Below are 225,975 nucleotides of genomic sequence, written 5' to 3'. Positions count from 1 at the left end.
CGCGCCGATGGTTCGGGCACCAGCTTCATTTTCACCAACTACCTCTCCAAGGTGAACGCCGAGTGGAAGGCCAAGGTGGGTGAGGGCACCGCGGTCAACTGGCCCACCGGCGCCGGCGGCAAGGGCAACGAGGGCGTGTCGGCCTACGTGCAGCGCCTGCCGGGCGCGATCGGCTACGTCGAGTACGCCTACGCCAAGCAGAACAAGATGACCCATGTGCTCATGAAGAACAAGGACGGTCAGTACGTCGCCCCCGACGACCTGAACTTCAAGGCCGCGGCGGCCGGTGCCGACTGGTCCAAGACCTTCTACCAGATCCTCACCGAGCAGCCGGGCAAGGACAGCTGGCCGCTGACCGGCGCCACCTTCATCCTGATGCACAAGGCCCAGGCCAAGCCGGATCAGGGTGCTGCGGCGCTGAAGTTCTTCGACTGGGCCTACGGCAGCGGCGACAAGCTGGCCGTCGACCTGGAATACGTGCCGCTGCCCGACGCCGTGAAGGCGCTGGTGCGCAAGCAGTGGGCGACGGTGGCCGACACCGCCGGCAAGCCCGTCCTGGGCAAGTGATCGCCACTCTCCGGCGCGGCCGCACGGCGGCGCCGGAGCGAGGAGAATGCAGGTGAGTGCCACCCTTCCCGCCGATGCAGACAAGCTCGGCCAGCGCCCGATGACCCGCAGCACCCCCACTGGCGCCCCGCAGCCCCGCCGCGCACGCGCGCCGTGGGCTGATCGCCTGTTTGCCATCGCCGCCCATTCAGCCGCCTGGCTGACCCTGGGCCTGCTGGTGGCCATCCTGGGCTCGCTGGTGATCGGCGCGATGTCGGCGATCCGCGAGTACGGTCTGGGCTTCCTGTGGAGCAGCGACTGGGATCCGGCGGCCGAGCGTTTCGGCGGCCTGGTGATGATCTACGGCACGCTGATGACCTCGCTGATCGCGCTGGTCATCGCGGTGCCGGTCAGCTTCGGCATTGCGCTGTTCCTGACCGAGCTGTCGCCGCAGTGGCTCAAGCGCCCGCTGGGCACGGCGATCGAGCTGCTGGCGGCGGTGCCGTCCATCGTCTATGGCATGTGGGGCCTGATGGTCTTCGGGCCGCTGCTGGCCACCTATGTGCAGCAGCCGCTGCAGGCTGCCTTCAAGGGCGTGCCGGTGCTCGGCGCGCTGGTCTCGGGCCCGCCGGTGGGCATCGGCCTGCTGTCGGCCGGGATCATCCTGGCGATCATGGTGATTCCCTACATCGCCTCGGTCATGCGCGATGTGTTCGAGGTGACGCCGCCGATGCTCAAGGAGTCCGCCTATGGCCTGGGCTCGACCACCTGGGAGGTGGTCTGGAACATCGTGCTGCCCTACACCAAGGCCGGCGTGGTCGGCGGCATCATGCTGGGCCTGGGGCGCGCGCTGGGCGAGACCATGGCCGTGACCTTCGTGATCGGCAACATGAACCAGCTCAACTCGGTCTCGCTGTTCGAGGCCGCCAACAGCATCACCTCGGCCCTGGCCAACGAGTTCGCCGAGGCTGGCGAAGGCCTGCACCAGGCCTCGCTGATCTACCTGGGCCTGATCCTGTTCTTCATCACCTTCGTCGTGCTGGCGCTGTCCAAGCTGCTGCTGGCCCAGCTGCGCAAGGGTGAAGGGAGCCGCGCATGAGCCGCCTGACCTCACTCGACCCGGCGCGCCAGGCGCGCCACCGCCGCCGCGGCCGCACCAACACGGTGGCGCTGGCGCTGTCGCTGGCCGCCATGGCCTTCGGCGTGTTCTGGCTGATGTGGATCCTCTACGAGACGGTCCGCCTGGGCTGGGGCGGCCTGTCGCTGCAGGTCTTCACCGAGATGACGCCGCCGCCTCAGGAAGCCGTGGGCGGTCTGGCCAACGCCATCTACGGCTCGCTGCTGATGGTCACGCTGGCCACGTTGATCGGCACCCCGATCGGCGTGATGGCGGGCATCTACCTGGCCGAGTACGGCCAGCGCAGCTGGCTGGGCCGCACCACCCAGTTCATCAACGACATCCTGCTGTCGGCGCCGTCCATCGTCATCGGCCTGTTCATCTACGCCACCGTGGTGGCGCGGATGAAGACCTTCTCGGGCTGGGCCGGCGTGCTGGCGCTGGCGCTGATCGTCATCCCGGTGGTGATCCGTCAGACCGAGAACATGCTGAACCTGGTGCCGCATGCGATGCGCGAGGCCGCCTATGCGCTGGGCACCCCCAAGTGGAAGGTGATCAGCTCGATCACGCTGAAGAGCGTGCGGGCCGGTGTGCTGACCGGCGTGCTGCTGGCCATCGCCCGCATCTCGGGCGAGACCGCGCCGCTGCTGTTCACCGCGCTGTCCAACCAGTTCTGGACGCCCAGCCTGTCCGAGCCCACGGCCAGCCTGCCGGTGACGATCTTCAAGTTCGCGATGAGCCCCTACGAGAACTGGCAACAGCTGGCCTGGGCCGGCGTGTTCCTGATCACGCTGGGCGTGCTGGCGCTGAACATCCTGGCGCGGGTCTTCCTGCGCAACAAGTACTGAACCTGGAGCCCATGTCCATGGACGCCAAAGTCAATCTGCCCGTGACCGAGAAGGCCAAGATCACGGTACGTGACCTGAACTTCTACTACGGCGCCTTCCACGCGCTCAAGCACATCAACCTCGACCTGCCCGAGAAGAAGGTGACCGCCTTCATCGGTCCGTCGGGCTGCGGCAAGTCGACGCTGCTGCGCACCTTCAACCGCATGTTCGAGCTCTACCCCGAGCAGCGTGCCACCGGCCAGATCCTGGTCGATGGCGAGGACGTGCTGGACAAGCGCCTGGACGTCTCGCTGATCCGCGCCAAGGTGGGCATGGTCTTCCAGAAGCCCACGCCCTTCCCGATGTCGATCTACGACAACATCGCCTTCGGCGTGCGCCTGTTCGAGAACCTCTCGCGCGTCGAGATGGACGAGCGGGTGGAGTGGGCGCTGAAGAAGGCCGCACTATGGACCGAGGTCAAGGACAAGCTGGGCCAGAGCGGCTCCGGCCTGTCGGGTGGTCAGCAGCAGCGCCTGTGCATCGCCCGCGGCATCGCGATCAAGCCCGAGGTGCTGCTGCTCGACGAGCCCTGCTCGGCACTCGACCCGATCAGCACCGGCAAGGTCGAGGAGCTGATCCACGAGCTGCGTGACGACTACACCGTGGTCATCGTCACCCACAACATGCAGCAGGCCGCGCGCGTCTCCGACTACACCGCCTACATGTACCTGGGCGACCTGGTCGAGTTCGGACCCACCCGCGACCTGTTCATGAAGCCGACCAAGCGCGAGACCGAGGACTACATCACCGGCCGTTTCGGCTGAGCGTGCAGGAGACATTTCCATGAGCGACAAGCACCTGTCGACCCAGTTCGACGCCGAACTCAGCGGCGTCTCCACCCGTGTGCTGGAAATGGGCGGCCTGGTCGAGGCCCAGGTGGCCCAGGCCATCTACGCGCTGGTCCACTACAGCGCCGAGACCGCGACCCAGGTCCTGAAGATGGAGGAGCGGGTGAACCAGCTGGAGGTCGAGATCGACGCCGACCTCTCGGCCATCATCGCCCGCCGCCAGCCCACCGCCCGTGACCTGCGCCTGCTGATCGCGATCAGCAAGACCATCGGCAACCTGGAGCGCGTGGGTGACGAGGCCGCGCGCATTGCCCGCACCGTGCAGCGCCTGATCAACACCGGCGTCTTCAGCCGCATGAAGCTGCCGGTCAGCGATGTCTCCTTCGAGTCGGAGCTGGCCGTGGCCTCGCTGCGCAAGGCCCTCGACGCCTTCGCCCGTCTGGACACGGTGCAGGCGCTGGAGGTCATCAAGCAGGACAACCAGATCGACCAGGAGTTCGACGGCCTGATGCGCAAGCTGATCACCTACATGATGGAAGATCCGCGCACCATCTCGGCCAGCATCGACCTGGTGTTCGTCGCCAAGGCGATCGAGCGCGTGGGCGACCACGCCAAGAACCTGGCCGAGCAGATCATCTACATCGTCAAGGGCACGGACGTGCGGCACAACCCGGTCGAGACCGTGGCCTCGGTCGCCCTGCAGCGCAACTGAGGATGGCCATGACCACGATCCTGGTCGTCGAGGACGAGATCGCGATTGCCGAGCTGATCGCGCTGAACCTGCGCCATGCCGGCTTCGAGGTCACGCTGGCCGAGACCGCCGAGCAGGCCCAGGCCGCGGTCGATGCCGTGCTGCCCGACCTGGTGCTGCTCGACTGGATGCTGCCGGGCCAGTCCGGCGTGGCGCTGGCGCGCCGCTGGCGCGCCGACGAGCGCACGCGCGGCCTGCCGATCATCATGCTGACCGCGCGCGCCGAGGAAACCGACAAGGTGGCCGGCCTGGATGCCGGCGCCGACGACTACCTGACCAAGCCCTTCTCCACGCAGGAGCTGCTGGCGCGCATCCGCGCGCTGCTCCGCCGCCGCCTGCCCGAGGCGCTGGACACCGCGGTGGAACTGGGCGGGCTGACGCTGGACCCGGCCACCCACCGCGTCAGCCGTGCCGGCGTCGAGCTCAAGCTGGGTCCCACCGAGTTCCGCCTGCTGCACTTCTTCATGACCCACCCCGAGCGTGTGCACAGCCGCGCCCAGCTGCTGGACCGGGTCTGGGGCGACCACGTCTTCATCGAGGAACGCACGGTCGATGTGCACGTCAAGCGCCTGCGCGAGGCGCTGCAGCCGGCGCAATGCGCGCAGATGATCGAGACGGTGCGCGGCGCCGGCTACCGCATGACGCGGCAGGTCGCCCTGCCGTCGGCCTGAGGGGGTTGCGGCGCGCATGTTCTGGTTGCTGCCACGCACCGCGCTGGCGCTGCTGTTCGCGGCGCTGGGCGCCGGACTGGGAGGCTGGCTGGGCGAGGCCTGGGGACATGGCCGGCTGGGTGCGATGCTGGGCGCCGGGGCGGCGGCCGCGCTGGTGGCGCTGGTCGACGGCCTGCGCGGCGACCGCCTGCTGACCTGGCTCAGCAGTGAGATGCACGACGGCGCACCGCCCCTGGTGGGCTTCTGGGGCGAGGCCGGTGTGCGCGTCGAGCGGGCGCTGCGCCTGCGCGAGCGGGCGCTGTCGGCCGAGCGCGAGCAGCTCGCCCAGATGCTGGAGGCCATCGACGCGTCGCCCAACGGCGTGCTGCTGCTGGATGCGGCCGACCAGATCGAGTGGATGAACCAGATGGCTGCCGCCCACCTGGGGCTGGACCCGCTGCGCGACCAGCGCCAGCATGTCACCCACCTGGTTCGCGCGCCGGCTTTCGTGGCGCATCTGCAGGCGCGCCAGTTCGAGCAGCCGGTGCAGATTCCCGGTGCGCAGGGAAAGGGCCTGCTGGCGGTGCTGGTGCGGCCCTATGGCCAGGGCAAGCGCCTGCTGCTGACGCAGGACATCACCGAGCGCGAGCGGGTGGATGCCACCAAGCGCGATTTCGTCGCCAATGTCTCGCATGAGATCCGCACGCCGTTGACGGTGCTGGCCGGCTTCGTCGAGACCATGGCCACGCTGCCGCTGACCGAGGTCGAGCGCCAGCGCGTGCTGAGCCTGATGGGCCAGCAGGCCAAGCGCATGCAGGCGCTGGTGGGCGACCTGCTGACGCTGGCGCGCCTGGAGGGCAGCGCCCGGCCGCCCGCTGACCAGTGGTGCCCGGTGGCCCGTCTGACCCAGGTGGTGGAGCAGGAAGTGCGGGCCCTGTCGGCGGGGCGCCACGAGCTGATCGTCGACACCGGCGCCCTGGAGGCACTGGCCGGGCAGGAATCCGAGTTGTCCAGCGCGCTGGGCAACCTGGCCTTCAATGCGGTGCGCTACACCCCCGAGGGGGGCCGCATCCAGATCATCGCGCGTCGCGGTGACGACGGCTCGGGCGAGCTCAGCGTGGTTGACACCGGGCCCGGCATCGCCCCCGAGCACCTGCCGCGGCTGGCCGAGCGCTTCTACCGCGTGGACGGTAGCCGCTCGCGCGACACCGGCGGCACCGGCCTGGGGCTGGCCATCGTCAAGCATGTGGCGCAGCGCCACGGCGGCGAGCTGCTGATCGAGAGCGCGGTGGGCCAGGGCTCGCGCTTCACCTTGCGCCTGCCGCCCTCGCGGGTGCGCGCCGCGGCCGTGACCCCGGCCTGAGGATCAGCGCTCGCGGCGCAGGACCCAGGTCTGTTCCTGGCGGTCGGTAGGGCGCCGCAGTGTGGCCACCAGGCGCCAGCCGTCGATCGCCGGGGCGACGCCGGGCCGACGCCCCTGCAGCACCATGGCATCGCACGGGCCATCGGTGCGCGCATCCACCCGGTAGCGGCCAAACACCTCCAGCGCCGCCACCTGGGTGCGCGGCAGGCCGGGCGCCAGCAGGCATTGGCCGGCCGGCACGATCTCGGTGATCTGCTGAACCAGCGGCCGCAGGCTGCGTGCGTAGTCCAGCGCCGGCAGCCACAGCGTCATCGACAGCAGCCAGGCCAGCGCCACGCCACTGGCCGGCAGCACCAGGCTCTTCCACAGCGGATCGCGGTGGCGGGCGGTGCGCCAGCGCACCAGCCACAGCCAGGCCAGCGTGCCCAGCACCGCCGCCAGCAGCGCCAGCCATGAGAACTGCGGCACGAAGCCCGGCGCCAGGCGCTGGATGTTGGCCAGCGGTTTGGCCGGCACGCCCCAGTGCATCGAGGCATAGACCACCCAACCCACGATGGCCGCGCCGGTGAAGAAGAACACCGAGAACCAATCGATCGCCGCGCTGGCGCCGCGGTCCAGCGTCGGCAGCGCGAAGGCCGCCAGCACCGCCACGCCAGGCAGCGCCAGCAACAGCACGCGGTCGTTGCCGTCCATGGCTGCCATCGCCAGCAGCGCCACCAGCGCGCAGCCCAGCGGCACCGCGATGTGGCGTGACTGCAGGTGCCCTCGCCAGCGCCACAGCGTCCACAGCGCCAGCGGCCAGGCCGGCCACAGGAACCAGCCGGGCAGACGCACCAGGGCCCACAGGTCGGCCAGGCTGTCCGGGCGCACGATGCGCCAGTGCCAGGTGTGCAGCAGCAAGGCCAGCGCGGCCGAGGCCGCGGCGCCCATCGCCAGCCAGGGCAGCAGGGCGCGCACGCCCTCGAAGCGGCTGCGCGCGCTGGTGACCAGCGCCACCAGGCCCATCAGCGTGGCGATGGCCGGAGCGCCGCTGGAGGCCAGCGCCACCAGCGCCAGTGGCGCCAGCAGCCGGCCCAGCAGTGGCCGCGTGGTGGCCACGGCCAGCGCGAACAGCAGCAGCGCCACCTCGCTGAGCTGGGCCAGCTCGGGCGTGGTCTCGTGGCCCAGCTGCAGCAGGCCCAGGCAGGCAATCAGCGCCAGCAGCGCGCCATCGGCCAGCGCCCGGGCGTAGTCGCGCGGCTCGGCCTCGCCACCGAAGGCGAAGGCCACCGGCTGCGCGGCCTCGGTGCGGGCCAGGTAATAGGTGGCGTACCAGACCAGGGCCAGCGTGGCCGCCAGCAGCAGTGCAAAGGGCAGCCGTGCCGCCAGCGCAGGCCCCAGCCAGCCGCCCAGGGCCTGGATGGCCAGCGCGCCCAGCCAGTGCGGCAGCAGCGCGGCGTCGGCCATGCCGCCCACCGGGGTCGGCGCCAGCCAGGACAGCCGGCCTTCGGCCATGCCCAGCATGATGCTGAAAGCGGACAGATCGGCGTTGCGCCAGGGGTCGCGGCCGAACACGCCGGGCAGCACATAGGCCGCGCACAGCAGCAGCAGCGGCACGCGCGGCAGGCGCTGTGCGGCGCGCTGCGTGACGAGGGCAGGGGTGGGCGTGCTCACGGAGGCGATGATGCACCAGGCATGAAAAAAGGCAGCCGAGGCTGCCTTCTTCGCTGCACGCGTGCGGGCAAGAAGGGGATTACTTCTTGATGCCGACGCGGGCGAACTTGTTGCGGAACTTCTCGACGCGGCCACCCAGCGTGTCCACGCTCTTTTGCTGGCCGGTGTAGAAGGGATGCGACTCGCTGGTGGTTTCCAGCTTGAACAGCGGCACTTCGCGGCCGTCGTCGAGCTTGATGGTTTCCTTGGTCGGGGCGCAGGAACGCGTCACGAACTTGAAACCGTTGGACAGATCCACGAAGCAGACGTCGCGGTAATTCGGGTGAATGCCTTCTTTCATGGCGCTTCTCTCATCGCTGGTGAGCCGGGAGCCACGCCTGGCCCCATGCCAGTCGTACCTTCGTACATTCGCACTTTCCGACAGCGGAAAAACGCGGAGTATACCCGATATGCTCTGGGCTGACATCCAACCACCCACCGCCCACCGGAGGATCCTGATGCCAACGACCCTTTCCACGCGCCTGTGCGCGGTGGCGGCCGCCCTGTTGCTGTCCATGGCGGGCACGGCCGCGCGCGCCGAAGCCGATGGCGCGATCATCACCGATCGGCCCGACATCTCCGAGTCGAGCGAGGTGGTCGGCGCCGGCCGCTTCCAGCTCGAGACCAGCGTCGAATGGGCCCGCGACGGCCGAGGTGCCGCGGCGGTGCGTGAACGCAGCTTTCCGACGCTGCTGCGCATCGGTCTGAGCCCGACCTGGGAGCTGCGCATCGAGACCGAACTAAGGGTGCGCGAGCGCACGGCGCTGGGCGGCCGCTCGGGCACGCCCGACACCGCGGTCGGCCTGAAGTGGCATGTCCAGGATGGTGATGACGATGACTTTGTGCCCAGCGTCGCGGCGCTGCTGCACTTCGACCTGCCCAGCGGCTCCTCGGGTTTCAAGGGCAGCGGCGTGCGGCCCTCGCTGCGCGTGGTGGGCGAGTGGGAACTGCCCGGCGGCTGGTCGGTCGGCGCGATGCCCGGCATTGGCAGCCTCAGCGACGCCAACGGCCAGCGCTACACCGCGGGTTCGCTGGCGGTGACCGTGGGCAAGGAATTCAGTGCCGAGTGGCGCGGCTATGTGGAATGGTCGCTCGACCAGTGGGCCTCACGCCGCCACGGCGGCACGATCCACAGTGCCGACGCCGGCGTGGCCTGGCTGGTGAACCCCGACCTGCAGTTCGATGCCTCGGTCGCACGGGGCATCAGCGGCGCCGCCACCGATTGGCGCTGGGGCCTGGGTGTGTCGGTGCGCTACTGACCCACCACCCTGAAACGACACGACCGCGCCAGGGCGCGGTCGTGCGGGTGATGCGAGGCGCGGGCTTCAGCCGCCGCGGCGCATCATGTCGAAGAAGTCGAGGTTGTTCTTCGACGCCTTCATCTTGTCGAGGACGAACTCCATCGCCTCGATCTCGTCCATGTTGTAGAGCAGTTTGCGCAGGATCCAGGTCTTCTGCATGATCTCGGGCTTGAGCAGCAGCTCCTCGCGGCGGGTGCCCGACTTGTTGATCAGGATCGAGGGGTAGACGCGCTTCTCGGCCATGCGGCGGTCCAGGTGGATCTCGCAGTTGCCGGTGCCCTTGAACTCCTCGTAGATGACCTCGTCCATCTTCGAGCCGGTGTCGATCAGCGCGGTGCCGATGATGGTCAGCGAGCCGCCTTCCTCCACGTTGCGCGCCGCGCCGAAGAAGCGCTTGGGGCGCTGCAGCGCGTTGGCGTCGACACCGCCGGTCAGCACCTTGCCGGAGCTGGGCAGCACGTTGTTGTAGGCGCGGGCCAGACGGGTGATGCTGTCGAGCAGGATCACCACGTCCTTCTTCATCTCGACCAGGCGCTTGGCGCGCTCGATCACCATTTCGGCCACCTGCACGTGGCGGGCGGCGGGCTCGTCGAAGGTGGAGCTGATCACCTCGCCGCGCACGGTGCGCACCATTTCGGTCACTTCTTCCGGGCGCTCGTCGACGAGCAGCACGATCAGGTGGATCTCGGGATGGTTCGCCACCAGCGCGTGGGCGATGTTCTTCATCATGATCGTCTTGCCGGTCTTCGGCTGCGCGACCAGCAGCGCACGCTGGCCTTTGCCGATCGGGGCGATCAGATCGATGATGCGTCCGGTGATGTTCTCCTCGCCCTTGAAGGCGTCGCGCTCGAGCTTGAACGGCTCTTTCGGGAAGAGCGGCGTCAGGTTCTCGAACATGATCTTGTGCTTGCTCTGCTCGGGCGTCAGGCCGTTCACACGGTCGACCTTCACCAGGGCAAAGTAGCGCTCGCCGTCCTTGGGCACCCGCACCTCACCCTCGACCATGTCGCCGGTGTGCAGGTTGAAGCGGCGGATCTGGCTGGGGCTCAGGTAGATGTCGTCGGTCGACGCCATGTAGCTGGTGTCGATCGAGCGCAGGAAGCCGAAGCCGTCGGGCAGCACTTCGAGGACGCCGTCGCCGAAGACCTGTTCGCCGGCCTTGGCGCGCTTTTTCATGATCGCGAACATCAGCTCCTGCTTGCGCAGGCGGGAGACGTTGTCGATCTCGAGCGCCTCGCCCATCTCGATCAGGGCCGAGACGTGGAGGGCTTTCAGTTCGGAAAGATGCATGGATACACCCTGGGGTGGTCGCCAGCGAAGCACCGCATGAGCCGGGGCTGGCCGATCGCCATCGAGGTGGGGATCACGGGGATCCCGGCCGCGTGGCGCGTGATGAAACCGGGTAGGGGAGGGGGGGCCGGGACACGTGTTCCGCAAGCGGTCAGGCTGGGCCTGGGCTTGGGGTGGCGGCCGTCCGGCGCCTGACGGGGCTCCGGGGTGGCTGCTCGGGCGCTTGGCGCGATGCAGCCGTTCCCGGCGCGTCAGGGCAGGAGTATAGGCGAGATCAGAGGTTGCCGTCGAGGAACTGGGCCAGCTGCGCCTTGCTCAGCGCACCGACCTTGGTGGCCGCCAGCTGACCACCCTTGAACAGCATCAGCGTCGGGATGCCGCGGATGCCGAACTTGGCGGGGATGTCGCGGTTCTCGTCGACGTTCATCTTGGCGATCTGCAGGCGCTCGCCGTATTCCTTGGCGGTTTCGTCCAGGATCGGGGCGATCATCTTGCAGGGGCCGCACCATTCGGCCCAGTAGTCGACCAGGACCGGCTTGTCGGATTGCAGGACATCGGCCTCGAACGAGGCGTCGGAGATGTGCTTGATCAGTTCGCTGCTCATGGGGTGTCCTTCGGGGAGCCGCCATCTGGGGCGACCGGGCACAATGATTCTGACACAAAGGTCTTGTCCCCGATGCCCGTGCCGATGACCGCTGCGCCCCCCGAGACGACCCCCCTGGACGAGCACACCTGGGCGCGTCTGGCCGACCAGGTGGGCGACTGGGCGCAGGCCAGAGGGGTGGTTCTGCGCGATGCGATCTGGCTGCTGCCCTTCACCGCGCTGCTGCCGCAGGCCCGGCGGGCCTTCGCGCGGCGCGGCGGCTGGGCGCCGCGGATCGAGACCGTGGCCACGCTGGCCCCGCAACTGGGCCCGCGCGCCCCGGCGGCGGCTGAGGCCATGGCCGGCGATACCGTCACCCGCCGGCTGCAGGTGGCGGCGCAGTTGCGCGGCGTCGACCAGGGCGGCTGGGCCCGGCGCGACCCGGCGGGCTTCGCCTGGGCGGTGGCCGCGGTGGTCGACACCGCCGACGAATGGCAGCAGGCGCTCGCCGCCCAGCCGCCATCAGGCCGCGCCGCATGGGTCGCGACGGCGCAAGCCCGGCTGGCTGGCGGCACCGGCCCGGGCGACCAGGAGCGCTCGCTGGCCGGCTATGCGCTGGCCTGGGCCGCGCGGTCGATCGCGGTGCAGCCGCCCGCCAGCGACGCCTTGTACGAGGCCCGCCCCAGTGCCTGGATCGGCCTGCGCGCCGGCGGCACGGTGCCGCTGGTGCAGGCGGTGCTGGACGAGGCCGCCGCGCGCGGTGTGCCGGTGCTGTGGCTAGACCAGGATCCGCCGCCCGAGCGGCTCTTCGAGGCCGCCGCCACGCTGCCGCCGCCGCAGGAACATCTGGCCGATGACGCCGAGGGCGAGGCCCGCGCCGCCGCTGTCGAGGTGCTGGACGCGCTGCGCCGCCATGAGCAGGGCGCCGTCGCGCTGATCGCCCAGGACCGCGAGGCCGTGCGCCGCGTGCGGGCCCTGCTCGAGCGGGCGGCGGTCGAGGTGGTCGACGACACCGGCTGGCGGGTGGCCACCACGCGCGCCGGGGCGCGGGCGATGGCGCTGCTGCGCGCCGCCCGGGCCCTCTCACGGCCCTCGGCCGGTGCCGAGGACCTGTGGCTGGCCTGGCTGAAGGACGACCCGGCCTTCGCGTCACAGGCCGAGGAGTTGCGCGTGCTCGAGGCCCTGTGGCGCGGCCGCCGGCTGAGCCCGGCGCGGCGCGACCAGGCCCAGGCCTTCTGGGAACGCGCCCAGTCCCGCCTGGCGCCGCTGCGCGAGCCGGCGCGGCGCCCGCTGGCCGAGTGGCTGTCGGCCCTGGCCGCGCTGTGGCTGGACGATCCCGCCTCGGCCGCCGCCTGGCGCGACGACCCGGCCGGCCGGGCGGTGCTGGCGGCATGGCGCCTGGAAGCGCCCTGGAACCAGGGCGCGGGCTGGCCGGCGCTGGCGGCCGCCACCCGCTTCACGCTGGACGAGTTGATCAGCTGGGCCGACGAGGCGCTCAGCGAGGCCAGTGTCGTGCCCGACCATCCGCCGCAGGCGCGGGTGGTCATCACACCGCTGGCGCGGGCCATGCTGCGTCCCTTCGTGGCCGCGGTGCTGCCGGGTGCCGACGAGCAGCGCCTGGGCGGCCACGAGCCGGGCGTCGACCTGATCGGGCCGGCGCTGCGCCGCGCGCTGGGCCTGCCGGGCGTGGCCGAGGCGGCCGAGCGCGAGGCCCTGGCCTTCATCCAGGCGCTGCGCCTGCCGAACCTGTGCCTGGTGCGCCGCCGGGCCGAAGGCAGCGAACCGCTCGGCCCCAGTCCGTTGCTGCAGCGCCTGGTGCTGGCGCGCGGCGGCCAGGCGCTGCCGGTCTCCACGCTGGCGCCGCCGTGCCGCGCCTGGGCGGTGCAGCCCGTGGCCGAGCCGGCGGTGATGGCCAGCGGCGCGCGCTGGCCCGACTCGCTCAGCGCCAGCGCGGTGGACGCCTGGCGCGACTGTCCCTACCGCTTCTTCGCCCAGCGCCTGCTGGGACTGGCCAGCGACGACGAACTGGACCGCCTGGCCGAAAAGCGCGACTACGGCGACTGGCTGCACGCGGTGCTGCTGCGCTTCCACGAACAACGCGCGGCCGACGCCCGCCTGGACGATGACCGCGCGCTGCTGCGGCGCTGCGCCCAGGAGGTGGCGCCCGATGGCCGCCTGGCCGAAGGCGAGATGCTGCCCTACCTGGCCAGCTTCGACCGCCTGTGCGAGCCCTACCTGGCCTGGCTGCAGGCGCGCGACCAGGCCGGCTGGCGCTGGACCGCTGGCGAGATCGACCGCCAGCGTCCCGCACCCGCGCTGGGCGCGATGGGCCTGCATGGCCGCCTGGACCGCCTCGACAGCGGCCCCGGCGGTGCGGTGCAGGTGATCGACTACAAGACGGGCCGCGCCGACGAGCTCAAGCGCCGCGCCAAGGGCCTCGAAGACACCCAGCTGGCCTTCTACGCCGCCCTGGCCGCCGCCGATGGCGCCACGGTGGGCGCGGCCTACCTGGCGCTCGATGAGCGCGACGGGCCCCGCTGGATCGAACACGCCAACGTGCTGGCCGACGCCGAGCGGCTGCTGGGCGAACTGGCCGCCGAGTTCGACCGTGCCCGTGCCGGCGAGCCGCTGCGTGCGCTCGGCCGCGGCCAGGCCTGCGAGCGCTGCGACATGCGCGGCCTGTGCCGCCGTGACCACTGGGCGGCGCCGCCCGATGCCGCGGCCGAGGCGGTCACCGACCCCGGAGGCGACGAATGAGCGGCGCCGCCTACGCCGCCGACGGCCAGCCGGTCGACCGCGCCGCCTTCTACGCGATCGCCTGCGACCCATCGCGCAGCGTCGTCGTCGAGGCCTGCGCCGGCGCCGGCAAGACCTGGATGCTGGTCTCGCGCATCCTGCGCGCACTGCTGGACGGCGCCCAGCCGCAGCAGATCCTGGCGATCACCTTCACCCGCAAGGCCGCCGGTGAGATGCGCGAGCGCCTGGACGAATGGCTGGCAGCCTTCGCGGACGTGCGTGCCAGCCACGACCAGCGCGTGCAGGCGCTGCGCGAGCGCGGCCTGGACGCTGCCCAGGCCGAGGCGCTGGCGCCCGCACTGGGCACGCTGCAGCAGCGTGTGCTGGCACAGGGCCGGGCGGTGCAGGTGCGTACCTTCCACAGCTGGTTCTCGCAGCTGCTGCGCATGGCGCCGCTGGACGCGCTGCAGTCGCTGGGCCTGCAGCCTGGCATGGCGCTGATCGAGAACACCGATGAACTGCGGCCCGAGCTGACCCGCCGCTTCCTGCGCCGCGTGGCGCAGACGCCGGAGCTGGACCGTGCCTACCGCGGCCTGGTGGGCCGCCACGGCCGCAGCGTGGTGCAGCGCTGGCTGGACGGCGTGCTGGAGCGGCGCATCGAGATCGAACGCGCCGACGCCCACGGCACGCTGGCGGGCTCGGTCCCGCCGGTGGCCGAGGTCTTCCCGGACTGCCGCAACCTGGCCCACCCCACCGAGCTGCTGCGCGCAACCGGCTGGGTGGACACCGCCACGGCCCTGCGTGACCGGCTGCGCGAGGACACCCGCAAGACCGTGGTGCCGGTGGTCGAAGGCCTGAGCCGGGCCCTGGCGCACCTGCACGACGACGCGGTCGAGCTGGCGTATGACGCGGCGTGCGAGGCGCTGCTGGGCAAGTCCACCGGCCAGGCCAAGGGCAACGTGGCCGGCAAGCCGCCCGAGATCCCGCAGCTGGCCGAGCAGCTGTTGGCCATCGCGCTGCGCCTGCGCCAGCACGAGGCGCACCAGGACCATGCCGCGCTGGTGCCGCTGGCGCGCGCGCTGCTGCAGGAGTTCGCGGCGCTGAAGCGCTCGCGCGGCCTGGTCGACATGCCCGACCTTGAGAACCTGGCGCTGCACCTGCTGCGCGACGCCGAGCAGGCCGGCTGGATCCAGGAGCGCCTGGACGCCCAGCTGCGCCACCTGCTGATCGACGAGTTCCAGGACACCAGCCCGCTGCAGTGGCATGCGCTGCAACCCTGGCTGGCGGCCTATGCCGGCGCGGGCGGCGGGGCCAGCGGCCAGCAGCCGCTGTCGGTGTTCATCGTTGGCGACCCGAAGCAGAGCATCTACCGCTTCCGCCGCGCCGAGCCGCGCGTCTTCGCCGCTGCGGCCCGATTTGTCGCTGACGCCCTGGGTGGTCGGCGCCTGTCCTGCGACCACACGCGGCGCAACGCCACGGCGGTGATCGACACGCTGAACCAGGTCTTCGGCGCGGCGACCGACTACGCGGGTTTTCGGCCCCACACCACCGAGGTCGCGCAGGCGGGCGAGGGTGTCTGGCGCCTGCCACTGGTCGAGCGTCCTCCGCGCGCGGCCAAGCAGGTCGAGCCGGCCGATACCCCCTGGCGCGACAGCCTGACCCAGCCCCGCCACGAGGAGCGCGAACACCTGGGCGCCCAGGAGGCCCGCTGGGTGGCCCGGGCGATCGCCGAGCTGGTGGCCCAGGGTCGCCGGCCGCGCGACATCCAGGTGCTGGCGCGCAAGCGCAGCGTGCTGGCGCGCCTGTCGGATGCGCTGCGTGTGCTGCATGTGCCGCATGTCCAGCCGGCCGAGCTGTCGCTGCTGGACGAACCCGAGGCGCGCGACCTGGTGGCGCTGCTGGATGTGCTGGCCTCGCCTGGCCACGACCTGTCGCTGGCCCAGGCGTTGCGCAGCCCCGTCTTCGACGCCAGCGACCCGGACCTGATCGCTCTGGCCGCCGAGGCCCGCGGCGACGCCTGGTGGCCGGCGCTGCAGCGCCTGGCGGCCCGCGGTGAGGCACCGCCCGCGCTGGCGCGTGCGGCGCCGCTGCTGGCGCGCTGGGCCGACCTGGCCAGCCAGTTGCCGCCGCATGACCTGCTCGACCGCATCGTCGACGAGGGCGAGGTGATGGGCCGCATGCTGCGCGCGGTGCCGCCCGAGCGCCGCGGCCCGGCGCGGGCGGTGATCGAGGGCCTGGTCGCCGCGGCCCTGTCGCTGGATGGTGGCCGCTACGCCACGCCCTATGGCTTCGTGCGTGCGCTGCGGCGGCAGTCGCCCACGGTGCCGGCACTGGCCCAGGCCGATGCGGTGCAGTTGCTGACCGTGCACGGCGCCAAGGGTCTGGAGGCCGAGGTGGTGTTCCTGCTCGACACCGACCCCCAGGCCCGCCGCCCCGATCCCGGCGCGCTGCTGGTCGACTGGCCGGTGGACCAGGACCACCCGGCGCGGGTGGCCTTCGTCGCCTCCGAGGCCAGGCGCGCGCCGTCGCTGGATGCGCTGCAGGCCGACGAGGACACCCAGCAGGCCCGCGAGGAGCTCAACAGCCTGTACGTGGCGCTCACCCGCGCCCGCACACGCCTGGTGCTGAGTGCCGTGGTGCCGCACCACGCCGGTCCTGCACCGTCGTGGTGGGCCCGGCTGCACGACCTGGCAGCGCCCTGGACGCCCAGCCCGGCGGTGGCGCCGCCGGCCGGCGAGCAGGCCGTGGTGCAGACTGACGACTGGGCGGCGCTGCGCCCGCCGGCCGCGGCCGGCAGCGGCATCGCGGCGGACTGGGTGGCCCCGGTGCGCCAGGACGACCGCCTGACCCGCCTGGGCCAGGCCTTCCACCGCCTGATGCAATGGGCTTGCGGGCCGCGCGGACCGGCCCTCGGGTCGCTGGACGAGTGGCTGGAGACTGCTGCGCGTGCTGCCGGCGCCGAGTTCGACCTCGCGCCGTTGGACATCGCCGTGCCGCAGGCCGCCGCGCGCGCCGTGCTGGCAGGGGCGCACTTCCGCCCCTGGTGGCGCGACCCGGCGATCCTCTGGGCCGGTGACGAGGTGCCGGTGGACGACGGCGCGGCCGCGCTGCGCATCGACCGCCTGGTGCAGCGCCGCGACCCCGACGGCGAGCCCAGTTGGTGGGTGATCGACTACAAGCTGGACCATGCGCCGCACACCCAGCCGGCCTACCGAGAACAGCTGGCGGCCTACGTGGCCGCGGTCCGGCGGCTTCAGCCGGGCGAGCGGGTCCGCGCGCTGCTGGTGGGCGGGGACGGCCGGGTGCATCCGCTCGACGCCAGCGAATAGCCGGGTTTGGCGCCGCTACTTCCGGACTACGGGTCGGCGGTGCGCGCGGTTCAATCGGAGCCAAGCTGCCCGCCGTGCCCGCTGCCATGAGTGCTCCCGCCCGTTCCGACGACGCCCCGAAAGCCGCCACCGCCCCGGTGCGGCGCTTCGGGCGCTACCAGCTGCTGCGCCTGCTGGGCAAGAGCGAGCGCACCATGGCCTGGCATGCCGCCGATGAGCGCCAGGGCACCGAATGGATGCTGGTGATGCCGCGCCAGCAGCCGCAAGGCGAGGCCGCCGCGGCCTGGATGCAGAGCGTGCGCCGCGCGGCGCGGCTGAACCATCCGAACCTGGCCACGCCCGTCGAGATCGCCGAGCACGAGCGCTGGCCCTACGTGGCCTATGAGCGCCATGGCCAGGTCACCTGGGCCGAGCGCTTCTCGCGCCAGGGCATTCCGGCCGAGGAGATGGCCCCCTGGGCCTCGCAGGCCGCCCTGGGCCTGGCCTATGCCCACGAGGCGGGCGTGGCCCACCATGATGTGCAGCCGTGGCTGCTCAGCGTGGACGACGGCGGCCGCGTGCAGGTGCTGGGCCTGGAGGTGCCGCAACGCAGCGGTGGCGCCGCGGTGGTGGGGGCGATGGAAGAGCTCCGCCAGGTGCGCGACGCCGCCGTGGGCGATGTGCTCGCGCTGGGCATCGTGATGCACCATGGACTGGCCGGCCAGCCAGCGCTGGACCAGACCGATGTGGCCCGCGTGGTGGCGATGATGCCGCCGCTGGGCAATGACTTCGTGCGCCTGCCGTGGAACGTGCCGCGGCCGATACCGGATGCGCTGCGGGCCATCGTCAACCGCGCCACCGACCGCCAGCCGCGCCAGCGCTACCGCAATGCGCGCACGCTGCAGCGGGCGCTGGACGGCTGGATCAAGGCCAATGCCGAACTGGAGGGCGGGCCGCTGGCCCTGCTGCTCGACCGCATCCGCGCCGCCGGCGTGCTGCCGGCCATGCCCGGGGGCGCCGACCGCGTGGCGCACCTGGCGCTGATGGAGCGCGGCCGCACCAGCGAGCTGGCCGAGGTGGTGCTGGGCGACATGGCGCTGGCCTTCGAGTTGCTGCGCCTGGTCAATGGCGCCACCGTGCAGGGCCACGCCGTGTCCAGCGACGGCCCGGTGCTGATGCTGCGTCGGGCGATCGCGATGCTGGGCCTGGAGGGCGTGCGCCGCGCGGCGCTGTCGCTGCGGCCCTGGCCCGGTCCGATGGACGAGGCGGCGGCCACCGAGATGGCGGCGCTGATGCGGCGCGTGCAGCGCGCCGGCGGCGTGGCCACGCGGCTGGCGCCGGCCGGCTATGACGGCGAGGTGATCTCGCTGATCGCCCAGATGCAGAACCTGGGCCGGCTGGTGGTGCAGTACCACTTCCCGGACGAGGCCGCCCAGATCCGCCGCCTGATGCAGCCCGGCGAATCGGCGGACGGCAAGGCCGGCGCCGAGCCCGGCATGAGCGCCGAGGCGGCCTCCTATGCGGTGCTGGGCATCGACCTCGAGGCGCTGGGCCTGGCCGTGGCCCAGCACTGGGGCCTGGACGACTCGGTGCAGCAGATGATCCGCCGTATTCCGCCAGGCGCGCCGGTGCACCACCCCGACACCGACGCCGACATCCTGCGCGTCACCGCCAGCTGCGCCAATGACCTGCTGGACGCCAGTGCGCTGGCGCCCAAGTTGGTGGGTCCGGCGCTGGCGGTGGTGGTGCGCCGCTATGCCCGGGCGCTGGGCCTGACCCAGGCCGAGATGCTGGGCGCCCTGCAGGCCCTGCCCAGCACGGTGGACACAGGCCCGGCGATGCCCGGGGTCGCCGACGCCTCGGCCGCCACCCGTGCCTTTGCGCAGGCTGGCGCCGCCGCTGGCGCTCCGCGGGCCGCGGCGGCGTGAAACCCTCGATCGGCGAGCGCATCGGTCGCTTTGAACTGCGCGGCGAACTCGGCCGCGGCGCCCAGGCCACCGTCTGGCGGGCGCTGGACACCACGCTGCAGCGCGAGGTGGCGCTGAAGATCTTCCATCCGCTGGCCGAGTCCGAACTGGCCGCTGAATGGCGTGACGAGGCCCGCCTGGCGGCCGGCCTGCACCACGCCGGCATCGTCGCCGTGCACGACCTGCTGACGATCGACGACCAGGCGGTGCTGGTCAGCGAGTGCGTGCCCGGTGGCACGCTGGCCGCGCGCCTGCGCGAGGGCCCGCTGGCGCCGCGTTCGGCGGTGGAGCTGATGCTGGGCGTGCTGGATGCGCTGGCCCATGCCCACGCCCAGGGCGTGGTCCACCGCGACCTGAAGGCCTCCAACGTGCTGCTGGACGCCGACGGTTTGCCCAAGGTGGCCGACTTCGGCATCGCGGCACGCATCACCGACAGCCATGACGGCCGCATCGTCGGCTCGCCGGGCACGATCTCGCCCGAGGCGGCGGCCGGCGCCGCCCCCGCCGCATCCATGGACGTGTTCGCCGCCGGCATGCTGCTGGGCGAGATGCTGATCGGCGTGCCACTGCGCCGCAGCGAGGGGCCGACCCAGGCGATCGCCCAGGCGCGCCATGTGGACGTGGTCTGGCCGCCAGTGGACAACGAGGTCGACGACCACCTGCGTGGCATCGTGCTGCGCGCCACCGCCCGCGACCCTGCGCGCCGATGGCCCGATGCCGCGGCGATGCGCGACGCGCTGAACGCCTGGCTGCATCCGGCCGCGGTGCAGGGCCCGGGTGCGCATCCGACGCTGGACTTTCTGCTTCGGCGCATGCGCCTGGCAGGCGACTTCCCGGCGCTGTCCGACGCGGTGCTGCGCATCCAGGCGATCACCGCCTCCGATTCCGAGAGCGTGCACACGCTGGCCGCCGAGATCCTGCGCGACGTGGCGCTGACCCAGCGCCTGCTTCGCGTCGTCAACAGCGCGCGCTTCCACCATGCGCGCCAGGGCGAGGTCAGCACCGTCTCGCGCGCGGTGGCGCTGGTGGGCTTCGGCGGCATCCGGGCGATGGCGCTGTCGCTGCTGCTGCTCGAGCACATGGGCAACCAGGCCCAGGCCGGCCGCATGAAGGGCCTGTTCCTGGAGACCCTGCTGACCGCGGCGCTGGTCGATCAGCTGACGCCCCCCAGCCGCGAGCGCGAGGAGGCCTTCCTGGCCGGCATGTTCAGCCAGCTGGGCCGCCTGCTGCTGGCCTACTACCTGCCGCAGGAGGCGCAGCTGCTGCAGGGGCGCGACGGTCCGGTGGATGAGCGCGCCCAGGTCGACGTGCTGGGGGTGTCCTGCGCCAGCCTGGGGCAGGGCGTGGCCGCCTCCTGGGGCCTGCCCCAGGCGCTGTGCCAGGCGATGTCGGTGCCGCACGGCGAGCCGCCGCGCCACCGCGTGACGGCGCCCACCGAGGCCATGCGCTGGCGCGTGCGCGCGGCCCATGAGCTGGTGCAGCGCCTGCTGGACGAACGCGGCGAAGGCGCCGACCCCCAGCCCGCCTGGGCCGAGCACTTCGGCCTGCCGCTGGGCCAGTCGCAGGAGGCGATGCTGCAGGCGGTGTCTGCCGCGCGGGCGATGCTGGCCGAGCTGGCCAGCTCGCTGGGGCTCGACAGCGGGCCACGGGTGCGTGCCAGCCGGCTGCTGGCGCCGCCCACCGCGCCGGCCGATGAGTTCACCGCCACCGTGGCCGAAGCCCCGGTCAGCGCCGCGGTGCAGCAACTGCTGGCCGCCGGCATCGCTGACGTCACCGCCACACTGGCCAGCGAATCCGGCAGCGTGGGCCAGGTGCTGCGGATGATTGCCGAGACGCTGTGGCGCGCCCTGTCACTGGACCAGGTGGTGCTGGCCCTGCGCGACCCAAAGGGGGAGCAGCTGTGCGGCCGGGTGTGGATGGGCGAGGGCGCGCCAGAACTGGCCGCGGCCCTGAAGATCGACTTGCGCGAGGGCCCGACCCCGGACCTGTTCCAGCTGGCCTGTCGCAAGGGCCTGGACACCCTGATCGACGACGCCCGGGCCGACTCGCTGCGCCCGCGCCTGCCCCAGGTGCTGCGCGAGGCGCCGCCGCGCAGCTTCGTGCTGCTGCCGATGATGCTCAAGGGGCGCTGCTTCGGGCTGCTGTACGGCGCCTGCCAGCGTCGCACGCTGCAGCTGTCGGAGGCTGAACTAAGCCTGGTGCGCAGCCTGCGCAACCAGGCGGTGCTGGCGGTGCGCACGGCAGCGTAAGCTGTCGCCCCGATGACCGCGACCGATCCCCTGGCGTTGGCGCCACCGCCGCGCCTGCGCGACCTGCCTGATTTCCGACGCCTGCTGGCGGCCCGCGCCGCCGCGACCACCGCCAACCAGATGCTGATGGTGGCGCTGGGCTGGCAGATGTACGACTTCACCCGCAGCGCCTGGCAACTGGGCCTGGTGGGTCTGGTGCAGTTCGTGCCAGCGCTGCTGCTGACGCTGCCGGCCGGTCACCTGGTGGACCACCACGACCGCCGACACACGCTGCTGGCCAGCCTGGGCCTGCAGGCCGTGGTGGCAGCGTGCCTGGCGGCCGGCAGTGCCGGCGGCTGGCTGGGGCCGGCCGGCATCTTCGCGGTCTCGGCGCTGCTGGGCGCCGCCCGGGCCTTGCAGATGCCGTCGCAGCAGGCCTTGCTGCCCTCGCTGGTGCCCAGCGAGGCATTGCCGCGCGCGGTGGCGGCCGGTGGCGCCGTGCTGCAGGCCTCGATTGTGGGTGGGCCAGCGTTGGGCGGCCTGGTCTACGCCGCGGGCCAAAGCGCCGGCGCGGCCTGGGTGTATGGCCTGGCGCTGCTGCTGCTGGTGCTGGCCGGAGGCGCGGTGCTGCGGCTCACGCCGCAGGGCCGGCCGGCGCGCGTGGGTGCCGAGGCCGGGGCACTCACCGCCGGCCTGCGCTTCATCGTGGCGCACCCGGTGCTGCTGGGGGCAATGGGGCTGGACCTGTTGGCCGTGCTGCTGGGCGGTGCCACCGCGCTGCTGCCGGTCTTTGCGCGCGACATCCTGGGCACCGGGCCTGAGGGCCTGGGTCTGTTGCGCGCCGCGCCGGCCCTGGGGGCACTGGCCTGCGGCCTGTGGCTGGCCCGGCACCCGTTGCAGCGCCGCGCCGGCCAGCGCCTGTTGCAGTCGGTGGCGGTCTATGGCCTGGCCACGCTGGCCTTTGCGGTGGCCGGCAGCCTGCCGCTGGCGATGCTGGCGCTGGCCGTGGCCGGTGCCGCCGACATGGTCAGCGTGGTGATCCGCCAGAGCCTGGTGCAGATGGAGACGCCCGACGCGATGCGCGGCCGCGTGGCAGCGGTGAACTCGGTGTTCATCGGCGCCAGCAACCAGCTGGGCGAGTTCGAGTCGGGCGCCACGGCGGCCTGGCTGGGACCGGTGGGTTCGGTGCTGCTGGGCGGCACCGGCACGCTGCTGGCGGTGGCGGTGTGGCCGCGGCTGTTTCCGGCGCTGTGGCGGCGCGAGCGGCTGTAGCAGCGAGCACTGGCTGGGTGCTCAGGCCGGGTGTTCAGGCCGCGTGTTCAGGCCGGATGCAGCGCGCCGAACTGGCGCTTGCGGTCGGCGGTGTAGTCCCACCAGGGGCGAGGTGCTGCGCCGTTCATGAAATCGACGATGGCGAGGAAGGTGTCCAGCACGCAGGGGTCCTGCCGCTTGCCGCTGTGACGCTCCAGCGCGCGGTACAGGGCATAGGCGTCGCGGCCGGCCAGCTGCGACGGGTGCTGGATGCCCAGCGAGCGCAGGTCGGCGGCCATCGCCGGGCCGACATTGGGCAGGCGTTCCAGCGCGTCGCACTCGGCGGCACTGGCGGCTTTGGGGGATTTGATCGTGCCCATCGGTACAGCCCGCCGGGAGATCAGATCAGCATGTGCTGGCGCACCAGGCCCACGGCGATGCCCTCGATCGAGAAGTCCTCGCGCTCGGGGCCGACAACGATGGGTTCGAAGTCGGGGTTCTCGGGCAGCAGCTCCACGCCCTGGCGGCCCCGGTGGAAGCGCTTGACGGTGACTTCGTTGTCGAGCCGCGCGACGACGATCTGGCCATTGCGCACCTCGCGCGTCTGCTTGACCGCCAGCAGGTCGCCGTCGACGATGCCGGCATCGCGCATGCTCATGCCCTTGACCTTCAGCAGGTAGTCGGGCTTCTGCGGGAACAGCGAGGCTTCGAGCACATAGGTCTGGTCCACGTGTTCCTGGGCCAGGATCGGGTGACCGGCGGCGACGCGGCCGACCAGCGGCAGTGTCAGCTGCGCCAGGCTGGGCAGCGGCAGCATGAACTGCTTGCCGCGGGCCTCGTTCAGCGCGCGCAGCGTGGCAGACTGCAGGCGGATGCCGCGCGAGGTGCCCCCGACCAGCTCGATCACGCCCTTGCGGGCCAGGGCCTGCAGGTGCTCTTCAGCGGCGTTGGGCGACTTGAAGCCCAGTTCGGCAGCGATCTCGGCCCGCGTGGGCGGGGCGCCAGTGCGCTCGATGGTGCTTTGCACCAGGTCGAGCACCTGTTGCTGCCGGGCGGTGAGCTTGGGGCTTTCAAGCATGAGGGGTGGCCGGCTCCGGTGGAGCACGGCTGGGGTTGCATCCAGTGGCTGTATTTTTATCCAGACTGTCGAAAAATGCAAAGTGAATCGGCACGCATCGTGATTCTGGGCACCGGCGGCACCATCGCCGGCGCGGGCGACAACGTCGGCTACGCGGCGGGCAGCCTCAACGTGACCCAGCTGCTGCTGGCGGTGCCGGCACTGGCCAGCCGCACGCTGGAGGCCGAACAGGTGGCCCAGCTCGACAGCAAGGACATGGACCACGCCACCTGGCAGCAGCTGGCGCGCCGCGCCGCCCACCACCTGGCGCGGCCCGAGGTGGCCGGCGTGGTGGTGACCCATGGCACCGACACGCTGGAGGAGACCGCCTGGTTCCTGCAGCGTGTGCTGGCGCCGATCAAGCCCTTGGTGATGACCGCGTCGATGCGCCCGGCCACGTCGCTGCAGGCCGATGGCCCGCAGAACCTGCTGGACGCGGTGACGCTGGCCGCCGAGCCGGGCGCGCAGGGGGTGCTGGTGGCGGTGGGGGGCGAGGTCTGGGCGGCCGCCGACGTGCGCAAGACGCAGCCGTTTCGCATCGACGCGTTCGAGGGCGGCGACGCGCCACCGGTGGCCAGCCTGCGCGAGGGCCGGGTCCTGCGCTGGCGCGACTGGCCCCGGGGCGTGGCGCTGGGCCTGGCGACGATCGAGCCCCCGGTGGCCGCCTGGCCGCGGGTGGGCATCGTGAGCAGCCATGCCGGCGTCGAGCCGGTGCTGGTGCATGCGCTGCTGGATGCGGGCTACCGCGGCCTGGTGGTCGAGGGCACCGGCAACGGCACCGTGAACGCCGCGCTGGACGCGGCGCTGCAGGCGGCGGCGCAGCGGGGCCTGCTGGTCTGGCGGGCCACGCGCTGCCAGCGCGGTGGCATCGTCGGCCAGCCCGAGGGCGCCTGGCCCTCGGCGGGCGCGCTCACACCCGCCAAGGCGCGGGTCGAGCTGCTGCTGCGCCTGCTGGTGGCGCGCTGATCAGGGCTGCTTGAAGCGCTGCGGCTCGTAGACCGAGCCGCCCAGATCGGCGTCGTCGAAGGCGAAGACGAAGAACTGGTTCGGGTTGTCCTTGCCGCCCACGCTGGCCAGGAAATCGTTGTCGTTGGCCAGGTACAGCGTGTGCTTGGTGACGCCGTCGATCACCACGTCCTCACCGAAGGCCGCGCCCTCGAGCTTGGCCGGGATGTCGGCGTCGGCGATGCCGGCGGCATTGAGCGCCGCGCGCAGGTCCAGGAACAGCGTCTTGGTGGGGGCCACGGCCAGCAGGGCCGCCGCGCCGCTCAGACCGCTCACCTCGGTGGCGCCGCTCAGGTCCACCTTCCACAGCTGCTTGACCACCGCCAGCGTGCCATCGCCCAGGCCCTTGCCGTCGCGCTCCAGCACCAGGAATTCGTGGCTGTTGATCGCCAGGATCTCGCTGCTGTTGTAGGCCTTGTTCATCGCCGGGATGAAGTTGTCGTAGGCGAACTGCTCGACCACACCGGTGGCGATCTCGATGCGCACGATGCGGTTGGCGCGACCGCCGTCGCCGCCGTCCTGCAGCAGCGGGCTTTGCATGAAGCCGATCAGGTGCTTCCCGTCGGGCGTGATCGCCAGACCTTCCATGCCCTTGTTGGCCACGCGACCCGTGGTGTTGCCGCTGATCTCGGCCGCGCCGGTGGCCGCCAGCGTGTTCACCGCAAAGGTGGCCGAGGGCAGCGCGAACGCGCGCTGGCGCTTGCCGCTGGCGCGGTCAAAGGCGTAGACGTAGGCGCCGTACTCGTCGCTGATGTAGACCGTCTTGCCGTTGCGTGAGACGCGCAGGCCTTCCGGATCGAGGCGGGCATGCAGCGGGTCGAGCGAATCGCCGGGGCCGAAGTTGTCGCTGCGACCGCTGAAGAAGTGGCGCCTGGCGGTGTTGATCGCCGGCACGGCCGGGCCGTAGTGCAGCGCGTCACGCGACCACAGCAGCGTGGTGCCAGTCAGCGTGGGCGTCAGCGTGAAGGGCAGCGGGCCCGCCGGGTTGGGGCTCAGCGCCATCGACAGCGTGTGGAAGCGCGGAACCCAGCTGGTGGTGTTGTCGACCGTCGTGTTCCAGGCCGAGGCGTTGGGGCCGCGGTCGGGCAGGGCGATGAAGGTGCTGCCACCGGCCCAGGCCAGGGCCGAGCCGAGCCCGCCCAGCAGGTTGGCGGGGGCTCCGTTCTCCAGAGTGCCGCTGAGGCCGGACAGGTCGGCGGCGTCACCGGGCAGGCTGCCGCGGGCGATCAGGGTGGGGGCGGCCTGGGCGCTGGCGAGCAGCGCGGCCAGGGCCAGGGTGGACAGGCAGGTACGGCAGATGGACGGCATGGCGGGAAGCGTTGGTCACGGATCCCGCCATGCTCGTGAGGCCGCATGACGGTGTCATGGCGGCGCCATGACACCTGGGTGACGGCGCTTCAGACGACGGTCAGCACCACGTCGATGTTGCCGCGGGTGGCATTGCTGTAGGGGCAGACCTGGTGGGCGGCCGCCACCAGCGCTTCGGCGGCGGCGCGCTCCATGCCCGGCAGGCTGATGGCCATCGCGACCTGGATGCCGAAGCCGCCCGGGATCGGGCCGATGCCGACATCGGCGCTGATGCTCACATCGGGCGGCAGCTTGAACTTCTGCGAGGCAGCGACCGCGCCCATCGCGCCGATGAAGCAGGCCGAGTAGCCGGCCGCGAACATCTGCTCGGGGTTGGTGCCGTTGCCGCCGGCGCCACCCAGCTCACGCGGGGTGGACAGCTCGACGTTGAGCTTGCCGTCGTCCGACTTGGCAGAGCCGGTGCGGCCGCCGGTGGCGGTGGCGTGCGCGGTATAGAGGACTTTTTCCAGGGCCATGGTCATCTCCTGATGGGGGGGTGAAAGGGATCAGGCGGCGGCCTGGTCCAGGTGGTGACGCAGCGCCTGCAGGCGACGCGTCAGATCGGTGATTTCATCGAGCTGGCAACCGCTGGCGCAGGCAATCGCCTGCGGCACGGCCAGGGCCTGTTCGCGCAGTGCGCGGCCGGCGGGGGTCAGACGCAGGCGCACGCGGCGCTCATCGGCGCTGTCGCGCAGGCGCTGCACGCGGCCGGCGGCCTCCAGGCGCTTGAGCAGCGGGGTCAGCGTGCCCGAGTCCAGTCCCAGGCGCTGGCCGAGTTCGCTGACCGTGGCGTTGTCCTGCTCCCACAGGGCCAGCATCACCAGGTACTGCGGGTAGGTCAGGCCCAGGGGGTCCAGCAGCGGTTTGTACAGCCGGGTCATGGTCAGCGAGGCCGCGTAGATCGCGTGGCACAGCTGACGGTCCAGCGACAGCCAGTCGGCGGCCGGGACAGCGGAAGCGGAGGGGCGCGATGTCATGGGCTGAATGATTTCACACAATTCAATTGCACACAATTGAAATGGTCTTTGGGCCCGGGCGCACGCCCTGCACACTGCAGCCGCGGAGCGCCACAGCCCGGGCGGTAAAATCGAGGGTTGCCAGATTTCCCCCACCCGAACACGCCATGTCCAACATCCTCCAGCAACTGCCCGTCGGCGAGCGCGTCGGCATCGCCTTCTCCGGCGGCCTTGACACCTCGGCGGCCGTGCACTGGATGCGCGCCAAGGGCGCGGTGCCCTGCGCCTACACCGCCAACCTGGGCCAGCCTGACGAGTCCGATTACGAGGAGATCCCGCGCAAGGCCAAGGCCTACGGCGCCGACATCGCCCGCCTGATCGACTGCCGCCATCAACTGGTGGCCGAGGGCATTGCGGCGATCCAGTGCAGCGCCTTCCACATCTCCACCGGCGGCGCCACCTACTTCAACACCACGCCGCTGGGCCGCGCGGTCACCGGCACCGCGCTGGTGGTGGCGATGCGCGACGATGGCGTCAACATCTGGGGCGACGGCAGCACCTACAAGGGCAACGACATCGAGCGCTTCTACCGCTACGGCCTGCTGGCCAACCCGTCGTTGAAGATCTACAAGCCCTGGCTGGACCAGACCTTCATCGACGAGCTGGGCGGCCGCAAGGAGATGAGCGAGTACCTCATCGCCAACGGCTTCGACTACAAGATGAGCGTCGAGAAGGCCTACTCGACCGACTCCAACCTGCTGGGCGCCACGCATGAGGCCAAGGACCTGGAGTACCTGAACGCCGGCATCAGCATCGTCAAGCCCATCATGGGTGTCGCCTTCTGGCGCGACGACGTCGAGGTCAAGCGCGAGACGGTGTCGGTGCGCTTCGAGCAGGGCGTGCCGGTGGCCCTGAACGGCCAGACCTTCCCCGACCTGCTGAGCCTGTTCTACAAGGCCAATGAGATCGGCGGCCGCCACGGCCTGGGCATGTGCGACCAGATCGAGAACCGCATCATCGAGGCCAAGAGCCGCGGCATCTACGAGGCCCCGGGCATGGCGCTGCTGCACATCGCCTACGAGCGCCTGGTCACCGGCATCCACAACGAGGACACGATCGAGCAGTACCGGATGAACGGCCGCAAGCTCGGCCGCCTGCTCTACCAGGGCCGCTGGTTCGACCCGCAGTGCATGATGCTGCGCGAGACCGCGCAGCGCTGGGTGGCCTCGGCGATCACCGGCGAGGTGACGCTGGAGCTGCGCCGCGGCAACGACTACACCATCCTCAACACCGAGAGCCCCAACCTGACCTACGCGCCCGAGCGGCTGTCGATGGAGAAGGTGGAGGGCGCGTTCACGCCGGCCGACCGCATCGGCCAGCTGACGATGCGCAACCTGGACATCCAGGACACCCGCCACAAGCTGGGCATCTACTCGGGGGCTGGCCTGCTGGGCTCCAGCCAGGACGGCCTGATACCCCTGCTGACCGGCGACAAGCCGGCCGTCTGAGTCCGCTCAATCCCTGCGCACGGGCCCGCTTTGGCGGGCCCGTGTCGTTCAGGCCTGCACCGCCGCCCGGTAGGCGTGCCAGGTGCCGTGGCCGACCACCGGCCCCACCAGCAGCAGCCCCGCGAAGCCGGGCAGCAGCGCCAGGGTCACCAGGCCGGTGATCAGCGCGCCCCACCAGATCATCACGCCGGTCTGCGTGAGCACCAGGCGGAAGCTGGTCAGGCCGGCGGTGATCGCGTCCACGGGTCGGTCCAGGATCATCGGGATGCTGATCACGCTGACGCAGTAGATCAGGCCGGCAAACACCGCGCCGACCACGACGTAGGTGATGATGAAGCCCAGGTTCTCGGGGTCCAGCAGCGCCAGCAGCGAGCCCTTGAAATCGGGGATGCCATCGAAGCTGACCGCGAAGATCACCAGGCTGGCGCGGCCCCACAGCATCTCCAGCACCAGCAGCACGAAACCGAAGATCGCCAGCGTCGAGGTGCGGGTGCGCCAGGCGGTGAGGGCACCGGCCAGCGTGGGCCTGCGGCCGGCGTCCAGCTCACGGCTGACGTGGTACAGGCCCAGGCACATGAAGGGCCCCATCAGCAGGAAGCCGGCCGACAGCGCCAGCGTGTAGGCGGGTTGGTGCTGGAAGACCTTCAGCAGCATCCAGCCCATGGCCATGAAGCAGGCGCCGAAGAACAGGCCGATGGCCGGTGCCCGCCGGAAGTCCCGCCAGCCCAGGGCCAGCCAGGTCAGCGGGTCGCCGAAGCCCAGCGGCGCCAGCTGGATCGGGCTGGCCGGCGTGTCGGTCGCCGCGGTGTCGTCGATGGGCATACCATCCTCCTCGTGCCGGCGAGGGTACGCGGGCGGCCGATGAGCCGTCCACGCGGACAGACCCTAGCGCACGGCGCTCAGGGATTGGCGAAGCTGCGGCTGGGCAGCGGCTGGCGCGGCCTGGGCGCGGCATGGGGCAGTTCCACCCAGCGGTGCACGGCCCAGCCGGCGGCCAGGCTCAGGGCCCAGGTCAGCACCAGGCCCAGCGCGGCGGGCCCGGCCTGTTCCGGCCAGGCGATGTCGACCGCCGTGCCCACCAGCAGCAGCAGCGGGTAGTGCAGCAGGAAACTGCCATAGGACACGCGGGCCAGCCAGCGCATCAGCGGATGCAGCGCGTGGCGCGCCAGGCGCTCGCCCGCGGGCTGCCAGGCCAGCAGCAGCGCGGTCAGGCCCGCCACGGCCAGGCGCTCACGCCAGTCCAGCACCAGGGCGGCCGCCACCAGGGCCGCCAGCGCCAGCAGCAGGCCGGTGCGGCGCGGCTGGGCGTGGATCCAGCAGGCGGCCACGCCCAGACCGTAGGCGGCGAAGAAGTAGGGCGCCCAGGCGTCCAGGCGGCTGTCCAGGTTCAGCCACAGCATCGAGGCCAGCATCAGGCCCACGCAGCCCAGCACGCTGGCCACCCGCATCACGCGGTTCAGCGTCGAGCCCGCGCGCCCGATGCGGCGCAGCGCCACCAGCGCGGCGAACAGCGCGAACAGCTGCAGGTCGATCGCCACGTACCAGAAACCCGCGCTCAACGCCGGCACGCCCAGCAGGTCCTGCAGGAACAGCAGGTTGGCCAGCAGTTCCGGCGCGCTGGGCGCGGCGGGGGTGTCCGGATCGCTGCCGAACTGGCGAGCGACCGCGGCCGCGGCCAGCGCCGCCAGCAGCGCCACGCCATAGGGCCTGGCCAGCCGCCAGTAGCGCTGCCACACCAGAGCGGCCCAGTCGCCAGGGGCCGGACCGCTGCGGGCAAAGGGGCTGGGCGCCAGCCCGCGTGCGGCCAGGTAGCCTGCCACCACCAGGAACACCTGCACCGCCAGCCGGCCGTAGGTTTGCAGGCCACTGAACAGCCCGGGCCACAGCGAGGTGGCGCTGAGCGCCAGCGGGCCGTACCAGGCCAGATGGTGGGCGATGATCAGCTGGGAGGCGATGGCGCGCAGCCAGTCGGGCAGCGGCAGCGCAGGGCGTCGGGTGGCAGTCATGACAATGAGCGGGCCGCCGGCCTGGCAGGCTGGCGGCGGGGCGCGCGAGGCGCCGGTTTACTTGGTCCAGCCGTCTTTGAGGCCGGTGATGCGGTTGAACACCGGCGCATCGGCGCGGTGGTCCAGCCGGTCGGCGACGAAGTAGCCGTGGCGCTCGAACTGGAACTTGTCGTCGGGCTGCGCGGCGGCCAGTGCCGGCTCCAGGTAGGAGCGCACCACCTGCTTGCTCTTCGGGTTGAGCACGGTCAGGAAATCGCGGCCGCCGGCGTCGGGCTGCGGCTCGGTGAACAGGCGGTCGAACAGGCGCATCTCGCAGGCCACGGCCTCATGGGCGCCCACCCAGGTGATCGTGCCCTTGACCTTGACGCTGTCGGCGCCGGGCGTGCCGCTCTTGGTGTCGGGGATCACGGTGGCGGTGACTGCGGTGAGGGTGCCGTCGGCATCCTTCTCGCAGCCGGTGCACTCGATGATCACGCCGTACTTCAGGCGCACCTTGTTGCCCGGGAACAGGCGGAAGTAGCCCTTGGGCGGCACCTCGGCGAAGTCCTCGCGCTCGATCCACAGCTCGGGCCCCAGGCTGAAGGCGCGCTGGCCCCACTCGGGGTGGTGCGGATGGAAGGGGGCGCCGCAGGGCTCGCGGTGGTCCTGGCTGCCGAAGACCTCGGCGTAGTTGGTCAGCTTGAGCTGGACCGGGTCGATCACCGCCATCGCCCGCTTCGCCTGGTCTTCCAGGTCGGCACGCAGCGCGATGTCCAGCACCGAGTAGTCCAGCCAGATGTTGGTCTTGCTGGCGCCCGAGTCATCGGCCATCTTGCGGATGCTGGCGGGCGTGTAGCCGCGCCGGCGCATGCCGGCCAGCGTGGGCATGCGCGGGTCGTCCCAGCCGCTGACATGCTGCTCGTCGACCAGTTGCTTGAGCTTGCGCTTGCTGGTGATCACGTAGCTCAGGTTCAGGCGGCCGAACTCGTACTGTTTGGGCAGCGGGTGGGCCAGCAGGCCACCTTCGGCCAGGCGCTCCAGCAGCCAGTCATAGAAGGGGCGCTGGTCCTCGAACTCCAGCGTGCAGATCGAGTGCGTGATGCGCTCCAGCGCGTCCTCGATCGGGTGGGCGTAGGTGTACATCGGGTAGATGCACCACTTGTCGCCGGTGTTGTGGTGGGTGGCGCGGCGGATGCGGTAGATGGCCGGGTCGCGCAGGTTGATGTTGGGCGAGGCCATGTCGATCTTCGCGCGCAGCACCATCGCGCCGTCGGCGTGCAGGCCGTCGCGCATCTCCCGAAAGCGCGCCAGGTTCTGCTCGGGCGTGCGGCTGCGGAAGGGGCTGTCGGTGCCGGGCGTGGTGAAGTCGCCGCGGTTGGCGCGCATCTGCTCGGGCGTCTGCTCGTCGACATAGGCCAGACCACGCTCGATCAGGTGCTCGGCCGCGCGGTACATGAAGTCGAAGTAGTCGCTGGCGTAGAACTGGTGGCTCACGCCATGGGCGTTCCAGTCCCAGCCCAGCCACTGCACCATCTCGGCGATCGCGTCGACGTACTCCTGCTCCTCCTTCTCGGGGTTGGTGTCGTCGTAGCGCAGGTGGCAGACGCCGCCGTAGTCGCGCGCCAGGCCGAAGTTCAGGCAGATGCTCTTGGCATGACCCACGTGCAGGTAGCCGTTGGGCTCGGGCGGGAAGCGCAGGCGCACGCGCGCCGGGTCGGGCTGGCCGGCGGCGTGGTGGGCGGCATCGCCGGGGCCGCCACCGAAGGGGCGGCCGTCGTAGGTGCCGGCCTCGAGGTCACGCTCGATGATGCCGCGCAGGAAATTGCTGGGCTTGACCGGCTCGGTGCCGGCCGCGGGGGCTTTGTCGCTCATGCCAGGGGCGGGGGGGAGTGGTGGGGCGCCGACGGCGCCACCGATGTCCTCGATTGTAGCCAGCACCCCCTCGGGTAAGCCCGGGGCTCACATGCCTTTGAAGCGGGCGGCGTAGAGCCGGCTGACGGCCAGCCGCTCGGGGCGGCGGCGCAGCACCAGCTGCACCTTGCCCGATTCGTCGCGCAGCGCGTGGTCGATCTCGCGCGCCTGCACCACCAGCCCGCGGTGCACCTGCCAGAAGCGGGCCGGGTCCAGCTGCGGCAGCAATTCGCGCAGCGAGCTGCGGATCAGGTGCTCGCGCTCGGCGGTGAGCACGCGCACATACTTGTCGGCGGCTTCGAAGTAGATGACATCCTCGATTGGCACCAGATGCACGGTGGACCCCGAGGAGGCCTGGATCACCGTCAGCGGCTGGTCGGCCGTGGGCAGGGCACCGGCCAGCGCGGGGGCGGTGCCCAGCAGCAGGCGCAGGCGGTCGAGCAACTGGTCGTCGGCGCCGCGCGCCTCGGCCGGGGCATGCTCGCGCTGGGCCAGGCGCTCGCGCAGGCGCTCGCAGGTCTGGGCCAGGCGCTCGCGCGGCGCCGGCTTGAGCAGATAGTCGGCCGCGGCCAGCTCGAAGGCCTGCAGCGCGTACTGGTCGTAGGCGGTGACGAAGACCAGCAGCGGCAGCGGGATCTCGGCCGGCCAGTCTTCGATGATCGCCTGGGCCGCTTCCAGACCGCTGCGGCCCGGCATGCGGATGTCCATGAAGATCAGCTCGGGGCGCCAGGACAGCGCATCGTCGATCGCCTGCTCGCCATCCACCGCATGGGCGATGACCTTCAGCTCGGGCCAGACCGCGGCCAGGTCGGCCTGCAGGGCCTGGGCCAGCAGCGGCTCGTCCTCGGCGATCAGGGCGGTGGCGGGTTGGCGCAGCGGGGTGCTCATGGGGTCGGATGTTCAGGACGGGTGAGAGGCAGGCGCACCGAGGCTTCGGTGCCACCGCCTGCGGCGTCGGCGATCGACAGCGCGGCGGCCTCGCCGTACAGCGTGGCCAGGCGCTCGCGCACCTGGGTCAGGCCGAAGCCGGTGCCGGCGGTGTCGCGCGCGGCACCCAGTCCCAGGCCGTTGTCGCGCACGCTCAGCAGCAGCGATGCGCCGTCGCGGCGCGCGGTCAAGGCCAGGCGGGCCGGGCCGCGCAGCGGCTCCAGGCCGTGGCGGATCGCGTTTTCCACCAGCGGCTGCATCAGCAGCGGCGGCACCAGCGCATCCGCCAGGTCGGCGGGCAGGTCGATCTCCACGCTCAGGCGCTCGCCCATGCGGATGCGCATCAGCGCCAGGTAGTCCGACAGGTGGCGGAACTCGTCAGCCAGCGGGTGTGCGCTGCGCCGGCTGGCGCTGAGCGTGGAACGCAGCCAGGCGATCATGTGGTCCAGCATGGTCTGGGCGCGGGCCGGATCGATGCCGATCAGCGCACGCAGGTTGGCCAGCGTGTTGAACAGCATGTGCGGCTCCAGCTGGCTTTGCAGCATCTTCAGCTCGGTCTCGGCGGCCTGCCGGCTGACCTGGGCCAGCGCGGCCTCGGTGGCGGCGATGTGGGCACGCGAGCGGAAGTAGAAGGTGCCCACCGCGGCCGGCACCAGCGAGATCGCGAACAGGCCCAGCCAGGTGCGCCACTCGTGCTGATGGCTGCCATCGCTGTGGATGCCGGTGAGCAGGCCGGCGATCCACGAGCCCAGTGGGTAGGCCAGGCCCACCGCCAGCACGATCACCACCGTCATCAGGCCCCAGCCGGGCCAGCCGTGGCGCTGCGCCTCGGTCGCCGGGGTGCCACTGCGGCGCACCTGCCACCAGGCCAGGCCCCAGCGGCCCAGGTGCACCAGCAGCGAGGTCAGGTTGCCGATGCACAGCGAGTAGACCACCGCCACCCACCATGGCATGCCCAGCAGCGCCAGGACCGCCGCGACCACCAGGCAGATGCCCTGGGTGGCCCGCAGCGAGTGGCCCAGGCTGAGCTGGAAATCGGTGTAGCGCAGTGTCATGGGCAGCGGGGTCACGGTCAGAGGTCCCAGCCGCTCAGGCCAGACCCAGTGCATGGTGCCACACCAGGTCGCCCAGGTAGCGGCCCGGCAGCAGCGTGAACACGCCGGCGCCGACGCAGGCGCCCAGGTAGACGCGCCACATGGTGTGGCGGTGGGCGGCGATGCGGCCGCGCACCGCCAGCCAGACCCCGCTGCCCACGCCGGCGAAGGTCAGCAGCGCCAGCAGGTGGATCGGCGTGTAGCCGCCCAGGTTCAGGCGCTGGAAGTCGCGGATGAACAGGCTGGAGGCGGCAGCGGCCAGCATGCAGACCACCCAGGCATAGCCCAGGCCGCGGTGCATCGGCGTGCCCTTGCGGCTGCGCAGGGCCAGCGGCCCGAGCACCAGGGCGACGGCGGCGAACAGCAGATGGACCTGGACCGCGGGGCTCAGGCTGAGAGGGGTGGCGAGGTGCATGGCGGACTCCGGTGGGTGGGGTGTCGATGGCGGCATCGTCGCGCCCCGGCCTCAGTCGGTCCGCGCCGATGCGACCAATGGCGTGCCGGCGCCGCGAAACCCCGCTTGGACGGCGCCAGTGGCGGGCTGCGCGGGCCCGCCGCGGGTGCTCAGAGCGCCACGCGGGCCGCCAGCACCAGCTGCTGGCGCTGCGGCAGTTGCGCCAGCAGCGCTGACGACGGCCCGCCGATCACGCGCCAGGCCGCTTCCAGGCGCCAGCGGTCGCCCTGCCACTGCGCGGCGGCGGTCAGCGTGCGGCCGTGGTCGGCGGGGTGGTACAGGCTGTCCAGGCTCAGCGTCCACGGCGTGGGTTGCCAGGCCGCACGCACGAACAGCTGCTGCCGGCGCGGACCGGCGCCGGACAGCGGGCTGGCCTGCCAGCCGAGGTTGCCGGCCGCCGCCTGTTGCAGGCCCTCGGGCAGACCGGGCGTGGTCGCGAAGGCTGCCAACGCCTGGTTGCGCCGCTGCCAGGCGTCCCAGGCCGCATCGGCGGGAGCCGTGCCGTCGTGCCAGGTTTCGACCAGCAGGCTCTGCTGCGCGCTGCCGGTCCAACTGAGCCCCAGCAGCCACTGGCTGCTGCCGGCCTGTGGCCCGACCTGCCAGGGGTTGGCGGGCAGCGGGCGGTCTGCCGCGGCGGCGTCGATGCGCCAGCCGTCGCTGCGCTGCAGCAGGCGCCACGAGGCATGCAGCTCCAGCGCGTCGTCGGCCACCCAGGCCAGCGCCGCACCCAGGCTGGCGCCGGTGTGGCGTCCCCAGCGGCCGAAGGCGTAGGCGTCGAGCGCGCCCAGGCGCTGGTAGCCGCGCAGCGCCAGCGCGGATTCGTCGGCCCCGGTCGCATCGCGCTGGCCGCCGCCGGCATGCTGCGGGTTGGCCCAGACCAGGCTCAGCGCGGTGTCGGCGCCCCAGAAGCGTTCGAGCTGCAGGGCCGGCCGGCCCTCGGTGGCGCTGGACAGCAGCGTGCGGCGGGCCTCCTGGCCGACCAGGTCGTTGGGCCGGAAGCCGTAGCCCACGTCCCAGGCCACACGCTGTCGGCCCAGGGTCCACTGCCAGTCGCCCAGGGCGCCGTTCAGCGCCAGTTCGTTGAAGCGGGCCTCGGCGTGGCTGCGGCCGCCAGGCTGGGCCACCGAGGCCAGCCAGACCTCGGCCACCCAGCCGGCGCCCTCGGCGCGCGCTTCCAGCTCGGCCAGCGCCTGCGCGGTGGACACGCCGGCGGTGCCGGGGGCCAGGCGGTTGGCGTCGGCCAGGGGGCCGCGGGCATTGACCGGGGTGTCCCAGCCTGACAGGCGCAGCTCGCCGCGCCAGGCGGGGCCATCGGCCGCGTGGACGCCACCGGCCGCCAGGGCCAGCAGCAGGGTGCAGCGGGGCAGGTTCACGCGCTCACTCCAGGCTGGGGTTGCGGGCCAGGAACATCGGATTCAGCCAGTTCTCGGGCACCGCCCTGGGCTGGCGCGACAGGTACTGCACGCGGGTCTGCGCGCGGCTGCCCAGCTCGTCCTGCAGCAGCATCTCGCTGACCAGGGCACCGGCCTTGTCCATCACGAAGCGGGCCCGCTTGGCCAGCTTGTCCGACTGCACGTAGAGCTCGGCCTGGATCGGCTCATGGCGGGTCTTGCCCAGCCACAGCTCGATGCGCTGGTAGCTGACGCTCTTGCGCCGCGCCTGCAGCGACAGGTGCAGGCAGGCGCGGGGCGTGCCCTCCACGTCGCAGCGCTCCTCGCCCAGCAGCCGGCCCTCGTAGTCCTCGGCCCAGGACAGGGTGGCGATGTCGCCGGTGGAGGCATCGCCCAGCAGCTTCTGCGAGGGCGTGATGCGCATCGCGCGCTGGCTGCCGGGCATCAGCAGCCAGAAGTCGTCGCCCAGCATCAGCACCTTCTGCCCGGCTTCGGCGGGCGAGCGCATCAGCACCAGCGAGCGGTGCTGGTCCTGCACGAAGACGGTGTAGCGGCGTTCCTTGTCGGCCGAGCCATCGGCGCGGGTGGTGGTGACCAGGGATTCGACCTGCAGGCGGTCGGCGCCGGTGCGGAAGCGGTCGGCGGCCTGCAGCAGCGCCGGCACCTCGGGTTCGGCAGCGCGCGGGGCACTGTGCCAGGCCAGGCCGGCCAGCAGGCCGATCTTCACCAGGGTGCCGGCGGCCAGCCAGGCCAGGGTCTTGGGGTTCATCGTCATCTCCGGTTCAGACATGGGCGAGCGCGTCGACCACGCTCAGGTGCACGGTGCGGCGGGCGACCAGGGCGGCGGCGATGACGGCCAGGGCCAGCACCGCACCGATCGTCAGCGCATAGAGCAGCGGGTCGGGCGAGACCAGCAGCGGGTAGCCCACCGAGCGGCCCGGCGGCGGCGGCATCTGCACCGGCACCAGCACCAGCAGCAGGCTGACCCCACCGGCGATCAGCGCGCCCAGCGCCGTGCCCGCACCGCCCAGCACCAGGCCTTCCAGCGCGAAGCTGCCGATCAGCTGGCCGGGCAGCGTGCCCATCGCGCGCAGCGTGCCGATCTCGCGGGTGCGCTCGACGATGGCCATGGCCATCGCATTGGTCACCACGAAGACGACGATCACGCCGATGATCAGCCCCAGCGCGCCGAAGATGCGGTTGTAGAGGTCCTTGACGCTGCGGTAGAACGGCGCCTGGTCGACCCAGGTGCGCACCGCCAGGCCCGGCAGCGCGGCCTGCCAGCGTGCCTGGGCGGGCGCGGTGGCGTCCATGCGGTCCAGGAACACCCCGGCGCTGGAGATGCGCTGGCTGACCAGCAGGCGCTGTGCGGTGGACACGTCGGTGTAAACCAGACGCTTGTCGATGTCGGGCACGCCGGTCGAGAAGACACCCTTGACCGTCACGTCCATGGCGTTCAGCGCGCCCTCGGTGGTGCTGGCCAGCAGCGTCAATGAGCTGCCGGGCGTGGCCTTCAGGCTGCGGGCCAGGGCCTCGCCCAGCATCACGCTGGCGCGGTCGGCATCGCTGAGCACCTGGCCGGCAGTGACCGTCAGGAAGGGGCCCTTGATCGCGAACTCGGCGTCGGGCGCGATGCCCACCGCCAGCATCACGGTCGATTTCTCGCCGTTGCTGACCAGGCCGCTGAACTCGACCCGTGGCAGCACCTGGCGCACCGCGGGGTCGGCCAGCAGCTGCTTCTGCAGGCGCGGCCAGTCGTCCAGGCCGTGTTGCAGCGGGATGTCCTCGTCGCGCTCGAACTGCGCCGGCTGGCCGATGACCAGGTGGCCGCTGCTGCGGGCCGAGGACTCGGCCAGGGCCTGGTAGGTGGACAGCGCGAAGCCGCCGGCCATCAGGATCGCCGCCGTGCCCATCGCCGCAATGGTGACCGTCACCGCCGAGCGGCGGCGGTTGCGCAGCGTGTTGCGCCAGGCGTAGCTGAGCCACTTCATTGGAAATCCTCCGGGGCGTGGGCGACGATGCGGCCGTCCTGCAGCGCGATCACGCGGTCGCAGCGGTGGACGACGCGGGCATCGTGGGTGGCGATCAGGCAGGCGGCGCCTTCGGCGCGGCAGCGCTCGCGCATCAGCGCCAGCACCTGGTCGGCGGTGTGGGAATCCAGGCTCGCGGTCGGTTCGTCGGCGATCACCAGGCGGGGGCGCTTGACCAGCGCGCGGGCGATGGCCACCCGCTGGCGCTGGCCGCCCGACAGCGCGTCGGGCCGGTGCGCGGCGTGCTCGGCCAGGCCCACGCTGTCCAGCGCCTCGGCGACGCGCTGGCGGCGCTCGCCGTCGGGCAAGCCGGCCAGGAACAGCGGGTAGTCGACGTTGTCGGCCACCGTCATCACCGGCACCAGGTTGAAGCCCTGGAAGATGAAGCCCAGGTGTTCGCGGCGCACCAGCGTGGCGGCGCGCTCGTCGAGCCGGCTGACATCCTGGCCGCCCAGGCGGATCTCGCCCTGGTCGGCGCGGTCGATCAGGCCGGCCAGGTTCAGGATGGTGCTCTTGCCGCTGCCGGACGGCCCGGTCAGCGCCAGCATCTCGCCGGGCAGCACCGCCAGATCCACCCCCTGAAGCGCCGGCACCACGTGGGCGCCCAGGCGGTAGGTCTTGTGCAGACCGCGCGCACTCAGCACAGGCGGGTTCATCACTGGGCTCCGGCGCGCTGCTGCACCGACTGGCGGAAACCGGCCGGCGCGCTGGCGAACAGCGGGTCGGTCTGCACCTGGGCCAGCAGGGCCCGACCGCGCTCCTGGCGGTTGAACATCGAGGGCAGGGCCAGGAAGGTGCTGGCGGCGACGAAGCGCGTCTCCAGCACCGCGGCCACGCCCGAGGGGCCTGGCGCGCTGCCGGCGCCGGTGGCCAGGCTCAGCGCCTTGTCCAGGCGCGCCAGGCCGTCCTCGGCGTGGCGCATCTTGCGCCAGGGCATCCAGGTGGTGGTGGCGCGCATCGCCTCGCTGGCACCGGCGTAGGCCAGCAGCACCGGGTCGGCCGGCGCCGCGGCCGACAGCCGGGCGAACTGGGCGGCCGCGGCGTCCACCGCGGCGGTGTCGCCCTGCTGGGCGCGGGCAAAGGTCTGCTGGGCGCTGGCGAAGCTGTCAGCGGCCTGGGCGCTGGCGCCCAGGCTGGCGGCGAGCAGGGCCGCGGCGGCCAGCCATTGGCGGCGGGTGAGGGGATGGTGGGGCATGGCGTCCTCCGGGGTGGTCGATGGGAGGCAGTGTTCCCATCGCCCCGGAGGGCGGCCACGCGGCTGCGACGAACGGTGACCCGCCGGCGCGAAGTGCGGCCGGGCGAGCGCCAGTGGCGGCGCCCGGGGGGCCGATCAGCGGCGGCGGGAGCCGCCCAGCAGGCCGCCCAGCACGCCGCGGACGATCTCGCGGCCCACCGCAGACCCCACGGTGCGCACCGCGGACTTGGCGGCCATCTGGGCCAGGCCGTCGTGGCGGCCGCCGCGCGGGCCGGTGGCGCCGAACAGCAGGTCGGACAGCCCGCCCAGCAGGCCGCCGCCAGCTTCCTGCGCGGCGCCCTGGGCGGCGTCGGCCATGCCGCCCTTGGCGGCGCGGGTGGCCTCGGCGGCCATCGACTCGGCGTTGCCGGCGGTGGCGGCGGCGCGGCCCTTGAGCTTCTCATAGGCCGATTCGCGGTCGACCTGCTTCTCGTAGACGCCGGCCACCAGCGAGGTCTGGCGCAGCCGGGCGCGCTGCTCGGCGCTGATCGGGCCGATCTGGCTGCCCGGCGGCAGCACATAGACGCGCTCGGTCACGCTGGGGCGGCCCTTGGCATCGAGGAAGCTGACCAGCGCCTCGCCCACACCCAGCTCGGTGATCGCGGTGGCGATGTCCAGGCCGGGGTTGGCGCGCATGGTCTCGGCGGCGCTCTTGACGGCCTTCTGGTCGCGTGGCGTGAAGGCGCGCAGCGCGTGCTGCACCCGGTTGCCCAACTGGCCCAGCACGGTGTCGGGAATGTCCAGCGGGTTCTGGGTGACGAAATACACGCCCACCCCCTTGGAGCGCACCAGGCGCACCACCAGCTCGATGCGCTCGACCAGCGCCGCCGGCGCGTCCTTGAACAGCAGGTGGGCCTCGTCGAAGAAGAACACCAGCTTGGGTTTCTCGAGGTCGCCCACCTCGGGCAGGTTCTCGAACAGCTCGGACAGCATCCACAGCAGGAAGGTGGCGTACAGCCGCGGCGCGTTCATCAGCTTGTCGGCCGACAGGATGTTGACCACGCCCTGGCCATCGACGGTCTGCATGAAGTCGGCGATGTCCAGCATCGGCTCGCCAAAGAACTGGTCGCCGCCCTGTTCCTCGACCTGCAGCAGGCCGCGCTGGATGGCGCCAATGCTGGCCGGGCTGACGTTGCCGTACTCGGTCTGGAACTGGCTGGCGTTGTCGCCCACGTACTGCAGCATCGCCCGCAGGTCCTTCAGGTCCAGCAGGGCCATGCCGTTGTCGTCGGCGATCTTGAAGACCAGGTTCAGCACGCCCGACTGCGTCTCGTTGAGCGCCAGCATCCGGCCCAGCAGCAGCGGGCCCAGGTCGGAGACGGTGGCGCGCACCGGGTGGCCCAGCTCGCCGAAGACGTCCCACAGCGTGGCCGGGCAGGCCAGCGGCGTGGGCGCATCCAGTCCGCGTTCCTTCAGAACCGCCGCCAGCTTGTCGGACACGCTGCCGGCCTGGGTGATGCCGGTCAGGTCGCCCTTGACGTCGGCCATGAAGACCGGCACGCCGATCTTCGAGAAGTTCTCGGCCAGGTTCTGCAGCGTGATCGTCTTGCCGGTGCCGGTGGCGCCGGTGATCAGGCCGTGGCGGTTGGCCAGGGCGGGCAGCAGGAAGCATTCGGTGGCGCCGTGCCGGGCGACCAGGATGGGTTCGGCCATGGTGAATAGCGTGGGTAGGAGCGACCGCCCCAGTCTAGCGGCTCGACCGCGCTGCGCGAAGTCCGCTCCCCGTACAGGGTTCAGGGTGCGGTCAGCTGCGCATCCACGTGGCGTCCGTCCAACTCGCCCTGCACCCGCGCCAGCGCCCCGGGCTGCTGCTCGGGCCAGCTCACGCGCAGGTGTCCGCGCACAGCGCCTGGACCCTGGACCTGCACCTGGGCGGTGGCCAGACCGGCGGCCTGCGGCCAGTCAAGCACGCCGTCGACCGCGACGTCCTCGGTCCAGCGCACCCCGCGCAGCCGCAGGCGGTAGCCCTGGCCCTGGTGATCGATCGCGATCGTGCCGCCGCGCAGCCCGACGCTGTGCGGCCCGGCGCTTTCCACCCGGGCTGCGGCATCTGCCAGCGTGTGGGCCACCGCCGCGGCCAGCTGCAGGTCCTGCAGGCGGCCCGCGTGGCCGGGCAGCGGCTGGGCGGGCGCGACGTCGGCCAGCCGGCGGGCGAAGGCCGGTGGCGTGCGGATCGGTGCCACGCGCTCGGCGCAGCCGGTGTCGCCCGGCGAGCCGGTCAGAAGGAAGCGGTGCAGCAGCTGCCGGCCACAGTCGTCGCGCTGCGGGGGCGAGGCCACCAGGTGGAAGCTGTTGGCCACCACCACCTGGCGGCCGGCCGGGAACAGGCTGGCGGCGATCGCCCCCTCGGGTGGGGTGGTGATGGCGTCCAGCTCGCCGCTGAGCACCAGCACCGGGATGGCCGGCATGTCCGGCTGCGGCGGCACGGGCGGCCCGGGGGGATGGGCGGGATCGGGCGCCGGCCAGTCGACGCAGGCGTCGATCAGGCTGTAGTCAAGCGGCATGCCGCGGAACTCGTCGATCGTGAAGGGGGCGTACAGGTCGGGGTGCAGGCTTTGCTGTTCGGCCACCGCCGCGTCGCGCTGGCGGCGGCGCTGCGCGGGTGGCAGCCGCATGTCGTAGACCTGGGCGTAGTCCTGGCAGGTGACCGCGGCGTACAGGCCGACGCTGTAGTAGCGCGGGTCGCGCCGGGCATCACGCGGGTCCTTGTAGGCCAGGGTCTCGGCCATCAGGCGCAGCAGCGGCAGCCGGTCGCCCTGCAGGAAGGCGCGGCCGGCGGCGTCCAGCTCCCGCGCCACCGCGTAGGCCGGCGCGCCGACGAACATCACCGTGGCCAGCAGCGAGGCATCGGCCCTGAAGCGCCACCAGCGGCCCGAGGCATCCTGGGCCCGGGCGTCGAAGGGTTCGGCGCGCAGTGCGTCAATCACCGGCTGCAGCCGCTCCAGGGCGGTGCCGGGCAGGCTGGCGCAGGGGGCCGAGCGCTGGCAGACCTTGTCGAAGGCCTGGCGCACGGTGGGCGCGAAGAACGGGTACCAGGGGGTTTCGCCTCCGGTCATCGGCACCGGGTAGGCGCTGTCGAGCACCAGTGAGCGCAGCCAGCCGGGGTGGCGGTAGGCGAAGACCTGGGCCGACCAGGTGCCGTAGGAGTCGCCGTACAGGTCCACCGGCGGGGCCTCCAGCGCCGCCAGCACCGCCGCCAGGTCGTCGGCGGCCTGCACGGTGGAATACAGCGGCGCGCTCGCGCCGAGCTGTCGGCCGCAGCGTGCGACATCGCGCGCCGTCATCTCGGGCGCCTGTTGCAGCGGTGGGCAATGGATCGCGGCGCTGTCGCCCGTGCCGCGGGCATCCACGGTCAGCAGGTCGCGCTCGCGCAGCAAGGGGCCGAACATGCGCCGGTAGGTGTAGCGGGTGCCGCTGGAGGGGTAGCCCGGGCCGCCCTCGATGGCCACCAGCCAGCCCGCCGCCGGTCGGTCGGCGCGTTCACGGCGCAGGTAGTGGAAGCGGATGTCGATCTCGCCGGGGACGCGGCCCTCGGGGTCCAGCGGGCGACGCAGCGCACCGCAGTAGTCGTCGGCGTTGGGGCAGCGGTGCAGCGTCAGCTGGCCGAGCCGCAACGCATCCGCGCGCTCGTCCGGCGCGGCGACGGCACCGCCCATGGCCGCCGCGGCGATCGACAGACCAAGCAGCCAGCGCAGGTGCTTCGGGACCCCCATCGCGCGTCTCTCCGGCCGGCGCGGGCCGGCGACATAAAATCGCGGATTCGATATCCACAACAACCGACACAGCATACAGGCCTTCGGGCCGGGAGCATTCAGGCATGGCTGGGCATTCCAAGTGGGCCAACATCCAACACCGCAAGGGTCGCCAGGACGAGAAGCGGGGCAAGGCCTGGACCCGGGTCATCCGTGAAATCATGGTGGCCGCCCGCACCGGCGGCGGCGATCCGTCGGCCAACCCGCGGCTGCGCCTGGCGATCGACAAGGCCAAGGCGGTGAACCTGCCGGCCGACACGGTCAAGCGCAACATCGACAAGGCCACCGGCAACCTCGAGGGCGTCAACTACGAGGAGATCCGCTACGAGGGCTACGGCATCGGCGGCGCGGCCATCATCGTCGACTGCATGACCGACAACCGGGTGCGCACCGTGGCCGAGGTGCGCCACGCCTTCAGCAAGCACGGCGGCAACCTGGGCACCGAAGGCTCGGTGTCCTTCCAGTTCAAGCACTGCGGCCAGCTGGTCTTCGCCCCCGGCACGTCCGAGGACAAGGTGATGGAGGTGGCGCTGGACGCCGGTGCCGAGGACGTGATCACCGACGACGACGGCGCGATCGAGGTGCTGACCGCGCCGGCCGACTTCGAGTCGGTGAAGAACGCGCTGGAGGCCGCCGGCCTGAAGCCCGAGATCGCCGAAGTGACGATGCGTGCCGAGAACACCATCGCGCTGAGCGGCGACGACGCCGAGCGGATGCAGAAGCTGCTCGACGTGATCGAGGACCTGGACGACGTGCAGGACGTCTTCCACAACGCTGAGATGTGAGACCCCCACGCGCCCTGCCGGTCGCTGCCCCCCGTGGGGGTTCATGCGGCGGACCGGCGGCGCCGGATCCGCGCCTGCGGCTGAACGGGTCGCATCGCGGCCAGGAGTAAGGAATGAACGTATTGGTCATTGGCGGCGGCGGGCGAGAGCACGCGCTGGCCTGGAAGCTGGCGCAGAGCGAGAAGGTGCAGCGCGTCTTCGTGGCGCCTGGCAATGGCGGCACCGCGCTGGACAAGCGCCTCACCAACATCGCCCTCGCCGATCCAGTGGCGCTGGCCGATTTCGCAGAGGCCCAGAAGGTGGGGCTGACCGTGGTCGGCCCCGAGGCGCCCTTGTCGCAGGGTGTGGTGGACGTCTTTCGTGCCCGTGGCCTGCGCATCTTCGGCCCCACCAAGGCGGCGGCGCAGCTGGAGAGCTCCAAGGCCTTTGCCAAGGCCTTCATGCAGCGCCACGGCATTCCCACCGCCGCCTACGGCAGCTTCACCGACCCGGCCGAGGCCCATGCCTACATCGACCGCATCGGCGCGCCCATCGTGGTCAAGGCCGACGGCCTGGCCGCCGGCAAGGGCGTGGTGGTGGCCATGACGCTGGACGAGGCCCACGAGGCCGTGCGCTTCATGCTGGAGGACAACACGCTGGGCGTGGTCCACAACGCCGGTGGCGCGCGCGTGGTGATCGAGGAGTTCCTGCAGGGCGAGGAGGCCAGCTTCATCGTCCTGTGCGACGGCAAGAACGTGCTGCCGCTGGCCACCAGCCAGGACCACAAGCGCATCGGCGACGGTGACACCGGTCCCAACACCGGCGGCATGGGCGCCTACTCGCCTGCGCCGGTGGTCACGCCCAATGTGCACGCCCGGGCGATGCAGGAAATCATCCTGCCCACGATCAACGGCATGGCCAGGGATGGCATCCCGTTCACCGGCTTCCTCTATGCCGGCCTGATGATCGACGCCGAGGGCCGGCCCAAGACGCTGGAGTTCAACACCCGCATGGGCGACCCCGAGACCCAGCCGATCATGATGCGGCTGAAGTCCGACCTGGTCGACGTGCTGCTGGCCGCCACCGACGGCCGTCTGGACCAGGTCGAGCTGGACTGGGACCGCCGGGTGGCCCTGGGCGTGGTGATGGCCGCACACAACTACCCCGGCACGCCGCGCAAGGGCGACGTGATCACCGGTCTGCCGGCCGACGCCGCCGGCACCGATGACGCGGTGGTCTTCCACGCCGGCACCGAGTGGGTCGATGGCCAGGTACGCACCACCGGCGGCCGCGTGCTGTGCGTGACCGCGCTGGGCGACTCGACCAAGGCCGCGCAGCAGCGCGCCTACGAGGCGCTGGCGCCGATCAGCTTCGATGGCGCCCAGTGGCGCACCGACATTGGACACCGCGCGATCAAACGTTGACCCCCACGCTCCTTGCCAGTCGCTGCCCCAGGGTTTCGGAAGAAACCCTTCATGTTTCCTGGGGCTCATACCGCGGACCGGCGGAGCCGGATCCGCGCATGCAGCTTGATGGGAGCCCTGGTGAAGGATGCGCATGAGCAGTCTGGTTTGGCTCACTGAGCGGTCGGTACAGTTGCGGGGCTCGCGCCTGGCGCTGTGGGTGCTCAAGGCGATGGGTTGGACGCTGGTCTGGGAGGGCCTGCCGGCGCGCCAGGGTGTGCTGATTGCCTACCCGCACACCTCCAACTGGGATTTCGTCATTGGCGTGCTGGCGAAGTGGGCGATCGGTATCCCGGCGAAGTTCTGGGGCAAGGACAGCCTGTTTCGCATCCCCCTGCTGGGACGCTGGTTCCGCTGGATTGGCGGCATTCCGGTCGATCGCAGTGGAGCACGGGGCATTGCCTCAGCGATGACCGAACGTTTCCAGGCCGCCCGCGAGGCCGACGAGTTCCTCTGGCTGGCACTGGCTCCGGAGGGCACGCGCAGCCTGGTGGATCACTGGAAGAGCGGCTTCTACCCGGTGGCTTTCGAGGCGGGCGTGCCGATCGGCCTGATCCTCTTCGACTACCGGCGCAAGCGTGTCGGCTTTGACCGTTTCGTGATGCTCAGCGGCGACCGCCATGCCGACATGGCGGTGCTCGCCGAGTATTACCGTGAACATGCCCACGGCGCCCGGCCCGAGCTGGCCAGCCCGGTGCGGCTCAAGTGAGATTCAACGGAGACACGACCATGGACACCCAGGCCTTGCGCAGCTACTTCCTGGACCTGCAGCGGCGCATCGTCGCCGGTGCCGAGGCCTTTGACGGCCAGTCCTTCCTGACCGATGCCTGGACCCGCGAGCCCGGCGGCCGGCTGACCGGCGACGGCGTCACCCGCCTGATCGAGAACGGCGGCGTGCTCGAGCGCGGCGGCTGCAACTTCAGCCACGTCAAGGGCAGGACCCTGCCGCCCTCGGCCACCGCGCACCGCCCCGAGCTGGCCGGCGCGCCCTTCGAGGCCATGGGCGTGTCGCTGGTCTTCCACCCCCGCAACCCGCACGTGCCCACGGTGCACATGAACGTGCGCTGCTTTGCCGCGATGCCCGAAGGGCGCGAGCCGGTGGTGTGGTTCGGCGGCGGCATGGACCTGACACCCTACTACGGCGTGGAAGAGGACGCGGTGCATTTCCACCGCGTCTGTCGCCAGGCGCTGTCGCCCTGGGCCGGCATGCACGAGCGCTTCAAGGCCTGGTGTGACGAGTACTTCTTCCTGAAGCACCGCAACGAGCCGCGCGGCGTGGGCGGCATCTTCTACGACGACTTCAACGAGCTGGGCTTCGAGCAGAGCTTCGCGATGACGCGGGCGGTGGGCGATGCCTTCCTGGCCGCCTATGTGCCCATTGTCGAGAAGCGCCGCGATACCCCCTATGGCGAGCGCGAACGCGACTTCCAGGCCTACCGCCGCGGCCGCTATGTCGAGTTCAACCTGGTCTTCGACCGCGGGACGCTGTTCGGCCTGCAGTCGGGCGGCCGCACCGAGGCGATCCTGATGTCGATGCCGCCGGTGGTGAACTGGCGCTACAGCTGGGCGCCCGAGGCGGGCACGCCGGAGGCAAAGCTCTACACCGATTTCCTCCGCGCCCGTGACTGGGCTGGCGAGGCCGGATGAGCGATGGCGCGGGCCCAGCGTCGGGCCGCTCCCGAGCCGGCCCGCACGTCCACGGGGAGTCGCCGGTAGGTCCGGCCCGCCGGAGGGTGGGCATTTTCGGCGGCAGCTTCAACCCGCCGCACCTGGCGCATCTGGCCCTGGCACGCATGGCGCGCGATACGCTGGCGCTGGACGAGCTGCGCTGGTTGCCGGCCGGCATGCCGTGGCAGAAGCCGGCCGGCGAGCTGGCTCCGGCCGAGCACCGGCTGGCCATGGTGCGGCTGCTGGTCGCCGAAGGGCCCGGCTTCATCGTCGACGCGCGCGAGCTGCACCGCGCCGGGCCCAGCTACACCGTGGACACCCTGACCGAGCTGCGCGCCGAGCAGCCGGGCGCCGAACTGATGCTGGTCATTGGCCAGGACCAGTACGCCCGCATCGATACCTGGCGCGATGCGGCACAATGGCGGGCCTGGGTGCAGTTCGCCGTCGCCGCCCGCGATGGTCAGCCGCCGCAGCCGCCGGCCGATTGGCATGCCGGCAACCACCGGCTGGTGGTGCTGCCGCTGCCCGAGCACCCGATCAGCGCCACCCACATCCGCCAACGGGTTCGCGCCGGCGAGGACATCACCCCGCTGGTCGGCCCCGACGTGGCGCGCTATATTGACCAACACCGCCTCTACCGGGCCTGAACCGCCCGGCCCCCGCATGGACATCCGCAAACTGCAACGCGCCATCGTCGATGGCCTCGAGGACGTGAAGGCCCAGGACATCCTGGTCTTCAACACCGAGCACCTCTCGCCCCTGTTCGAGCGGGTGATCATCGCCTCGGGCACCAGCAACCGCCAGACGAAGGCGCTGTCCAGCAGTGTGCGTGAATCGGTCAAGGCCGCCGGCTTCGACGTGCCGCGCTGCGAGGGCGAGGACAACGGCGAGTGGATCATCGTCGACTGCGGGGCGGCGGTCTGCCACATCATGCAGCCGGCGATCCGCGACTACTACCGCCTGGAAGAGATCTGGGGCGGCAAGCCGGTGAAGATGAAGCTGGGCGACGCCAAGACCGGTCTGGTCAAGGCCTCCGAAGGCAGCGATGCCCCGGTCAAGAAGAAGGCGCCGGTCAAGAAGGCCAGCGCCACTGCGCGCTCGGCCGCTGGCCAGGCCGCGCTGGAGAAGCCCGCCAAGCCCGCTAAAGCGGCAAAGGCGGCCAAGCCGGCACCGGCCCGCAAGGTGACCAGCGGCGGCCTGGCCTCGGCCAAGGCCGCCCCGAAGAAGGCGGCGCCGAAGAAGGCCGCCACCCGCAGCACCAGCGGCACCGTGGCCAAGGCGCCGGCCCGCAAGAGCGCGACGGCCAAGACCCCGATGAAGCTGGTCGTGGTCAAGCCGGCTGCCAAGAAAACGGCGGCCAGGAAGGCCGCCCCGAAGAAGACCGGCCGCTGATCCCCGGCGATGAAGCTGGTGATCGCCGCGGTCGGCCAGCGCCAGCCGGCCTGGGCCGACGCGGCCTATGAGGATTTCGCCAAGCGCTTCCCGCCCGACCTGCGGCTGGAGCTGAAGGCGGTGAAGGCCGAGCCGCGCGGCGGCAAGTCGGCCGAGCAACTGATGGCGGCCGAGGCGAAGCGCCTGGACGAGGCCATCCCCAAGGGCGCCCGGCGCGTGTTGCTGGACGAGCGCGGGGCGCGGCTGACCACGGTGGATCTGGCCAGGCGCCTGGAGTTCTGGCTGGGCGACGGCCGCGACGTGGCCTTCTTCATCGGCGGGCCCGACGGGCTGGACCCCGCGCTGAAGGCCACGGCCGACGAGAGCCTGCGCCTGTCGGACCTGACCCTGCCCCACGCCTTCGTGCGCATCATCCTGGCCGAGGCGCTTTACCGCGCCTGGTCGCTGCGCAACGGCCACCCTTACCACCGCGAGTGATGCACGAGCTCGTCTACCTGGCCTCGCAGAGCCCGCGCCGACGCCAGTTGCTGGACCAGCTGGGCGTGCGCCACGAGCTGCTGCTGCCCGGCCCCGACGAGGACGCCGAAGCACTGGAGGCCACGCGCGCCGGCGAGGCGCCGCGCGACTACGTCGAGCGCGCGACCCGCGCCAAGCTGAAGGCCGCGCGCGCCCGCCTGATCGCCCGTGGCCTGGCACCGGCGCCCATCCTGTGCTCGGACACCACGGTGGCACTGGGCCAGCGCATCCTGGGCAAACCCGCCGACGCCGCCGAGGCGGCGGCCACGCTGCGCGCGCTGTCCGGCCGTCTGCACCATGTGCTGACCGCGGTGGCTGTGTGGGACGGTCGCCGCACGCGGTTCGCGCTCAGTGATTCCAGCGTGCGCTTTGCTGAACTGCCCGAGGCGGTGATCGAGGCCTACGTGGCCAGCGGCGAGCCCTTCGGCAAGGCGGGCGCCTACGCGATCCAGAGCTCGCTGGGCGGGTGGATCCCCACGATCCGCGGCAGCTACTCCGGTATCATGGGTTTGCCCCTGTACGAGACCACCCAGTTGCTGCGACAGGCCCGCGTGCGCTTCTGAGGATCGGGGTGCGCAGGCTGCGGCGGCCAAGAAGAGACAACGCCCGGCCATGCATGACATCCTGATCAACTGGGCTCCGCAGGAGACCCGCGTCGCCCTCATCGAGAACGGCGCCGTGCAGGAGCTGCACATCGAGCGCACGCTGGAGCGCGGCCTGGTGGGCAACATCTACCTGGGCAAGGTGGCGCGCGTGCTGCCCGGCATGCAGAGCGCCTTCATCGACATCGGCCTGGAGCGCGCGGCCTTTCTGCACGTGGCCGACCTGCACACCAGCGGCAGCAACGCCCACGGCCGCGACGCCGCGCCGCCGGTGCCGATCGAGAAGCAGGTCTTCGAGGGCCAGACGCTGATGGTGCAGGTCATCAAGGACCCGATCGGCACCAAGGGCGCGCGCCTGTCCACCCAGGTCAGCATCGCCGGGCGCATGCTGGTCTTCCTGCCGCAGGACAACCACATCGGCATCTCGCAGAAGATCGGCTCGGCCGAGACCCGCGAGCAGCTGCGCACCCGCATGCAGGCCCTGGTGGGCAAGCCGGAAGAGGGCGGTGGTGGCGGCTTCATCCTGCGCACCAATGCCGAGGAGGCCAGCGACGAGGAACTGGCCGACGACATCGCCTACCTGCGCAAGGCCTGGTCCGATATTCGTCAGCGCGCGCTGGCCCAGCCCGCCGGCAGCCTGCTGCACCAGGACCTGAGCCTGGCCGAGCGCGTGCTGCGCGACATGGCCAGCGAGCAGACCCAGACCATCCGCATCGACTCGAAGATGCAGTTCGACCTGCTGCGCGAGTTCGGCCAGGCCTACACCCCCACCGCGGTGGCCAAGCTCGAACACTACCGTGGCGAGCGGCCGATCTTCGACCTCTACGGCATCGAGGAAGAGATCGCCCGCGCGCTGGCGCGCCGGGTGGAGCTGAAGTCGGGCGGCTACCTGATCATCGACCAGACCGAGGCGCTGACCACGGTGGACGTCAACACCGGCGGCTACGTGGGTGCGCGCAACTTCGACGACACGATCTTCAAGACCAACCTCGAGGCAGCGCTGGCCATTGCCCGCCAGCTGCGCCTGCGCAACCTGGGCGGCATCATCATCGTCGACTTCATCGACATGGCCCACGAGGCGCACCAGCAGCAGGTGCTGGCCGAGTTCCGCAAGCAGCTGGCCAAGGATCGCACCAAGACCACGGTCAGCGGCTTCACCCAGCTGGGCCTGGTCGAGATGACGCGCAAGCGCACCCGCGAAAGCCTGGCCCACATGCTGTGCCAGCCCTGTCCCACCTGCGAGGGCAAGGGCCAGGTCAAGACCGCGCGCACCGTCTGCTACGACGTGCTGCGCGAGATCCTGCGCGAGGCGCGCCAGTTCGACCCGAAGGAAATCCGCGTGGTGGCCAGCGCCGGCGTGGTGGAGATGCTGCTCGACGAGGAAAGCGCCCACCTGGCCGACCTGTCGGCCTTCATCGGCAAGCCGATCTCGCTGTCGGCCGAGCCGACGATGACGCCGGAGCAGTACGACATCGTGCTGATCTGAGGCCGGGCCCTCAGCGGCAGACGAAGCGCGCGCAGCGCCCGGTGTCCCAGTCGGCACCGCATTGCCATTCACAGCCCTTGGCAGGCGGCGGCAGGGTGCCCAGGCGGCGCAAGGAATCGGCCAGACGGCCCAGTTCGCGGGCTCGGCTGCGGGCCTCCGCGGTCCGGGGCTGGCCCGGGTTGCCGTCACGCCACCACAGGCGGGGCAGGCCGCCGGCGTAGTCGATCACGTCGTCTTGAACCACGCTCATGGGCGTGGCCTGGTCGGCGGGGATCTCCATGATGTGGCGGCCGTAGTCGATGCGGCGCTCGCGCGCCGAGACCAGGTGGCCGGCACGCCAGTAGAACTCGGCCAGCACACGGCCGCGCTCGCCCAGCGCGGTCAGCTCGATCTTGCGCAGCTGGCCGCGCTCACGCCAGAGGGTGACGCTGGTCCCCTCGGCGGCGTAGCCTCGCAGCATCCGCTCGCTGCTGTGCCAGCGGACCCGGTCGGCGTCCATGCTGCGGGCCAGACCGGAGGGCGATGGATCGCCGGGCGCAGGGCTGGCCGCCAGGGCCGCCGGGCCTGCCAGGGCCAGCAGGCCGGCCAACAGCCACGCCATGGCGCGGGCGGTGTTCGGGTGTCCCATGATGGCTTCTCCTTCGAGGTGTGCACTGCTGGGCAGGCGCCGCCAGCATGCGGCCCGGTCATTCGGGGGCGTCAGCCAGTATCCGCCGGCGGGTGCGGACTGACTTGGGGCCCGTCAAGTCTCGCTGCAGTGGTGGTGCGCCCCCCTACTGCACCGTGCCGGGTGATTGCAGCCAGCGCCAGGCCAGGTCCACCAGCGGCGTGCGCGCGGTCAGGCGGCTGCGCATCAGCCACAGGCCGGGGCGGGGTGCGTCGGGCACCTGGGGCAGGTGGACGAGGCGGCCGGCGCGCAGCGCATGACCGGCCAGCAGCGCCGAGACACAGGCCACGCCGTGCTCCAGCGCGGCGGCCTCCAGCAAGAGGTTTTCGTCGTGCACGGTGGCGGCACGCTGCTGGCCTTTGACCGCCTTGGCCGCGGCGCTGGCCAGGCGGCCCGCCCATTCGGGTTCGCTCTCCAGCAGCAGCACCGGCGCCTTGGCCAGCAGACGGGGCCAGGGCAGGGCGGCCAGGCGCTCGGCGGTGCGCGGGCCGGCCACCGCGATCGAGCGGTCGGTCAGCCAGGGGATGCATTCCACGTCGGTGCGGCGCAGCGGGCGGCGCGAGATCACCAGATCGACGTCGATGCGGTCAATGTCGGTGAGTTCGCGGTCGGACAGCAGCCACACCTCCAGGCCGGGGTGCAGGGCCCGCAACTCGCCCAGCCGGGGCAGCAGCCAGCCCTGGGCAATGTCATTGGGGCAGCCGATCAGCAGCGAGGCCTTGCTGCGGTAGGGCTCGATGCGCTCCAGACCGGCCTGCAGCCGCGCCAGGGTGTCGGCCGCGGTCTGCAGCAGCAGCTCGCCCGCGCCGGTCAGCTTGACCCCGTGCCCCTGGCGCAGGAACAGGCGCTGGCCGACGTGCGCCTCCAGCTTCAGGATGCGCTGGCTCACGGCGGATTGGGTCAGCGCCAGGTCCTCGGCCGCACGGGAGACGCTGCCATGCCGGGCCGCCGCGACAAAGGCCACCAGACCGGCAAAGGGCAGGTCGGCGCGCGGCAAGGTATCAGGAATTTTCATAGCGGATCGAACCCGGCTAATGGACGTCACGGGAGTGTGTGGTCAGGATGACGGCATTGCAACAGCCCTGTGAATACCGCTGATGAACTCCGCCACGCCCATCAACGACCACGCCATCCACCGCCCGGCCGAACGCGGCGTCGATTTCGAGGCCGCCTACGCCGGCGTGCCCTCGTTCATGCGCCGACGCTTCACCCGCCAGCTGGACGGCGTGGACGTGGTGGTCTCGGGCGTGCCGCTGGACATTGCCACCACCTACCGCACCGGCGCCCGTCTGGGTCCGCGGGCGATCCGCGCTGCCACCGTGCAGCTCAATGAGCGCCTGCACCCCTGGGGCTTCAGCCCCTGCGAGCGCCTGAACGTGGTGGACTGGGGCGACTGCGTGCTGGACATGCACCGCCCGCACACCGTGCACGACGCGATCGCCAACCATGCGCGCACGATCCTGGCCAGTGGCGCCAAGATGCTGACGCTGGGCGGCGACCACTACATCACCTACCCGCTGCTGCGCGCGCATGCCGAGCGCCTGGGCCGGCCGCTGGCGCTGGTGCATTTCGACGCCCATTGCGACACCTGGGCCGACGACGAACCCGATTCGCTGAACCACGGCACGATGTTCTACAAGGCCGTCAAGGAGGGCCTGGTCGATCCGGCGCGCTCGGTGCAGGTGGGCATCCGGACCTGGAACGACGATTTCATGGGCATCGAGATCCTCGGCGCCGACGCGGTGCATGAGCGCGGCCCGGCGGCGATCGCGCAGCGCATCGTCGAGATCGTCGGCGACGCCCCCGCCTACCTGACCTTTGACATCGACTGCCTGGACCCGGCCTTCGCGCCGGGCACCGGCACGCCGGTCAGCGGTGGCCTGAGCATGGCGCAGGCGCAGCGCATCCTGCGCGGCCTGCAGCCGCTGGATCTGGCCGGCCTGGACGTGGTGGAGGTGGCGCCGGCGTATGACCACGCCGAGATCACCGCGCTGGCCGCCGCCCATGTGGCGGCCGAGCAGCTGTGCCTGCTGGCCGCGAAACGCCCGGCCTGATCGCCTGGAGGCCCCGATCATGACTATCCGACGCTGGCTGAGGGTCTGGTCCCTCGCTGCCCTGGCCACCCTGGCGGCCAGCGGCAGCGTCCGGGCTGACGAAGAGAAGGTCCTGAACGTCTACAACTGGGCCGAGTACATCGGCGAGACGACGATCAAGGACTTCGAGCGCGAGACCGGCATCAAGGTCCGCTACGACAACTTCGACGCCAACGAGGTGCTGCTGGCCAAGATGGTGGCCGGGCGCAGCGGCTACGACATCGTCGTGCCCTCGGCCGACTTCGGCCGCATCATGATCGACGGCGGCCTGGTGCGGCCGCTGGACCGCGCGCTGCTGACGAACTGGGGCCAGCTCAACCCCAAGGTGATGGCCATGATGGCCCGGCTGGACCCGGGCAACCACCACATGGTGCCGTGGCTGGGCAGCACGGTGTCGGTGGGCTACAACGTGGACAGGGTGAAGGCGGCGCTGGGGGGCGAGCCCATCCCCGCCAACCCCTTCGAGCTGGTCTTCAACCCGAAGTACACCGCGAAGCTGAAGTCCTGCGGCATCTCGATGCTCGACAGCGCCAGCGACGTCTTCCCCTCGGCGCTGATCTACCTGGGCCGGCCGGCCTACGGCAACAACCCCGCCGATTACCAGGACGCGGCGGCGCTGCTGCAGAAGGTGCGCGCCGACGTGGCGCTCTTCAGCTTCAACGGCTACATCGCTGACCTGGCCTCGGGCGCGCTGTGCGTGGCGCTGGGCTACGGCGGTGATTTCAACAACGCGCAGAAGCAGGCCACGGCGGCCGGGCGGGCGATCCGCATCGAGGCGCCGCTGCCGCCCGGCGGCGTGCAGTTCGGCTTCGAGTCGATGGTCATCCCGGCCGATGCGCCGCACCCCGAGAACGCCCACAGGTGGATCAACTTCATCCTGCGCCCCGAGGTGCAGGCGGCGATCACCAACAAGGTGATGTTCACCACGCCCAACCTGGGGGCGCGCGCACTGCTCAAGCCCGAGGTGCTGGCCAACCCGATCGCCAACCCGCCGGATGACTACCTGGCCACCAGGGTGCAGTTCTACGAGGTGCGCCGGCAGGAGACCCGGCGGCTGATGACGCGCCTGTTCCAGCGCGTCAAGACGGGGCTGTGATCAGGCCACGTCGCGGCCGGTGCTGGCGCTCCACAGCCGGTACCAGTCCTGACGGGACAGGTCCAGCCGGGTGGCGGCCAGCGCCTCGTCGGCCGCCTCCAGCCGGCGCGAGCCGATCACCGGCCAAGGGCGCGCCGGGTGGCGCAGCAGCCAGGCCAGCGCCAGCGTGGTGGGCGTGCAGCCCAGGCGGGCACTGATCTCGCCCAGCACCCAGCGCACGCGGTGGGCTGCGGGGCTGTCCTCGCTGTACAGGCGGCCACCCGCCAGCGGCGACCAGATCATCGGCCGGCAACGCAGGCGCTGGGCCTGGTCGAAGCTGCCGTCATCCAGCGGGTCCAGGTGCAGCAGCGAGCACTCGACCTGGTTGGTCACCAGCGCGATGCGGCTGTGCAGCAGCTCGAACTGCTGCGGCGTGAAGTTCGAGACGCCGAAGTGCAGCACCTTGCCATCGCGGCGCAGCTGCTCGAAGGTGGCGGACAGCTCGTCGGCGTCGAGCAGGTGGTCGGGGCGGTGGATCAGCAACAGATCCAGCCGATCGGTGCGCAGCGCGCGCAGCGACTGCTCGACCGAGGCCCTGACATGCGCCGCACCGGTGTCATAGTGCTTGATCGCGTTGCCCGGCCGCGCGGGCGAGACCAGCTGGATGCCGCACTTGCTGACCAGCTGCAACTGGTCGCGCAGGGCCGGGCGCAGCGCGAGTGCTTCACCGAACAGGTCTTCGACGCTGTAGCCGCCGTAGATGTCGGCGTGGTCGAAGCTGGTGATGCCACGCTCGGCCAGGCCCTCGATCCAGGCCAGTCGTTGGGCGGGCGTCCAGTCCCAGCTGGCCAGGCGCCAGGCGCCGGCGACGATCGGTGAAAGGTGCAGGGTGTCCATCGACAGGTCCTTCAGGTGCGGAACTGCATCGCGTGCAGCTTGGCGTACAGGCCGCCATGGGCCAGCAGCTCGGTGTGTGTGCCCTGCTCGACGATGCGGCCGGCTTCCATGGCCACGATGCGGTCGGCACGCTCGATGGTCGACAGGCGGTGGGCGATGACCAGGGTCGTGCGGCCCTGCATCAGGCGGTCCAGGGCCTGCTGGATCAGGTGCTCGCTCTCGGCATCGAGCGCTGACGTGGCTTCATCGAGGATCAGGATCGGCGCGTTCTTGTACAGCGCGCGGGCAATCGCCAGACGCTGGCGCTGGCCGCCGCTGAGCGCGCTGCCGTTGTGGCCGATCACCGTCTCCAGGCCCTGCGGCAGGCCCAGCGCGAAGTCCAGCAGGTTGGCACTGGCCAGTGCAGCGCGCAGGCGCGTGTCGTCCGGTGTTTCGCCCAGCGCCACATTGGCGGCCACGCTGTCGTTGAACAGCACCACGTCCTGGCTGACGAAGGCGTAGTGGCGGCGCAGCGCCTGCACGTTCCAGTCGGGCAGCGGCACGCCGTCGAGCAGGATGCGGCCTGCCGTGGGCTCGATGAAGCGCGGCAGCAGGTGGGCCACGCTGGACTTGCCGGCACCCGAGGGGCCCACCAGGGCCACCGTCTGGCCGGGCACCAGGTGCAGGTCCAGGCTGTCCACGGCGGGTGCCTGGTCGTCGCGGTAGCGCAGCGTCACCTGCTGCAGCTGCAGCTCGCCCCGGCACTGCGCCGGCGCATGCGTGCCGCCGCGCTCGACCGGGAAGGCCTCGACCAGATCCAGGCCGCGCTCCAGCGCCGCCAGACCGCGGGTCATCGAGGACATCACATCGGTCAGGTGCTTGATCGGCGTGATCAGCATCAGCATCGCGGTGATGAAGGACACGAAGCTGCCCACCGAGGCTTGCGAGGACTGGCTCTGCCACAGCGCCACGGTGATCACCATCGACATCGCGATCGAGGCCAGCACCTGGGTGATCGGCGTGATCGAGGCGCCGGCGGCCACGGTCTTGAGCAGCAGGCTCCGCAGGCGCTGGCTGGCCTGCTCGAAGCGGCCGCCTTGCTGCTCGGCGGCACCGTGCAGGCGCACCACGCGCCAGGCCAGCACGTTCTCCTCGACCACATAGGCCAGCTCGTCGGTGGCGCCCTGGCCCTCGCGGGCCAGGCGGCGCAGGCGCTTGCTGGACACGCGCATCACCCAGCCCACGGCGGGAATCATCACCGTCACCAGCAGCGTCAGCTTCCAGTTCAGCCACAGCAGGTAACCGAACAGGCCCGCCAGGGTCAGGGAATCCTTGACCAGGGTGTTGACCGCGATCACCAGCAACTGCGCGCCGCTCTGCACCTCGTAGACCAGCGTATTGGTCAGGCTGCTGGCGCTGTGGCGGCCGAACAGGTCCGGCGCGGCGCGCAGCAGGTGGCCGAAGGCCGCGCGACGCAAGGCCAGCACCCCCTGGTTGGCCGACCAGGCCAGCGCATAGTTGGCGATGAAGGTGGAGATGCCGCGCACCAGGAACAGCCCGACGATGACCAGCGGCACCAGCCACAGCGGGATCTGGCCGCCGTGGAAGCCCTGGTCGATCAGCGGCCCCATCAGCCACGCTGTCAGCGGCTCGGTGGCGGCGGTGAAGACCGAGGCCACCACGGCCACGGCCCAGGCGCCGCGCGCGCTGCGGAAGTACGGTGCCAGCCGGCGGGCGCGGGTGGGCAGGCTGTCGGTGGGTCGGTCACTCATCGGTACCGGATTATCGACCGTGCCTGCCTACAATCCCGGCCGATGCACTGGCCTGCCGGGCCAGGGAACCTTTTTCTGCCGCAATGACTCGACCCTTGGCGATGTGGACACGACGTGAATGGATCGGCGCGGCCGGCGGCTGGATGGGCGCCGCCGCTGGCCTGGGGGGCGGGCTGCTGGCCGGCTCGGCCGCGGCCCAGTTCCGGGTCGAGATTTCCGGCGTAGGCGCCACGCAGCTGCCGATCGTGCTGGGCCGCTTCCGCGGCGAGGAGAACGCGCCGCAGGCGGTGTCGGCCATCGTGCGGGCCGACCTGGAGCGCAGCGGTCGCTTTCGCATCGTCGACACCCCTGCGGGCCTGGACGAGCTGAGCACCCCGGCCTACCCCGACCTGCGCAGCCGCGGCGCCGATGCGCTGGTGGCTGGCTCGGTCACGCGGCTGAGCGACGGCCGCTTCGACGCGCGCTACAAGCTGTGGGACGTGGTCAAGGGCCAGGACCAGGGCGGCCAGAGCGTGGCCGTGCCGGCGGCCGACCTGCGGCTGGCGGCACACCGCATCGCCGACGCGATCTACGAAAAGCTCACCGGCGAGAAGGGCGTGTTCTCCACCCGCATCGCCTATGTCACCCGGGGCGGCGGCCGCTACCAGCTGCGCATCACCGACGCCGATGGCGAGGGCGGCCAGGTCGCGCTGGCCAGCGCCGAGCCGATCATCTCGCCGGCCTGGTCACCCGACGGCCGCGAGCTCGCCTATGTCAGCTTCGAGACCCGCAAGGCGGTGGTCTGGGTGCAGGACCTGCAAAGCGGCGCGCGGCGCCAGCTGGCCAACTTCAGGGGCACCAACAGCGCGCCCGCCTGGTCGCCCGATGGGCGCGAGCTGGCCGTCACGCTGTCGCGCGATGGTGGCTCGCAGGTCTTCCTGATCGGGCGCGACGGCGGTGCGCCGCGCCGCATCACGCAAAGCTCGGCGATCGACACCGAGGCCGTCTTCTCGCCCGACGGCAGGCAGATCTACTTTGTCAGCGACCGCGGCGGCAGCCCGCAGATCTACCGCCAGCCGCTGGGCGGTGGCGGCGCCGAGCGCGTCACCTTCCAGGGCGGCTACAACATCAGCCCGGCGCTCAGCCCGGACGGCCGCACGCTGGCCTACGTCACGCGCCTGGGCGGCAACCAGTTCCGGGTGATGACGCTGGAGCTGTCCTCCGGCCAGGTCACCGCAGTCTCCGACACCAGCGACGACGAGCGCCCCACCTTCGCGCCGAACGGCCGCTTCATCATCTACGCCACCCGCAGCCAGGGCCGCGAAGTGTTGATGACCACCACCCTGGATGGCAAGATCAGGACGCGCCTGCTGAGCAGCGGTCTGGACATCCGCGAGCCGGTCTGGGGGCCCTACGGCCGCTGACCGCCTTTCTCCACCCCCCGTCACGAGGACACCCGATGATCCCCTCTGCAACGCCTCGCCGCTCCCGCCCTCTGCTGTGGTCCGCCGCGCTGGCGGCGTCCCTGCTGGCCGGCTGTGCCTCCAGCGTCAAGCTCGACAACGACGTGCCGGTCGAATCGCGCAACCCCAATGCCGCCGCCCAGGGCGGGTCAGGCGCCGGGGCGGGCGGCACGGCCCAGAGCAATGTCGCCACCGTGGACCTGACTGCGCAGGACAAGGCGGGCACCGTCGGCCGGGTCGTCTACTTCGATTTCGACAGCTTTGTCATCAAGGACGAGTACCGCAGCGTCGTCGAGGGCCAGGCCAAGCTGCTGCAAGCCAACCGCCAGCGCCTGGTACAGATTGAAGGGCACACCGACGAGCGCGGTGGCCGCGAATACAACCTGGCCCTGGGCCAGAAGCGCGCCGAGGCGGTGCAGCGTGCGCTGGTCCTGCTGGGCGTGAGCGACAAGCAGCTCGAGGCGGTCAGCTACGGCGAGGAGCGCCCGGCCGACCCGGGCCACGATGAAGCCGCCTGGGCCAAGAACCGCCGCGCCGAAGTGAAGGACCGCTGAGCATGAGGGTGTCCTTCCTGCCGCGCGCGCTGGCGCTGGCGGCCTGCCTGGCCTGCAGCCTGCCGTCGCAGGCCGGCCTGTTCGACGACGACGAGGCGCGCAAGGCCATCCTGGACCTGCGCACCCGCCTGGACGAGACGCGCAGCCAGAACGTGGCGGCCCAGCGCCAGCTGAACGACCAGATCCAGACGCTGCAGCGCAGCCTGCTCGACCTGAACAACCAGAACGAGCAGCTCAAGGCCGAGCTGGCGCGCCTGCGCGGCCAGCTCGAGACCACGCAGCGCGACCTGGCCGACGTGCAGCGCCGGCAGAAGGACATGACGCAGGTGGTCGACGAGCGCATGAAGCGCCTGGAGCCGCAGCAGGTGACGGTCGACGGCAAGGAGATCACCGTCGAGCCCGACGAGAAGCGCGCCTACGAGGAGGCCATCGCGGTGCTGCGCTCGGGCGACTTCGAGAAGGCTGCCGGGGCGCTGCAGGCCTTTCTGCGCCGCTGGCCGCAGTCGGGCTACACCGACAGCGCACGCTACTGGCTGGGCAACGCCCAGTACGGCCTGCGCGCCTACAAGGACGCGCTGGCCACCTTCCGCCAGTTCCTGACCGCAGCCCCCGAGCACCTGCGGGCCCCCGAGGCGCTGCTGGCGCTGGCCAACTGCCAGGTCGAGCTGAAGGACACCAAGGGCGCGCGCCGCAGCCTGGACGACCTGGTCAAGCAGTACCCGAAGTCGGAAGCGGCGGTCGCCGCCCGGGAACGTCTGGCGGTGCTGCGCTGACCGGCCGGCGCGCCGGCTTTGCCGGCCCGGGATGACCCGGCCAGCGGCCGGGTGTTGGCGGGGCTGCACACTAGAATCCCGCCCCACCATGGCCATGCCTGACCCCGCCGCCCTCACCACCCTCGTGCTCTGGCTGGGCTTTGGCCTGGCGGTGCTGCTGGGCGCCACGCTGCAGCGCAGCCATTTCTGCTCGATGGGGGCGGTGGCCGACATCCTCAGCTTTGGCGACAGTACCCGGGCACGCGCCTTTGGCCTGGCGCTGGCGGTGGCGATCGGCGGCTTCGGGCTGCTCTCGGCCAGCGGTCAGATCGACCGCGCCGGCAGCTTCTACACCGCACCGACGCTGCAGTGGGGCTCGCACCTGGTGGGTGGGCTGATGTTTGGCGCCGGCATGGTGCTGGGCTCGGGCTGCGGGGCGCGCACGCTGGTGCGCATCGGTGGTGGCAACCTGAAGTCGCTGGTGGTCTTCCTGGTGATGGGCATCGCGGCGCAGGCCACGCTGCGCGGCATCACTGCGGTGGTGCGCGACAGTACCGTGGACCGGCTGGCGGTGGAACTGCCGGCACGCCAGGACCTGCCCTCACTGCTGCACCTGGGCCCGGGCGGACAGACGGCGCTGGCCCTGGGGCTGGCGGTGCTGCTGGCGGCCGGTGTGCTGTGGCGTGCGCGCTGGAAGGAAGTGCTGCCCGGCGCGCTGGTCGGTCTGCTGCTGGTGGCGCAGTGGTGGGTCAGCGGCCACCTGGGCTTCCTGCCCGAACATCCCGACACGCTGGAGCCGGTCTACCTGGCCACGGCCAGCCATGCGATGGAGGGCTACAACTTCGTCAGCCCGGCGGCCTTCACGCTGGACTGGCTGACCTACTTCAGTGACCGCAACCGGGTGCTGAGCGTGGGCATCGTCATCTCGCTGGGCCTGGTGCTGGGCGCAGGACTGTCGGCCTGGCAGTCGGGGCAGTTCCGTTGGGAGAGCTTCCGCAACCCGGCCGACCTGGGGCGCCACCTGCTGGGTGCGGTGCTGATGGGCGTGGGCGGCGTGACCGCGCTGGGCTGCAGCTTCGGCCAGGGCCTGTCGGGCCTGTCGACGCTGGCGCTGGGTTCGCTGATCAGCACGCTGGCCATCATCGCCGGCGCCTGGGCCGTGCTGCGCTGGGAGGCCGCGCGCCTGGAGCGTCTGCTGTGAGCATGCCGCTGGTGGCGGACGAGGCCGACCTGGAGCGCCGCTTCGGCGGCTTGCGCCGGCTGCATGGCGACGCCGCCTACCAGCGCCTGCGCGGCCTGTGCCTGGCGGTGGTGGGCCTGGGTGGCGTGGGTTCCTGGGCGGTGGAGGCGCTGGGCCGCAGCGGCGTGGCGGGCCTGGTGCTGATCGACCTGGACCATGTGGCCGAGTCCAACATCAACCGGCAGGTGCAGGCCACCGGTCGCACGCTGGGCCAGGCCAAGGGCGAGGCCCTGGCCGAGCGCCTGGCCGACATCCACCCCGGCTGTGCCGTGCAGGTGGTCGATGCCTTCGTCGAGCCCGGCAACTGGCCGGCCTTGCTGCCCGCGCCGGTGGACGGCCTGATCGACGCCTGCGACCAGGTGCGGGCCAAGCTGGCGCTGGCCGCCTGGGCACGCGCGGCCCGCGTGCCGCTGGTGTGCTGCGGCGCGGCCGGCGGCAAGCTGCGGCCCGAGCGCCTGGAGATCGACGACCTGGCCGCGGTCACCCATGATCCGCTGCTGTCCTCGCTGCGCCAGCGTCTGCGTCGCGAACACGGCGCGCCGCGCCAGGGCCGCATCGGCCTGCGCTGCGTGTTCTCGCGCGAGCCGGTGGCGCCGCCGGCCGATGCCTGCGACAGCGATGGCAGCCTGAACTGCCATGGCTACGGATCCAGCGTCACCGTCACCGCCAGCATGGGCCTGGCGGCGGCCGCTGAACTGATGCGTTTGTGCCTGTCCGATGCAGGTCAGGCTGAATCCGTGCAGAAGCGTGCTATAGTCTAGGGCTCTGCCGGAGAGGGTTGTTAGCTCAGTCGGTAGAGCAGCGGACTTTTAATCCGTTGGTCGCAGGTTCGAATCCTGCACAACCCACCACTGCCCAGCGCTGGCCTTCGTGCCGGTGCCAGGCGATACGAGCGGGCTCTTAGCTCAGTTGGTAGAGCAGCGGACTCTTAATCCGTTGGTCGTAGGTTCGAATCCTACAGGGCCCACCACGGGCTCTTAGCTCAGTTGGTAGAGCAGCGGACTCTTAATCCGTTGGTCGTAGGTTCGAATCCTACAGGGCCCACCAAGAATTCAGAGGCTGCCTGCGGGCCGCCGCCGTCAGCGATGACGGGCTCTTAGCTCAGTTGGTAGAGCAGCGGACTCTTAATCCGTTGGTCGTAGGTTCGAATCCTACAGGGCCCACCACCTTCACCCCCTGGCCGCGCACACCGCGGCCCCTCCGGCCGGCGCTGGATGCGAACATCGCGGGGTGAGCCACCTCCTTCCCCGCGCTTGTGCCCGCCTGAACCGGCGTCGGTGTCTGTTGACCATCGCCTCGGCCCTGGCCGGCTGTGCCACGCCCCGCCCACGCGCCACCTGGCAACCGGACGATGCCGTGATGGCCGCGCTGCCCGACTGGATGCAGCGCGCCCAGGTGCCTGCCGTGTCGATGGCGGTGCTGGAGGGGGGCGAACTCGCCTGGCAGCACCAGCAGGGGCTGGCGAATGCGCAGACCGGGCAGGCGCTGGCGCCGCAGGCCTTGTTCGAGGCGGCCTCGCTGACCAAACCAGTGTTCGCCTGGCTGGCCTTGCAGCAGGCGAGCGAGGGGCGGCTGCGGCTGGACGAGCCGCTGGTCGACACCCTGCGGCCAGCCTGGCTGGATGACCACCCCTGGAGTGCCCGCATCACTGCGCGCCACGTGCTGTGCCACACCAGCGGTCTGCCCAACTGGCGCCGCGAGCCGATGAAGGAGACCCTGCGGCCCGCCTTTGAGCCGGGGACGCGCCTGAGCTACTCCGGCGAGGCCTTCTTCTGGTTGCAGCTCGTGGTCGAGCAGCGCAGCGGCCTGTCGCTGCCGCGCCTGGCGCAGCGTGCCCTGTTCGAGCCCGCGGGCCTGCGCGACAGTGATCTGGCCTGGAGCGAGGAGGTCGCCCGCCGCGCGGTGTGGGGCCATGCCGCACCCCAGGCCGCGCCTTTGGTGCCGCTGCCCCGACAGATGATGCGCGAGGCCTGGCTGCAGGCGCTGCCACTGGCCAGGGCCTGGGGGCGGCCCTTGGCCGACTGGCGCTGGGACGACGCACAGCGGGCCTTCGCGGCCCTGGGCGGCAGCGTGCCCTCGGCCGCGGTGGCCTGGCCGGGCGACCTGATGAGCAATGCCGCCGCCAGCCTGCGCTGCACCGCGGCCGACTACGCGCGCTTCCTGCGGGTGCTGATGCCCATGGCCTGCGGGCCCCACCTGGCACCGGCCTGGCAGCGACTGCACACCGAGCCGCAGTTCGAGACCCGCCCGCCATGGACCGCCAAGACCCTGGGCTGGAACCGGGAGCAAACGGCCATCGGACCGCTGCTCTACCACGCCGGCAACAACGCCAACCAGTTCCGCGCCTTCGCGCTGGCTGATGTGGCGCGCGGCCATGCGCTGGTGGTGCTGACCAATGGCGGTGGCGGTGACGCGCTGTGTCAGGCCGTGGTGCGCACGGCCACTGGGCTGGCGCTGCGGGCGTTCGAGCCTTGAACGCCGCGGCGCCGGATCGGCTCAAGCCTCCTTGAACATGAACTCGGTGACTTCCTTGGCCACGCCGGTGGGCGGGTTGTTGCGCTTGAGCCAGGTGATGGCGTAGACCTCGGCAAACCATTCGGCCGGCGAGCGCCACTGGTACTTGTTGACCTTGGTGGCAGCGACACTGGCGTGCCGGTAGCTCCACCAGTCGTTGCTGTAGGACTCGATGTAGCAGCGGCCGTCGGCCAGCGCCGGCGGCGGGTTGAACCAGGGCTCGGCGGCCTCGCAGGACGGCCGGACCGTGGGAGACAGAAAGCCCGACAGCAGGGCGTTCCACTCAGTGGCGTCGACCCCCTGCGGCACCGCCAGCGAGGTGCTGCCCTTGAGCACCTGCTTGATGGCGCTCTCGACCACCGCATCGCTCAGCGTGGCGCCCGCCGGCCCAGAGCCCTTGAACTCCTTGAGCATGGCCGCCACCACCGAAGCCAGGCTCTCCTTGACCCAGCCGCCGCAGCCGTCCAGGCCCTGGAAGCGGTCCATGATCTTCTTCTCGTCGTCCAGCGCATGGCCCATCTCGTGCAGCATGGTGACGTCGAAGGAGTTGGCCGGCAGAGCCTTGCCGTCCACGGTGTAGGTCTCTTCGCCGGTGGCGTCGCCGAAGTCGCCCATCAGGATCTCGCCGCCGCCGTAGGCACCGCTGCCCTTCCAGCCCTTGTCGCGGGTGTACTCCAGCTTCTTGAGCTTGTCGTGGCCGGTCTGACCCTTGGGCACGGTGCCCATCATGTCGAAGACCCGGTCGAGGTGGGTGTTGCTCATCAGCAGCGGCACCGAGAGCTTCAGGCCGTAGAAGTCCTCCAGGGCCTGCTGGTAGATCTTGTTCTTCTGGGCGTCGGTGGGGGCCTTCTTGCTGTCGCCCATCACCGCCTTGCGCGCGGTCTCCAGGGCGTTGGCATGGGCCTGGATTTCATCGATGCGGCGGTTGATGCGCTCGATCGCCGCCTGCCGTTCTCCCTCGTCGGTGATCGATGCGGCATTCTCCAGTGCCTTGCGCTGGTAGGCCAGGTCGTCCTTGATGCGCGTGGTGTCCAGGCCGGTATCGCCGTCGGTCAGCGTCTTGGTGGTGGAGAACAGGCGCATCAGCTTGTTCTCGGCCGAGGACAGGGCCTCGGTGAAGGCGTTCTTGCGCGCCTTGCCGGATTCGGGAGGGGTGTCGTCCTCGTCGGCGCCCACGCCCAGCACCTCCTGCAGCCAGGCCAGCTTCAGTTCCTGGCTCATGAGGCACCTCCACGCCGGGCCTTCTGCCAGCCCTGCAGCGTGGTCGACTCGGCGTCGCAGGCATCGGCCACGCGCTGGCACAGCAAGCGCAGTTCGGCGTCGCGGCCATGCGTCAGGCCAATGCGGGCCAGTCGGCCCAGTGCGGCCAGTTGCACCGCCAGCAGCGCGGCCACGTCCGCGTCGGGGTCCTGGGTGAAGGCGATGCTCAGCTGCAGGCGCAACTGGTCGACGTGGGTGTTCAGGTCCAGCGTGGCTTGCGGCGGCTCGGGGCGCTTGCCCGGGCCCTTGGACAGCAGTCCCATGGGGGCGTTCTCCGAAGTGGCGGCCAGGCCGGCACGCGCACCGGCCAGCCAGGTCATGCCGACAGCCGTCAGCCCGGCCAGGCGGCGGCGGGTGATGGGCGTGCGCATCAGGCCTGCGCGCTGGCGAACATCAGCCGGCGCCAGTCGATGAGCAGGGCGCCGTCGAACTGCGCGCGCAGCTCGGCCCAGTCGCCGGGGTGGTCGATGATCTCGTCGTAGCGGCTGCGCGGCACCTCGACGGCTTCGAGCACGCGCTCGGTGGCCAGCTCGTGCCAGGCCATCACCAGCGCCTGGGCGTTGCCCTGAACCAGACGCAGCTCGGTCTGGTCGGCCAGCGGCGGGCTGTCCATGTCACGCAGCACGCCCAGCTTGCACATCTCCAGGGCCACGTCGTCCAGGCCCAGCTCGAAGGCGATGAGCTTCTCGCGCAGCGCCGGCCAGCCCAGCACCAGGCGGCTGGTCATGCCCTCGCCCATGCGCCGGGCGTGCGGCGTGGCGCGGCTGCCGAAGGCACGGTCCCAGGTCTGGCGGGCGCTGTCCTCCAGCGCTTCGAAGCCGTTGATGCGCTCGGCCGAGTCGATCATGAACCACTGCTTGCGGGCCATGTCGAGGTAGGTCAGGTGAGGGGGGATGCGCAGCACGGTGCCGCACTGGGCGCAGTCCTGCTGCTGGAAGCTGCCGTCGAGGATGGCGGCGCGCAGGTCAGGGCGGCGGTCGGCGTTGACGCTGGCGGTGCGCTGCACCTCGTTGGTGTGTCCGCATTGGCCGCAGATGGCCTGGACCGGGTGGAAGATCGACATCGGGGGGCTCCTGGTTCAGTCCTGCCACATGTAGGCGGCCACGCTGGCGTCCACCGCCGCGGGCGGCTTGGTGCGCTTGAGCCAGCTGATCGCGTAGACCTCGGCGAACCACTCCGCCGGCGAGCGCCACTGGTAGTCGTTGACCCGCGTCTTGCCGCGCGCGGCGTGCTCGAAGCTCCACCATTCATCGGTGTAGGACTCGAGGTAGCAGCGCCCGCCCAGCGACACCGGCGCCGGGTTGAACCAGGGATCGGCGTCCTCGGTGGATGGATAGACCACGCGGACGATGAAGTCCAGCAGGTCGTTCCAGTCATCGGGGTCGACGCCGGACGGGGCAGCCGGCGTGGCGCTGTCCAGCGCGGTGTCGATGGCCGCCAGCACCGCGGCCTCGTCCAGCGTGCCGCCCATGGTCTCGGTGGCCTTGTAGTGGTCGAGCATGGCCGCGGCCACGCTGGCCTTGGTCTCGGACTTCCAGCCGCCGCAACCGCTCAGTGCGCCATGGGCCGACATGATGCCCTCGGCATCGTCGAGCGCGTGGCCCATCTCGTGGAGCATGGTGACGTCGAAGGAGTTGGCCGGCAGCACCTTGCCATCGACCTCGTAGTTCTCAGCACCCTTGGCGCGGCCGAAGTCGCCCATCAGGACCTCGGCGCCACCGTAGGCGCCGCTGCCCTTCCAGTCGGCGGTCTTGTCATAGGTGAGCTTCTTGAGCTTGCCGTGTTCGACCTGCGACTTGGGCACCGTGCCCATCATGTCGAACACACGGTCGAAGTGCGTGTTGCTCATGCCCGCCGGCACCGTGATGGCCAGGCCGTAGTGGTCCTCCAGCGCCTTCTGGTAGATGGCCGATTTCTGCGCGGCACTGGGCTTGCCCTTGGCGCCGGCCATCACGGCCTCGGTGGCGGTCTTCAGGGCCTCGGCATGCTCCTGCAGTTCCTCCAGGCGCAGACGGATGCGCTCCATGGCGGCGGTGCGCTCGGCGCCCTCGGGCAGGGCCATCGCGGCCTTCAGGGCCTTCTGCTGGAACTGCTGGTCCTTCTGCAGACGCGACGTGTCCAGGCCCAGCTTCTTCAGCTCGGCGACTTCGCCGCTCAGGAAGTGCTCGGCAGCCTTGTCCCCCTGCTTGGTGACCTCCTCGGTGAAGTCGCTCGCGCTGATCTTGCGGGCCGGCTGGCGGGTGGTGCCCGGGGTGCTGCCGGATGCCTGGGCCTGACCGACCCCCAGGACCTGCTGCAACCAGGCGAGTTTGGTGTCCTGCGTGGCCATGCTCAGGCCTTGGGCAGGCGCTGCTTGAGCGCGCGCAGCTGCTGCTCGTCGGTGCTGCTGGACTGCTGCACCCGCTGCACCAGTGCCTTCAGCTCAGCGTCGGTCGCATGGGTCTGGCCGATGCGGGCCAGCTCGGCCAGCGCCTCCAGTTGCACCGCCATGACGGCTGCGACGTCGCGGTCGGCCTGGCCGGTGAAGGCCACGCTGAGCTTGAGGCGCAGGTGGTCAGCCTGCGTCTTCAAATCCAGCGTCGACTGCGGCGGACGGGGGATCTTGTTGGGGGTCTTCGGCGTAGAGGTCATGGTGGTCGGTTCCGGCCGTGGATCGGTGTGTCAGGGGGTCAGGCGGTGGCGAACATCAGCCGGCGCCAGTCGATGAGCAGGGCGCCGTCGAACTGCGCGCGCAGCTCGGCCCAGTCGTCGGGGTGGTCGATGATCTCGTCGTAGCGGCTGCGCGGCACCTCGACGGCTTCGAGCACGCGCTCGGTGGCCAGCTCGTGCCAGGCCATCACCAGCGCCTGGGCGTTGCCCTGAACCAGACGCAGCTCGGTCTGGTCGGCCAGCGGCGGGCTGTCCATGTCACGCAGCACGCCCAGCTTGCACATCTCCAGGGCCACGTCGTCCAGGCCCAGCTCGAAGGCGATGAGCTTCTCGCGCAGCGCCGGCCAGCCCAGCACCAGGCGGCTGGTCATGCCCTCGCCCATGCGCCGGGCGTGCGGCGTGGCGCGGCTGCCGAAGGCACGGTCCCAGGTCTGGCGGGCGCTGTCCTCCAGCGCTTCGAAGCCGTTGATGCGCTCGGCCGAGTCGATCATGAACCACTGCTTGCGGGCCATGTCGAGGTAGGTCAGGTGAGGGGGGATGCGCAGCACGGTGCCGCACTGGGCGCAGTCCTGCTGCTGGAAGCTGCCGTCGAGGATGGCGGCGCGCAGGTCAGGGCGGCGGTCGGCGTTGACGCTGGCGGTGCGCTGCACCTCGTTGGTGTGTCCGCATTGGCCGCAGATGGCCTGGACCGGGTGGAAGATCGACATCGGGGGGCTCCTGGTTCAGTCCTGCCACATGTAGGCGGCCACGCTGGCGTCCACCGCCGCGGGCGGCTTGGTGCGCTTGAGCCAGCTGATCGCGTAGACCTCGGCGAACCACTCGCCGGGCGCACGCCACTGGTAGCTGTTGACGAGTGTGCCGGCACGCGAAGCCAGCTGGTAGCTCCACCAGTCGTTCGAGTAGGACTCGACATAGACGGTGCCATCGACGTCCACCGGTGCCTTCCACCACGGCTTGGCGGCCGCGATGATGGTCAGGCAATGGGCGCGCACGTAGCCGATGACCTTCTGCCAGTCCTCGTCGGTGGCGTCGTCGGGCTTGGGCGCCTGGGTGCCGGTCAGGCCCTGGTCGATGGCTGTGCGCAAGGCGTCGTCGGCGATCGGCTTGGACAGCGTCACCGTCTTCTTCAGGTGGGCCAGCAGCGCGGTGCCGACGGAGGCCGCACTCTGCCGGGTCCAGCCGCCGCAGCCGGCCTTGTTGCCGTGGTTCTGCATGATCTGCTGCTCGGCATCCAGCGCATGGCCCAGCTCGTGCAGCGTGGTCACGTCGAAGGAATTGGCCGCGTGGGTGGTGCCGTCGACCACGTAGTCCTCGGTGCCGGAGGCGTCGCCGAAGTCACCCATCGTGACGCGGCCCAGGCCGCGGTTGTAGGAGCCGCTGCCGGACGAGCTGTTGTAGTTCAGGATCTTCAGCTTGTCGTGCTTGGCCTGCGACTTGGGCACGGTGCCCATCATGTCGTAGACGCGGTCGAAGTGGGTGTTGGTCATGCCCTCGGGCACGGTGATGGTCAGACCGTACCGGTCTTCCAGCGCCTTCTTGTAGATGGCCGACTTCTGGGCCGGCGTGGGGGCGTCCTTGGACTTGCCCATCACCTCCCTGGCGGCAGCCTCCAGGGCGTTGGCGTGGGCCTTGATCTCGCTGAGCCGCTGGCGGACGCGCTCCAGCGCCGCGGCGCGCTTGTCGGGGTCGGTGATGGCCTTGGCATCGGCCAGCGCCTTCTCCTGCGCCGCCTGGTCCTGGGCCAGCCGATCGGTGTTCAGGCCCAGCTTCTTCAGGCCCTCCACCTCGGCGCTCAGGAAGTGCGCCACCACCTTGTCGCCCAGGTTGGCGATGGCGTCGGTGAAGCCTGAGAGGCTGAACTTGCCACTCTCCTCGGGCCCCTGCCCGGCGGCCACGCCCAGCACCTGGGACAGCCAGTCGAGCTTGGCTTGTGCGTTGTCCATCGCATGGTCCTTTCAGGCCGGCACGCTGGCCGGCGGGCACATCAACGCGCCAGGCGCGCCTGGATGTCCTTGAGCGATCCCTCGAGGCTGCCGGTCTGGTCGGCGATGCGCTGGGCCAGCGCGCGCAGCTCCGGATCGCGGGCATGCTGCAGCGCGATCGTGGCCAGCCGGCCCAGCGCGCGCTGCTGCACCGCCAGCAGCGCGGCCACATCGCGGTCGGCCTGGCCGCTCAGGGTCACGCCCAGGTCGAAGCGCAGGTCGATCACATGCTGCTCGAGCGCCAGCGTGGCGTCGCTGGGACGCGGGCTCTTGCCGGGCTCCCGGGTGTCGTCGGTCATGGGGGAACTCTCCTTCGATGAGACCGCGGCCGCAGCCACCAGCCAGGGGGCCAGCAGCAGCGCACGGCGCCGGCGCAGCATGGAGGCCACGTCAGGCCACCTGCTTGGACAGCACCTGCAGCGTGGCGCCCAGCGCGGCGCGCGGATCGATCGGCACGAAGGGGTTGTCCTTCAGCCGCGAGAGGACGGGGTCGGTGTCGAGCTGCGACAGCATGCGCTGGATGCTTTGCGCGGCCTGGCGGTGCAGGCGGATACGCTCGGCCTCGTCGGCGGCGGCGCCGGCCTGGCTGAGCACGGCCTCGAGCTGGTCATCGAAGCGCTGCGCCACCTCGTCCAGGCGGCCGATGCGCGCGTTGATCTCGTTGATCAGCGGGCTGGCGGCGAACTCGCTGAGGATGGCCTCGCGCAGCTTCTTCAGGTCGTCGCTGACGCGGGTGCGGGTGACGGTCCAGACCTGGGCGCAGCGGGCGTAATCGGCCTTCTTGGGCACGTCGGTCGCGGGGGTGGGGGCGGGCGCCTCGCCGCCGCCCTGACCCAGCAGCTTGGCCAGCACCTCCAGCGCCTGCAGTCCGGCGCCGAACTGGCCGCCGTCGGCCTTGCCCTTGGCGAAGTTGAGCAGCTCGCGCAGCTTGGCCGCCGCCGGATGGCCACCGTCGAGCGCCTGCTGCAGCGGGGTGGCCAGCGCCTTCAGGCGCTGCTCGTAGGGGGTCTTCTGCGGGTCTTCGCTGCGGGGCGATTCCTGGGGGGAGGCGTTGTCCGATGAGCTGCCTTCCGGCGGCGGCAGGTCCTTCTCGTCGGCGACGTCTTCCTCGAGGACCTTGCCCTCGGCGTCCCACAGCACCACCTTGGCGATGCGGAAGCCGCAGGCCTTGATCGGTGCGCGCACCTTCTTGACGACGCCACCCATGGCCTTGTCGATCTGCAGCACCAGCGTGGTGCCGTCCAGCCAGGCCACGCCAAAGGTGCCGACCTTGCTTTCCAGCGCCTCGCTCAGCTTGGCAAACAGCTTGCGGCCCGCGACCTTGGGACTGAGCGTGAAGCCCGACTCGGTCTTGGCGGCGACAAAGGCGAACTGCGCCCGCCGCTGCGGGTCGCGCTTGAGCATCTGGAACTGCGACAGCAGGCGCTTGGGATCGAGCAGCACCGCTGCCGCGGCGTTCTCCTCGTCGTCCTCGGACTCGCCCTTGGCGGCGTCCTTGGCGTTCTTCGCGGCCTTGGCGGCCTCGGCCACCACCTTCTCGTAGTCCTTGCGCTGGCTGCTGATCGACTTGTCCAGGTTGCCCAGCCAGGTGGTCAGCACCTTGTCGCCCTTGGCCGACTTGCCCAGCAGGTCGGCCTGCTTCTGCACCTCATCGAGCGCCTTGAGTCCGTCTTCGGGGCCGGACTTGTCGGCCTTCTCGAAGGCGGCCAGGGCCTTGGCCAGCGGTTCGGCCTTCCAGGCCGTGCCCTTGCTGGTGTTCTTCCATTCCTTCTCGCTGAGGTACTTGTCAGCCATGCGATGGTCCTCCTGGTCTGTTCGCCGGGCCCTGGGCCCGGCGCGCTAGTATCGGCCGATGATCACGCTCTATGGCATCCCCAACTGTGACACGGTGAAAGCGGCGCGCGCCTGGTTGGCTGCTCAGCAGATTCCCCATGTCTTCCATGACTACAAGAAGCTGGGCGTGCCGCCCGATCACCTGGCCCGCTGGGCCGCGGCGCTGGGCTGGGAGCGGCTGCTGAACCGCCAGGGCACGACCTGGCGGCGCCTGGACCCCCGCCGGCAGGCGGCCGTGGTGGACAGCGCCGCGGCGATGGCCCTGATGGTGGAGGAACCCAGCCTGGTGCGGCGGCCGGTGGTGGAATGGCCCGATGGCGGCATCAGTGTCGGCTTCACCGCCGACGACTGGCAGGCGCGCGCCGGGCGGCAGCCGCCAGGCTGATCAGTCCGGCAGCGCCAGGCTCAGGCTGTCGGTGCGGGCCCAGGCCTGGGCCTCCTGCGCCAGCAGGTAGCGGGTGCGGGGATTGGCCAGCGCCTTGCCGGCCTGAAGCTGCACCTGGCGACCGCGCCGCTGCAGCCGCACTGCGCTGCTCGGCTGATCGACGCGCGCATGGCAGACGATGACGGCCAGCCGCAGGCACAGCAGCTGCTCGACGAAGCCCTCGCGCGGCAGTGCCCCCTCCAGCTTGCGCAGTCCGCCGCGCTGCCCCAGCACCAGTTCGCCCAGGCGCCGCTGCTGGCTCTGCGAGAAGCCGGCGGCGTCGACGTGGTCCAGCAGGTAGGCGCTGTGGCGGTGGTGGTCATGGTGCGAGACCATCATGCCGATTTCGTGCAACTGGGCCGCCCACCACAGCTCGCGGCGTTCTTCCGCCGCCGCCTGCGGCGAGAGCTGGTCGTGCAGGGCCATCGCCACACGGGCGACGCGCTCGGCCTGGGTGGTGTCGATGCCGAAGCGCCGCTGCAGCGCCTGCACACTGTCGTCGCGCATGTCACGGCGCCCGCTGCGGGGCCGGTGCGCGCGCAGGCGCTCGTGCAGGTCGATGATGACGCCCTGGCGCAGCGCGCCCTTGGCGGGCAGCAGGGCCTGGATGTCGAAGTGGGCAGCCAGGGTGTAGAGGATGGCCAGGCCGCCCGGCAGCACCGCGCGCCGCTCGGGCTTCAGGCCGGGCAGGTCCAGGCGGTCGACGTGGCCGGCCTCGATGCAGCGGCCGATCAGCCAGCGCAGGCCCGCCGGCGTGATCACGCCATCGTCGATGCCGCTGGCCTTGAGCACGTCGGAGACCGCCCCGGCCGTGCCGGAGGAGCCCAGCGCCTGCGCCCAGCGGCTGGGGGCGAACACCGCCAGCGCCTCTTCGATCTCGGCGCCCGCCGCCACCTGCGCGGCGCGAAAGCCCTCGGCATCGAGCCGGCCCTGCGGGAAGTGGTTCATCGACAGGCTGACACTGCCGATCTGGAAGGATTCCGCGTCGCCCGGCTGCCGGCCCTGGCCCAGGATCAGCTCGGTCGAGCGCCCGCCGATGTCGATGACCAGGCGCCGCTCGTCGGAGGGCTGCAGAAAGGACACGCCCACATAGATCAGCCGGGCCTCCTCGCGGCCCGAGATCACCTCGATCGGCTGCCCCAGCGCCGCGCTGGCCCGCTGCAGGAAGGCATTGCGGTTGCGCGCCTCGCGCAGCGTCTGGGTGGCCACGGCGCGCACCCGTCCCGGCTCGAAGCCCTCCAGGTGCTGGGCGAAGCGGCGCAGGCAGTCCAGGCCGCGCTGCATCGCCTCCTCGGTCAGGCACAGCTCGGCATCCAGGCCGGCGCCCAGGCGCACGGTCTCCTTCAGGTACAGCTGTCGCTGGTAGCGGGCTCCCCGGACCTGGCCAACCTCAAGGCGGAAGCTGTTGGAGCCCATGTCGATCGCCGCCAGCGGGGCATCTGCAGCGGCGGAGGTCAAGGCGGTGTGCGGCATGGAGGGGCATTGTGCCCGCGCTGGCGGGTCCATCTCCCCGGGCGCCTTGGGGATCGCTGCCCACTCCTAGAATCCATCGATCCCCATCAACGCGGAGACGGACCATGACGGTGAATCAGTGGCACGAGGACGGTGAGGCCCTGGTGGGCCAGACGGCGGGCCTGCAACGCCGGGGGGTGCTGCGCGCCGCCCTGGGCAGCGGTTTCGCGGCGGCAGCGCTGCCGGTGGTGGCGCAGACCGTGGTCAAGACCCCGGCTGAGGGGCTGGAGGCCGGTGAGGTGACCATCCCGGTCGGTGACTTCAAGATGCCGGCCTACCGGGCGATGCCCCAGGGCAAGCGCGGTGCGCCGGTGATTCTGGTGATCAGCGAGATCTTCGGTGTGCACGAGCACATCGCCGATGTCTGCCGGCGCTTCGCCCGGCTGGGCTGGTGCGCCATCGCCCCCGAGCTGTTCGTCCGGCAGGGCGATGCCAGCGCCTATGGCGAGATCGCCAAGCTGGTGGCCGAGGTGATTTCCAAGGTGCCCGACGAGCAGGTCATGACCGACCTGGACGCCACCGTGGCCTGGGCCGAGGCCCAGGGCCAGGACGCCGGCAAGCTGGCCATCACCGGCTTCTGCTGGGGCGGGCGCATCACCTGGCTGTACGCGGCCCGCCAGCCGCGGCTGAAGGCGGCGGTGGCCTGGTATGGCCGGCTGGAGGGCGCCTCCACGCCGCTGACCCCGAAGCACCCGGTGGAGCTGACCGGTGCGCTGAAAGCGCCGGTGCTGGGCCTGTACGGTGGCCAGGACACCGGCATCCCGCTTGACAGCGTTGCTAAGATGAAGACCGCGCTGGCCCAGGGCTCGGCGGCCGCCAAGGCCTCCGAGTTCGTCATCTACGCCGACGCCCCGCATGCCTTCCACGCCGACTACCGCCCCAGCTACCGGGCCGAGGCGGCGCAGCAAGGCTGGGCGCGTTGCGTGGCCTGGCTGCGCGACCACGGCGCCGCCTGAAGACGCCTCCCGCCCTGAACTCCGGTCCGGGGCGTCTGCCCTGACTCCCCGATGACCCTGTTCTACATCGTCCTGGCCACGCTGATCGGCGGCGTGCTGTCGGTGGTGATTGCCGCCTCGCTGACCACTTCGGTGCTGACCTATGTGGTCAAGCACCTGGTGAGCCTGTCGGCTGGCGTGCTGCTGGGCACGGCGCTGCTGCACACCCTGCCCGAGGCCTTCGAGAGCGCGGTCGACGCCCACACGCTGTTCGCCACGCTGCTGGGGGGGCTGCTGTTCTTCTTTCTGCTGGAGAAGGCCGAGCTCTACCGCCACGACCACCACCACGAGGGCGACGGCCACCACCATCACCACCAGCACGACGCCGAGCAGGCCGGGCGCGGCGGCTACAGCGTGCTGGTGGGCGACAGCATCCACAACTTCTGCGACGGCATCATCATCGCCGCCGCCTTCATCGCCGACCCCTGGCTGGGTGTCACCACCTCGGTGGCCATCATCCTGCACGAGATCCCGCAGGAGGTGGGCGACACCATCGTGCTGATCAATGCCGGCTTCGGCCGCCGCAAGGCGTTGCTGTTCAACGCGCTGTCAGGCCTGGCCGCGGTGGTGGGCGGCGTGCTGGGCTACTACGTGCTGGCCTGGTGGCAGTCGCTGTACCCGTACCTGCTGGTGGTCGCGGCCAGCAGCTTCATCTACGTGGCGGTGGCCGACCTGATCCCGCAGATGCAGCGCCGCATGCCGCTGCGCGACCTGCTCAGCCAAGTGGCCTGGATCGGCGCCGGACTGCTGCTGATCGTGGTGGCGATCAGCTTCATGCACGAACACGGCTGATCCTCAGGCCTGAGAAGGCCGCGGGGCCGTGATAGGCCCCGCGTGGTCGTACGTCACCGGGCGATGGCCCGTGCGGTCCTCACTTGATGACCAGCACCGGCACCTGGCAGTGGGTCAGCACCTTCTGCGTCTCGCTGCCCAGCAGCAGTGCGCTGACGCCCCGGCGGCCGTGCGAGGCCATGACGATCAGGTCGCAGGACTGGGTCTTGGCGTGGTCGACGATGGCTTCCCAGGGATGGACCGCCTCGACCGTCGCCGCCTCGCAGGCCACGCCAGCGGCGGCAGCGGCATCGGCCACCGTCTTGACGCGGGCCGCGGCAATGCGCTCCTGGGCGTCATAGAACTCCTGCGGCGGCACCGGCTGCATCTCGGAGATGGCGCTGTAGGGGAAGGGCTCCTTGACGCTGATGACGGTGAGCTTGGCGCCCAGGGTCTTGGCCAGCGTCAGCGCGGTCTGGACCGCGTTGGCGGTGATGTCGGAACCGTCGGTGGGAACCAGGATGTTGCGGTACATGTGGGACTCCTTGCACTCGTCTGCCGGGGATGCCGGCCCATGGGCACAGTGTCGTCTTCTGGACGTTTCAGTTCTTGATGGCGGTCAAGCCGACTGCGCCACCGGACGCGTCGGGTCGGCCGACCATTCGCTCCACGAGCCGGGGTAGAGCGCGCTGCCGCCCAGGCCGGCGGCCTCCATGGCCAGCAGGTTGTGGCAGGCAGTGACGCCCGAGCCGCACTGGTGCACCACGCGTGCCGCGTCGGCACCCAGGCTGGCGAACCGCTGGCGCAGCGCGTCTGCGGGCAGGAAGCGGCCGTCGGGGCCCAGGTTGTCCTTGAAGAAACGGTGGCGCGCACCGGGGATGTGGCCGGCCTGGGCGTCCAGCGGCTCGACCTCGCCGCGGTAGCGCTCGCCGGCCCGGGCATCCACCACCACCCGGGCGCCAGGCGCGGACAGCAGGGTGGCGGCGTCCACCGTGGGCATGCTCGCGCCACCCAGCGGGTAGGGCGGGGCGGCCTCGGGGGCGGCCGGGGCGATGGTCTCCAGCGCCCCCCCGGCGGCCTGCCACGCAGCGATGCCGCCGTCGAGCACCGCCACCTCGGCGTGGCCGATCCAGCGCAGCATCCACCAGGCCCGCGCGGCATAGCAGCCGCCCTGGGCGTCGTAGGCGACGACCAGGCGGCCCGGGCGCAGCCCCCAGCGGCCGGCCCGTTCGGCAAAGACCTCGCGCGAGGGCAGCGGGTGGCGGCCGCCATCGATCGAGCCGCGCGGCGACTTCGGCCCCGAGAGGTCCCGGTCCAGGTGGACGTAGAGCGCACCGGGCAGGTGGCCCGCGGCATGGGCCCGCTCGCCGGCCGCCGGGTCCATCAGGTCGAAGCTGCAGTCCAGCAGCAGCGGGGGCGGTGCCTCGCCCAGTCGTTGACGCAGCGCGGTGGCGGTGATCAGCGGATGCATGGTGGGGTCTCCCGGGCTGGATCAGCCCTCGGTGGTGGTGTCGGGGGTGTTGGCGGCCACCTGCTGGCGCAGCCGCGTGGCGACGACGCCGGCGCCAATGATCAGCGCCATGCCGGCCACGGCTTCCGTCGTGACCGGGTCGTCGAACAGCAGCACGCCGAAGATGAACGAGAAGACGATGCCCAGGTACTGCAGGCTGGCGTTGCTGAGCGTGCGGCCGATCGCGTAGGCGCGGGTCATGGCCATCTGGGCGGTGGTGGCCAGCAGGCCGATGGCCAGCAGCAGCGCGGCCCCCTGCAGATCATGCGGCCGTGGCGGCGCCGGCAGCCACTGCGCCAGCACGGCGCCCGCCACGCAGCCGCCCATCGAGAAATAGAAGACGATGCGGTACTCCGGCTCGCCGGCCCGGCCCAGGGCCGTGACCTGCAGATAGGCCAGCGCCGAGATCATGCCCGACAGCAGGCCCGCCAGCGCGCCGGGCGCCTGGCCCGGCCCGAGCGAGGGCTGCAGCACCAGCGCCACGCCGCCGAAGCCCACCATCACCGTGGCCACCAGCCGCGGGTCGACCCGGGCCGCGCCCATCAGGATCGCGCCGCCCACCAGGAACAGCGCCATCCACACCGAGGACATGTAGTTCAGCGTCACCGCGGTGGCCAGCGGCAGGCGCGACATCGACCAGAACCACAGCATCAGCGCCGTCACGCCCACCGCGGCGCGCGTGACATGCATCATCGGCACCGCGGTGCGCAGGCTGCCGCCGCGCAGCCGCACCACGCCCAGCACGAAGAGCATGCCGATCAGGCCACGCCAGAACACGATCTCGCCGGTGTTGTACTGCAGCGAGGCGAGCTTCACGCACACCCCCATGCCGGCGAACAGCAGGGATGCAAGAACCATCAGGACAGGGGCCGACATGCGGGCATTGTCACCGCCGCGGCTACACTGCGCGGCCTCATGAAGAACATCGTCATCCTGCTCTCCGGGCGCGGCAGCAACATGCGCTCGGTGGTGCAGGCCTGCCGTGCCGAATCCTGGCCGGCACGCATCGCCGCCGTCATCGCCAACCGCCCCGACGCCGAAGGCCTGGCCTGGGCTGCGGCCCAGGGCCTGACCACCGCCGTGGTCGACCACCGCGCCCATGCCGACCGCGAGGCCTTCGACGCCGCGCTGGCCGCCGAGATCGACCGCCACCAGCCCGACCTGCTGCTGCTGGCCGGTTTCATGCGCATCCTGACCGATGGCTTCGTGCGCCACTACGAGGGCCGGATGCTGAACATCCATCCCTCGCTGCTGCCGGCCTTCCCGGGCCTGCACACCCACCGCCAGGCCCTGGCCGCGGGCGTCCAGGCGGCGGGCGCGACCGTGCACTTCGTGACCCCGCAGCTGGACCACGGCCCGATCGTCGCCCAGGCGGTGGTGCCGGTGCTGCCAGGCGACGATGAGACCGCCCTGGCGGACCGGGTGCTCGCTGCCGAGCACCGCCTGTACCCGATGGCGGCGCGCTGGTTCGTCGAGGGCCGGCTGGCGCTGGCGCAGGGCCGGGTGCGGCAGCTGGATGGCGCCCCCCAACTGCTGTGGGATGGCGGGCTGGGATAATCCGGCCGATGCACCCGAATGCCCTGTTGGACCTCGCCACCGAACTGCTGCGCCAGGTCCTGAAACTCGACGCCCCCGCCGACCAGACGGTGTCGGCGTTCTTCCGCAAGCACCGCACGCTGGGCCCCCGCGAGCGGCACAGCCTGGCCGAGACCACCTACCAGGTGCTGCGCCAGCGCCTGCTGCTGGCCAACCTGGCGCAAAGCGGCAGCGGCGCGCTGGAGCGCCGCCTGGCCATCCTGGCCTGGCAGGGCAGCGAGTCCTTCCTGCGGGGTGCCCTGGGCCCGAACGAGCAGAAATGGCTGGCCGAGGTGCAGGCGGTGGACCGCGCCAGCCTGCCCGAGAAACTGCGCCACAACCTGCCCGACTGGCTGGCCCAGGCGCTGCATGCCGAACTGGGCCAGGACTTCTGGCCGCTGGTCGAGGCGATGGAGCAGTCCGCGCCGCTGGACCTGCGGGTCAATCTGCTGAAGGCCAGCCGCGCCGAGGTGCTGGCCGAGCTGGCCGAGGCCGGCATCCCGGCCACCGCCACGCCGCACTCGCCCTGGGGCGTGCGGCTGGAGGGCAAGCCGGCGCTGCAGAAGCTGCCGCTGTTCACCGCTGGACGGGTCGAGGTGCAGGACGAGGGCAGCCAGCTGCTGGCCGCGCTGACCGGCGCCAAGCGCGGCGAGATGGTGGTGGACTTCTGCGCTGGTGCCGGCGGCAAGACGCTGGCGCTGGGCGCGATGATGCGCAACACCGGCCGCCTGTACGCCTTTGACGTGTCCGGCCACCGGCTGGATGGCCTGAAGCCGCGCCTGGCGCGCTCGGGGTTGTCCAATGTCTACCCGGCACAGATCGCCCATGAGCGCGACGAGCGCGTCAAGCGCCTGGCCGGCAAGATCGACCGTGTGCTGGTGGACGCCCCCTGCTCGGGACTGGGCACGCTGCGCCGCAACCCCGACCTGAAATGGCGCCAGTCGCCGCAGGCGCTGGAGGAACTGGGCGCCAAGCAAAGTGCCATCCTGGCCAGTGCCGCCCGCCTGCTCAAGCCTGGCGGCCGGCTGGTCTACGCCACCTGCAGCCTGCTGCGGCGCGAGAACGAGGCGGTGGCCGAGGCCTTCGGCGCCGCCCACCCGGACTTCGAGCCCCTGCCAGCCGGTCCGCTGCTGGAAACCGCCCAGGTCGAGGGCGCCGCCGAACTGGTCAGCGAGGCCGGCCACCTGCGGCTGTGGCCGCAGCGGCACCGCACCGACGGCTTCTTCGCCACCGCCTGGCAGCGCAAGACCTGATCTGGCGCACACGCCCTGGGGAGTTTCCCCTGACCTGATCGGTATCAAGCGCCTAGAATTGAAGCACGCGTCCATCCGCCGGTGGATTCGATTGCAGTTGGGAACCCTCGCACGATGAACGACCTGCTCGTCTGGGCGGCTGATTTCGCCGCCAACGGACTGCTCCACGCCTCTGGCTGGCAGCTCCTGGCCTACACCCTGGTGGTGACGCACATCACCATCGCCGCGGTGACCATCTTCCTGCACCGGGCGCAGGCGCACCGGGCGCTGGACCTGGGTCCGATTCCCTCGCACTTCTTCCGCTTCTGGCTGTGGCTGACCACCGGCATGGTCACCAAGGAATGGGTCGCCATCCACCGCAAGCACCACGCCAAGTGCGAGACGCCCGACGACCCGCACAGCCCGATCACCCGCGGCATCGACACCGTGCTGCTGCGTGGCGCCGAGCTCTACCGCACCGAGGCCAAGGTGGCCGAGACGCTGAGCAAGTACGGCCACAACACGCCGGATGACTGGATCGAGCGCCACCTCTACACCCGCCACAGCGCGCTGGGCGTGAGTCTGCTGCTGATCGCCAATGTGCTGATGTTCGGTGGCTGGGGCCTGACGATCTGGGCGGTGCAGATGCTGTGGATCCCGATCTGGGCCGCTGGCGTCATCAACGGCATCGGCCACTACTGGGGCTACCGCAATTTCGAGGCGCCGGATGCCTCCACCAACATCTCGCCCTGGGGCCTGCTGATCGGTGGCGAGGAACTGCACAACAACCACCACACCTACGCCACCTCGGCCAAGTTCTCGGTCAAGCCCTACGAATTCGACCTGGGCTGGGCCTACATCCGGGTGCTGCAGGCGCTGGGCTGGGCCAAGGTGCGCAAGGTGGCACCGCAGCTGGTGCTGGGTTCGGTCAAGGCCGAGGCCGACCGCCGCACACTGGAGGTCATCATCGCCAACCGCTACGAGCTGATGGCCGAGTACGCCAAGGAGCTGCGCCGCACCTGCGCCACCGAGCTGGCGCGGCTGAAGGCCGAGGGCGCCGCCAAGAGCGCCGCCTGGACCAACCTGCGCCTGGCCGAACGCTGGCTGCACCGCGATGCCGACCGCATTCCCGGCAATGTGCGCGAGCAACTGGATGCCGCGATCGCCGGCAGCCCGTCGCTGCAGAAGCTGGTGACGATGCGCGAAGAACTGCGCCAGCTCTGGACCCGCACCAATGTCTCCGGCGAACAGCTGGTGGCCGAGCTGCAGGACTGGTGCCGCCGCGCCGAAGCCAGCGGCGTGGCCGCGCTGCGCGACTTCTCGGTGCAGCTGCGCTCGGCGCGCGCCTGACGCCGCGGCGCCTGGCGCGCTTGAACAAGGGCCCGCCTCCTCGTGCGGGCCTTTTTTCTGGGCGTGTGGATCCCGTCACCCGCGGGGTCGGTGCGCCGCACCCGCCCAACCGGATCTCTTCAGTATTGGTCGAACAAAGGTGCAGTATTGCTCTGTGACCCTGTGACCGGGCAGAGGAACCTTGAAGCCGAGCGAGGCTGCTCAGGTGGTTCATGAGAGGCATTGTTGCCTTCTCATTGTCCAAGAATCAAGGGTGGTGGGTGCCTGTGGAGCTTGTGGGCTAGGCTGGAGTCCTGTGGGCAACCCGCAGGGTTGTCCATAGGAAGCAGCCGGTCTCCGTAGCGAAGCGAAGGAGAAGTCCACAAATCCATAGGCAGGCTGTTCGGCTGCCTTCCCGGCCTCTTCCCCTTGGTTGTAGGGGTGCCTGGTGTGGCCTCGTTCCCCCAGAACGAGTCCCGCCTCAATCGCTTCGAGGCTTCAACAGTTCGAATGGCTCCACGCCGAGGGCCAGCGCAAGCCGCTCGACGTTGTCCAGCGAGATGTTCCGCGACAACCGCTCGACGTGCGCGACGAAGGTTCGATGCAAGCCGCACTCGAACGCCAGCGCCTCCTGAGACCAGCCCCGTTCGTGCCTCAAGGCGACGATGTTCGCCGCCAGCGCCTCTCGTGCGCTGACGTGCTTCTTGGACTGGTTTGCGGCTCCTGGAGACATCGAGTTTCAGTCTCCCGGCGCGCTGCTTTTGAGTCAGCCGCGTTTAAGTCACAATCTTGGAACCGATGGCGCGCGCCGACCGTGCAGCGCCCTCAGAGCGCCCAGCTCGTCGATCCAGGAGGAAGCACGCATGTCGAGGAACAAGCTGCTGTTCGTCGCGGCTCTGGCCGCATCCGTCTACACGTGGCCCGGCACCGCAGCCGCCGATCTGGCCACCGGTCTTTCTGCGTGCCAGAGTGGTGACTACGCCACAGCCCTGAAAGAGCTGAAACCGCTGGTCGACACGGGCGATATCGGTGCGACCAATACGCTCGCCGTCATGTACGCCCACGGACGCGGTGTGGCGAAGGACCCGGCGAGGGCTGTCAGCCTCTACCGGATCGCTGCCGAAGCCGGCAACGTGGACGCGCAGTTCAACCTGGCGACCATGTATTCGAGCGGCACAGGAGTCACCAAGAGCCTGGAGACCGCCGCGACCTGGTTCCGCAAGGCGGCGGATGGTGGCGACGCAACCTCGCAGCGCATGCTCGGCATCATGTACTTCGACGGCCTCGGCGTCGCCAAGGACCGCGCGATCGCCGCCACGTGGTTCCGCAAGGGCGCTGATGGCGGCGATGTGACGGCTCAGCGTCGCATGGGCGAGATGTACGCCTACGGACAGGGCATCCCGAAGGATGAGGCTGCGGGCAGCGAACAACTCGGCAAGGCCGCAGCCGGCGGCGACGCCATCGCCCAGTTCGAGTACGGATGGATGCTGGCCAACGGCATCGGTATCCCGAAGGACCAGGCGGCGTCGACCGGCTGGTGGCGGAAGTCGGCCGACCAGGGGAACGCTGGCGCCCAGTTCGGCATGGGAACCCTCTACGAGTACGGCACGGGGGTCGGGAAGGACGCGAAGGAGGCCGCGCAGTGGTACCGCCTCGCTGCCGATCAGGGGCATGCAACAGCCCAGAACAACCTCGGCACACTCTACGAGCGAGGACTTGGCGTGCGTCAAGACCCGCTGGAAGCAGCCCGCCTCTACGAGCTGTCGGCTCGCCAAGGTGACGGCGACGCGCAGCGCAATCTCGCCCGCCTGTACCGGGATGGCGTCGGCGTGCGAGCGGATGCCGTCGTTGCCTACGCCTGGCTGAACCTCGCGGCGTCGGCCAACGAGCCCAATTCGAACGCCTTGGCTGAACGCGAGCAGGTCGCGTCACGCCTCAGCCGGGAGCAGATCGTCGAGGGCCAACGGCTCTCGCGCGAGTGGAAGCCTGGCCAAGCGCTGGGCAAGTCGAAGCTGAAGCCCGTGCCAGTCGCCGAACTGGCCCCTCCTACTGTGCAGATGATCCAGGCCTCATTCACCGGCCGCTTCCCGGCTCGACCGGAGGCTCAACCCGGGGTCACGACCTGCAACACCCGGTGCGAGAACAGCACGTGCTACCGCACCTACGACAGCGGCCGGCAGGTCGAGTACCAGGCGCGGCAGAAGTGGAACCCGATCACCAATCGGTTCGACTGGGACGCCGGCACCTGCTGATGTCAGCTGTCGCCGTACCGCAGACCGTTCCGGTAGGGAAGATCAAGTGCTTCGGACCCTTCGGCCCCAAGTACGAGGTGGGGCCTGCACTTCGCCAACTGGACGATGGCGACTGGATAGTTGAAATCACGCTGGTCGATTCGGGCGAGAAGACCGAGTACCGCCTGACGCGGCTACCCAACGATCCGGAGGCGTGCTGACGGACGCGGCGGAGCAGCCACGCCGGGCACCCAACCTCACACCGTACCTGCCACCACACATCACCTTTGGTCAGGCGGTCGACACGCCGTCAGCGCTTAGCGAAGCCTTCCGCCGTACGCATGACCTGCAGGAGTCGCCCTTGCCTCAGCGCCTCCAGTGGCGTGAGGCCACCAAGCGACCCCTTGCCAGAGACGAAGAACCGCCACTTGGTGAAGTTGTCCCAGTTCCCGAGAGTCTTGACGACGGCGCGCAGCTGTCGACGCCTCAACGTGGAGTCGGCGAAGAAGGTCGGGTAGAGCTGCACGCCATCGCGCTCGACAAAGAAGACCGACCCGGCCGAAACCAATTTGGCAATGCCCTCCACCGGGCAACCAAGCGCCTCTGCAAACTCGACCGCGTCAACGAGCTGCGACCCGCCTCCGGGCATGTCTTCAGCGTTGCTCATTGCACGATCATGCCGCAACGCCTTGCATCGAGGTGGCCGCTCAGGGTCTGCGTGCGAAGCGCGCCGAGCTTGAGGGTCGCCAGTGTTGAGGATTGGGCCTCGGCTTATCGGTCGTAAACTGGTTCGACAACCGTCTTCCGACCGCTGCGCGCCACCGCGCGCCGCGCACAAGAACCCTTCAGGTGAGGAGACTCTATGGGCGCGTTCTTCAGGCTGGATCACGCCAACATCATGGCGTATGTGACCTCGCGGTCGTACGGCGCCCCGCGCGTTCGGCGACGCGACCTCAGCGAGTTTCTCGACGCGTTGGCGCACGAGGCGCGGCGCTACCTCATCCCGGAGCCGGCTTTCGAGCCGTGGCCGGAGGAGATCGCCGAAGTGGCTTCAAAGGCGGCGTCGCAATTGCGCGAGACGCGTGATTTCGGAGACCGGGAGACCCTGCCTGGCCTGGTGGTGGAGCGCATCCTGGAGGAACTGAGGTCGGAACTCTCTGACTACTCACTCTTTGCCCTTGCCGTTGGATCAGGCGAAGACCTTCGGGAGACAGCCCGGGAGATCGCCAGCGCGCCGCTGTACGGCCAACTGCTTGTTCTGATCCCCGAGCAGGACATGACGGAGCGCAACTTCGAAGTCCTGGACCCAATCCCCGCGTTCTCCGTGGCGCTGCATGCCGCTGCCGACTGGCCCGGGTTCGTGTTCTGGACACCCACCGGCGCGAGTGCCTTCGCACGCCTTGAGAACGCTCGGGAACTGCTGCGCGAGCTTGAACGCGGCCTGCACGACGGACGGCATCGCAGGGGACCATTCCCTGGCTTTCGGAGCACCGCTGGCTTTGACTACGTGCTGCGGAACTGGGCGAGTTCCCGTCCCAGTCGCAACCGGCGCCTTCTGCACCTCAGCGACTTGCACTTCGGTACGACAGACGCGACGGAGAACCAGCCGCTGCTCGATGCCGAACTGCGCGACATCGTGAAGTCCGTGGATAGAGTCGTCATCACGGGAGACTTGTTCGATACACCAAGCAAGAGCTACGCAACGCTGTTCACCACGTTCCGAAACAACATCACGCACCTTGCCGGCGGCAAGGAGCCCATCTCGATCACGGGGAACCACGACCAGCGGATGATTGGCCTGTTTGGCGACAACTACAAACAGGTGGCACTGATCGGCTCGACGAAGATCGTCGTCGATGAGCAGGCGAAGATGATCTTCATTTGCTTCAACTCGTCGGAGAAGGGAAGCTTCGCTCGCGGCAAGATCACTGCCTCGCAGTTCAAGCAGGTAGGAGCCGAGTACCGGACCCTGACTGCGGCCAGGCCAGAACTCAAAGAGTTCCTTCCCATCGTCTTGGTCCATCACCACCCGTTCTCGTTCGACGTGCCGGCCGAGACATGGGTGCAACGAGCACTGAGCGCTGTTGGCCTCAGGGACGAAGCGTTCCTGGAGATGGTCGATGCTGTGGACCTGCATCGATGGTGCCTCGACTGGAAGGTCAAGACGATCCTTCACGGGCACAAACACAAGGCCCGCTACGTCGAGCGCGAGGTCGAGCACGGCTCGGCGCGAATGCAGCTCACGGCTATTGGCTGCGGTAGCTCACTGGGCGCTGAAGGCTCGCCGCTGTCGTACAACCTGCTGGAGTGGGCGCCCGAGAGCCAGCGATGGGTAGCGTCGTTCTATGAGAGCGTGAACGGCGGAGCGTTCCGAGAGGTCGTAGCGTCTGTTTCTCCAGAGAACGCCAACAGGCGCTGACGCCCCCCGGGGGGCTGACTTCCCACTGACTTCCCCGTTTCCGCCATCGACCTTGCTGCTATTCGGGCATCCCGAAGAAGTCTCTGATGTCGGCGAAGACGGCGCCGTTCTTGCGCATTGAAACGAGAGCCAATGCGTCGTCGAGTCCGCCGAAGCGGACCAGGGGTGCCTGTACCGTGTTCACGTGGGGCAACGAACACCACTTCTCGCTGGTGAAATAGGACGCGTGCTTTCTGCATGCAAGAGGCCTGTCGACGTAAATCGAGCACTCGTGCGCGGCGAGGAACGGACACGGTCTGCCGAGATATTCATCCTCCGGATGCGAGACCGACTCGGTGATGCGGGCAGCCACCCTGCCCGTCGCAGCCGCTATCGCCTCCGCCTCAAGAGCCGAGACAGTGACGTTCATCCTGCAGCATGCAGCGCAGCCCTGCTTGCAGGCAACCTTCCCCTCACGATGGACCGCCATCTCGTCCATGAGTTTGTAGATGCGTCTGAGCTTGCTGCGGGCGGAGGCGTTCTCCGTCGCCACGCTGGCGGCGATCGAGTCCTCCCTGTCAAGAAGCGCCTTTGGAAGTGCGCGCAGGAAGGCTGCCCTCCGGCCTTGGGCCTGCTCGCAGCACACCGCGATGTTGTCGTCGCCACCCATGTTCATTCAGCCATCGCGCGCAAGCGCCCCAGGTCCGCAGTTCACGTAGCGTAGCGCGTTGGGACGCCTCTTCGCTGTGGCCGGGTCGCCGCTGACAACCACTGCCCGGGCATTCCCGAGGCGTCCGGAATGTTCCACCGCCGGACATCAGCCCACCGAAGAAAGCCTCGGTACATCAACGACTTAGCAGTAGTCGCGCAAATTCTTCGTTCATCTGGAACAGACTGATAGCGATTCGATGTACACTATGTTCCATTCGGTTGATAGCAGTACATAGGAAAAGAGTTCGAGATGGAACAGCGGGCACAAGAAGAGTTGTTGAGTTTGTTCCGCGACGCCATGAAGGTCGGCGGGGCGGCCATCGAGATGCGGCTTCGCAGGTTCGCCAGCCTCGTTCGCCCATCCGACGAAGCGCTGGCCAAAGCGGTGGCGCCGCTGGTGACAGGGACTCGGTCGCTGCGTCGCGAGTCGCCAGAGATCGCCCAACCGGTGGACGCCGACACCAAGCTACCACTGGTGCGGGTTGAGCATCCGACGCCTGGGCGTGCGGCGCCGCTCCTCAGCCCGGCGCTGCAATCAGAAGTTGATCGCATCGTGCATGAGCGCCGATCAGCAGACCGTCTTGCTGCCGCTGGCTTGATGCCGGTCCGCTCGGTGCTGATGAGTGGCCCTCCCGGCGTTGGCAAGACCATGACCGCTGGCTGGCTCGCGCAGCAACTGGACCTTCCTCTGTACACGCTCGACCTGGCCAGCGTGATGAGCAGCTTCCTGGGCAAGACCGGGGCGAACGTCCGGTCGGTCCTCAATCACGCTCAGGAACGCCCGTGCGTGCTGCTCCTGGATGAGTTCGACTCCATCGCCAAGAGGCGAGATGACGATACCGACGTGGGCGAGTTGAAGCGCCTGGTCACCGTCATCCTGCAGACGATCGACGACTGGACACCGACCTCCCTGCTCGTGGCGGCTACGAACCACGGCGAACTGCTAGACCCGGCTGTCTGGCGCAGGTTCGACGTGACCTTGCAGTTCGAGATGCCCGCGCGGGAGCAGCGCTTGGCGTTACTTGGCTCACGCGACGTGATCGGACCGGTCGCCGAGGCAGTCGCGGCTGTGACCGAAGGGCTGCCGCTATCGGCGCTATCCAGGGCTGTGGACGCAGCACGCAAGCAGGCACTGCTGGAAGAGCGAGGCTTCGAGGAAGCGTTGATCTCCTGGGCAGCATCAGCCGCGCACCAGGCGGCTGGACCGGCGCGCACCGCCGCCAAGGGACGCAGAGACCTCGACGTGTACCTCCATCACTGTCGGGGCCTGTCCGCTCGCGACATCGCCGAGTTGGTCGGCACCTCGCACATGACCGTCGTGCGAATCCTGAAGCGTCTGAAGGGAGAAGTCGATGCCGGGGCCTAACTTGCTTATCGGCAACGGCGAAGTCCTCGCTGGTGCCATCGTCCGTGACGGCGGGTTCGGAGGCACCAAGGCCTACCCGTACACGATTCAGGAAGCTCGCGACCGCCTGCGCGATGGCATTGCAGGAATCGCCGAAGCACTCGACCGGCTACCCGACGCCGCGAAACCACGTGGCGAAGGGACCGGCCTCGTCACGGTGCACCCGGCATTCCTGGCCAAGACCCAGATGCCGGCCGGTGTATTCCGTCGTGCGGGCCTTCGCGCAGTGGGCAGCCGACCGACGATGGTGACACCTAACAACGACGCGCGGGTCTCCGCTCCCGATGGTCCGCAGCCGGCCGCTGATCTGTACATCACCGGTACGAGCGAGGCTTTCCGGCAACTCGGCAGCATGCTGATGTCGGACTCGACGGCCAAGACTCACCAGGAGGAGTTCTGCCGACTTGAGGCTGTTCGGTGTCTCGACCCTTCAGATCGCCTTGTCCGCCTTGAGGGCCAGGAATCTCAGGTACCCATTGAGGTGGTGTTGCATGGCGACAGTGGCGACACCGCGTTGCTCGACTCTTTCGAGGCATACGCCAGCTCCTGTGGCGTTCAACTCGGCCGAAAGAAGCTGCTCGGTGTCCCCGGCCTGGTCTTCATGCCCGGCATGGCGCCACGCGCCGACTTGGCCAAGTTCGCCTCGTTTACCGCTTTGCGCGCCGTTCGTCGATTGCCGACCCTGCGACTGAATCGACCCGTCATTCGGCAACGCCTGACTGTGCAAGCACCCGCACTGCCAGACGCAGATGCCGTCGACAGCTCGCTGAAGGTGGTCGTCTTTGATGGTGGACTTGGCGCCCGTGACTTCAGCAGATGGTGTGAAGAGTTCGTCCCCGCAGAACTCGGCGCCACCCACGCCGACTACCTTTCGCACGGAACCGAAGTCACTTCCGCGCTGCTGTTCGGCGCGGTCGAGCACGACGCGACGACGCTCCCACGGCCGTATTTTGATGTCCTGCACTACCGCGCGCTCGGTCTCAACGACGAGGCCGATGTAGACCTGTACGACTGCATGCGGCGAATCGACGCGGTACTGCAGGCCGGTGACATCGACTTCGCAAACCTCTCGCTGGGGCCTCGACTTGCCATCGACGACGGCCAGCCACACGCCTGGACGGCGATGCTGGACGGGCATCTCGCCCAGGGCCGAACGCTGATGACCGTTGCCGCCGGGAACGATGGCGGTCTCGCAGCAGGCATGGGCCGAATCCAGCCGCCCGCCGACGCGGTCAACGCGCTATCCGTGGGAGCCTGCGATTCGCGCGAGTTCATGTGGAATCGAGCTGGATACAGTTGCTACGGTCCCGGCCGATCGCCAGGCTTGGTCAAACCGGACGGCCTTGCATTCGGCGGCACCGAGCAACAACCACTCGTCCTGTTGAACCCGCTGGCAGGTGGACTGACCGGTGTTCAGGGCACCAGCTTTGCCGCTCCGCTGGCATTGCGCGCGGCAGCCGCCGCCAGGGCCGTTTCGGCGACTCCGCTGAGCGCCACCACGCTGCGTGCGTTGATGATTCACCGCGCTGAGCGTGCGGCAGGGCACGACGCCCGCGATGTCGGCTGGGGCAGGTTCCCTGAGTCGCCAGACGAACTGCTGACCAGCGGCGACAACGAGGTCTGCGTGATTTACCAGGGGCACATCGAGGCCGGCGGCACGATGCGCATCGGCATCCCCGTGCCGCCGGTCGCGCTCGGCGTCGGCCTGACCATCAAAGCCACTTTCTGCTTCGCGTCACCGGTCGATCCAGCCGACCCGATCAACTACACGCGGCACGGGCTGACCGTCGTGTTCAGGCCGCGCGGAGAAGGATCGGCCTCCCCCTTCTTCTCGACCGGCAACTACAACACCGAACAGGACCTGCGGTCTGATGCCTACAAGTGGGAGACAGTTCTGCACCGGTCATTGAATTTCGCCGCCGACCAACTGCTCGACGCATGCTTCGACGTGGATCATGGCGCCCGCGAGCACGGCCTGAAGGTCGACAACAGCGACGTGCCGCCGTTGCCCTACGTGCTGATCGCCACCGTCTCGACGCAGAAGGGCGAACCGATCTACCAATCGATCATGCAGAAGTACCGCGCACTGGCGCCGATTCAACTCCGCGAGCGTGTGCAACTGCGTGGACGTTAGCTACTGGGACAGCCGCTGACCAAAGAGCCTCAGGAACTGGCCAGGTACTCTTGTGCAGATTGGGGGGTGATATGCCGCGCTGCCGCGCAAAGACAACCTCGGGTCGTAGATGCTTGAATCACGCACTAAAGGACGATGACTACTGTGGCGTCCACCAGTCGCAGGGTCGTGGCGATATGGCACTTGCTATCGGCGCGGGTGCCCTTGTTGGCAATGCACTTGTACCCGGGCTTGGCGGTGCGCTACTTGGCGGGCTTGCGGGATCGCTGTATCGCGACGCGCTACGAGAGAAGAGAGGCGGAAAGATGCGCGTGTTTGTAAGCTTCGACTTCGACAACGACCGCGTTCTCAAGGACTTCATTCTTGGGCAAGCAAAGAAGGAAGACTCGCCCTTCGAGGTCATCGACCATTCACTCAAGGAAGCCGCGCCTGAGCGTGACTGGGAGATGAAGGCCAGGGCAGCAATCGCGCGATCCGATCTCGTCCTGGTGATGGTCGGCGCAAAGACGTATCGCGCTCACGGCGTCCTGAAAGAAGTGGCGATGGCCCGCGAGGCGGGCGTCAAGATCGTCCAAATCATTGGGTACCGAGATGGCGACTACACGCCAGTACCAAACGCTGGGCGCCTCTACGCCTGGAATTGGCCGAACCTGAAGAAGCTTCTGAGCTGAGGAAGAACACGCCATGCCACGCACCGCCGCAGCAAAGCCGCACACCTTCTCACCCGACATCGAGGCGTTCATCTCCACTTTCGCCGACGATATCGCAGACGGCTCTGCGGCCATCTTCGCTGGTGCGGGCCTCTCCGTCTCCGTTGGCTACGTAGATTGGCGCGGCCTCATGCGCGAGATCGCGCACGAACTCGGGTTGAGTGTGGATCGGGAGACGAACCTCGTCGCAGTCGCCCAGTATCACCTCAACGAACGGAGGAACCGCACGCGCATCAACCAGAAGATCATCGACGAGTTCAGCAGTGGGCATACATTGAATGAGAACCACGAGGTGCTTGCCCGTCTGCCCATCGCTACCTACTGGACCACGAATTACGACCGAATGATCGAATCGGCACTTGAGGCCGAGGGCAAGGTTATCGATGTGAAGTTCGCCGTCTCTCATTTGAAGACGGTGCGGCGCGGCAGGGTTGCCACCGTCTACAAGATGCATGGCGACGTGAGCGACCCGGACAACGCCGTGTTGACGAAAGACGACTACGAGGGTTACTTCCGCGAACGTGAGCCGTTTGTGACCGCCCTCACCGGCGACCTCGTATCCAAGACGATCCTGTTCCTGGGCTTCAGCTTTACTGACCCGAACATTGACTACGTGATGAGCCGAGTGCGCGTGGTGTTGCGCAACCAGCCAAAACAGCACTACTGCATCTTGAGACGGGAGCAGCGCAAGGCACGCGAGAAGACCAGCGATTTTGAGTACCGGCGCCGGCAGCAGGACTACTTCATCAAGGATTTGGCGCGCATCGGCATTCACGCGTTGATGGTGGATGACTATGCGGACATCACACGCATCCTGCGCGCCGTGGAAGCGCGGTACAGAACACGAACGATCTTCATCTCTGGCAGTGCGCACGAATTCGATCCGTGGCGCCCGGACGCTGCCGGAAGCCTCATCGAGTCGCTGAGTCGTTCGCTCATTGCCAAAGGGTTCACAGTTGTAACGGGGTTCGGGCTTGGTGTCGGGCCTTCGGTCATCTCTGGAGCGTTGCAGGAAATTCAAGCCAATCCCAAGCGCAACTCTCCCGGTCAACTCCAGGCATTTCCGTTCCCTGCCACCGACATGTCTTCCTCAGCGCGGCGCACGCTCTACTACCGGCACCGGCAGCGCGTGATCGGTATGGCCGGTACGGCAATCTTCCTCTTTGGGAACAAGCGGAACAAGCGAGGAGCAATTGTTCCTGCTGACGGCATGATTGAAGAGTTCTCCATTGCAAAGGCGGCCGGCCTCCACATCATTCCCGTCGGCGCAACCGGTTGGGTTGCCAAGGATGTCGCAGTTGAAGTGACTCCACTTCATTCGAATCGAAGTGCGATTTTCAGAAGGGCGCTTTCGATCGCGAACAACCCAGCATCCGACAGTACCTCGATAGTCAAAGCCGTCGTGACGATGGCAAGTGACTTCAGAAACAGCTAGAGCGATACGGTCCGACGAATAGGACTAAGCAAATTGGGAGCAAACAGTGGCGAAACGTGTCTTCTTCAGCTTTCACTATCAAGACGTGATCGATTTCCGCGCGAATGTGGTGCGCAATCACAACATTACAAAGGACGACAACGGGGGGTTCTTTGACGCATCGATATGGGAGTCTGCCAAGAAGCAAGGTGAGATCGCGCTCAAACGGCTGATCAACGGAGGCCTGAACAACACGTCAGTGACGGCAGTCTTGATTGGTTCCGAGACCTATTCGCGTCGATGGGTCCGCTATGAAATCATGAAGAGCATTGAGCGCGGCAATTCGGTGATTGGAGTTCACATCAACGGTATCCGCGACAAGAGCGGTCAGACGAAGGCGCAGGGACCGAATCCCTTCGATCATCTGGGACTACAGATTAGCGCCGATGGAACTGTGGGTACGCCTACCGTGTGGTCCGGCAGCCAATGGGTTTACTACCAGGACATTGAGAAGTTCGCGATCCAACAGCAACCAGTTGACCGGAGAGGAAAGAATCTGCAGCTGTCGACTTGGCTGCCAACCTACGATTGGATTGGCAATGACGGTTTCAACAATTTTGGCAACTGGGTGGGATGATGGGTCTTTTCACTGAAGTTGAACTTCGAGCGCGTGCCGACAGGGGCGTTCCGCTGCAGAAGTCTGCGGGCACAATCCTCAACGAGCGCGTCGTAGCGAAGGCCCGAGTCGAACAATTCGACATCTTCCTTTCGCACAGCCTCAGCGATCAGAAGCTCATCCTTGGGATTTGGCTTTCGCTGGAAGATATGGGCTATGAGGTATACGTTGACTGGATACACGACAGGCAATTGAGCCGCGACAGTGTCACCAAGGAAACAGCAGAGGTTCTAAGGCATCGCATGCGCAGCAGCAAGTGCTTATTCTTCGCCACGACGGCGAACAGCAGTGCGTCGAAGTGGATGCCTTGGGAGCTTGGATACAAGGATGGCCAGAACAAGCGGGCGGCCATCTTGCCCGTGTCACAGAGCAGCACCAATACCTACTCGGGGCAAGAGTATCTTGGCATCTACCCTTACGTCACCGAGGACCCGATACAGGGGCAAACGAAAAAGAGCCTTTGGATCAACGAGTCGCCCAGCCGCTACGTGTCGTTTGACGCGTGGCTGAATGGCAAGGAGCCGACCCAGCGATAGCTCGAAGCCGATGCGGCGTGGGCGGTTATTGCCGGCCGCTGAGGTGGCCACTCGCGCGCAGTTTTCGCTCCAGCTTTCTTCGTAGCTTTCGGAGCAACTCGGGATCGACGGAAGTCGCGATGACCGCCGTGACACCGCTGGGCGTCACGAAGCGAACTGCCTCCTTCTCGCCGTGGTGAATCAAAGTGACTTTGGCGCGCTCGTCATTGCTCATGGTCAGCACAGACTATCGCTTGTTCGGCTCGTTGCCAACCGCAGACGCGCCGGTGCGGCGGTCCTGGTCGACCCCCAACAGAAGAGCAGCTTCTCATCGCTTCCTGGGTTCGCATTCGCTCTTATGGCCCCAGAATAATTTCCAGTAATTCAACAAACGGTCGTTTGATGTACGGCAGCAGCGGCGAGCCGGGCGACACCGAAAACCATTGCTGAGAGCGGAAGGAAGCCGTAAAGTAATCAACGTACAGTCAAGGTACGTTTGATGATCATCGGCTACGCCCGGGTCAGCACCCAGGACCAGAACCCTCAACTGCAGCTCGACGCGCTGACCGGCGCGACCTGCGAACAAGTCTTTCACGAGACCGCCACCGGCGCCTTCCGCGACCGGCCGGAACTCACGGCCTGCCTGCGCTCCCTCCGAAAGGGCGACACCCTGGTGGTCTGGAAGCTGGATCGCCTGGCTCGATCCCTGAAGGACCTCGTCGAGATCGTCCACGACCTCAATCACCGTGGCGTCGGCTTCCGCTCCCTGACCGAGTCCATCGACACCACCAGTTCTGGTGGCCGACTCGTCTTCCACATCTTCGGCGCCCTGGCCGAGTTCGAGCACAGCCTGATCAAGGAACGGACCATCGCCGGCCTCGCCGCCGCCCGTGCGCGCGGGCGCAAGGGTGGCCGCAAGCCGGCGCTCTCACCCACCGACGTGCGGAAGGCCGCTGCGATGCTGTCGGACCCGAAGATTACCAAGGCCGAAGTCGCCAAGCACTTCAGCGTGAGCCGCGTGACGCTGAACGCGGCACTCGCCCGCGCAGGCATTGCCGACCCCCAGCTGACCGCTCCGAAGACGCCGGCATGACTCTCCCCAAGAAACGCATCACCCCCACCCAGCGCCCATGACCAACGAAGAACTCAAGAAGACCCTGTGGGATGCAGCGAACAAGCTGCGCGGCTCCGTTTCAGCGGCTGAATACAAGTACCCCGTCCTTGGACTCGTCTTCCTGAAATACGTCTCCGACCTGTTCGACGCGCACGCGGAGGTGATCCGCCAGCGCCTCGCCGATCCGGCCTCGGACATCTACATCGAGGACAAGGCCACGCGCAAAGAGGCCGAAGCCAGCTTCGTCACCGACAAGACCTTCTACGACCAGGACAACGTGTTCTGGGTGCCGGCAGATGCGCACTTCGGCGAACTGTTGAAGCAAGGCACGAACACCGAACTGCCGCAGTTGCTGGATGCTGCGATGGGCGAAATCGAGGCCGAGAACCCGACCCTCAAGGGAGTGCTGTATCGAGAGTTCTCGCGGCTGGCACTGGGACCGGGAAAGCTCAACGACCTGATGGTCGTCATCGCCCGGTTGAAGTTCGACCCAAAGCAGCACGCCAGCCGCGACATCTTCGGCGAGGTCTACGAATACTTCCTCGGGCAGTTCGCTCTGAACGAAGGCGCCAAGGCAGGCGAGTTCTACACGCCGAAGAGCGTCGTGAACCTACTGGTCGAAATTCTGGCTCCGTTCAAGGGGAAGATTTACGACCCAGCCTGTGGGTCTGGCGGCATGTTTGTCCAGTCGGCGAAGTTCAAAGACGCGCACCAGAAGACCCTGGGCAAGAAGGGCGACCTTGCAGTCTACGGTCAGGAACTGATGGCGGCCACACGTCGCCTTTGTCTGATGAACCTCGCAGTACATGGACTGGACGGCGACCTCGGCCAGACGTACGGATCGACGTTCACGAACGATCAGCACAAGACGCTGAGGGCGGACTACATCCTCGCCAATCCTCCGTTCAACATCTCTGACTGGGATGGCGACAAGCTCAAGGAGGACCCACGCTGGGTTTACGGCATTCCTCCGGCGGGCAATGCGAACTTCGCGTGGCTGCAGCACATGCTGGCCCGACTTTCATCCCGTGGTCGCGCCGGGATCGTGCTTGCCAACGGATCGCTTTCATCGCAGCAGTCGGGCGAAGGCGAGATTCGCCGAAACATGATTCAAGCGGATGTTGTCGAGTGCATGATTACCATGCCAGGTCAACTGTTCTCGAATACCGTGGTGCCCGCATGCTTGTGGTTCCTCTCGAACAACAAGAAGGCAGGCCCCAACGGTAGCGTAGATCGTTCCAAGCAGATTCTGTTCATTGACGGTCGCAAGGCGGCATCGGGAAGAGTATCCAGAACTCAGGTTGAGTTCACTGACGCCGACTTGGAAAGAATCGCGCTGACTTACCACCGATGGCGTGGCACCGAGTTCAGCGACGGAAAGCCATACGAAGACACCATCGCCTTCTGCCACTCAGCTTCTCTAGAAGAGGTCCACAAGCACGGGTACCTCCTGACGCCGGGGCGCTATGTCGGCTCGGAACAGACTGACGAAAGCCAGGATTCCTTCTCGGCTCGCATGGACCTTCTCACCGAAGAGCTGGCTGAACTCCTGGCCAAGGGCGCTGAGCTTGACGATCAGCTTCGCAACAGCTTGGGTGCGCTCGGCTATGCCGTCTGATCAAAGAAACACCGCGCCGAGCGCCTCCGATTGGCCGCGAGTTCCGTTGGGGTCCGTTGCAACGAAGATTCGCTCCGGAGCGACGCCCCGTGGAGGCGCTGAAAACTATCTCCCCAAGAGGCATCGCTGCGTCCTGATCAGAAGCCAGAACGTCTTGGATCACCACTTCACCGAGGTCGGCCTGGCAAACATCTCTGATGACCAAGCTGCAGAACTTGCAGGCGCAGAGGTGCAGTCTGAAGACGTGCTATTGAACATCACAGGCGATGGAGTGACCTTTGGGCGCTCATGCATCGTCCCAGACCGGACGCTGCCCGCATGCGTCAACCAGCATGTGATGCTCATTCGCTTAGACCAGAAGAAGTGCCTGCCTGGCTATTTGCTCGCTTGGCTGACGCAGGCCGACACCAAGGCATATATCGAGTCCTTTAACGCCGGCGGCAGCCGTCGCGCCATAACTAAAGGGCACATCGAGTCCTTCACGCTGCCATTGCCGCCTATGTCGAGGCAGAAGTCGATTGCCCGCCTCACAGCCTTGTTCAACAACCGCATTGAAATCCTCGAAGCGACAAACCTGCGCATCGAAGGCATCGCGAGAGCCCTCTTCCAAAGCTGGTTCGTTGACTTCGATCCAGTTCGAGCGAAGGCATGCGGAGGCATCCCGGAGTCGATGAGCGCCGAGATTGCGTCGCTGTTCCCGGACGAACTCACGACGGTCGACGCTGGCTCGATTCCGGTCGGTTGGACTCGGTCGCGGTTCGACGCTGTCTGTGCCAATGTTCGCGAGCAAGCCAACCCAATCCATTTGCCTGCCGAGACACCCTACGTGGGCCTTGAACACATGCCGCGCCGGTCGCTCTCGCTATTCGACCGAGGTACTACAGAAGCCTTGGAGAGCAACAAGTTCTGGTTCAAGGCCGGAGACGTACTTTTTGGCAAGCTCCGTCCGTACTTCCACAAAGTGGCTTTGGCCCCATGCAAAGGGGTCTGTTCCACTGACATTCTCGTCTTGCGACCGCTGGGCAGCGCATCTCACGCCTTCGCAACCATGCACGCAAGCAGCGACGAGATGATCGAGTACGCCACGCGGCTGTCAAACGGTGCCCGGATGCCTCGGGCAAGTTGGAGCGATCTCGCGGCGTATCCGATCGTGATGCCGCCCGCGCCTTTACTTCAAGCGTTTAATGCAATAGTGGCGCCTATGTTCGCCCGGATCACGGGGAACATCGCGCTGGCTCGCAATCTGTCCTCGCTACGTGATTCACTGCTGCAGCGCATGGTTGCAGGTCAACTTGCAAGCGACATAGAAGAACTCGATCAAGTGGAGGAAATCGCATGAAGCCGTCGATCCAGACACTCGGCCAAATCCTGTACTCGCCGAGTCAGTACGTCATCCCTGTCTTTCAGCGCAACTACCGCTGGGACCGGGCGCAGTGGCAGAAGCTCTGGGGCAGCATCATCGACCTCAGCGGGCCGACCAAGACTGGGAACCACTTCATGGGGTTCCTCGTCTTCGTGCCCGGCCTGGCGCAGCCTGGGCAGCACACCCGGTTCCACATGGTCGACGGCCAGCAGCGCCTGACCACCAGCTCGATCATGCTGGTCGCGCTTCGCAACGTTGCGCGAGCCATCGGCCAAGCTGAACTCGCCGACGAGATCAGCGACATGTACCTCGTTCACGGCCGCAAGAAGGGGGACGAACACTTCCGTCTCCTGCCGAAGGCCAAGGACCAGAAGAACTATGTCGCCATCGTCACCGGCAAGGGAGAGCCGTCGGGACGAATCGCCGACGCACTGGACTACTTCGAGGAGCGCTTCAAGGAACGAGCAGAGGCCGATGCCAACAGCCTGCGCTCGATCTTCGACCTCGTATGCCAGCGCCTGGAGTTCATGTGCGCGACGTTGGAGGCCGAGAACGCCTACAACATCTTCAAGAGCCTGAACTCCACGGGCGTTCCGCTGGGGCCGTCGGACCTGATCCGCAACTTCGTGTTCATGCACGTCAAGCCCGACGATCAGGACGAGTTCGACGCGGACCGTTGGGCTCCGCTCGAAGCCCGGTTTACGACCGAGGACGGGCGCCTTGACGAAGAAGCCTTCTCGCGGTTCTTCCGCGACGTGCTGATGATGGACGGCAGGTACGTGCAGCCCAAGGACACGTTCACGACCTTCGAGGCCCGGTACGAAGCCACCGGCTTCTCCCCGCAGGCGCTGACCGACGAACTGCTCGTCAACGCCAAGCACTACGCGGCTATTGGCGGCAAGCAGGCAGACCCGAGCGCCGAAGTGACTGCGGCCCTAGCCGGCCTGAACGACCTGGAAAGCTCCACCACCTACCCGCTGCTGCTTTCGCTGTTCAAGAAGCGGGCGGACGGCCTGATCGACTCGGCCGCGCTCGCGCGCTCGATCAGCATGCTGCGCGGCTTCATCATCCGCCGGTTCATCTGTTCGGAGAGTTCGCGCGGCTACGGACAGATGTTCGTGCGTGCCATCGACACCGCAACCAAGGACCCCGTGCAGGCCCTTGAGACCTACCTGCTGCAACGCGGCTGGCCTGACGACGCGCGCTTCGAAGCTGCCTTCACCAGCTTCCCGCTCTACCAGCGCGGCTACACGAAGACCTTGCTGGAGACGATCGAGCGCGAACGGGGCCACAAGGAACAGGCAGCACTGGAGGCGGCGCAAGTCGAGCACATCATGCCGCAGACCCTGAGCGAAGGGTGGCTTGCCGATCTCGGCCCAGACTCAAAGCGCGTTCACGCCGAGTGGCTGCACCGCCCCGGCAACCTCACCCTGAGCGCCTACAACCAGGAATTGTGGAACCACCCGTTCGGCGTCAAGCGACAGGAGTACCTGAACAGCAACATCGGCATTACCCGCGAACTGGCCAGCCAGACGGCGTGGGGTGAGCAGGAGATGAAGGCTCGGGGCGAGGCGCTGGCGCGCGAAGCGGCGGCGATCTGGATCGGCCCGAAGCTGCCATACGTCCAGACCAAGGAGAAGGCTGCACCGGAGGTGGCCGGCGAGGACGGCAGCGCGTTCCGTCTGCGGTTCTGGAACGGGCTGATCGACTTCATTGCACAGGAACATCCGGACCTGCCTCAGTTCGACTCCCGTGCGGCAATGACCCTGCGCCTGCAGTCAGGTGTGCGCCACATCGGGTTCGAACTGCGGCACCTCTTGCGCCCGGCCGGCGTGGCGCTCGACGTGTACTTCTGGCGAGAGGCCTCCTTCCCGGTGTGGGAGACACTGAAGGCCGATCCTACCGACGTGAACGGCCTCATCGGCGCGGAGTGGGCGTTTGACCAGAAGGATGACGGCTCCCTACGTTGGATGAACATCAAGCTCCCGTTGGCCAGCGCCGACGAAACCGAGTGGCCCGCAGCGTACGAATGGTTTGGGGACAAGCTTGCCTTGCTCTACAACTCGGTCGCACCGAAACTGCGTGACGAGATGGCAGCAGGTACACCAGCATGAAATCGGTTGACGAGTCCGTCATCGAGCAGGCATCCCTCGACTGGCTCGCCGGCCTCGGCTACACAGCTGTTCACGGTGATGACCTGTCACCCGGCGGCCAGCACGAGGCCCGCCGCCGGTACTCCGATGTCGTGCTGGCGCCGCGCCTGCGTGACGCCGTCGTTGCTCTGAATCCCACCCTCTCCGAGAAGGAGGTCGACCAGGCCGTGACGCTCGTCGCCGGCTATGGCTCGCAGTCGGTGGTAGACGGCAACAAGGAGGTCTACGACTGGCTGCGCAACGGCGTGCCTGTCGATCGGGTCGAGGCGGACGGCCGCCGCACCATCGTGCGTGCCCGCGTCCTCGACTTCGAAGGCGACAACGACCTCCTCGCGGTGCAGCAGCTCACCGTGCACGGGCAGAAGATTCGGCGGCCGGACATCGTCCTGTTCGTCAACGGCCTGCCCCTGGTGGTGGTCGAGCTGAAGAACCCGGCCGACATCAACGCCGACATCGAGGCTGCGTACAACCAGATTCAGACCTACAAGGCCGACATCCCGCAGTTGTTCTTCTTCAACCTGCTGAACGTCATCTCGGACGGCACGGTCGCACGGTACGGGTCGCTGACTGCCGACCTCGGCCGGCACTCGCGATGGCGGCTGCTCGGCGGCAAGAAGGCCGCCAAGGGCATGCTGGAACTGGAGGTGCTCATTCGCGGCCTGCTGGAGCCGTCGACGCTGCTGGCCTTCTTCCGTGGCTTCGTCGCCTTCGGCGGCTCCGATGGCGGCGCCACCTTCAAGATCGTCGCCCAGTGGCACCAGTACCACGGGGTGCTTCGCGCCGTCGATCGCGCTGTCGACGCGCTGCTGCACAAGAAGGATGGCAAGGGCGGCGTCATCTGGTTCACACAGGGCTCAGGCAAGTCACTGCTCGCCCTGTTCTACGTGATGGCACTGCGCGACCGGCCGGAGTTCGAGAACCCGACCGTCGTGCTCGTCACCGACCGGAAGGACCTCGACGGCCAGTTGTTCGAAACCTTCGCCGATTGCAGTTGGTCCCTGCGGGCCACGCCCGATCAGGCCGATGGCCGCGATGACCTTCGCAAGAAGCTCTCGGCGGTCGAGGCCGGCGGTGTCTTCTTCACCACGATCAACAAGTTCGCTCCAGAGGCAGGCAAGACCAGCGTCCAGGTGCTGTGCGATCGCTCGAACGTCGTCGTGATCGCAGATGAAGCCCACCGCACGCAGTACGGCTTCAAGGCCGAGATCAGCGCCGAGACGGGCAAGAGGCGCTACGGCATGGCCAAGTACATGCGCGACGCACTGCCGAACGCCATCTACCTCGGGATGACCGGCACGCCGGTGAGCCTGGACGACCGCGACACCGAGGCCGTGTTCGGCACCTACGTCGACGTGTACGACATGGTCGCCGCGCAGGAAGACGAGGCCATCGTCCCGGTCAGCTACGAGTCGCGCGTGATCGAGCTTCGGTTCAACGAAGCCGAGAAGCAGTCGCTGATGGACGAGTTCCTCGAAGCCACCGAGGACGAGGACGAAGGCACCCAGAACACGACCGTCTCGCGCATGACCCGTCTTGAGGCCATTGCGATGGCCGACGGCCGCCTCGAAACTCTGGCCGCCGACCTGGTGGCGCACTGGGAAGCGCGCAAGGAGACCATGGCTGGCAAGGCCATGATCGTGGCCATCTCGCGTGAGGCCGCCGTCCGGCTGTTCGACGAGATCGTCAAGCTCCGGCCGGCATGGCGCGGCGACGATGTCAACACCGGCCGCATCAAGATCGTGATGACGAGCAACTCGTCAGACCCGGCGCACTTCCAGCCGCACCGCACCGACGCCCGACAGCTCAAGCAGATCGAGAAGCGGTTCAAGGACGCCGACGATCCGCTCGACCTCGTCATCGTCCGCGACATGTGGCTCACAGGCTTCGACGCCCCGCCGGTCAACACCCTGTACGTCGACAAGCCGATGCAGGGGCACGGCCTCATGCAGGCAATCGCGCGCACCAACCGCATCTGGCGCGACAAGCCGGGCGGCCTGATCGTCGACTACATTGGCATCGGGGAAGAGCTGAAGAAGGCCATCCGCCAGTACACGCGCGACGCCCACAGCGAACGCGACCCAGTCGACACCTCCGGTGAGGCGCTGAAGGTCCTGCTCGACACGCTGGACGTGATCCGCAAAGAGTTCTTCCACGGATTTGAGTACGACGGCTTCCAGGAGCCAAAGCGAGCCCTGTCGCTGCTAGGCCCGGCGATGGAGCACATCCTGGAGGTCGATCCCGAGCCCGACGAGAAGGGCCGAAACCGTGGTGTCCGCGCCTTCCTGGACCAGGTGGCCAAGCTGAACAAGGCGCAGGCCCTCGCCGGCACGCTGGATGCGGCCATGGCCCTGCGTGACGAGATCGCCTTCTTCCAGGCCGTTCGGGTGTCGCTGATCAAGCTGACGCGGTCAGGCGAGACGCGCTCGCGGGTGGAGAAAGAGGCCGCGCTGCGGCAGCTCGTCGCCAAGGGCGTGCTGGTCGAAGGCGTCAACGACATCTTCGGCACGCTTGGGGTCGCCAAGCCGGACATCTCGGTGCTGGACGAGCAGTTCCTTGCACAGATTCAGTCGATGCCGACCAAGAACTTGGCGGCCGAGTTGCTGGAACGTTTGATCGCCGACCAGGTGAAGTCGCGCAGCCAGAAGAACGCCATCCAGGGCAAGGAGTTCACCCAGAAGCTCGAAGAGGCGATCGCGAAGTACCAGAACCGGGCGCTGACCACCGTCGAGGTGATCGAGGAGCTGATCAAGCTGGCCCGTGAGATCAACTCGTCAAAGCCACCGGACGACATGTCCGAGGAGGAGTTCGCCTTCTACCAGGCGTTGTCCGAGAACGAGTCGGCCGTCCGCGAACTGGGCCACCCGGTACTGCGCGCACTGGCGCAGGAACTGACGGACAAGCTCCGCAAGTCGGCGACGATCAACTGGCAGAACCGGAAGTCGGCACGCGCCCGCATGATCGCGATGGTCAAGGTGCTGTTGGCCAAGCACAAGTACCCGCCGGACAAGCAGGCCGAGGCCACCGAGAAGGTGATCGCGCAGGCCGAGCTGCTGGCCGATACCTGGGCCTTCGAGCATCCCTGACCCGTCGTGCCAATCCTCTGCTACGAAATCAGCGGCGACTCATCGCCGAACGAGCGCAGCACCACGGGCGCTGAAGACGGCCACATCGCGGCCGTCCTCAAGGGCGACCACCAGGAAGCGAGTGCCCAGCTGTACTCCGAGCTGGCCGCCAATCGGCTGGCCATGTTCCTGGGCATCCCGGTGCTGGTCGGCGTGCCGGCCAGGCGCTCCATCGAGAGCACCGCGCTCCGATTCGCGGCCCTGCGCGCCGCCGAGGCCGGCCTGGACATCTACGACTTCACCGACGAGGACCGTGGCGACGGTGATGACGATGAGGACGACGAAGACGCTGTCGAAGTGCCCGAAGGCGTCTACCGCAACACCGGCCACGTGCGCGCGATGGCGGCGCTGTGCGCGAAGTACCCGCTGGAGGCCGCCGCCATCGCCGTCTTCGACCTGTGGATCGGCAACGAGGACCGGGCGCTGAACTTCAAGGGCCAGATTCGGGGCGCTGATCGGGGCGTCATCTTCGCGCTGGACCAGGGCTCATCGTTGCTGTCCTGCCGGTCGACGGTCGATTCCTCAATCGAGCTGCTGTCGCGGCGGGACTACCCATCGTTCCACCCCTTCCAGAAGCTCGTAAACGCCCGCTATTGCGGCGCAATGGTCGAGCGGGTGGTGAGCATGCCCGATTGGGCGATCGAGGCCGCCACGGTCTATCAGGACACCGTCGGCAACGTGATCCTTCCGGACCAGTATCAGTGCTACGAGGCGCTACGCGAGCGCAAGACGATCCTGGGTGGCCTGGTCGATCGGGTGCTGTTCTGACCAGATGCGGGCCAGCGTCAGCTTGCGCTGGGCGCCGACACCCTTGACCTGACGCTCGATCTGCAGCGCTTCGCCCTTCGACGCAAAGGGCTTGGCGGCCAAGAGCCGCACTGGCGGGTCCATCTTGGTGAACAGCGCGCCGCGCCCGGTCTTGTGGGCCTTCATCCGGTGGTCCAGACCCGGCGTCACGCCCGTGTAGATGCGTCCGGACCTGCACAGCAGCAGGTACACGAACCAGGGCTGCTCAGTCGGCGCCGTCGTCACCGCGCAGCACCTTGTTGCGTGCGGCCACCAGCTCGGGAGCGACCTTCCTGTGCAGGTCCGATGAGAGGTGGCGCTCGATGGACGTGATGGTGGCGATGGACACGCCCATCGTCTGGTTCAGCGTCACGCGGTCGAGATTGCCGCGCAGCATCGCCGTGTAGACGGCCGAGGCCCGAAGACGGCGCGCGTCGCCGCCGAGCACGTCGCCACGGAAGTCGTCGAGCTTGGGCAGCTTGCCGTCGAACAGCCGGATGAACTCGAATTCGTTGGCGCTCGCGGCGCTCCACCCCGGCGCCACCTCGTCGGCGATCTTCGCAAGAATCTTCGCGATGGACTTGGGCACTACCACCCACACCTTCGCCGGTCGGATGACGAGTCTTCCGGTCTCATCCAATCGCAACAGGTCGGCGGTCAAGCCATGCGCGGCGGCAGCGGTCATGCCGAGCTTACCCACCAGCCAGGCGGCGGCGTACTCGACATCGGACCGCGACTCCTTGATGCCGGCCAGCGCCGCATCAAGCTCAGCCGGCGACAGGACCTCTTGCAGCGGTGAAGGCTTGGACGCCGTCCGCCCTCGAACGTAGCGCCCGCGTCGTTCGCTGAACGGTTTGTCCTCGGAAATGGCACGCAGCAGGCGTGTGAGCGCCGTGGGGCGTACCAGCGGGTTCGCGGCCAGGAAGCTGACGATGTCGCGCTTGCGCATCCCGTCCCAGCTCGTGATGCCCTCGGCCTGAAGGAAGCGCGCCAGGCGCACCGGCATCTTCAGGAGTTCCGACAGGTAGCGCGGCGATCGGCTATGCCCGCGCTTGAGCAGCAGCTCGTGCCGCCGCTTCAGCCGGTCTCGGTAACGGATCAACTCGGCCTTTAGGCCCTCGGGCAGGTCGTCAGGAATGAAGGGCTCGCGGTCAGGCGGCTTGACCTTCTCGGTCTGCACGTCAGCCAGCAGCGGCGAGAGCTTCACTTTCAGCTCAGGGCAGGCCCTGCGCATCAACTCGAAACGCTGCTCTGGTGTCAGCGACAGGAGCGCGTTCCTGAGGTGCAGGTCCGACTTGTCGATGGCATCGCCGATCTTGCGGAATGCAATGGCTCGGTCCTCGAAGTGCTGGGTCGGCGTGTAAGTCAGTGCCCCTGCGCACAGGGCCTTTAGGCCTGAGGACCCTTCCAGCCAGCAGCCATCAGGCCGAACTGCCGACTTCACTATGCAGACGTGCGCCTCCTTGTCGGAACGATTGGTCCCGATCTCTCCTTCGCATAGACGGCATCTCCTCATCGCAGGATCGACCTCATTGCTTCTTCAGGGCCGCAGCGTTCATGTGGGTCACCTTCGGCCCGGCGATGTCGTCCAGGTCATTGGCTGCAGCAGCTGGCTTCTTGCCTTTCGCGGGGACAGCCCTTGGCGCAGGAGCAGGCCCCGTCGTCGGCACATCGGTCGAATCTGGTGCTCCCGGCTTCTTCAGCCGAATCGATCCGTACCGGAAGGGCTGAAGCCGCGAGCGGAGTTCATCGATGTACTCGTCCGTGGCATCCGACACCTCGGTCTCGAAGAGGTCGCCAGGCAGGCACTGCAGTTCGTTGCAGATGGCCTCGATCATCGAGAGCGAGAGCGTCACGTCCTCGTCCTTGAACTTGCGGCTCAGCGGCGTCCGGGTGATCTTGTATTTCTGGTTGTCCGTCAGTCGGTGCGCCATCTCTTCGACGCTCCGAACACCGGAGTCGCGCATCAACACGTCCAGCCGATTCTTGAGCTTGATCTTCATTCTTCGTCCTCTTCGTCAAACAGGTCCATCGCCGCATTCACCTCATTGCCCGCGCTCAGGGTTGCGGGGTGGTAGTAGTGCAGCGTGGTGTGCAGGAACTTGTGCCTCATGTACTTCTGGGCTGTCTCAGGCGAGTAGAGCGGAACCATCAGCGTGCAGCCCGAGTGGCGCAGGGTATGCGGGGTCAGCTTGTCGGCGATGACGCCGCTGGCGATCGCAACCTGCTTCAGCCGTACACGGAAGGTGCTTGGCGACACAACTCCGCCTCGCTCGCTGATGAACAGGAGTTCGCCGACGCGGTAGGTCTTGCCTTCGAACTCGCAGGTGGTCTTGTCCTCTTCGCCGATCTTGCGACGGAGCAACATCTTCGGCCTGATGGTGCGGATGTACCAATCCAGCAGGTCGTGGACCTGCTGCTCGCGCATGGGAATGGTGCCCGTGACTTGGTTCTTCCCCGTCACGGTCAGGCTGCCGAGCTTGCCGAAGCGCTCCATCCCTGCCTCATGGCTGGGCTTGAAGGCGCTCATCTGGCATGACACCAACTCCGAGACGCGCAGCGCGAAGTGGATCGCCACATGGAACATCACCCGGTCGCGGATGAGCGGCAGCAGCGTCTTGCTTCGGGCGGCGTGGGCCTGTTGGATTTCGAATCGGAACGTCGCGTCGATGGCGTCGATCTGATCCGGGGTCAGCGCCCATCCCTTGGGCTTCCAGTTGGCCTTGTACTTCTTGACGCTGACGCCGTTCTCTTCGTTGATGAAGACGCGCGGCCGAACCTTGAAGGCGCTGAGGATTTCGTTGGCCCGGTCCGCATCCAGCATGTAGTTCTGGAACGACCGCCATGCGGAGCAGTAGCCAGCCACCGTCGACGGTGCCAGGTACGTGTTCGTGGCCGGATCGCAGCGCGAATCCAGGTATAGCCCGACGTGGTCCTTCTTCAGCTCCCACGGGGGCACCTTCGCATGGTTCAGCAGGCGGAAGACATCGTCCTTGTGCCCCTTGCAGGTCTTGGGCAGCGCGCCGTCCAGATGCTGCAGCTGCCGCTGCCAGTCGTTGATCAGGTTGGTCGCGTAGACCTTCTCCGCGCCGGTGAGGAACGGCAGGCTTGGGTCGCACCCAGGCGCTGGGTTTTCTGCCCCGATAGGTGCAGTATTCAGCGTGCTGGAAATGGCCACAACGTTCATTCTGTGCACGAGGTTAGCACAGAGAGCCAGAACGTGCAAATCCTGCACGTTTCGCGCTGTGGCGGTTCAGGCCTCAGTTGCAGAAACCCGACTTTTGAGTCGGAACGTGCAAATCCTGCACGCCAAAACGTGGCATATGCGTGAGAAATGAAAAAAGCCCGCCGGTGGCGGGCTTTTCATCGCGTGAAGCGCGGCGCGGGGCCGATCACTTCAGCTTGGTTTCCTTGTAGAGGACGTGCTTGCGGGCCTTGGGGTCGAACTTCATGAATTCGAGCTTGCCCGGGGTCGTCTTCTTGTTCTTGTTCGTGGTGTAGAAGTGGCCGGTGCCCGCGGTGGACTCCAGCTTGATCTTCTCGCGGCCGCCTTTGGATGCCATGGTGTCGCTCCTGATTCAGTGGATTAGGCTTGACCGCGCGCGCGCAGGTCGGCCAGAACGGCGTCGATGCCCTTCTTGTCGATCAGACGCAGGGCGGCGTTGCTGATGCGCAGGCGCACCCAGCGGTTCTCGCTCTCGACCCAGAAACGACGGTATTGCAGGTTCGGAAGGAACCGGCGCTTGGTCTTGTTGTTGGCGTGGGAAACATTGTTCCCGACCATGGGCTTCTTGCCCGTGACTTCGCAGACGCGTGCCATGAGGACACTCCTGTTGTTGTCCGGCGGAACACACTTCCCAACCCCGACCCGTGCCAGCGCACAGGCAGTTGTGAAATTGCGTTCGGCCTCACCTCGCCATTCGCTTGTGCGGGGTGGCGGTAACCCCTTGTTCCTTCGGCTCTGCTTCGGGCCCAGCGTTGGGCTCTACTTTGGCAGGTCGCGCGCGGGAAAACCAGGCATTGTAGCAGAACCCGCCGGGCCTGCTCAATGGCCCCCTTCCAGGAAGCGCTGGGCATCCAGCGCAGCCATGCAGCCGGTGCCGGCCGAGGTGATCGCCTGGCGGTAGATGTGGTCCTGCACATCGCCAGCGGCGAACACGCCGGGCACGCTGGTCTGGGTGGCAAAGCCGTTCTGGCCACTCTTCGTGACCAGGTAGCCGTCCTTCATCTCCAACTGGCCCTTGAAGATCTCGGTGTTGGGCGAGTGGCCGATGGCGATGAAGCAGCCGTGCAGCGTCAGGTCCTGGGTGCTGCCGTCCTGGGTGGACTTGATGCGCACGCCGGTCACGCCGCTGGCGTCGCCCAGCACCTCGTCCAGCGTGTTGTGCAGGTGCAGGACGATCTTGCCCTCGGACACCTTCTCCATCAGGTGGTCGATCATGATCGCCTCGGCGCGGAACTTGTCGCGGCGGTGGATCAGGTGCACCTTGGTGGCGATGTTCGACAGGTACAGCGCCTCCTCGACCGCGGTGTTGCCGCCGCCCACCACGCAGACCTCCTGGCCCCGGTAGAAGAAGCCGTCGCAGGTGGCGCAGGCGCTGACGCCGCGGCCCGAGAAGGCCTGCTCGGATTCCAGGCCGAGGTACTTGGCGGAGGCGCCGGTGGCGATGATCAGGCTGTCGCAGGTGTAGCTGCCCGAGTCGCCGGTCAGCGTGAACGGACGCCTGGACAGATCGACCGCGTTGATGTGGTCGAAGACGATCTGGGTGTTGAAGCGCTCGGCGTGCTGCTGGAAGCGCTGCATCAGCTCAGGGCCCTGCACGCCCATCACGTCGGCGGGCCAGTTGTCCACCTCGGTGGTGGTCATCAGCTGGCCCCCCTGGGCCAGGCCGGTGACCAGCAGCGGCTTGAGGTTGGCGCGCGCGGCGTAGATGGCGGCGGTGTAGCCGGCGGGGCCGGAGCCCAGGATCAGCACCTGGGCGTGGGTGGTGGAAGCGCTCATGGCCAGCAAGAGGAGGTGGTGTGATCTGGGGACGATGCGTTGCGGGGCGCGCAACAGGCGTGGGACGGATGTCCTGGGCCCCGTGCGCAAACCGGATATGCTCGCGCATGCATCGGGCTTATCGATGCCGCGATTGTAGGCAAGCACCGGGCCCCTGGCTTCGGGTGCCGCGGACCTGCCATTTTGAGAGGGGACATTGAATGTCGATGCTGTCGAACCTGGACCTGATCCGCCGGGTGCCGCTGTTCTCGATGCTGACCAATGACCAGGCGCGTGCCGTCGCCGATGGCGTGGTCAAGCGCCGCTACCGTCGGGGCGAGCTGGTGGTGGAGCAGGGCAAGAAGAGCAATGCGCTCTACATCCTGCTCAATGGCCGGGCGCGCGTGCTGACCGCCGACTCCCGCGGGCGCGAGGTCATCCTGGCGGTGCTGGAAGCTGGCGACTATGTCGGCGAGATGAGCCTGATCGACAACCAGCCCCACTCGGCCACGGTGCGCTGCGAGGTGCAGTGCGACATGCTGATCCTGGGCCGCGCCGAGTTCGCCCGCTGCCTGCCCGAGAACTCCAGCCTGTCCTACGCGATCATGCGCGGCCTGGTGACGCGCCTGCGCGCCGCCGACCGTCAGATCGAGTCGCTGGCGCTGCTGGACGTCTACGGCCGCGTCGCCCGCACGTTGCTGGACATGGCCGAGGATGTCGATGGCGAAAAGGTCATCCGCAGCAAGGTGTCGCGCCAGGACATGGCGAAGATCGTCGGCGCCTCGCGTGAGATGGTCAGCCGGGTCATGAAGGACCTGGAGGAGCGCGGCGTGATCGAGACCCAGGAGAACGGGTCGGTGCTGCTGAAGAATCGATTGGGCTGATGACCTGCATGTGTCTGTGGTGCCGCCGCCCGGTGGCGCCCTGGGAGGCCCGGTGAGCGGGCTCGTGGGATGGCGCCGTGGCATGGGCGCGGCCTTGACCGGCGTGGCGCCCGAGCCGCCGCGGCGGGTGCCTGCCTGGCGTCTGCTGGTGCGGGCCGCGCTGTGGGGCGCGCTGTGGCTGGTCCTGACCTTGTCGCTGCTGAGCCGTCGGCCCGGCGATCCGGCCTTCAGCACCTCGGGCGTGGATGGCAGCACGCTGAACTGGCTGGGCGCGCCCGGCGCCTGGGTGGCCGACCTGACGCTGATGCTCTTCGGCTTCTCGGCCTGGTGGCTGGTGCTGGCAGGACTGCGGCATTGGCTGTCGGCGCTGGCAGCGCTGTGGCGCTCGACCCAGCCGCCAGGGCCTGCCGCGGCCCCGGCTGCCGAGCCCGACGGCACGGTGCCGCTGGGCCTGGCGCTGGTGATGCTGTCGAGCTGTGCGCTGGAATGGACCCGCATCTACGCCTGGGAAGCCCACCTGCCCGGACCGGCCGGTGGCGTGCTGGGCCACTGGGCGGGGCCGGTCTCGCAGCAGTGGCTGGGCTTTGCCGGTTCCGGCGCGCTGTGGATTGCCCTGCTGGTGGCGGCGCTGCCCTGGGCGCTGCGTTTCTCGTGGGTGCGCACCGCCGACACGATTGGCGGCTGGATCGACGGCGCCCGTGAGCGGCGCACGCAGGCGCGCGAGTTCCAAGAAGACGTCCGCCTGGGCGAGCAGGCCCTGCGCGAGCGCGAGCAGGAGGTGGTCGAGGAGCGCCAGGAGCAGGTCGAGCACCGCCCCATCGTGATCGAGCCGCCGGTGCTGGAGGTGCCCAAGTCCGAGCGCGTGGCCAAGGAGCGCCAGAAGCCGCTGTTCATGGAGCTGGCCGACACCAAGCTGCCGCAGATCGACCTGCTTGACAAGCCGCCCGCGCGGGTCGAGACGGTGACGCCCGAGTCGCTGGAGATGACCAGCCGCCTGATCGAGAAGAAGCTGGGCGACTTCGGTGTCGAGGTGCAGGTCATCGCGGCCCAGCCCGGCCCGGTGATCACCCGCTACGAGATCGAGCCGGCCACCGGGGTCAAGGGATCCCAGGTGGTGAACCTGGCGAAGGATCTGGCGCGTTCGCTGAGCCTGGTCAGCATCCGCGTGGTCGAGACCATTCCGGGCAAGAACCTGATGGCGCTGGAACTGCCCAACGCCAAGCGGCAGACCATTCGCCTGTCCGAGATCCTGGGCTCCAAGGTCTACCACGACGCCGGCTCGCTGCTGACGATCGGCCTGGGCAAGGACATCGTCGGCTCGCCGGTGGTGGCCGACCTGGCCAAGATGCCGCACTGCCTGGTGGCCGGCACCACCGGCTCGGGCAAGTCGGTGGGCATCAACGGCATGATCCTCAGCCTGCTCTACAAGGCCGAGGCGCGTGATGTGCGCCTGATCCTGATCGACCCCAAGATGCTCGAGATGAGCGTCTACGAGGGCATCCCGCACCTGCTGTGTCCGGTGGTCACCGACATGAAGCAGGCCGGCAACGCGCTGAACTGGTGCGTCGGCGAGATGGAGCGGCGCTACAAGCTGATGAGCAAGCTGGGCGTGCGCAACCTGGCCGGCTACAACAAGAAGATCGACGAGGCGGCGGCCCGCGGCGAGCACCTGCCCAACCCGTTCAGCCTGACGCCCGAGGCTCCGGAGCCGCTGGAGCGGCTGCCCTACATCGTTATCGTCATCGACGAACTCGCCGACCTGATGATGGTGGTGGGCAAGAAGATCGAGGAGCTGATCGCCCGTCTGGCCCAGAAGGCGCGCGCCGCCGGCGTCCACCTGGTGCTGGCCACGCAGCGGCCTTCGGTGGATGTGATCACCGGCCTGATCAAGGCCAACATCCCCACCCGGCTGTCCTTCCAGGTCAGCAGCAAGATCGACAGCCGCACCATCCTGGACCAGATGGGCGCCGAGGCGCTGCTGGGCATGGGCGACATGCTCTACCTGGCGCCCGGCACCGGCCTGCCGGTGCGGGTGCACGGCGCCTTTGTCTCCGACGAGGAAGTGCACCGGGTGGTCGAATCGCTGAAGGCCCAGGGCGAGCCCAACTACATCGAGGGCATCCTGGAAGGCGGCACCCTGGATGGCGAGGCGGGCGACGCCGCCGGCGGCGGTGCCGCAGGCGGCGACGGCGAGTCCGATCCGCTCTACGACCAGGCGGTGGCGGTGGTGCTGCAGCACCGCAAGGCGTCCATCTCGCTGGTCCAGCGGCATCTGCGGATTGGTTACAACCGCGCGGCGCGACTGCTGGAACAAATGGAGCAATCCGGGCTCGTATCGGCACTGTCCCCCAACGGCAGCCGCGACCTGCTGCTGCCCAAGCGCGATGAATGAACGAACCGTCGGACGACGGGAATGCCTGGGTCTGCTGGCCCTGGCGATGCTGCCGCCGGGCGCGCGCGCCGATGCGCTGTCGGCCCTGAACACCTTCATCCGCGACGTGCGCTTCGGCCGCGCTGATTTCACCCAGACGGTGACCTCGCCAGACGGCCTGAAGAAGAAGTTGTCCAGTGGCCGCTTCGAGTTCCAGCGCCCGAACCGCTTCCGTTTCGCCTACCTGAAGCCCTATGCGCAGACCATCGTCGGCGATGGCCAGAAGGTCTGGTTCCACGACCCCGACCTGAACCAGGTCACGGTGCGGCCCTGGAACGAGGCGCTGGGCAGCACGCCCGCCGCCTTGCTGGCCGGCCAGTCGCTGGAGCGCGAGTTCGAGCTGAAGGTCCTGCCCTCGACCGGCGGCCTCGACTGGGTGCAGGCGGTGCCTCGCCAGCCGGGCGGCACGATCGTGTCGATGAAGGCGGGTTTCCGCGGCGCGGCCTGGGCGGCGCTGGAGATCGCCGACAGCTTTGGTCAGCGCTCGCTGATCGAGTTCGGCGCGATGCAGACCGATGCCGCACCGCCGCCCGAGACCTTCCGCTTCGTCCCGCCTCCCGGCGCGGACGTCAACGCGGGCTGATCAGAACGCGAAGCGCAGACCCAGGGTCATCGCCCGGGCGCGCGGATGTCCGGTCTGCCAGCCCCAGCTGGCATCCAGCCACAGGCGGTTGGGCAACGGATTCCAGCGCACGCCGGCCTGGATCCAGGGGCGGCGCGTGCGGTCGTTGTCGAACAGCTCGCCCATCAGGTCCCACTGGCCGCTGGCCGCATGTTCCACGGCCAGCGCCCAGGAGGTGGTGCTGGCATGCGCCTGCCGCGAGCGGGTCCAGCCCAGGTTGCCGTGCAGCACGAAGCCAGGCGCCATCGGCCAGCTGACCACGCCATTGACGTAGCTCTGGTCCGAGCGCAGGCCAGCGCCATCGTCGGTCGCGCCCAGGCCATAGGCCAGGGCGATGCTGGCGCCGTCGTCCCCGCCGTCGATCAGGCGGGATTTGCCGGCCAGCGTCAGGCTGCGGACCGAGCTGCCCGCGCTGTGGGCCCGCTGGCCCAGCAGGGCCAGCTGGGTGTGTTCGGTGGCGCCGCAGCCCAGCTGAAGGCTCTGCACGCCCACGCTGGGCGTGCCATCCTCCCGGCCGTGGCCCAGGTAGCTTTCCAGTTCGCAGACGCCGGGGCTGATCGTGCCGGCATCCTCGGTGGTGGCGGGTCGCCCGGCCAGCGCCGGCAGCGACAGGCTCAGCAGCAGCGCAGACAGCAGGGGGTGGTGGCGCATGGCGTGGGCCTTCAGTGCAGGACGGCGTCCATCAGGCCCATGTCGGCGGAGGTCATCATCTGCTCGATGTCCATCAGGATCAGCATGCGTTCGTCGTCGCCGTGCTTGATCGTGCCCAGGCCGGTGATGTAGCTGGCGTCGATCGCGCCGTTGAATTCGGGGGCCGGCTTGATCTGGCCGGCCGGCAGCTCCAGCACGTCGCTGACCGAGTCCACCACCATGCCCACGGTGCGGTGGGCGATGTTCAGGATGATCACGACGGTGAAGGCATCGTACTTCACGTCGGGCAGGTCGAAGCGCAGCCGCATGTCGACGATCGGCACGATCACGCCGCGCAGGTTGACCACACCCTTGATGAAGTGCGGCGCATTGGCGATGCGCGTGGGTTGTTCGTAGCCGCGGATTTCCTGCACCTTCAGGATGTCGATGCCGTACTCCTCATGGCCCAGCTTGAAGGACAGGTACTCGCGCGGCGCGCCGGTGGCGGCCAGGGTGGGCTGCAGGGTGCTGCGTTGGTCGCTGGTCATCAGGGTGCTCATCGTCAGGGACTCCTCGGGAGGCGGCTCAGGTGGCTGGAAGTGTGCGGCGCAGGCCGCCGTCGCAAGCCCTGAAAAGCAGCCGTCCGGCCGGGCTATTCGCGCCGACTGCGGCCACAATCCGCGCATGGACCACTCCCAGGACGGCCTTTTCGAAGACCTGCCGGCCCCCGCTGCCAGCGCCGACGCCGCCGCCAATCCGCCGCTGGCCGAACGCCTGCGTCCGGCCACGGTGGACGAGGTGGTTGGCCAGACGCACCTGCTGGGCCCGGGCCGGCCGCTGCGGCTGGCCTTCCAGTCGGGGCGGCCCCACTCGATGATCTTCTGGGGCCCGCCGGGGGTGGGCAAGACCACGCTGGCCCGCCTGACCGCCCATGCCTTCGAGTGCGAGTTCATCGCGCTGTCGGCGGTGTTCAGCGGCGTCAAGGACATCCGCGCGGCGATGGAGCAGGCGCAGCAGCACCAGCGGCGCGGCCGACGCACCATCCTCTTCGTCGACGAGATCCACCGCTTCAACAAGGCCCAGCAGGACGCGCTGCTGCCCTATGTCGAGAACGGCCTGGTCACCTTCATCGGCGCGACCACCGAGAACCCGTCGTTCGAGGTGAACTCGGCGCTGCTCTCGCGCGCCCAGGTCTATGTGCTCAAGCCGCTCAGCGAGGACGAGCTCAAGCAGCTGCTCGAGCGCGCCCGGCGCCAGGTGATGCCCGAGCTGTCGATCGATGCCGCCGCGTCCGACACGCTGGTGGGCTACGCCGACGGCGATGCACGGCGCTTCCTCAACCTGGTCGAGCAGTGCGCCAGCGCGGCGATGGCGGCTGGCGTGGCGGCCATCGATGCGGCGTTCGTCCAGGCGGCGATGGCGCTCAACAGCCGCCGCTTCGACAAGGGCGGCGACGCCTTCTTCGACCAGATCTCGGCGCTGCACAAGTCGGTGCGCGGCTCCCACCCCGACGCCGCGCTGTACTGGCTGTGCCGCATGCTCGACGGCGGCGCCGATCCGCGCTACCTGGCCCGGCGCATCGTGCGCATGGCCTGGGAGGACATCGGCCTGGCCGATCCGCGCGCGATGCAGATCGCCAACGATGCCGCCGCCACCTATGAGCGCCTGGGCAGCCCCGAGGGCGAGCTGGCGCTGGCCCAGGCCGTGATCTACCTGGCCGTGGCCGCCAAGAGCAATGCCGGCTACAACGCCTACAACGAGGCGCGTGCCTTCGTGAAGCAGGACCGCAGCCGCGAGGTGCCACCGCACCTGCGCAACGCGCCCACGAAGCTGATGAAGGAACTGGGCCACGGCCATGCCTATCGCTATGCGCACGACGAGCCCGACGCCTACGCGGCCGGCGAAACCTACCTGCCCGACGGGCTGACCGAGCCCGGCTGGTACCGGCCGGTGCCGCGTGGGCTGGAGCAGCGCATCGCCGACAAGCTGGCGCAACTGCGCCGCTGGGACGACGAGGCGCGCCAGACACCGCCAGCGGCGCCCTGAACCGCCGCATGGCTTGTCCACGGCGGGCGTGAGCAAGCCTGTGGGCAAGTCGTGGGAGAGGCGCGCAAGTGCTTGTCACTGCTGCGCTTTTTCTGGTCTGCCGGGAAATGTGGCAGTTCGGTGACGGCTTGTCCACGGCGCTGCGGAGCAAGCCTGTGGGTAAGTCGTGGGTGGATGCGGCAAGTGCGTGTCGCGCCGTGGGTTTTCCTGGACTGCCCGAAAAGCGGGCAGGCCGGCGCCGAGCGCCTACACTGGCGGGCTCTTCTCGCTGAGTCCCTGCACCGTGTCGCTGTCCGATCGCCTGGCCGTCCTGCCGCAATACCTGCTGCCCAAGCAGGCCCTGACCCAACTGGCCGGCGCCTTCGCCCAGCACCGCGGCGGCGCGCTCACCACGGCGGTGATCCGGCGCTTCATCGCCCGCTACGGCGTGGACATGGCCGAGGCGGCCAACCCCGACCCGGCGGCCTACGCCAGCTTCAACGACTTCTTCACCCGTGCGCTGCGCGACGGGGCCCGGCCGCTGGCCGCCCAGGGCCTGTTGTGCCCGGTCGATGGCGCGATCAGCCAGTTCGGCCCGGTGCAGGGCGACCAGGTCTTCCAGGCCAAGGGCCATGCCTACAGCACGACGGCGCTGGTCGGTGGTGATGCCGCGCTGGCGGCGCGTTTCCAGGACGGCCATTTCGCCACGCTGTACCTGAGCCCGCGCGACTACCACCGCATCCACATGCCTTGCGCCGGCCGGCTGCGCCGGATGATCCATGTGCCGGGCGATCTGTTCTCGGTCAACCCCACCACCGCGCGCGGTGTGCCGGGGCTGTTCGCGCGCAATGAGCGGGTGGTCTGCGTGTTCGACACCGACGCCGGCCCCTTTGTGCTGGTGCTGGTGGGGGCCACCATCGTTGGCAGCATGGCCACCGTCTGGCATGGCGTGGTCAACCCGCCGCGGCCGGGCGAGGTGCGCGAGTGGGCCTACGACGACCAGGATATCCGGCTGGCGCGCGGCGCCGAGATGGGCCGTTTCCTGCTGGGCTCGACCGTGGTGATGCTGTGGCCCAAGGGGCCGCTGCGCTTCAACCCGGCCTGGGTGCCGGGCCGGCCGATCCGCATGGGCGAGCCGATGGCCGGTTTAGCCTGACATGCGACACTGACCCACCCCACCGCAGGAGAGCACCTTGGCCGCGCCGCGCATGAGCACCGACGACGAGATCGACGCACTGGACCGCGTCTGCCAACGCCTGGCCGGCTTCGAGGACGACCTGTCGCTCGAGTGGCTCGACGGCTACATGACCGCCCTGCTGGCTGGCCCGCGGCGCATTGCCCGCGACGAATGGCTGCCGCGCTTGGGCCAGGGCGTGTTCGGCCGCGCCTATGGCGACCCCGAGGACGCCGCGCCCGCACTGGCCGCGATTGACGCCCGCTACGAGGTGCTGGCGCAGCAGCTCGACCCCGACCAGATCCTCGACGACCCGGACGTGCTGCGCCTGGCGCCACTGATGATCGAGCTGACCGACGAGGACAAGCAGCGCCTGGTCGCCGAAGGCCATGTGCAGCAGGATCAGCTGCACCTGCTGGAGCAGACCGGTGAGGTCTGGGCGATCGGCTTCATCGAGGCCACGCGCGACTACCCCGACGACTGGCCGCCGCAGGACATGGAGACCGAGGACGGCCAGCTGTTTGACGAGTGCCTCACGCGCATCGTTTCGCTGACCATGGAGGCCGAGGAGCTGAAGGAAGTCTTCGAGGACCTCTACGACGGCGAGGAACTGAACCGCGACGAACTGGTCAACGAGGCGCTCTATGCCGCCCAGGACCTGCGCCTGTACTGGCTGGACCATGCGCCCAAGCCGGCGCCGCGCCGCGTCGAGGCCCTGCCGGGTCGCAACGACCTGTGCCCCTGCGGCAGCGGCAAGAAGTTCAAGAAGTGCCACGGCGCGCAGATGCAGTGAGACCATGGCTGATCGACTGGATCTGAGCGGCCGCCACATCGTTCTCGGGCTCTCCGGCGGCATCGCCTGCTACAAGGCGGCCGAGCTGGCGCGCGAGCTGGTCAAGGCCGGCGCCACCGTGCAGGTGGTGATGACCGAGGCGGCGACGCACTTCATCACCCCGGTGACCATGCAGGCCCTGACCAACCGGCCGGTCTACACCCACCAGTGGGACCCGCGCGAGGCCAACCACATGGCCCACATCAACCTCTCGCGCGAGGCCGATGCGGTGCTGGTGGCCCCGGCCAGCGCCGATTTCATGGCCAAGCTGGTGCACGGCCGGGCCGACGAGATCCTGTCGCTGCTGTGCCTGGCGCGGCCGGCCGAGCGCGTGCCACTGCTGGTGGCGCCAGCGATGAACCGCGAGATGTGGGCCCACCCGGCCACCCAGCGCAACGTGGCTGCGCTGCGCGCCGATGGCGTCAGCGTGCTGGGTCCGGCCGCCGGCGACCAGGCCTGCGGCGAGGTGGGCGACGGCCGCATGCTGGAGGCGGCCGAGTTGCGCGACGAGCTGATCGCCTTCTTCCAGCCCAAGCGGCTGGCCGGCCAGCGCGTGCTGATCACCGCCGGACCCACCTTCGAGGCGATCGATCCGGTGCGCGGCATCACCAACCACTCCAGCGGCAAGATGGGCTTCGCGATCGCCCGCGCGGCGCAGGAGGCAGGGGCGCAGGTCACGCTGGTCGCCGGCCCGGTGCACCTGCCCACGCCGGCCCATGTGCGGCGGATCGATGTGCAGAGTGCGCTGCAGATGCACGACGCGGTGATGCCGCTGGCCGCCGCGCATGACGTCTTCATCGCCACCGCCGCGGTGGCCGACTGGCGCCCGGTGGCGGCGGCCGAGCAGAAGCTGAAGAAGGACGGCAGCGGGCGCCCGCCGGCGATCGAGATGGTCGAGAACCCCGACATCCTGGCTGTGGTGGCGCGGCTGCCGCAGCGTCCGTACTGCGTCGGCTTCGCGGCCGAGAGCCACGACCTGCTGCGCCACGCACAGGACAAACGCGCCCGCAAGCAGGTCCCGCTGCTGGTGGGCAACCTGGGCCCGGCCACCTTCGGCCAGGACACCAACGCGCTGCTGCTGGTCGATGAACACGGCCACCGCGAACTGCCGCAGGCCGACAAGCTGACGCTGGCGCGTCAGCTGGTGGCCGAGATCGCCACCCGTTTGACCCCACCTACCCGATGACGACGATCGACGTGAAGCTGCTGGACCCGCGCATGGCGGACCAGCTGCCCGCCTACGCCACGCCCGGCAGCGCCGGCCTGGACCTGCGCGCCTGCCTGGATGCGCCACTGGAGCTGGCCCCGGGCCAGACCGCACTGATTCCCACCGGGCTGGCGGTGCACATCGCCGATCCGGGCCTGGCGGCGATGATCCTGCCGCGCTCGGGCCTGGGCCACAAGCATGGCATCGTGCTGGGCAACCTGGTGGGCCTGATCGACTCCGATTACCAGGGCCCGCTGATGGTCAGCTGCTGGAACCGCGGCCACACCGCGTTCACGGTCCAGCCGCTGGAGCGCATCGCGCAGATGGTGATCGTGCCGGTGGTGCAGGCGGCGTTCCGCGTGGTCGACGATTTCGAAGCCAGCGACCGCGGTGCCGGTGGCTTCGGCTCGACCGGCCAGGCCTGATCAGTGCACTGAGCTGCCGGGCGGCGGGCCGCTGAGCACCGCCAGTGGCGAGTCGCCCACGCTGCCGGCGGCCTGCTCCTCGGCGGTGGCCTCGCGCACGCCGCGCACCTTCAGCGCGATGCGCAGCGCGATGCCGGCCAGCGGATGGTTGGCGTCCAGCACCACGTGCTCGGGGTAGATCTCGGTGACGGTGTAGATCAGGCCCTCGGGCATCTCCGAAGCAGCGCCCTCGGGCAGGCCGTCGAAGCGCATGCCGGGCTCCAGATCGGCCGGGAAGAGGGCGCGGCGCTCGAAGCAGACCAGCTCGGCGTCGTAGTCGCCAAAGGCGTGTTCGGGTTCCAGGTGCAGCTGGGTCTCGAAGCCCTCGGCCTGACCGGCCAGGGCCTCCTCGACCTTGGGCAGCAGGTCCTCGCCGCCATAGAAGAACTCGACCGGCTCGTCGAGCTCGTCGATCAGCTGGCCCTGGGCGTCAGACAACGTCCAGGTGAGCGTCACGACGCAAGGGGAAGTGATGTCCATCAACGGATCATCGCACAGCCCCTGCGGCGGCCGCGCGACAATCCGGGCCCATGGACATCGATCAAGCGCTGCCGCTGCTCGGCGGCCTCTCTCCCGCGGCCTTCATGCGCCGCTACTGGCAGAAGAAGCCCTTCGTCATCCGCCAGGCCGTGCCCGGCGTGGTGCCGCCGCTGCCCCGCGCCGAGCTGTTCGAGCTGGCCGGACGCGAGGACGTGGAGTCGCGCCTGCTGCAGCAGTCACCCACCACCTGGACCCTGCGCAACGGACCGTTCACGCGTCGCCAGATTCCGCCGCTGGGCAAGCCGGGCTGGACGCTGCTGGTGCAGGGGCTGGACCTGCATGTGCCGGCGGCCCATGAGCTGCTGTCGCGTTTTCGCTTCGTGCCCGAGGCGCGCCTGGACGATCTGATGATCAGCTACGCCAGCGATGGCGGCGGGGTCGGGCCGCATCTCGATTCCTACGACGTCTTCCTGCTGCAGGTCAGCGGCCGGCGACGCTGGCGCATCGGCCCGGTGAAGGACGCGCAACTGCTGCCAGACAAGCCGGTGAAGATCCTGGCCAACTTCCAGCCCACCGAGGACCTGGTGCTGGAGCCCGGCGACATGCTGTACCTGCCGCCGCGCTGGGGCCACGACGGCATCGCCGTGGGCGACGATTGCATGACCTGCTCGATCGGCTTTCGCACGCCCACGCCCACCGAGACCGCGCGCGAGGTGCTGCAGCGCATGGTCGACGCGCTGGAGCCCGACACCGACGAGCCGCACTACCGCGATCCGGCCGGCAGCGCCACGGCCACGCCGGGCCTGATCCCGCAGGCGCTGCAGCACTTCGCGCAGAAGGCGGTGATCGAGGCGCTGAACGACGCCCGCAGCCTGGCCTGCGCGCTGGGCGAGACCCTGACCGAGCCCAAGGCCATCGTCTGGTTTGATGGCGGCGAGCCGCTGGCGGCGGGGCAGGGCGCCCGGCTGGATGCGCGCTCGCGCATGATGTACGACGAGCACCATGTGTTCATCAACGGCGAGTCCTTCCGTGCCGGCGGCCGGGACGCGCGGCTGATGCGGCAGCTGGCCGATGCGCGGCGACTCTCCGCGGCGCAGCTGGCGCAGCTCAGCCAGGCCGCACGGGCACTGATCGACGAGTGGGCCTGTGATGGATGGGTCCGAGCCGACTGAGGCCGATGCCTGGCCGCAGGCCCCGGGCCGGCTGAACTGGACGGGCCGTGAGGCCTGGGCCGATGCGGTGGCGCGCCTGGTCGAGGGCCTGGAGGCGGCGCGCGTCACGCGGCTGTGCTGGATCACCCAGGACCCGCTGTCCTGGCCCTGGGAACAGGCCGAGCTGCTGGAACGCCTGGCACGCTGGGCGCGCCCTGCCGGCCGGCAGTGGCTGTGGCTGGGCACGGACTTCGAGCCGGTGCGCCACGGTGCGCCGCGCCTTATGCGCTGGCGCGCCACCTGGGACCATCGGGTACAGTGTCTGGCGGTCGAGGAGGCGCGCCTCCTGGAAGGCCGCGAGTGCCTGCTGGCGCAAGGTCTGGGGTTGATCGAGCGCGTGCCGGGCCCGCAGGTGCAAGGCCGCATCTGCACCGATCCACGTGAACTTGTCCTCAACGCCCGGTGGATTGATGCAGTTTCGCAACGCGCCACCGTGACGTTCCCCGTGACAACCATCGGCATCTAGGGACTCTACCTAGAGTGGGTATAATGTAAGGCTAGGCACAGGATTGATCTGCCGCGCTCGTTGGGCGCCCGGCCGTCCTGGTCTGTGTCGAGGAGGAGGTTCGCCAGAACAGCGGGCCTTCAGAACTACCGGTATTTCTGTTCGTCCCCCACTTTTCTCTTTGAGGAACTTCATGAACAAGTCGCTCCTGCTGGCCTCCCTGATCGCTGTCGCTGCCCTGGCCGCTTGCGGCAAGAAGGCTGAAGAAGCTGCCCCGGCCGCTGCCGCCGCCGTCGCTTCCGCCGCCGCCCCGGTGGCCGACGCCGCCGCTTCGGCTGCCGCTCCGGTGGCTGACGCCGCTGCCTCCGCCGCTTCGGCCGTTGCCGATGCCGCCAAGGACGCCGCTGCTGGCGCCGTGAACGCCGCCGCTTCGGCCGCCATGGACGCCGTCAAGAAGTAATCCTTCTTCCGCGCCAGTGAAAGCCGCCTTCGGGCGGCTTTTCTTTTTGGCCGCATGGCACACGCAAGAAAGCCGCCCGAGGGCGGCTTTGTGCTGTGTGCGGCCGCGCGTGGGGCCATGCCGACCCCACCCCTGGCCTGGGGATCAGCGGCGCAGTTCGGTCAGCAGCAGCGAGGCCACGCGGCGCGCGTTCTCGGACGCGTCGGGGCGGCCCTCGGCGTCCAGCACGTTCACCGCGGTGCTGCCATCGGGTTGCGACTTCAGCGCCAGGCGGAAGCGGGCCAGCTGCACGGCATCCTTGGCGCCGAACAGCTTGGCGAAGAAGCTCGGCTGATCCTCGCTGGCGGTGGACGGATCGGCAAAGCGCACGAAGTAGGTGGCCTGGCCGCGGTCGCGGTCTTCCACCGTGAAGCCGCTGCGGTCCAGGGCCAGGCCGACGCGGCGCCAGGTGCGCTCGAGGTCTTCGGTCACGCGCAGCGCGGCGCCAGGCTGGCCGCTCAGTTCCTCGGCGCGCGACGACACGGCGGCCGGCGCGGCCGCCGCCACCGCCGGCGCCGCCGGGTTGGCCTTGGCATCCTTGGCGGCCTGCTCGGGGGCGCCCAGCGCCAGCATCAGGCGCGAGAGCATCTCGGCCTCGAGCTGCGGGTCGCTGGCGCGGGGCGTCCAGACCAGGTTGTCCTCGCGCGTCTGGCTGCTGAAGACCTCCTGCACGCCCCGGTGGCTGATCAGGATCTCGGTGCCGCGGGCGGTGCGCTCGATGCGGGTGCGGAACTTGTCGCGCTCGCCGGTGGAGTACAGCGAGTCGATGATCTTGCCCAGGGTGTTGCGGATCAGGTCGTCAGGAATCTTGGCGCGGTTCTCGGCCCAGTCGGTCTCGAAGATGCCGGTCTCAGGGCTGTCCTTGACCAGCGTGAAGCCCATGTCCTGCCAGAACTGGCGGATGCGCGGCACCAGCTGCTCGGGGGACTGCGGGGTCACCAGCCAGCGCGTGTTGCCTTCGCGCTCCATGCGGATCGAGCCGACCTGGTTGGGTGCGGCGGTGGGGGCGGTGGCTGCGGCCGTGCGCGAGCCGCCAGCCTGCTGCAGCTGGTTCGCGCTGACGGCGCCCGATTGCGGCAGGAAGCGGCCATCGCGGTTGAGCGGCGTCAGGTCGGGCGGCACTTCGAGCGGGTTGGTCTTGCGCGCAGCCCGGCCATAGTCGATCTTGTCGCCACCCAGCGTGCTCTCCAGGGCGCTGCAACCCGCCAGCCCAACGATCATGAGCAGGACGGCGGCACGCAGGGGCGTCGAGGCGAAGGCTTGTTTCACTGAAGCGGTCTCCAAGAGAGCCGACGGACCGGTGCTCGGTGCGGCGGCTCGGAACAGGTGAGGGGGGATCAGGCCAGCAGCCCGGCGTCGCGCATCGCGCTGCCGACCAGGGCCTGGCCGGCATCGCTCAGCGGGGTGAGCGGCAGCCGCACGGTGGTGCCGCAGCGACCCAGCTGGGACAGGGCCCACTTGGCGGGGGCCGGGCTGTTCTCGCAGAACAGCTGCTTGTGCAGCGACAGCAGCTGGAAGTGGATGCGGCGGGCGGTGGGAATGTCACCGCTGAGCGCCGCGGCGCACATCTCGTGCATCAGGCGCGGCGCCACGTTCGCCGTGACGCTCACGTTGCCCGCGCCGCCCAGCAGCATCAGCGCGATCGCGGTGCCGTCATCGCCGGAGAAGACCTTGAAGCCGGCCGGTGCGTGCTTGATCAGCCAGGCAGCGCGCTCGATGTTGCCGGTGGCTTCCTTGATGCCGAAGACGCCGGGGATGGTGGCCACGCGCAGCGTGGTCTCGGGCAGCATGTCCGCCACCGTGCGACCGGGCACGTTGTAGACCATCACCGGAATGTCCACCGCCTCGGCGATGGCCTTGAAGTGGCGGTACATGCCCTCCTGCGAGGGCTTGTTGTAGTAGGGCACGACCTGCAGCGTGCAGTCGGCACCTACCTGCTTGGCGTAGCGGCTGAGCTCGATGGCCTCGGTGGTGCTGTTGGCGCCGGCGCCGGCCATGATCGGGATGCGGCCCTTGGCGTGCTCGACGGCCACACGGATGATCTCGAAGTGCTCCTCGAAGCTGACCGTGGCGGATTCACCAGTGGTGCCCACCACGCAGATGGCATCAGTGCCTTCGGTGACATGCCAGTCGATCAGCGCGCGCAGGCGGTCGTAGTCGACACTGCCGTCTTCGTGCATCGGCGTCACCAGCGCCGGGATGCTGCCTTGAATGGATCTCATCGTGATTCCTTGCGAATGGTGGATTCTAGCCACCCGGTGCAACGGCCCAGACCGGCAGATGGTGCACCGCGTCATCGCGCTGCGCGGCGATGCGCTGGACCACCCGCTCGGGCGACGGCAGCTGCCCGCACTCATAGCCCAGCACCTGCAGCTCGCGACAGGCCTGCAGCAACTCCGCCGGTTGCAACAGGAAATCCGGGCGTGACGGCCGGCCCAGGCGCTCATGTCCGGCGCCAAAGGTCTCGTAGACCAGCCGACCGCCCGGCGCCACCGTGTCGATGATCGCCGGCAGCAGCGGGCGCCACAGGTAGTTGGTGACGACCACCAGGTCGAAGCGGCGGCCCGCCAGCGGCCAGGGCCCGGACTCGATATCTGCGTGCAGCAGCTCGCCCAGGCCCTGCAGGCCGGCCAGGGCCTGTTCGTCGCGGTCGACGCCGGTGACCTGCCAACCCTGCTGCGCCAGCCAGCGCAGATGCCGCCCGCGGCCACAGGCCAAGTCGAGCGCGCGGCCCGGCGCGAGCCCGGTGCACCAGCGGCGCACCCAGTCCGACGGCGGCGTGGGCGTGTCGTGCATCAGAAGCAGGCCCACAGGCGGTCGGCCAGGTCTCGAACCAGGTGCGGGCTGAGGTAGGCCAGGAAGACCAGCAGCAGCGCGCCCAGCACCAGCGTCCAGGTCAGCAGCCTCACCCACATGGTGTCAGGCGGCAGCGGGCCGCAGCAGCGGCGTTTCGCGCACCGGCTGGTTGGCCAGCGCCGCGAAGATGCCCAGCGCCACCGCGATCCACCACACCGGCGTGTAGCTGCCGGCGCGGTCGTATATCCAGCCGCCCAGCCACACGCCCAGGAACGAGCCCACCTGGTGGCTGAAGAACACCACGCCTCCCAGCATAGACATGTACTGCACGCCGTAGACCTGGGCCACGATCGCGTTGGTCGGCGGCACGGTGGACAGCCACAGCACGCCCATCGTCGCGGCGAACAGGTAGACGCTCATCGGCGTCAGCGGAGCGGCCAGAAAGATCACGATCACCGCCGAGCGCAGCAGGTAGATCGCCGAGAGGATGTGGCGCTTGGGGAAGCGCTGGCCCAGCACACCGGCGCCGTAGGTGCCGAAGACGTTGAACAGGCCGATCAGCGCCAGCGCCGTGGTGGCCACCGAGGGGTCCATGCCCTGGTCGCGCAGGTAGCTGGGCATGTGCACGCCGATGAACACCACCTGGAAACCGCAGACGAAATACCCGGCGGTCAGCCAGCGGAAGCTGCCATGGCCGAAGGCCTCGCGCAGCGCGGCACCAATGCTCTGCTGCGGCCGCGCGGCCCCGCCGGCCAGGCCAGGCTCCTTCAGGCCCAGCGCCAGCGGCATGATCGCCAGCGCGGCGCAGCCCAGCACGAACAGCGCGCTCTGCCAGCCCCAGGTGGCGATCAGCCAGCTCTCCACCGGCACCATCATGAACTGGCCGAAGGAACCCGCTGCCGCGGCCACGCCCATCGCCCAGGAGCGCTTCTCGGGGGCGACGTTGCGGCCGATCACGCCGTAGACCACGGCGTAGGTGGTGCCGGACTGGGCGATGCCGATCAGCAGCCCGGTGGCCCCGGTGAAGGCCAGGCCCGAGGTGGCCAGCGCCATCAGCACCAGGCCCAGTGCATAGAGCAGGGCGCCGACCAGCAGCACCCGGAAGGCCCCGAAGCGGTCGGCCAGCGCGCCGGCGAACGGACCGGCGGCGCCCCAGGCGATGTTCTGCACCGCCAGCGCGAACGAGAAGGTCTCGCGCGTCCAGCCGCGGTCCATGGTGATCGGCTGCAGCCACAGCCCGAAGCCGTGGCGGATGCCCATCGACAGTGTCACGATCAGCGCGCCGCACAGCAGCACCTGGGTCATGGACAAGGGGCGGCGGTCGGCGGCGGTGCTCATCCAGGCACTGTAGCCCAGCGGCGCGCCCGGCGATGCACAGCAGGGTATTGCTGTCGCCTGCGTGACAGCCTGGGGAGGTAGACTGTATGCACATCCAGGCCGTCTGTTCCGTCGATGGCGACGGCAGGCTGCTGCCTACAATTTCCCGCATGGCCACCCGTTCCGCTTCCCCTTCGCCCGAGTATGGCGAGGCCTCGATCCGCGTCCTCAAGGGCCTCGAGCCCGTCAAGCAGCGCCCGGGCATGTACACCCGGACCGACAACCCGCTGCACATCATCCAGGAAGTCATCGACAACGCCGCCGACGAGGCGCTGGCCGGCTTCGGCAAGCGCATCGCGGTGACCTTGCACACCGACGGCTCGGTCAGCGTCGACGATGACGGCCGGGGCATCCCCTTCGGCCTGCACCCTGAAGAGCAGGTGCCGGTGGTGGAGATCGTCTTCACCCGGTTGCATGCTGGCGGCAAGTTCGACAAGGGCGCCGGCGGTGCCTACAGCTTCTCGGGCGGCCTGCATGGCGTGGGCGTCAGTGTCACCAACGCGCTCGCGAAGCGGCTGCAGGTGGCGGTCTGGCGCGATGGCCAGGCGGCCCAGCTGGCCTTCTCGGGCGGCGACGTGGTCGAGCCGCTGGTGGTGCGCGCCGCGCAGGCCGGTGAGCGCAAGAAGGGCACCTCGGTACGCGTCTGGCCCGACGCCAAGTACTTCGAGAGCGCCGAACTGCCGCGCAGCGAGCTGACCCACCTGCTGCGCAGCAAGGCGGTGCTGATGCCCGGGGTGACGGTCACGCTCACCACCGAGAAGACCGGCGACACCCAGACCTGGCTCTACAAGGGCGGCCTGCGCGACTACCTGCAGCAGGCGCTGCCGGCCGACCCGCTGATCCCGCTGTTCGAGGGCGCGCACTACGCCGGCGCCAACGAGGACGAGAACTTCGCCGAAGGCGAGGGCGCCGCCTGGTGCGTGGCCTTCACCGAGGATGGCGCGCTGCTGCGCGAGAGCTATGTCAACCTGATCCCCACGGTCGCCGGTGGCACCCATGAGGCCGGGCTGAAGGACGGTCTGTTCACCGCCATCAAGGGCTTCATCGAGATGCACTCGCTGCTGCCCAAGGGCGTCAAGCTGATGCCCGAGGACATCTTCGGCCGCGCCAGCTTCGTGCTCAGCGCCAAGGTGCTGGACCCGCAGTTCCAGGGCCAGACCAAGGAGCGCCTGAACAGCCGCGACGCGCTGCGTCTGGTGTCCGCCTACGTGCGCCCGGCGCTGGAGCTGTGGCTGAGCCAGCATGTCGAGCACGGCCGCAAGCTGGCCGAGCTGGTCATCAAGCAGGCCCAGACCCGCCAGCGCGCCAGCCAGAAGGTGGAAAAGCGCAAGGGCTCCGGCGTGGCCGTGCTGCCCGGCAAGCTCACCGACTGCGAGAACCGCGACATCGCGCTCAACGAGCTGTTCCTGGTTGAGGGCGACTCGGCTGGCGGCAGCGCCAAGATGGGCCGCGACAAGGAGACCCAGGCCATCCTGCCGCTGCGCGGCAAGGTGCTCAATGCCTGGGAGGTGGAGCGCGACCTGCTGTTCAAGAACAACGAGATCCACGACATCTCGGTGGCCATCGGCGTCGACCCGCATGGGCCCAACGACACGCCGGACCTCTCCGGCCTGCGTTATGGCAAGGTCTGCATCCTCTCGGACGCCGATGTCGACGGTTCGCACATCCAGGTGCTGCTGCTGACGCTGTTCTTCCGCCATTTCCCAAAGCTGGTCGAGGCCGGCCATGTGTACGTGGCCAAGCCGCCGCTGTTCCGTATCGACGCCCCGGCGCGCGGCAAGAAGCCCGCGGCCAAGCTGTATGCGCTGGACGAGGGCGAGCAGGAGGCGGCGCTGGACAAGCTGCGCAAGGAAGGCGCCCGCGAGGGCAGCTGGAGCATCAGCCGATTCAAGGGCCTGGGCGAAATGAGCGCCGAACAGCTGTGGGAAACCACGCTGAACCCCGACACCCGCCGCCTGCTGCAGGTGGGTTACGGTGCGATCGGCTTCACCGCCACCGTCGAGGCCTTCGGTCGGTTGATGGGCAAGGGCGAGGCCGCGTCGCGGCGCGAGCTGATGGAGATCCACGGTGACAGCGTCGAGATCGACGTCTGAGCGCTGCGCCCGGCTGGCCGGGGCGCTGCTGGGCGCCGCGTGGCTGCTGGGCCCACTGGCGGCCTCGGCCCAGACGCCGCTGTACGGCTACGTCGATGGCCACGGTGTGGCCCACCTGGCCCAGCAGCCGCTGGACACGCGCTTCGAGCCACTGCTGCGCGAGCGGGGCGACTCGCGCGTGCGGGTGCCTGGCAAGTCGATCGACCGCGGCAGCCTGCTGACCTGGCTGGAGTTCGCCCCCGAGGTCAAATCGCTGATGCCCTTGATGCGCCAGGCGGCCGAGTCCAGCGGGCTGGACGTGGAACTGCTGAAGGCGGTGATCGCGGTGGAATCGGGCTTCCGGGCCGACCAGGTCTCGCCCGCCGGGGCGATCGGCCTGATGCAGCTGATGCCGGCTGCTGGTGAGCGGTATGCCACCCGCGGCGAACGCGCGGCCGCACCGGTCGAAACCCTGCTGCGCGACCCGCGCCACAACCTCACCATCGGCTCGCGGATGCTGGCCGACCTGTGGCGGCGCACCGGCAGCATCGATGCGGCGCTGGCGGCCTGGAACGCCGGTGAAGGGCGGGTGCGCAAGGCTGGCAACCGGGTGCCCGACATTGCCGAGACCCGCGCCCATGTCCACCTGGTGCTGGAGCTGTACTGGTCCTTGCTGCAAAGCAGCCAGTCGCAGCGGGCGCGCAGCCTGCGATTCGCGTCGGGGTCATCGGTCGCCCATCCGGAGTGACCCTGTGTCCAGCGCCGCCCTTCGAAGTTGGGGGGTTGACGCTGCCAGGGGTGGTCCGGGACAGTCGGACGCTTCGCGTTACCCGACTGAGGATCCCGTCATGTCCATCCCCTCGTTCAAGCTCAGCCGCCTGTGTGTCGCCGTGGCCATCGCCGCGCCCGCCGCGCTGGTTGGCAGCGGTGCCGTGGCCGCTGAAGCCACCGTCAAGCTGATCGTCAACCATGGTCAGGCCAGCACCATGGCCGTGGGCAGCCACGCCAGTGCCGTGGGCGGCCGCGTCACGCGCGACCTGTCGCGCCTGGGCGCCACCGCCGTGGAAGTGCCGGCCAGCAAGGTCGCTCAGTTCAAGGCCCTGGTGGGCGCGGCCAATGTCGAGGTCGACGCCGAGCGCACCCTGCTGGGCCAGCGCGTCGGCCCCACGGCCACGCCGGTCCTGCGCGGCGCTGCCATTGCCGGCACCGAGGTCGCGCCCTACGGCATCCCGCTGGTGCAGGCCGACAAGGTCAAGGGCACCGGCGCCTGGCAGCCCGTGGTCTGCATCATCGACTCGGGCATCGACGGCCGGCACGAGGACCTGAAGAAGAACACGATGTCGGGCAAGAACTTCACCACGTCCGGCAAGTGGAATACCGACGAGAACGGCCACGGCACCCACGTCGCCGGCACGATCGCCGGTGTCGACAACCAGATCGGCGTGGTCGGCGTCAACGGCAAGAACCAGGTCATCCTGCGCATCAACAAGGTCTTCGACGCGGGCGGCAGCGCCTCGTCCTCGACCGTGGCCGACGCGATGATGGACTGCCTGGACTCGGGCGCCAACGTGGTGTCGATGTCGCTGGGCGGCTCGTCGTCCACCGCGGTCGAGAAGAACGCTGCGCAGGCGCTGGACGCCGCGGGCATCCTGACCATCGCTGCGGCCGGCAACGGCGGCAACACCGCCATCTCCTACCCGGCCGGCTTCAAGGAAGTCGTCTCGGTGGCAGCGGTCGATGCCAACAAGGCCTGGGCCACCTTCTCGCAGTTCAACGCCGACGTCGAAATCGCCGGCCCCGGCGTGCTGACGCTATCGTCGGTGCCCACCGGCACCGGCGTGATCGGCAGCCTGACCGTGGATGGCACCGCCTATGAAGCCATCGCAATGACCGGCTCGGCGCAGGGCAGCGTCTCGGCACCGCTGTACGACTTCGGCCTGGGCCAGACCGATGACACCGGCGTGGCCGGCAAGGTCTGCCTGATTTCGCGCGGCGTGATCACCTTCGCCGAGAAGGTGACCCGTTGCGAGGCCAACGGTGGCGTGGGTGCGGTGATCTACAACAACGCGCCGGGCAACTTCGCCGGCACGCTGAATGGCGCCCCGACGACCATCCCGTCGATGAGCGTGTCGCAGGCCAACGGCGCCACGCTGATGACCAAGATCGGCATGACCGCTGACGCGGGCGTCGTGGCCTCCAACTACGCCTACCTGAGCGGCACCTCGATGGCCACGCCGCACGTCTCGGGCGTCGCCGCCCTGGTGTGGAGCTTCCACCCCGAGTGCACGGCAGCGCAGATCCGCAAGGTGCTGAACAGCACCGCGATGGACCTGGGCGACCCGGGCCGCGACGACAAGTTCGGCAACGGCCTGGTGCAGGCCAAGGCCGCGCTGAAGAAGCTGGACGGGGGCTTCTGCGCCGCCAACTGATGAGCGCTGACCGTGCCGCTGGCGGCACGGTCCCCTGTGCGCCCGACGGGCCGCCCGATCCCTGTGATCCGGCGGCCTTTCTCATTGGCGATCAGGTGCGCCCGGGCCGGTAAGATGGCGGGCTGCGTCCGGGTCGTTCGGCCCGGCGCCGGAAGGCTGTGCGGACCGCCGGGGTCTGCGCTGGCGTGGGCCACTGGCCCGTGGGCCTTCCCCTTCAACAAGCACCATGTCCGACCAAGCCGATCTGTTCTCTGCGCCCGCCGCTCCGGCGGGCGATGCCATCACGCTGGCGCACTACGCCGAACGCGCCTACCTGGAATACGCGCTCAGCGTGGTCAAGGGCCGGGCCCTGCCTGATGTGACCGACGGCGCCAAGCCGGTGCAGCGCCGCATCCTCTACAGCATGCAGCGCATGGGCCTGGGCTTTGGCGGCTCGGGCGGTGCGCCCAAGCCGGTCAAGAGCGCCCGCGTGGTGGGCGATGTGCTGGGCAAGTTCCACCCGCATGGCGACACCGCCGCCTATGACGCGATGGTGCGCATGGCGCAGGACTTCTCGCTGCGCTACCCGCTGATCGACGGCCAGGGCAACTTCGGCAGCCGCGACGGCGACAGCGCGGCCGCGATGCGCTACACCGAGGCGCGCCTGGCCCCGATCGCCCGCCTGCTGCTCGACGAGATCGACGAGGGCACGGTGGACTTCGTGCCCAACTATGACGGCGCGTTCGAGGAACCCCGCCAGCTGCCGGCACGCCTGCCGTTCGTGCTGCTCAACGGCGCCAGCGGCATTGCGGTGGGCATGGCCACCGAGATCCCCAGCCACAACCTGCGCGAGGTGGCCGCCGCCGCGGTGGCCCTGATCCGCGACGACCAGCTGTCCGACGACGCGCTGTTCGAACTGCTGCCCGGCCCCGACTACCCCGGCGGTGGCCAGCTGATCAGCAGCGACGCCGAGATCCGCGAGGCCTACCGCAGCGGCCGCGGCAGCCTGAAGCTGCGTGCGCGCTGGAAGATCGAGGACCTGGCGCGTGGCCAGTGGCAGCTGGTGGTGACCGAACTGCCGCCGGGCACCAGCGCGCAGAAGGTGCTGGAGGAGATCGAGGAGCTCACCAACCCCAAGGTCAAGACCGGCAAGAAGGCGCTGACCCAGGAGCAGACGCAGCTCAAGGCAGCGATGCTGGCGGTGCTGGACGCCGTGCGCGATGAATCCAGCAAGGACGCCGCCGTGCGGCTGGTCTTCGAGCCCAAGAGCCGCACCGTGGAGCAGTCGGAGCTGGTCACCGCGCTGCTGGCCCACACCAGCCTGGAAAGCAACGCCCCGGTCAACCTGACGATGGTGGGCCTGGACGGCAAGCCGGTGCCCAAGAGCCTGCGCCAGATGCTGACCGAGTGGGTGGCTTTCCGCCAGACCACGGTGCAGCGCCGCACCCGCCACCGTCTGGACAAGGTGCTCGACCGCATCCATGTGCTCGAGGGCCGGCAGCTGGTGCTGCTGAACATCGACGAGGTGATCCGCATCATCCGCGAGAGCGACGAGCCCAAGGCGGCCCTGATCGCCCGTTTCTCGCTGAGCGACCGCCAGGCCGAGGACATCCTCGAGATCCGGCTGCGCCAGCTGGCCCGGCTGGAGGCGCTGCGCATCGAGCAGGAGCTCAAGGGCCTGCGCGAGGACCAGGCGAAGCTGGAGGACATCCTGGGCAGCCCGGCCACGCTCAGGCGCACGCTGATCAAGGAGATCGAGGCCGACGCCAAGCAGTTCGGCGACGAGCGCCGCACGCTGATCCAGGCCGACAAGCGCGTGGTGGCCGAGGTCAAGATCGTCGACGAGCCGATGACCGTGATCGCCAGCCTCAAGGGCTGGGTGCGCACGATGAAGGGCCATGAGGTGGACGTGGCCAACCTGTCGTTCAAGGCCGGTGATGGCCTGTACGGCACCTTCGCCTGCCGCAGCGTCGACACGCTCTATGTGCTGGGCAGCACCGGCCGCGCCTTCAGCATCCCGGTGGCCAGCCTGCCAGGCGGCCGCGGCGATGGCGTGCCGGTGACCAGCCTGATCGATCTGGAGCCGGGCACCCAGGTGGCCCACCTGATGGCCGGCCCGGCCGAGCAGGTGGTGCTGCTGGCCAACACCGGCGGCTTTGGTCTGCTGGCCCGCCTGGGTGACCTGGCCAGCCGGCAGCGGGCCGGCAAGAGCTTCCTGAGCCTGGAGCCGGCGGATCGCCTGCTGCCACCGGTGCCGGTGGCCTCGACGCATGCCAACGTCGCCTGCCTGGCGATGGACGGCCGGCTGCTGGTGTTCCCGCTGGCCGAGCTGAAGTTGCAGAGCAACGGCGGCCGCGGCCTGACGCTGATGGACGTGGACGCCAAGGCGCCGCTGGTGTCGGCCGCCACCTGCGGCGACAGCCTGCGCGTGCTTGGCAGCGGCCGCGGCGGCAAGGACAAGGACGAACTGGTCAAGGGCGCGGCCTTCGCCCACCATCTGGGCAAGCGGGCCCGCAAGGGGCACAAGGTCGAGGGCGTGATGAAGGTCGCGCGGGTCACCGCCGCCTGAGCGGCTGTGCGTCCGGCAGCGGGGCGCGCACCGCCCCGCGCATGCCTGACGCTCAGCGCAGCAGGTCGGACAGCGGCGGCAGTTTGGGCAGCTTCGGCAGGGCAGGCAGCTGCGGCAGCGGCGGCGCCTTCAGATCGCCCCACGGCGTCTTCAACCGGTCGCCGGTCAGCTGGCGCGTGACCGCGCTCTTGATCGGTGGCACCCAGTTGGTCACCCGCACGATCGCCTCGCGGGCCAGCTGGGCGGGCGCCGTGTCGGTGGTGAACAGCTTGACCACCAGGTTGGTGCCCAGGTAGATCGGCAGCGTCACGCGGCGGTGTTCGTCCGCATAGGCCTGCAGTGCCCGGGCGTCGCCCAGGTCGCGGCCATCGGCGCGTGACTTGGCGAGTTCGGCCGCCAGCACCTCGATGCCGTAGAGACCGAAGTTGTAGCCGTGCGCGGTGACCGGGTGCATGCCCACGGCGGCGTCGCCGATCAGCGCGAAGCGCTCGGCGCAAAAGCGCTGCGCGTAGACCGCCACCAGCGGGTAGGCGTGGCGCTGGCCAGCCAGCTCCAGCCGGCCCAGGCGATGACCGAAGGCGGCGTCCACCTTGTCGGCGAACTCGGCCTCGGGGGCGGCCATCAGCGCGGCGGCGCCGTCGCTGGTGACGGTCCACACCGCGGAGCTCTGGCGGCCAGCCATCGGCAGCATGGCCAGCGTGTGGCCGTGCAGGAAGCATTCGTGGGCGGTGCCGTCGTGTTCCAACTCGTGGCGCATGCGCGCGACGATGGCGGTGCGGCCGAAATCCAGCATCCGTGCACCGATGCCGGCCATGCGGCGCACGGTGGAGAAGCGGCTGTCGGCGGCGATCACCAGCGGGGCGCGCAGCCGTTGGCCACTGGCCAGCGTGACGCTGGCGCCGCTGGCGTCGCGGTCCAGCGCGGTCACACGGGCGTCGCCGGTGATCGTGACCCGCTCGGCGCGCGCGCTGGCACCCGCAAAGCAGGCTTCGCGGATGCGGTGGTTGGGCACCAGCCAGCCCAGTTGCTCGTGGCCGTCGGCGCGGCCATCGAAGGGCAGCACCATCGGTGATTCGCCATTGGTGACCTGGGCGGCCCTCAGCGGTGCGATCTCGTCGGCCGGCAGGCGCTCCCACAGGCCCAACTGGGTGAGGATGCGGCGGGCGCGGTGGGTCAACGCGATGTCGCGGCCATCTTCCGGCGGCGCCACCAGGCTGTCGCGCGGGGCCTGCTCAAGGACATGGCTGTGGATGCCGGCATCCGCCAGCGCGCAGGCCAGCGCCAGACCGGCAGGGCCGGCGCCGACGATCAGCACGTCGGTATCGAAGGAGGTGGAATCGCTCACGGCAGAACTTTCGCGGCAGGTCATGGCAGCGGCAGCGCTGCCCAGGGCAGCGTGCATCATCGCTGTGCATTGTCGCGCGGCGCTTGACCCGCGTCAGCCTCGCGGGCTTCAGCGGCGCAGCGCGGCCAGGCAGGCCAGACCGGCCAGTGCGAACAGCGCCAGGCTCCAGAAGGCGTAGGGCACGCCCAGCAGGTTCACCGCCGCGTCGGCACAGGAGGCCATCGGCATGAACACCTCGGGCGCCAGGTCCAGCAGGCCCAGGCCATCGAGGATGCGGTCGGCCAGCGTCAGGTTGCACGAGGCGCTGGCCGCGGCCACGAAGTGCTGCCACAGCGCCGCCGCCACGCCGCTGAGCGCCAGCAGCATGCCCAGCCCGGCCAGCGGCTTGCGCAGCGGCTCGACCGCCGCGCCCAGCAGCGCGGCGGCGCCCAGCACCAGGAAGATCAGGCGCTGCAGCGTGCACCAGGGGCAGGGCGGCATGTCGAAGCGGTACTGCGACAGCAGCGCCAGGCCCACCGCGGACCAGCAGGCCAGCGCGGTCAGCAGCAGCAGCGGCCGCGGACGGGCCAGGGTGCGGACCAGCGACATCGTCAGGCCTTGAGCTCGGCGATCAGCTCGATCTCGACACAGGCGCCCAGCGGGATCTGCGCCACGCCGAAGGCGCTGCGCGCATGGGCGCCCACCTCGGGGCCGAAGACCTCGGCCAGCAGCTCCGAGCATCCGTTGGTGACCAGGTGCTGCTCGGTGAAGGTGGGCGCGGAGTTCACCAGGCTCATCACCTTGACGATACGTACCACGCGGTCCAGGTCACCGCAGGCGGCCTGCAGCGTGCCCAGCAGGTCGATCGCGATCGCCCGGGCCGCGGCCTTGCCTTCTTCCGTGCCCATCGTCAGGCCCAGCTGGCCCACCCAGGGCTTGCCATCCTTCTTGGCGATGTGGCCGGACAGAAAGACCAGCGAGCCGGTCTGGACAAACGGCACATAGGCGGCGGCGGGCACGGCCACCGGCGGCAGGGTGATGCCCAGGCTCTGCAGGCGGGCGGCAACGGACATGGATGGCTCCTTTGGGGGAGAGGCGAATGCGGGCCGCGATCCTACACTGCGCCATGGCCGCCGCGACGCCCGACGCCCGCTGTGCAGTCCCCCTGACCCGGCAGCCGCAGCCCTGGCAACTGGCGGCGTGGCCGGTGGTCTGGATGCTGGGGCTGGCCGGGCAGTTGCAGCAGGCCGAGCTGCTGCCGCCCGGCGTGGCATGGGCGGTGCTCGGGCTGGGCACCGCCTGTCTGGGACTGGCGGCGGCCTGGTCCCGACGCGGTGGCCCCTGGCCCGCGCTGCTGCTGGCCACCGGCCTGCTGAGCGTGGCGGCGGGCAGCACCGACCTGCGCGCCGACAGCCGCCTGCAGGACCGGCTGGCCCCGGCGCTGGAGGGCCGCGACCTGCGCCTGCAGGGTCGTGTCCAGGGCCTGGTGCAGGTGCAGGCCGACGGCCTGCGCTTCGCCTTCGAGCCTGACCCCGCCGCGCCGTTGCTGGACGAGTCCGAAGGCCCGCTGAGCACGCCCCTGCCCAGCCGCCTGTGGCTGGTCTGGCCCACCGCCGACGGCGCGCTGGCGGCCCCCGCCGCGCTGGCCGCGGGCGAGGCCTGGCGTCTGCCGGTGCGCCTGCGTTCACCGCATGGCCAGCTCAACCCGCAGGGTTTCGATGCCGAACTGTGGGCCTTCGAGCGTGGCCTGGGCGGCTTTGGCCAGGTGCGCACCGGCCGCGGCGCGGTGGCCCAGCGTCTGGGTCCGCCGCGCTGGTGGGTGCCCGAGGAAGCGCTGGGCTGGTTGCGCCAGCGGGCCCGCGACCGCATCTTGCTGTCCGGCCCCGACCCGGCCACGGTGGGTGTGCTGGCGGCGCTGGCGATCGGTGACCAGTCGGCGATCGGGCCGGCGCAGTGGGCGGTGTTCCGCGACACCGGCGTGGCGCACCTGATGTCGATCAGCGGCCTGCACATCACGCTGTTCGCTGCGTTGGCGCAGGCGCTGCTGGCGGTGGTGTGGCGGCGCTGGCCCGCTGGCGTGGCGCGCTGGCCAACGCCCTGGGTGGCCCGCTGGGGCGGGCTGGCCCTGGCGGCGGCCTATGCCGTGCTGTCGGGCTGGGGCGTGCCGGCCCAGCGCACCGTGGGCATGCTGGCACTGGGGGTGGCGATGGCGCATGTCGGCTGGCGCTGGCCGGCGCTGCTGCGGGGCGTGTGGGCGGCCGCGGGCGTGGCCACGCTCGATCCCTGGGCCTTGCTGCAACCAGGGTTCTGGCTGTCCTTCGTGGCCGTGACCTGGCTGTTGGCGGCCGATCCCGAGCCCCGCGCGGCCAGCGGGCCGGGTTGGCGACGCATAGGCGCGGCGCTGGCCCAGACCTGGCGCACCCAGTGGGTGGTGGGCCTGGGCCTGGCGCCGCTGGTGGTGCTGTGGTTCAACCAATGGTCGCTGGCCGCCTGGCCGGCCAACCTGGTGGCCGTGCCCTGGGTGACCTGGGTCATCACGCCGCTGGCGCTGCTGGGCTTGCTGTGGCCGCCGGTCCTGACAGTCGCCGCCGTGCTGCTGGCGCCGCTGCTGTGGCTCACCGACGCATTGGCACAAGGCCATTGGGCCAGCCTGGCGGTGCCGGCCGGGCCCGGCTGGCTGGTCGCGCCGGCGATGCTGGGGGCGGGATTGGCCGTCTGGCGCCTGCCCCGGCTGGTGCAGGCCCTGTCCCTGCTGCTGGCCCTGCCGGTGCTCTGGCCGGCGCAACGCCTGCCAGCGCCCGGCCACTGGTGGGTGCAGGCGCTGGACGTGGGGCAGGGCAGTGTGGCCCTGGTGCGCACGCGCCATCACCTGCTGGTCTACGACGCCGGGCCCGCCCAGGGCGAGGGCGAAGACGCCGGCGAGCGGGTGATCTGGCCGGCGCTGCGGGCGCTGGGCGAGCGGCAGATCGACGAACTGTTGCTGAGCCACGGCGACCTGGACCATATCGGCGGTGCAGGCAGCCTGCTGCGCCGGCTGCCGGTGGCGCGGCTGCGGCATTCGCTGGACCCATCGCATCCGCTGCTGGCGGACCGAACCGGCGCCCAGCCCTGCCAGGCCGGCCAGGCATGGGTCTGGGATGGCGTGCACTTCGAGGTGCTGTGGCCGCCCGAACCCGGCGCCCGCCGCCAGGGCGCCACCAATGCGGCCAGCTGCGTGCTGCGCGTCGATGATGAGCAGGGTCGCGCCCTGCTGTTGACCGGTGACATCGGCGTCGCCGAAGAAGCCGCGCTGGCCCCCGGCCTGGCGGCGCGCCCGCCACTGTCGGTGCTGCTGGTGCCGCACCACGGCAGCCGCAGCTCCTCCTCCGACGCGCTGCTGGGCGCCACGCGGCCGACCGTGGCCGTGATGCAGCTGGGCTACCGCAACCGCTACGGCCACCCGCATCCCGAGGTGATGGCCCGCTATCGGGCGGCGAGCATCGATGTGGTGCGTACGGATGTCTGCGGCGCCTGGCGGTGGGATGATGCTGGTGCATCGTGCACCCGCGATGTGCATCGCCGCTACTGGCACCATCGGCCATCCGATGTGCCGCCCCCGCCGGCTGGTGCGCTTGTTGCTAAGCCGGAGGCAGGAGAGACCGAATGAGACCCAGCTTCGACGAGATGCAGGCCACCAGCACCACGGTGCGCCCGCATTACAAGACCTACGACCAATGGCTGGCCCGCCAGCCGCGCGATGGCATGCAGGCGCGGCGCGAAGAGGCGGAGATGATCTTCCGCCGCGTCGGCATTACCTTTGCCGTCTACGGTGACAAGGACTCGGGGGAGGGCACCGAGCGCCTGATTCCGTTTGACCTGATCCCGCGCGTCATCCCCGCCCATGAATGGCGCGAGATGGAGAAGGGCCTGCGCCAGCGCGTCACCGCACTCAACCGCTTCATCCACGACATCTACCACGGCCAGGAGATCCTCAAGGCCGGCATCGTGCCGCGCGAGCAGATCCAGAACAACGCCCAGTTCCGCCCCGAGATGATGGGCGTCGATGTGCCGCAGGACGTGTACTCGCACATCGCCGGCATCGACATCGTGCGCGCTGCCCAGCCTGACGGCAGCGGCACCTACTATGTGCTGGAGGACAACCTGCGCGTGCCCAGCGGTGTCAGCTACATGCTGGAGAACCGCAAGATGATGATGCGGCTCTTCCCCGAGCTGTTCGCCCAGCACCGCGTCGCACCGGTGGCGCACTACCCCGACCTGCTGCTCGAAACCCTGCGCAGCGTCGCGCCGCGCCAGGTGGCCGACCCCACCGTGGTGGTGCTCACCCCCGGCATGTACAACTCGGCCTACTTCGAGCACGCCTTCCTGGCGCAGCAGATGGGGGTGGAACTGGTCGAGGGCCAGGACCTGTTCGTCAAGGACCGCACCGTCTTCATGCGCACCACGCAGGGCCCCAAGCGGGTGGACGTGATCTACCGCCGCATTGACGACGACTTCCTCGACCCGCAGGTCTTCCGCAAGGACTCCACGCTGGGCTGCGCCGGTCTGGTCGACGCCTACAAGGCCGGCAACGTCACGCTGAGCAATGCGATCGGCACCGGCATCGCCGACGACAAGTCGATCTACCCCTACGTGCCCAAGATGGTGGAGTTCTACCTCGGCGAGAAGCCCATCCTGCACAACGTGCCCACCCACCTGTGCCGCGAGAAGGACGACCTGGCCTATGTGCTCGACCACCTGGACGAACTGGTGGTCAAGGAAGTGCACGGTGCCGGCGGCTACGGCATGCTGGTCGGCCCGGCCGCCACCCGGGCCGAGATCGAGGACTTCCGCGCCCACCTCGTGGCCAACCCCAGCAACTACATCGCCCAGCCCACGCTGAGCCTGTCGACCTGCCCCACCTTCGTCGACAGCGGCATCGCGCCGCGCCACATCGACCTGCGTCCCTTCGTGCTCTCGGGCACCGAGGTGCAGATGGTGCCCGGCGGCCTGACGCGCGTCGCCCTGAAAGAGGGCTCGCTGGTCGTCAACAGCAGCCAGGGTGGCGGCACCAAGGACACCTGGGTGCTCGAGAACTGACCCCCCGATCGGCCCCTTCAGGAAACAAGAACATGCTCTCTCGTACCGCCGATCACCTGTTCTGGATGTCCCGCTACATGGAGCGGGCCGAGAACACGGCCCGGATGCTCGATGTCAACTACCAGACCTCGCTGCTGCCCCAGTCCAGCGACACCGCCGAGCAGGGCTGGCGCGGTCTGCTGTCGATCTCCGAACTGACCCAGGACTACCAGGCCCGCTATGGCGCGATCGACGCCGCCCGGGTGCAGGACTTCATGGTCCGCGACGAACGCAACGCCTCGTCGATCCTGTGCTGCCTGCGCGCCGCGCGCGAGAACGCCCGCGCCATCCGCGGCACGCTGACCACCGAGGTCTGGGAGACCACCAACCAGACCTGGCTGGAGTTCAACCGCCTGCTCAAGGACGGCCTGCTGGCGCGCGACCCGTCGGCGCTGTTCGAGTGGGTGAAGTTCCGCTCGCACCTCTCGCGCGGCGTGACCGTGGGCACGATGCTGCAGGACGAGGCCTTCAACTTCATCCGCATCGGCTCCTTCCTGGAGCGCGGCGACAACACCGCCCGCTTGCTGGACGTGAAGTTCCACGCGCTGCAGGGCCACCCGGCCGGCGACAGCGGCCCGCGGGGCGGTGAGCAGGACTTCTACCACTGGTCGGCGATCCTGCGTTCGGTCTCTGCCTTCGAGATCTACCGCAAGGTCTACCGCAACGTGATCGAGCCGCCCAAGGTGGCCGAGTTGCTGATCCTGCGCGCCGACATGCCGCGCTCGCTGGCCCATTGCACCGGTCAGGTGCTGCGTAACCTCAAGCGGGTGGCCAACCAGCAATCGGCCGAGACCCTGCGTCTGGCCGGCCGGCTGGCCAGCGACCTGGAATACGCGCGCATCGAGGAGATCCTCGAGACCGGCCTGCATGCCTACCTGAGCCAGTACCTCGACCGCGTGGGCGATCTGGGGGCGGGCATCAGCCGCGACTTCCTGGTGCCGTCCTGAGCGTCACGACCTGATCACCGTCGACGGCGATCCTCGGGTGCACCTGCATCGGGGGGTCGCGTCGTCGCCAGTCCGAGATTCGATTTCCACCAAGGAACGCCCGTGTCCATCCACGTCGCCCTCAAGCACGTCACCCATTACCGCTACGACCGCCGCGTGGGGCTGTCGCCGCAGATCGTCCGGCTGCGGCCGGCGCCGCACTGCCGCACGCCCATCCTGTCGTACTCGATGCAGGTCGAGCCGGCCGGCCACTTCATCAACTGGCAGCAGGACGCCTTCGCCAACTACATGGCGCGCCTGGTCTTTCCCGAGAAGACCACCGAGTTCAAGGTCACCATCGACCTGGTGGCCGAGATGTCGGTCTACAACCCCTTCGACTTCTTCCTGGAGCCCGAGGCCGAGCACGTCCCCTTCGCCTACACCGACAGCCTGCGCGCCGAGCTGGCGCCCTACCTGGTGGTCGAGCCGGCCACGCCCCGGCTGGCCGCGCTGCTGGCCAGCGTGCCCACCGAGAAGACCCGCACGATCGATTTCCTGGTGGGCCTGAACCAGCGCCTGCAGCGCGACATCGCCTACACGATCCGCATGGAACCGGGCGTGCAGACGCCCGAGGAGACGCTGACCAAGGGCAGTGGCTCCTGCCGGGACACCGGCTGGCTGCTGGTGCAGATGCTGCGCCACCTGGGCCTGGCGGCGCGCTTCGTCTCGGGCTACCTGATCCAGCTGGCGCCCGACGTCAAGGCCCTGGATGGCCCCAGCGGCACCGAGGTCGACTTCACCGACCTGCACGCCTGGTGCGAGGTCTACCTGCCGGGTGCCGGCTGGATCGGCCTGGACCCCACCTCCGGCCTGCTGGCCGGCGAGGGCCACATCCCGCTGGCCTGCACGCCGCAGCCCAGCAGCGCGGCCCCCATCTCCGGCGCGGTGGACGAGTCCGAGGTCAGTTTCGGCCACGAGATGGGCATCACCCGCATCTGGGAATCGCCGCGCGTCACCAAGCCCTACACCGAGGACCAGTGGGCGCGCGTGCTGCGCCTGGGCGAGCAGGTCGATGCCGAGCTGCAGGCCGGCGACGTGCGCCTGACCATGGGCGGCGAGCCCACCTTCGTCTCGGTGGACGACCGTGACGGCGCCGAGTGGAACACCGACGCACTGGGCCCCACGAAGCGCCTGTATGCCCAGGACCTGGTGCAGCGCCTGCGGGCGGAGTACGGCCAGGGTGGCTTCCTGCACTACGGCCAGGGCAAGTGGTACCCCGGCGAGCAACTGCCCCGATGGGCGCTGTCGATCTGCTGGCGCGCCGACGGTCAGCCCTGCTGGAACGACCCGTCGCTGTTCGCCGACGAGCGCGACCCGCATGCCTACACCTCGGCCGATGCCAAGCGTTTCCTGCTCGCCCTGACCCGCCGCCTGGGCCTGAGCACCGATTACATCCAGACCGGCTTTGAAGACACCTGGTACTACCTGTGGCGCGAGCGCCGGCTGCCGGTCAACGTCGATCCGTTCGACTCCCGCCTGGACGACGAACTGGAGCGCCTGCGTCTGCGTCGCGTCTTCGACCAGGGCCTGGACCACGAGGTCGGCTATGTGCTGCCGATCAAGGTCGACGAGGGTCCGGGCCTGAGCGGCACCCGCTGGGTCACCGGCCCCTGGTTCTTCCGCGACGAGCGCATGTACCTGTTCCCCGGCGATTCGCCGATGGGCTACCGCCTGCCGCTGGACTCGCTGCCCTGGGTGGGCAAGGGCGAGTACCCCTTCCTGCACGAACACGACCCCTTCGCGCCGCGCGACGCGCTGCCGGCCGCCAGCCGGCTGAAGGCGCAGTTCGCCCATGAGGTGGGCGGCGAACAGGGCTATGCCGCTCACCGCGTCGGCGGCGGCTTTGCCGAGGGCGGCACGGTGGCGCTGCAGTCGGCCGACCTGGACGGCGCTGGTCTGGCAGGCGCTGGCGCTGCCGCCGACCTGGGCGTCGGCACGGGTCAGGGGCAGGGCGAGCGGGTGCCCGGCCAGGGCGACGCCGGCGCGGCGCCCGGCGCTGCCTCCGTGCCGCTGGACCAGCGCCCTGAGCGTTTCCAGAGCGCCCACTGGATCACCCGCACCGCGCTGTGCGTGGAGGTGCGCGATCCGCGCCGCGCCAACGGCCCCAAGGCCGAGGCGGTCGGCCAGGCCAGTGGCGTGATGTACGTCTTCATGCCGCCGCTGCAGCGCCTGGAGGACTACCTGGCGCTGCTGGCCGCGGTGGAAGCCACGGCGGCCGAACAGGGCGTCAAGCTGGTGCTGGAAGGCTACCCGCCGCCGCGCGACCCGCGCCTGAAGCTGCTGCAGGTCACGCCGGATCCGGGCGTCATCGAGGTCAACATCCATCCGGCCCATCGCTGGAGCGAGGTGGTCCAGCACACCGAGTTCCTCTATGACGCCGCCTGGCGCTCGCGCCTGTCGACCGAGAAGTTCATGCTCGATGGCCGCCACACCGGCACCGGCGGCGGCAACCACATCGTGCTGGGCGGCGCCACGCCGGCTGATTCGCCCTTCCTGCGCCGCCCGGACCTGCTGGGCTCGCTGCTGGCCTACTGGCACAACCACCCCAGTCTCAGCTACCTGTTCAGCGGTCTGTTCATCGGCCCGACCAGCCAGGCGCCGCGGGTGGACGAGGCGCGCAACGACCAGCTGCGCGAGCTGGAGATTGCGCTGGGCGAAATCGAGCGCAGCAAGGCGCTCTACGGCCAGGACATGCCGCCGTGGCTGGTCGACCGCACGCTGCGCAACGTGCTGGTCGACGTGACCGGCAACACCCACCGCAGCGAGTTCTGCATCGACAAGCTCTACTCGCCAGACAGCAGCACCGGTCGCCTGGGCCTGCTGGAACTGCGCGCCTTCGAGATGCCGCCGCATGCCCGCATGAGCATCGTGCAGCAACTGCTGCTGCGCGCCCTGATCGCCCGCTTCTGGACCACGCCCTACCGTGCGCCGCTGGTGCGCTGGGGCACCGAGTTGCATGACCGCTTCCTGCTGCCGGCCTTCGTGCAGATGGACTTCGCCGACGTGATGGAGGAGATGCAGCAAGCCGGCTACACGATGGAGCCCGGCTGGTTCGCGCCGCACTTCGAGTTCCGCTTCCCGAAGATCGGCGAGTTCGCCGCACGCGGCGTGCACGTCACGCTGCGCAGCGCGCTGGAGCCCTGGCATGTGATGGGCGAGGAGGGCGCCACCGGCGGCACGGTGCGCTATGTGGATTCGTCGCTGGAGCGGCTGGAGCTGCGCGTCAGCGGCCTGGTCGATCCGCGCCACCGCATCACCGTCAATGGCGTGGGCGTCGACCTGCAGCCCACCGGGCGGGCCGGCGAGTTCGTTGCTGGCGTGCGCTACCGTGCCTGGCAGCCGCCGTCTGCGCTGCATCCGACGATCGGTGTGCACGCGCCACTGACGGTGGACCTGATCGACACCTGGATGCGCCGCTCGCTGGGCGGTTGCCAGTACCACGTGGCGCATCCGGGCGGCCGCAACTACGTCACCTTCCCGGTCAACGCCTATGAGGCCGAGAGCCGCCGTCTGGCGCGCTTCTTCGCGATGGGCCACACGCCGGGCACCGTGGACGCGCCGATGCCGGAGCGCAGCCTGGAGTTCCCGCTCACCCTCGACATGCGCCGCGCCGGGCGCTGAGATCGGGCAGCGTTCGTGGAGGCGGACCAGCCGGCGCCGCAGGCAAGGCATCATTGGGGCATGCAACCGCAGCAGCCCAGCCTCCTGCCCGATGACGCCGTCGTCGACCCTGTGGCGTTGGCGCTGGCGGCCGCCGTGCGCGGGCGTGAGGGCCATTTCAGCGAGCTGCTGGGCCGGCTGGGAGAGGCTGGCGCGCCGCTTGCCGGCATGGCGCCGCTGTGGCGTGATTTCTTCACCGCCATCGGCGCCGAGGGCTGGGCCGACCTGCCGGCCCGCCAGGCGCGCATCCAGCGCCGCGTGCTGGAGGATGGCGCCACCTACAACGTCTATGCCGACGGCGGCCAGAGCCAGCGTGCCTGGCCGCTGGAGTCGCTGCCCACGCTGATCGGTCCCGACGACTGGGCGCAGATCGAGCGCGGCGTGGCCCAGCGCGCGCGCCTGCTCGATGCCGTGCTGCGCGACGCCTACGGCGAGCGCCGCCTGCTGGAGGAGGGCCTGCTGCCGGCTTCGCTGGTGCTGGGCCACCCGCAGTACCTGCGGCCGATGCATGGTTGCCGCCCGGCCGGCGATGTCTTCCTGCACGTGGCGGCCTTCGACCTGGTGCGCGGCCCCGAGGGCCGCTGGTGGGTGGCCGCGCAGCGCACCCAGGCGCCGTCGGGCCTGGGCTACCTGCTGGAGAACCGCCTGATCGTGGCGCAGCAGTTCCCCATCGCCTTCCGCGAGTTGCGCGTGCAGCGGCTGGCCTCCAGCTTCCTGGGCATGCTGCAGGGCCTGATGCGGCTGTCGCCGGCTGGCGAGCGCTCGCGCGTGGTGCTGCTCACCCCCGGCCCGGCCAACGAAACCTATTTCGAGCAGGTCTTCCTGGCCCGCTACCTGGGCATCGCACTGGTCGAAGGCGCCGACCTGACGGTGCGCGCCAACCGCGTCTACCTGAAGACCCTGCACGGTCTGGAGCGGGTGCACGTGGTGCTGCGCCGGGTGGATGACGAGTACCTCGACCCGCTGGAGCTGCGCCCTGACTCCGCGCTGGGCGTGGCCGGCCTGTTGCAGGCGCTGCGGGCCGGCGAGGTGGTCGTGGCCAACGCGCCCGGCGCCGGCTGGCTGGAAAGCCCGGGCCTGGCGGCCTTCTGGCCGGCGGTGGCCGAGCGCCTGCTGGGCGAGCCGCTGGCCCTGCCCGCGGTGACCACCTGGTGGTGTGGCGAAGAAGCCGTGTGGCAGGACCACCGCGCACGTCTGGGCGACTTCATCGCCGTGCCCACCTTTGCCCCCGGCCCAGGGCGGCCGGGCCTGGTGCCGCAGCGGGTGGCGGCGCTGGATGCCCGGGCGCGTGCTGCGCTGCTTCAGCGCATTGACGACGACCCTGCTGCCTGCACACTGCAGGCGCCGATGCGCGGCGCCGAGACCCCGGTCTGGCGCGAGGGCCGCCTGCTGGCGCGCAGCGCGGTGCTGCGCGTGTTCGCCGTGGCCGATGGCCGCGGCGGCTGGCGCGTGGTCCCGGGCGGCATGGCCCGCGTGGCGGCCGAGGGCGATGGCGGCGCCAACCCCTGGCTGTCGATGCAGCATGGCCACAGCAGCGCCGACACCTGGGTGCAGACCGGGGGCGAGGTCGACCCGACCAGCCTGCTGCCGCGCCCCTTGAGCGCCGCCGACCTGGCCAGCTGGCACCGCAGCGTCACCAGCCGCTCCGCCGAAAACCTGTTCTGGCTGGGCCGCTACAGCGAGCGCGCCGAGAACTGCGTGCGCCTGGCCCGCCTGACGCTGGAGGCGCTGACCGGCTCGCTGATCACCGGCGCCTCGGCCGAGGTGCTGGGCGTGCTCGACACCCTGGCCCGCCACCACGGGCTGGTGGGCACCGGCGTGCCCACGCCGCAGCAGTCGGTGCGGGTGTTCGAGCGGGCGCTGGTGCATGCGCTGGGCGACGCCCAGGGCGCCACCAGCGTGGCCTACAACCTGCAGGCCCTGATGCGCTGCGCCCAGGCCCTGCGCGAACGCCTGTCGCCCGAGCACTGGAAGTTGATCCGCGAGGTCGGCGAGCACTTCGACCAGCACCTGCGTGCTGCGCTGGACACCGCCGCCGCCGAGCCACTGGCCGACGTGATGGGCGTGCTGGCACGCGCCGCCACCCATCTGGCCGCGATCACCGGCGCCCAGACCGACCGCATGACCCGCGACGATGGCTGGCGCCTGCTCAGCGTGGGCCGGCAGATCGAACGCCTGGACTTCCATGCCCATGCGCTGGCGCTGGGCATCGAGCGTGGCCTGCACCGCCGTGACGAGGGCTTCGCGCTGCTGCTGGGTCTGTTCGATTCCACCATCACCTACCGCGCCCAGTTCCAGGCGCGGCGCGAGTTGCCGCCGCTGCTGCACCTGCTGGTGCACGACACCGACAACCCGCGTGCCCTGGCCTGGGTGGCGCGCACCATGCGCGACCGCTTCATCAAGTTGTCGCGCCACGATGCCGCCTGGGCGCAGGAGGTGGCCGCGACGCTGCCGCGGCCCGAGGACTGGCCCCTTGAGCTGATCAGCACCCCGGATGACGCCGGCGGCCATGCGCCGCTGATCACGCTGCTCGCGCAGTGCGGGCAGCAGGTCAGGGGGCTGTCGGATGCGCTGGGCCAGCGCCTGTTCTCGCATGTCGGTCCGGCAGACCGCATGGTCTGGCAGTGAAGGGCGGACGATGACCGGGGCATTGCGCTGGCTCAGCATCTGCCACGACACCCATTACGACTACGAGCTGCCGGTGGAGCTGGCCCATCACGTGGCCTGTCTGGTGCCGCGCAGCAGCGAGACCCAGCTGGTGCGCGCCTGGGACCTGAGCATCGACCCCACGCCCGACGAATGGCTGGCGCTGGCTGGTCCGGCCGGCCAGGCGCTGCCGCCCAGCCAGGTCAGCTTGGACCCCTGGGGCAATGGCCGCATCACCTTCAGCCACTCGCGGGTGCACGACAAACTGCGGGTGCGCAGCCGCTTCGAGGCCGGCCTCAGCGCGCCGCCCGCCATCGACCCGGACAGCAGCCCCGCCTGGGAATCGGTCGCCGAATCATTGCGCTACCACGCCGGCACCACCCACCGCGAGGCGGTGGAGTTCACGCTGGGCACCGAACTCGCCCCGCGCGACCCGCAGCTGGCCGCCTACGCGCGCCTGAGTTTCACGCCGGGCCGCCCGATGGCCGCCGCCGCCTTGGACCTGATGGCGCGGGTGCACGACGACTTCGCCTACGGGCACGGCGCCACCGATGCCGGCACCACGGCGGTGGCAGCGCTGGCGCTGCGCCGGGGCGTCTGCCAGGACTTCGCCCATGTGATGATCGGTGCCTGCCGCTCGCTGGGCTTGGCGGCGCGCTATGTCAGCGGCTACCTGCTGACCCAGCCGCCGCCGGGTCAGCCGCGCCTGGTGGGCGCCGACGCCTCGCACGCCTGGGCAGCCCTGTGGTGCCCCGAGCAGGGCTGGCTGGCGCTGGACCCCACCAACCGGGTGCCGGCCGGGCTGGACCACGTCACACTGGCCTGGGGCCGCGACTACGCCGACGTGGCGCCGCTGCGCGGCGTGATCCGCGGCGGCGGGCGGGTGCAGCCGCGGGTGGCGGTGACGGTGCAGCCGCTGGACGAACCCGCCGCGGGGGCATGAAAAAGGCGCCCGGTGGGGGCGCCGCTGCGGGGTCGCTGACGCGGGTCACATGCCCGCGTTGCAGTTCGACTGACGCGGGTCACATGCCCGCGTAATTCGGACCGCCACCACCTTCCGGGGTCACCCAGGTGATGTTCTGCGTCGGGTCCTTGATGTCGCAGGTCTTGCAGTGCACGCAGTTCTGCGCGTTGATCACCAGCTGATCGGCGCCGTCCTTGTTCACGAACTCGTAGACGCCGGCCGGGCAGTAGCGGCCCTCGGGGCCGGCGTACTTCGTCAGGTTCACCGCCACCGGCACCGCGGCATCGGTCAGGCGCAGGTGGGCCGGCTGGTTCTCCTCGTGGTTGGTGTTGCTGATGAACACCGAGGACAGGCGGTCAAAGGTCAGCTGGCCATCGGGCTTGGGGTAGTCGATCTTCTGACACTGGTCCGCCGGCTTCAGGCAGACATGGTCGGGCGTGTCGTTGTGCAGCGTCCAGGGCGGCACCGGCATGCCCAGCTTGGGCATCAGCCACTGCTCGATGCCCGTCATCAGCTTGCCCACCGTCTGGCCCTTCTTGAACCAGAGCTTGAAGTTCTTGGTGCGCTGCAGTTCCTCGTGCAGCCAGCTGGCCTCGAAGGCGGCGCTGAAGGCGCTGAGTTCATCCAGGCTGCGGCCGGCCTGCAGGGCCTCGAACAGCGCCTCGGCGCAGAGCATGCCGCTCTTGATCGCCGCGTGGCTGCCCTTGATGCGTGCGGCGTTCATCGTGCCGGCATCGCAGCCCACCAGCGCACCACCCGGGAAGACCAGCTTGGGCAGGGCCTGCGGCGTGCCGTTGTTGATCGCCCGCGCACCGTAGCCGATGCGCTTGCCGCCTTCGATGTGGGCGCGGATGGCCGGGTGGGTCTTCCAGCGCTGCATCTCCTCGAAGGGGCTCATCCAGGGATTGGCGTAGTTCAGGCCGATGACATAGCCCAGCGTGACCTTGTTGCCCTCCAGGTGGTAGAGGAAGCCGCCACCGAAGGTGTCGTCGGTGATCGGCCAGCCCGCGGTGTGCACCACCTTGCCGGGCTGGGCCTTGTCGGCCGGGACCTCCCAGAGTTCCTTGATGCCGATCGCAAAGGTCTGCGGATCTTTGCCCTCGGTCAGCCTGAAGCGCTGCAGCAGCTGCTTGCCCAGGTGGCCGCGGGCCCCCTCGGCGAAGATGGTGTACTTGCCCAGCAGCTCCATGCCGAGCTGGAAGTTGTCGGTGGGCTCGCCGTCCTTGCCCAGGCCGACGTTGCCGGTGGCCACGCCCTTGACGCGGCCCTGCTCGTCGCAGACCAGCTCGGCCGCGGTGAAGCCGGGGAAGATCTCGACACCCAGCGCCTCGGCCTGCTCGCCCAGCCACTTGGTGACCGCGCCCAGGCTGATCACGTAGTTGCCGTGGTTGTGGAAGCAATCGGGCACCAGCCAGTCGGGCGTGCGGGTGGCGCCGTCGGCCGACAGGAACAGGATGTCGTCGCTGGTGACCGGCTGGTTCAGCGGCGCGCCGCGGTCCTTCCAGTCGGGAAACAGCTCGGTGATCGCCCGCGGGTCCATCACCGCGCCCGACAGGGTGTGGGCACCGGGCTCCGAGCCCTTTTCCAGCACCACCACGCTGATCTCGGCGCCTTTTTCAGCGGCCAGCTGCTTCAGGCGGATCGCGGTGGACAGGCCGGCCGGGCCGCCGCCGACGATCACCACGTCGTAGTCCATCGAGTCACGGGGGCCGAACTGGGCGAGGAGTTCTTCGGAAGTCATGGTGTTCCTGGAGAGGTCGTGCAGGGGCCGCCCTGGCGGGCGCTGGGCGTGATTCTATCGGCTGCTGGCCAAAAAAAGCACGATCGTTCGAATTTCGTCGGAGATAAGCGCCACACCAGGGCTGCAGTTCGTTGCGACGGTGGAACGATGGCGAACTAACATCGCCGCGAGGTGCGGATTCGCCGCGCGTCAAGGAGTGGCCATGCTGGGCATGGTGTTCACCGAATTCATCGAGATGGTCGAGGCCCGCTTCTCCCCGGAAGTGGCCGATGCGGTGCTGGCCGACGCCGGCCTGGCGCATGGCGGTGCCTACACGGCCGTGGGCTACTACCCGGCCGAGGAACTGCAGGCCATGGTCCTGGGCCTGGCCCGGCGCAGCGGGCATTCGGCGGACGAACTGGTGCGCAGCTTCGGCAGCCACCTGGCGCAGCGCTTCAGCCAGGCGCACGGCCACTATTTCGCGGCCCACCGCCATCCTTTCGATCTGATCGCGGCGATCGACGGCCACATCCACGTCGAGGTGCGCAAGCTGTACCCGCAGGCCCAGCTGCCTCACTTTGACGTGCTGGAGCGCTCATCCACGCAGATGCGCATGCGCTACCGCTCGGAGCGGCGCCTGCAGATGCTGGCCCTGGGCCTGATCGAGGGCGTGATGGCGCACTACGGTTGCCGCGGTCGCGTGAGCATGGCCGCGCTGGACGACGGCGCCGAGTTCCTGCTGGAGGACCTGACATGAGCGCGGCCGCTCCACGCGCACCCGGGGCTGCACGATGAGCGATCAGGTCCCGCCCACCGAACCGATGCCGCTGCCGCTGTCCGACGAGGCGGTGGTGCTGTCGCGGCGTCTGGAGCGCGAGCGTCTGGCCCGCAAGTCGGCCGAGGCGCTGCTGATGAACAAGAGCCGCGAGCTCTTCGACGCGCTGCAGCAGGCCCGCGAGTCCGAGCACCGCCTGCAGATGGCGCTGTGGGCCAGCGGCGAAGGCATCTGGGAATGGTCGGCCCAGGCCGAGCGCTTCGAGGTGCATGGCCTGTTCATCGATGGCGTCGAGGTGGCCTGGCCCGACGTGGGCGGCCGCGCCTTCATTGATCTGGTCCACCCGGACGACCGCGACTCGATGACCCTGGCCTGGCGCCTGCACCTGGCCGGTGCCCGCGAGGACGTGGACATGGCCTACCGCATCCAGCTCGCCCCGGGCGAGCGCTGGGTGCGCGTGCGTGGTCGGGCCTTGGAGCGCGACGACCTGGGCCGCCCGGTGCGGGTGGCCGGCACCATCAAGGACATCACCGCCCAGCGCGAATCGGAGCAGTCGCTGCACCTGCTGGCCACCGCCTTTGCCAGCACCCACGACGCGCTGCTGGTGGTGGACGACGAGGGCCGCGTGGTCGAGGCCAACAAGGCCTTCAGCCAGTTGTCGGGCTACACGCCCTGGCAGGTGCGGGGCGAACTGCTGTCGCGCTTCATCGGCCTGCCCGACACCTCGTCCGAGGGCAGCGGCTGGCGCGGCGAGGCGCGCCTGCGCGCCCAGCCGGGCGAGGTGCCGGTGGCGGCCACGGTCACCTTCGTGGCCGGGCATGCGGGGCAGAGCGCCTGCCGCATCGTCTCGATGCACGACATCAGCGAGCGCCTGAAGGCCGAGACCCTGCTCGCCCGCCAGGCGCTTCAGGACAGCCTGACCGAGCTGCCCAATCGCGCGGCCATCCAGAAGCACCTGGAGGAGCGGCTGCACCAGAGCAGCGGCGACTCCTTCGGTCTGCTGTTCATGGACCTGGACGGCTTCAAGTCGATCAACGACAGTTTCGGCCATGGCGCCGGCGACATGGTGCTGCAGGAAGTGGCCCGGCGCCTGACGCGTGCACTGCCCGAGGCCTTCATCGGCCGTTGGGGCGGCGACGAGTTCGTGCTGGTGCTGGCGCCTGGCAGCGGCGACTTCGAGGTGCGCCAGAGCGCCCAGGTGCTGCTGGCCACGATGGCCTCGCCCTTCGGCGTGGGCTATGCGCAGGACATGATGATGAGCCCCAGCATCGGCGCGGTGCTGCATCCCCATGACGGCATCGACGCCCAGACCCTGCTGCGCAAGGCCGATGCCGCGATGTACACCGCCAAGGAGCAGGGCAAGAACTGCCTGCGCATGTACGAGCCGCAGATCGAGGAAGGCGCGATGCGCCGGGTGCGCCTGCAAAGCCTGCTGCGCATCGACGCCGAGCGCAGCGGTTTCAGCTTCGTCGTGCAACCCAAGGTCGACGCCCAGCGTCAGCCGCAGGGGGCCGAGCTGCTGGTGCGCTGGAGCACGCGCGACTTCGGCGTGGTGTCGCCCGCCGAGTTCATCCCGATGGCCGAGCAGACCGGCGCCATCGAACTGCTGGGCCGCCAGGCCCTGCATTCGGCGGCCCGCCTGGCGGCCGAGCTGGGCCGGCGCGGCCGGGCGATGCCGGTGGCGGTGAACCTGTCGCCGAAGCAGCTGCTGAATCCGTCCTTCGAGCGCATCGCCTTGCACGCCTGCCAGCGCCACGGCGTGCTGCCGTCGGCGCTGGAGCTGGAGCTGACCGAATCGGCGCTGACCGAGTCGGCCGTCTATCCGCTGCTGGGCCGGCTGCGCCGCCACGGCTTCAGCCTGGCGCTGGACGACTTCGGCACCGGCTATTCGTCGCTGTCGCACCTGCTGAAGCTGCCGTTCCAGAAGGTCAAGATCGACCGCGCCTTCGTGGCCGAAGCGCTGAACAACAACAAGGCGCTGGTGGTGATCCGCGGCACGCTGGACATCTGCCGTGGCCTGGGTCTGCGCACCGTGGCCGAAGGCGTCGAGACCGACGAGCAGTTCGAACTGCTGCGCTCGCTGGGCGTGGACGAATTCCAGGGCTACCTGTTTGACCGCCCGATGCCGCAGGACGATTGGCTGGCCCAGCTGTTCACATGCTAGGCTGTCGCTTGGTCATGTGAAAGGACGGCGGCACGGCTGCCGTGAAGAACAATGAGCTACCAGATCGACCTCTCGGGCCGTGTGGCCCTGGTGACCGGCGCCTCCAGCGGACTGGGCGCGCAGTTCGCACGCACCCTGGCCAAGGCCGGCGCCGCCGTGGTGCTGGCCGGGCGCCGCACCGAACGCCTGAAGACGCTGCGCGCCGAGATCGAAGGATCGGGCGGCGACGCCCACGTGGTGGAGCTCGACGTCACCGACGTCGACAGCATCAAGTCGGCCGTGGCCCACGCCGAGACCGAGACCGGCACGCTCGACATCCTGATCAACAACTCGGGCGTCAGCACCACCCAGAAGCTGCTGGACGTCACGCCGGACGACTACGACTTCGTCATGGACACCAACACCCGTGGCGCCTTCTTCGTCGCGCAGGAGGTGGGCCGGCGCATGATTGCCCGCTCGCGCGGCGCGGCGCCGGGCACCTTCACCGGCGGGCGCATCGTCAACATCGCCTCGATGGCCGGCCTGCGCGTGCTGAGCCAGATCGGGGTCTACGCGATGAGCAAGGCGGCCGTGGTGCACATGACCCGCGCGATGGCGCTGGAGTGGGGCCGCTTTGGCGTCAACGTCAATGCCATCTGCCCGGGCTACATCGACACCGAGATCAACCACCACCACTGGCAGACCGAGGCCGGCCAGAAGCTGGTGCAGATGCTGCCGCGCAAGCGTGTGGGCCAGCCGCAGGATCTGGACACCGCCCTCTTGATGCTGTGTGCCAACGAGAGCCATTTCATCAACGGCGCGGTGATCCAGGCCGACGACGGCTTCGGCATCTGACGTGCTGCGCCCGCTGACGAAGCTCGAGCTGCGCGTGCTCGGGGTGCTGGTCGAGAAGCAGCGCACGGTGCCCGATACCTACCCGTTGTCGCTGAACGCGCTGGCCGCCGGCTGCAGCCAGAAGACGGCCCGCCAACCGGTGATGGACGTCACCGAAGCCCAGGTGCTGGAGGCGGTGGATGATCTGAAGCCGCTGAACCTGGTGATCGAGGTCAGCGGCGCGCGCGTTGCCCGCTACGAGCACAACCTGGCCCGCGTCTATGGCGTGCCCAGCCAGTCGGCCGCGCTGCTGGCCACGCTGATGCTGCGCGGTCCGCAGACCGCGGCCGAGCTGCGTCAGAACGCCGAGCGTCTGCACCGCTTCGCCGACACCGGCTCGGTCGAGGCCTTCCTGGACGAGTTGGCCGCGATGGACCCGCCGCGGGTGCGTCGCCTGGAGCGCTCACCCGGTGCGCGCGAAGCGCGATGGGCCCATCTGCTGGGCGACGAGCCCCTGCCGGAAGCCGCCGGTGCCCCCGCCAGCCTGCCGCCCGATGACGTCCCCGGGCTGCACGCCGAGGTGGCACGGCTGTCGGACGAGGTGCGCGCCCTGCGCGAGGAACTGGCCGAGATCAAGCGCCAGCTGGGCCTGACACCCTGACGGAGACCGCATGCGTTTCACGCTGCCCGAGCACAAGACCCTCAGCCACGAAATGGTCATTCCCATCCGCTGGGGTGACATGGACATGATGGGCCACGTCAACAACACGGTCTACTTCCGCTACATGGAGATCGTGCGTATCGAGTGGCTCAGCGCCATCGGCGGCCAGCCCAACCCGGCCGGCCAGGGCCCGGTCATCGTCAACGCGTTCTGCAACTTCATCCGCCAGCTCGAGTACCCGGGTGATGTGCTCGCCCGCCACTACGTGGCCAACCCGGGCCGCAGCAGCTTCGACACCTTCATCACGCTGGAGCGCACCGACCAGCCCGGCGTGATCTACGCCGAGGGCGGAGCCACCACCGTCTGGATGGACTTTCCCAGCGGCAAGTCCACGCCCATGCCCGACTGGCTCAGAGCGAAGATCGGCTGACTACCCTGACCGGCCGTTGGGTCGACTGCGGCGGTGTGGCGCGGCGGGCGAGGGGGAATTCGCTTGTCCTCATGTCCCCCGGCCTGCGGCCTCCTCCTTGACTTCGGCCAAGCGAACTCCCCCTCACCCGCTACCGACGTTCCCGCACTGCTCGCGCGAGCAGTCCCGAAACGGTGCCAAGCGAGGTGGGGGAAAGGGGTCGAACGAAGTCAAGGAGGAGGCCGAAGGCCGGGGGACATGAGAGAGACCCCTTTCCCCCACCTCGCCTCAACCACCTCCGCGGGCAATGACTGCCTACGGCAGTGAGCGGTCGCCCGATTGAGGCCCTGTTTGTCCCCCCCGTGACAGGCTTTAGTGGTAGTCCCTGAAGCTCAATCGCCGGAGCATCCGCTACCGTTCGCGTCGATCGCCCCTTGTGATCACCACCGAACCATTGGAGACCCGGATGAAGTTCACTCGCAAGCTCTTTGGCATCTCAGTCGGCGCCGCCATCGCCCTGTCGAGCACGGTGGCGTTCGCGCAGAAGGGCGAGACCGTCAAGATCGCCTGGATCGACCCGCTGTCGGGCCTGATGGCGCCGGTGGGCCAGAACCAGGTCAAGACCTTCCAGTTCCTGGCCGAGCACTTCAACAAGAGCAATCCGGCCGGCGTGAAGTTCGAGATCATCACGATCGACAACAAGCTCAGCCCCGCCGAGAGCCTGAACGCGCTGAAGTCGGCCATCGACCAGGGCGTGCGCTACATCACCCAGGGCAACGGCTCCAGCGTCGCGCTGGCGCTGGTGGATGCGGTCAACAAGCACAACGAGCGCAACCCCGGCAAGGAGGTGATCTACCTCAACCACGCCGCGGTTGATCCGGACCTGACCAACAGCAAGTGCAGCTACTGGCACTTCCGCTTTGATGCGGACACCTCGATGAAGATGGAAGCGCTGACCACCTTCATCAAGGACCAGCCCGACACCAAGAAGATCTACCTGCTGAACCAGAACTACTCGCACGGCCAGCAGGTCAGCAAGTACGCCAAGGAAATGATGGCGCGCAAGCGCCCGGACATCCAGTTTGTCGGCGACGACCTGCATCCTCTGGCCCAGGTCAAGGATTTCGCGCCCTATGTGGCCAAGATCAAGGCCTCGGGTGCCGACAGCGTGATCACCGGCAACTGGGGCTCCGACCTGACCCTGCTGGTCAAGGCCGCCAACGACGCCGGCCTGAACATCAAGTTCTACACCTACTACGCCTCGGTCAGCGGCGCGCCCACCGCGATCGGCGCCGCCGGTGCCGGCCGGGTGTACATGGTCGCCTACGGCCATTCGAACATGGCCGACCCGATCGGCAAGCTGGGTGATGCCTTCAAGGCCAAGTTCAACGAAGACCTCTACACCCAGGCGGTCTACAACGAACTGCTGATGCTGTCGTCGGCCATGGCCAAGGCCAAGTCCACCGACCCGGTCAAGGTGGCTGCGGCCATGGAAGGCATCGGCATCAAGGGCTTCAACGGTGACGTCGAGATGCGCAAGACCGACCACCAGCTGCAGCAGCCGCTGTACATCTCGGTCTGGCAGAAGACCGACGCCAAGAACAAGTACAGCGTCGAGAACACCGGCTTCACCTTCGCGCCCGTCAAGGCCTACGATTCCTACGTGTCGAGCACGCCCACCTCGTGCCAGATGAAGCGCCCCTGAGGTGCTGATCGTCCACCGCCGTCCCTGGCGGTGACCTGCCTGCACAGGCCCGGGGGAGTCGCCTCCGCCCGGGCCTCGTCGTTTCGTGACGCGCCACCGTGGACCAGATCCTGATCAACCTGCTCAACGGCGTCAGCTCCGGGCTGCTGCTGTTCATGCTGAGCTCGGGCCTGACGCTGATCTTCAGCATGATGGGCGTGCTGAATTTCGCCCATGCCAGCTTCTACATGGTGGGTGCCTACGCGGCCTACACGCTGACACCGCTGATCGGCTTCACGGCGTCGCTGATCGTCTCGCCCTTGCTGGTGGGCGGCCTGGGGGCGCTGTTCGAGCGTACCGCCTTGCGCCGGGTGCACAAGTTCGGCCACGTGCCCGAGCTGCTGATCACCTTTGGCCTGAGCTATGTGGTGGGCGAGGTGGTGGCGCTGATCTGGGGCCGCTCGCCGCTGACCTTTGACCCGCCCACCTGGCTGCAGGGGCCGGCCTTCACCATCGTGCAGTCGGCGCAGTCGGGCCTGTCGCTGGCCCTGGGCGCGGCGCCGGCCGAGGTTTGCAACGCAGTGGGTGCGGCCTGTTCGCGTTTTCCGCTGACGCGGGCCTTCATGGCGGTGGTGGCACTGGGCATGCTGGTGTCGCTGTGGCTGCTGCTGACCCGCACCCGCATCGGCCTGGTGATCCAGGCGGCGCTGACCCATCCGGAGATGGTCGAGGCGCTGGGCCACAACGTGCCCCGCGTCTTCATGCTGGTGTTCGGCAGCGGCTGCGCGCTGGCCGGGCTGGCCGGCGTGATCGGCGGTGTCACCTTCGTCACCGAACCCAACATGGCCAACATCGGCCCGATCATCTTTGCCGTCATCGTGATCGGCGGCATGGGTTCACTCAGTGGCGCATTCGTCGGCTCGCTGGTGGTGGGCCTGCTGCAAACGCTGCCGCTGACCGTGGACGCCAATGGCGTGGACATGTTCCGCCTGATCGGCGTGAGCATTGCCCCGGACAGCCCCGCCATGGCGCTGCTGCGCATCAAGCTGTCCGAAACGGCGCAGATCCTGCCGTACCTGGCGCTGGTGCTGATCCTGATCCTGCGGCCCAAGGGCCTGCTCGGTACGCGGGAAGGTTGAGAGCCTGTGAAGACATGAATCACGCCCGCGTGGGGCCCCAGAAAGGCCCCAATCTAGACGTGAAGCCGACGCGGGGTTGGGCCCCGCCGAGGCTTCACAACGACGAGTGGGGCCTTTCTGGGGCCCCACCCGAAGGGCCGGGGTGTCCCGAGGCCGTGGCGGGTGTTGCGCCGCTGGCCCGGGCAGCAAGCCCGGGCTGCACGACGCGCCTACGCCACGGCCTCGGGACACCCCGGCGCGGGCGCGATTCATGTCTTCACAGGCTCTGAGCCATGCATCACACCCGCGAATCCCGCCCCAACTTCCACTTCAAGCCCTGGAACGTCGGGCGCATCCTGATCTGGGGCCTGTATGCGCTGGCGCTGGCCGTGGCCCCGCTGTGGTGGACCAGCAGCTTCGGGCAGACGATGCTCAGCCAGATCGGCATCGGCATCATCGTCTGCCTGGCCTACAACGTGCTGCTGGGCCAGGGCGGCATGCTCAGTTTCGGCCACGCCGTCTACAGCGGTCTGGGCGCCTACCTGGCAATCCACACCCTGAACAAGGTGGGCGCCGGCACGCTGGGCCTGCCGGTCAGCCTGGTACCGCTGGTGGGAGGCCTGGGCGGCCTGTTCTTCGCTGCGGTGCTGGGCTGGGTGACCACCAAGAAGTCGGGCACCACCTTCGCGATGATCACGCTGGGCGTGAGCGAACTGGTGTGGTCGATGTCGCTGATGATCCCCGAGTTCTTCGGCGGTGAGGGCGGCGTCTCGGGTAACCGGGTGGTCGGCGAGAAGGTGCTGGGCATCAGCTTCGGACCGCAGATCCAGGTCTACTACCTGATCGCGGTCTACTGCTTCATCAGCACGGCGGCGCTGTTCGCGCTGACGCGCACGCCGCTGGGCCGGATGCTCAATGCGGTGCGCGACAACCCCGAGCGGGTCGAGTTCATCGGCTACTCGACCCAGCGTGTGCGCTACCTGGCCTTCATGATCTCGGGCTTCTTCGCGGGCATCTCGGGCGGCCTGGCGGCGATCAACTTCGAGATCGTCACCGCCGAGGTGGTGGGCGCGGCCCGCTCCGGGGCCTACCTGCTGTTCGTCTTCCTGGGCGGCGCGACCTTCTTCTTCGGCCCCATCCTGGGCGCGGTGCTGATGGTCGTGGCCCTGGCGCTGCTGTCCGAGATCACCAAGGCCTGGCTGCTCTACCTGGGCCTGGTCTTCGTGCTGATGGTGATGTATGCGCCCGGCGGCTTCGCCAGCCTGATCATGATGAACCTGCGCGTGGCCGCCTTTGGCAAGCTGCGCCAGCTGTGGACCGCCTACCTGGCACTGGGCGGTGCCGGCGCGGCGGTGCTGCTGGGCGTGGCGGCGATGATCGAGATGATCTACCACCTGCAGCTCAATGCGGCGCTGGGGCCGAAGCTGCCCTTCATGGGCGCGATGATCGACGCCAGCGGCACCGATGCCTGGGCTGGCGCCGTCTTCGTCACGCTCACCGGCGTGGGCTTGTTCGAACTGGCGCGGCGCCACTTCGCCCATGAATGGGGCGAGGTGCAGGAAGACATCGAGAAAGAGATCAAGCGGAGGGAGACGCTGTGAACGCGCCCACCCAGAGCCCATCCTCGGCCCCCTACGCGCTGGAGTTGCTGGACGCTTACAAGCGCTTCGGCAAGACCGAGATCATCCGCGGCGCCACGCTGCAGGTGAAGCCCGGTGAGCGCGTGGCCATCATCGGCCCCAATGGCGCGGGCAAGTCCACGCTGTTCAACCTGATCTCGGGCCGCTTCGGCCTGTCCAGCGGCGAGATCCGCCTGCATGGTCAGCGCATCGACGGCCTGGCGCCCTACGAAATCAACCGCCGCGGTCTGTCGCGCAGCTTCCAGGTCAGCAACCTGTTCACGCGCCTGAGCGTGTTCGAGAACCTGCGCTGCGCCGTGCTGTGGTCGATGAAGCAGCGCTACAGCTTCTGGCGTTTCCTGGCCGACCTGCACGAGGTCAATGACCGCGCCGAGGAAGTGCTGGAGATGATCAAGCTCGACAGGCGGCGCGACCAGCTGGCGATGAACCTGACCTATGCCGAGCAGCGCGCGCTGGAGATCGGCATCACCATCGCCGGCGGCTCCAGCGTGATCCTGCTGGACGAACCCACCGCCGGCATGAGCAAGAGCGAGACCAAGCGCTTCATCCAGCTGATCCGCGAGGTCACCGAGGGCAAGACCCTGCTGACCGTGGAGCACGACATGGGCGTGGTCTTCGGCCTGGCGGACCGCATCGCGGTGGTGGTCTACGGCGAGGTGATCGCCTTCGACACCCCCGAAGCGGTGCGCGCCAACGCCAAGGTGCAGGAGGCCTACCTGGGCAGCGTGCTGGCCGAGACCCAGGCGGCGGGAGCGTGACGATGAGCAGCGAACTGCTGAAGCTGGACAATGTCCACGCTTACTACGGCAAGAGCCATGTGCTGCATGGCGTGTCGATGGCGGTGGGCGAGGGCGAGATCGTCAGCCTGCTGGGCCGCAACGGATCCGGCCGTTCCACCACCGTCAAGGCCATCATGGGCCTGGTGGACGCCACCGGCGGCATCGCCTGGCGCGGTGAACAGATCACGGGCCGCAAGGCCTTCGAGATCGCCCACCGCGGCATTGGCTACGTGCCCGAGAACCGCGACATCTTCCCCAAGCTGACCGTGCACCAGAACCTGCTGCTGGGTGAGAAGTCGGGCCGCAAGAGCACGCGCTGGCAGATCGACGACATGTACGGTCTGTTCCCGCGCCTGAAGGAGCGCCAGCACACCGAGGCCGGCGTGCTCTCGGGCGGCGAGCAGCAGATGCTGACCCTGTGCCGCACCCTGATGGGCGACCCCGACCTGATCATGATCGACGAGCCCACCGAAGGGCTGGCGCCGAAGATTGTCGAGCTGGTGGCCGAGTACCTGCGGGAATTGAAGCGCCGCGGCATCAGCGTGCTGCTGGTGGAGCAGAAGCTGACGATTGCGCTGGAGGTGTCCGAGCGCTGCCTGGTGATGGGCCACGGCCGCATCGTCTTCGAAGGCACGCCGGCCGGGCTGAAGGCCGACAGCTATGTGCGCAAGGAGTGGCTGGAGGTGTGAGTGGCGGGAGCCTCGCGCAGGCTCCCCGCCGACGAGTCAATGCACCGGTGCCAGTTCGACCTGAATGCTGGTGCTGGTCACCGTCCAGCGCAGCGCGCGCATCGGGCCGCCATCAACCAGGTTGCCGTAGCCGACGATCATGCCGGTGTCATTGATGCCGGTGGCCACACTGTGCGTGCCCCCAGGGTAGTGGCCCAGCGTGATGGCAGCGCCACCGCGCCACAGCACGGCGATCGAGTGCACGCCCACACCGGGCGATGGGCCGAAGCCGACCATGTCGCCCAGGTTGTTGATGCCCAGCACCTCGTGGCCATAGGCACGCTTGCCGCCATCGCGGCCGGGCAGGTAGCGCATCGTGCCCTTCTTCCAGACCACCGGGATGCGGCCCGGGGCCAGACCGGCGATCAGACCTTTGTCGTTGACATGCGTGGCATTGCCCAGGCCCAGATCGGTGAACAGGCCACCCTTCCAGGAAAAGGCCCGGAAGGCCGATCCGACCAGGGCGGTGCCCACCACCACGCCCTTGTTGCTGATGCCGTGGGCTTCGTGGAAGGCCAGGTAGCCCGGGTCCGGCGACCCCATCTCGCCCAGCTGGGTGACGCTGCCATCGGGGTTCCAGCGCACGGCGCGCTGGGCGAAGCTGTCGGTGACCGAGGAGCCCACTGCTTGCCCAGCGTCGTTGATGGCGAACGCCCGAGCCAGGCCGTAACTGCCAAGCGACGGCAGGTACTGTGCGCTGCCATCGGCAGCCCATTTCACCGCCGCCCAGTGGTCCCGCGTGGCCTGGTGCGATCCCACCGCCACACCGCTGCGGTTGATCGCTGCCGGCATCGCCAGGAAGGCGCTGCAGCAATCGGGCAGGGCGCTGATGCTGCCGCTGGGCGACCACACGGCGTTGATGGTCTGGAAGTCACCGTCGCGCATGGCGATGCCGATGGCTTGCCCGGACTGGCTCAAGGCCAAGGCCGATGAGGAGCCGCCGGCATAGAGTCCGCCCAGGTCCTGCACAGAGGTGGCCGCCTGTCCGGCCGCGGGCCACGTCAGGGCTGCCGTCAGTGCACCCACCAACAGCCAGTGGGTGGGGTTCATGGCCTGGCGAAGGCCTGGGGAGGTGGTGGCACGCATCGGTCATCCCTTCATGAAATGGTCGTTTTGCACATGATGTAGGCATACCCCGCCCTGCGCAAGCCGCAGCCGTGTGACCGGATGTGTCGCCGCCCTTGTGTGTCGATGCACATCAGGGTTAATGAGGAGGCCGCCTGTCGCTGGCGTGACGCTGGTGCCGATGGCTTGTCCATAGAATCGAACGATCGTTCTATTTGCGTCTTTCCCTTTCCAAGGACACGCCGACATGACTGCACGCTACGAGACCCGAGGCCCGGTGGCCGTGATCACGCTGGACAACCCGCCGGTCAATGGCCTGGGCTACGCCACCCGGGTGGGTGTGGCGCAGGGCCTGGAGCAGGCCGATGCCGACCCGGCGATCCAGGCGGTGGTGATCACCGGCGCCGGCAAGGCCTTCTCCGGCGGTGCTGACATCAAGGAGTTCGGCTCGCCCAAGGCCACCGCCGCGCCCAACCTGCTCGACCTGATCCGCGCCTGCGAGCTGTGCAGCAAGCCGGTGGTGGCCGCGGTGCACACGGTGGCCATGGGCGGCGGCCTGGAGCTGGCGCTGGGCTGCCACTACCGGGTGACGGCGCCTGGCGCCAACATCGCGCTGCCCGAGGTGAAGATCGGTCTGATCCCGGGCGCCGGCGGCACGCAGCGCCTGCCGCGCGTGCTGGGCGTGGAAACCGCGCTGAACATCATCGTCTCGGGCGATCCGGTCAAGAGCGAGCTGCTGGCCAGCCTGCCGGGCCAGAAGCTCTTTGACAAGGTCATCGAAGGCGATCTGCTGGACGGCGCCATCGCCTTCGCGCTGGAGAAGGCCGATGTGCGGCCGCTGCCGCTGGTGCGCGACCTGAAGGTGCTCCACGAGAACCCGGACGGCTACTTCCAGTTCGCCCGCAACATGGTCAAGGGCATGGCGAAGAACTTCCCGGCGCCGGCCAAGTGCGTGGACGCCGTCGAGGCCTCGATCAGCAAGAAGTTCGACGAGGGCATGGTGTTCGAGCGCGAGATCTTCACCGCGCTGATGTTCACGCCCGAGTGCAAGGCGCTGCGCCATGCCTTCTTCGCCGAGCGCGCCGCCAGCAAGATCCCCGACGTGCCCGAGGACACCCCGGTGCGCGCCATCAACAAGGTCGCGGTGATCGGCGCTGGCACGATGGGCGGCGGCATCAGCATGAACTTCCTGAACGCCGGCATCCCGGTGGTCATCCTCGAGATGAAACAGGACGCGCTGGACCGCGGCATCGCCACCATCCGCAAGAACTACGAGGCCCAGGTCAAGAAGGGCAAGCTCAAGGCCGACAAATACGAGCAGCGCATGGCGCTGCTGAGCACCACGCTGAGCTACGCCGACATCGGCGATGCCGACCTGGTGATCGAAGCCGTGTTCGAGGACCTGGACGTCAAGAAGGCGGTGTTCGAACAACTCGATGCGGTGATGAAGCCCGGCGCCATCCTGGCCTCCAACACCTCCACGCTGGACCTCAACAAGATCGCCGCCTTCACGAAGCGTCCGCAGGACGTGGTGGGCATGCATTTCTTCAGCCCCGCCAACGTGATGAAGCTGCTGGAAGTGGTGCGTGGCGCGGCCACCGCCAAGGACGTGCTGGCCACGGTGATGCAGCTGGGCAAGAAGATCCGCAAGACCTGCGTGGTCTCGGGCGTGTGCGATGGCTTCATCGGCAACCGCATGATCGAGCAGTACAGCCGCCAGGCCGGCTTCCTGCTGGAAGAGGGCTGCACGCCGCAGCAGGTGGACAAGGCGGTCGAGAAGTTCGGCTTCGCGATGGGTCCGTTCCGCATGGGCGACCTGGCGGGCAATGACATCGGCTGGTACATCCGCAAGCGCCGCTACCTGGAGAAGCCCAATCTGCGCTACTCCAAGACCGCCGACCTGCTGTGCGAGCTGGGCCGCTACGGCCAGAAGACCGGCGCCGGCTGGTACGACTACGTGCCGGGCAAGCGCGACGCCATCCCCTCGGCCGTGGTGACCGAGATGATCGAGAAGCACCGGGCCGAGCTGGGCATCACGCCGCGCCAGATCAGCGACGAGGAAATCGTCCAGCGCCTGGTCTTCGCGCTGGTCAACGAAGCCGCCAAGCTGCTGGAGGAGGGCATCGCCAACCGCGCTTCCGACGTCGACATGGTCTACCTGACCGGCTATGGCTTCCCGCTGCACCGCGGCGGTCCGATGTGCTATGCCGACACGCTGGGCCTGTGGAACGTCGTGCAGGCGATGAAGCGCTTCGCCAAGAACCCGCACGACGACGCCGAGTTCTGGCAGCCCGCGCCGCTGCTGGCCCAGCTGGCCGCCGAAGGCAAGAGCTTCTCCTGATCCACGCCTCCAACGCAACCCAGGACACACCATGACCCGAGCCGTCATCGTCTCCACCGCCCGCACGCCCCTGGCCAAGAGCTGGAAAGGCGCCTTCAACATGACCCACGGCGCCACGCTGGGGGGCTTCGCCGTCCAGGCCGCCGTCGAACGTGCCGGCATCGACCCCGGGGCGATCGAGGATGTGCTGATGGGCTGCGCCAACCCCGAAGGGGCCACCGGTGCCAACATCGCCCGCCAGGTGGCGCTGCGCGCCGGCCTGCCGATCAGCGTCAGCGGCGTCACCGTCAACCGTTTCTGCTCCAGCGGCCTGCAGACCATCGCGATGGCCGCGCAGCGCATCATCGCCGGCGAAGGGGACGTCTACGTCGCCGGTGGCGTCGAGAGCATCTCCTGTGTGCAGCAGGAAATGAACACCCACATGCTGGCCGACAGTTGGCTCAAGGCGAACAAGCCCGAGATCTACTGGAACATGCTGCAGACGGCCGAAAACGTGGCCAAGCGCTACGGCATTGCCAAGGAGCGCATGGACGAGTACGGCGTGCGCAGCCAGACCCTGGCCTGCGCCGCGCAGGAGGCCGGCAAGTTCAACGACGAGATCGTCCCCTGCACCGTGACCGCTGGCGTGGCGGACAAGGTCATGGGCCTGCGCAGCCAGCAGGTCACGATCAGCGCCGATGAGGGCCTGCGCCCCGGCACCACGATCGAGGCGGTGCGGGGCATCCGCAGCGCGGTGCCCGGTGGCGTGGTCACGGCCGGCAACGCCAGCCAGTTCAGCGACGGCGGCGGTGCCTGCGTGGTGGTCAGCGAGACCTATGCCGAGCAGAAGGGCCTGAAGCCCCTGGGCCGCTTCCTGGGCTTCGCGGTGGCCGGCTGCGAGCCTGATGAGATGGGCATCGGCCCGGTCTTCGCGGTGCCCAAGGTGCTGAAGAAGCTGGGCCTGACGGTGGCCGACATCGACCTGTGGGAGCTCAACGAGGCCTTCGCCGTGCAGGTGCTGTACTGCGCCGACACGCTGGGGATTCCGATGGAGCGGCTCAACGTCAACGGCGGCGCGATCGCGGTGGGCCATCCCTACGGCGTGTCGGGCCAGCGCCTGACCGGCCATGCGCTGATCGAGGGCAAGCGCCGTGGCGCCAAGCGCGTGTGCGTGACGATGTGCATCGGCGGCGGCATGGGCGCCGCCGGCATCTTCGAAGTGCTCTGACCTGTGGCCCCCACGCTCATGTTGATCGCTGCCCCCCAAGGGGGCGCTCAGGTCCTTCGGGACGGCCGGGCGGACCTGACATGACCGAGCCGCGCGTCAGTCCCGAGGTCTTCCTGCAGATGGGCCGGGAGATCCTGGCGAAGCAGCCCTTCAGCGGCCTGCTGGGGGCCGAGCTGACGGCGCTGTCGCCGGGTCAGGTGGAACTGCAACTGCCGCTGCGCGATGAGCTCAAGCAGCAGCACGGCTTCGCCCATGGCGGCGTGGTCAGCTACCTGGCCGACAACGCGCTGACCTACGCCGGCGGCACCGCCATGCAGGTGCCGGTAGTGACCTCGGAGTTCAAGATCAACTACGTGCGCCCGGCGCTGGGCCAGCGCCTGGTGGTCCGCGCCCGCGCCGAAGCCACCGGCAAGGCGCAGAGCGTGGCGCGCTGCGAGGTCTACGCGGTGGTCGATGGCGTCGAGAAGCTGTGTGCGCTGGCGCAGGGCACGATCGTGCGCCTGGGTGAGGGCGGCTGAGCATGGACCTGGACACGCTGCGCCGCTTCTTCCAGCTCTCGCCCTTCATGCGTGACCTGGGGGCGGAGCCCACGGCCGTGTCGCCGGGCCGCGTGACCGCCGTGCTGCCGATGCAGGACCGCTTCCGCCAGCACAGTGGCCACGCCCACGCGGGCGTGCAGACCACGCTGGCCGATCACGCGATGGGCTCGGCCGCGCAGACCCTGGTGGCCGAGGGCCACTGGGTGCTGACCGCCGACCTGAAGGTGAGCCTGCTGCGTCCGGCCGATGGCGAGCGCCTGGTCTGCGAGGCCTGGGTGGTCAAGCCCGGCCGCACGCTGAGCTTCACCGAGGCCGAGGTCTGGGCCGAGCGCGAGGGCGACCGCACGCTGGTGCTGAAGGCCTCGGCGACGATGGCCGTGGTGCCCTACGACCGGCGCTGAGCGCCCGACACCGAACAGAGGAGGGCGCATGCGTCCGATCGTCGATTTCCTGCTGAACGACTGGCTGAAGGTGGCCTCTCTGGCCGAGCGCCAGCGATTCGCCGACCACAGCGCCGAGACCTTCGCCCAGGTGCTGGACACCTGCGAGCGCATCGCGCGCGAGAAGTACGCCCCCTTCAACCGTCTGGTCGACACCCAGGAGCCGTCCTTCGACGGCGAGAAGGTCCACCTGCCGCAGGCCACGCACGACGCCTGGGCGGCCTACGCCGGCAGCGGCATGCTGGCCGCGGCGCAGGACTACGACATCGGCGGCATGCAACTGCCCTACGCGGTGGAGGCAGCGGCCAACGCCTTCTTCGCGAAGGCCTCAGCCAGCATTGGCGCGGGCATGCTGACCAGCGGCAACGCCAACCTGCTGATGGCGCATGGCACGCCCGCGCAGCAGCAGGTCTTCGCCCACAACGAGTTCAGCGGCCGCTGGGCCGGCACGATGTGCCTGTCCGAGCCGCAGGCGGGCTCCAGCCTGTCGGACATCGCCACCCGCGCCGAGCCGGATGGCGCCGATTTCCAGGACGACCCGCTGGGCCCGCGCTACCGCCTGCGCGGCAACAAGATGTGGATCTCGGCCGGTGAGCACGAACTGACCGAGAACATCGTCCACCTGGTGCTGGCCAAGATCCCCGGGCCGGATGGCCAACTGGTGCCCGGCGTCAAGGGCATCTCGCTGTTCATCGTGCCCAAGAAGCTGGTGGACACCACGGGTCGGTTGACCGGCGAGCGCAATGACGTGGCCCTGGCCGGTCTGAACCACAAGTGCGGCTGGCGCGGCACCACCAACACGCTGCTGAACTTCGGCGAAGGCAAGTACCCGGTGCGCGGCGCTGCCGGCGCGATCGGTTACCGCGTGGGTGCGCCGGGCGAGGGCCTGCGCTGCATGTTCCACATGATGAACGAGGCGCGCATTGCCATCGGCCTGTCGGCGGCGATGCTGGGCATGGCCGGCTACGAGGCGGCGCTGGCCTATGCGCGGCAGCGGCCGCAGGGGCGGCCGATCGGGGATGGCGGCAAGGATGCCTCGAAGCCGCAGTCGCTGCTGATCGAACACGCCGACATCAAGCGCATGCTGCTGGCCCAGAAGGCCTATGCCGAGGGGGCGCTGGCGCTGTGCCTGTACTGCGCCCGCCTGGTTGACGAGAAGCACACCGGCACGCCCGCGGCCAGTGCCGAGGCCGCGTTGCTGCTGGAGGTGCTCACCCCCATCGCCAAGAGCTGGCCCAGCGAGTGGTGCCTGGAGGGCAACTCGCTGGCGATCCAGGTGCATGGCGGCTACGGCTACACCCGCGACTTCCCGGTCGAGCAGTACTGGCGCGACCAGCGCCTGAACATGATCCACGAGGGCACGCACGGCATCCAGGCGCTGGACCTGCTGGGCCGCAAGGTGGTGATGCAGGGCGGTGCCGGGCTGAAGCTGCTGGCTGAGCGCATCAGCGACACGCTGGCCCGCGCCGGCCAGGACGAGCAGTTGGCCACCTACGTGCCCGCGCTGGGCGGCGCGGTGCAGCGCCTGGGCGCCGCCACCAAGGCGGCCTGGTCCACCGGTGTGCCCGAGGAGGCGCTGGCCAATGCCACGCCCTACCTGCAGGCCTTCGGCCACGTGGTGCTGGCCTGGGTGTGGCTGGAGCTGGGCCTGGCGGCCCGCGCCGCCGCGCCGGCCAGCGACGCTGAGCGCGCGCGCAACGCCGGCCTGCTGTCGGCGCTGCGTTTCTTCCACGTTTACGAGCTGCCCAAGATCGACGCCTGGCTGGGCGTGGTCAGCAGCCGCGAGGCGGTCTGCCGCGAGATGCAGGACGCCTGGTTCTGACCCACCAAGGAGAGCGACCGATGAGCACCCCCGTGATGAAACTCTTCGACCTCAGCGGCCAGACCGCCGTGGTCACCGGCGGCTCGCGCGGCTTGGGCCTGCAGATTGCCGAGGCGCTGGGCGAGGCCGGCGCGAAGATCCTGCTGAGCTCGCGCAAGGCGGCTGACCTGGAGGAGGCCGCGGCCCACCTGCAGGCCAAGGGCATCGACGCCCGCTGGGTGGCCGCCAACGCCGCCCAGCCCGAGGACGGCCGACGCATCGTCGCCGAGGCGATGGAGCGCCTGGGCCGCATCGACATCCTGGTCAATAACGCCGGTGCCACCTGGGGCGCCCCGGCCGAGGAGCATCCGCTCGAGGCCTGGGACAAGGTGATGGACCTGAACATCCGCAGCCTGTTCGTGATCAGCCAGGCGGCGGCGGTGGCCAGCATGATCCCGCGCCGCTCGGGCCGCATCATCAACGTGGCCTCGATCGCCGGCCTGGGCGGCAACCCCTCGGGCATGAAGACCATTGCCTACAACACCAGCAAGGGGGCCGCGGTCAACTTCACCCGCGCCCTGGCGGCGGAATGGGGGCGTCATGGCATCACCGTCAACGCGCTGGCGCCGGGCTTCTTCCCCAGCAAGATGACCAAGGGTCTGCTGGACACGCTGGGCGCCGACAAGATGGCCGCCCACGCGCCGCTGAACCGCCTGGGCGATGACGATGACCTCAAGGGCGCCACGCTGCTGTTCGCCAGCGCCGCCGGCAAGCACATCACCGGACAGATCCTGCCGGTCGATGGGGGCGTCAGCGCCCTCATCGGTGGCTGAGCTGGCCTTCGGCGATGATCCCTGGATGAGCCACCGCAAGCCCCCCATCCCGTTTCCCGTCCGCATTCCCTTCGTCGAGCAACTGGGGCTGGAACTGCACAGCTGCGCCGACGGCGCGGCCGAGTTGCGTGTCGACCTGGCCGAGTCGCACCTCAACTCCTGGGAAGTGGCGCACGGCGGCGTGCTGATGACCATGCTGGATGTGGTGATGGCCCACGCCGCCCGCAGCCATGACATGCTGGCCGGGCCCGGCGTGGCCACCATCGAGATGAAAACCAGCTTCTTGCGCCCCGGCGAGGGCGAGCTGCGCGCCCTGGGCACGCTGCTGCACCGCACCTCGACCATGGCCTTCTGCGAGGGCCGCGTGATCAACAGCGAAGGCCAGCTGTGCGCCCATGGCACGGCCACCTTCAAGTACCTGCGTGCGCTGCCCGCCAAGGGCCGCCACGTCAAACCCCTGCAGCGCGCCGATGGCGCTGCATCCTGAACGAAAGAGCACCCGATGAGCACCATCAACCGCCAGATCCACCTCGTCTCGCGTCCGCAAGGCGAGCCCAGCACCGCCAACTTCGCCCTGGTCGAGGCGCCCGTCGAGGCGCTGGCCGACGGCGAGGTACTGGTGCGCAACCACTACCTGAGCCTGGACCCGTACATGCGCGGCCGCATGAACGAGAGCAAGAGCTACGCCCAGCCGCAGCCGCTCAACGAGGTGATGATCGGCGGCACCGTCGGCGAGGTGGTGGAGTCGCGCAACGAACACTTCAAGGTCGGCGACAAGGTCGTGGGCATGGGCGGCTGGCAGGAGTACCAGCGCGTCAACGCCAGCCAGCGCGGTGTGCTGCAGAAGGTGGACACCACCCACATCCCGCTGTCAGCCTACCTGGGCGCGGTGGGCATGCCGGGCGTCACCGCCTGGTACGGCCTGACCCAGATCATCGCTCCCAAGGCCGGCGAGACCGTGGTGGTCAGCGCGGCCAGCGGCGCGGTGGGCGGTGCGGTGGGCCAGCTGGCCAAGGCGCGCGGCTGCCGCGTGGTGGGCCTGGCCGGCGGCCCGGCCAAGTGCGAGGCGGTGGTGAACGAGCTGGGCTTCGATGCCTGCATCGACTACAAGGCCCATCCGGACCTGCGCTCGCTCAGCAAGGCGCTGAAGGACGCCTGCCCCGACGGCATCGACGGCTACTTCGAGAACGTCGGCGGCATGATCCTGGACGCGGTGATGCTGCGAGCCAACGCCTTCAGCCGCATCGCCTTCTGCGGCATGATCGCCGGCTACAACGGCGAGCCGATCCCGATGGCCAACCCGGCGCTGATCCTGGTCAACCGCATGAAGCTCGAAGGCTTCATTGTCAGCGAACACATGCAGCTGTGGCCCGAGGCGCTGAAGGAGCTGGGCACGATGGTGGCCACGGGCAAGTTCAAGTACCGCGAGACCGTGGCCCAGGGCCTGGAGAGCGCGCCCGAGGCCTTCCTGGGCCTGCTCAAGGGCAAGAACTTCGGCAAGCAGCTGGTCAAGCTCGTCTGATGGCTGAGCGGCCGCCCATCGCCTGGACGGCAGCGCGCTTCGAGGGCCTGTCGAGAGACGACCTGTACGACGCGCTGCAGCTGCGCGCCCGTGTGTTCATCCTGGAGCAGGGGCCCTACCTGGACCCGGATGGCCTGGACCGCCACAGCCTGCACCTGCTGGGCCGCCTGACGGCGCCCTGGGGTGCGCTGGCGGCGGGCGAGGCGGTGCTGTACCTGCGGGTGGTGGACCCGGGCCTGAAGTACCAGGAACCGTCGCTGGGCCGCGTCGTGGCCCATGCGGCGCTGCGCGGCACCGGTCTGGGCCGCGCGCTGGTGGCCGAGGGCCTGCGCCAGGCCGACCTGGCCTGGCCGGGTCAGGCCAACCGCATCAGCGCCCAGGCGCACCTGCAGCGCTTCTACGCCGAATTTGGCTACCAGGCCGTGGGCGAGCCCTACAGCGAAGACACCATTCCCCACATCCAGATGCTGCGGCCACCGCAGCGCTGAAGGAGTTCACGATGAAACGATTGGCAGGCCGCGCCGCGGTCATCACCGGCGCCGGTTCGGGCTTCGGCCTGGAACTCTCGCGGCTGCTGGCCGGGCAGGGCATGCACCTGGTGATGGCCGATGTGCAGGCGGCGGCGCTGGAAGCCGCCGCGCAGGAGATGCGCAGCCTGGGCGCCGAGGTGCTGGCCCAGGTGGTGGACGTCTCGAAGGCCGATCAGGTCGAGGCGCTGGGCGCGGCCACGCTGGCGCGCTTCGGGGCGCCGGGCGTGGTCTTCAACAACGCGGGCGTCGGCGCCGGTGGCCTGATCTGGGAGCACACGCTCAAGGACTGGGAATGGGTGGTGGGCGTCAATCTGATGGGCGTGGCCCACGGCGTGCGCGTCTTCACGCCGATGATGCTGGCCGCTGCGCAGGCGGATCCGACCTATGAAGGCCACATCGTCAACACCGCGTCGATGGCCGGTCTGCTGAACGCGCCCAACATGGGCGTCTACAACGTCACCAAGCACGCGGTGGTGTCGATGAGCGAAACGCTGTACCAGGACCTGCGCCTGGTGACCGACCAGATCAGCGCCAGCGTGCTGTGCCCGTACTTCGTGCCCACCGGCATCCACCAGAGCGAGCGCAACCGGCCGGCCGACATGGCCAATGCCGGGGCCGGGCCCACGCGCAGCCAACTGATCGGCGCGGCCATGGCCGAGAAGGCGGTGACCAGCGGCAAGGTCAGCGCGGCCCAGGTGGCGCAGTTCGTGGTGGACGCCATCCTGGCCGACCGCTTCTACATCTACAGCCACCCGCACGCCTTGGGCGGCGTGCAGGTGCGGCTGGAGGACATCATGCTGCAGCGCAACCCGACCGATCCGTTCAAGGAGCGGCCGGAGCTGGGCGAGCGGCTCCGCGCCCAGTTGCGTGGTTGAGCGCGCTTGATCAGCGCGCGGGCAGATCCGCCAGGCCGCTCAGCGCACTGCGGCCCAGCACCGTCTTCATCTTGACGGTGACGCTGCCGCCGGGCGGCACGGTGACCGGGGCCTGCGCCGCGATCGCCATGTCCATGCCGGTGTCGCTGATGCCGTCCAGGTCCGCGTCGTTGGGCACGGTGTTGTTCTCTTCCGGCGAAATGTCGGTGTAGTTGCTGCAGCACACGCGCACCGCCCGGCGAGTGGCGACATCGCCGCCGCTGAACTTGACGCCGATGTACTGCGTCAGGCTGGCCGGCGTGGGCGCCACATCCGACACGATGTAGTTGTAGCTGCCGCCCTGGGGCTGGTAGCCGAGGTCACCCAGGAAGGTGTTGGTCGACGGGTCGCGCATGTCGGAGTCGTTGTAGCGCAGCAGGTTCAGCATCACCGGTTCAGTGCCCGGGTTGCTGAGCTTGTACTGCTGGTCCAGCACATAGCCGCCGGCCAGCGCGGCAGGCAGCAGCTGCTGGACCAGCTTGACCTGCAGCGAACCCAGCGCGAAGCTGCTGACGGCCTTCTGGGTGCTCTTCTGCTTGACGTCGTTGGCCTCGATCTGGGTGCCGTCAATGAACAGCGCAGAGCGCCAGCTCAGGTCGGCCGTGAGGCCGTCCGCGTTCGTGTAGACCAGCGCGTCCTGGAACGCGCCGGCCCCGTCGACGGTCACGGTGGCCGTGCCCATCGACGAAGTGGCGGACAGGACCGCCGTCGGGCCGGTCGGGGCCTTCAGTCGCTCCTTGACCGGTGCGCCGGCAGCGAGCAGGGTGGTGGAGGTGCCGAGCAGGCTCAGGCACAGGGGCAGCAGGGCGGCGTGGTGACGCAGGGACATGGCTCTCTCCTTGGGTGTTTGGAAGAATGGGCCATGCGATGCTAGGAAGGTCTCGTCGTCCCTGCCTCCACCCAAGTGATGAGAACGGCGTGCCTCAGGCGTGCGCGCCGGCGGTCTGCGCCTTCTTCAGCGCGAAGCCCAGCAGCGTGCCCACCTGGCGCAGGTACTCCACGTGCGCCGGCGTCCACTCCAGGACATCGGTGGTGTTCTCGCAGCAGAACAGGCCCCAGGGCTGGCCCGAGATGTTGATGCCCACGTCCAGCAGCGAACGGATGCCCAGCGGGTCGAAGTAGATCTCGTTGAAGCAGGCCGTGACGGCATGGGCGCGCGCATCCGAGGCGACGATCAGGTTGTCGCTGCGCATCGCTTCGAAGTAGGGGCCGAAGTCGGCTTCGTGCAGCACCGTGCCGGCCGCCCACTGGCGGTCGGTGCGGTCATACAGGCGCACGCATTCGATGGCGTCGCGCAGCAGCGCGTCGGGGTAGATCCACAGGCTGGCGCGGGTGCAGCCCATCTCCTCGACCAGGGTCTGGGTCAGCTCGTCATAGAAGGCGTCACTGGTGGTCGAGCCATCCATCAGGCGCTTGGACAGGTTGAGGATGCGGGTCTTGTCGAACATCGGGCGGGGCTCCAGGTTGGCAAAGGCGCCGTCGGCAGGATGACGGCTCGCGGGGTATCGGCCGATCCGGGCCGGCCTTGAGCCCGGCGGCATCTGGCAAACTCCCGCGCTTTCCCGACTCTGTGATCCCGTTTTGGACAAGATCCTGCTGCAGATCGCGGCCGAGCTGAAGGTTCGGCCCGCCCAGGTCAACACCGCCGTCGAACTGCTCGACGGTGGCGCCACCGTCCCGTTCATCGCCCGCTACCGCAAGGAGGCCACCGACGGCCTCGATGACATCCAGCTGCGCGAGCTGGAGTCGCGTCTGGCCTACCTGCGCGAGCTGGAGGACCGCCGCGCCGCGGTGCTCAAGAGCATCGACGAGCAGGGCAAGCTGACGCCGGAGCTGCGCGCCGCGATCGAGGCGGCGCCCACCAAGCAGGAGCTGGAAGACCTGTACCTGCCCTACAAGCCCAAGCGGCGCACCAAGGGCATGATCGCCCGCGAGGCGGGCATCGAGCCGCTGGCCGATCGCCTGTTCGCTGATCCGGCCCTGGACCCGCTGACCGAGGCCCAGGCCTTTGTCGCCACGTATGACGGCGGCGCTGCCAAGCTGGCCGAGGCCGGCTTTGCCGACGCCTTCGCGGTGCTCGACGGCGTGCGCGACCTGCTGAGCGAGCGCTGGGCCGAGGACGCTGGTCTGGTGGGCACGCTGCGCGAATGGCTGTGGGCCGAGGGCCTGTTCCAGTCGAAGCTGGCGCCGGGCAAGGACGAGAACCACCCCGACCACAGCAAGTTCCGCGACTACTTCGACTACGACGAGCCGATCCGTACCGTGCCCAGCCACCGCGCGCTGGCGGTGTTCCGTGGTCGGGCGCTGGAGATCCTGGACGCCAAGCTGGTGCTGGACGAAGAGATCGTGCCGGGCCAGCCCACGCTGGCCGAGGGCCGGATCGCCCACCACCTGGGCTGGCGCCATGGCAAGCGCCCGGGTGATGAGCTGATCCGCAAGACCATCGCCTGGACCTGGAAGGTCAAGCTGTCGATGAGCCTGGAGCGCGACCTGTTCGCCCGCCTGCGCGAAGCGGCCGAGGCCACCGCGATCAAGGTCTTTGCCGAGAACCTGCGCGATCTGCTGCTGGCCGCGCCCGCCGGTCAGCGCGTGGTGATGGGTCTGGACCCCGGCATCCGCACCGGCGTGAAGGTGGCCGTGGTCAGCGACACCGGCAAGGTGCTGGCCACCAGCACCGTCTATCCGCACGAGCCCAAGTGCGATTGGGAGGGCAGCCTGCACACGCTGGGCCGCCTGGTGGCGGCGCATGGCGTGAACCTGATCGCCATCGGCAACGGCACCGCCAGCCGCGAGACCGACAAGCTGGCGGCCGACCTGATCAAGCGCATCGCCAACCTGGCCCCTGACGTGAAGCTGGAAAAGGTGGTGGTCAGCGAGGCCGGCGCGTCGGTCTACTCGGCGTCCGAGTTCGCCAGCAAGGAGCTGCCGGATCTGGATGTGAGCCTGCGCGGCGCGGTGTCGATCGCGCGCCGGCTGCAGGATCCGCTGGCCGAGCTGGTGAAGATCGAGCCCAAGAGCATCGGGGTCGGCCAGTACCAGCACGATGTCAACCAGAGCGAGCTGGCCAGGACGCTGGACGCCGTGGTGGAAGACTGCGTGAACAAGGTGGGCGTGGACCTGAACACCGCCTCGGCCCCGCTGCTGGCGCAGGTCTCGGGCCTGTCGAACGCCGTGGCCGGCAGCATCGTGCGCTGGCGCGAGGCCAACGGCCGATTCGCCAATCGCCAGCAGCTGCTGCAGGTGACCGGCCTGGGCGCCAAGACCTTTGAGCAGGCGGCGGGCTTTCTGCGCATCCGCGGGGGCGACAACCCGCTGGATCTGTCGGGCGTGCACCCCGAGACCTACCCGGTGGTCGAGAAGATCATTGCCGCCGCGGGCCGGCCGATCCAGGAGCTGATCGGCAATGCCGACGTGATCCGCAAGCTGCGCCCCGAGGCCTTCGCCGACGATCGTTTCGGTGCGATCACCGTGAAGGACATCCTGGCAGAACTGGAAAAGCCCGGCCGCGACCCGCGCCCCGACTTCAAGGTGGCCCGCTTCAACGACGGCGTCGAGGACATCAAGGACCTGAAGGAGGGCATGGTGCTGGAAGGCACGGTGTCCAACGTCGCGCAGTTCGGCGCCTTTGTCGACCTGGGCGTGCACCAGGACGGCCTGGTGCATGTGAGCCAGCTGTCGAACAAGTTCGTGAATGACGCGCGCGAGGTGGTGAAGACCGGCGACATCGTCAAGGTGCGGGTGCTGGAGGTGGACCTGCCGCGCAAGCGCATCAGCCTGACGATGAAGCTGGACGCGGCGGCGGCGCCCAAGTCACGTGGCAGCGACAACAGCTTCCGGCCGGCCGCGCGCCAGGAGCGCCACGGGGGGGGCGGCGCCCGTCAGCCCGAGGCCCAGGGCGCGATGGCCGCGGCCTTCGCCAAGCTCAAGCGCTGACCCCGATGGCCGCTCCCGCGCTGCGCGTGCTGGCCGGCCCGACGGCGCGCCGCTGGCTGCAGGAGCGCGGCTGGCGGCCGCAGGATGTGCGCGTGGTGCCGGCCGCCGCGGGTGGTCCCAAGGGCCTGGTGCTGAACCCGCTGGACCGCTTCCTCTTCGGCCACTGGCTGGCGGGCGATGGTCCGACGATTCATCTGCTGGGCGCCTCGATCGGCGCCTGGCGCATGGCGGCCGCCTGCCGCGGCGATGCCGACGCGGCGCTGGCGCGTCTGGCCGACGCCTATGTGGCGCAGGACTACCCGCACGAGCCCGGCCGCCCGCCGAGCGCGGCCACGGTCAGCGCGGTCTTCAACGACACCCTGGTGCCGCAGGTGGCGGCGGTGTCGGACGAACTGCTGTCCCATCCGCGGCGCAGGCTGCATGTTTTCACCAGCCGCGGCCGCCACCTGCTCGGCCGGGAAGGCCGGCTGCGCACCCCCCTGGGCTACGGGGCCGCCTTCTTCAGCAACCTGGCCAGCCGCCGGGCGCTGGGCGGCTGGCTCGAGCGCGTGGTCTTTTCCGACCCGCGTGATCCGCTGCCGCTGCCGCTGGACGACTTTCGCACGCGCCAGGTCGCGCTGACTGCGGGCAACCTGCAACCGGCGGTGCTGGCCAGCTGCTCGATCCCGTTCTGGCTGAAGGCGGTGCAAGACATCCCCGGCGCGCCGCCGGGTGCCTACTGGGACGGCGGCATCACCGACTACCACCTGCACCTGCGCTACGACCAGCTGGCGCACGATGGCCTGGTGCTCTACCCCCATTTCCAGACCAGCGTGGTGCCGGGCTGGCTGGACAAGGGCCTGCGCGGGCGCCACCGCGCCACCCGCGCGCTCGACCGTGTGGTGCTGCTGGTGCCCTCAGCCGAGTGGATCGCCGGCCTGCCCGGCGGCAAGCTGCCCGACCGGGACGATTTCCGGCGCTTCGGCGACGATCTGGCGGCCCGGATGCGCTGCTGGCGCACCGCCATTGACGCCAGCCGCCGTCTGGCCGACGAGTTCGCCGAGGCCGTGAGCGGCGGCCGGCCGCTGGTGCTCGAGCCGCTGGTCTGAACCACCGGTTACATCCTCGGCCAACCGGACCGGGGGCTGCGGCGTTGAGAGACCATGCGCGGCCCGTCGGCCGTGACCTTGCCTCATGCCATGAACACTCGTCTGCTCCGTCTGTCCACCGTCATCGTCTGCGCCGGCCTGCTGGCCGCCTGCGCCAACCCGCGCCAGGCGCCGGTCTACGAGGAAGGCGCCACCTGGTCGGGCCAGCGCGCCGGGCTGCAGTACGGCACCATCCGCAACATCGAGGATGTCTCGCCGCGCGAGAACACCAGCGGCGCCGGGGCGCTGATCGGCGGCGTGGTGGGCGCCGTGGTCGGCCGCCAGATCGGCTCCGGCAGCGGCCGCACCGCCGGCACCATCGTCGGTGCGGTGGGCGGCGCGGTGGCCGGCAACGAGATCGAGAAGCACAACACCCAGCCGGCCGGTCGCTACCGCGTGCAGGTCGCGATCGACGGTGGCCAGGTGCGCACCTTCAACCTGGCCCAGATCGGTGACCTGCGCACCGGCGACCGCGTGGTGGTCGACGGGCAGACCGTTCGCCGCTACTGAGCGCCCACCGGGCGGCTGGCCGGCGTGCAGCCCGCTGCGCGCCCGGTGCCGGATCGTCCGGATCGGGTCGGCGTTGCCTTCGCCGGGCGCCAGGGCGGCTACAATCGGGACATCCCCACCACAAGAGCAGAGAAAGGCGACACGGGTTATGACACCGCGAACTACGACCTTCGTCACTGAGGTTTAGTCGGCCGCGGCTGGAATACACACGACCCCACGTCACCCCTGTTCCTGAAGAAAGCGCGGCTGCAGCAGCTGCGCTTTTTTCATTTCCGAAGGAGATTGCCCGATGATCACGATCACGCTGCCCGATGGCTCCCAGCGCGAGTACCCGGCCCCCTTGACGGTGGCCGACGTGGCCGCCTCGATCGGCACCGGCCTGGCCAAGGCCGCGCTGGGCGGCAAGGTCGGCCGTGGCGAGGCCGCGCGGCTGGTGGACACCAGCTTCCTGCTCGATCAGGACAGTGCGCTGGCGATCATCACCGACAAGCAGCCCGAAGGCCTGGAGCTGATCCGCCACTCCACCGCCCACCTGCTGGCCTATGCGGTCAAGGAGCTGTTCCCCGAAGCCCAGGTGACCATCGGCCCGGTCATCGAGAACGGCTTCTACTACGACTTCTCCTACAAGCGCCCGTTCACGCCCGAGGACCTGGAAGCCATCGAGAAAAAGATGGCCGAGCTGGCGAAGAAGGACGAGCCGGTGGTGCGCCGCGTGCTGCCGCGCGACGAGGCGGTGGCGTACTTCAAGGGCCTGGGCGAGCACTACAAGGCCGAGATCATCGGCAGCATCCCGGCCGACCAGGATGTCTCGCTGTACCGCGAAGGCGCCTTCGAGGACCTGTGCCGCGGCCCGCACGTGCCCAGCACCGGCAAGCTCAAGCACTTCAAGCTGATGAAGGTGGCCGGTGCCTACTGGCGCGGCGACCACCGCAACGAGATGCTGCAACGCGTCTACGGTACCGCCTGGGCCACGAAGGAAGAGCTGCAGCAGTACCTGACCATGCTGGAGGAGGCCGAGAAGCGCGACCACCGTCGCCTGGGACGCGAGCTGGACCTGTTCCACATCGACGAGCACTCGCCCGGCACGGTCTTCTGGCACCCCAAGGGCTGGGCCGTGTGGCAGGAGGTGGAGCAGTACATGCGCCGCGTCTACCGCGACAACGGCTACCAGGAGGTCAAGGGTCCGCAACTGCTGGACCAGGGCCTGTGGGAGAAGACCGGCCACTGGCAGAAGTACCGCGAGAACATGTTCACGACGGAATCGGAGAAGCGCGACTACGCGCTCAAGCCGATGAACTGCCCCGGTCACATCCTGATCTTCAAGCAGGGGATCAAGAGCTACCGCGACCTGCCGCTGCGCTTTGGCGAGTTCGGCCAGTGCCACCGCAACGAGCCCACCGGTGGCCTGCACGGCATCATGCGGGTGCGCGGCTTCACGCAGGACGACGGCCACATCTTCTGCACCGAGGACATGATCCTGCCCGAGTGCCTGGCCTACACCACGTTGCTGCAGAAGGTCTACCAGGACTTCGGCTTCACCGAGATCCTCTACAAGGTCGCCACGCGGCCCGAGCAGCGCATCGGCAGCGACGAGGCCTGGGACAAGGCCGAGCATGCGCTGATGGAAAGCCTGCGCCAGAGCGGCGTGGACTTCGTCGTCTCGCCGGGCGATGGCGCCTTCTACGGCCCGAAGATCGAATACACGCTGAAGGACGCGCTGGGCCGTCAGTGGCAGTGCGGCACCATGCAGGTGGACTTCTTCATGGCCGAGCGCCTGGGCGCCGAGTACGTGGCCGAGGACGGCAGCCGCCGCCACCCGGTGATGCTGCACCGCGCCATCGTCGGCAGCCTGGAGCGTTTCATCGGCATCCTGATCGAACAGCACGCCGGCGCGCTGCCGCTGTGGCTCTCACCGACCCAGGTGGTGGTGGCCAATATCACCGACGCCCAGGCCGATGCCGTGCAGGAAGTGGTGAAAACGCTGCAAAAACAAGGAGTTAGGGCTCAGGCGGATTTGCGCAACGAGAAAATCACGTATAAAATCCGCGAGCATTCCATGCAGAAGGTCCCGTTCATCCTGGTCATTGGTGACAAGGAGAAGGCAAGCGGGGCCGTCGCGGTGCGCGCCCGGGGCAACCAGGATCTGGGGGTGATGCCGGTCAGCGACTTCCTTGCGAAGCTCGCGTCCGACATCGCAGCCAAGGTCTGAGGACGCCTCGGCTTTTTTGCGCTCCAGAGTTTTTGTGTCGGGCTCCGTTCTTGCCTCGGGGCCTGTTGCAGGGGTTTGAACCATCGCTACCTTTCTCGACCGCCGGATTCCCAATGTCGAGCGCAAGCACCGACTGAACCGCGAGATCACCGCTTCCACCGTGCGCCTGAACGGCCCCGAGAACGAGCCACTGGGCATCGTCAGCATCCAGGAGGCGCTGCGCTTGTCGGCCGAACACGACGTGGATCTGGTCGAGATCGCGGCCCAGGCCGATCCGCCGGTCTGCCGGCTGATGGACTACGGCAAGTTCAAGTACCAGGAGCAGAAGCGCGCCGCTGAAGCCAAGTCCAAGCAGAAGGTCATCGAGGTCAAGGAAGTCAAGTTCCGGCCCGGCACCGACGAGGGCGACTACAACATCAAGATGCGCAACCTGCGCCGCTTCATCGCCGAGGACGGCGACAAGGGTAAGGTCACGCTGCGCTTCCGGGGCCGTGAGATCACCCACCAGGACATCGGCATGCGCCTGCTGGAACGCATCCGCGATGAACTGGCGGATGTGGCGGTGGTCGAGCACATGCCCAAGCTCGAAGGCCGCCAGATGATCATGGTGCTGGCACCGAAGAAGAAGTCTTAACCGATTCGCGCCCTGGTCTGGTCACCGGGGCGATGAAGAAAAGCCGCTGCAGGCCATCAAGTGCACCACGCCCGTGGGGCCGCCCAGCAGAGGTCATTGATAAGGAGCATCACATGCCCAAGATGAAGACCAAGAGCAGCGCCAAGAAGCGCTTCCGCGTCCGCCCGGGTGGCACCGTCAAGCGCGGCCAAGCCTTCAAGCGTCACATCCTGACCAAGAAGACCACCAAGAACAAGCGTCACCTGCGTGGTGCAGCCAACGTGCATGAGACCAACATGGGTCACATGGCGCAGATGCTGCCGTTCGCCGGTCTGTAATCACCACCAAGAAGGAGTCAACACATGCCTCGCGTCAAACGTGGTGTTACCGCCCGCGCTCGTCACAAGAAGGTTCTGGCCCTGGCCAAGGGTTTCCGCGGCCGCCGCAAGAACGTCTTCCGCATCGCCAAGCAGGCGGTGATGAAGGCGGGCCAGTACGCCTACCGTGACCGCCGCACCAAGAAGCGCGTCTTCCGCCAGCTGTGGATTGCCCGTATCAACGCCGCCACGCGTGGTCTGGGCCTGACCTACAGCAAGTTCATCGCCGGCCTGAAGAAGGCCCAGATCGACCTGGACCGCAAGGTTCTGTCGGACATGGCGATCCACGATCCGGCCGCTTTTGCTGCCATCGTCGACAAGGTGAAGGCCCAGCTCGCTTGATCCTCTGGAGGCTGCCGCCGGTGCCACTGCGCCGGCAGCGCCCTCAGGACCTCGAAGGCCTCACCTGCCGGTGCGGCCTTTTTTCATTTTTTCCCTGCTTGCAATGAACGATCTCGAACAACTGGTGCAGGCCGCGCGCGACGATTTCGCCGCCGCCGTGACACCGGCCGAGCTGGAGAACGCCAAGGCCCGCTTCCTGGGCAAGGCCGGTCGCGTCACCGACCTGCTCAAGGGCATGGCCGCGCTCAGCCACGAGGAGAAGAAGACCCGTGGCGCCGAGATCAACCAGACCAAGCAGGCGATCGAGTCGCTGCTGACCGAGCGCCGCGCCGCGCTGGCCGACGCCGAGCTGCAGGCGCAACTGCGCGCCGAGGCGCTGGACGTCACGCTGCCGGGGCGTCAGCCGCGCGGCCTGGGTGGGCTGCACCCGGTCTCGCGCAGCATGGAGCGGGTCGAGGCCATCTTCGGCTCGATGGGCTTTGATGTGGCCGACGGCCCCGAGATCGAGGAAGACTGGTTCAACTTCACCGCATTGAACACGCCGGCCGACCACCCGGCGCGGTCGATGCACGACACCTTCTACGTCGACACCGTGGCGCCGGATGGCTCGGGCCACCTGCTGCGCACCCACACCAGCCCGATGCAGGTGCGCTACGCGGTGCAGCATGTGAAGAAGCACGCCGCCGCGCTGGCCGCGGGGCGCAGCATGCCCGAGATCCGTGTCATCGCTCCCGGCCGCACCTACCGCGTCGACAGCGACGCCACCCACTCGCCCATGTTCCACCAGTGCGAAGGCCTGTGGATCGGCGAGAACGTCTCCTTCAAGGACCTGAAGGTGGTGTTCGCCGATTTCTTCCGTACCTTCTTCGAGACCGACGACCTGCAGATCCGCTTCCGGCCGTCGTTCTTCCCGTTCACCGAGCCCTCGGCCGAGGTGGACATCGCCTTCGCCTCCGGCCCGCTCAAGGGCCGCTGGCTGGAGGTGGCCGGCTCCGGCCAGGTGCACCCGAACGTGGTGCGCAACTTCGGCCTCGACCCCGAGCGCTACATCGGCTTCGCCTTCGGCATGGGCTTTGACCGCCTGACGATGCTGCGCTATGGCGTCAACGACCTGCGTCTGTTCTTCGACGGCGACCTGCGCTTCCTGGCCCAGTTCCAGTGATGCCGCACCGCGCCCGCCGCCCCAAGAACACCCATCGGATCTGAAGCATGCAATTCCCCGAGTCCTGGTTGCGCGAGTTCTGCAACCCCGCCATCACCACCGCCGAGCTGGCTGACCTGCTGACCATGGCGGGTCTGGAGGTCGAAGAGATGCGCCCGGTGGCGCCGGCCTTCTCGAAGATCGTCGTGGCCGAGATCGTCGAGGCCGAACAGCACCCCAATGCCGACCGCCTGCGGGTGTGCCGTGTCGATGCCGGCCCGCACAGCAAGGACGGCCCGCTGCAGATCGTCTGCGGCGCGCCCAACGCGCGCGCCGGCATCCGCGTGCCGCTGGCCCTGGTGGGCGCCGAGCTGCCGCCGGCGGAAGACGGCGGTGCGCCCTTCGCGATCAAGGTGGGCAAGCTGCGCGGCGTCGAGAGCTTCGGCATGCTGTGCTCGGCGCGCGAGCTCAAGCTCAGCGAAGACCACGGCGGCCTGCTGGAGCTGCCCGCCGACGCCCCGCTGGGCCAGGACATCCGCCAGTTCCTGAACCTGGATGACACGCTGTTCACCCTCAAGCTCACGCCCAACCTGGCGCACTGCCTGAGCGTCTACGGCATCGCCCGCGAGGTGAGCGCGCTGACCGGCGCGCCGCTTGTCACGCCCGCCATCGCCCCGGTGGCGCCGGCGATCGACGCCACGCTGGCGGTGGACGTGCAGGCCAGCGACCTGTGCGGGCGCTTCAGCGGCCGCATCGTGCGTGGCGTCAACCCGAAGGCGGCCACGCCGGCCTGGATGGTCGAGCGTCTGGCGCGCTGCGGCCAGCGCTCGGTCAGCCCGCTGGTGGATATCTCGAACTATGTGATGTTCGAGTACGGCCGCCCCTCGCACATCTTCGACCTGGACAAGATCCACGGCGGCCTGCAGGTGCGCTGGGCACGCGCGGGCGAATCGCTCAAGCTGCTCAACGGCAACACGGTCGAGCTGGACGGGCAGGTCGGCATCATTGCCGACGACCAGGCCGTGGAGTCGCTGGCCGGCATCATGGGTGGCGACGCCACCGCGGTGTCCGATGACACCGCCAACATCTACATCGAGGCCGCGTTCTGGTGGCCCGCTGCCGTGGCCGGCCGCTCGCGCCGCTACAACTTCGCCACCGACGCCGGACACCGCTTCGAGCGCGGCGTCGACCCGCAGGGCACGGTCGAGCACATCGAGCGCATCACCGCGCTGGTGCAGCAGATCTGCGGCGGTCAGGCCGGTCCGGTGACCGATGTGCAGCCGGCGATGCCGCAGCGCGCACCCGTGCGCCTGCGCGTGGCGCGCGCCGCCAAGGTGATCGGCATGCCGGTCACCCAGGCCCAGTGCGCCAGCGTGCTGCAGCGCCTGGGCCTGCCGTTCACCGAGGCCGATGGCGAGCTCACCGTGACGCCGCCCAGCTGGCGCTTCGACCTGACGATCGAGGAAGACCTGATCGAGGAGGTGGCGCGCGTGCTGGGCTACCAGCAACTGCCCGACACGCCGCCGCAGGCCCCGGTGACGGCCCGCGTGCGCGTCGAGGCCCGTCGCGGCGCCCACGCGGTGCGCCATGCGCTGGCGGCGCTCGATTACCAGGAGACGATCAATTTCAGCTTCGTCGAAGCGCGCTGGGAGCACGAGCTGGCCGGCAACCCCCACCCGATCCAGGTGCTCAACCCGATCGCCGCGCCGCTGGCCGTGATGCGCTCAAGCCTGCTGGGCAGCCTGGTGGGCGTGCTGAAGTACAACCTGGCACGCAAGGCGCCGCGCGTGCGGGTCTTCGAGCTGGGCCGGGTGTTCCGCCGTGACGCCTCGGTGGCCTCCACCGATACCAGCGTGGCAGGGGTGTCGCAGCCGATGCGCGTGGCGGGCCTGGCTTGGGGGCCGGCCGCCGCACTGCAATGGGGCCAAGCTGAGCGCAGCGTCGACTTCTTCGACCTCAAGGCCGACGTCGAGCGCCTGCTGGCGCCGCGCACCGCCGAGTTCGTGGCGGCTGAGCACCCGGCGATGCACCCGGGGCGTTGCGCCGCGGTGCAACTGGATGGGGTGACCATCGGCCACCTGGGCGAGTTGCATCCGAAATGGCGCCAGGCCTATGAGCTGCCGTCGGCACCGCTGATGTTCGAGCTGGACCTGGCGGCCGTACAGCAGCGGCCGGTGCCGCAGGCGCAGGCGGTGCCGCGCCAACAGTCGGCGCTGCGCGATCTGGCGCTGGTGGTGTCCGACCAGGTGGCGCATGACGCGCTGGTCGCCACGCTGGCCGACGATCCGCTGGTGCGCCAGGTCACGTTGTTCGACATCTACCGGCCCAAGGTGCCCAGCGCCGACATCGCCGCCGGTGAGCGCAGCCTGGCCCTGCGGCTGGAGTTGCTGGACGACGAGGCCACGCTGACCGACGAGCGCATCGAGGCCGCGATGGCGGCCGCGGTGGCCCGCGCCCAGACGGCTTTTGGCGCCCGCCTGCGTGGCTGAGAACCTGCCAGACTTCGGTGCGAGACACACCATGAACACAGAACAGTCGATCGACGACACGCCCGCCGCCGGTGCCTCACCGCTGGTCATCCTGCCCAGCCTGGAGACGCCCACGCTGACCAAGGCCGAGCTCAGCGAACTGCTGTTCGAGCGCCTGGGCCTGAACAAGCGTGAGTCGAAGGACATGGTCGAGGCCTTCTTCGAGATCGTCAACGCCGCGCTGGTGTCGGGTGAGGATGTGAAGCTCTCGGGCTTCGGCAACTTCACGATCCGGCGCAAGGCGCCGCGGCCCGGCCGCAATCCCCGCACCGGCGAGGCCATCCCGATTGCTGCACGCAATGTGGTCACATTCCACGCCAGCCAGAAGTTGAAGGCGCTGGTCCAGGGCGACGTGTCCCCGGACGAAGACTTCGAGTAAAGTCTGAGGTCCTCTGGGCCAGGGCCTTGATTTGTCATGGAAGAGCGGGACCAACGCCTGCCGGATATTCCGGCGAAGCGCTACTTCACCATCGGTGAGGTCAGCGAGCTCTGTGGCGTCAAACCCTATGTGCTGCGCTACTGGGAGCAGGAGTTCACGCAGCTCAAGCCGGTCAAGCGGCGCGGCAACCGCCGCTACTACCAGCACCACGAGGTGCTGCTGATCCGCCGCATCCGCGACCTGCTGTACGACCAGGGCTTCACCATCAGTGGGGCCCGCAACCGGCTCAGCGACGCCGCCGCGATGGCCTCTGGCAGCGGTGCGGCCGAGCTGACCGCGCAGGAGCCCGAGGTGAGCGACGGCAGCGCTGGCGTCGAGGTCATCGAGCTGAGCCTGGATGATCTGCCGGTGCACCTGAGCACCCGCCATGTCCGCCAGGAGCTTCTGGCGATTCGCGATCTGCTCGATGTCTGAAAGTGCCTGATTTCAGGCTATACTGCGAGCTTCGTCGGGGTGTAGCGCAGCCTGGTAGCGCACTTGCATGGGGTGCAAGGGGTCGCGAGTTCGAATCCCGCCACCCCGACCATTGAAAACGGCAACGGCCCGGTACCGCAAGGTACCGGGCCTTTTGCTTTTCAAGGGTCCTTGCTGGGCCAGGCGATGGCCGGGCCCGTGCCACTGCGCGGCCCACAGGGCAGGGCGACGGTGCCGCGCTCAGGTGGCAGCGGGCGGCTCGGCGTCCTGGGCCAGCTGCAGCAGGCCCTCGGGCAGTTGCTTGGTGGGCTTCACGCCCAGCTCGCGCAGCATCTCGGCCTGGCGGATCACATTGCCGCGGCCGGCATGCAGCTTGGCCTGCGCGCCATCGAAGGCGTCGCGCGTCTGTTTCAGCCGCTCGCCCACCTTCTCCAGGTCGGCGACGAAGCCGCAGAGCTTGTCGTAGAGCTCGGCGCCGCGGCGGGCAATCTCCTGCGCATTGCGGTTCTGCGCTTCCTGGCGCCACAGGTGGGCCACGGTGCGCACGACGAACAGCAGCGTTGAGGGACTGACCAGCAACACATTGCGCTGCCAGGCGTCCATGAACAGCTCGCCGTCGCTGGTCACCGCCAGCATGAAGGCGGGCTCCACCGGCACGAAGGCGAGCACGAAGTCCAGCGACTGCAGGCCGTAGAGCTGCTGGTAGCCCTTTTCGGACAGGTCGCGGATGTGCTTGCGCACCGATTCGAGGTGCAGGCGCAGCGCGGCCGCGCGCGCATCGTCGTCGGCCGCATTGACGAAGCGCTCGTAGGCCAGCAGCGAGACCTTGGCGTCGACCACCAGGCTGCGCCCTTCGGGCAGCTCGATCACCACGTCGGGCTGGGCCCGGCTGCCGTCCTCGCGGGTCTGGCTGTCCTGCACCCGGTACTCGTGGCCCTTGCGCAGGCCGGAGGCCTCCAGCACGCGCTCGAGCACCAGCTCGCCCCAGTTGCCCTGGGTCTTGGCCTGGCCCTTGAGGGCCCGCGTCAGGTCCTTGGCGTCCTGGCTCAGAGCCTGGTTCAGGGCCGCCAGCTGGCGCACCTGCTCGGCCAGCGCGCTGCGGTCCTTGCCTTCCTGGACATAGACCTCCTCGACCTTGCCCTTGAACTCGCCCAGCTGCTGTCGCAGCGGGTCCAGCAGCTGCGACAGGCTGGCCTGGTTCTGTTCGGCAAAGCGGCGCGACTTGTCCTCGAGGATCTCGTTGGCCAGGGCCTTGAACTGAAGCGACAGCGCTTCGCGTGCATCCTGCAGTTCCTTCAGTCGCAGCTCGGCGTTGCGGCGCTCGCTGTCCAGACGCGCCCGGGTGTCGGCCAGTTCGGCCTGGGTGCTGGCCTGGGCCTCGCTCAGCGCGGTGATGCGGCTCTGGGTCTGGCCCAGTGCGGCCTGTGCCGTGGCCAGTTGCTCGCCCAGTGATTCGGCACGCTCCTGCCAGCGGGCAAGCTGGTTGCTGCCCTCATCGAGCTCCCGGCGCCAGGTCTCGGCCTGGGCGCGCAAGGCCTCATGCTGGCTGCGTTCCAGCGCCAGGGATTGGCCCAGCCCGGCCACACGCTCCTGCAGGGCGGCGCTGTCGGCGCGCGCGCGGGCGGTGGCCATCCACCACCCCAGCAGGGCACCAAGGAGCAAGGCTGCGAGGGCCAAGGCCAGCAGCAGGGGATCGAGGGACATCGGGTGGCGTGGTGGATCGGTTCGGCCACCGACTATAGCCAGCCCGGCGGGCGGCGCTCAGGGCGCCGGTTCAGCGGGTGGCGGACGCAGTTCGTCGACGCGGTAGCCCTCTTGCAGCAGCGCCTTGCGCAGCCAGTCGGGGTGGGCGCCCTGGCCGTCCCAGGTGTCGCCGCTCACGGGGTGGCGGTACTTGATGACTGCCGGCTGCGCAGGTGCCGGTGGCGCTGCGGGCAGCGCGGCCTCGTCGGCGAGGTCATCGGTGGTGATGCCCCAGTACTCCATCAGGGCCTCGATGCGGGCGATGACGGCGGCGCGTTCACGCCGGGACAGCGGGGCCGGCTCGGGAGGCGCGAAGAGCGCCTCGGCGGTGTCGGGCAGGCGGTCGGGGTCGGACATCGTGGAAAGGAACGGGGCCCGGCACCTGGCGGTGGCGGGCCCCGTGGGCCATCAGGCCTTCTTGTTCAGGAGCTCTTCGAGCTCCTTGCAGGACGGTGCACACACCGCCTGTGCCTTGCCCAGCAGCTTGCGGGTCTTCAGCTGCGCCCGGGGGCGATGCTTGCCGCACAGAAAACAGGACATCGTGGCGGCGCCGAAGGCGCCGGTCGCCGAGAACGGCGACCCAGCCACTTTGGAACGGTAACGCAGACCACCGGCATCGATGGCCGTCTTGGGATCGTCCTTGGCCAGAATGACCTCCTTGATTTCGAGTCTTCGACTACCAGCGCCGCGACGCACCCTCAGGATCCTGCGCGCACGCCAGTCAACTTCCCATTATCCCACGAAGAGGCTCGAAAGACCCGAGGGTCTCAGTCGCTGACGCTGGGGTTTGCCCGAGTTGGTGCCAGGGGCAGCCACAGCGTCACCGCGGTGCCGACGCCGGCCGTGCTCTCGACGCTGAGCCCGCCACCCTGCAGGGTCATGATCTCCTCGACGATGCTCATGCCCAGACCGGTGCCCGGCACATTGCCCGAGGCATCGGCGCGGTAGAAGCGCTCGGTCACGCGGGCCAGCTGTTCAGGCGTCATGCCGATGCCCTCGTCGCTGATGCGCAGCCCGACGGCGCCCGGCTTGTCCGGGGGCGGCTCAACCAGGGTCATCGTGACCTCGCCCTGGCTGGAGTACTTGTAGGCATTGCTGGTGACGTTGCCGATCGCCTGGCGCAGCTTGAGACGGTCGGCGCTGACCAGCGCGCTGCGCCTCTCGGGCAGCGCCAGGCGGATCGGCGCACGGCCTTCCGGGGCGATCCAGTCGCTGGCCACTTCCCGCGCCAGGGCCGCCAGGTCCAGCAGTTCGTAGCTGAAGTCCTTGCCTTGCCGCGCCTCGATGCGCGCCAGGTCCAGGAGCTCATTGAGGATGGCGATCATCAGCTGGGTCTGGCGCCGGACCGTCTCCAGCACGTCGCGTCGACGCTCGGGGCCCAGCTCGCGCATCAGCATCAGCTCGACGAAGCCGTGGATGCTGGTCATGGGTGTGCGCAGCTCGTGGGCGGCGGTGGACAGGAACTCGCTCTTCAGCCGATCCACCTCGGTCTGATGCGTGACATCGCGCACATGCAGCACCTGGCTGACGGCGCCGCCGCCGCCGGCATGCAGGCCCAGTTCCAGCGCACGCCGCTGGGGCCGCGCCAGCTCCAGCACCACGCGCACCGGGGCGCCATCGTCGCGGTTGTGGCGCAGCCGGGTGGCGTCTGGCGGGGGCGCATCGGCCGCGGCGTGGCGATGCAGCAGGGCGAACAGGCCCGTGTCATCCAGCCCCAGCAGCGTCGACTCCTGCAGGCCGGTCAGGGCCTGGAAGGCCGGGCTGACCAGGCTGATCCTGCCATCGCGGTCGAAGGACACGAAGCCGTCGGGGCTGAGGGTGAAGATGGCGTCGAGCTGGTCGCCGCGTGCCTGCAGCTGCGCCACCAGCGCAGCAATCAGGCGCGTGACCGCCTGCAGCGTGCCGTCGCTGCCGGTGGGGTCCAGATCGGGGCTGCGGTCGTGCAGCAGGCCCTCCAGCACGCCACGCAGCGACACCAGCGCCGCCTCGCGGCTGGCGACCTCGGCCCGCAGTTGCTGGTCCAGTGCGTGCTGTTCGCTGATGTCCCGGCAGGCCAGCACATAGCCCGCCACCTGCCCACCGGTGTCGCCGCCGTGGACCACAGTGAGGGTGGTGTCGAGCACACGCCGGTGATCGCCGTGCCCAAGTTGGCAGAGCCGGTGCTCCCAGGGGCGACTGTCCAGCGGGCCTGGAAAGATGTCGGGCAGCGCCAGATGGGCGGGCTCGCCCAGCAGCGTGCGGCCATCGGCGGCCAGCATGGCCTTGGCCGCCGGATTGGCCACGATGATGCGCCCGCCGCGGTCCAGGGTGAGCACGCCATCGCCGATCGCCCCCAGCGTCACCGCCGCCTGCTCACGTTGCGCCTGCAGGCTGGCAGCGGCCTGGTTGAGGACCTCGAAGGTCTGGCGAAACTCGATTGGCGCGTCGGCCGACAGCCCTGGTTGGCTGGCCGCCGTGCCGGCCTGGAGCTCGGCCTGCAGGTGGCGGATGCGGTCGAGGTTGCCCAGCCAGTTGGTCAGCGGCCAGCGGATCAGCAGCAGGCCGAAGACCAGGCCTGCCAGGGCCAGCCACAGCGCCATGCGGGTCTGCTGCCAGAGGCTGCCGGCGACACGGTCCGGCGCGATCTGCAGGCGCAGCACGCCGTAGTCGCGGCCACCCACCGAGATCGGCAGGTTGGAGTCGTAGAGCCGATCGGCAAACAAGCTGGCCAGCCACCGCGGTGGGTCCACGTCCAGCGGCGTGTCATAGCTGGCGCTGACCTGGGCGCCGCTGACGTCGATGAACTGGGCGGCGCCGATGTCCGAGTTGCGCAGCGAGCGCTCCAGCGTATGCTTGATCGTGTCGTAGTCGCCAATCACCGCGGCGTCGGCCACGGCTGGCGCGATGACGGTGGCCAGCGTGGCCACCTGGTCCTCGGTCCGCTCAAGCTGGGTGGTGAACTGGAAGCGGTAGAACAGCAGCAGTCCGCCGGCCACGAATCCCACCAGGGCCAGCGTGTACAGCCCGAAGACCCGGCCGACCAGTGACCGGGGAAGCAGCAGTCGCAGCAGCGCCACGGACGCTCAGTGCAGTGACGCGGGCGCCGTCTGGTAGAAACGGCGGTAGGGCGCGTACTCGCTGCCGTCGGAGGCCACGAAGTAGGCCTCGGCGGTCAGGCCCACCTGTTCCGAGGCCTTGAGCAGGAGGTCTCTGCCCACCGGATCCTTGTGCATGTTGATGAAGGCACTGGCCACGGCCTGGGCGTCGCGCTCGGGGACCTTGGATGACACCATCAGCGCCAGGTCATGCAGCGGCTCGGTGCCCCAGAGCACGCGGTACTTCTTGCCCTCACGGCGGGCATAGCCCTCGGCGAGTTGCGAGTTGACGCCGGCGGCAGCGGCCTTGCCGGAAAAGAGCTGCACCAGGGCGCCGTCGGTGTTGCCGCCGAAGACCACCTTGACGTCGATCTTCTTCGACAGCATGTGGGCGTACGGAAACTTGTAGGACACCGTGGCCTCCGGGCCGGGGAACACCACTTCCTTGCCCTGCAACTGCGCCAGGCTGGTGATCGGCGAGTCATCCGGCACGATCACCACGCCTTGCACCGGTGGCGTCTGCCGGCGACCGAAGACGCGCCAGCCGAGTTTCTCGCGTTCGGGACTGAACAGGTGGTTGGTGAAGACAAACTCGACCTCCTGCGCCAGCACATAGGCCGTGGTGTCGGCAGAGGTGCGGCCGATCTTCAGGTTCAGGCGCACACCGCTCTTCTCGCTGACGTACGAGATGATCGGGTTCCAGTACGAGGCGGTCAGGTTGATGCCGTACTGGTTGACCGGCGAGAACCGATAGCCCGGGCTGTCCGCCTGGGCGATGGCGCTGGCGCCAAGGCAGGTCACGAGTGCGGCGCGCAGCAGTCGAATCAGGGCTTTGGGCATGGCAGCGGCTGGAATGGACGTGGGAACCCCGCCCGGACGCGGGCAGGTCGACGCCACTGTATCGGCCGCAGGGGGCGCCACTTGAGAGGCGCCCCGGGAAGGGCCCTCAGTCCGCGGGCCGGATCGATCCGCTGCCACTGCTGGCGCGCTGCACCTGTGGGGGCCGACCCAGGTAGCGGATATCACCCGAACCCGCGACGCTGGCATCCAGGCGTTCGCTGGCGCGCACACTGGCGTCGCCGCTGCCAGCCACGCTGATCCGGACCTGTCGGCAGTCCAGATCGCCTGCCGAGATGTCGCCACTGCCGGCCACCGCCATGGCGGCCGTGGTGCATCGACCGCTGAGTCGCACATCGCCGGAGCCCGACAGCCGGACCTCCAGCGACTCCACCTGCAGCTCGCGGCCGTCCACATCGCCCGAGCCGGCCACGCGCACCGTCAGGGCCGGCAGCTTGAAGGACTGCAGAGCCAGGTTGCCGCTGCCCAGCAGCTCGACCATGTCGATCGCCGGCACCTGCACCCGCACCTGGGGCGTGCCCTGCATCCAGCCGATGCGCTCGGCGGGTCGCACGACCAGCGTATCCCCCTCCACCTGGGTCAGCACCTTGGCCAGGAGCTTGGCGTCGCCTCGCACCAGGGCCTGGACGGCCGTTCCGGGCGAGACCTGCACGTCGAAGGAGCCCTCCACCCGGATCCGGTGGAAGCTGCCCAGCGGACGCTGCTGTTCGGCAGTGTCGGCCTGGGCCAGCCCGCACAGGGCAAGGGCGGTGGCGGCGAGGGCAAGGCGGGTGGGCTTCATCGATGGCTCCTGGGGCAAGACGAGTGGTCTCAGCCTAGGGGGCCGCAGGCCGGGTGACCAGCCTCATGCGACGAAGTGCAGCCAGCGCCGATCGACCGTCAGCTGTCGACGTCGACCCAGCGCTGATCGACCAGGCGCTGGTGCGGGCGGAACTGCGCCTTGTAGGCCATCTTCGGGCTGTCGGTGATCCAGTAGCCCAGGTACAGGTAGGGCAGTTGCATCTGCCGGGCCTGCTCAATTTGCCACAGCACGCCATAGGTGCCGTAGCTGGCCCGCACGTCGGGGTCGTAGAAGGTGTAGACCGCGGACAGGCCGTCACTGAGGATGTCGACGATCGACACCATGCGCAGGACGCCCGGACCGCCGCCCTCCACCGGTTCGCGGAACTCCACCAGGCGCGAATTGACACGGCTTTGCAGGAGGAACTGCGTGTACTGGTCGACGCTGTCATGGTCCATGCCGCCACCGGCGTGGCGGCCCGCCTGGTAGCGCAGGTACAGCGCATAGTGCTCCTGGGCGAAGCCCAGACGCATCACCCGGGCGCGCAGGTGGCCGTGGCTCTTCCAGCAGCGGCGCTGGCTGCGGTTGGGGGCGAAGCGCTCGACCGGCAGCCGCATCGGCTCGCAGGCGCGACAGCCGTCGCACAGCGGCCGGTAGGTGAACAGGCCGCTGCGGCGGAATCCGCAGGCGACCAGCGCCGAATAGGTCTCGGCGTGGATCAGGTGGCCGGGGGTGGCCACCTGCGAGCGGGCCTGCCGGTGGGGCAGGTAGCTGCAGGGATACGGAGCGGTTGCGTAGAACTGCAACGACGCAAACGGGGCTTCCTTGGGGTGCGTCACATCGGCTCGGACAAGGGCAGCAGGTGGTTCCAGTGGCGCCGATCATAGGTCCAGGCGGGCGGCGCGGCATCGACCCGGTCGGCCAGCAGGGCTTCGAAGCGGCTGCGGCCGATCGGCCGCGCGCCCAGGCTGGCCAGGTGCGCGGTCTCCTGCTGGCAGTCGATCCAGTCGAGGCCGTGGCCGCGGCACCAGGCGACCAGCGCGCACAGCGCGAGTTTCGAGGCATCGGTGCGGTGCGCGAACATCGACTCGCCGAACACCATGCGGCCGACCAGGTTCAGGTACAGGCCGCCCACCAGCCGCCCGTCGACCCAGGTTTCGACGCTGTGCGTCACACCGGCGCGGTGCAGTTCGATGTAGGCCGCCACCATCGACGGCACGATCCAGGTGCCGCGCTGGCCATGCCGCGGCGTGGTGGCGCAGGCACTGATGACGGCGCGCACGTCGTGGTCGAAGCGGATCTCGCAGGCCGGATCGGCCAGGAAGCGCTGCAGGCTGCGGCGCAGCGAGCGCGACAGCTTGAACTCGGCCACCGGCAGCACCATGCGCGGGTCGGGCGACCACCACAACACCGGTTGGCCGGGGCCAAACCAGGGGAAGATGCCGCGCCGGTAGGCCTCGACCAGCCGGGGCACCGACAGGCTGCCGCCGGCCGCCAGCAGTCCGGGTGCGTCGGTGCGATCGTCCAGCGCCAGCGCGGTGGGCGGGAACGGGGTGTCGTCTTGGAGCCAGGGCAGGGCCATGGTGCGAGCATAGCCACAAGCAGCGCCGGGTCCATGAAAAAGGCCGCCCGAAGGCGGCCAGGGTGCACGGCTTGCGCCGGTTCAGTTGGAGGCGGCGCTGGCCACCACGGCCGGCGCCGGGGCCGCCGGCTCGGCCGTGGCCGGGGCGGTGACCGCCGGCGGCGAGGCGTGGGTGGCGGCCGCGCCGTGGCTGGCGGTACCCGCGCCAGGCAGCAGCGGCACGATCAGCAGCGCCACGATGTTGATGATCTTGATCAACGGGTTGACGGCCGGGCCGGCGGTGTCCTTGTAGGGGTCGCCCACGGTGTCACCGGTGACCGCCGCCTTGTGCGCTTCGGAGCCCTTCTTGTGGACGACACCGTTGCTGTCGGTGAAGCCTTCCTCGATCAGCTTCTTGGCGTTGTCCCAGGCGCCGCCGCCGGTGCACATGCTGATGCCGACGAACAGGCCGGTGACGATGGTGCCCATCAGCAGGCCGCCCAGTGCGGCCGGGCCCAGCAGCTTGCCGACGATGATCGGCACCACCACCGGCAGCAGCGACGGGACGATCATTTCCTTGATCGCCGCCGTGGTCAGCATGTCGACCGCGGCGCTGTAGTCGGGCTTCTTCTTGCCGGCCATGATCTCGCCGCCCTGGAACTGGCGGCGCACTTCCACCACCACCGAGCCGGCGGCGCGGCCGACGGCCTCCATCGCCATGGCGCCGAACAGGTAGGGGATCAGGCCGCCGATGAACAGGCCGACGATCACCATGTGGTTCGACAGGTCGAAGGTGACGTTCAGGCCATGCGCCTCCAGCGCGTGGGTGTAGTCGGCGAACAGCACCAGCGCGGCCAGACCGGCCGAGCCGATGGCGTAGCCCTTGGTCACCGCCTTGGTGGTGTTGCCCACCGCGTCCAGCGGGTCGGTCACATCACGCACGCTGTCGGGCAGTTCGGCCATCTCGGCGATGCCGCCACCGTTGTCGGTGATCGGGCCGTAGGCGTCCAGCGCGACGATGATGCCGGCCATGCTGAGCATGGCGGTGGCACCGACGGCAATGCCGTACAGGCCGGCCAGCGAGTGGGCGGCGATGATGGCCAGGCAGACCATGATCACCGGCCACGCGGTGGACTTCATGCTGACGCCCAGACCGGCGATCACGTTGGTGCCGTGGCCGGTGGTGGAGGCCTGCGCCACGTGCTGCACCGGTGCGTACTGGGTACCGGTGTAGTACTCGGTGATCCAGACCATGCCGGCGGTCAGCAGCAGGCCCACGGCACAGCTGCCGAAGAGTGCCATGGCCGACACCGTGCCGCCCGCGGCCAGCGCCAGACCGTTGGGGAACATCTGCGCCGTGACGAAGTAGAAAGCCACCAGCGAGATGACGCCCGCGATGATCAGGCCCTTGTACAGCGCCGGCATCACGTTCTTCATGCCGGGGCTGGCCTTGACGAAGCTGCAGCCGATGATCGAGGCGATGATCGACACGCCGCCCAGCATCAGCGGATAGACCGCCGCGGCCATGCTGGCCGAACTGGCCACCAGCAGGGCGCCCAGCGCCATCGTCGCGATCAGCGTGACGGCGTAGGTCTCGAACAGGTCAGCGGCCATGCCGGCGCAGTCGCCCACGTTGTCGCCCACGTTGTCGGCGATCACCGCGGGGTTGCGGGGGTCGTCTTCAGGGATGCCGGCTTCAACCTTGCCCACCAGGTCGGCGCCCACGTCGGCGCCCTTGGTGAAGATGCCGCCGCCCAGGCGGGCGAAGATGGAAATCAGGCTGGAGCCGAAGGCCAGACCCAGCAGCGGCTTCAACGTGGCCGAATCAGCCTGCGTGCCGCCACTGAGGTACCAGAAGAAGGCGCCCACGCCCAGCAGGCCCAGACCCACCACCAGCATGCCGGTGATGGCGCCGCCCTTGAAGGCCACGTCCAGCGCCGGGCCGATGCCCTTGGTGGCGGCCTGCGTGGTGCGCACGTTGGCGCGCACCGACACGTTCATGCCGATGAAGCCGCAGGCGCCCGAGAGCACCGCCCCCAGCACGAAGCCCACCGCGGTGGTGCTGCCCAGTTGCCAGAAGATCAGCACCGCCAGCACCACGCCGACGATGCTGATGGTCTTGTACTGGCGCGCCAGGTAGGCGGCGGCACCCTGCTGGATCGCCCCGGCGATCTCCTGCATGCGGGCGTTGCCCGCATCCTGGCTCAGGATCCAGCCTCGTTGAACGAAGCCATAGACGACGGCCAGCAGGCCGCACGCGAGCGCGACATAGAGCGCCACGGTGGTGGACATCAAATGTTCTCCTTCCTCTCACAGACCCATCGAATGATCTGATCCCGGCGGCTTGGGCGCACTCATCGCCTCTCCCCCGGGGTCGGCGCCGGCCATGCTAGTGGAGGAAGCCCAGGCTCAGCATGGTGTTTTCCTGCGGTGCGTCAAGGACAGTCGCATGTCAGGGCGCGGCAAGGGCGGCCCGTAGAATCCGGGTTTTCCCCTCCAATCGCACCGAGAGAACCACCATGAGCCTGCACAACGTGACGCCCGGGGACAAGGCGCCCGAAGAGTTCAACGTGATCATCGAGATCCCGATGAACGGCGACCCGATCAAGTACGAGGTCGACCATGAATCGGGCGCGCTGTTCGTCGACCGCTTCATGTCGACGGCCATGCACTACCCGACCAACTACGGCTACGTGCCCAACACCCTGGCCGCCGACGGCGACCCGGTCGATGTGCTGGTGATCACCCCCGTGCCGCTGATCCCCGGCGTGGTGGTGACCTGCCGCGCGATCGGCATGCTGAAGATGGACGACGAGGCTGGCGGCGACAACAAGCTGATCGCGGTGCCCATCCAGAAGATCCTGCCGCTGTACAGCGGCTGGAACAAGCCGGAGGACCTGAACCCGATGCGCCTGAAGAGCATCCAGCACTTCTTCGAGCACTACAAGGACCTGGAGCCCGGCAAGTGGGTCAAGGTGACCGGCTGGGAAGGCCCCGAGGCGGCGAAGAAGGAAATCGTCGACGGCATGGCCGCCTACGACGCCGAGAAGGCCAAGAAGGCCTGATCAGCCCCTTCAGCGCCCTTGAACGGGCGCGGCCTTGCTGAGCGCCCTCAGGCGGGCGCGGCCTTGAAGGGGCTGTGCTCGCCGAGTTCATCGAGGTAGGCCTCGATGCCCCGGCCCTCTCGGCCGAGGTGATCGGCAATCGCCTCGGCAAAGCCCGTGTGGGCGATCCAGTGCGCCGAGCCGGTGGGCTCGGGCAGCAGGCCGCGGGCCATCTTGTGCTCGCCCTGGGCACCCCCCTCGAAGCGCTGGAAGCCCTGGTCGATGCACCACTCGAGCGGCCGGTAGTAGCAGGCGTCGAAGTGCAGGCAGGGCACCTGGGCCAGCGCGCCCCAGTGCCGGCCCCAGGCGATGCCGCGGGCGCGGTCGATGGCCAGCAGCGAGGCCGCGATCCGCGCCTCCCCCTGCGTGGCCACCACCATCAGCCAGTGCGCCGGCAGCGTGCGACCCACGCGCTGGAAGAAGGCCTCGTCCAGATAGGGCGCATGGCCGTGCGCCAGGTAGGTGGCGGTGTAGCAGCGGTGGAAGAAGGCCCAGTCCTCATCGCGGATCGCCGGGCCCTCCAGCACCTGCAGCGCCACGCCGGCCTGTGCCACACGCCGCTGTTCCTGCTGGATCTTCTTGCGCTTGTCGCGCTTCAGGTCGGCCAGGTAGGCGGGCCAGTCGGGCCAGCCCTCGCCGGGGCGGTTCTGCCAGTGGAACTGCACACCGTGGCGCGGCAGCCAGCGCGCGGCACCCGCGGCGGTCTGGTCCACCGCATCACCAAACAGCAGGTGCACGCCGGAGGCGTCTTCCTGCCGCGCCAGGGCCTGCAGCGCGGCCAGCAGCGCCTGTCGGGCGGCGCCGTCCTCGGCCAGCAGCCGGCTGCCGCGCACCGGCGTGAACGGCACCGCCACCACCAGCTTGGGGTAGTAGGGCAGGGCGTGGCGCTGATAGGCCTGGGCCCAGGCCCAGTCGAACACGTACTCGCCCCAGGAATGCGCCTTCAGCCAGGCCGGCGCCGCCGCCACCAGCCGCCCCTGACGGCGCAGCAGCACGAAGCGCGGTGCCCAGCCGGTGGCCGCGGCGGCACAGCCTCCGGCATGCAGCGCCAGCAGGAACTCATGGCGCATGAAGGGGGTGGGCTCGCTCTGCGCGGCCAGCAGCGTGTTCCAGGCATCGGCCGCAATGGCAGCAGGGTCGGCGCAGACCTCGATGGAATAATCGGCGCTGTCCACGTCATCCTTGTCCATGAGCACCTCCCAGGCCCCTGTCAGCGTTGCGCTGGCCCAGATCAATGCCACGGTCGGCGACCTGGCCGGCAACGCCCGCCTGCTGGCCGAAGCGGCCCGCAGCGCGCATGCCGCTGGGGCCCGGCTGGTGCTGGCGCCCGAACTGAGCCTGACCGGCTACCCGCCTGAGGACCTGCTGCTGCGCCCCGCCTTCATGGCCGCCTGCGAGCGCACGCTGCAGGCGCTGGCGATGGAGTTGTCCGATTGCGAGGGCCTTCATCTGGTGGTGGGTCATCCGAGTTCGTGGACCGAGGCCCATGGGCCCGCATCGCGCTCGTTCTCGCTGCCCCGGCGGTTCAATTCAGCCTCGGTCCTGGCCGGCGGCCAGGTGCTGGCGACCTACCACAAGCGCGAGTTGCCCAACTACCAGGTGTTTGACGAGCGACGCTACTTTGCCACCGGTCGAGAGGCCGGGCAGGGCGCGGTGGTGTTCGAGGTGCAGGGCCTGCGCTTTGGCCTGCTGATCTGCGAGGACGCCTGGTTCGATGAGCCGGCTGCCCTGGCGCGCGAGGCCGGCGCCCAGGTCCTGTGCGTGCTCAATGCCTCGCCCTTCCATGTCGAGAAGCACGACGAGCGCGAGGCCCGCATGGCCGAGCGCGCCCGCCAGGTGGGTCTGCCGCTGCTGTACGCCCATCTGGTGGGCGGCCAGGATGAGGTGGTCTTTGACGGCGCTTCCTTCGCGGTGGACGCCACCGGGGTGGTGCGCGCCCGCGCGCCGTCCTTCGAGCCGGCGGTGTGGCCGCTGCAGGTGAGCGCCGACGGCCAGGTCAGGGGTGCGCTCGCCCCCATCCCGGGGCCCGAGGAGCAGGTCTGGCGCGCGCTCGTCGTGGGCGTGCGCGACTACCTGGGCAAGAACGGCTTTCCCGGGGCGATCATCGGCCTGTCGGGCGGGGTGGATTCGGCCCTGGTGCTGGCGGTGGCGGTGGATGCGCTGGGGGCTGAGCGGGTGCGGGCGGTGATGATGCCCTCGCCCTACACCGCCGACATCTCCTGGATCGATGCGCGTGACATGGCCGAGCGCCTGGGCGTGCGCTACGACGAGATCGGCATCACGCCGATGTTCGACGCCTTCAAGGCCTCGCTGGCTGGCCAGTTCGCCGGCCTGCCAGAGGACACCACCGAGGAGAACATCCAGGCGCGCATCCGCGGCACGCTGCTGATGGCCTTGTCCAACAAGACCGGTGCCATCGTGCTGACCACTGGCAACAAGAGCGAGATGGCCACTGGCTACTGCACGCTCTACGGCGACATGGCCGGCGGCTTCGCGGTGATCAAGGACGTTGCCAAGACCCTGGTCTACCGCCTGTGCGAATGGAAGAATCAGCAGCCGACGCACCGCGCCGACGGCAGCATCGGCCCGGTGATCCCCGAGCGCATCATCACCCGGGCGCCCTCGGCGGAACTGCGTCCCGACCAGACCGACCAGGACAGCCTGCCGCCCTACGAGGTGCTGGACGCCATCCTGGCGCGCTACATGGAGGACGACGAGCCGATCGAGGCGATCATTGCCGCAGGCTTCAATGCGGCCGACGTGGACAAGGTCACCCGGCTCATCAAGATCAACGAGTACAAGCGCCGTCAGGCGCCGATCGGCATCCGCATCACCCACCGCGCCTTCGGACGCGATTGGCGCTACCCGATCACCTCGAAGTTCCGTGCTTAAATCGCACCTGAGAACCCCCTTTGCCCGGAGTGCCCCATGAAGCAGATCACCGCCATCATCAAACCGTTCAAGCTCGAGGAAGTGCGTGAAGGGCTGGCCGAGGTGGGCGTGTCCGGTCTGACCGTCACCGAAGTCAAGGGCTTCGGCCGCCAGAAGGGCCATACCGAGCTCTACCGGGGCGCCGAGTACGTGGTCGACTTCCTGCCCAAGGTGAAGATCGAGGTGGTGGTCAAGGACGCCGATGTCGAGCGCTCGATCGAGGCCATCGTCAAGGCCGCCAAGACCGGCAAGATCGGCGACGGCAAGATCTTCGTCACGCCGGTGGAGCAGGTGGTGCGCATCCGCACCGGCGAAACCGACGAATCGGCGGTCTGAAGCCGGCCGCGGGTCAGGCGCCGCGGTAGTCGGCGGCCTGGCGCCGCGGTGACGCCGCCAGGCTGTCCAGCAGCCTGGCCGGCGTGCTGTCCAGGGCCAGCATGGCCATCTGGCTGTCGTCCATGAAACCCGCCGCGACGCTGCTGCGCAGGAAGCCCACCATCGGGGCCCAGAAGCCCTGCACCTCGAGCAGGCCCAGCGGCTTGTCGTGGTAGCCCAAGTGGCGCCAGCTCCACATCTCGAACAGCTCTTCAAACGTGCCGATGCCGCCGGGCAGGGCTACGAAGGCGTCGGCCTCTTCGGCCATGCGCATCTTGCGCTGGTGCATGTTCTGCACCACCACCAGTTCGGTCAGTCCGTGGTGCCCCACCTCGCGCTGCAGCAGGCGCTCGGGGATGACGCCCAGCACGGTGCCACCGGCGGCCAGCGTGGCGTCGGCCACCTCGCCCATCAGGCCGACATTGCCGCCGCCGTAGACCAGGCGCCAGCCGCGCTCGCCGATCGCCTGGCCCATCGCCCGGGCGGCCGTGGTGTATTCCGGCCGGACGCCGTGGCGCGAACCGCAATAGACGCAGACGCTGAACGGCCGCACGCCGCTCATGCCCACCTCTGCCACAGCGCGGCCGCCCAGATGCCGGCCGTCAGCAGCAGCGCCAGCATCACCGCGGCGCTGCCGAAGTCCTTGGCGCGGCCCGACAGTTCATGGTGCTCGAAGCCGATGCGGTCGATCGCCGCCTCGACGGCCGAGTTCAGCAACTCGACCACCATCACCAGCACCACCGAGCCGGCCAGCAGCGCCACCTCGACCCAGCTGCGGCCGACGTAGAAGGCCAGGGGCAGCAACACCACGGCCAGCCAGGTCTCCTGGCGGAAGGCGCTTTCGCCCTGGTAGGCCTGGCGCAGGCCAGCGGCCGAGTAGCCGGCAGCGTGCAGGATGCGGTCGAGGCCGGTGCGGCCCTTGTGCGGATTGCTCATCAGGCCCGGGATTGTGCCAGCGGGATCAGGTGCGGGCGGGGGGCGCCGGGCGCCAGTCGATCAGCCGGGTGCCACAGAGCACGTCGTGCCAGTACTGGCGCTCCGGGTGCAGGCGCGTCAGGCCCGCGTAGACCAGCGCCCACAGGGCCATCCAGCCGAAGATGGTGCCCGAGTCGGCCCAGTGCAGCGCCGCCGCCGAGGCCAGGGCCGGCAGGAACCAGACGTAGCTGGCCAGGTAGCGGGCCACTGCGCGACCCTGGCCCACCGGCTGGCCGTGGACGTCGACCAGGCGGATGTGCCAGGCGCGCATGGCCACCGTCTGGCCGCTGCGCGACCAGAACCAGCCGAAATAGATGCCCAGCACCAGGAACAGGAAGGCCTGCAGGGCCTCGCGGCCGCGCAGTGCATGGGTCTGGTGCGTCAGGGCGGAGAACAGGTAGCCCGCAATCATCACCACGCCGAACAGCAGCACGCCTTCGTAGACGAGGCAGGCAAGACGGCGTCGCAGCGACGGAGCCCGCTGCGTGGGCGAGGTATTCAGACTCACGGGGCAGACGCCGGGGCTTGTTCAGCGGGGGGCGGCGGGGTGGCGTCAGCCAGCTTGGGGGCCTTGGGGGCCGCTGGCGGCTTGGGCGGCAGCGGCTTGGGCAGCAGCGTGGTGCGGTCGACCATCTGCGGATTGACCTCGATCTTGGGCCGCGGCGCACTGGCCGCCGGCTTGACCGGTGGTGCCTGCGTGATCAGGCGCGTGGTCGCCCCCGGGCCGGCCTGCACCAGCGAGGGGCCGACCGCCCGCGGCGCCGGCGCCGGCGTTGGCGTGACGCTGTTGGCCTTGGCCGCCAGCGCGTCCACTGGCGCGCGCCGCAGCTGGCCCGCGGCGGTGGTTTGCGGTGCCGAGGCCGGCGCGGCCTGGCGCTGTGCCAGCGCCTGCTTGCGCTCGGGCGGCAGGGCCTGATAGGCCTCCCATTGGGCCTGGCGGTCCGGCGCCGGAATGGTCCGGGCCTGCTGGAAATTGATGCGCGCCTGGCCGCGCTGGGACGGCGTCATCCGGGCCCATTCGCTCATGCGCTGCTGCATGCGCTGCTGCTGGTCGGCGGACATCGACGGGTAGCGGGTGGCCAGTTCCAGCCATTTCTGACGCTGGGTGGCGTCCAGGCTGTTCCAGTCGCTCTTCAGCGGGGCCAGCACCTTTTGCTGGGACGCCTGCAGCGAGGCCCAGTCAGGGCTGGGCGAGAGCACCTGGGCCTGGGCCACCGGGGCCCCGACCAGGATGATGGCCAGCAGCAGGGGGCTCAGCCAGGCGACGGGAGTCAGCGAGCGGCTCCGGGGCATGTCACTCCTGGGGCGCACGCAGGAACTCGGCGAAGCCCGGGTCCGAATAGGCCTCGGGCGGCAGGTCGTCGGTCAGCAGCGCGGCGTCGACGTCGGCGGCGGCGCCGATCTGCACGCCGTCCTGCCAGGCATCGATGGCCACCAGGGCGCCCAGCAGCATCAGCAGCGGCAGCACCGACGCGATCCGCCCCCACCAGTCCGCCGGGTGACGACCCAGCATGGCTGCACCGGAGGCCGACAGGCCCACCACAGGCGCGGCAGCAGCGGTCACGGGCGCCGTGGCCAAGCGGCTGGCGCGGGCCCGCGCGAGCGCCTGCTCGCGCGAGATGCGCAGGCGTTCGGAAATGTCGTGGTCGGCACTGCTGCGCGTCTCGTTGAGCAGCGAAGCGATGCGCAGGCCGAACCGTGCCTCCAGGGCGGCCGAGGTCGGGTCTGCCGTCGTGCGGTCGATGAAGGTGGTCATGGTGCGATTCCCTTGGCTCTGAGCGATTTGGCCAACGCATGAACGGCTCGAGAGCAGTGCGTCTTGACACTGCCCTCCGAGCAGCCCATCACGGCAGCCGTCTCGGATACATCCAGTTCCTCCCAGTAACGTAGCAGAAAGGCTTCTCGTTGACGCGCCGGGAGTTGCTGCACTTCGCCATCAATGATATGCAAGATCTGTTCCCGTCCGAAGGTGTCGGCGGCGCTCTCGGCGCCCAGGGCGCCGTCCAGGCTTTCCAGGGCCTCCAGCAGATCGAAGTCCTCGTCCTCGGCATTGCCCTGGAACTCGGACATGTTCTGCATCACCGAGCGGCGCACCTTTTGCCGCCGGAACCAGTCCATCGTGGCGTTGGACAGGATGCGCTGGAACAGCATCGGGAATTCGGCCGGCGGTCGGTCGGCGTACTTCTCGGCCAGTCGGAACATCGCGTCCTGCACGATGTCGAGCGCGGCTTCCTCATCGCGCACCGTGAACAGGGTGCGCTTGAAGGCCCGCTTCTCGGTGCTCTTGAGGAAATCGGACAGTTCTTTGTCGGTGGCCAAGTGCCGGCGGGCACGCGTGGTGCCAATGCTGCGTTGTTACCGCATTATGCAATGTCCCCGCGTGTCTGGCCCGAGGGCCGCAAGCAATGCGATAATGCCGGGTTCGCGCATAGCGAAGAGATCTCCAGGGCGCCCCGACAGCGGGTGCCGCTCCCTTGTTGATCGCGCAGGTTCCAAGTCCGCCTCATGAGGGCGCGAGGAGGGGCACCGAAGGTTTTTCGTCAGAGAAATTCACAGAGGTTCGAAAATGAACATGTCTGCCGCGGAAGTCAAACGCGCCCCGATGGCGCAACCGCAAACCACTCCCCCCGCCACTCCTGCCGCCGAGCCCAACGGCTCGGAGATCCTCGTGCGCTGCCTGCAGGCCGAGGGTGTCAAGTACATCTGGGGCTACCCCGGTGGCTCGGTGCTCTACATCTACGACGCGCTGTACGGCCAGGACTCGATCCAGCACGTGCTGGTGCGCCATGAACAGGCCGCCGTGCACGCGGCCGACGGCTACGCCCGCGCCACCGGCGACGTCGGCGTGGCCCTGGTCACCTCGGGCCCGGGGGTCACGAATGCCGTCACCGGCATCGCCACCGCCTACATGGACTCGATCCCGATGGTCATCATCACGGGCCAGGTCCCCACGGCGGCGATCGGCCTGGATGCCTTCCAGGAATGCGACACCGTGGGCATCACCCGCCCGGTGGTCAAGCACAACTTCCTGGTCAAGGACGTGCGCGACCTGGCGGTGACCATCAAGAAGGCCTTCCACATCGCCCGCACCGGTCGCCCCGGCCCGGTGGTGATCGACATCCCCAAGGATGTGTCGCTGAAGACCGCGCCCTTCCACTACCCGGAGACGATCGAGATGCGGTCGTACAACCCGGTGAAGAAGGGCCACGGCGGCCAGATCCGCAAGGCGGTGCAGCTGCTGCTGCAGGCCAAGCGCCCCTACATCTACACCGGTGGCGGTGTGGTGCTGGGCAATGCCGCGCCCGAGCTGCGCGAGCTGTGCGACCTGCTGGGCTTCCCGGTCACCAACACGCTGATGGGCCTGGGGGCCACCGCGGCCTCCGACCCGAAGTTCCTGGGCATGCTGGGCATGCACGGCACCTACGAGGCCAACATGACCATGCAGCACTGCGATGTGCTGCTGGCCGTCGGTGCGCGCTTCGACGACCGCGTGATCGGCAACCCCAAGCACTTCTCGCAGGTCGAGCGCAAGATCATCCACGTCGACATCGACCCCTCGTCGATCTCCAAGCGCGTGAAGGTCGACATTCCCATCGTCGGCGACGTCAAGGATGTGCTGCAGGAGCTGATCGCCCAGGTGCGTGAAGCGCAGGCGCGGCCCGACAAGGCGGTGATCTCGGCCTGGTGGGGCCAGATCAACGAGTGGCGCAAGCGCGAGTGCCTGAAGTACAAGCCCGGCACCGACGTCATCAAGCCCCAGCACGTGGTGCAGACCCTGGCCGAGCTCACCCGCGGCCAGGACTGCTACATCACCTCCGACGTTGGCCAGCACCAGATGTGGGCCGCGCAGTTCTACGGTTTCGAGGAGCCGCGCCGCTGGATCAACTCCGGCGGCCTGGGCACGATGGGCGTGGGCCTGCCCTATGCGATGGGCATCAAGCTGGCCAAGCCGGATTCGGACGTCTTCTGCATCACCGGCGAAGGCTCGATCCAAATGTGCATCCAGGAGCTGTCCACCTGCCAGCAGTACAAGACGCCGGTCAAGGTGATCTCGCTGAACAACCGCTACCTGGGCATGGTGCGGCAGTGGCAGGAGCTGATCTACGACAAGCGCTACGCCCACAGCTACATGGACGCGCTGCCCGATTTCGTCAAGCTGGCCGAGGCCTATGGCCATGTCGGCATCAAGATCGAGAAGCCCTCCGAGGTCGAGCCCGCGCTCAAGGAGATGATCCGCCTGAAGGACCGCACCGTCTTCCTGGATGTGCGCACCGATCCCACCGAGAACGTCTGGCCGATGGTGCAGGCCGGCGCCGGCATCACCGAGATGCTGCTGGGGTCCGAGGACCTGTGATCGCCTGAGGCCAGCCGGCCGCGGCGGGTGACCGCCCGCTGCGGCGCTGCTGGCCGATGCGATCCGGCGACCGGACCGACCATGACACCGTAACGATCGACAGGCGTGGCCAAGGGCCGGCGGTTACCGCCGACGGTCTGAAGAGCGCGCCAGGAGTTGAAACCATGAAACACATCATCGCCGTGCTGCTCGAGAACGAGCCCGGCGCCCTCTCGCGCGTGGTGGCCCTGTTCTCCGCCCGCGGCTACAACATCGAGAGCCTGACCGTGGCGCCCACCGAGGACGCTTCGCTCTCGCGCATGACCATCGTCACCACCGGCTCGGACGAGGTGATCGAGCAGATCACCAAGCACCTCAACCGTCTGGTTGACGTGGTCAAGGTGGTCGACCTCACCGAGGGCCAGTACACCGAGCGCGAGCTCATGCTGATCAAGGTCCGCGCGGTGGGCAAGGAACGCGAGGAGATGAAGCGCATGGCCGACATCTTCCGTGGCCGCATCATCGACGTGACCGAGAAGAGCTACACGATCGAGCTCACCGGCGACGCGGGCAAGCTCGATGCCTTCATCGAGGCCATCGACCGCACCGCCATTCTTGAAACCGTGCGCACCGGCTCCAGCGGGATCGGTCGCGGCGAGCGCATCCTGCGCGTGTAGTGTCCACCCCCGCGGCGCGGGGCCACGCGGTGGCCCGTGCGCCGGCCCCCCGAGGGGGCGGGAATCTGTCTTGGGGCGGCCCGGCGACAGATTCCCCAACAGCCCCCCGCCCCGAACATCTGAAACTTCCCGGAGAAAGCACCATGAAGGTCTACTACGACAAGGACACCGACATCTCCCTGATCAAGGGCAAGAACGTCACCATCATCGGCTACGGCTCGCAAGGTCATGCCCACGCCCAGAACCTGAACGAGTCGGGCGTCAAGGTCACGGTTGGCCTGCGCAAGGGCGGTGCGTCCTGGGCCAAGGCCGAAGGCGCCGGCCTGAAGGTCGCCGAGATCGCCGACGCCGTGAAGACCGCCGACGTGGTCATGATCCTGCTGCCCGACGAGCAGATCGCCGATGTCTACCGCAAGGACGTCGAGCCGAACATCAAGGCCGGCGCCTCGCTGGTCTTCGCCCACGGCTTCAATGTGCACTACGGCCAGGTCCAGCCGCGCGCCGACCTGGACGTGTGGATGGTCGCCCCCAAGGCCCCGGGCCACACCGTGCGCAACACCTACCGCCAGGGTGGCGGCGTGCCGCACCTGATCGCCGTCTACCAGGACACCACCGGCAAGGCGCGTGACCTGGCGCTGAGCTACGCCGCGGCCAACGGCGGCGGCAAGGCCGGCATCATCGAGACCAGCTTCCGCGAGGAGACCGAAACCGACCTGTTCGGCGAGCAGGCCGTGCTGTGCGGCGGTACCGTCGAGCTGATCAAGGCCGGTTTCGAGACGCTGGTGGAAGCCGGCTATGCGCCTGAGATGGCCTACTTCGAGTGCCTGCACGAGCTCAAGCTGATCGTCGACCTGATCTACGAAGGCGGCATCGGCAACATGAACTACTCGATCTCGAACAACGCCGAGTACGGCGAGTACGTGACCGGCCCGCGCGTGGTGACCGAAGACACCAAGAACGCGATGCGCCAGTGCCTGAAGGACATCCAGACCGGCGAATACGCCAAGTCCTTCATCCTGGAGAACAAGGCTGGCGCGCCGACGCTGATCTCGCGCCGCCGCCTGACCGAGGAGCACCAGATCGAGGTCGTCGGCGCCAAGCTGCGCGACATGATGCCCTGGATCAAGGCCAACAAGCTCGTGGACAAGAGCCGGAACTGATGCCTGCTGCGGCGTCCGCGCCGCAAGCACTTTCCCCGACAAGGCCGCCCCGTGGGCGGCCTTGTGCTTGAGGCCCTGAGTTATCCTCACGACCATGACTGAACCCGTGAACGACGACCTCGACGACGAGCCCGCGGAGCCCGTGCGCCCGCGCCGCCGGGGCATCTACATACTGCCCAACCTGTTCACGCTGGGTGCGCTGTTCGGCGGCTTCTACGCCATCGTGATGGCGATGAACGGCCGCTTCGAGAATGCCTGCATCGGCATCTTCTGCGCCGCCGTGCTCGACAGCCTGGACGGCCGCGTCGCGCGCATGACCAACACCCAGAGTGCCTTCGGCGAGCAGATGGACAGCCTGTCGGACATGGTCAGCTTCGGCGCCGCGCCGGCGCTGATCGTCTACGAGTGGGCGCTCAAGGGCCTGGGCAAGGCCGGCTGGATCGCCGCCTTCGTCTATTGCGCCTGCGCGGCGCTGCGCCTGGCGCGCTTCAACACCAACATCGGCGTGGTCGACAAGCGCTACTTCCAGGGCCTGCCCAGCCCGGCGGCGGCGGCCATCGTGATCGGCTTCATCTGGGTGCTGGACGACGCCGGCTACAAGGGCGTGTCGGTGCTGCCGGTGCTGCCCTGGGTGGCCTTCTCGGTGGCGCTGTACGCGGGCCTGACGATGGTCACCAACGTGCCGTTCTACAGCTTCAAGGATGTGAGCTTCAAGCGCAGCGTGCCCTTCATCGTGATCGTCGCGATCGCGCTGGGCATCGCGGTGATCAACATCCACCCGCCTGCGGTGTTGTTCGGCCTGTTCTGCGTCTACGGCCTGTCGGGCTACGTGATCTACGCGATGCGCAAGGCCAAGGGCAAGCCCGTCAGCGTGATCGCCACCTCCACCGACGAGCCCGACGAGCGCGGCTTGCACTGAGCCCGCGCCTGCGTGCTATATTCCGGCCCATGTCTTCGATCGCCACCTCCTCGCTGCTGCTAGCGCTGCTAGGCACCCGCCGGGCGCGCTGATCGAATTCGTCCGTACCTCACCCGTACCTCCTCCCCGATCAACGGCCCGCCATGCGCACGCAGCGGGCCGTTTTTCTTTGTCCAACGTTTCCCCACCGCAACCGAAGAGCCTCCCATGTCCGACAAGCTGATCATCTTCGACACCACCTTGCGTGACGGCGAGCAATCGCCCGGCGCCTCGATGACCAAGGACGAGAAGCTGCGCATCGCGCGGCAGCTCGAGCGGCTGCGCGTCGATGTGATCGAAGCCGGCTTCGCCGCCTCGTCCAACGGCGACTTCGACGCTGTCAAGACGATCGCCGACCACATCAAGGACTCCACCGTCTGCTCGCTGTCGCGTGCCAACGACCGCGACATCAGCCGCGCCGCCGAGGCGCTGGCCGGCGCCAACCGGGGCCGCATCCACACCTTCATCGCCACCAGCCCGCTGCACATGGAGAAGAAGCTGCGGATGACGCCCGAGCAGGTGTTCGAGCAGGCCAGGCAGGCGGTGCGCTTCGCGCGCAACCTGTGCGGTGACATCGAGTTCAGCGCCGAGGACGGCTACCGCTCCGACATGGACTTCCTGGCGCGCGTGGTCGAGGCCGTGATCGCCGAAGGTGCCACCACGATCAACATCCCCGACACCGTGGGCTACGCCATTCCCGAGCTCTACGGCCAGTTCATCCGCACGCTGCGCGAGAAGGTGCCCAACTCCGACAAGGCGATCTGGTCGGTGCACTGCCACAACGACCTGGGCATGGCGGTGGCCAACTCGCTGGCCGGCGTGAAGATCGGTGGCGCGCGCCAGGTGGAGTGCACGATCAACGGCCTGGGCGAACGTGCGGGCAACTGCTCGCTGGAAGAGGTGGTGATGGCGGTGCGCACGCGCCGCGACCACTTCGGCCTGGAGGTGGGCATCGACACCAGCCAGATCGTGCCGGCCAGCCGCATGGTCAGCCAGACCACCGGCTTCGTGGTGCAGCCCAACAAGGCGGTGGTGGGCGCCAATGCCTTCGCGCATGCCAGCGGCATCCACCAGGACGGCGTGCTCAAGGCGCGCGACACCTACGAGATCATGCGCGCCGAGGACGTGGGCTGGTCGGCCAACAAGATCGTGCTGGGCAAGCTCTCGGGCCGCAACGCCTTCAAGCAGCGCCTGCAGGAACTGGGCATCGAGATGGAGTCCGAGGCCGAGATCAACGCTGCGTTCGCCCGCTTCAAGGACCTGGCCGACCGCAAGAGCGAGATCTTCGACGAGGACATCATCGCCCTGGTGGGTGACGAGAGCGTGACCTCGGAGCAGGAGCACTACCGCCTGGTGGCGCTGAGCCAGCGCTCGGAGACCGGTGAGCGGCCGCACGCCAAGGTCAGCTTCTTCGTCGGCGCCAAGGAGGTGACCAGCGAGGCCGACGGCAACGGCCCGGTCGACGCCAGCCTGAAGGCGATCGAAGCCCATGTGCAAAGTGGCGCCGAGATGCTGCTCTATTCGGTCAATGCGATCACCTCGGGCAGCACAGAATCGCAGGGCGAGGTGACGTTCCGGCTGCAGCATGGGGGCCGGGTGGTCAACGGCGTCGGTTCGGATCCGGACATCGTGGTGGCGTCTGCCAAGGCCTATCTGGCCGCCCTGAACAAGCTGCAGGGCAACGTGGAGCGCACCTCGGCCCAGTGGTGAACCGGCGGCGGCGCCCCAAGGCGCCGGCCGCTACTTTAGGAAAGACACGCAAGTTTTTGATCTTGCGTGTCTTTTTGGTTTCCAATAGACTCTGTTCTCGCAGGCCCCGATCTCCAGCCCCGACACCGGTTGCGATACATGTTGAATTCGAAGTTGCGCGTGTTTTCTCTCGCCTGGCTGGCCGCGCTGGCCCTGGCGGTGTCAGGGGTGTCAGCGTCCGCCGCGGTTCGCAAACCGGCAGCGGCGCCCGCCAAGGTCAGCAAGACGGCCAAGCCGGTGCGGGCCGCTGCGGCGCCTGCCACGGCCACGCGCGCCAAGGCCCGTCCGGTCGCGGCGCGCCGCCCGGTGGCGGTTCGCGCCGAGGTGCCGGCCAAGCCGTCCTTCGGCCAGCTCTACGGCCTGCATGAATCCGACGATCCGCTGGACCTGCGCTCCAGCGTGGCCTTCGTGATGGACCAGGACACCAACGAGGTACTGCTCAGCAAGAACCCCGACGCGGTCCTGCCAATCGCCTCGATCACCAAGCTGATGACCGCGATGGTCGTCACCGAGGCCCGGCTGTCGATGGACGAGACGCTGACCATCTCGGACGACGACGTCGACACCGAGAAGGGCACCCGCTCCCGGCTGGTGGTAGGCACACAGCTCACCCGTGGCGAGATGCTGCACCTGGCGCTGATGTCCTCCGAGAACCGCGCGGCCCATGCGCTGGGCCGCAGCTACCCCGGCGGCCTGCAGGCCTTCGTTGCGGCGATGAACGCCAAGGCCCGTGCGCTGGGCATGCATGACACCCGCTACGTCGAGCCCACCGGCCTGTCCAGCTCCAACCAGTCCAGCGCGCGCGATCTGGCCACGCTGGTCAAGGCGGCCTACCAGGTGTCGCTGATCCGCGAGTTGTCCACCTCGCCGGAGTACCAGGTGTCGCTGGGCCGCCGCCAGCTGCAGTTCCACACCACCAATCGCCTGGTCAAGAGCCCCGAGTGGGACATCGGGCTGCAGAAGACCGGCTACATCAGCGAGGCCGGCCAGTGCCTGGTCATGCAGGCCCGTCTGGCGGGCCGCAAGCTGATCATGGTGCTGCTGGATTCCGCCGGCAAGTACTCGCGCATCGGCGACGCCGAGCGCATCCGCCGCTGGCTGACCGGCGCGCCCGACCAGGTGTCGGCGCATCCGGTGGCCGCTGGTCGCAGCGCCGGCTGAGCGCACCCAGGCCGCTGACCGGCTCGTTCCGCTCGTTCCTGCAGAGGCTGTTGCAAGCCCTGTCAGGCGCGCCAGGCCGCGACGCGGCGCTCAGATCGCCACACGCGCCTGCGAGGTCCTGTCCAGGCGGCTTCTGCGCAGCCCCGCCTCAGGGCGAGGGCGTCGGGCCCCGGAAACCCAGCGAGGCCGAGATCTGCGCCGCGGTCGCCTTGACCCGATCGACCCAGGCTTCCTCGATCCGGTCGGCAGGCGAGGAGATCGACAGTCCGGCCACCAGCTTGCCCTGGTCGTCGAAGATGCCGGCGGCCATGCAGCGCACGCCCAGTTCCAGCTCCTCGTCATCGCGCGCCAGCGTCTCGCGACGCACCCGGACCAGCTCGCGCTCCAGCGAGGGCAGGTCGGTCAGGCTGTTGCGGGTGTGGCCGGCCAGGCCGGTGCGGGTGGCGTAGGCGCGCACCCGTTGCGGATCGTCCCAGGCCAGGAAGAGCTTGCCCACCGAGGTCAGGTGCAGCGGCGCCCGGCCGCCGACCGCGCGCACCACCTGCATGCCTGAGCGTTCGCTGTAGGTGCGCTCGATGTAGACAATCTCGTCGCCCTGGCGCACCGACAGGTTCACCGGCTGGTGCGTCAGCTTGTGCAACTCGCGCATCGGCCCCAGTGCGGCGTCGCGCACGTCCAAGCGCGCCTTGACCAGGTTGCCCAGTTCCAGCAGCCGCATGCCCAGCCGGTAGCTGCCGGCCTCGGGGCGGTCGACGAATCGACCCACGGCCAGGTCGTTCAGGATGCGGTGGGCGGTCGACGGGTGCAGGCCGGTGCGCTCGCTGAGTTCCTTCAGGGGCACCGGGTCCTGGTGGGCGGCCAGTTCGTCGAGCAGCGAGAACGCGCGGGCCAGCACCTGGATGCTGGGGGACTGGTTGTCTTTGCGGGTCATGGTGCGGCGATCACGGGGTTGACCCTATTTTGCATGGCGAAACGCCGATTTCGTCAAGTGGATGGAGATTTCATGCCCAGCACCTGGCCCGCGCCGGATGCCGCCACGGCCAGCGCCACCTGCCGGCCAGTGCGCACCGCGCCCTCCAGCGTGGCGGGGTAAGGGCCCTCGACATAGTCGCCCGCCGCCCACAGGCTCGGCGCGACCCGGGCCGCGGGGCGCGCCAGGCCCGGTGTGCAGGCGAAGGTGGCGCGCTTCTCGATGCGCACGCTGCGCAGGCGGGCGTCCGGGCCGAAGCAGCGCTGCCAATGGGCCAGCAGCGCCTGGCCTGCGGCGGCGGCACCCTGGGCCGCCAGGTCGGCCGCACCGCTGGCCACCAGCGTGAAGCAACCGGGCGGGCCTCCCAGCGCCGAGAGGTCGAACGCAAACTGCGCCGGCCCGTCACTCAGGCGCAGCATCGGCGCCGTCCAGCGGGCGGGTGGGGCGTCGATCCAGGCGGTGGCGATCGGCTGGTAGCGGATCGCCAGGGCCTGGCGGCTCCAGTGCGGCGCCAGGGGGTGCACCAGCCGCGCTGCCTCGGTGGCGCTGCAGGCCAGCACGACCTGGTCCACCGGCGGCAGATCGTCGACTTGCCAGCCTGCGCCCGGCGCGGGGCGCAGTTGCCGCACCGGACGGCGAGGATGCCAGGCCACGCCGCGCTGCATCAGCCAGGCCAGTGCTGGCCGGGGGAACAGCGCGTCCAGTGGCGCGCGCGGCAGCAGCAGGTCGGCGCTGCCCGGACCGCCGAACAAGGCGTCGCGCAGCACCGTGAGCATCACCTGGGCGCTGGCCTGCGGCGCTGGCGTGTTCAGCGCGGCCACGCACAGCGGCTCCAGCAGGGCCTGGTAGACCGATGGCGGGCAGCCCTGGGCAAATTCCTGCACGCTCTGGTCCGGTTCGCAGCGAAAGCCGCCCAGGCGCCAGCCCAGCGCCAGCCGCAGCAGCGCCAGGCGGTCCGGCCAGGGGCAGTCCTGCCAGCGCAGCACGCCCAGGGCGAAGGCCACCGTCGCCGGACCCCCGCCCAGCGCCAGACCGCGGCCCTGGGGGTCGCGCAGCGAGAGCCGGGTGCGCAGCAGCACCGCGTCGGGATCGACCCCCACCCGGCGCATCATCGCCAGGGTGTCGCGGTAGGCGCCGATCAGGATGTGCTGGCCGTTGTCCTGCTGGGGCAGCGTGGTGGACGGCGTCGAGCGGGCCCGTCCACCGGGTTGGGCGGCCATGTCGATCAGCGTGACGGCGTGACCGGCGTCGACCAGTTCGACCGCCGCGGCCAGCCCGGCCCAGCCGGCGCCGACCACGGCCACGCGCTGCGGTGCCGTGGTCAGCGGCCCTGCCATTGGGTGCGTGCGGCGATCCACAGCTTGCGCAGCGGCGTCAGCGAGATGCGCTGGTGCAGCACCTGGAAGCCGCCACGCTCGACCTCGTCGAGCAGGGCGCGGTAGATGTTGGCCATCATCAGGCCGGGGCGCTGTGCGGCGCGGTCCGCCTCCGGCAACAGCGCCAGGGCCTCGGCGTACAGGCTGCGAGCGCGCTCGGCCTGGAAGCGCATCAGCGCCTGGAAGCGCTCGCTGTAGCCCCAGGGCGACTGGCGCATCAGCAGCTCATGCGCCTTGACGTCAAAGCGCTGCAGTTCGTCAATCGGCAGGTAGATGCGGCCGCGGCGCGCATCGTCGCCGACATCGCGGATGATGTTGGTCAGCTGCATCGCCAGGCCCAGGCGGTGGGCGTACGGCGTGGTCTGCGGGTCGGTCTGGCCGAAGATCGACGCCGCCACCTCGCCCACCACGCCGGCCACCAGGTGGCAGTACTGGGCCAGGTTGGCGAAGTCCAGGAAACGGTTCTGATCCAGGTCGGTCTGGCAGCCGTGGATCACTGCCTGGAGATGCTCGGCACGGATGCCGTAGGTGGGCGCCAGCGGCATCAGTGCCTGCATCACCGGGTGGCTGGGCTGGCCGGCGTAGGCGCGGGCCACTTCCTGGCGCCACCAGGCCAGCTTGGTGGCCGCGACGCTGGGCTCGACCATGTCGTCCACCACATCATCCACCTCGCGGCAGAAAGCGTAGAAGGCGGTGATGGCGGCGCGGCGCTCGGGTGGCAGGAACAGGAAGGCGTAGTAGAAGGACGAGCCGCTGGAGGCGGCCTTGTCCTGGACGTATTGCTGAGGCGTCATGTCGAGCTCCGGCGCATGCGCAGAGCGGCCCAGCCGATGGCCAGCCAGTCGGCGCCCCGCAGCTGGGGCCGGGTCTGGAACGAGTGCGGGTTCATGCGGCGGATTGTCGCCAGAACGCGCAGGCCGCCTTGGACCACCGCGCGCAGCTCCCAGCCCATCCGGCCCGGCAGCTGGTGCACCAGCGGCGCGCCCTGGCGCATCAGGCCCTCGGTCCAGTCGAGCAGATCGGCGAGCAGCGCGGCTTCGGCCCGGCCTGGCACCTGGCCCGCCAGCAGCGCGGCGCGGTCCACGCCATGGCGGGCGCAATCCTCGGCGGTCAGGTAGCAGCGGCCGCGGGGGTGATCGACGCTGAAGTCCTGCCAGAAGTTGATCAGCTGCAGTGCGGTGCAAATGGCGTCCGAGCGCCGCAGCGCCAGCGGGTCGTGCAGGCCGTAAAGGTGCAGCAGCAGGCGGCCGATCGGGTTGGCCGAGCGGCGGCAGTAGTCCAGCAGCTGGGCGCGGCTGTCATACAGCGGGTTGCCGCAGTCCTGGCGGAAGGCATCGAGCAGGTCTTCAAGAAGCGGCTGGGGCAGGGCGTGTCGCTGCTGTTCGCGCACCAGGGTGGCCAGCATGGCGGACCAGCGGGGGTCGGCCGGTTCGCCGCGCAGGCTGGCGTGCCAGCTCGCGCGCAGCTGCTGCAGCAGTGCACGGCGCTGTTCCGGGCTGGCGCTGCCTTCGTCGGCCAGGTCGTCGGCGGTGCGCGCGAAGTGGTAGATCGCGGTGATCGGCGGGCGCAGCGCGGGCGGGCACAACCAGGAGGCGACGGGGAAGTTTTCGTAGTGATCGACGCTCACCCCGCGATTGTCGGTGCACAGATCGCCCGTCTGGCGGTTGACGCCGATCAGTGCTCTTCGTATATTACTGACCAGTCAGTCATTAATCGAGATCCATCGATGGCCGCCATCCCCGTCCGCACCGTGCTCCTCGCCCTTGTGGCCGCCACCATGCTCACCGCCTGCCAGCCCAAGGCCCCGGCGCCCGAGCCGGAACGCGCGGTGCGCCTGTTCCGGGTGGGCGAGTCGGGCACACCGCCCGGGCAAGTGTTCGCCGCCGAGATCCGCGCGCGCACCGAGACCGTGTTGTCCTTCCGCGTGCCCGGCCGCCTGGACAGCCGGCTGGTGGACAACGGCCAGGCCGTGAAGGCAGGCCAGGTGCTGGCTCGGCTGGACCCGGCCGACCTGCAACTGGCCCAGCAGGCGGCAGACGCCGGCGTGCTGGCCGCCAGGACCAACCTGGACCAGCTGGAGGCCGACCTGCAGCGCTACCGCGACCTGCGCGCCCAAGGCTTCGTCGGCCCAGCCGAGCTGGACCGGCGCGAAGCCGCCGCCAAGGCTGCCCGTGCCCAGTGGGAGCAGGCCCGTGCCTCGGCCCAGGCCCAGGGCCGCCAGACCGGCTACACCACGCTGGTGGCCCCGGCCGCCGGCGTGATCACCGGCGTGCTGGCCGAGCCGGGCCAGGTGCTGGCCGCTGGCACGCCGCTGCTGCGCCTGGCCCAGGATGGGCCGCGCGATGTGGTGTTCAGCGTGCCGGAGGGCCGCATCGAGGCCCTGCGCGCCCTGCGCGGCCGCCCCGATGCGCTGCTGATGCAGCTGTGGGGCCGGACGGAAGAGATCCCGGTCACCCTGCGGGAGGTGGCGGCGGCCGCCGACCCGGTGACCCGCACCTTCCAGGTCAAGGCCGATCTGGGCCGCGCCAACGTGCCGCTGGGCCAGACCGCCCAGGTGCGGCTGGTCAGCGCCGGCACGACCCGCGGCTGGCGGCTGCCCTTGGGTGCCGTTTTCGCCCATGAGGCGGGCAGCGCCGTCTGGATCTTCGATCGCACCGCCTCGGTGATCCGGCTGCGCCCGGTGGAACTGGCCGGTGCCGACGGCAACTGGGCCCTGGTGGTGGGCGGCCTGAAGGAAGGCGAAGAGGTGGTCAGCGCCGGTACCCACCTGCTGGCGGCCGGCCAGAAGGTCAAGCCCTGGCTGCCGCCGGGCACCTCGGCTGCCGCTTCGGGGAGCCGCTGATGAGTGCCGGACAGGGCGGAGCCGGCGGCGGCTTCAACATCTCGCGCTGGGCGCTGGAACATGCGCCGCTGACCCGCTACCTGATGGTGGTGCTGATGCTGCTGGGCGTGGCCGCCTACCTGCAGCTGGGCCAGGACGAGGACCCCCCCTTCACCTTCCGGGCGATGGTGGTGCAGGCCTACTGGCCGGGCGCCAGCGCCCAGCAGGTGGCCGAGCAAGTGACCGACAAGATCGAGCGCACGCTGCAGGAGGTGCCGCACAGCGACATCATCCGCAGCTTCACCAAACCCGGCGAGTCGCTGACCATCCTGCAATTGAAGGACTCGTCGCCGGCGGCGGATGTGTCCGACACCTGGTACCAGGTGCGCAAGAAGATCGGCGACATGCGCGGCACGCTGCCGCAGGGCGTGGTCGGCCCCTTCTTCAATGACGAGTTCGGCGACGTCTACGGCTCGATCTACGCCCTGGCCGGCGATGGCTTCACACCGGAAGAGCTGCGCCAGTTCGCCGAGCGCGTGCGGGGCGAGCTGCTGCGCGTGCGCGACGTGGCCAAGGTCGAGCTGTTCGGCGTGCAGGCCGAAAAGCTGTTCATCGAGCTCTCGCACAAGCGGGTGGCGACCCTGGGCCTGGACATGAACCAGGTGCTGGCCCAGCTGTCGGCGCAGAACGCGGTGGAGAGCTCGGGCGTGCTCAATGCGGGCACCGAGAACCTGCAGGTCCGCGTGGCCGGCCAGCTGCGCACGGTCGATGACCTGCGGGCGCTGCCGATCCGCGGCGTCAACCCGACCACCGGCCAGGCCAGTTCGCTGCGCCTGGGCGACATCGCCGAGATCCGCCGCGGCTATGCCGATCCGCCGAGTGTGATGGTGCGCCACCAGGGCCGCCAGGTGGTGGCGCTGGGCGTGGCCATGGCCAAGGGCGGCGACATCATCGCCATGGGCAAGGCGCTGCGCGCCAAGGTCGAGGCCATCCAGGCCGAGCTGCCGGTGGGCGTGGAGCTGTCGCAGGTGCAGGACCAGCCCAAGGCGGTGAGCCAGTCGGTGGGTGAATTCATCCGCGTGCTGGTGGAGGCGGTGGTGGTGGTGCTGGCGGTCAGCTTCATCAGCCTGGGTCTGCACTTCAAGCCGCTGCGCATCGACATCTGGCCCGGTCTGGTGGTGGCGATCACCATCCCGCTGGTGCTGGCGATCACCTTCGTGACGATGTTCTACTGGGGCGTCGGGCTGCACAAGATCTCGCTGGGCTCGCTGATCATCGCGCTGGGCCTGCTGGTCGACGACGCGATCATCGCGGTCGAGATGATGGTGCGCAAGCTGGAAGAAGGCTACGACCGGATGCGTGCCGCGACCTATGCCTACGAGGCCACGTCGATGCCCATGCTCACCGGCACGCTGATCACCGCTGCCGGCTTCCTGCCGATCGGCATGGCCAAGTCCACGGTGGGCGAGTACACCTTCGCGATCTTCGCCGTCACCTCGGCCGCGCTGCTGATCTCGTGGGTGGTGTCGGTGTACTTCGTGCCCTACCTGGGCGCCTGGCTGCTGAAGACCCGCCAGGGCCACGAGGGTGAGGTCCATGAGTTGTTCGACACGCCGTTCTACCAGCGCTTTCGCACGCTGGTGACCTGGTGCGTGGAGCACCGCTGGAAGACCATCGCCATCACCCTGGCGATCTTCGCGTTGGGCCTGGTCGGCATGGGCCGGGTGCAGCAGCAGTTCTTCCCCGATTCCAGCCGGCCCGAGATCCTGGTCGACCTGTGGCTGCCCGAGGGCTCGACGATCCAGCAGAGCGAGCTGCTGGCGCACCGCTTCGAGCAGCGCATGGCCAAGGAGGCGGGCGTGGCCACGGTCACGGCCTGGGTGGGCAGCGGCGTGCCGCGCTTCTACCTGCCGCTGGACCAGGTGTTCCCGCAGGCCAACGTGAGCCAGTTCATCGTCCTGCCCAAGGACCTGACGGCGCGCGAGGAGCTGCGCCTGCGCCTGCCGCAATTGCTGGCCAGCGAATTCCCCGAGGCCCGCGGCCGCGTCAAGCTGCTGCCCAACGGCCCGCCGGTGCCGTACCCGGTGCAGTTCCGCGTGGTGGGCCCCGACATGTCGTCGGTGCGCCAGTGGGGCACCGAGGCGCGCGCCGTGCTGCAGTCTCATCCCAGCATGCGGGGTGTCAACGACAACTGGAACGAACCCGTCAAGGCGCTGCGCCTGGAAGTGGACCAGGACAAGGCGCGTGCCCTAGGTGTCAGCAGCCAGTCGATCGCCCAGGCGGCGCGCGTGCTGCTGTCGGGCAGCACGGTCGGCCAGTTCCGCGAAGGCGACCGGCTGATCGACATCGTGCTGCGCCAGCCGGCTGACGAGCGCGACACCATCACCGCGCTGGGCAACGCCTACGTGCCCACGTCCAGCGGCCGCTCGGTGCCGCTGAACCAGGTGGCCACCGCGCGATTCGGCTGGGAGCCCGGCGTGCTGTGGCGCGAGGGCCGGCTCTACGCGGTGACGGTGCAGGGCGACGTGGTCGAGGGCGTGCAGGGCGCGACCGTCACCAACGAGGTCTGGCCGAAGATGCAGGCGCTGGCGCAGCGCATGCCGCCGGGCATGCACATCGAGGTGGCCGGTGCGGTGGCCGAGAGCCAGAAGGGCCAGGGCTCGATCGCCGCCGGCGTGCCGGTGATGGGCTTCATCATGCTGACCCTGCTGATGCTGCAGCTGCAGAGCTTCGGCCGCGCGATGCTGGTGGTGCTGACCGCGCCGCTGGGCATTGCCGGCGTGGCGGGCGCGCTGCTGCTGCTGAACCGGCCCTTCGGCTTCGTCGCCTTGCTGGGCTTCATCGCCTTGCTGGGCATGATCATGCGCAACTCGGTGATCCTGATCGATCAGATCGAACAGGACCGCCGCGCCGGGGTGGCGGCGGCCAAGGCCATCGTCGAGTCGGCGGTGCGCCGCTTCCGGCCGATCGTGCTGACCGCGGCGGCGGCGATGCTGGCGATGATCCCGCTCTCGCGCAGCCTTTTCTGGGGGCCGATGGCGGTGGCCATCATGGGTGGATTGCTGGTGGCCACGGTGCTGACGCTGCTGGCGCTGCCGGCCATGTATGCGGCCTGGTTCCGCATTGAGAGGCCGTCGGCGCCGGAAACGCCCGCGGGACGATAGAATCCACGGTTTACCGGTTCGCAGGGGCCGGGACGACCAGGGCAGGGTGCCCCGGGTCGTCCAGGCCCCGCACTGCCGTACAAGGAGCGCCCGTGGGATGGCCTGACCGCCAGCCGACGGGCTCGTGATCGGATCCGCGCGGGTGGCGAAATTGGTAGACGCACCAGGTTTAGGTCCTGACGCCTTCACGGGCGTGCCGGTTCGAGTCCGGCTCCGCGCACCATCGGAACCGATCACGTTCAGAGACACCCCAACACCAGAGTTTGTCCATGGCCGTCACTGTTGAAACCCTCGAGAAGCTGGAGCGTCGCATCACGCTGAACCTGTCGGCCACCGACATCAATGCGGAGGTCGAGGCCCGTCTGAAGAAGCTGTCGCGCACCGTCAAGGCCGATGGCTTCCGCCCCGGCAAGGTGCCGATGTCGGTCGTGGCCCAGCGCTACGGCTACTCGGTCCAGTACGAGGTGATGAACGACAAGCTCGGCGAGGCCTTCGCCCAGGCCGCCGGCGAGGCGCAGCTGCGCGTGGCCGGCGTGCCCAGCATCAGCCAGAAGGACGGCGCCGCCGAAGGCACGATGGCGTTCGACGCCACCTTCGAGGTCTACCCCGAGGTCAAGCTCGGTGACCTGGCCACCGCCGAGGTCGAGCGCGTCAACGCCGAGGTCGACGAGGCCGCTGTCGATCGCACGATCGAGATCCTGCGCAAGCAGCGCCGCAGCTTCGCCCAGCGCCCGGCCGCCGAAGGCGCCCAGGCCGGTGACCGCGTGACCATCGACTTCGAAGGCAAGATCGACGGCGAGCCCTTCGCCGGCGGCAAGGCCGAGGCCTTCCAGTTCCTGGTTGGCGAAGGCCAGATGCTCGAGCAGTTCGACGCCGCGGTGCGCGGCATGAAGGTGGGCGAGAGCAAGACCTTCCCGCTGCAGTTCCCGGCCGACTACCACGGCCAGGATGTGGCCGGCAAGGAAGCCGACTTCCTGGTCACGATGAAGAAGATCGAGGCCCAGCACCTGCCCGAGGTGACGCCTGAGTTCGCCAAGTCGCTGGGCATCGCCGAGGGCACGGTCGAGGCGCTGCGCGCCGATGTGCGCAAGAACCTCGAGCGCGAGGTCAAGTTCCGCGTGCTGGCCCGCAACAAGGCCGCCGCGATGGACGCGCTGGTCAAGGTGGCCGAGCTGGACCTGCCCAAGGCCCTGGTCGACAACGAGCTGGAGCGCCTGGCCGAAGGCGCCCGCGCCGACCTGAAGGCGCGCGGCGTCAAGGACGCTGACAAGGCCCCGATCCCCAAGGAGATCTTCCAGCCGCAGGCCGAGCGCCGCGTGCGCCTGGGCCTGGTGGTGGCCGAACTGGTCAAGGCCCACAACCTGCAGGCCAAGCCCGAGCAGCTCCAGGCCCACATCGAGGAGATGGCCCAGAGCTACGAGAAGCCGGCCGAGGTGATCCGCTGGTACCTGTCCGACCGCGAGCGCATGGCCGAGGTCGAGGCCGTGGTGATCGAGAACAACGTCACCGCCTTCGTGCTGGCCCAGGCCAAGGTCACCGACAAGCAGCTGCCCTTCGAGGAGCTGATGTCGGCCTCCTGATGCCGCCCCAGCGCGCACCTGCCTGCGCGCGCACCAAATCAGCCCGGCCACCATGCCGGGCTTTTTTCTGGATCAGGGGCATCGCGCAGCGCCGCATAATGGGCACATCCTTCGCAACGTTCTCTTCTCAAGGACATCCATGAGTGCACTGGACACCCAAGCCCTGGGCATGGTCCCGATGGTCATCGAGCAGTCGGGCCGCGGCGAGCGCGCCTACGACATCTACTCGCGTCTGCTGCGCGAGCGCATCGTCTTCCTGGTCGGCCCGGTGAATGACCAGAGCGCCAACCTGGTGGTGGCCCAGCTGCTGTTCCTGGAGAGCGAGAACCCCGACAAGGACATCTCGTTCTACATCAACTCGCCGGGCGGCAGCGTCAGCGCCGGCATGTCGATCTTCGACACCATGCAGTTCATCAAGCCCGACGTCTCCACGATGTGCATGGGCATGGCGGCCAGCATGGGCGCCTTCCTGCTGGCGGCCGGCGCCAAGGGCAAGCGTTTCTCGCTGCCCAACAGCAAGATCATGATCCACCAGCCGCTGGGCGGCGCCCAGGGCCAGGCCACCGACATCGAGATCCACGCCCGCGAGATCCTCAAGACCCGCGAGCAGCTCAACCGCATCCTGGCCGAGCGCAGCGGCCAGCCGCTGGAGAAGATCCAGGCCGACACCGAGCGCGACTACTACATGAGTGCGGCCGAAGCCCAGGCCTATGGCCTGATCGACCAGGTCCTCGACAAGCGCGGCTGAGCCGGGCCGCGGGCGGATTTCCCCCTCTTTTCGCACCCGGAGGGGGATCCGTACTTGCACTATCATTGACCGACCACTTCCCCAGCCAGCCGAGCCCATGCCCGAGAAGAAAGGCACTTCTGCCGAAAAGGTCCTCCACTGCTCTTTCTGCGGGAAGAATCAGCACGAGGTCAAGAAGCTCATCGCCGGGCCGTCGGTCTTCATCTGCGACGAGTGCATCGAGCTGTGCAACGACATCATCCGTGACGAGGTGCCGGCGGACAGCCCGACCGCCAAGGCGGCCAAGTCCGACCTGCCCACGCCCACCGAGATCAAGTCCAGCCTGGACCAGTACGTGATCGGCCAGGAGGCCGCCAAGCGCACGCTGGCGGTGGCGGTCTACAACCACTACAAGCGCCTGAAGCACCTGGGTGGTTCGAAGGACGAGGTGGAGCTGGCCAAGAGCAACATCCTGCTGATCGGCCCCACCGGCTCGGGCAAGACGCTGCTGGCGCAGACGCTGGCCCGCCTGCTGAACGTGCCCTTCGTGATCGCCGACGCCACCACGCTGACCGAAGCCGGCTACGTGGGCGAGGATGTCGAGAACATCATCCAGAAGCTGCTGCAGAACTGCAACTACGATGTGGAACGGGCGCAGCGCGGCATCGTCTACATCGACGAGATCGACAAGATCACCCGCAAGTCCGACAACCCCAGCATCACCCGCGATGTCTCGGGTGAAGGCGTGCAGCAGGCGCTGCTGAAGCTGGTCGAGGGCACGATGGCCAGCGTGCCGCCGCAGGGCGGGCGCAAGCACCCGAACCAGGACTTCCTGCAGATCGACACCACCAACATCCTGTTCATCTGCGGCGGCGCTTTTGATGGCCTGGAGAAGGTGATCCAGAACCGCACCGAGAAGTCGGGCATCGGTTTCGGCGCCACGGTGCACAGCAAGTCGGAGAAGCGCGCCTCCGAGCTGTTCCGCAACGTCGAGCCCGAAGACCTGGTGCGCTTCGGCCTGATCCCCGAACTGGTCGGCCGCCTGCCAGTGGTCGCCACGCTGGGCGAACTGACCGAGGACGCGCTGGTGCAAATCCTGGTCGAGCCCAAGAACGCGCTGGTCAAGCAGTACCAGAAACTCTTCTCGATGGACGGTGTGGAGCTGGAGATCCGGCCGTCCGCGCTGGCCGCGATCGCCCGCCGTGCGCTCAGGCGCAAGACCGGCGCCCGGGGCCTGCGGTCCATCATGGAGCAGGCGCTGATCGACACCATGTTCGACCTGCCCACGCTGGACGGCGTGGCCAAGGTGGTGGTCGACGAGCACATCATCGACGAAGGTGGCAAGCCTTTGCTGGTGTACCGCGAGCAGGCCAAGGCCAGCGCCTGACCCTCGCCACCGCCTCACCCCCCAGATCGACCAGCCCCCGATGACGCTGGTCACTTGCAATCATCCGCTCGGCCCCCAGATGGGTTCGAGAAAGTGAGGCCCTTGATGTCCGGACACCCGATTCTTCCCCCGGAACCCATCACGCTGCCGCTGCTGCCGCTGCGCGACGTGGTCGTGTTCCCGCACATGGTCATCCCGCTGTTCGTGGGGCGGCCCAAGTCCATCAAGGCCCTGGAAGCCGCCATGGAAGGCGGCCGGCAGATCATGCTGGTGGCCCAGAAGGCCGCCGGCAAGGACGAGCCCAAGGCCGATGATCTCTTCGAGATCGGCTGCATCTCCAGCATCCTGCAGATGCTCAAGCTGCCCGACGGCACCGTGAAGGTGCTGGTCGAGGGCGTGCAGCGCGCCGTGGCGCGCCAGGTCACCGACCAGGGCGAGCAGTTCGTGGCCGAGGTGGTGCCGGTGGCGCCGGCCGGCGAGGCCAGCCCCGAGGTCGAAGCCCTGCGCCGCGCCGTGACGCAGCAGTTCGACCAGTTCGTCAAGCTCAACAAGAAAATCCCGCCGGAGATCCTCACCTCGATCGCCGGCATCGATGAGCCCGGTCGCCTGGCCGACACGATTGCCGCGCACCTGCCGCTCAAGCTCGAATCCAAGCAGAGTGTGCTGGACCTGTTCGAGGTGGCCGAACGCCTGGAGAAGCTGCTGGAGCTGCTCGAGCACGAGGTCGACATCCTGCAGGTGGAAAAGCGCATCCGCGGCCGCGTCAAGCGGCAGATGGAGAAGAGCCAGCGCGAGTACTACCTGAACGAGCAGGTCAAGGCCATCCAGAAGGAACTCGGCGACGGCGAGGAAGGTGCCGACATCGAGGAGCTCGAGAAGAAGATCAAGGCCGCGCGCATGCCCAAGGAAGCGCGCAAGAAGGCCGAGGCCGAACTCAAGAAGCTCAAGCTGATGTCGCCGATGTCGGCGGAGGCCACGGTGGTGCGCAACTACCTGGACACGCTGATCGGTCTGCCCTGGGCCCGCAAGTCCAAGGTCAAGCACGACCTGGGCAACGCCGAGGAGGTCCTCAACGAGGACCACTACGGCCTGGAGAAGGTCAAGGACCGCATCCTGGAATACCTCGCGGTGCAGCAGCGCGTCGACAAGGTCAAGGCGCCGATCCTGTGCCTGGTGGGCCCCCCGGGCGTGGGCAAGACCTCGCTGGGCCAGAGTGTGGCGCGCGCCACCGGACGCAAGTTCGTGCGCATGGCCCTGGGCGGCGTGCGTGACGAGGCCGAGATCCGCGGCCACCGCCGCACCTACATCGGCTCGATGCCGGGCAAGGTGCTGCAGAGCCTGTCCAAGGTGGGCGTGCGCAACCCGCTGTTCCTGCTCGATGAGATCGACAAGCTGGGCATGGACTTCCGCGGTGATCCGTCGTCGGCGCTGCTGGAGGTGCTCGACCCCGAGCAGAACCACACCTTCAGCGACCACTACATCGAGGTCGACTTCGACCTGTCGGATGTGATGTTCGTGGCCACCTCCAACTCGATGAACATGCCGCCGGCCCTGCTGGACCGCATGGAAGTGATCCGCTTGTCGGGCTACACCGAGGACGAGAAGCTCAACATCGCCCAGCGCTACCTGCTGCCCAAGCAGGCCAAGAACAACGGCGTCAAGGCCGAGGAGATGGACGTCACCGAGGCGGCCATCCGCGGCATCATCCGCTACTACACGCGGGAAGCCGGCGTGCGCTCGCTGGAGCGCGAGATCTCCAAGATCTGCCGCAAGGTCGTCAAGGGCCACCAGCTCAAGACCTACAGCGGCCAGGTGGTGGTGACCGACGAGAACCTGCACGACTTCCTGGGTGTGCGCAAGTTCGACTTCGGCCGCGCCGAGAAGACCAACCAGGTCGGCCAGGTGGTCGGTCTGGCCTGGACCGAGGTGGGCGGCGACCTGCTGACCATCGAGGCCACGGCCATGTCGGGCAAGGGCAACATCATCCGCACCGGTTCGCTGGGCGACGTGATGAAGGAATCGGTGGAGGCCGCACGCACCGTGGTGCGCAGCCGCGCGCGCCGCCTGGGCATCAAGGACGAACTGTTCGAGAAGCGCGACGTGCACATCCACGTGCCCGATGGCGCCACGCCCAAGGACGGCCCCAGCGCCGGCATCGCGATGACCACCGCCTTCGTCTCGGCGCTGACCGGCATCCCGGTCAAGGCGCATGTGGCGATGACCGGCGAGATCACGCTGCGCGGCGAGGTCACGGCGATCGGCGGCTTGAAGGAGAAGCTGCTGGCGGCGGCCCGCGGCGGCATCAAACTGGTGATGATCCCGGAGGAAAACGTCAAGGACCTGCAGGACATCCCGGACAACGTCAAGAGCCAGCTCGAGATCGTGCCGGTGCGCTGGATCGACAAGGTGCTGGACGTGGCGCTGGAATCGGCGCCGACACCGCTGCCCGACGAGGAGGCGCCGGCCGCCGCCGCGCCGGCTGCGGAGAGCGGCGCCGTGGGCACCGGGCCCGACCTGACCCACTGATCCACTCGCCGAAAAAAAGTCATGGCCGCTTCATAGCGGCCATGTTTTTGCCTATAATGCGAGCTTCGCTGCTGCGGCAGGCGGCTCTTGCAAAAGAGCGGCAGGCCGAGCGACACCAAGCGCGTCAGCGGCGAGTGTGTTCCGAGAGGAACCCCAAGCGGGAATAGCTCAGTTGGTAGAGCGCAACCTTGCCAAGGTTGAGGTCGCGAGTTCGAGCCTCGTTTCCCGCTCCAGATGCCCAAGAGGGAAGCCCCGGCTTCCCTTTTTCATCGGGGGAGCCTGGCGGCGCACGCCTCCTTCGGGAATCCGAAGGCGCGATAGCAAAGCGGTTATGCAACGGATTGCAAATCCGTCTAGTCCAGTTCGACTCTGGATCGCGCCTCCAGTCTCCTGAAGCCATGCGGGAATAGCTCAGTTGGTAGAGCGCAACCTTGCCAAGGTTGAGGTCGCGAGTTCGAGCCTCGTTTCCCGCTCCAGATCACCAACCGGTGGGCCCTCGGGCGCACCGGCGGGGCCCACCGGCCTACGCATCCCAAGCGGGAATAGCTCAGTTGGTAGAGCGCAACCTTGCCAAGGTTGAGGTCGCGAGTTCGAGCCTCGTTTCCCGCTCCAGATGCGGGAATAGCTCAGTTGGTAGAGCGCAACCTTGCCAAGGTTGAGGTCGCGAGTTCGAGCCTCGTTTCCCGCTCCAGTCACGCGCAGGCGGCCGCACCCTCCCGGGTCCGGCCGCCTCGTCGTTTCAGGGCCGTGGCGCGCGCAGGGCGCGCTTATCATCGGCCACAGCTGTCCGCGCCCGGATGGCGAAATTGGTAGACGCAGCGGACTTAAACTCCGCAGTCCGGCAACGGACGTACCGGTTCGAGTCCGGTTCCGGGCACCAGGGGTCGTCGCTCAGGCGTTGCAGCGCCGGGCGGTGACGTCCACCTGCAGCCAGCTGCGCGCCATGCGCTCCAGCACCGCCGGGTCCCCGGTGTTCTCCAGCCGCAGGGCCGGCCAAGGATGGGGCGTTGGTGTCTGTGGCGCCTCGCCCAGCAGGCGCAGTGCCTGGCGGGCCACGGCGTCGGCGGTGTCCAGCAGGTGCACCTGCGGCGGCAAGCGCAGCGCGATGCGCTCGGCCACGAAGGGGTAGTGGGTGCAGCCCAGCACCATCACGTCGATGCCGCTGTCCTGCAGCGGGTGCAGGTGGCGGTCGAGCAGGGCTTCCACCTCGTCGCGGCCGTCGTCACCGCGCTCGATCGCAGCAGCCAGGCCGGGGCAGGGCACGCGGAGCACCTCGCAGCCGGGTGCGTGGCGCTCGACCAGCAGCGCGAAGCGCGGGCTCGCCAGCGTGGCCGTGGTGGCCATCACCGCGATGCGGCGGCGCTGCGACATCGCGGCGGCCGGCTTGACGCCCGGCTCC

Annotated in this window: 205 protein-coding genes and 12 tRNA genes (2 of these 217 cut by a window edge); 132 read left to right on the top strand and 85 right to left on the bottom strand. The window is 69.1% G+C overall.

All coding sequences use genetic code 11. From position 1 onward, the window contains the following. The 7 genes from pstS to phoR all read left to right on the top strand — a co-directional run. Positions 1-567 carry the 3' portion of a phosphate ABC transporter substrate-binding protein PstS gene (pstS, locus tag KAK07_RS05080; RefSeq protein WP_210856599.1) on the top strand. The gene continues 465 nt to the left of window position 1, outside the view, so 567 of the gene's 1,032 nt are visible here — the last part of the coding sequence; its start codon lies off the left edge, out of view; its stop codon occupies positions 565-567. 100 nt (positions 568-667) lie between these two features. Continuing rightward, positions 668-1,645: a phosphate ABC transporter permease subunit PstC gene (pstC, locus tag KAK07_RS05075; RefSeq protein ID WP_210859392.1), complete on the top strand. Its 978-nt coding sequence runs from the start codon at positions 668-670 to the stop codon at positions 1,643-1,645. Beyond that, positions 1,642-2,511 (top strand): phosphate ABC transporter permease PstA, encoded by an 870-nt coding sequence (gene pstA, locus KAK07_RS05070; protein WP_210856600.1) that lies wholly within the window; start codon positions 1,642-1,644, stop codon positions 2,509-2,511. Before pstC ends, pstA begins: the two co-directional genes overlap by 4 nt. Positions 2,512-2,528: 17 nt before the next feature. Next, the gene (gene pstB / locus KAK07_RS05065; protein WP_210856601.1) at positions 2,529-3,314 is read left to right on the top strand and encodes a phosphate ABC transporter ATP-binding protein PstB; all 786 of its coding nucleotides are present in this window, start codon (positions 2,529-2,531) and stop codon (positions 3,312-3,314) included. 19 nt (positions 3,315-3,333) lie between these two features. Further along, on the top strand, positions 3,334-4,050 hold the full coding sequence (gene phoU / locus KAK07_RS05060; RefSeq protein WP_210856602.1) for a phosphate signaling complex protein PhoU: 717 nt from the start codon (positions 3,334-3,336) through the stop codon (positions 4,048-4,050). 8 nt (positions 4,051-4,058) lie between these two features. Next, positions 4,059-4,760 (top strand): phosphate regulon transcriptional regulator PhoB, encoded by a 702-nt coding sequence (gene phoB / locus KAK07_RS05055; protein WP_210859305.1) that lies wholly within the window; start codon positions 4,059-4,061, stop codon positions 4,758-4,760. A gap of 16 nt (positions 4,761-4,776) precedes the next feature. After that, entirely contained in the window at positions 4,777-6,102 is a 1,326-nt protein-coding gene (gene phoR, locus KAK07_RS05050) for a phosphate regulon sensor histidine kinase PhoR (RefSeq protein ID WP_210856604.1), read from the top strand. A gap of 3 nt (positions 6,103-6,105) precedes the next feature. Here phoR and KAK07_RS05045 read toward each other — a convergent pair whose 3' ends face one another. Both KAK07_RS05045 and KAK07_RS05040 read right to left on the bottom strand, forming a co-directional pair. Continuing rightward, the gene (locus tag KAK07_RS05045) at positions 6,106-7,755 is read right to left on the bottom strand and encodes a hypothetical protein (protein WP_210856605.1); all 1,650 of its coding nucleotides are present in this window, start codon (positions 7,753-7,755) and stop codon (positions 6,106-6,108) included. Between the two features lie 79 nt (positions 7,756-7,834). Continuing rightward, entirely contained in the window at positions 7,835-8,095 is a 261-nt protein-coding gene (locus KAK07_RS05040; RefSeq protein WP_210856606.1) for a type B 50S ribosomal protein L31, read from the bottom strand. Between the two features lie 157 nt (positions 8,096-8,252). On the opposite strand from KAK07_RS05040, the gene KAK07_RS05035 reads away from it, so the two are divergent. Beyond that, the gene (locus KAK07_RS05035) at positions 8,253-9,053 is read left to right on the top strand and encodes a transporter (RefSeq protein ID WP_210856607.1); all 801 of its coding nucleotides are present in this window, start codon (positions 8,253-8,255) and stop codon (positions 9,051-9,053) included. Positions 9,054-9,119: 66 nt separating this feature from the next. Here KAK07_RS05035 and rho read toward each other — a convergent pair whose 3' ends face one another. Continuing rightward, complete coding sequence (gene rho, locus KAK07_RS05030) at positions 9,120-10,385, bottom strand: transcription termination factor Rho (protein WP_210856608.1); 1,266 nt, start codon at positions 10,383-10,385, stop codon at positions 9,120-9,122. A 274-nt stretch (positions 10,386-10,659) separates the two neighbouring features. Continuing rightward, on the bottom strand, positions 10,660-10,989 hold the full coding sequence (trxA, locus tag KAK07_RS05025) for a thioredoxin TrxA (RefSeq protein WP_210804071.1): 330 nt from the start codon (positions 10,987-10,989) through the stop codon (positions 10,660-10,662). An 84-nt stretch (positions 10,990-11,073) separates the two neighbouring features. Here trxA and KAK07_RS05020 point away from each other — a divergent pair, with 84 nt between their 5' ends. From KAK07_RS05020 to KAK07_RS05000, 5 genes are all read left to right on the top strand, one after another. Further along, entirely contained in the window at positions 11,074-13,725 is a 2,652-nt protein-coding gene (locus tag KAK07_RS05020) for a PD-(D/E)XK nuclease family protein (RefSeq protein WP_210859301.1), read from the top strand. After that, entirely contained in the window at positions 13,722-17,033 is a 3,312-nt protein-coding gene (locus tag KAK07_RS05015) for a UvrD-helicase domain-containing protein (protein ID WP_210859299.1), read from the top strand. Before KAK07_RS05020 ends, KAK07_RS05015 begins: the two co-directional genes overlap by 4 nt. An 86-nt stretch (positions 17,034-17,119) precedes the next feature. Further along, positions 17,120-18,940 carry a serine/threonine protein kinase gene (locus KAK07_RS05010; RefSeq protein WP_210859297.1) on the top strand — a complete coding sequence of 607 codons (1,821 nt, stop codon included), beginning with the start codon at positions 17,120-17,122 and terminating at the stop codon, positions 18,938-18,940. Beyond that, entirely contained in the window at positions 18,937-21,228 is a 2,292-nt protein-coding gene (locus tag KAK07_RS05005; RefSeq protein WP_210859295.1) for a protein kinase domain-containing protein, read from the top strand. Before KAK07_RS05010 ends, KAK07_RS05005 begins: the two co-directional genes overlap by 4 nt. A gap of 12 nt (positions 21,229-21,240) precedes the next feature. Further along, complete coding sequence (locus KAK07_RS05000; protein WP_210859293.1) at positions 21,241-22,479, top strand: MFS transporter; 1,239 nt, start codon at positions 21,241-21,243, stop codon at positions 22,477-22,479. A gap of 47 nt (positions 22,480-22,526) precedes the next feature. Here KAK07_RS05000 and KAK07_RS04995 read toward each other — a convergent pair whose 3' ends face one another. Beyond that, a complete protein-coding gene (locus tag KAK07_RS04995; RefSeq protein WP_210859291.1) occupies positions 22,527-22,838 on the bottom strand; it encodes a helix-hairpin-helix domain-containing protein in 312 nt (103 codons plus the stop codon). 20 nt (positions 22,839-22,858) lie between these two features. Next, complete coding sequence (gene lexA / locus KAK07_RS04990; RefSeq protein ID WP_210856615.1) at positions 22,859-23,536, bottom strand: transcriptional repressor LexA; 678 nt, start codon at positions 23,534-23,536, stop codon at positions 22,859-22,861. Positions 23,537-23,611: 75 nt separating this feature from the next. On the opposite strand from lexA, the gene KAK07_RS04985 reads away from it, so the two are divergent. Further along, complete coding sequence (locus KAK07_RS04985; RefSeq protein ID WP_210859289.1) at positions 23,612-24,541, top strand: asparaginase; 930 nt, start codon at positions 23,612-23,614, stop codon at positions 24,539-24,541. On the opposite strand, the gene KAK07_RS04980 is transcribed toward KAK07_RS04985, so the two are convergent. The 3 genes from KAK07_RS04980 to KAK07_RS04970 all read right to left on the bottom strand — a co-directional run bounded on the left by KAK07_RS04980 (position 24,542) and on the right by KAK07_RS04970 (position 26,904). Beyond that, on the bottom strand, positions 24,542-25,888 hold the full coding sequence (locus tag KAK07_RS04980; RefSeq protein ID WP_210859287.1) for an esterase-like activity of phytase family protein: 1,347 nt from the start codon (positions 25,886-25,888) through the stop codon (positions 24,542-24,544). Positions 25,889-25,977: 89 nt separating this feature from the next. Then, positions 25,978-26,403, bottom strand: a complete 426-nt coding sequence (locus KAK07_RS04975) for an organic hydroperoxide resistance protein (RefSeq protein ID WP_210856618.1) — start codon at positions 26,401-26,403, stop codon at positions 25,978-25,980. Positions 26,404-26,433: 30 nt separating this feature from the next. Further along, positions 26,434-26,904 (bottom strand): MarR family winged helix-turn-helix transcriptional regulator, encoded by a 471-nt coding sequence (locus tag KAK07_RS04970; RefSeq protein WP_210856619.1) that lies wholly within the window; start codon positions 26,902-26,904, stop codon positions 26,434-26,436. A 146-nt stretch (positions 26,905-27,050) separates the two neighbouring features. On the opposite strand from KAK07_RS04970, the gene argG reads away from it, so the two are divergent. Beyond that, positions 27,051-28,391: an argininosuccinate synthase gene (argG, locus tag KAK07_RS04965; RefSeq protein ID WP_210856620.1), complete on the top strand. Its 1,341-nt coding sequence runs from the start codon at positions 27,051-27,053 to the stop codon at positions 28,389-28,391. 48 nt (positions 28,392-28,439) lie between these two features. Here the strand turns inward: argG and KAK07_RS04960 are convergent, their stop codons facing one another. The 13 genes from KAK07_RS04960 to KAK07_RS04900 all read right to left on the bottom strand — a co-directional run bounded on the left by KAK07_RS04960 (position 28,440) and on the right by KAK07_RS04900 (position 43,130). Next, positions 28,440-29,213 carry a DUF2189 domain-containing protein gene (locus KAK07_RS04960; protein WP_210856621.1) on the bottom strand — a complete coding sequence of 258 codons (774 nt, stop codon included), beginning with the start codon at positions 29,211-29,213 and terminating at the stop codon, positions 28,440-28,442. A gap of 77 nt (positions 29,214-29,290) precedes the next feature. Then, complete coding sequence (locus KAK07_RS04955) at positions 29,291-30,397, bottom strand: acyltransferase family protein (RefSeq protein ID WP_210856622.1); 1,107 nt, start codon at positions 30,395-30,397, stop codon at positions 29,291-29,293. Between the two features lie 57 nt (positions 30,398-30,454). Then, positions 30,455-32,248: a glutamine--tRNA ligase/YqeY domain fusion protein gene (locus KAK07_RS04950; RefSeq protein WP_210856623.1), complete on the bottom strand. Its 1,794-nt coding sequence runs from the start codon at positions 32,246-32,248 to the stop codon at positions 30,455-30,457. Positions 32,249-32,335: 87 nt separating this feature from the next. After that, positions 32,336-33,175, bottom strand: coding sequence for a LytR/AlgR family response regulator transcription factor (locus KAK07_RS04945; RefSeq protein WP_210856624.1), 840 nt, complete (start codon positions 33,173-33,175; stop codon positions 32,336-32,338). Further along, complete coding sequence (locus tag KAK07_RS04940) at positions 33,172-34,284, bottom strand: sensor histidine kinase (RefSeq protein WP_210856625.1); 1,113 nt, start codon at positions 34,282-34,284, stop codon at positions 33,172-33,174. The genes KAK07_RS04945 and KAK07_RS04940 overlap by 4 nt, the downstream gene beginning before the upstream one ends. Positions 34,285-34,303: 19 nt before the next feature. Beyond that, a complete protein-coding gene (locus KAK07_RS04935) occupies positions 34,304-34,723 on the bottom strand; it encodes a DUF2306 domain-containing protein (protein ID WP_210856626.1) in 420 nt (139 codons plus the stop codon). Between the two features lie 149 nt (positions 34,724-34,872). Further along, positions 34,873-36,135 (bottom strand): hypothetical protein, encoded by a 1,263-nt coding sequence (locus KAK07_RS04930; protein WP_210856627.1) that lies wholly within the window; start codon positions 36,133-36,135, stop codon positions 34,873-34,875. 4 nt (positions 36,136-36,139) lie between these two features. After that, complete coding sequence (locus KAK07_RS04925) at positions 36,140-36,922, bottom strand: outer membrane lipoprotein-sorting protein (RefSeq protein WP_210856628.1); 783 nt, start codon at positions 36,920-36,922, stop codon at positions 36,140-36,142. A 13-nt stretch (positions 36,923-36,935) separates the two neighbouring features. Continuing rightward, positions 36,936-38,144 carry an ABC transporter permease gene (locus KAK07_RS04920; protein ID WP_210856629.1) on the bottom strand — a complete coding sequence of 403 codons (1,209 nt, stop codon included), beginning with the start codon at positions 38,142-38,144 and terminating at the stop codon, positions 36,936-36,938. Then, on the bottom strand, positions 38,141-38,839 hold the full coding sequence (locus tag KAK07_RS04915) for an ABC transporter ATP-binding protein (RefSeq protein WP_210856630.1): 699 nt from the start codon (positions 38,837-38,839) through the stop codon (positions 38,141-38,143). The genes KAK07_RS04920 and KAK07_RS04915 overlap by 4 nt, the downstream gene beginning before the upstream one ends. After that, the gene (locus KAK07_RS04910; protein ID WP_210856631.1) at positions 38,839-39,378 is read right to left on the bottom strand and encodes a hypothetical protein; all 540 of its coding nucleotides are present in this window, start codon (positions 39,376-39,378) and stop codon (positions 38,839-38,841) included. The genes KAK07_RS04915 and KAK07_RS04910 overlap by 1 nt, the downstream gene beginning before the upstream one ends. 135 nt (positions 39,379-39,513) lie before the next feature. Beyond that, positions 39,514-41,070 (bottom strand): helicase HerA-like domain-containing protein, encoded by a 1,557-nt coding sequence (locus tag KAK07_RS04905; RefSeq protein WP_210856632.1) that lies wholly within the window; start codon positions 41,068-41,070, stop codon positions 39,514-39,516. Between the two features lie 80 nt (positions 41,071-41,150). Next, positions 41,151-43,130: an alpha/beta fold hydrolase gene (locus tag KAK07_RS04900; protein WP_210856633.1), complete on the bottom strand. Its 1,980-nt coding sequence runs from the start codon at positions 43,128-43,130 to the stop codon at positions 41,151-41,153. 104 nt (positions 43,131-43,234) lie between these two features. Here KAK07_RS04900 and KAK07_RS04895 point away from each other — a divergent pair, with 104 nt between their 5' ends. The 9 genes from KAK07_RS04895 (at position 43,235) to rng (ending at position 51,060) form a co-directional block, all read left to right on the top strand. Then, positions 43,235-43,954, top strand: coding sequence for a YebC/PmpR family DNA-binding transcriptional regulator (locus tag KAK07_RS04895; RefSeq protein ID WP_210856634.1), 720 nt, complete (start codon positions 43,235-43,237; stop codon positions 43,952-43,954). 113 nt (positions 43,955-44,067) lie between these two features. Continuing rightward, a complete protein-coding gene (gene purD, locus KAK07_RS04890) occupies positions 44,068-45,357 on the top strand; it encodes a phosphoribosylamine--glycine ligase (RefSeq protein WP_210856635.1) in 1,290 nt (429 codons plus the stop codon). A 133-nt stretch (positions 45,358-45,490) separates the two neighbouring features. Next, positions 45,491-46,105 carry a 1-acyl-sn-glycerol-3-phosphate acyltransferase gene (locus KAK07_RS04885; protein ID WP_247661317.1) on the top strand — a complete coding sequence of 205 codons (615 nt, stop codon included), beginning with the start codon at positions 45,491-45,493 and terminating at the stop codon, positions 46,103-46,105. 20 nt (positions 46,106-46,125) lie between these two features. Next, entirely contained in the window at positions 46,126-47,043 is a 918-nt protein-coding gene (gene hemF / locus KAK07_RS04880; protein WP_210856636.1) for an oxygen-dependent coproporphyrinogen oxidase, read from the top strand. Between the two features lie 86 nt (positions 47,044-47,129). Further along, positions 47,130-47,711 carry a nicotinate (nicotinamide) nucleotide adenylyltransferase gene (gene nadD, locus KAK07_RS04875; protein ID WP_310738688.1) on the top strand — a complete coding sequence of 194 codons (582 nt, stop codon included), beginning with the start codon at positions 47,130-47,132 and terminating at the stop codon, positions 47,709-47,711. A 16-nt stretch (positions 47,712-47,727) separates the two neighbouring features. Next, positions 47,728-48,456, top strand: coding sequence for a ribosome silencing factor (rsfS, locus tag KAK07_RS04870; RefSeq protein WP_210856638.1), 729 nt, complete (start codon positions 47,728-47,730; stop codon positions 48,454-48,456). Positions 48,457-48,465: 9 nt separating this feature from the next. Beyond that, entirely contained in the window at positions 48,466-48,933 is a 468-nt protein-coding gene (rlmH, locus tag KAK07_RS04865; protein ID WP_210856639.1) for a 23S rRNA (pseudouridine(1915)-N(3))-methyltransferase RlmH, read from the top strand. Next, on the top strand, positions 48,933-49,535 hold the full coding sequence (locus KAK07_RS04860; protein WP_210856640.1) for a Maf family protein: 603 nt from the start codon (positions 48,933-48,935) through the stop codon (positions 49,533-49,535). Before rlmH ends, KAK07_RS04860 begins: the two co-directional genes overlap by 1 nt. A 49-nt stretch (positions 49,536-49,584) precedes the next feature. Continuing rightward, positions 49,585-51,060, top strand: a complete 1,476-nt coding sequence (rng, locus tag KAK07_RS04855; RefSeq protein WP_210856641.1) for a ribonuclease G — start codon at positions 49,585-49,587, stop codon at positions 51,058-51,060. A gap of 10 nt (positions 51,061-51,070) precedes the next feature. Here the strand turns inward: rng and KAK07_RS04850 are convergent, their stop codons facing one another. Together KAK07_RS04850 and KAK07_RS04845 are read right to left on the bottom strand one after the other, a co-directional pair. Further along, the gene (locus KAK07_RS04850) at positions 51,071-51,688 is read right to left on the bottom strand and encodes a hypothetical protein (protein WP_210859285.1); all 618 of its coding nucleotides are present in this window, start codon (positions 51,686-51,688) and stop codon (positions 51,071-51,073) included. A gap of 145 nt (positions 51,689-51,833) precedes the next feature. Beyond that, the gene (locus KAK07_RS04845) at positions 51,834-52,742 is read right to left on the bottom strand and encodes a LysR family transcriptional regulator (protein WP_210859283.1); all 909 of its coding nucleotides are present in this window, start codon (positions 52,740-52,742) and stop codon (positions 51,834-51,836) included. Positions 52,743-52,824: 82 nt separating this feature from the next. On the opposite strand from KAK07_RS04845, the gene speB reads away from it, so the two are divergent. Beyond that, positions 52,825-53,781 (top strand): agmatinase, encoded by a 957-nt coding sequence (gene speB / locus KAK07_RS04840; protein WP_210859281.1) that lies wholly within the window; start codon positions 52,825-52,827, stop codon positions 53,779-53,781. A 19-nt stretch (positions 53,782-53,800) separates the two neighbouring features. Continuing rightward, positions 53,801-54,916, top strand: a complete 1,116-nt coding sequence (locus KAK07_RS04835) for an extracellular solute-binding protein (protein WP_210859279.1) — start codon at positions 53,801-53,803, stop codon at positions 54,914-54,916. Here the strand turns inward: KAK07_RS04835 and KAK07_RS04830 are convergent, their stop codons facing one another. After that, the gene (locus KAK07_RS04830) at positions 54,917-55,792 is read right to left on the bottom strand and encodes an aldo/keto reductase (protein WP_210856646.1); all 876 of its coding nucleotides are present in this window, start codon (positions 55,790-55,792) and stop codon (positions 54,917-54,919) included. It abuts the gene before it with no gap. Positions 55,793-55,803: 11 nt separating this feature from the next. Then, positions 55,804-57,543, bottom strand: a complete 1,740-nt coding sequence (msbA, locus tag KAK07_RS04825; RefSeq protein WP_210859277.1) for a lipid A export permease/ATP-binding protein MsbA — start codon at positions 57,541-57,543, stop codon at positions 55,804-55,806. A gap of 143 nt (positions 57,544-57,686) precedes the next feature. Between msbA and tolB the strand changes: the two genes are divergently transcribed. The 10 genes from tolB to KAK07_RS04775 all read left to right on the top strand — a co-directional run bounded on the left by tolB (position 57,687) and on the right by KAK07_RS04775 (position 64,006). Further along, positions 57,687-58,946: a Tol-Pal system beta propeller repeat protein TolB gene (tolB, locus tag KAK07_RS04820; protein WP_210859391.1), complete on the top strand. Its 1,260-nt coding sequence runs from the start codon at positions 57,687-57,689 to the stop codon at positions 58,944-58,946. A 35-nt stretch (positions 58,947-58,981) separates the two neighbouring features. Next, the gene (pal, locus tag KAK07_RS04815) at positions 58,982-59,539 is read left to right on the top strand and encodes a peptidoglycan-associated lipoprotein Pal (protein ID WP_210856648.1); all 558 of its coding nucleotides are present in this window, start codon (positions 58,982-58,984) and stop codon (positions 59,537-59,539) included. Between the two features lie 2 nt (positions 59,540-59,541). Continuing rightward, complete coding sequence (gene ybgF / locus KAK07_RS04810; RefSeq protein WP_210859275.1) at positions 59,542-60,312, top strand: tol-pal system protein YbgF; 771 nt, start codon at positions 59,542-59,544, stop codon at positions 60,310-60,312. A gap of 94 nt (positions 60,313-60,406) precedes the next feature. Beyond that, on the top strand, positions 60,407-61,492 hold the full coding sequence (locus tag KAK07_RS04805) for a YeeE/YedE family protein (RefSeq protein WP_210859274.1): 1,086 nt from the start codon (positions 60,407-60,409) through the stop codon (positions 61,490-61,492). A gap of 2 nt (positions 61,493-61,494) precedes the next feature. Then, positions 61,495-62,292 (top strand): tRNA threonylcarbamoyladenosine dehydratase, encoded by a 798-nt coding sequence (locus KAK07_RS04800; protein ID WP_210859390.1) that lies wholly within the window; start codon positions 61,495-61,497, stop codon positions 62,290-62,292. Positions 62,293-62,306: 14 nt separating this feature from the next. Beyond that, positions 62,307-62,382, top strand: a tRNA-Lys gene (locus tag KAK07_RS04795). Between the two features lie 43 nt (positions 62,383-62,425). Beyond that, positions 62,426-62,501 (top strand) — tRNA-Lys (locus tag KAK07_RS04790). Between the two features lies 1 nt (position 62,502). Further along, positions 62,503-62,578: transfer RNA gene (locus tag KAK07_RS04785), tRNA-Lys, on the top strand. Positions 62,579-62,621: 43 nt separating this feature from the next. Further along, a tRNA-Lys gene (locus KAK07_RS04780) sits at positions 62,622-62,697 on the top strand. A 118-nt stretch (positions 62,698-62,815) separates the two neighbouring features. After that, the gene (locus KAK07_RS04775) at positions 62,816-64,006 is read left to right on the top strand and encodes a serine hydrolase domain-containing protein (RefSeq protein ID WP_210859273.1); all 1,191 of its coding nucleotides are present in this window, start codon (positions 62,816-62,818) and stop codon (positions 64,004-64,006) included. A 21-nt stretch (positions 64,007-64,027) separates the two neighbouring features. On the opposite strand, the gene KAK07_RS04770 is transcribed toward KAK07_RS04775, so the two are convergent. From KAK07_RS04770 to KAK07_RS04730, 9 genes are all read right to left on the bottom strand, one after another. After that, positions 64,028-65,266, bottom strand: a complete 1,239-nt coding sequence (locus KAK07_RS04770) for a hypothetical protein (RefSeq protein WP_210859272.1) — start codon at positions 65,264-65,266, stop codon at positions 64,028-64,030. Further along, positions 65,263-65,676, bottom strand: coding sequence for a hypothetical protein (locus tag KAK07_RS04765; RefSeq protein ID WP_210859268.1), 414 nt, complete (start codon positions 65,674-65,676; stop codon positions 65,263-65,265). Before KAK07_RS04765 ends, KAK07_RS04770 begins: the two co-directional genes overlap by 4 nt. Then, a complete protein-coding gene (locus KAK07_RS04760) occupies positions 65,676-66,368 on the bottom strand; it encodes a CpXC domain-containing protein (RefSeq protein WP_210859266.1) in 693 nt (230 codons plus the stop codon). Before KAK07_RS04760 ends, KAK07_RS04765 begins: the two co-directional genes overlap by 1 nt. A gap of 15 nt (positions 66,369-66,383) precedes the next feature. After that, positions 66,384-67,634, bottom strand: coding sequence for a hypothetical protein (locus KAK07_RS04755; protein ID WP_210854976.1), 1,251 nt, complete (start codon positions 67,632-67,634; stop codon positions 66,384-66,386). Between the two features lie 2 nt (positions 67,635-67,636). Further along, positions 67,637-67,936, bottom strand: coding sequence for a hypothetical protein (locus tag KAK07_RS04750; RefSeq protein WP_210854978.1), 300 nt, complete (start codon positions 67,934-67,936; stop codon positions 67,637-67,639). Between the two features lie 38 nt (positions 67,937-67,974). Next, positions 67,975-68,661: a CpXC domain-containing protein gene (locus KAK07_RS04745; RefSeq protein ID WP_210859264.1), complete on the bottom strand. Its 687-nt coding sequence runs from the start codon at positions 68,659-68,661 to the stop codon at positions 67,975-67,977. Positions 68,662-68,676: 15 nt separating this feature from the next. Beyond that, entirely contained in the window at positions 68,677-69,897 is a 1,221-nt protein-coding gene (locus KAK07_RS04740) for a hypothetical protein (protein WP_210859262.1), read from the bottom strand. A 41-nt stretch (positions 69,898-69,938) separates the two neighbouring features. After that, a complete protein-coding gene (locus tag KAK07_RS04735) occupies positions 69,939-70,235 on the bottom strand; it encodes a hypothetical protein (RefSeq protein WP_210859260.1) in 297 nt (98 codons plus the stop codon). A 91-nt stretch (positions 70,236-70,326) separates the two neighbouring features. Then, positions 70,327-71,730 carry a hypothetical protein gene (locus KAK07_RS04730; protein WP_210859258.1) on the bottom strand — a complete coding sequence of 468 codons (1,404 nt, stop codon included), beginning with the start codon at positions 71,728-71,730 and terminating at the stop codon, positions 70,327-70,329. Between the two features lie 58 nt (positions 71,731-71,788). Between KAK07_RS04730 and KAK07_RS04725 the strand changes: the two genes are divergently transcribed. Next, on the top strand, positions 71,789-72,154 hold the full coding sequence (locus KAK07_RS04725) for an ArsC family reductase (RefSeq protein ID WP_210854987.1): 366 nt from the start codon (positions 71,789-71,791) through the stop codon (positions 72,152-72,154). Here the strand turns inward: KAK07_RS04725 and KAK07_RS04720 are convergent, their stop codons facing one another. Continuing rightward, positions 72,155-73,666 (bottom strand): Ppx/GppA phosphatase family protein, encoded by a 1,512-nt coding sequence (locus tag KAK07_RS04720; RefSeq protein ID WP_210859257.1) that lies wholly within the window; start codon positions 73,664-73,666, stop codon positions 72,155-72,157. Positions 73,667-73,770: 104 nt separating this feature from the next. Here KAK07_RS04720 and KAK07_RS04715 point away from each other — a divergent pair, with 104 nt between their 5' ends. Both KAK07_RS04715 and KAK07_RS04710 read left to right on the top strand, forming a co-directional pair. Further along, positions 73,771-74,661 (top strand): dienelactone hydrolase family protein, encoded by an 891-nt coding sequence (locus KAK07_RS04715; RefSeq protein ID WP_210859256.1) that lies wholly within the window; start codon positions 73,771-73,773, stop codon positions 74,659-74,661. Positions 74,662-74,712: 51 nt separating this feature from the next. Beyond that, entirely contained in the window at positions 74,713-75,492 is a 780-nt protein-coding gene (locus KAK07_RS04710; protein WP_210859255.1) for a ZIP family metal transporter, read from the top strand. Between the two features lie 79 nt (positions 75,493-75,571). On the opposite strand, the gene KAK07_RS04705 is transcribed toward KAK07_RS04710, so the two are convergent. From KAK07_RS04705 to KAK07_RS04695, 3 genes are all read right to left on the bottom strand, one after another. Then, positions 75,572-76,006, bottom strand: a complete 435-nt coding sequence (locus KAK07_RS04705) for a universal stress protein (RefSeq protein ID WP_210854995.1) — start codon at positions 76,004-76,006, stop codon at positions 75,572-75,574. 84 nt (positions 76,007-76,090) lie between these two features. Then, entirely contained in the window at positions 76,091-76,942 is an 852-nt protein-coding gene (locus KAK07_RS04700; RefSeq protein ID WP_210859254.1) for a sulfurtransferase, read from the bottom strand. A 21-nt stretch (positions 76,943-76,963) separates the two neighbouring features. Continuing rightward, positions 76,964-77,857: a DMT family transporter gene (locus KAK07_RS04695; protein WP_210859253.1), complete on the bottom strand. Its 894-nt coding sequence runs from the start codon at positions 77,855-77,857 to the stop codon at positions 76,964-76,966. A gap of 39 nt (positions 77,858-77,896) precedes the next feature. On the opposite strand from KAK07_RS04695, the gene purN reads away from it, so the two are divergent. The 3 genes from purN (at position 77,897) to KAK07_RS04680 (ending at position 81,138) form a co-directional block, all read left to right on the top strand. Further along, complete coding sequence (gene purN / locus KAK07_RS04690; protein WP_210855001.1) at positions 77,897-78,538, top strand: phosphoribosylglycinamide formyltransferase; 642 nt, start codon at positions 77,897-77,899, stop codon at positions 78,536-78,538. 8 nt (positions 78,539-78,546) lie between these two features. Then, positions 78,547-79,809, top strand: coding sequence for an RsmB/NOP family class I SAM-dependent RNA methyltransferase (locus KAK07_RS04685; protein WP_210855003.1), 1,263 nt, complete (start codon positions 78,547-78,549; stop codon positions 79,807-79,809). A gap of 114 nt (positions 79,810-79,923) precedes the next feature. Next, a complete protein-coding gene (locus tag KAK07_RS04680) occupies positions 79,924-81,138 on the top strand; it encodes a DesA family fatty acid desaturase (protein ID WP_210855005.1) in 1,215 nt (404 codons plus the stop codon). Positions 81,139-81,598: 460 nt separating this feature from the next. On the opposite strand, the gene KAK07_RS04675 is transcribed toward KAK07_RS04680, so the two are convergent. Beyond that, the gene (locus KAK07_RS04675; RefSeq protein WP_210859251.1) at positions 81,599-81,850 is read right to left on the bottom strand and encodes a helix-turn-helix domain-containing protein; all 252 of its coding nucleotides are present in this window, start codon (positions 81,848-81,850) and stop codon (positions 81,599-81,601) included. A 130-nt stretch (positions 81,851-81,980) separates the two neighbouring features. On the opposite strand from KAK07_RS04675, the gene KAK07_RS04670 reads away from it, so the two are divergent. Together KAK07_RS04670 and KAK07_RS04665 are read left to right on the top strand one after the other, a co-directional pair. Further along, complete coding sequence (locus KAK07_RS04670) at positions 81,981-83,369, top strand: SEL1-like repeat protein (RefSeq protein ID WP_210859249.1); 1,389 nt, start codon at positions 81,981-81,983, stop codon at positions 83,367-83,369. Next, positions 83,369-83,569, top strand: a complete 201-nt coding sequence (locus KAK07_RS04665; RefSeq protein WP_210859247.1) for a DUF5397 family protein — start codon at positions 83,369-83,371, stop codon at positions 83,567-83,569. The genes KAK07_RS04670 and KAK07_RS04665 overlap by 1 nt, the downstream gene beginning before the upstream one ends. Positions 83,570-83,658: 89 nt before the next feature. On the opposite strand, the gene KAK07_RS04660 is transcribed toward KAK07_RS04665, so the two are convergent. Further along, complete coding sequence (locus tag KAK07_RS04660) at positions 83,659-84,015, bottom strand: hypothetical protein (protein WP_210859245.1); 357 nt, start codon at positions 84,013-84,015, stop codon at positions 83,659-83,661. 195 nt (positions 84,016-84,210) lie between these two features. Between KAK07_RS04660 and KAK07_RS04655 the strand changes: the two genes are divergently transcribed. Further along, positions 84,211-85,767, top strand: a complete 1,557-nt coding sequence (locus tag KAK07_RS04655) for a metallophosphoesterase family protein (protein WP_210859243.1) — start codon at positions 84,211-84,213, stop codon at positions 85,765-85,767. 58 nt (positions 85,768-85,825) lie between these two features. Here KAK07_RS04655 and KAK07_RS04650 read toward each other — a convergent pair whose 3' ends face one another. Next, on the bottom strand, positions 85,826-86,416 hold the full coding sequence (locus KAK07_RS04650) for a YkgJ family cysteine cluster protein (RefSeq protein WP_210859242.1): 591 nt from the start codon (positions 86,414-86,416) through the stop codon (positions 85,826-85,828). A gap of 291 nt (positions 86,417-86,707) precedes the next feature. Here KAK07_RS04650 and KAK07_RS04645 point away from each other — a divergent pair, with 291 nt between their 5' ends. The 6 genes from KAK07_RS04645 (at position 86,708) to KAK07_RS04620 (ending at position 93,332) form a co-directional block, all read left to right on the top strand. Beyond that, complete coding sequence (locus tag KAK07_RS04645) at positions 86,708-87,823, top strand: AAA family ATPase (RefSeq protein ID WP_247664223.1); 1,116 nt, start codon at positions 86,708-86,710, stop codon at positions 87,821-87,823. Position 87,824: 1 nt separating this feature from the next. Then, positions 87,825-89,996 carry a S8 family peptidase gene (locus KAK07_RS04640; protein WP_210859241.1) on the top strand — a complete coding sequence of 724 codons (2,172 nt, stop codon included), beginning with the start codon at positions 87,825-87,827 and terminating at the stop codon, positions 89,994-89,996. Positions 89,997-90,172: 176 nt separating this feature from the next. After that, positions 90,173-90,667, top strand: a complete 495-nt coding sequence (locus KAK07_RS04635; protein ID WP_210859240.1) for a TIR domain-containing protein — start codon at positions 90,173-90,175, stop codon at positions 90,665-90,667. 13 nt (positions 90,668-90,680) lie between these two features. After that, entirely contained in the window at positions 90,681-92,141 is a 1,461-nt protein-coding gene (locus KAK07_RS04630) for an SIR2 family protein (RefSeq protein ID WP_210859239.1), read from the top strand. A gap of 46 nt (positions 92,142-92,187) precedes the next feature. Then, positions 92,188-92,757, top strand: coding sequence for a TIR domain-containing protein (locus KAK07_RS04625; RefSeq protein WP_210859232.1), 570 nt, complete (start codon positions 92,188-92,190; stop codon positions 92,755-92,757). Next, positions 92,754-93,332, top strand: coding sequence for a TIR domain-containing protein (locus tag KAK07_RS04620; protein WP_210859230.1), 579 nt, complete (start codon positions 92,754-92,756; stop codon positions 93,330-93,332). Before KAK07_RS04625 ends, KAK07_RS04620 begins: the two co-directional genes overlap by 4 nt. Before the next feature lie 25 nt (positions 93,333-93,357). On the opposite strand, the gene KAK07_RS04615 is transcribed toward KAK07_RS04620, so the two are convergent. Then, a complete protein-coding gene (locus KAK07_RS04615) occupies positions 93,358-93,546 on the bottom strand; it encodes a hypothetical protein (RefSeq protein ID WP_210859229.1) in 189 nt (62 codons plus the stop codon). Between the two features lie 264 nt (positions 93,547-93,810). On the opposite strand from KAK07_RS04615, the gene KAK07_RS04610 reads away from it, so the two are divergent. From KAK07_RS04610 to KAK07_RS04585, 6 genes are all read left to right on the top strand, one after another. After that, on the top strand, positions 93,811-94,404 hold the full coding sequence (locus KAK07_RS04610; RefSeq protein WP_210859227.1) for a recombinase family protein: 594 nt from the start codon (positions 93,811-93,813) through the stop codon (positions 94,402-94,404). Positions 94,405-94,441: 37 nt separating this feature from the next. Further along, positions 94,442-96,043, top strand: coding sequence for a type I restriction-modification system subunit M (locus KAK07_RS04605; RefSeq protein WP_210859226.1), 1,602 nt, complete (start codon positions 94,442-94,444; stop codon positions 96,041-96,043). Positions 96,044-96,197: 154 nt separating this feature from the next. Beyond that, entirely contained in the window at positions 96,198-97,382 is a 1,185-nt protein-coding gene (locus tag KAK07_RS04600) for a restriction endonuclease subunit S (protein WP_210859225.1), read from the top strand. Continuing rightward, positions 97,379-99,520 (top strand): DUF262 domain-containing protein, encoded by a 2,142-nt coding sequence (locus KAK07_RS04595; RefSeq protein WP_210859224.1) that lies wholly within the window; start codon positions 97,379-97,381, stop codon positions 99,518-99,520. The genes KAK07_RS04600 and KAK07_RS04595 overlap by 4 nt, the downstream gene beginning before the upstream one ends. Continuing rightward, on the top strand, positions 99,517-102,642 hold the full coding sequence (locus KAK07_RS04590) for a type I restriction endonuclease subunit R (protein ID WP_210859223.1): 3,126 nt from the start codon (positions 99,517-99,519) through the stop codon (positions 102,640-102,642). Before KAK07_RS04595 ends, KAK07_RS04590 begins: the two co-directional genes overlap by 4 nt. A gap of 6 nt (positions 102,643-102,648) precedes the next feature. Then, the gene (locus KAK07_RS04585; protein WP_210859222.1) at positions 102,649-103,449 is read left to right on the top strand and encodes a hypothetical protein; all 801 of its coding nucleotides are present in this window, start codon (positions 102,649-102,651) and stop codon (positions 103,447-103,449) included. Here KAK07_RS04585 and KAK07_RS04580 read toward each other — a convergent pair. From KAK07_RS04580 to trxB, 7 genes are all read right to left on the bottom strand, one after another. After that, positions 103,396-103,680, bottom strand: a complete 285-nt coding sequence (locus KAK07_RS04580; protein ID WP_210859221.1) for a GIY-YIG nuclease family protein — start codon at positions 103,678-103,680, stop codon at positions 103,396-103,398. The genes KAK07_RS04585 and KAK07_RS04580 overlap by 54 nt on opposite strands. A gap of 13 nt (positions 103,681-103,693) precedes the next feature. Next, complete coding sequence (locus KAK07_RS04575) at positions 103,694-104,911, bottom strand: site-specific integrase (protein ID WP_210859220.1); 1,218 nt, start codon at positions 104,909-104,911, stop codon at positions 103,694-103,696. Positions 104,912-104,996: 85 nt separating this feature from the next. After that, a complete protein-coding gene (locus tag KAK07_RS04570; RefSeq protein WP_210859218.1) occupies positions 104,997-105,470 on the bottom strand; it encodes a helix-turn-helix domain-containing protein in 474 nt (157 codons plus the stop codon). Next, the gene (locus tag KAK07_RS04565) at positions 105,467-106,654 is read right to left on the bottom strand and encodes a tyrosine-type recombinase/integrase (RefSeq protein ID WP_210859216.1); all 1,188 of its coding nucleotides are present in this window, start codon (positions 106,652-106,654) and stop codon (positions 105,467-105,469) included. The genes KAK07_RS04570 and KAK07_RS04565 overlap by 4 nt, the downstream gene beginning before the upstream one ends. A gap of 205 nt (positions 106,655-106,859) precedes the next feature. Beyond that, positions 106,860-107,030, bottom strand: coding sequence for a 50S ribosomal protein L33 (gene rpmG / locus KAK07_RS04560; protein WP_210802310.1), 171 nt, complete (start codon positions 107,028-107,030; stop codon positions 106,860-106,862). A 23-nt stretch (positions 107,031-107,053) separates the two neighbouring features. Continuing rightward, the gene (gene rpmB, locus KAK07_RS04555) at positions 107,054-107,287 is read right to left on the bottom strand and encodes a 50S ribosomal protein L28 (protein WP_022979438.1); all 234 of its coding nucleotides are present in this window, start codon (positions 107,285-107,287) and stop codon (positions 107,054-107,056) included. Positions 107,288-107,512: 225 nt separating this feature from the next. Next, positions 107,513-108,469 (bottom strand): thioredoxin-disulfide reductase, encoded by a 957-nt coding sequence (gene trxB, locus KAK07_RS04550; RefSeq protein WP_210855006.1) that lies wholly within the window; start codon positions 108,467-108,469, stop codon positions 107,513-107,515. Between the two features lie 200 nt (positions 108,470-108,669). Between trxB and KAK07_RS04545 the strand changes: the two genes are divergently transcribed. From KAK07_RS04545 to lolA, 3 genes are all read left to right on the top strand, one after another. Beyond that, positions 108,670-109,332 (top strand): Crp/Fnr family transcriptional regulator, encoded by a 663-nt coding sequence (locus tag KAK07_RS04545; protein WP_210802312.1) that lies wholly within the window; start codon positions 108,670-108,672, stop codon positions 109,330-109,332. An 82-nt stretch (positions 109,333-109,414) separates the two neighbouring features. Beyond that, on the top strand, positions 109,415-111,724 hold the full coding sequence (locus KAK07_RS04540) for a DNA translocase FtsK (protein ID WP_210855008.1): 2,310 nt from the start codon (positions 109,415-109,417) through the stop codon (positions 111,722-111,724). Continuing rightward, positions 111,717-112,346: an outer membrane lipoprotein periplasmic chaperone LolA gene (gene lolA, locus KAK07_RS04535; RefSeq protein WP_210855009.1), complete on the top strand. Its 630-nt coding sequence runs from the start codon at positions 111,717-111,719 to the stop codon at positions 112,344-112,346. The genes KAK07_RS04540 and lolA overlap by 8 nt, the downstream gene beginning before the upstream one ends. Here the strand turns inward: lolA and KAK07_RS04530 are convergent, their stop codons facing one another. Together KAK07_RS04530 and KAK07_RS04525 are read right to left on the bottom strand one after the other, a co-directional pair. Next, entirely contained in the window at positions 112,347-113,036 is a 690-nt protein-coding gene (locus tag KAK07_RS04530; RefSeq protein WP_210859214.1) for a PA4824 family protein, read from the bottom strand. A gap of 11 nt (positions 113,037-113,047) precedes the next feature. Next, positions 113,048-113,575, bottom strand: coding sequence for a chemotaxis protein CheW (locus tag KAK07_RS04525; RefSeq protein ID WP_375140987.1), 528 nt, complete (start codon positions 113,573-113,575; stop codon positions 113,048-113,050). A 124-nt stretch (positions 113,576-113,699) separates the two neighbouring features. Here KAK07_RS04525 and KAK07_RS04520 point away from each other — a divergent pair, with 124 nt between their 5' ends. From KAK07_RS04520 to dut, 5 genes are all read left to right on the top strand, one after another. Next, positions 113,700-115,061, top strand: a complete 1,362-nt coding sequence (locus tag KAK07_RS04520; RefSeq protein ID WP_210855013.1) for a replication-associated recombination protein A — start codon at positions 113,700-113,702, stop codon at positions 115,059-115,061. 289 nt (positions 115,062-115,350) lie between these two features. Beyond that, a complete protein-coding gene (gene asd, locus KAK07_RS04515; RefSeq protein WP_210855176.1) occupies positions 115,351-116,196 on the top strand; it encodes an archaetidylserine decarboxylase in 846 nt (281 codons plus the stop codon). 37 nt (positions 116,197-116,233) lie between these two features. Next, positions 116,234-117,007 (top strand): UPF0149 family protein, encoded by a 774-nt coding sequence (locus KAK07_RS04510; RefSeq protein ID WP_210855015.1) that lies wholly within the window; start codon positions 116,234-116,236, stop codon positions 117,005-117,007. A gap of 4 nt (positions 117,008-117,011) precedes the next feature. Next, complete coding sequence (coaBC, locus tag KAK07_RS04505; RefSeq protein ID WP_210859213.1) at positions 117,012-118,232, top strand: bifunctional phosphopantothenoylcysteine decarboxylase/phosphopantothenate--cysteine ligase CoaBC; 1,221 nt, start codon at positions 117,012-117,014, stop codon at positions 118,230-118,232. Then, a complete protein-coding gene (gene dut / locus KAK07_RS04500) occupies positions 118,229-118,678 on the top strand; it encodes a dUTP diphosphatase (RefSeq protein ID WP_210855020.1) in 450 nt (149 codons plus the stop codon). The genes coaBC and dut overlap by 4 nt, the downstream gene beginning before the upstream one ends. Here the strand turns inward: dut and KAK07_RS04495 are convergent, their stop codons facing one another. After that, the gene (locus KAK07_RS04495; protein ID WP_210855022.1) at positions 118,679-119,197 is read right to left on the bottom strand and encodes an FKBP-type peptidyl-prolyl cis-trans isomerase; all 519 of its coding nucleotides are present in this window, start codon (positions 119,195-119,197) and stop codon (positions 118,679-118,681) included. Between the two features lie 50 nt (positions 119,198-119,247). On the opposite strand from KAK07_RS04495, the gene KAK07_RS04490 reads away from it, so the two are divergent. From KAK07_RS04490 to KAK07_RS04480, 3 genes are all read left to right on the top strand, one after another. Continuing rightward, positions 119,248-120,369: a cupin domain-containing protein gene (locus KAK07_RS04490; protein WP_210859212.1), complete on the top strand. Its 1,122-nt coding sequence runs from the start codon at positions 119,248-119,250 to the stop codon at positions 120,367-120,369. Then, entirely contained in the window at positions 120,347-120,874 is a 528-nt protein-coding gene (locus KAK07_RS04485; RefSeq protein WP_210859211.1) for a hypothetical protein, read from the top strand. Before KAK07_RS04490 ends, KAK07_RS04485 begins: the two co-directional genes overlap by 23 nt. A gap of 172 nt (positions 120,875-121,046) precedes the next feature. Then, entirely contained in the window at positions 121,047-121,313 is a 267-nt protein-coding gene (locus KAK07_RS04480; RefSeq protein ID WP_210855028.1) for a hypothetical protein, read from the top strand. 144 nt (positions 121,314-121,457) lie between these two features. Here KAK07_RS04480 and bamC read toward each other — a convergent pair whose 3' ends face one another. The 4 genes from bamC to KAK07_RS04460 all read right to left on the bottom strand — a co-directional run bounded on the left by bamC (position 121,458) and on the right by KAK07_RS04460 (position 125,486). Next, positions 121,458-122,621: an NlpB/DapX family lipoprotein gene (bamC, locus tag KAK07_RS04475; RefSeq protein ID WP_310740698.1), complete on the bottom strand. Its 1,164-nt coding sequence runs from the start codon at positions 122,619-122,621 to the stop codon at positions 121,458-121,460. Between the two features lie 68 nt (positions 122,622-122,689). After that, a complete protein-coding gene (dapA, locus tag KAK07_RS04470; protein ID WP_210859210.1) occupies positions 122,690-123,574 on the bottom strand; it encodes a 4-hydroxy-tetrahydrodipicolinate synthase in 885 nt (294 codons plus the stop codon). A gap of 25 nt (positions 123,575-123,599) precedes the next feature. Further along, a complete protein-coding gene (locus KAK07_RS04465) occupies positions 123,600-124,148 on the bottom strand; it encodes a class I SAM-dependent methyltransferase (RefSeq protein WP_210855031.1) in 549 nt (182 codons plus the stop codon). 123 nt (positions 124,149-124,271) lie between these two features. Beyond that, positions 124,272-125,486 (bottom strand): MFS transporter, encoded by a 1,215-nt coding sequence (locus KAK07_RS04460; protein WP_210855033.1) that lies wholly within the window; start codon positions 125,484-125,486, stop codon positions 124,272-124,274. 149 nt (positions 125,487-125,635) lie between these two features. Between KAK07_RS04460 and KAK07_RS04455 the strand changes: the two genes are divergently transcribed. The 4 genes from KAK07_RS04455 (at position 125,636) to parC (ending at position 132,574) form a co-directional block, all read left to right on the top strand. Beyond that, positions 125,636-127,618 carry a DNA topoisomerase IV subunit B gene (locus KAK07_RS04455; protein WP_210855035.1) on the top strand — a complete coding sequence of 661 codons (1,983 nt, stop codon included), beginning with the start codon at positions 125,636-125,638 and terminating at the stop codon, positions 127,616-127,618. Continuing rightward, the gene (locus KAK07_RS04450) at positions 127,593-128,345 is read left to right on the top strand and encodes a lytic transglycosylase domain-containing protein (RefSeq protein ID WP_310738626.1); all 753 of its coding nucleotides are present in this window, start codon (positions 127,593-127,595) and stop codon (positions 128,343-128,345) included. Before KAK07_RS04455 ends, KAK07_RS04450 begins: the two co-directional genes overlap by 26 nt. A gap of 100 nt (positions 128,346-128,445) precedes the next feature. Continuing rightward, the gene (locus tag KAK07_RS04445; protein ID WP_210859209.1) at positions 128,446-130,026 is read left to right on the top strand and encodes a S8 family serine peptidase; all 1,581 of its coding nucleotides are present in this window, start codon (positions 128,446-128,448) and stop codon (positions 130,024-130,026) included. 226 nt (positions 130,027-130,252) lie between these two features. Further along, positions 130,253-132,574, top strand: coding sequence for a DNA topoisomerase IV subunit A (gene parC / locus KAK07_RS04440; RefSeq protein WP_210859207.1), 2,322 nt, complete (start codon positions 130,253-130,255; stop codon positions 132,572-132,574). Between the two features lie 52 nt (positions 132,575-132,626). On the opposite strand, the gene ubiM is transcribed toward parC, so the two are convergent. The 3 genes from ubiM to KAK07_RS04425 form a co-directional block, all read right to left on the bottom strand. Then, a complete protein-coding gene (gene ubiM, locus KAK07_RS04435; RefSeq protein ID WP_310740697.1) occupies positions 132,627-133,919 on the bottom strand; it encodes a 5-demethoxyubiquinol-8 5-hydroxylase UbiM in 1,293 nt (430 codons plus the stop codon). Positions 133,920-134,027: 108 nt separating this feature from the next. Further along, positions 134,028-134,507, bottom strand: coding sequence for a disulfide bond formation protein B (locus KAK07_RS04430; RefSeq protein ID WP_210855042.1), 480 nt, complete (start codon positions 134,505-134,507; stop codon positions 134,028-134,030). Positions 134,508-134,509: 2 nt separating this feature from the next. Continuing rightward, entirely contained in the window at positions 134,510-134,971 is a 462-nt protein-coding gene (locus KAK07_RS04425) for a RidA family protein (RefSeq protein ID WP_210855044.1), read from the bottom strand. 53 nt (positions 134,972-135,024) lie between these two features. On the opposite strand from KAK07_RS04425, the gene KAK07_RS04420 reads away from it, so the two are divergent. The 6 genes from KAK07_RS04420 (at position 135,025) to KAK07_RS04395 (ending at position 147,248) form a co-directional block, all read left to right on the top strand. After that, positions 135,025-137,544: a DNA internalization-related competence protein ComEC/Rec2 gene (locus KAK07_RS04420; protein WP_210855046.1), complete on the top strand. Its 2,520-nt coding sequence runs from the start codon at positions 135,025-135,027 to the stop codon at positions 137,542-137,544. After that, complete coding sequence (locus tag KAK07_RS04415) at positions 137,541-138,974, top strand: circularly permuted type 2 ATP-grasp protein (RefSeq protein WP_210855048.1); 1,434 nt, start codon at positions 137,541-137,543, stop codon at positions 138,972-138,974. Before KAK07_RS04420 ends, KAK07_RS04415 begins: the two co-directional genes overlap by 4 nt. Positions 138,975-139,006: 32 nt before the next feature. Beyond that, entirely contained in the window at positions 139,007-139,960 is a 954-nt protein-coding gene (locus KAK07_RS04410; protein ID WP_210855050.1) for an alpha-E domain-containing protein, read from the top strand. Between the two features lie 102 nt (positions 139,961-140,062). Next, positions 140,063-143,620, top strand: coding sequence for a transglutaminase family protein (locus KAK07_RS04405; protein ID WP_210859205.1), 3,558 nt, complete (start codon positions 140,063-140,065; stop codon positions 143,618-143,620). Between the two features lie 60 nt (positions 143,621-143,680). Continuing rightward, positions 143,681-146,287 carry a circularly permuted type 2 ATP-grasp protein gene (locus KAK07_RS04400; RefSeq protein ID WP_210855054.1) on the top strand — a complete coding sequence of 869 codons (2,607 nt, stop codon included), beginning with the start codon at positions 143,681-143,683 and terminating at the stop codon, positions 146,285-146,287. Between the two features lie 10 nt (positions 146,288-146,297). After that, positions 146,298-147,248 (top strand): transglutaminase family protein, encoded by a 951-nt coding sequence (locus tag KAK07_RS04395; protein WP_247661198.1) that lies wholly within the window; start codon positions 146,298-146,300, stop codon positions 147,246-147,248. A gap of 79 nt (positions 147,249-147,327) precedes the next feature. Here the strand turns inward: KAK07_RS04395 and KAK07_RS04390 are convergent, their stop codons facing one another. Beyond that, positions 147,328-149,010, bottom strand: a complete 1,683-nt coding sequence (locus KAK07_RS04390) for an electron transfer flavoprotein-ubiquinone oxidoreductase (protein WP_210855058.1) — start codon at positions 149,008-149,010, stop codon at positions 147,328-147,330. A gap of 202 nt (positions 149,011-149,212) precedes the next feature. On the opposite strand from KAK07_RS04390, the gene KAK07_RS04385 reads away from it, so the two are divergent. From KAK07_RS04385 to KAK07_RS04340, 10 genes are all read left to right on the top strand, one after another. Then, positions 149,213-149,746, top strand: a complete 534-nt coding sequence (locus KAK07_RS04385) for a heme NO-binding domain-containing protein (RefSeq protein WP_210855060.1) — start codon at positions 149,213-149,215, stop codon at positions 149,744-149,746. 34 nt (positions 149,747-149,780) lie between these two features. Next, complete coding sequence (locus KAK07_RS04380; protein ID WP_210855062.1) at positions 149,781-151,928, top strand: putative bifunctional diguanylate cyclase/phosphodiesterase; 2,148 nt, start codon at positions 149,781-149,783, stop codon at positions 151,926-151,928. A 51-nt stretch (positions 151,929-151,979) separates the two neighbouring features. Further along, complete coding sequence (locus KAK07_RS04375) at positions 151,980-152,762, top strand: SDR family oxidoreductase (RefSeq protein ID WP_210855064.1); 783 nt, start codon at positions 151,980-151,982, stop codon at positions 152,760-152,762. 4 nt (positions 152,763-152,766) lie between these two features. Beyond that, complete coding sequence (locus KAK07_RS04370; RefSeq protein WP_210859384.1) at positions 152,767-153,402, top strand: YceH family protein; 636 nt, start codon at positions 152,767-152,769, stop codon at positions 153,400-153,402. Between the two features lie 10 nt (positions 153,403-153,412). Beyond that, positions 153,413-153,832, top strand: a complete 420-nt coding sequence (locus KAK07_RS04365) for an acyl-CoA thioesterase (protein WP_210855068.1) — start codon at positions 153,413-153,415, stop codon at positions 153,830-153,832. A 445-nt stretch (positions 153,833-154,277) separates the two neighbouring features. After that, on the top strand, positions 154,278-155,516 hold the full coding sequence (locus tag KAK07_RS04360) for a branched-chain amino acid ABC transporter substrate-binding protein (RefSeq protein WP_210855070.1): 1,239 nt from the start codon (positions 154,278-154,280) through the stop codon (positions 155,514-155,516). Between the two features lie 98 nt (positions 155,517-155,614). Then, positions 155,615-156,634 carry a branched-chain amino acid ABC transporter permease gene (locus KAK07_RS04355; RefSeq protein ID WP_210855072.1) on the top strand — a complete coding sequence of 340 codons (1,020 nt, stop codon included), beginning with the start codon at positions 155,615-155,617 and terminating at the stop codon, positions 156,632-156,634. 272 nt (positions 156,635-156,906) lie between these two features. Beyond that, positions 156,907-158,214, top strand: coding sequence for a branched-chain amino acid ABC transporter permease (locus tag KAK07_RS04350; RefSeq protein WP_210855074.1), 1,308 nt, complete (start codon positions 156,907-156,909; stop codon positions 158,212-158,214). Beyond that, the gene (locus KAK07_RS04345) at positions 158,211-159,011 is read left to right on the top strand and encodes an ABC transporter ATP-binding protein (protein ID WP_310738628.1); all 801 of its coding nucleotides are present in this window, start codon (positions 158,211-158,213) and stop codon (positions 159,009-159,011) included. Before KAK07_RS04350 ends, KAK07_RS04345 begins: the two co-directional genes overlap by 4 nt. 14 nt (positions 159,012-159,025) lie before the next feature. Then, positions 159,026-159,721, top strand: a complete 696-nt coding sequence (locus KAK07_RS04340; RefSeq protein ID WP_210855184.1) for an ABC transporter ATP-binding protein — start codon at positions 159,026-159,028, stop codon at positions 159,719-159,721. Between the two features lie 36 nt (positions 159,722-159,757). Here KAK07_RS04340 and KAK07_RS04335 read toward each other — a convergent pair whose 3' ends face one another. Beyond that, positions 159,758-160,810, bottom strand: a complete 1,053-nt coding sequence (locus KAK07_RS04335) for a hypothetical protein (protein ID WP_210859203.1) — start codon at positions 160,808-160,810, stop codon at positions 159,758-159,760. A 262-nt stretch (positions 160,811-161,072) separates the two neighbouring features. Between KAK07_RS04335 and KAK07_RS04330 the strand changes: the two genes are divergently transcribed. From KAK07_RS04330 to KAK07_RS04285, 10 genes are all read left to right on the top strand, one after another. Next, positions 161,073-163,166 (top strand): 3-hydroxyacyl-CoA dehydrogenase NAD-binding domain-containing protein, encoded by a 2,094-nt coding sequence (locus tag KAK07_RS04330; RefSeq protein WP_210859202.1) that lies wholly within the window; start codon positions 161,073-161,075, stop codon positions 163,164-163,166. 31 nt (positions 163,167-163,197) lie between these two features. Then, a complete protein-coding gene (locus KAK07_RS04325; protein WP_210859201.1) occupies positions 163,198-164,373 on the top strand; it encodes an acetyl-CoA C-acyltransferase in 1,176 nt (391 codons plus the stop codon). Positions 164,374-164,453: 80 nt separating this feature from the next. Beyond that, positions 164,454-164,891 (top strand): PaaI family thioesterase, encoded by a 438-nt coding sequence (locus KAK07_RS04320; protein ID WP_210859200.1) that lies wholly within the window; start codon positions 164,454-164,456, stop codon positions 164,889-164,891. Positions 164,892-164,893: 2 nt separating this feature from the next. After that, positions 164,894-165,313, top strand: coding sequence for a PaaI family thioesterase (locus KAK07_RS04315; protein ID WP_210859199.1), 420 nt, complete (start codon positions 164,894-164,896; stop codon positions 165,311-165,313). Positions 165,314-165,341: 28 nt separating this feature from the next. Beyond that, positions 165,342-167,174 carry an acyl-CoA dehydrogenase family protein gene (locus tag KAK07_RS04310; protein WP_210859198.1) on the top strand — a complete coding sequence of 611 codons (1,833 nt, stop codon included), beginning with the start codon at positions 165,342-165,344 and terminating at the stop codon, positions 167,172-167,174. A gap of 20 nt (positions 167,175-167,194) precedes the next feature. Next, positions 167,195-167,986: an SDR family oxidoreductase gene (locus KAK07_RS04305; RefSeq protein WP_210855089.1), complete on the top strand. Its 792-nt coding sequence runs from the start codon at positions 167,195-167,197 to the stop codon at positions 167,984-167,986. A gap of 25 nt (positions 167,987-168,011) precedes the next feature. Next, entirely contained in the window at positions 168,012-168,473 is a 462-nt protein-coding gene (locus KAK07_RS04300; protein WP_210855092.1) for a PaaI family thioesterase, read from the top strand. A gap of 15 nt (positions 168,474-168,488) precedes the next feature. Next, positions 168,489-169,508 (top strand): NADP-dependent oxidoreductase, encoded by a 1,020-nt coding sequence (locus KAK07_RS04295; protein WP_210859197.1) that lies wholly within the window; start codon positions 168,489-168,491, stop codon positions 169,506-169,508. Next, entirely contained in the window at positions 169,508-169,996 is a 489-nt protein-coding gene (locus tag KAK07_RS04290) for a GNAT family N-acetyltransferase (RefSeq protein ID WP_210855095.1), read from the top strand. Before KAK07_RS04295 ends, KAK07_RS04290 begins: the two co-directional genes overlap by 1 nt. A gap of 11 nt (positions 169,997-170,007) precedes the next feature. Then, entirely contained in the window at positions 170,008-170,913 is a 906-nt protein-coding gene (locus KAK07_RS04285; protein WP_210855096.1) for an SDR family oxidoreductase, read from the top strand. A 10-nt stretch (positions 170,914-170,923) separates the two neighbouring features. Here KAK07_RS04285 and KAK07_RS04280 read toward each other — a convergent pair whose 3' ends face one another. Both KAK07_RS04280 and KAK07_RS04275 read right to left on the bottom strand, forming a co-directional pair. Continuing rightward, positions 170,924-171,781, bottom strand: a complete 858-nt coding sequence (locus tag KAK07_RS04280; RefSeq protein WP_210859196.1) for a hypothetical protein — start codon at positions 171,779-171,781, stop codon at positions 170,924-170,926. Positions 171,782-171,875: 94 nt separating this feature from the next. Further along, entirely contained in the window at positions 171,876-172,400 is a 525-nt protein-coding gene (locus KAK07_RS04275) for a GAF domain-containing protein (RefSeq protein ID WP_210855100.1), read from the bottom strand. A gap of 133 nt (positions 172,401-172,533) precedes the next feature. Between KAK07_RS04275 and KAK07_RS04270 the strand changes: the two genes are divergently transcribed. The 12 genes from KAK07_RS04270 (at position 172,534) to KAK07_RS04215 (ending at position 184,697) form a co-directional block, all read left to right on the top strand. Continuing rightward, entirely contained in the window at positions 172,534-174,885 is a 2,352-nt protein-coding gene (locus KAK07_RS04270) for a Tex family protein (RefSeq protein WP_210859194.1), read from the top strand. A gap of 5 nt (positions 174,886-174,890) precedes the next feature. Then, positions 174,891-175,973, top strand: a complete 1,083-nt coding sequence (locus tag KAK07_RS04265) for a patatin-like phospholipase family protein (RefSeq protein ID WP_210859192.1) — start codon at positions 174,891-174,893, stop codon at positions 175,971-175,973. Positions 175,974-176,063: 90 nt separating this feature from the next. Further along, complete coding sequence (locus tag KAK07_RS04260) at positions 176,064-176,522, top strand: glycine zipper 2TM domain-containing protein (protein ID WP_210855105.1); 459 nt, start codon at positions 176,064-176,066, stop codon at positions 176,520-176,522. Between the two features lie 289 nt (positions 176,523-176,811). Further along, positions 176,812-178,731: a threonine--tRNA ligase gene (gene thrS / locus KAK07_RS04255; protein WP_210855107.1), complete on the top strand. Its 1,920-nt coding sequence runs from the start codon at positions 176,812-176,814 to the stop codon at positions 178,729-178,731. Between the two features lie 82 nt (positions 178,732-178,813). Next, the gene (gene infC, locus KAK07_RS04250) at positions 178,814-179,365 is read left to right on the top strand and encodes a translation initiation factor IF-3 (protein WP_210855186.1); all 552 of its coding nucleotides are present in this window, start codon (positions 178,814-178,816) and stop codon (positions 179,363-179,365) included. Positions 179,366-179,478: 113 nt separating this feature from the next. Further along, on the top strand, positions 179,479-179,682 hold the full coding sequence (gene rpmI, locus KAK07_RS04245) for a 50S ribosomal protein L35 (RefSeq protein WP_210802363.1): 204 nt from the start codon (positions 179,479-179,481) through the stop codon (positions 179,680-179,682). Positions 179,683-179,706: 24 nt separating this feature from the next. After that, on the top strand, positions 179,707-180,063 hold the full coding sequence (gene rplT / locus KAK07_RS04240) for a 50S ribosomal protein L20 (RefSeq protein WP_210802364.1): 357 nt from the start codon (positions 179,707-179,709) through the stop codon (positions 180,061-180,063). 103 nt (positions 180,064-180,166) lie between these two features. Continuing rightward, the gene (gene pheS / locus KAK07_RS04235) at positions 180,167-181,225 is read left to right on the top strand and encodes a phenylalanine--tRNA ligase subunit alpha (protein WP_210859189.1); all 1,059 of its coding nucleotides are present in this window, start codon (positions 180,167-180,169) and stop codon (positions 181,223-181,225) included. A gap of 47 nt (positions 181,226-181,272) precedes the next feature. Continuing rightward, complete coding sequence (gene pheT / locus KAK07_RS04230; RefSeq protein ID WP_210859187.1) at positions 181,273-183,693, top strand: phenylalanine--tRNA ligase subunit beta; 2,421 nt, start codon at positions 181,273-181,275, stop codon at positions 183,691-183,693. A gap of 31 nt (positions 183,694-183,724) precedes the next feature. Then, on the top strand, positions 183,725-184,111 hold the full coding sequence (locus tag KAK07_RS04225; RefSeq protein ID WP_210855111.1) for an integration host factor subunit alpha: 387 nt from the start codon (positions 183,725-183,727) through the stop codon (positions 184,109-184,111). Between the two features lie 36 nt (positions 184,112-184,147). Continuing rightward, the gene (locus KAK07_RS04220; protein WP_210855113.1) at positions 184,148-184,585 is read left to right on the top strand and encodes a MerR family transcriptional regulator; all 438 of its coding nucleotides are present in this window, start codon (positions 184,148-184,150) and stop codon (positions 184,583-184,585) included. Between the two features lie 35 nt (positions 184,586-184,620). Beyond that, positions 184,621-184,697 (top strand) — tRNA-Pro (locus tag KAK07_RS04215). A gap of 128 nt (positions 184,698-184,825) precedes the next feature. Here the strand turns inward: KAK07_RS04215 and KAK07_RS04210 are convergent. The 9 genes from KAK07_RS04210 to KAK07_RS04170 form a co-directional block, all read right to left on the bottom strand. Continuing rightward, positions 184,826-186,289: a DNA recombination protein RmuC gene (locus tag KAK07_RS04210; RefSeq protein ID WP_210855115.1), complete on the bottom strand. Its 1,464-nt coding sequence runs from the start codon at positions 186,287-186,289 to the stop codon at positions 184,826-184,828. A 57-nt stretch (positions 186,290-186,346) separates the two neighbouring features. Beyond that, a complete protein-coding gene (locus tag KAK07_RS04205) occupies positions 186,347-186,685 on the bottom strand; it encodes an H-NS histone family protein (RefSeq protein WP_210855117.1) in 339 nt (112 codons plus the stop codon). A gap of 51 nt (positions 186,686-186,736) precedes the next feature. Beyond that, complete coding sequence (locus KAK07_RS04200) at positions 186,737-186,976, bottom strand: hypothetical protein (protein ID WP_210855188.1); 240 nt, start codon at positions 186,974-186,976, stop codon at positions 186,737-186,739. A 119-nt stretch (positions 186,977-187,095) separates the two neighbouring features. After that, complete coding sequence (locus KAK07_RS04195; protein ID WP_210855119.1) at positions 187,096-189,384, bottom strand: PAS domain-containing sensor histidine kinase; 2,289 nt, start codon at positions 189,382-189,384, stop codon at positions 187,096-187,098. Between the two features lie 6 nt (positions 189,385-189,390). Further along, the gene (locus KAK07_RS04190) at positions 189,391-190,242 is read right to left on the bottom strand and encodes a phosphate/phosphite/phosphonate ABC transporter substrate-binding protein (protein WP_210855120.1); all 852 of its coding nucleotides are present in this window, start codon (positions 190,240-190,242) and stop codon (positions 189,391-189,393) included. Between the two features lie 106 nt (positions 190,243-190,348). After that, a complete protein-coding gene (locus KAK07_RS04185) occupies positions 190,349-191,041 on the bottom strand; it encodes a head GIN domain-containing protein (RefSeq protein WP_210855122.1) in 693 nt (230 codons plus the stop codon). Between the two features lie 98 nt (positions 191,042-191,139). Beyond that, positions 191,140-191,880, bottom strand: coding sequence for an arginyltransferase (locus KAK07_RS04180; RefSeq protein ID WP_210855124.1), 741 nt, complete (start codon positions 191,878-191,880; stop codon positions 191,140-191,142). Continuing rightward, complete coding sequence (gene aat / locus KAK07_RS04175) at positions 191,877-192,623, bottom strand: leucyl/phenylalanyl-tRNA--protein transferase (protein ID WP_210855125.1); 747 nt, start codon at positions 192,621-192,623, stop codon at positions 191,877-191,879. The genes KAK07_RS04180 and aat overlap by 4 nt, the downstream gene beginning before the upstream one ends. 81 nt (positions 192,624-192,704) lie before the next feature. After that, positions 192,705-194,894, bottom strand: a complete 2,190-nt coding sequence (locus KAK07_RS04170) for a sodium-translocating pyrophosphatase (protein WP_210855127.1) — start codon at positions 194,892-194,894, stop codon at positions 192,705-192,707. 227 nt (positions 194,895-195,121) lie between these two features. Here KAK07_RS04170 and ppa point away from each other — a divergent pair, with 227 nt between their 5' ends. Then, entirely contained in the window at positions 195,122-195,667 is a 546-nt protein-coding gene (ppa, locus tag KAK07_RS04165) for an inorganic diphosphatase (protein WP_210802375.1), read from the top strand. A 47-nt stretch (positions 195,668-195,714) separates the two neighbouring features. Here the strand turns inward: ppa and KAK07_RS04160 are convergent, their stop codons facing one another. Beyond that, positions 195,715-196,896, bottom strand: coding sequence for a GNAT family N-acetyltransferase (locus tag KAK07_RS04160; protein WP_210855128.1), 1,182 nt, complete (start codon positions 196,894-196,896; stop codon positions 195,715-195,717). Between KAK07_RS04160 and KAK07_RS04155 the strand changes: the two genes are divergently transcribed. Next, positions 196,895-198,598, top strand: coding sequence for an NAD+ synthase (locus KAK07_RS04155; RefSeq protein ID WP_210855130.1), 1,704 nt, complete (start codon positions 196,895-196,897; stop codon positions 198,596-198,598). The genes KAK07_RS04160 and KAK07_RS04155 overlap by 2 nt on opposite strands. Positions 198,599-198,634: 36 nt before the next feature. Then, positions 198,635-198,973, top strand: a complete 339-nt coding sequence (locus tag KAK07_RS04150) for a P-II family nitrogen regulator (RefSeq protein ID WP_210855132.1) — start codon at positions 198,635-198,637, stop codon at positions 198,971-198,973. Positions 198,974-198,986: 13 nt separating this feature from the next. Here the strand turns inward: KAK07_RS04150 and KAK07_RS04145 are convergent, their stop codons facing one another. Genes KAK07_RS04145 through KAK07_RS04120 form a run of 6 tightly spaced genes read right to left on the bottom strand, consistent with a single transcriptional unit; the run spans position 198,987 to position 202,306 of the window. Further along, on the bottom strand, positions 198,987-199,574 hold the full coding sequence (locus tag KAK07_RS04145; protein WP_210855133.1) for an LOG family protein: 588 nt from the start codon (positions 199,572-199,574) through the stop codon (positions 198,987-198,989). Further along, positions 199,571-199,948, bottom strand: coding sequence for a diacylglycerol kinase (locus tag KAK07_RS04140; protein ID WP_210855135.1), 378 nt, complete (start codon positions 199,946-199,948; stop codon positions 199,571-199,573). Before KAK07_RS04140 ends, KAK07_RS04145 begins: the two co-directional genes overlap by 4 nt. A gap of 25 nt (positions 199,949-199,973) precedes the next feature. Then, positions 199,974-200,495: an RDD family protein gene (locus tag KAK07_RS04135; RefSeq protein WP_210855137.1), complete on the bottom strand. Its 522-nt coding sequence runs from the start codon at positions 200,493-200,495 to the stop codon at positions 199,974-199,976. Beyond that, positions 200,492-201,280 carry a DUF3106 domain-containing protein gene (locus tag KAK07_RS04130; protein WP_210855139.1) on the bottom strand — a complete coding sequence of 263 codons (789 nt, stop codon included), beginning with the start codon at positions 201,278-201,280 and terminating at the stop codon, positions 200,492-200,494. The genes KAK07_RS04135 and KAK07_RS04130 overlap by 4 nt, the downstream gene beginning before the upstream one ends. 1 nt (position 201,281) lies before the next feature. Further along, entirely contained in the window at positions 201,282-201,743 is a 462-nt protein-coding gene (locus KAK07_RS04125) for a DUF3619 family protein (RefSeq protein ID WP_210855141.1), read from the bottom strand. After that, positions 201,740-202,306, bottom strand: a complete 567-nt coding sequence (locus KAK07_RS04120; protein WP_210855143.1) for an RNA polymerase sigma factor — start codon at positions 202,304-202,306, stop codon at positions 201,740-201,742. Before KAK07_RS04120 ends, KAK07_RS04125 begins: the two co-directional genes overlap by 4 nt. A 247-nt stretch (positions 202,307-202,553) precedes the next feature. On the opposite strand from KAK07_RS04120, the gene KAK07_RS04115 reads away from it, so the two are divergent. The 6 genes from KAK07_RS04115 to pbpG all read left to right on the top strand — a co-directional run bounded on the left by KAK07_RS04115 (position 202,554) and on the right by pbpG (position 210,025). After that, positions 202,554-204,341, top strand: coding sequence for an acetolactate synthase 3 catalytic subunit (locus KAK07_RS04115; RefSeq protein ID WP_210855145.1), 1,788 nt, complete (start codon positions 202,554-202,556; stop codon positions 204,339-204,341). 164 nt (positions 204,342-204,505) lie between these two features. Beyond that, entirely contained in the window at positions 204,506-204,997 is a 492-nt protein-coding gene (ilvN, locus tag KAK07_RS04110; protein WP_210802386.1) for an acetolactate synthase small subunit, read from the top strand. Between the two features lie 143 nt (positions 204,998-205,140). Continuing rightward, a complete protein-coding gene (gene ilvC / locus KAK07_RS04105) occupies positions 205,141-206,157 on the top strand; it encodes a ketol-acid reductoisomerase (RefSeq protein ID WP_210855147.1) in 1,017 nt (338 codons plus the stop codon). Between the two features lie 94 nt (positions 206,158-206,251). Further along, positions 206,252-207,076, top strand: a complete 825-nt coding sequence (gene pssA / locus KAK07_RS04100; RefSeq protein WP_210855149.1) for a CDP-diacylglycerol--serine O-phosphatidyltransferase — start codon at positions 206,252-206,254, stop codon at positions 207,074-207,076. 207 nt (positions 207,077-207,283) lie between these two features. Then, the gene (locus tag KAK07_RS04095; protein ID WP_210855151.1) at positions 207,284-208,825 is read left to right on the top strand and encodes a 2-isopropylmalate synthase; all 1,542 of its coding nucleotides are present in this window, start codon (positions 207,284-207,286) and stop codon (positions 208,823-208,825) included. A 138-nt stretch (positions 208,826-208,963) separates the two neighbouring features. Continuing rightward, positions 208,964-210,025 (top strand): D-alanyl-D-alanine endopeptidase, encoded by a 1,062-nt coding sequence (gene pbpG, locus KAK07_RS04090; RefSeq protein WP_210855153.1) that lies wholly within the window; start codon positions 208,964-208,966, stop codon positions 210,023-210,025. 148 nt (positions 210,026-210,173) lie between these two features. Here pbpG and KAK07_RS04085 read toward each other — a convergent pair whose 3' ends face one another. The 4 genes from KAK07_RS04085 to hpnC are packed head-to-tail and all read right to left on the bottom strand — an operon-like array spanning position 210,174 to position 213,998. Next, the gene (locus KAK07_RS04085; protein WP_210802391.1) at positions 210,174-210,956 is read right to left on the bottom strand and encodes an IclR family transcriptional regulator; all 783 of its coding nucleotides are present in this window, start codon (positions 210,954-210,956) and stop codon (positions 210,174-210,176) included. Between the two features lie 53 nt (positions 210,957-211,009). After that, positions 211,010-212,332 (bottom strand): hydroxysqualene dehydroxylase HpnE, encoded by a 1,323-nt coding sequence (gene hpnE / locus KAK07_RS04080; protein WP_210855156.1) that lies wholly within the window; start codon positions 212,330-212,332, stop codon positions 211,010-211,012. Beyond that, positions 212,317-213,165: a presqualene diphosphate synthase HpnD gene (gene hpnD / locus KAK07_RS04075; RefSeq protein ID WP_210855158.1), complete on the bottom strand. Its 849-nt coding sequence runs from the start codon at positions 213,163-213,165 to the stop codon at positions 212,317-212,319. Before hpnD ends, hpnE begins: the two co-directional genes overlap by 16 nt. Beyond that, entirely contained in the window at positions 213,162-213,998 is an 837-nt protein-coding gene (gene hpnC, locus KAK07_RS04070) for a squalene synthase HpnC (RefSeq protein ID WP_210855160.1), read from the bottom strand. Before hpnC ends, hpnD begins: the two co-directional genes overlap by 4 nt. A gap of 123 nt (positions 213,999-214,121) precedes the next feature. Here hpnC and KAK07_RS04065 point away from each other — a divergent pair, with 123 nt between their 5' ends. The 13 genes from KAK07_RS04065 (at position 214,122) to KAK07_RS04005 (ending at position 225,456) form a co-directional block, all read left to right on the top strand. Then, on the top strand, positions 214,122-215,213 hold the full coding sequence (locus KAK07_RS04065) for an efflux RND transporter periplasmic adaptor subunit (protein WP_310740696.1): 1,092 nt from the start codon (positions 214,122-214,124) through the stop codon (positions 215,211-215,213). Continuing rightward, complete coding sequence (locus KAK07_RS04060) at positions 215,213-218,356, top strand: efflux RND transporter permease subunit (RefSeq protein ID WP_210855165.1); 3,144 nt, start codon at positions 215,213-215,215, stop codon at positions 218,354-218,356. The genes KAK07_RS04065 and KAK07_RS04060 overlap by 1 nt, the downstream gene beginning before the upstream one ends. Before the next feature lie 136 nt (positions 218,357-218,492). Beyond that, a tRNA-Leu gene (locus KAK07_RS04055) sits at positions 218,493-218,579 on the top strand. Positions 218,580-218,625: 46 nt separating this feature from the next. Continuing rightward, positions 218,626-219,936 (top strand): trigger factor, encoded by a 1,311-nt coding sequence (gene tig / locus KAK07_RS04050; RefSeq protein ID WP_210859183.1) that lies wholly within the window; start codon positions 218,626-218,628, stop codon positions 219,934-219,936. 139 nt (positions 219,937-220,075) lie between these two features. After that, positions 220,076-220,684, top strand: coding sequence for an ATP-dependent Clp endopeptidase proteolytic subunit ClpP (gene clpP / locus KAK07_RS04045; protein WP_210855168.1), 609 nt, complete (start codon positions 220,076-220,078; stop codon positions 220,682-220,684). Positions 220,685-220,781: 97 nt separating this feature from the next. Beyond that, entirely contained in the window at positions 220,782-222,050 is a 1,269-nt protein-coding gene (gene clpX / locus KAK07_RS04040) for an ATP-dependent Clp protease ATP-binding subunit ClpX (RefSeq protein WP_210855170.1), read from the top strand. A gap of 105 nt (positions 222,051-222,155) precedes the next feature. Further along, positions 222,156-224,576, top strand: coding sequence for an endopeptidase La (gene lon / locus KAK07_RS04035; protein WP_210855172.1), 2,421 nt, complete (start codon positions 222,156-222,158; stop codon positions 224,574-224,576). A gap of 157 nt (positions 224,577-224,733) precedes the next feature. Beyond that, positions 224,734-224,809: transfer RNA gene (locus KAK07_RS04030), tRNA-Gly, on the top strand. 78 nt (positions 224,810-224,887) lie between these two features. After that, positions 224,888-224,961 (top strand) — tRNA-Cys (locus KAK07_RS04025). A gap of 15 nt (positions 224,962-224,976) precedes the next feature. After that, positions 224,977-225,052 (top strand) — tRNA-Gly (locus tag KAK07_RS04020). Positions 225,053-225,112: 60 nt separating this feature from the next. Next, positions 225,113-225,188 (top strand) — tRNA-Gly (locus KAK07_RS04015). A 3-nt stretch (positions 225,189-225,191) separates the two neighbouring features. Beyond that, positions 225,192-225,267, top strand: a tRNA-Gly gene (locus KAK07_RS04010). 100 nt (positions 225,268-225,367) lie between these two features. After that, a tRNA-Leu gene (locus tag KAK07_RS04005) sits at positions 225,368-225,456 on the top strand. An 11-nt stretch (positions 225,457-225,467) separates the two neighbouring features. On the opposite strand, the gene murI is transcribed toward KAK07_RS04005, so the two are convergent. Then, positions 225,468-225,975 carry the 3' portion of a glutamate racemase gene (gene murI, locus KAK07_RS04000; protein WP_210853847.1) on the bottom strand. The gene runs 302 nt beyond the window's last position, so the window shows 508 of its 810 coding nt (coding positions 303-810); its start codon lies off the right edge, out of view — the gene reads right to left on this strand; it ends in the stop codon at positions 225,468-225,470.

Origin of the sequence: Ideonella alba (genome assembly GCF_018069875.1) — a bacterium.
Classification (GTDB): domain Bacteria; phylum Pseudomonadota; class Gammaproteobacteria; order Burkholderiales; family Burkholderiaceae_C; genus Ideonella; species Ideonella alba.
This window is presented reverse-complemented; position numbering and strand designations above follow the sequence as displayed.

What these genes read in the sequence shown, in the direction of transcription:
- pstC (WP_210859392.1), top strand. Translation starts at nt 668, where the DNA reads ATGACCCGCAGCACCCCCACTGGCGCCCCGCAGCCCCGCCGCGCACGC.
- pstA (WP_210856600.1), top strand. Translation starts at nt 1,642, where the DNA reads ATGAGCCGCCTGACCTCACTCGACCCGGCGCGCCAGGCGCGCCACCGC.
- pstB (WP_210856601.1), top strand. Translation starts at nt 2,529, where the DNA reads ATGGACGCCAAAGTCAATCTGCCCGTGACCGAGAAGGCCAAGATCACG.
- phoU (WP_210856602.1), top strand. Translation starts at nt 3,334, where the DNA reads ATGAGCGACAAGCACCTGTCGACCCAGTTCGACGCCGAACTCAGCGGC.
- phoB (WP_210859305.1), top strand. Translation starts at nt 4,059, where the DNA reads ATGACCACGATCCTGGTCGTCGAGGACGAGATCGCGATTGCCGAGCTG.
- phoR (WP_210856604.1), top strand. Translation starts at nt 4,777, where the DNA reads ATGTTCTGGTTGCTGCCACGCACCGCGCTGGCGCTGCTGTTCGCGGCG.
- KAK07_RS05040 (WP_210856606.1), bottom strand. Translation starts at nt 8,095, where the DNA reads ATGAAAGAAGGCATTCACCCGAATTACCGCGACGTCTGCTTCGTGGAT.
- KAK07_RS05035 (WP_210856607.1), top strand. Translation starts at nt 8,253, where the DNA reads ATGCCAACGACCCTTTCCACGCGCCTGTGCGCGGTGGCGGCCGCCCTG.
- rho (WP_210856608.1), bottom strand. Translation starts at nt 10,385, where the DNA reads ATGCATCTTTCCGAACTGAAAGCCCTCCACGTCTCGGCCCTGATCGAG.
- trxA (WP_210804071.1), bottom strand. Translation starts at nt 10,989, where the DNA reads ATGAGCAGCGAACTGATCAAGCACATCTCCGACGCCTCGTTCGAGGCC.
- KAK07_RS05020 (WP_210859301.1), top strand. Translation starts at nt 11,074, where the DNA reads ATGACCGCTGCGCCCCCCGAGACGACCCCCCTGGACGAGCACACCTGG.
- KAK07_RS05015 (WP_210859299.1), top strand. Translation starts at nt 13,722, where the DNA reads ATGAGCGGCGCCGCCTACGCCGCCGACGGCCAGCCGGTCGACCGCGCC.
- KAK07_RS05010 (WP_210859297.1), top strand. Translation starts at nt 17,120, where the DNA reads ATGAGTGCTCCCGCCCGTTCCGACGACGCCCCGAAAGCCGCCACCGCC.
- KAK07_RS05000 (WP_210859293.1), top strand. Translation starts at nt 21,241, where the DNA reads ATGACCGCGACCGATCCCCTGGCGTTGGCGCCACCGCCGCGCCTGCGC.
- KAK07_RS04995 (WP_210859291.1), bottom strand. Translation starts at nt 22,838, where the DNA reads ATGGGCACGATCAAATCCCCCAAAGCCGCCAGTGCCGCCGAGTGCGAC.
- lexA (WP_210856615.1), bottom strand. Translation starts at nt 23,536, where the DNA reads ATGCTTGAAAGCCCCAAGCTCACCGCCCGGCAGCAACAGGTGCTCGAC.
- KAK07_RS04985 (WP_210859289.1), top strand. Translation starts at nt 23,612, where the DNA reads ATGCAAAGTGAATCGGCACGCATCGTGATTCTGGGCACCGGCGGCACC.
- KAK07_RS04980 (WP_210859287.1), bottom strand. Translation starts at nt 25,888, where the DNA reads ATGCCGTCCATCTGCCGTACCTGCCTGTCCACCCTGGCCCTGGCCGCG.
- KAK07_RS04975 (WP_210856618.1), bottom strand. Translation starts at nt 26,403, where the DNA reads ATGGCCCTGGAAAAAGTCCTCTATACCGCGCACGCCACCGCCACCGGC.
- KAK07_RS04970 (WP_210856619.1), bottom strand. Translation starts at nt 26,904, where the DNA reads ATGACATCGCGCCCCTCCGCTTCCGCTGTCCCGGCCGCCGACTGGCTG.
- argG (WP_210856620.1), top strand. Translation starts at nt 27,051, where the DNA reads ATGTCCAACATCCTCCAGCAACTGCCCGTCGGCGAGCGCGTCGGCATC.
- KAK07_RS04960 (WP_210856621.1), bottom strand. Translation starts at nt 29,213, where the DNA reads ATGCCCATCGACGACACCGCGGCGACCGACACGCCGGCCAGCCCGATC.
- KAK07_RS04955 (WP_210856622.1), bottom strand. Translation starts at nt 30,397, where the DNA reads ATGACTGCCACCCGACGCCCTGCGCTGCCGCTGCCCGACTGGCTGCGC.
- KAK07_RS04950 (WP_210856623.1), bottom strand. Translation starts at nt 32,248, where the DNA reads ATGAGCGACAAAGCCCCCGCGGCCGGCACCGAGCCGGTCAAGCCCAGC.
- KAK07_RS04945 (WP_210856624.1), bottom strand. Translation starts at nt 33,175, where the DNA reads ATGAGCACCCCGCTGCGCCAACCCGCCACCGCCCTGATCGCCGAGGAC.
- KAK07_RS04935 (WP_210856626.1), bottom strand. Translation starts at nt 34,723, where the DNA reads ATGCACCTCGCCACCCCTCTCAGCCTGAGCCCCGCGGTCCAGGTCCAT.
- KAK07_RS04925 (WP_210856628.1), bottom strand. Translation starts at nt 36,922, where the DNA reads ATGAACCCCAAGACCCTGGCCTGGCTGGCCGCCGGCACCCTGGTGAAG.
- KAK07_RS04920 (WP_210856629.1), bottom strand. Translation starts at nt 38,144, where the DNA reads ATGAAGTGGCTCAGCTACGCCTGGCGCAACACGCTGCGCAACCGCCGC.
- KAK07_RS04915 (WP_210856630.1), bottom strand. Translation starts at nt 38,839, where the DNA reads ATGAACCCGCCTGTGCTGAGTGCGCGCGGTCTGCACAAGACCTACCGC.
- KAK07_RS04910 (WP_210856631.1), bottom strand. Translation starts at nt 39,378, where the DNA reads ATGCCCCACCATCCCCTCACCCGCCGCCAATGGCTGGCCGCCGCGGCC.
- KAK07_RS04905 (WP_210856632.1), bottom strand. Translation starts at nt 41,070, where the DNA reads ATGGCCGAACCCATCCTGGTCGCCCGGCACGGCGCCACCGAATGCTTC.
- KAK07_RS04900 (WP_210856633.1), bottom strand. Translation starts at nt 43,130, where the DNA reads ATGGGGGTCCCGAAGCACCTGCGCTGGCTGCTTGGTCTGTCGATCGCC.
- KAK07_RS04895 (WP_210856634.1), top strand. Translation starts at nt 43,235, where the DNA reads ATGGCTGGGCATTCCAAGTGGGCCAACATCCAACACCGCAAGGGTCGC.
- purD (WP_210856635.1), top strand. Translation starts at nt 44,068, where the DNA reads ATGAACGTATTGGTCATTGGCGGCGGCGGGCGAGAGCACGCGCTGGCC.
- KAK07_RS04885 (WP_247661317.1), top strand. Translation starts at nt 45,491, where the DNA reads ATGAGCAGTCTGGTTTGGCTCACTGAGCGGTCGGTACAGTTGCGGGGC.
- hemF (WP_210856636.1), top strand. Translation starts at nt 46,126, where the DNA reads ATGGACACCCAGGCCTTGCGCAGCTACTTCCTGGACCTGCAGCGGCGC.
- rsfS (WP_210856638.1), top strand. Translation starts at nt 47,728, where the DNA reads ATGGACATCCGCAAACTGCAACGCGCCATCGTCGATGGCCTCGAGGAC.
- rlmH (WP_210856639.1), top strand. Translation starts at nt 48,466, where the DNA reads ATGAAGCTGGTGATCGCCGCGGTCGGCCAGCGCCAGCCGGCCTGGGCC.
- KAK07_RS04860 (WP_210856640.1), top strand. Translation starts at nt 48,933, where the DNA reads ATGCACGAGCTCGTCTACCTGGCCTCGCAGAGCCCGCGCCGACGCCAG.
- rng (WP_210856641.1), top strand. Translation starts at nt 49,585, where the DNA reads ATGCATGACATCCTGATCAACTGGGCTCCGCAGGAGACCCGCGTCGCC.
- KAK07_RS04850 (WP_210859285.1), bottom strand. Translation starts at nt 51,688, where the DNA reads ATGGGACACCCGAACACCGCCCGCGCCATGGCGTGGCTGTTGGCCGGC.
- KAK07_RS04845 (WP_210859283.1), bottom strand. Translation starts at nt 52,742, where the DNA reads ATGAAAATTCCTGATACCTTGCCGCGCGCCGACCTGCCCTTTGCCGGT.
- speB (WP_210859281.1), top strand. Translation starts at nt 52,825, where the DNA reads ATGAACTCCGCCACGCCCATCAACGACCACGCCATCCACCGCCCGGCC.
- KAK07_RS04835 (WP_210859279.1), top strand. Translation starts at nt 53,801, where the DNA reads ATGACTATCCGACGCTGGCTGAGGGTCTGGTCCCTCGCTGCCCTGGCC.
- KAK07_RS04830 (WP_210856646.1), bottom strand. Translation starts at nt 55,792, where the DNA reads ATGGACACCCTGCACCTTTCACCGATCGTCGCCGGCGCCTGGCGCCTG.
- msbA (WP_210859277.1), bottom strand. Translation starts at nt 57,543, where the DNA reads ATGAGTGACCGACCCACCGACAGCCTGCCCACCCGCGCCCGCCGGCTG.
- tolB (WP_210859391.1), top strand. Translation starts at nt 57,687, where the DNA reads ATGGGCGCCGCCGCTGGCCTGGGGGGCGGGCTGCTGGCCGGCTCGGCC.
- pal (WP_210856648.1), top strand. Translation starts at nt 58,982, where the DNA reads ATGATCCCCTCTGCAACGCCTCGCCGCTCCCGCCCTCTGCTGTGGTCC.
- ybgF (WP_210859275.1), top strand. Translation starts at nt 59,542, where the DNA reads ATGAGGGTGTCCTTCCTGCCGCGCGCGCTGGCGCTGGCGGCCTGCCTG.
- KAK07_RS04805 (WP_210859274.1), top strand. Translation starts at nt 60,407, where the DNA reads ATGCCTGACCCCGCCGCCCTCACCACCCTCGTGCTCTGGCTGGGCTTT.
- KAK07_RS04800 (WP_210859390.1), top strand. Translation starts at nt 61,495, where the DNA reads ATGCCGCTGGTGGCGGACGAGGCCGACCTGGAGCGCCGCTTCGGCGGC.
- KAK07_RS04770 (WP_210859272.1), bottom strand. Translation starts at nt 65,266, where the DNA reads ATGAGCCAGGAACTGAAGCTGGCCTGGCTGCAGGAGGTGCTGGGCGTG.
- KAK07_RS04765 (WP_210859268.1), bottom strand. Translation starts at nt 65,676, where the DNA reads ATGCGCACGCCCATCACCCGCCGCCGCCTGGCCGGGCTGACGGCTGTC.
- KAK07_RS04760 (WP_210859266.1), bottom strand. Translation starts at nt 66,368, where the DNA reads ATGTCGATCTTCCACCCGGTCCAGGCCATCTGCGGCCAATGCGGACAC.
- KAK07_RS04755 (WP_210854976.1), bottom strand. Translation starts at nt 67,634, where the DNA reads ATGGCCACGCAGGACACCAAACTCGCCTGGTTGCAGCAGGTCCTGGGG.
- KAK07_RS04750 (WP_210854978.1), bottom strand. Translation starts at nt 67,936, where the DNA reads ATGACCTCTACGCCGAAGACCCCCAACAAGATCCCCCGTCCGCCGCAG.
- KAK07_RS04745 (WP_210859264.1), bottom strand. Translation starts at nt 68,661, where the DNA reads ATGTCGATCTTCCACCCGGTCCAGGCCATCTGCGGCCAATGCGGACAC.
- KAK07_RS04740 (WP_210859262.1), bottom strand. Translation starts at nt 69,897, where the DNA reads ATGGACAACGCACAAGCCAAGCTCGACTGGCTGTCCCAGGTGCTGGGC.
- KAK07_RS04735 (WP_210859260.1), bottom strand. Translation starts at nt 70,235, where the DNA reads ATGACCGACGACACCCGGGAGCCCGGCAAGAGCCCGCGTCCCAGCGAC.
- KAK07_RS04730 (WP_210859258.1), bottom strand. Translation starts at nt 71,730, where the DNA reads ATGGCTGACAAGTACCTCAGCGAGAAGGAATGGAAGAACACCAGCAAG.
- KAK07_RS04725 (WP_210854987.1), top strand. Translation starts at nt 71,789, where the DNA reads ATGATCACGCTCTATGGCATCCCCAACTGTGACACGGTGAAAGCGGCG.
- KAK07_RS04720 (WP_210859257.1), bottom strand. Translation starts at nt 73,666, where the DNA reads ATGCCGCACACCGCCTTGACCTCCGCCGCTGCAGATGCCCCGCTGGCG.
- KAK07_RS04715 (WP_210859256.1), top strand. Translation starts at nt 73,771, where the DNA reads ATGACGGTGAATCAGTGGCACGAGGACGGTGAGGCCCTGGTGGGCCAG.
- KAK07_RS04710 (WP_210859255.1), top strand. Translation starts at nt 74,713, where the DNA reads ATGACCCTGTTCTACATCGTCCTGGCCACGCTGATCGGCGGCGTGCTG.
- KAK07_RS04705 (WP_210854995.1), bottom strand. Translation starts at nt 76,006, where the DNA reads ATGTACCGCAACATCCTGGTTCCCACCGACGGTTCCGACATCACCGCC.
- KAK07_RS04700 (WP_210859254.1), bottom strand. Translation starts at nt 76,942, where the DNA reads ATGCATCCGCTGATCACCGCCACCGCGCTGCGTCAACGACTGGGCGAG.
- KAK07_RS04695 (WP_210859253.1), bottom strand. Translation starts at nt 77,857, where the DNA reads ATGTCGGCCCCTGTCCTGATGGTTCTTGCATCCCTGCTGTTCGCCGGC.
- purN (WP_210855001.1), top strand. Translation starts at nt 77,897, where the DNA reads ATGAAGAACATCGTCATCCTGCTCTCCGGGCGCGGCAGCAACATGCGC.
- KAK07_RS04685 (WP_210855003.1), top strand. Translation starts at nt 78,547, where the DNA reads ATGCACCCGAATGCCCTGTTGGACCTCGCCACCGAACTGCTGCGCCAG.
- KAK07_RS04680 (WP_210855005.1), top strand. Translation starts at nt 79,924, where the DNA reads ATGAACGACCTGCTCGTCTGGGCGGCTGATTTCGCCGCCAACGGACTG.
- KAK07_RS04675 (WP_210859251.1), bottom strand. Translation starts at nt 81,850, where the DNA reads ATGTCTCCAGGAGCCGCAAACCAGTCCAAGAAGCACGTCAGCGCACGA.
- KAK07_RS04670 (WP_210859249.1), top strand. Translation starts at nt 81,981, where the DNA reads ATGTCGAGGAACAAGCTGCTGTTCGTCGCGGCTCTGGCCGCATCCGTC.
- KAK07_RS04665 (WP_210859247.1), top strand. Translation starts at nt 83,369, where the DNA reads ATGTCAGCTGTCGCCGTACCGCAGACCGTTCCGGTAGGGAAGATCAAG.
- KAK07_RS04660 (WP_210859245.1), bottom strand. Translation starts at nt 84,015, where the DNA reads ATGAGCAACGCTGAAGACATGCCCGGAGGCGGGTCGCAGCTCGTTGAC.
- KAK07_RS04655 (WP_210859243.1), top strand. Translation starts at nt 84,211, where the DNA reads ATGGGCGCGTTCTTCAGGCTGGATCACGCCAACATCATGGCGTATGTG.
- KAK07_RS04650 (WP_210859242.1), bottom strand. Translation starts at nt 86,416, where the DNA reads ATGGGTGGCGACGACAACATCGCGGTGTGCTGCGAGCAGGCCCAAGGC.
- KAK07_RS04645 (WP_247664223.1), top strand. Translation starts at nt 86,708, where the DNA reads ATGGAACAGCGGGCACAAGAAGAGTTGTTGAGTTTGTTCCGCGACGCC.
- KAK07_RS04635 (WP_210859240.1), top strand. Translation starts at nt 90,173, where the DNA reads ATGGCACTTGCTATCGGCGCGGGTGCCCTTGTTGGCAATGCACTTGTA.
- KAK07_RS04630 (WP_210859239.1), top strand. Translation starts at nt 90,681, where the DNA reads ATGCCACGCACCGCCGCAGCAAAGCCGCACACCTTCTCACCCGACATC.
- KAK07_RS04620 (WP_210859230.1), top strand. Translation starts at nt 92,754, where the DNA reads ATGATGGGTCTTTTCACTGAAGTTGAACTTCGAGCGCGTGCCGACAGG.
- KAK07_RS04615 (WP_210859229.1), bottom strand. Translation starts at nt 93,546, where the DNA reads ATGAGCAATGACGAGCGCGCCAAAGTCACTTTGATTCACCACGGCGAG.
- KAK07_RS04610 (WP_210859227.1), top strand. Translation starts at nt 93,811, where the DNA reads ATGATCATCGGCTACGCCCGGGTCAGCACCCAGGACCAGAACCCTCAA.
- KAK07_RS04605 (WP_210859226.1), top strand. Translation starts at nt 94,442, where the DNA reads ATGACCAACGAAGAACTCAAGAAGACCCTGTGGGATGCAGCGAACAAG.
- KAK07_RS04595 (WP_210859224.1), top strand. Translation starts at nt 97,379, where the DNA reads ATGAAGCCGTCGATCCAGACACTCGGCCAAATCCTGTACTCGCCGAGT.
- KAK07_RS04590 (WP_210859223.1), top strand. Translation starts at nt 99,517, where the DNA reads ATGAAATCGGTTGACGAGTCCGTCATCGAGCAGGCATCCCTCGACTGG.
- KAK07_RS04570 (WP_210859218.1), bottom strand. Translation starts at nt 105,470, where the DNA reads ATGAAGATCAAGCTCAAGAATCGGCTGGACGTGTTGATGCGCGACTCC.
- KAK07_RS04565 (WP_210859216.1), bottom strand. Translation starts at nt 106,654, where the DNA reads ATGAACGTTGTGGCCATTTCCAGCACGCTGAATACTGCACCTATCGGG.
- rpmG (WP_210802310.1), bottom strand. Translation starts at nt 107,030, where the DNA reads ATGGCATCCAAAGGCGGCCGCGAGAAGATCAAGCTGGAGTCCACCGCG.
- rpmB (WP_022979438.1), bottom strand. Translation starts at nt 107,287, where the DNA reads ATGGCACGCGTCTGCGAAGTCACGGGCAAGAAGCCCATGGTCGGGAAC.
- trxB (WP_210855006.1), bottom strand. Translation starts at nt 108,469, where the DNA reads ATGAGCGCTTCCACCACCCACGCCCAGGTGCTGATCCTGGGCTCCGGC.
- KAK07_RS04545 (WP_210802312.1), top strand. Translation starts at nt 108,670, where the DNA reads ATGTCGATGCTGTCGAACCTGGACCTGATCCGCCGGGTGCCGCTGTTC.
- KAK07_RS04540 (WP_210855008.1), top strand. Translation starts at nt 109,415, where the DNA reads ATGGGCGCGGCCTTGACCGGCGTGGCGCCCGAGCCGCCGCGGCGGGTG.
- lolA (WP_210855009.1), top strand. Translation starts at nt 111,717, where the DNA reads ATGAATGAACGAACCGTCGGACGACGGGAATGCCTGGGTCTGCTGGCC.
- KAK07_RS04530 (WP_210859214.1), bottom strand. Translation starts at nt 113,036, where the DNA reads ATGCGCCACCACCCCCTGCTGTCTGCGCTGCTGCTGAGCCTGTCGCTG.
- KAK07_RS04525 (WP_375140987.1), bottom strand. Translation starts at nt 113,575, where the DNA reads ATGAGCACCCTGATGACCAGCGACCAACGCAGCACCCTGCAGCCCACC.
- KAK07_RS04520 (WP_210855013.1), top strand. Translation starts at nt 113,700, where the DNA reads ATGGACCACTCCCAGGACGGCCTTTTCGAAGACCTGCCGGCCCCCGCT.
- coaBC (WP_210859213.1), top strand. Translation starts at nt 117,012, where the DNA reads ATGGCTGATCGACTGGATCTGAGCGGCCGCCACATCGTTCTCGGGCTC.
- dut (WP_210855020.1), top strand. Translation starts at nt 118,229, where the DNA reads ATGACGACGATCGACGTGAAGCTGCTGGACCCGCGCATGGCGGACCAG.
- KAK07_RS04495 (WP_210855022.1), bottom strand. Translation starts at nt 119,197, where the DNA reads ATGGACATCACTTCCCCTTGCGTCGTGACGCTCACCTGGACGTTGTCT.
- KAK07_RS04490 (WP_210859212.1), top strand. Translation starts at nt 119,248, where the DNA reads ATGGACATCGATCAAGCGCTGCCGCTGCTCGGCGGCCTCTCTCCCGCG.
- KAK07_RS04485 (WP_210859211.1), top strand. Translation starts at nt 120,347, where the DNA reads ATGGATGGGTCCGAGCCGACTGAGGCCGATGCCTGGCCGCAGGCCCCG.
- KAK07_RS04480 (WP_210855028.1), top strand. Translation starts at nt 121,047, where the DNA reads ATGAACAAGTCGCTCCTGCTGGCCTCCCTGATCGCTGTCGCTGCCCTG.
- dapA (WP_210859210.1), bottom strand. Translation starts at nt 123,574, where the DNA reads ATGAGATCCATTCAAGGCAGCATCCCGGCGCTGGTGACGCCGATGCAC.
- KAK07_RS04465 (WP_210855031.1), bottom strand. Translation starts at nt 124,148, where the DNA reads ATGCACGACACGCCCACGCCGCCGTCGGACTGGGTGCGCCGCTGGTGC.
- KAK07_RS04460 (WP_210855033.1), bottom strand. Translation starts at nt 125,486, where the DNA reads ATGAGCACCGCCGCCGACCGCCGCCCCTTGTCCATGACCCAGGTGCTG.
- KAK07_RS04455 (WP_210855035.1), top strand. Translation starts at nt 125,636, where the DNA reads ATGGCCACCCGTTCCGCTTCCCCTTCGCCCGAGTATGGCGAGGCCTCG.
- KAK07_RS04445 (WP_210859209.1), top strand. Translation starts at nt 128,446, where the DNA reads ATGTCCATCCCCTCGTTCAAGCTCAGCCGCCTGTGTGTCGCCGTGGCC.
- parC (WP_210859207.1), top strand. Translation starts at nt 130,253, where the DNA reads ATGTCCGACCAAGCCGATCTGTTCTCTGCGCCCGCCGCTCCGGCGGGC.
- KAK07_RS04430 (WP_210855042.1), bottom strand. Translation starts at nt 134,507, where the DNA reads ATGTCGCTGGTCCGCACCCTGGCCCGTCCGCGGCCGCTGCTGCTGCTG.
- KAK07_RS04425 (WP_210855044.1), bottom strand. Translation starts at nt 134,971, where the DNA reads ATGTCCGTTGCCGCCCGCCTGCAGAGCCTGGGCATCACCCTGCCGCCG.
- KAK07_RS04420 (WP_210855046.1), top strand. Translation starts at nt 135,025, where the DNA reads ATGGCCGCCGCGACGCCCGACGCCCGCTGTGCAGTCCCCCTGACCCGG.
- KAK07_RS04415 (WP_210855048.1), top strand. Translation starts at nt 137,541, where the DNA reads ATGAGACCCAGCTTCGACGAGATGCAGGCCACCAGCACCACGGTGCGC.
- KAK07_RS04410 (WP_210855050.1), top strand. Translation starts at nt 139,007, where the DNA reads ATGCTCTCTCGTACCGCCGATCACCTGTTCTGGATGTCCCGCTACATG.
- KAK07_RS04400 (WP_210855054.1), top strand. Translation starts at nt 143,681, where the DNA reads ATGCAACCGCAGCAGCCCAGCCTCCTGCCCGATGACGCCGTCGTCGAC.
- KAK07_RS04395 (WP_247661198.1), top strand. Translation starts at nt 146,298, where the DNA reads ATGACCGGGGCATTGCGCTGGCTCAGCATCTGCCACGACACCCATTAC.
- KAK07_RS04390 (WP_210855058.1), bottom strand. Translation starts at nt 149,010, where the DNA reads ATGACTTCCGAAGAACTCCTCGCCCAGTTCGGCCCCCGTGACTCGATG.
- KAK07_RS04385 (WP_210855060.1), top strand. Translation starts at nt 149,213, where the DNA reads ATGCTGGGCATGGTGTTCACCGAATTCATCGAGATGGTCGAGGCCCGC.
- KAK07_RS04380 (WP_210855062.1), top strand. Translation starts at nt 149,781, where the DNA reads ATGAGCGATCAGGTCCCGCCCACCGAACCGATGCCGCTGCCGCTGTCC.
- KAK07_RS04375 (WP_210855064.1), top strand. Translation starts at nt 151,980, where the DNA reads ATGAGCTACCAGATCGACCTCTCGGGCCGTGTGGCCCTGGTGACCGGC.
- KAK07_RS04365 (WP_210855068.1), top strand. Translation starts at nt 153,413, where the DNA reads ATGCGTTTCACGCTGCCCGAGCACAAGACCCTCAGCCACGAAATGGTC.
- KAK07_RS04360 (WP_210855070.1), top strand. Translation starts at nt 154,278, where the DNA reads ATGAAGTTCACTCGCAAGCTCTTTGGCATCTCAGTCGGCGCCGCCATC.
- KAK07_RS04350 (WP_210855074.1), top strand. Translation starts at nt 156,907, where the DNA reads ATGCATCACACCCGCGAATCCCGCCCCAACTTCCACTTCAAGCCCTGG.
- KAK07_RS04335 (WP_210859203.1), bottom strand. Translation starts at nt 160,810, where the DNA reads ATGAACCCCACCCACTGGCTGTTGGTGGGTGCACTGACGGCAGCCCTG.
- KAK07_RS04330 (WP_210859202.1), top strand. Translation starts at nt 161,073, where the DNA reads ATGACTGCACGCTACGAGACCCGAGGCCCGGTGGCCGTGATCACGCTG.
- KAK07_RS04325 (WP_210859201.1), top strand. Translation starts at nt 163,198, where the DNA reads ATGACCCGAGCCGTCATCGTCTCCACCGCCCGCACGCCCCTGGCCAAG.
- KAK07_RS04320 (WP_210859200.1), top strand. Translation starts at nt 164,454, where the DNA reads ATGACCGAGCCGCGCGTCAGTCCCGAGGTCTTCCTGCAGATGGGCCGG.
- KAK07_RS04315 (WP_210859199.1), top strand. Translation starts at nt 164,894, where the DNA reads ATGGACCTGGACACGCTGCGCCGCTTCTTCCAGCTCTCGCCCTTCATG.
- KAK07_RS04310 (WP_210859198.1), top strand. Translation starts at nt 165,342, where the DNA reads ATGCGTCCGATCGTCGATTTCCTGCTGAACGACTGGCTGAAGGTGGCC.
- KAK07_RS04305 (WP_210855089.1), top strand. Translation starts at nt 167,195, where the DNA reads ATGAGCACCCCCGTGATGAAACTCTTCGACCTCAGCGGCCAGACCGCC.
- KAK07_RS04300 (WP_210855092.1), top strand. Translation starts at nt 168,012, where the DNA reads ATGAGCCACCGCAAGCCCCCCATCCCGTTTCCCGTCCGCATTCCCTTC.
- KAK07_RS04295 (WP_210859197.1), top strand. Translation starts at nt 168,489, where the DNA reads ATGAGCACCATCAACCGCCAGATCCACCTCGTCTCGCGTCCGCAAGGC.
- KAK07_RS04290 (WP_210855095.1), top strand. Translation starts at nt 169,508, where the DNA reads ATGGCTGAGCGGCCGCCCATCGCCTGGACGGCAGCGCGCTTCGAGGGC.
- KAK07_RS04285 (WP_210855096.1), top strand. Translation starts at nt 170,008, where the DNA reads ATGAAACGATTGGCAGGCCGCGCCGCGGTCATCACCGGCGCCGGTTCG.
- KAK07_RS04280 (WP_210859196.1), bottom strand. Translation starts at nt 171,781, where the DNA reads ATGTCCCTGCGTCACCACGCCGCCCTGCTGCCCCTGTGCCTGAGCCTG.
- KAK07_RS04275 (WP_210855100.1), bottom strand. Translation starts at nt 172,400, where the DNA reads ATGTTCGACAAGACCCGCATCCTCAACCTGTCCAAGCGCCTGATGGAT.
- KAK07_RS04265 (WP_210859192.1), top strand. Translation starts at nt 174,891, where the DNA reads ATGGCCGCTCCCGCGCTGCGCGTGCTGGCCGGCCCGACGGCGCGCCGC.
- KAK07_RS04260 (WP_210855105.1), top strand. Translation starts at nt 176,064, where the DNA reads ATGAACACTCGTCTGCTCCGTCTGTCCACCGTCATCGTCTGCGCCGGC.
- thrS (WP_210855107.1), top strand. Translation starts at nt 176,812, where the DNA reads ATGATCACGATCACGCTGCCCGATGGCTCCCAGCGCGAGTACCCGGCC.
- rpmI (WP_210802363.1), top strand. Translation starts at nt 179,479, where the DNA reads ATGCCCAAGATGAAGACCAAGAGCAGCGCCAAGAAGCGCTTCCGCGTC.
- rplT (WP_210802364.1), top strand. Translation starts at nt 179,707, where the DNA reads ATGCCTCGCGTCAAACGTGGTGTTACCGCCCGCGCTCGTCACAAGAAG.
- pheS (WP_210859189.1), top strand. Translation starts at nt 180,167, where the DNA reads ATGAACGATCTCGAACAACTGGTGCAGGCCGCGCGCGACGATTTCGCC.
- pheT (WP_210859187.1), top strand. Translation starts at nt 181,273, where the DNA reads ATGCAATTCCCCGAGTCCTGGTTGCGCGAGTTCTGCAACCCCGCCATC.
- KAK07_RS04225 (WP_210855111.1), top strand. Translation starts at nt 183,725, where the DNA reads ATGAACACAGAACAGTCGATCGACGACACGCCCGCCGCCGGTGCCTCA.
- KAK07_RS04220 (WP_210855113.1), top strand. Translation starts at nt 184,148, where the DNA reads ATGGAAGAGCGGGACCAACGCCTGCCGGATATTCCGGCGAAGCGCTAC.
- KAK07_RS04210 (WP_210855115.1), bottom strand. Translation starts at nt 186,289, where the DNA reads ATGTCCCTCGATCCCCTGCTGCTGGCCTTGGCCCTCGCAGCCTTGCTC.
- KAK07_RS04205 (WP_210855117.1), bottom strand. Translation starts at nt 186,685, where the DNA reads ATGTCCGACCCCGACCGCCTGCCCGACACCGCCGAGGCGCTCTTCGCG.
- KAK07_RS04190 (WP_210855120.1), bottom strand. Translation starts at nt 190,242, where the DNA reads ATGCCCAAAGCCCTGATTCGACTGCTGCGCGCCGCACTCGTGACCTGC.
- KAK07_RS04185 (WP_210855122.1), bottom strand. Translation starts at nt 191,041, where the DNA reads ATGAAGCCCACCCGCCTTGCCCTCGCCGCCACCGCCCTTGCCCTGTGC.
- aat (WP_210855125.1), bottom strand. Translation starts at nt 192,623, where the DNA reads ATGGCCCTGCCCTGGCTCCAAGACGACACCCCGTTCCCGCCCACCGCG.
- KAK07_RS04170 (WP_210855127.1), bottom strand. Translation starts at nt 194,894, where the DNA reads ATGTCCACCACCGTGGCGCTCTATGTCGCGCTCGCGTGCGGCCTGCTG.
- ppa (WP_210802375.1), top strand. Translation starts at nt 195,122, where the DNA reads ATGAGCCTGCACAACGTGACGCCCGGGGACAAGGCGCCCGAAGAGTTC.
- KAK07_RS04155 (WP_210855130.1), top strand. Translation starts at nt 196,895, where the DNA reads ATGAGCACCTCCCAGGCCCCTGTCAGCGTTGCGCTGGCCCAGATCAAT.
- KAK07_RS04160 (WP_210855128.1), bottom strand. Translation starts at nt 196,896, where the DNA reads ATGGACAAGGATGACGTGGACAGCGCCGATTATTCCATCGAGGTCTGC.
- KAK07_RS04150 (WP_210855132.1), top strand. Translation starts at nt 198,635, where the DNA reads ATGAAGCAGATCACCGCCATCATCAAACCGTTCAAGCTCGAGGAAGTG.
- KAK07_RS04145 (WP_210855133.1), bottom strand. Translation starts at nt 199,574, where the DNA reads ATGAGCGGCGTGCGGCCGTTCAGCGTCTGCGTCTATTGCGGTTCGCGC.
- KAK07_RS04140 (WP_210855135.1), bottom strand. Translation starts at nt 199,948, where the DNA reads ATGAGCAATCCGCACAAGGGCCGCACCGGCCTCGACCGCATCCTGCAC.
- KAK07_RS04130 (WP_210855139.1), bottom strand. Translation starts at nt 201,280, where the DNA reads ATGCCCCGGAGCCGCTCGCTGACTCCCGTCGCCTGGCTGAGCCCCCTG.
- KAK07_RS04125 (WP_210855141.1), bottom strand. Translation starts at nt 201,743, where the DNA reads ATGACCACCTTCATCGACCGCACGACGGCAGACCCGACCTCGGCCGCC.
- KAK07_RS04115 (WP_210855145.1), top strand. Translation starts at nt 202,554, where the DNA reads ATGAACATGTCTGCCGCGGAAGTCAAACGCGCCCCGATGGCGCAACCG.
- ilvN (WP_210802386.1), top strand. Translation starts at nt 204,506, where the DNA reads ATGAAACACATCATCGCCGTGCTGCTCGAGAACGAGCCCGGCGCCCTC.
- ilvC (WP_210855147.1), top strand. Translation starts at nt 205,141, where the DNA reads ATGAAGGTCTACTACGACAAGGACACCGACATCTCCCTGATCAAGGGC.
- pssA (WP_210855149.1), top strand. Translation starts at nt 206,252, where the DNA reads ATGACTGAACCCGTGAACGACGACCTCGACGACGAGCCCGCGGAGCCC.
- KAK07_RS04095 (WP_210855151.1), top strand. Translation starts at nt 207,284, where the DNA reads ATGTCCGACAAGCTGATCATCTTCGACACCACCTTGCGTGACGGCGAG.
- pbpG (WP_210855153.1), top strand. Translation starts at nt 208,964, where the DNA reads ATGTTGAATTCGAAGTTGCGCGTGTTTTCTCTCGCCTGGCTGGCCGCG.
- KAK07_RS04085 (WP_210802391.1), bottom strand. Translation starts at nt 210,956, where the DNA reads ATGACCCGCAAAGACAACCAGTCCCCCAGCATCCAGGTGCTGGCCCGC.
- hpnE (WP_210855156.1), bottom strand. Translation starts at nt 212,332, where the DNA reads ATGGCAGGGCCGCTGACCACGGCACCGCAGCGCGTGGCCGTGGTCGGC.
- hpnD (WP_210855158.1), bottom strand. Translation starts at nt 213,165, where the DNA reads ATGACGCCTCAGCAATACGTCCAGGACAAGGCCGCCTCCAGCGGCTCG.
- KAK07_RS04060 (WP_210855165.1), top strand. Translation starts at nt 215,213, where the DNA reads ATGAGTGCCGGACAGGGCGGAGCCGGCGGCGGCTTCAACATCTCGCGC.
- tig (WP_210859183.1), top strand. Translation starts at nt 218,626, where the DNA reads ATGGCCGTCACTGTTGAAACCCTCGAGAAGCTGGAGCGTCGCATCACG.
- clpP (WP_210855168.1), top strand. Translation starts at nt 220,076, where the DNA reads ATGAGTGCACTGGACACCCAAGCCCTGGGCATGGTCCCGATGGTCATC.
- clpX (WP_210855170.1), top strand. Translation starts at nt 220,782, where the DNA reads ATGCCCGAGAAGAAAGGCACTTCTGCCGAAAAGGTCCTCCACTGCTCT.
- lon (WP_210855172.1), top strand. Translation starts at nt 222,156, where the DNA reads ATGTCCGGACACCCGATTCTTCCCCCGGAACCCATCACGCTGCCGCTG.